This window comes from Frigoribacterium sp. CFBP9029, from assembly GCF_034045305.1.
GTDB lineage: Bacteria > Actinomycetota > Actinomycetes > Actinomycetales > Microbacteriaceae > Frigoribacterium.
Window position 1 is genome coordinate 112,360 of sequence record NZ_JAXCWB010000004.1, and the last position, 180,324, is coordinate 292,683.

The 180,324-nt window shown below is 68.9% G+C and carries 173 protein-coding genes, 7 tRNA genes and 3 pseudogenes; 93 read left to right on the top strand and 90 right to left on the bottom strand.

The genetic code is table 11. The features are described from left to right. Positions 1 to 107: 107 nt before the first annotated feature. The 4 genes from SOM11_RS15080 to SOM11_RS07170 all read left to right on the top strand — a co-directional run bounded on the left by SOM11_RS15080 (position 108) and on the right by SOM11_RS07170 (position 3,557). Positions 108 to 446 carry a winged helix-turn-helix transcriptional regulator gene (locus SOM11_RS15080; protein ID WP_414655452.1) on the top strand — a complete coding sequence of 113 codons (339 nt, stop codon included), beginning with the start codon at positions 108 to 110 and terminating at the stop codon, positions 444 to 446. Positions 447 to 919: 473 nt separating this feature from the next. Beyond that, complete coding sequence (locus SOM11_RS07160; RefSeq protein ID WP_320477633.1) at positions 920 to 1,492, top strand: Pycsar system effector family protein; 573 nt, start codon at positions 920 to 922, stop codon at positions 1,490 to 1,492. A 3-nt stretch (positions 1,493 to 1,495) separates the two neighbouring features. After that, on the top strand, positions 1,496 to 2,224 hold the full coding sequence (locus SOM11_RS07165) for an adenylate/guanylate cyclase domain-containing protein (RefSeq protein WP_320477634.1): 729 nt from the start codon (positions 1,496 to 1,498) through the stop codon (positions 2,222 to 2,224). A 946-nt stretch (positions 2,225 to 3,170) separates the two neighbouring features. Then, positions 3,171 to 3,557 (top strand): hypothetical protein, encoded by a 387-nt coding sequence (locus SOM11_RS07170; protein ID WP_320477635.1) that lies wholly within the window; start codon positions 3,171 to 3,173, stop codon positions 3,555 to 3,557. A 326-nt stretch (positions 3,558 to 3,883) separates the two neighbouring features. Here SOM11_RS07170 and SOM11_RS07175 read toward each other — a convergent pair whose 3' ends face one another. The 9 genes and pseudogenes from SOM11_RS07175 to SOM11_RS07215 form a co-directional block, all read right to left on the bottom strand. Further along, complete coding sequence (locus SOM11_RS07175; RefSeq protein ID WP_320477636.1) at positions 3,884 to 5,488, bottom strand: hypothetical protein; 1,605 nt, start codon at positions 5,486 to 5,488, stop codon at positions 3,884 to 3,886. Beyond that, entirely contained in the window at positions 5,481 to 6,218 is a 738-nt protein-coding gene (locus SOM11_RS07180; RefSeq protein ID WP_320477637.1) for a hypothetical protein, read from the bottom strand. The genes SOM11_RS07175 and SOM11_RS07180 overlap by 8 nt, the downstream gene beginning before the upstream one ends. Positions 6,219 to 7,229: 1,011 nt before the next feature. Next, on the bottom strand, positions 7,230 to 8,615 hold the full coding sequence (gene dnaB / locus SOM11_RS07185) for a replicative DNA helicase (RefSeq protein ID WP_055798980.1): 1,386 nt from the start codon (positions 8,613 to 8,615) through the stop codon (positions 7,230 to 7,232). 642 nt (positions 8,616 to 9,257) lie between these two features. After that, positions 9,258 to 9,713: a 50S ribosomal protein L9 gene (gene rplI / locus SOM11_RS07190; protein WP_192061225.1), complete on the bottom strand. Its 456-nt coding sequence runs from the start codon at positions 9,711 to 9,713 to the stop codon at positions 9,258 to 9,260. A gap of 26 nt (positions 9,714 to 9,739) precedes the next feature. Then, positions 9,740 to 10,000 carry a 30S ribosomal protein S18 gene (gene rpsR, locus SOM11_RS07195; RefSeq protein WP_043595327.1) on the bottom strand — a complete coding sequence of 87 codons (261 nt, stop codon included), beginning with the start codon at positions 9,998 to 10,000 and terminating at the stop codon, positions 9,740 to 9,742. Positions 10,001 to 10,066: 66 nt separating this feature from the next. Then, on the bottom strand, positions 10,067 to 10,633 hold the full coding sequence (locus tag SOM11_RS07200) for a single-stranded DNA-binding protein (protein WP_192061224.1): 567 nt from the start codon (positions 10,631 to 10,633) through the stop codon (positions 10,067 to 10,069). Positions 10,634 to 10,756: 123 nt separating this feature from the next. Then, a pseudogene (gene rpsF / locus SOM11_RS07205) lies at positions 10,757 to 11,119 on the bottom strand (30S ribosomal protein S6); the annotation flags it as partial. Positions 11,120 to 11,236: 117 nt separating this feature from the next. Further along, complete coding sequence (locus SOM11_RS07210; protein ID WP_320477638.1) at positions 11,237 to 12,664, bottom strand: sugar ABC transporter substrate-binding protein; 1,428 nt, start codon at positions 12,662 to 12,664, stop codon at positions 11,237 to 11,239. Between the two features lie 112 nt (positions 12,665 to 12,776). Further along, positions 12,777 to 14,207 carry a CCA tRNA nucleotidyltransferase gene (locus tag SOM11_RS07215; RefSeq protein ID WP_243213695.1) on the bottom strand — a complete coding sequence of 477 codons (1,431 nt, stop codon included), beginning with the start codon at positions 14,205 to 14,207 and terminating at the stop codon, positions 12,777 to 12,779. 175 nt (positions 14,208 to 14,382) lie between these two features. Here SOM11_RS07215 and SOM11_RS07220 point away from each other — a divergent pair, with 175 nt between their 5' ends. The 6 genes from SOM11_RS07220 to SOM11_RS07245 all read left to right on the top strand — a co-directional run bounded on the left by SOM11_RS07220 (position 14,383) and on the right by SOM11_RS07245 (position 22,341). Beyond that, positions 14,383 to 16,668: a DUF6049 family protein gene (locus tag SOM11_RS07220; protein ID WP_320477639.1), complete on the top strand. Its 2,286-nt coding sequence runs from the start codon at positions 14,383 to 14,385 to the stop codon at positions 16,666 to 16,668. Continuing rightward, positions 16,665 to 18,335 carry a murein biosynthesis integral membrane protein MurJ gene (gene murJ / locus SOM11_RS07225; protein WP_320477640.1) on the top strand — a complete coding sequence of 557 codons (1,671 nt, stop codon included), beginning with the start codon at positions 16,665 to 16,667 and terminating at the stop codon, positions 18,333 to 18,335. Before SOM11_RS07220 ends, murJ begins: the two co-directional genes overlap by 4 nt. A 182-nt stretch (positions 18,336 to 18,517) precedes the next feature. Continuing rightward, positions 18,518 to 19,516, top strand: a complete 999-nt coding sequence (trxB, locus tag SOM11_RS07230) for a thioredoxin-disulfide reductase (protein ID WP_192061219.1) — start codon at positions 18,518 to 18,520, stop codon at positions 19,514 to 19,516. Positions 19,517 to 19,583: 67 nt separating this feature from the next. Beyond that, positions 19,584 to 19,910 carry a thioredoxin gene (gene trxA, locus SOM11_RS07235; protein WP_055799001.1) on the top strand — a complete coding sequence of 109 codons (327 nt, stop codon included), beginning with the start codon at positions 19,584 to 19,586 and terminating at the stop codon, positions 19,908 to 19,910. Positions 19,911 to 20,024: 114 nt separating this feature from the next. Then, positions 20,025 to 21,332 (top strand): PLP-dependent aminotransferase family protein, encoded by a 1,308-nt coding sequence (locus SOM11_RS07240; RefSeq protein WP_192061218.1) that lies wholly within the window; start codon positions 20,025 to 20,027, stop codon positions 21,330 to 21,332. A gap of 49 nt (positions 21,333 to 21,381) precedes the next feature. Then, complete coding sequence (locus SOM11_RS07245) at positions 21,382 to 22,341, top strand: D-alanine--D-alanine ligase (protein WP_320477641.1); 960 nt, start codon at positions 21,382 to 21,384, stop codon at positions 22,339 to 22,341. Between the two features lie 884 nt (positions 22,342 to 23,225). On the opposite strand, the gene SOM11_RS07250 is transcribed toward SOM11_RS07245, so the two are convergent. The 8 genes from SOM11_RS07250 to rpmH all read right to left on the bottom strand — a co-directional run bounded on the left by SOM11_RS07250 (position 23,226) and on the right by rpmH (position 28,479). Then, positions 23,226 to 24,173, bottom strand: a complete 948-nt coding sequence (locus SOM11_RS07250; protein WP_192061216.1) for a ParB/RepB/Spo0J family partition protein — start codon at positions 24,171 to 24,173, stop codon at positions 23,226 to 23,228. Beyond that, on the bottom strand, positions 24,173 to 25,075 hold the full coding sequence (locus tag SOM11_RS07255; RefSeq protein ID WP_320477642.1) for a ParA family protein: 903 nt from the start codon (positions 25,073 to 25,075) through the stop codon (positions 24,173 to 24,175). Before SOM11_RS07255 ends, SOM11_RS07250 begins: the two co-directional genes overlap by 1 nt. A gap of 322 nt (positions 25,076 to 25,397) precedes the next feature. Further along, positions 25,398 to 26,039 (bottom strand): 16S rRNA (guanine(527)-N(7))-methyltransferase RsmG, encoded by a 642-nt coding sequence (rsmG, locus tag SOM11_RS07260; protein WP_320477643.1) that lies wholly within the window; start codon positions 26,037 to 26,039, stop codon positions 25,398 to 25,400. Positions 26,040 to 26,059: 20 nt separating this feature from the next. Further along, positions 26,060 to 26,638 (bottom strand): R3H domain-containing nucleic acid-binding protein, encoded by a 579-nt coding sequence (locus tag SOM11_RS07265; RefSeq protein ID WP_192061213.1) that lies wholly within the window; start codon positions 26,636 to 26,638, stop codon positions 26,060 to 26,062. Between the two features lie 23 nt (positions 26,639 to 26,661). Further along, complete coding sequence (gene yidC, locus SOM11_RS07270) at positions 26,662 to 27,624, bottom strand: membrane protein insertase YidC (RefSeq protein ID WP_192061212.1); 963 nt, start codon at positions 27,622 to 27,624, stop codon at positions 26,662 to 26,664. Between the two features lie 10 nt (positions 27,625 to 27,634). Next, a complete protein-coding gene (gene yidD / locus SOM11_RS07275; RefSeq protein ID WP_320477644.1) occupies positions 27,635 to 27,997 on the bottom strand; it encodes a membrane protein insertion efficiency factor YidD in 363 nt (120 codons plus the stop codon). Then, a complete protein-coding gene (rnpA, locus tag SOM11_RS07280; RefSeq protein ID WP_192061210.1) occupies positions 27,994 to 28,332 on the bottom strand; it encodes a ribonuclease P protein component in 339 nt (112 codons plus the stop codon). The genes yidD and rnpA overlap by 4 nt, the downstream gene beginning before the upstream one ends. Before the next feature lie 9 nt (positions 28,333 to 28,341). Further along, complete coding sequence (gene rpmH / locus SOM11_RS07285; protein ID WP_043595303.1) at positions 28,342 to 28,479, bottom strand: 50S ribosomal protein L34; 138 nt, start codon at positions 28,477 to 28,479, stop codon at positions 28,342 to 28,344. A gap of 366 nt (positions 28,480 to 28,845) precedes the next feature. Between rpmH and dnaA the strand changes: the two genes are divergently transcribed. From dnaA to SOM11_RS07335, 10 genes are all read left to right on the top strand, one after another. Then, positions 28,846 to 30,261 carry a chromosomal replication initiator protein DnaA gene (gene dnaA / locus SOM11_RS07290; protein WP_055799026.1) on the top strand — a complete coding sequence of 472 codons (1,416 nt, stop codon included), beginning with the start codon at positions 28,846 to 28,848 and terminating at the stop codon, positions 30,259 to 30,261. Positions 30,262 to 30,755: 494 nt separating this feature from the next. Continuing rightward, positions 30,756 to 31,904 carry a DNA polymerase III subunit beta gene (dnaN, locus tag SOM11_RS07295; RefSeq protein ID WP_192061209.1) on the top strand — a complete coding sequence of 383 codons (1,149 nt, stop codon included), beginning with the start codon at positions 30,756 to 30,758 and terminating at the stop codon, positions 31,902 to 31,904. A gap of 54 nt (positions 31,905 to 31,958) precedes the next feature. Then, a complete protein-coding gene (gene gnd / locus SOM11_RS07300) occupies positions 31,959 to 32,846 on the top strand; it encodes a phosphogluconate dehydrogenase (NAD(+)-dependent, decarboxylating) (RefSeq protein ID WP_192061208.1) in 888 nt (295 codons plus the stop codon). A gap of 16 nt (positions 32,847 to 32,862) precedes the next feature. Continuing rightward, positions 32,863 to 34,032: a DNA replication/repair protein RecF gene (recF, locus tag SOM11_RS07305; protein ID WP_192061207.1), complete on the top strand. Its 1,170-nt coding sequence runs from the start codon at positions 32,863 to 32,865 to the stop codon at positions 34,030 to 34,032. Next, positions 34,029 to 34,598, top strand: coding sequence for a DUF721 domain-containing protein (locus tag SOM11_RS07310; protein ID WP_320477645.1), 570 nt, complete (start codon positions 34,029 to 34,031; stop codon positions 34,596 to 34,598). The genes recF and SOM11_RS07310 overlap by 4 nt, the downstream gene beginning before the upstream one ends. A 165-nt stretch (positions 34,599 to 34,763) precedes the next feature. Beyond that, complete coding sequence (gyrB, locus tag SOM11_RS07315; protein WP_192061206.1) at positions 34,764 to 36,743, top strand: DNA topoisomerase (ATP-hydrolyzing) subunit B; 1,980 nt, start codon at positions 34,764 to 34,766, stop codon at positions 36,741 to 36,743. 76 nt (positions 36,744 to 36,819) lie between these two features. Next, entirely contained in the window at positions 36,820 to 39,489 is a 2,670-nt protein-coding gene (gene gyrA, locus SOM11_RS07320; protein ID WP_192061205.1) for a DNA gyrase subunit A, read from the top strand. Beyond that, positions 39,482 to 39,889 (top strand): DUF3566 domain-containing protein, encoded by a 408-nt coding sequence (locus tag SOM11_RS07325; protein ID WP_243213711.1) that lies wholly within the window; start codon positions 39,482 to 39,484, stop codon positions 39,887 to 39,889. The genes gyrA and SOM11_RS07325 overlap by 8 nt, the downstream gene beginning before the upstream one ends. A gap of 84 nt (positions 39,890 to 39,973) precedes the next feature. After that, positions 39,974 to 40,047 (top strand) — tRNA-Ile (locus SOM11_RS07330). A 40-nt stretch (positions 40,048 to 40,087) separates the two neighbouring features. Continuing rightward, positions 40,088 to 40,160 (top strand) — tRNA-Ala (locus tag SOM11_RS07335). A 295-nt stretch (positions 40,161 to 40,455) separates the two neighbouring features. Here SOM11_RS07335 and SOM11_RS07340 read toward each other — a convergent pair. Beyond that, positions 40,456 to 40,992: a hypothetical protein gene (locus SOM11_RS07340; RefSeq protein ID WP_243213713.1), complete on the bottom strand. Its 537-nt coding sequence runs from the start codon at positions 40,990 to 40,992 to the stop codon at positions 40,456 to 40,458. A gap of 138 nt (positions 40,993 to 41,130) precedes the next feature. Here SOM11_RS07340 and SOM11_RS07345 point away from each other — a divergent pair, with 138 nt between their 5' ends. Both SOM11_RS07345 and SOM11_RS07350 read left to right on the top strand, forming a co-directional pair. Next, entirely contained in the window at positions 41,131 to 41,670 is a 540-nt protein-coding gene (locus tag SOM11_RS07345) for a peptidylprolyl isomerase (protein ID WP_192061203.1), read from the top strand. Next, positions 41,671 to 42,528, top strand: a complete 858-nt coding sequence (locus SOM11_RS07350; protein WP_192061202.1) for a rhomboid family intramembrane serine protease — start codon at positions 41,671 to 41,673, stop codon at positions 42,526 to 42,528. Positions 42,529 to 42,700: 172 nt separating this feature from the next. On the opposite strand, the gene SOM11_RS07355 is transcribed toward SOM11_RS07350, so the two are convergent. Next, positions 42,701 to 42,949, bottom strand: a complete 249-nt coding sequence (locus SOM11_RS07355; protein WP_192061201.1) for a cell division protein CrgA — start codon at positions 42,947 to 42,949, stop codon at positions 42,701 to 42,703. Positions 42,950 to 43,056: 107 nt separating this feature from the next. On the opposite strand from SOM11_RS07355, the gene SOM11_RS07360 reads away from it, so the two are divergent. Continuing rightward, on the top strand, positions 43,057 to 43,830 hold the full coding sequence (locus SOM11_RS07360; protein ID WP_320477646.1) for a class E sortase: 774 nt from the start codon (positions 43,057 to 43,059) through the stop codon (positions 43,828 to 43,830). Between the two features lie 160 nt (positions 43,831 to 43,990). Beyond that, positions 43,991 to 44,629, top strand: coding sequence for an anthranilate synthase component II (locus SOM11_RS07365; protein ID WP_192061199.1), 639 nt, complete (start codon positions 43,991 to 43,993; stop codon positions 44,627 to 44,629). Positions 44,630 to 44,810: 181 nt separating this feature from the next. On the opposite strand, the gene pknB is transcribed toward SOM11_RS07365, so the two are convergent. The 7 genes from pknB to SOM11_RS07400 all read right to left on the bottom strand — a co-directional run bounded on the left by pknB (position 44,811) and on the right by SOM11_RS07400 (position 53,885). Beyond that, positions 44,811 to 46,505, bottom strand: coding sequence for a Stk1 family PASTA domain-containing Ser/Thr kinase (gene pknB / locus SOM11_RS07370; RefSeq protein WP_320477647.1), 1,695 nt, complete (start codon positions 46,503 to 46,505; stop codon positions 44,811 to 44,813). A gap of 169 nt (positions 46,506 to 46,674) precedes the next feature. Further along, positions 46,675 to 48,477: a protein kinase domain-containing protein gene (locus SOM11_RS07375; protein ID WP_320477648.1), complete on the bottom strand. Its 1,803-nt coding sequence runs from the start codon at positions 48,475 to 48,477 to the stop codon at positions 46,675 to 46,677. Next, entirely contained in the window at positions 48,474 to 49,949 is a 1,476-nt protein-coding gene (locus tag SOM11_RS07380) for a peptidoglycan D,D-transpeptidase FtsI family protein (protein ID WP_192061196.1), read from the bottom strand. The genes SOM11_RS07375 and SOM11_RS07380 overlap by 4 nt, the downstream gene beginning before the upstream one ends. After that, a complete protein-coding gene (locus SOM11_RS07385; RefSeq protein WP_414655453.1) occupies positions 49,949 to 51,412 on the bottom strand; it encodes an FtsW/RodA/SpoVE family cell cycle protein in 1,464 nt (487 codons plus the stop codon). The genes SOM11_RS07380 and SOM11_RS07385 overlap by 1 nt, the downstream gene beginning before the upstream one ends. Next, entirely contained in the window at positions 51,396 to 52,640 is a 1,245-nt protein-coding gene (locus tag SOM11_RS07390; RefSeq protein ID WP_243213722.1) for a PP2C family protein-serine/threonine phosphatase, read from the bottom strand. Before SOM11_RS07390 ends, SOM11_RS07385 begins: the two co-directional genes overlap by 17 nt. Positions 52,641 to 52,647: 7 nt before the next feature. Further along, positions 52,648 to 53,172, bottom strand: coding sequence for an FHA domain-containing protein FhaB/FipA (locus tag SOM11_RS07395; RefSeq protein WP_320477649.1), 525 nt, complete (start codon positions 53,170 to 53,172; stop codon positions 52,648 to 52,650). After that, positions 53,169 to 53,885: a DUF3662 and FHA domain-containing protein gene (locus SOM11_RS07400; RefSeq protein WP_320477650.1), complete on the bottom strand. Its 717-nt coding sequence runs from the start codon at positions 53,883 to 53,885 to the stop codon at positions 53,169 to 53,171. The genes SOM11_RS07395 and SOM11_RS07400 overlap by 4 nt, the downstream gene beginning before the upstream one ends. Before the next feature lie 107 nt (positions 53,886 to 53,992). Here SOM11_RS07400 and SOM11_RS07405 point away from each other — a divergent pair. Further along, a tRNA-Leu gene (locus SOM11_RS07405) sits at positions 53,993 to 54,076 on the top strand. A 132-nt stretch (positions 54,077 to 54,208) separates the two neighbouring features. On the opposite strand, the gene SOM11_RS07410 is transcribed toward SOM11_RS07405, so the two are convergent. Continuing rightward, a complete protein-coding gene (locus tag SOM11_RS07410) occupies positions 54,209 to 54,892 on the bottom strand; it encodes an SOS response-associated peptidase (RefSeq protein ID WP_192061191.1) in 684 nt (227 codons plus the stop codon). A gap of 115 nt (positions 54,893 to 55,007) precedes the next feature. On the opposite strand from SOM11_RS07410, the gene SOM11_RS07415 reads away from it, so the two are divergent. Beyond that, on the top strand, positions 55,008 to 55,526 hold the full coding sequence (locus SOM11_RS07415) for a universal stress protein (protein WP_192061190.1): 519 nt from the start codon (positions 55,008 to 55,010) through the stop codon (positions 55,524 to 55,526). A gap of 79 nt (positions 55,527 to 55,605) precedes the next feature. On the opposite strand, the gene SOM11_RS07420 is transcribed toward SOM11_RS07415, so the two are convergent. Further along, the gene (locus SOM11_RS07420) at positions 55,606 to 56,520 is read right to left on the bottom strand and encodes a cation diffusion facilitator family transporter (protein WP_192061189.1); all 915 of its coding nucleotides are present in this window, start codon (positions 56,518 to 56,520) and stop codon (positions 55,606 to 55,608) included. A gap of 211 nt (positions 56,521 to 56,731) precedes the next feature. Between SOM11_RS07420 and SOM11_RS07425 the strand changes: the two genes are divergently transcribed. After that, the gene (locus SOM11_RS07425; protein ID WP_192061188.1) at positions 56,732 to 57,622 is read left to right on the top strand and encodes an SDR family oxidoreductase; all 891 of its coding nucleotides are present in this window, start codon (positions 56,732 to 56,734) and stop codon (positions 57,620 to 57,622) included. Here the strand turns inward: SOM11_RS07425 and SOM11_RS07430 are convergent. From SOM11_RS07430 to nucS, 4 genes are all read right to left on the bottom strand, one after another. Further along, a complete protein-coding gene (locus SOM11_RS07430) occupies positions 57,588 to 58,925 on the bottom strand; it encodes a CynX/NimT family MFS transporter (RefSeq protein ID WP_320477651.1) in 1,338 nt (445 codons plus the stop codon). The genes SOM11_RS07425 and SOM11_RS07430 overlap by 35 nt on opposite strands. Next, entirely contained in the window at positions 58,922 to 59,599 is a 678-nt protein-coding gene (locus tag SOM11_RS07435; RefSeq protein WP_243213733.1) for an HAD hydrolase-like protein, read from the bottom strand. The genes SOM11_RS07430 and SOM11_RS07435 overlap by 4 nt, the downstream gene beginning before the upstream one ends. A gap of 80 nt (positions 59,600 to 59,679) precedes the next feature. Beyond that, positions 59,680 to 59,919, bottom strand: a complete 240-nt coding sequence (locus SOM11_RS07440) for a hypothetical protein (protein ID WP_192061186.1) — start codon at positions 59,917 to 59,919, stop codon at positions 59,680 to 59,682. Positions 59,920 to 60,026: 107 nt separating this feature from the next. After that, positions 60,027 to 60,722: an endonuclease NucS gene (gene nucS, locus SOM11_RS07445; protein WP_192061185.1), complete on the bottom strand. Its 696-nt coding sequence runs from the start codon at positions 60,720 to 60,722 to the stop codon at positions 60,027 to 60,029. A gap of 146 nt (positions 60,723 to 60,868) precedes the next feature. Here nucS and SOM11_RS07450 point away from each other — a divergent pair, with 146 nt between their 5' ends. Next, positions 60,869 to 61,564 carry a hypothetical protein gene (locus SOM11_RS07450; protein WP_320477652.1) on the top strand — a complete coding sequence of 232 codons (696 nt, stop codon included), beginning with the start codon at positions 60,869 to 60,871 and terminating at the stop codon, positions 61,562 to 61,564. Between the two features lie 37 nt (positions 61,565 to 61,601). Next, positions 61,602 to 62,669, top strand: coding sequence for a LacI family DNA-binding transcriptional regulator (locus tag SOM11_RS07455; protein ID WP_320477653.1), 1,068 nt, complete (start codon positions 61,602 to 61,604; stop codon positions 62,667 to 62,669). Between the two features lie 112 nt (positions 62,670 to 62,781). Here SOM11_RS07455 and SOM11_RS07460 read toward each other — a convergent pair whose 3' ends face one another. From SOM11_RS07460 to SOM11_RS07470, 3 genes are all read right to left on the bottom strand, one after another. Beyond that, complete coding sequence (locus SOM11_RS07460) at positions 62,782 to 63,279, bottom strand: CarD family transcriptional regulator (protein WP_192061182.1); 498 nt, start codon at positions 63,277 to 63,279, stop codon at positions 62,782 to 62,784. A 4-nt stretch (positions 63,280 to 63,283) separates the two neighbouring features. Beyond that, positions 63,284 to 63,619: an Lsr2 family protein gene (locus SOM11_RS07465; protein WP_320477654.1), complete on the bottom strand. Its 336-nt coding sequence runs from the start codon at positions 63,617 to 63,619 to the stop codon at positions 63,284 to 63,286. 183 nt (positions 63,620 to 63,802) lie between these two features. After that, positions 63,803 to 64,801 carry a helix-turn-helix domain-containing protein gene (locus SOM11_RS07470; RefSeq protein WP_320477655.1) on the bottom strand — a complete coding sequence of 333 codons (999 nt, stop codon included), beginning with the start codon at positions 64,799 to 64,801 and terminating at the stop codon, positions 63,803 to 63,805. A 300-nt stretch (positions 64,802 to 65,101) separates the two neighbouring features. On the opposite strand from SOM11_RS07470, the gene SOM11_RS07475 reads away from it, so the two are divergent. Together SOM11_RS07475 and nagA are read left to right on the top strand one after the other, a co-directional pair. Next, positions 65,102 to 65,875 carry a glucosamine-6-phosphate deaminase gene (locus tag SOM11_RS07475; protein WP_320477656.1) on the top strand — a complete coding sequence of 258 codons (774 nt, stop codon included), beginning with the start codon at positions 65,102 to 65,104 and terminating at the stop codon, positions 65,873 to 65,875. Then, positions 65,872 to 67,095 (top strand): N-acetylglucosamine-6-phosphate deacetylase, encoded by a 1,224-nt coding sequence (gene nagA, locus SOM11_RS07480; RefSeq protein WP_320477657.1) that lies wholly within the window; start codon positions 65,872 to 65,874, stop codon positions 67,093 to 67,095. The genes SOM11_RS07475 and nagA overlap by 4 nt, the downstream gene beginning before the upstream one ends. A 262-nt stretch (positions 67,096 to 67,357) precedes the next feature. Here nagA and SOM11_RS07485 read toward each other — a convergent pair whose 3' ends face one another. Next, on the bottom strand, positions 67,358 to 68,380 hold the full coding sequence (locus SOM11_RS07485) for a LacI family DNA-binding transcriptional regulator (RefSeq protein ID WP_192061177.1): 1,023 nt from the start codon (positions 68,378 to 68,380) through the stop codon (positions 67,358 to 67,360). Positions 68,381 to 68,544: 164 nt separating this feature from the next. Between SOM11_RS07485 and SOM11_RS07490 the strand changes: the two genes are divergently transcribed. From SOM11_RS07490 to SOM11_RS07520, 7 genes and pseudogenes are all read left to right on the top strand, one after another. Beyond that, positions 68,545 to 69,801, top strand: coding sequence for a sugar ABC transporter substrate-binding protein (locus SOM11_RS07490; RefSeq protein ID WP_320477658.1), 1,257 nt, complete (start codon positions 68,545 to 68,547; stop codon positions 69,799 to 69,801). A gap of 77 nt (positions 69,802 to 69,878) precedes the next feature. Then, positions 69,879 to 70,853: a carbohydrate ABC transporter permease gene (locus SOM11_RS07495; protein ID WP_243215684.1), complete on the top strand. Its 975-nt coding sequence runs from the start codon at positions 69,879 to 69,881 to the stop codon at positions 70,851 to 70,853. 116 nt (positions 70,854 to 70,969) lie between these two features. Continuing rightward, entirely contained in the window at positions 70,970 to 71,731 is a 762-nt protein-coding gene (locus SOM11_RS07500; protein WP_243215687.1) for a carbohydrate ABC transporter permease, read from the top strand. Positions 71,732 to 71,735: 4 nt separating this feature from the next. Further along, positions 71,736 to 73,757, top strand: coding sequence for a glycoside hydrolase family 127 protein (locus SOM11_RS07505; protein WP_320477659.1), 2,022 nt, complete (start codon positions 71,736 to 71,738; stop codon positions 73,755 to 73,757). Positions 73,758 to 73,823: 66 nt separating this feature from the next. Continuing rightward, positions 73,824 to 73,919, top strand: a pseudogene (locus SOM11_RS07510) (DivIVA domain-containing protein); the annotation flags it as partial. A gap of 36 nt (positions 73,920 to 73,955) precedes the next feature. After that, positions 73,956 to 74,075 (top strand): annotated as a pseudogene (locus SOM11_RS07515) (DivIVA domain-containing protein); the annotation flags it as partial. 88 nt (positions 74,076 to 74,163) lie between these two features. Continuing rightward, positions 74,164 to 74,751: a YdeI/OmpD-associated family protein gene (locus SOM11_RS07520; protein ID WP_320477660.1), complete on the top strand. Its 588-nt coding sequence runs from the start codon at positions 74,164 to 74,166 to the stop codon at positions 74,749 to 74,751. Between the two features lie 94 nt (positions 74,752 to 74,845). Here the strand turns inward: SOM11_RS07520 and SOM11_RS07525 are convergent, their stop codons facing one another. The 3 genes from SOM11_RS07525 to SOM11_RS07535 form a co-directional block, all read right to left on the bottom strand. After that, positions 74,846 to 75,316: a MaoC family dehydratase gene (locus SOM11_RS07525; RefSeq protein WP_320477661.1), complete on the bottom strand. Its 471-nt coding sequence runs from the start codon at positions 75,314 to 75,316 to the stop codon at positions 74,846 to 74,848. 82 nt (positions 75,317 to 75,398) lie between these two features. Then, positions 75,399 to 76,724 (bottom strand): MATE family efflux transporter, encoded by a 1,326-nt coding sequence (locus tag SOM11_RS07530; RefSeq protein ID WP_320477662.1) that lies wholly within the window; start codon positions 76,722 to 76,724, stop codon positions 75,399 to 75,401. 1 nt (position 76,725) lies between these two features. Beyond that, a complete protein-coding gene (locus SOM11_RS07535; RefSeq protein ID WP_192061172.1) occupies positions 76,726 to 77,991 on the bottom strand; it encodes a uracil-xanthine permease family protein in 1,266 nt (421 codons plus the stop codon). Between the two features lie 41 nt (positions 77,992 to 78,032). Between SOM11_RS07535 and SOM11_RS07540 the strand changes: the two genes are divergently transcribed. Then, positions 78,033 to 79,997, top strand: a complete 1,965-nt coding sequence (locus tag SOM11_RS07540; protein WP_320477663.1) for a M13 family metallopeptidase — start codon at positions 78,033 to 78,035, stop codon at positions 79,995 to 79,997. A gap of 431 nt (positions 79,998 to 80,428) precedes the next feature. Here the strand turns inward: SOM11_RS07540 and SOM11_RS07545 are convergent, their stop codons facing one another. Next, the gene (locus SOM11_RS07545; protein ID WP_320477664.1) at positions 80,429 to 81,703 is read right to left on the bottom strand and encodes a glutamyl-tRNA reductase; all 1,275 of its coding nucleotides are present in this window, start codon (positions 81,701 to 81,703) and stop codon (positions 80,429 to 80,431) included. Between the two features lie 159 nt (positions 81,704 to 81,862). Here SOM11_RS07545 and SOM11_RS07550 point away from each other — a divergent pair, with 159 nt between their 5' ends. The 12 genes from SOM11_RS07550 (at position 81,863) to hemL (ending at position 92,792) form a co-directional block, all read left to right on the top strand. Next, the gene (locus SOM11_RS07550; RefSeq protein ID WP_192061169.1) at positions 81,863 to 82,870 is read left to right on the top strand and encodes an NADP-dependent oxidoreductase; all 1,008 of its coding nucleotides are present in this window, start codon (positions 81,863 to 81,865) and stop codon (positions 82,868 to 82,870) included. A 103-nt stretch (positions 82,871 to 82,973) separates the two neighbouring features. Continuing rightward, positions 82,974 to 84,074: a uroporphyrinogen decarboxylase gene (gene hemE, locus SOM11_RS07555; RefSeq protein ID WP_414655454.1), complete on the top strand. Its 1,101-nt coding sequence runs from the start codon at positions 82,974 to 82,976 to the stop codon at positions 84,072 to 84,074. 29 nt (positions 84,075 to 84,103) lie between these two features. Next, positions 84,104 to 85,504, top strand: a complete 1,401-nt coding sequence (locus SOM11_RS07560; RefSeq protein WP_320477666.1) for a protoporphyrinogen/coproporphyrinogen oxidase — start codon at positions 84,104 to 84,106, stop codon at positions 85,502 to 85,504. A gap of 51 nt (positions 85,505 to 85,555) precedes the next feature. Next, a complete protein-coding gene (locus SOM11_RS07565) occupies positions 85,556 to 85,837 on the top strand; it encodes a hypothetical protein (protein WP_243215010.1) in 282 nt (93 codons plus the stop codon). Continuing rightward, on the top strand, positions 85,834 to 86,295 hold the full coding sequence (locus tag SOM11_RS07570; protein ID WP_192061166.1) for a phage holin family protein: 462 nt from the start codon (positions 85,834 to 85,836) through the stop codon (positions 86,293 to 86,295). The genes SOM11_RS07565 and SOM11_RS07570 overlap by 4 nt, the downstream gene beginning before the upstream one ends. A gap of 47 nt (positions 86,296 to 86,342) precedes the next feature. Then, positions 86,343 to 86,570 (top strand): DUF3618 domain-containing protein, encoded by a 228-nt coding sequence (locus tag SOM11_RS07575; RefSeq protein WP_192061165.1) that lies wholly within the window; start codon positions 86,343 to 86,345, stop codon positions 86,568 to 86,570. Between the two features lie 99 nt (positions 86,571 to 86,669). Then, entirely contained in the window at positions 86,670 to 87,452 is a 783-nt protein-coding gene (gene hemQ, locus SOM11_RS07580; protein ID WP_192061164.1) for a hydrogen peroxide-dependent heme synthase, read from the top strand. After that, positions 87,449 to 88,672 (top strand): ferrochelatase, encoded by a 1,224-nt coding sequence (locus SOM11_RS07585; RefSeq protein ID WP_243215011.1) that lies wholly within the window; start codon positions 87,449 to 87,451, stop codon positions 88,670 to 88,672. The genes hemQ and SOM11_RS07585 overlap by 4 nt, the downstream gene beginning before the upstream one ends. A 4-nt stretch (positions 88,673 to 88,676) precedes the next feature. Further along, positions 88,677 to 89,663, top strand: a complete 987-nt coding sequence (hemC, locus tag SOM11_RS07590) for a hydroxymethylbilane synthase (RefSeq protein WP_192061163.1) — start codon at positions 88,677 to 88,679, stop codon at positions 89,661 to 89,663. Beyond that, positions 89,660 to 90,442: a uroporphyrinogen-III synthase gene (locus SOM11_RS07595; protein ID WP_320477667.1), complete on the top strand. Its 783-nt coding sequence runs from the start codon at positions 89,660 to 89,662 to the stop codon at positions 90,440 to 90,442. Before hemC ends, SOM11_RS07595 begins: the two co-directional genes overlap by 4 nt. Next, a complete protein-coding gene (gene hemB / locus SOM11_RS07600) occupies positions 90,442 to 91,431 on the top strand; it encodes a porphobilinogen synthase (protein WP_320477668.1) in 990 nt (329 codons plus the stop codon). Before SOM11_RS07595 ends, hemB begins: the two co-directional genes overlap by 1 nt. After that, on the top strand, positions 91,431 to 92,792 hold the full coding sequence (gene hemL, locus SOM11_RS07605; protein WP_320477669.1) for a glutamate-1-semialdehyde 2,1-aminomutase: 1,362 nt from the start codon (positions 91,431 to 91,433) through the stop codon (positions 92,790 to 92,792). The genes hemB and hemL overlap by 1 nt, the downstream gene beginning before the upstream one ends. A 465-nt stretch (positions 92,793 to 93,257) precedes the next feature. On the opposite strand, the gene SOM11_RS07610 is transcribed toward hemL, so the two are convergent. The 7 genes from SOM11_RS07610 to SOM11_RS07640 all read right to left on the bottom strand — a co-directional run bounded on the left by SOM11_RS07610 (position 93,258) and on the right by SOM11_RS07640 (position 99,957). Continuing rightward, positions 93,258 to 94,091 (bottom strand): ABC transporter ATP-binding protein, encoded by an 834-nt coding sequence (locus tag SOM11_RS07610; protein ID WP_320477670.1) that lies wholly within the window; start codon positions 94,089 to 94,091, stop codon positions 93,258 to 93,260. After that, positions 94,088 to 94,777: a GntR family transcriptional regulator gene (locus SOM11_RS07615; RefSeq protein ID WP_320477671.1), complete on the bottom strand. Its 690-nt coding sequence runs from the start codon at positions 94,775 to 94,777 to the stop codon at positions 94,088 to 94,090. Before SOM11_RS07615 ends, SOM11_RS07610 begins: the two co-directional genes overlap by 4 nt. A 184-nt stretch (positions 94,778 to 94,961) precedes the next feature. Next, the gene (locus tag SOM11_RS07620; protein WP_244637232.1) at positions 94,962 to 95,651 is read right to left on the bottom strand and encodes a GntR family transcriptional regulator; all 690 of its coding nucleotides are present in this window, start codon (positions 95,649 to 95,651) and stop codon (positions 94,962 to 94,964) included. A gap of 135 nt (positions 95,652 to 95,786) precedes the next feature. Further along, positions 95,787 to 96,818 carry an acryloyl-CoA reductase gene (locus SOM11_RS07625; protein WP_192061158.1) on the bottom strand — a complete coding sequence of 344 codons (1,032 nt, stop codon included), beginning with the start codon at positions 96,816 to 96,818 and terminating at the stop codon, positions 95,787 to 95,789. Between the two features lie 10 nt (positions 96,819 to 96,828). Further along, entirely contained in the window at positions 96,829 to 98,277 is a 1,449-nt protein-coding gene (locus tag SOM11_RS07630) for an SPFH domain-containing protein (RefSeq protein ID WP_192061157.1), read from the bottom strand. 66 nt (positions 98,278 to 98,343) lie between these two features. Continuing rightward, positions 98,344 to 98,835 (bottom strand): hypothetical protein, encoded by a 492-nt coding sequence (locus SOM11_RS07635; protein ID WP_320477672.1) that lies wholly within the window; start codon positions 98,833 to 98,835, stop codon positions 98,344 to 98,346. A 96-nt stretch (positions 98,836 to 98,931) separates the two neighbouring features. Further along, on the bottom strand, positions 98,932 to 99,957 hold the full coding sequence (locus tag SOM11_RS07640; RefSeq protein WP_192061155.1) for a 6-phosphofructokinase: 1,026 nt from the start codon (positions 99,955 to 99,957) through the stop codon (positions 98,932 to 98,934). Between the two features lie 77 nt (positions 99,958 to 100,034). On the opposite strand from SOM11_RS07640, the gene SOM11_RS07645 reads away from it, so the two are divergent. Then, positions 100,035 to 100,643 (top strand): hypothetical protein, encoded by a 609-nt coding sequence (locus SOM11_RS07645; RefSeq protein ID WP_320477673.1) that lies wholly within the window; start codon positions 100,035 to 100,037, stop codon positions 100,641 to 100,643. A gap of 63 nt (positions 100,644 to 100,706) precedes the next feature. On the opposite strand, the gene SOM11_RS07650 is transcribed toward SOM11_RS07645, so the two are convergent. Together SOM11_RS07650 and SOM11_RS07655 are read right to left on the bottom strand one after the other, a co-directional pair. Next, positions 100,707 to 101,192, bottom strand: a complete 486-nt coding sequence (locus SOM11_RS07650) for a pyridoxamine 5'-phosphate oxidase family protein (protein ID WP_192061153.1) — start codon at positions 101,190 to 101,192, stop codon at positions 100,707 to 100,709. After that, complete coding sequence (locus SOM11_RS07655) at positions 101,189 to 102,082, bottom strand: rhodanese-related sulfurtransferase (RefSeq protein WP_320477674.1); 894 nt, start codon at positions 102,080 to 102,082, stop codon at positions 101,189 to 101,191. Before SOM11_RS07655 ends, SOM11_RS07650 begins: the two co-directional genes overlap by 4 nt. 110 nt (positions 102,083 to 102,192) lie before the next feature. Between SOM11_RS07655 and SOM11_RS07660 the strand changes: the two genes are divergently transcribed. Further along, positions 102,193 to 102,879, top strand: a complete 687-nt coding sequence (locus tag SOM11_RS07660; RefSeq protein WP_320477675.1) for a GntR family transcriptional regulator — start codon at positions 102,193 to 102,195, stop codon at positions 102,877 to 102,879. Positions 102,880 to 102,891: 12 nt separating this feature from the next. Here SOM11_RS07660 and SOM11_RS07665 read toward each other — a convergent pair whose 3' ends face one another. The 6 genes from SOM11_RS07665 to SOM11_RS07690 form a co-directional block, all read right to left on the bottom strand. Further along, the gene (locus tag SOM11_RS07665; protein WP_243215025.1) at positions 102,892 to 103,560 is read right to left on the bottom strand and encodes a sugar transferase; all 669 of its coding nucleotides are present in this window, start codon (positions 103,558 to 103,560) and stop codon (positions 102,892 to 102,894) included. After that, positions 103,557 to 104,243, bottom strand: a complete 687-nt coding sequence (locus tag SOM11_RS07670; RefSeq protein ID WP_320477676.1) for a GntR family transcriptional regulator — start codon at positions 104,241 to 104,243, stop codon at positions 103,557 to 103,559. Before SOM11_RS07670 ends, SOM11_RS07665 begins: the two co-directional genes overlap by 4 nt. A 117-nt stretch (positions 104,244 to 104,360) precedes the next feature. Continuing rightward, entirely contained in the window at positions 104,361 to 105,638 is a 1,278-nt protein-coding gene (nhaA, locus tag SOM11_RS07675; RefSeq protein WP_320477677.1) for a Na+/H+ antiporter NhaA, read from the bottom strand. 66 nt (positions 105,639 to 105,704) lie between these two features. After that, complete coding sequence (locus SOM11_RS07680; protein WP_192061149.1) at positions 105,705 to 105,875, bottom strand: hypothetical protein; 171 nt, start codon at positions 105,873 to 105,875, stop codon at positions 105,705 to 105,707. A gap of 41 nt (positions 105,876 to 105,916) precedes the next feature. Further along, positions 105,917 to 107,191, bottom strand: a complete 1,275-nt coding sequence (locus SOM11_RS07685; protein WP_320477678.1) for an MFS transporter — start codon at positions 107,189 to 107,191, stop codon at positions 105,917 to 105,919. Continuing rightward, a complete protein-coding gene (locus tag SOM11_RS07690) occupies positions 107,188 to 107,736 on the bottom strand; it encodes an ArsR/SmtB family transcription factor (protein WP_320477679.1) in 549 nt (182 codons plus the stop codon). Before SOM11_RS07690 ends, SOM11_RS07685 begins: the two co-directional genes overlap by 4 nt. 92 nt (positions 107,737 to 107,828) lie before the next feature. Here SOM11_RS07690 and SOM11_RS07695 point away from each other — a divergent pair, with 92 nt between their 5' ends. Continuing rightward, a complete protein-coding gene (locus tag SOM11_RS07695; RefSeq protein ID WP_320477680.1) occupies positions 107,829 to 108,776 on the top strand; it encodes a DNA-3-methyladenine glycosylase 2 family protein in 948 nt (315 codons plus the stop codon). A gap of 43 nt (positions 108,777 to 108,819) precedes the next feature. Here SOM11_RS07695 and SOM11_RS07700 read toward each other — a convergent pair whose 3' ends face one another. Beyond that, positions 108,820 to 109,305 carry a MarR family winged helix-turn-helix transcriptional regulator gene (locus SOM11_RS07700; protein WP_243215031.1) on the bottom strand — a complete coding sequence of 162 codons (486 nt, stop codon included), beginning with the start codon at positions 109,303 to 109,305 and terminating at the stop codon, positions 108,820 to 108,822. Positions 109,306 to 109,346: 41 nt separating this feature from the next. On the opposite strand from SOM11_RS07700, the gene SOM11_RS07705 reads away from it, so the two are divergent. Next, the gene (locus SOM11_RS07705) at positions 109,347 to 112,889 is read left to right on the top strand and encodes a proline dehydrogenase family protein (RefSeq protein ID WP_320477681.1); all 3,543 of its coding nucleotides are present in this window, start codon (positions 109,347 to 109,349) and stop codon (positions 112,887 to 112,889) included. Between the two features lie 725 nt (positions 112,890 to 113,614). Here the strand turns inward: SOM11_RS07705 and SOM11_RS07710 are convergent. Then, positions 113,615 to 114,052, bottom strand: a complete 438-nt coding sequence (locus SOM11_RS07710) for an Lrp/AsnC family transcriptional regulator (protein WP_192061143.1) — start codon at positions 114,050 to 114,052, stop codon at positions 113,615 to 113,617. Between the two features lie 124 nt (positions 114,053 to 114,176). Between SOM11_RS07710 and ddaH the strand changes: the two genes are divergently transcribed. Then, entirely contained in the window at positions 114,177 to 115,031 is an 855-nt protein-coding gene (gene ddaH, locus SOM11_RS07715; protein ID WP_414655456.1) for a dimethylargininase, read from the top strand. Between the two features lie 37 nt (positions 115,032 to 115,068). Here ddaH and SOM11_RS07720 read toward each other — a convergent pair whose 3' ends face one another. From SOM11_RS07720 to SOM11_RS07735, 4 genes are all read right to left on the bottom strand, one after another. Then, positions 115,069 to 116,592: a glycosyltransferase family 39 protein gene (locus tag SOM11_RS07720; protein WP_320477682.1), complete on the bottom strand. Its 1,524-nt coding sequence runs from the start codon at positions 116,590 to 116,592 to the stop codon at positions 115,069 to 115,071. A 136-nt stretch (positions 116,593 to 116,728) separates the two neighbouring features. Then, positions 116,729 to 116,801, bottom strand: a tRNA-Phe gene (locus tag SOM11_RS07725). 78 nt (positions 116,802 to 116,879) lie between these two features. Further along, positions 116,880 to 116,956, bottom strand: a tRNA-Asp gene (locus tag SOM11_RS07730). A gap of 49 nt (positions 116,957 to 117,005) precedes the next feature. Next, positions 117,006 to 117,078: transfer RNA gene (locus tag SOM11_RS07735), tRNA-Glu, on the bottom strand. Positions 117,079 to 117,312: 234 nt separating this feature from the next. Here SOM11_RS07735 and SOM11_RS07740 point away from each other — a divergent pair. Both SOM11_RS07740 and SOM11_RS07745 read left to right on the top strand, forming a co-directional pair. Continuing rightward, positions 117,313 to 118,617 carry a peptidoglycan DD-metalloendopeptidase family protein gene (locus SOM11_RS07740; RefSeq protein WP_320477683.1) on the top strand — a complete coding sequence of 435 codons (1,305 nt, stop codon included), beginning with the start codon at positions 117,313 to 117,315 and terminating at the stop codon, positions 118,615 to 118,617. A gap of 523 nt (positions 118,618 to 119,140) precedes the next feature. After that, the gene (locus SOM11_RS07745; RefSeq protein WP_320477684.1) at positions 119,141 to 120,139 is read left to right on the top strand and encodes a hypothetical protein; all 999 of its coding nucleotides are present in this window, start codon (positions 119,141 to 119,143) and stop codon (positions 120,137 to 120,139) included. Between the two features lie 82 nt (positions 120,140 to 120,221). On the opposite strand, the gene ppa is transcribed toward SOM11_RS07745, so the two are convergent. Beyond that, positions 120,222 to 120,713, bottom strand: coding sequence for an inorganic diphosphatase (ppa, locus tag SOM11_RS07750; RefSeq protein ID WP_055799285.1), 492 nt, complete (start codon positions 120,711 to 120,713; stop codon positions 120,222 to 120,224). Positions 120,714 to 120,781: 68 nt separating this feature from the next. On the opposite strand from ppa, the gene tilS reads away from it, so the two are divergent. From tilS to SOM11_RS07820, 14 genes are all read left to right on the top strand, one after another. Continuing rightward, on the top strand, positions 120,782 to 121,789 hold the full coding sequence (gene tilS, locus SOM11_RS07755) for a tRNA lysidine(34) synthetase TilS (RefSeq protein WP_320477685.1): 1,008 nt from the start codon (positions 120,782 to 120,784) through the stop codon (positions 121,787 to 121,789). A gap of 50 nt (positions 121,790 to 121,839) precedes the next feature. Beyond that, on the top strand, positions 121,840 to 122,391 hold the full coding sequence (gene hpt, locus SOM11_RS07760; protein WP_320477686.1) for a hypoxanthine phosphoribosyltransferase: 552 nt from the start codon (positions 121,840 to 121,842) through the stop codon (positions 122,389 to 122,391). A gap of 152 nt (positions 122,392 to 122,543) precedes the next feature. Then, on the top strand, positions 122,544 to 124,541 hold the full coding sequence (gene ftsH, locus SOM11_RS07765; RefSeq protein ID WP_243215841.1) for an ATP-dependent zinc metalloprotease FtsH: 1,998 nt from the start codon (positions 122,544 to 122,546) through the stop codon (positions 124,539 to 124,541). Between the two features lie 102 nt (positions 124,542 to 124,643). Further along, on the top strand, positions 124,644 to 126,164 hold the full coding sequence (folP, locus tag SOM11_RS07770) for a dihydropteroate synthase (protein WP_320477687.1): 1,521 nt from the start codon (positions 124,644 to 124,646) through the stop codon (positions 126,162 to 126,164). After that, the gene (folB, locus tag SOM11_RS07775; protein ID WP_320477688.1) at positions 126,161 to 126,610 is read left to right on the top strand and encodes a dihydroneopterin aldolase; all 450 of its coding nucleotides are present in this window, start codon (positions 126,161 to 126,163) and stop codon (positions 126,608 to 126,610) included. Before folP ends, folB begins: the two co-directional genes overlap by 4 nt. Beyond that, positions 126,607 to 127,251, top strand: coding sequence for a 2-amino-4-hydroxy-6-hydroxymethyldihydropteridine diphosphokinase (gene folK / locus SOM11_RS07780; protein ID WP_320477689.1), 645 nt, complete (start codon positions 126,607 to 126,609; stop codon positions 127,249 to 127,251). Before folB ends, folK begins: the two co-directional genes overlap by 4 nt. Beyond that, positions 127,248 to 127,718, top strand: coding sequence for a DUF3180 family protein (locus SOM11_RS07785; protein ID WP_192061734.1), 471 nt, complete (start codon positions 127,248 to 127,250; stop codon positions 127,716 to 127,718). Before folK ends, SOM11_RS07785 begins: the two co-directional genes overlap by 4 nt. A 45-nt stretch (positions 127,719 to 127,763) precedes the next feature. Continuing rightward, positions 127,764 to 128,336, top strand: a complete 573-nt coding sequence (locus SOM11_RS07790) for a PH domain-containing protein (protein WP_320477690.1) — start codon at positions 127,764 to 127,766, stop codon at positions 128,334 to 128,336. Next, entirely contained in the window at positions 128,333 to 130,255 is a 1,923-nt protein-coding gene (locus SOM11_RS07795; RefSeq protein WP_320477691.1) for a PH domain-containing protein, read from the top strand. Before SOM11_RS07790 ends, SOM11_RS07795 begins: the two co-directional genes overlap by 4 nt. Then, the gene (locus SOM11_RS07800; RefSeq protein WP_320477692.1) at positions 130,252 to 131,013 is read left to right on the top strand and encodes a Rossmann-like and DUF2520 domain-containing protein; all 762 of its coding nucleotides are present in this window, start codon (positions 130,252 to 130,254) and stop codon (positions 131,011 to 131,013) included. Before SOM11_RS07795 ends, SOM11_RS07800 begins: the two co-directional genes overlap by 4 nt. 51 nt (positions 131,014 to 131,064) lie before the next feature. Further along, positions 131,065 to 132,618, top strand: coding sequence for a lysine--tRNA ligase (lysS, locus tag SOM11_RS07805; RefSeq protein ID WP_320477693.1), 1,554 nt, complete (start codon positions 131,065 to 131,067; stop codon positions 132,616 to 132,618). Between the two features lie 24 nt (positions 132,619 to 132,642). Further along, entirely contained in the window at positions 132,643 to 132,888 is a 246-nt protein-coding gene (locus tag SOM11_RS07810; RefSeq protein WP_192061782.1) for a hypothetical protein, read from the top strand. 501 nt (positions 132,889 to 133,389) lie between these two features. After that, on the top strand, positions 133,390 to 134,415 hold the full coding sequence (locus SOM11_RS07815) for a sigma-70 family RNA polymerase sigma factor (RefSeq protein WP_192061739.1): 1,026 nt from the start codon (positions 133,390 to 133,392) through the stop codon (positions 134,413 to 134,415). An 893-nt stretch (positions 134,416 to 135,308) separates the two neighbouring features. Then, on the top strand, positions 135,309 to 135,839 hold the full coding sequence (locus SOM11_RS07820; protein WP_320477694.1) for a hypothetical protein: 531 nt from the start codon (positions 135,309 to 135,311) through the stop codon (positions 135,837 to 135,839). A gap of 174 nt (positions 135,840 to 136,013) precedes the next feature. Here the strand turns inward: SOM11_RS07820 and SOM11_RS07825 are convergent, their stop codons facing one another. Next, positions 136,014 to 136,958: an NAD(+)/NADH kinase gene (locus SOM11_RS07825; RefSeq protein ID WP_320477695.1), complete on the bottom strand. Its 945-nt coding sequence runs from the start codon at positions 136,956 to 136,958 to the stop codon at positions 136,014 to 136,016. A 272-nt stretch (positions 136,959 to 137,230) separates the two neighbouring features. On the opposite strand from SOM11_RS07825, the gene SOM11_RS07830 reads away from it, so the two are divergent. The 4 genes from SOM11_RS07830 to SOM11_RS07845 all read left to right on the top strand — a co-directional run bounded on the left by SOM11_RS07830 (position 137,231) and on the right by SOM11_RS07845 (position 141,689). After that, entirely contained in the window at positions 137,231 to 139,720 is a 2,490-nt protein-coding gene (locus tag SOM11_RS07830) for an ATP-dependent Clp protease ATP-binding subunit (RefSeq protein ID WP_192061742.1), read from the top strand. 107 nt (positions 139,721 to 139,827) lie between these two features. Next, positions 139,828 to 140,361, top strand: a complete 534-nt coding sequence (locus SOM11_RS07835) for an amino-acid N-acetyltransferase (protein WP_243214859.1) — start codon at positions 139,828 to 139,830, stop codon at positions 140,359 to 140,361. A 134-nt stretch (positions 140,362 to 140,495) separates the two neighbouring features. Further along, a complete protein-coding gene (locus tag SOM11_RS07840) occupies positions 140,496 to 141,182 on the top strand; it encodes a hypothetical protein (RefSeq protein WP_320477696.1) in 687 nt (228 codons plus the stop codon). A gap of 3 nt (positions 141,183 to 141,185) precedes the next feature. After that, positions 141,186 to 141,689: a dehydrogenase gene (locus SOM11_RS07845; protein WP_320477697.1), complete on the top strand. Its 504-nt coding sequence runs from the start codon at positions 141,186 to 141,188 to the stop codon at positions 141,687 to 141,689. Between the two features lie 193 nt (positions 141,690 to 141,882). Here SOM11_RS07845 and radA read toward each other — a convergent pair whose 3' ends face one another. Both radA and SOM11_RS07855 read right to left on the bottom strand, forming a co-directional pair. Continuing rightward, positions 141,883 to 143,247, bottom strand: a complete 1,365-nt coding sequence (gene radA, locus SOM11_RS07850) for a DNA repair protein RadA (RefSeq protein ID WP_243214870.1) — start codon at positions 143,245 to 143,247, stop codon at positions 141,883 to 141,885. Positions 143,248 to 143,588: 341 nt separating this feature from the next. Next, positions 143,589 to 144,347, bottom strand: coding sequence for an SGNH/GDSL hydrolase family protein (locus tag SOM11_RS07855; protein ID WP_320477698.1), 759 nt, complete (start codon positions 144,345 to 144,347; stop codon positions 143,589 to 143,591). A gap of 121 nt (positions 144,348 to 144,468) precedes the next feature. Here SOM11_RS07855 and SOM11_RS07860 point away from each other — a divergent pair. Then, a tRNA-Ser gene (locus tag SOM11_RS07860) sits at positions 144,469 to 144,559 on the top strand. Positions 144,560 to 144,830: 271 nt separating this feature from the next. Here the strand turns inward: SOM11_RS07860 and SOM11_RS07865 are convergent. From SOM11_RS07865 to SOM11_RS07875, 3 genes are all read right to left on the bottom strand, one after another. Beyond that, complete coding sequence (locus SOM11_RS07865; RefSeq protein ID WP_054145817.1) at positions 144,831 to 146,735, bottom strand: hypothetical protein; 1,905 nt, start codon at positions 146,733 to 146,735, stop codon at positions 144,831 to 144,833. Continuing rightward, the gene (locus SOM11_RS07870; RefSeq protein ID WP_152970196.1) at positions 146,732 to 147,601 is read right to left on the bottom strand and encodes a hypothetical protein; all 870 of its coding nucleotides are present in this window, start codon (positions 147,599 to 147,601) and stop codon (positions 146,732 to 146,734) included. The genes SOM11_RS07865 and SOM11_RS07870 overlap by 4 nt, the downstream gene beginning before the upstream one ends. A gap of 587 nt (positions 147,602 to 148,188) precedes the next feature. Next, a complete protein-coding gene (locus SOM11_RS07875; RefSeq protein WP_152970197.1) occupies positions 148,189 to 149,157 on the bottom strand; it encodes a hypothetical protein in 969 nt (322 codons plus the stop codon). A 103-nt stretch (positions 149,158 to 149,260) separates the two neighbouring features. Between SOM11_RS07875 and SOM11_RS15085 the strand changes: the two genes are divergently transcribed. Then, on the top strand, positions 149,261 to 149,536 hold the full coding sequence (locus tag SOM11_RS15085; protein WP_082059912.1) for a helix-turn-helix domain-containing protein: 276 nt from the start codon (positions 149,261 to 149,263) through the stop codon (positions 149,534 to 149,536). Positions 149,537 to 149,559: 23 nt separating this feature from the next. Here SOM11_RS15085 and SOM11_RS07880 read toward each other — a convergent pair whose 3' ends face one another. Together SOM11_RS07880 and SOM11_RS07885 are read right to left on the bottom strand one after the other, a co-directional pair. Next, the gene (locus SOM11_RS07880) at positions 149,560 to 150,111 is read right to left on the bottom strand and encodes a hypothetical protein (RefSeq protein WP_152970198.1); all 552 of its coding nucleotides are present in this window, start codon (positions 150,109 to 150,111) and stop codon (positions 149,560 to 149,562) included. A gap of 554 nt (positions 150,112 to 150,665) precedes the next feature. Beyond that, entirely contained in the window at positions 150,666 to 151,049 is a 384-nt protein-coding gene (locus SOM11_RS07885) for a hypothetical protein (protein ID WP_320477699.1), read from the bottom strand. Positions 151,050 to 151,775: 726 nt separating this feature from the next. Here SOM11_RS07885 and SOM11_RS07890 point away from each other — a divergent pair. Further along, positions 151,776 to 152,195, top strand: a complete 420-nt coding sequence (locus tag SOM11_RS07890) for a uracil-DNA glycosylase (protein WP_192119034.1) — start codon at positions 151,776 to 151,778, stop codon at positions 152,193 to 152,195. Here the strand turns inward: SOM11_RS07890 and SOM11_RS07895 are convergent, their stop codons facing one another. Next, positions 152,196 to 153,104: a LysR family transcriptional regulator gene (locus SOM11_RS07895; RefSeq protein WP_159825012.1), complete on the bottom strand. Its 909-nt coding sequence runs from the start codon at positions 153,102 to 153,104 to the stop codon at positions 152,196 to 152,198. It lies immediately after the preceding gene. Positions 153,105 to 153,173: 69 nt separating this feature from the next. Between SOM11_RS07895 and SOM11_RS07900 the strand changes: the two genes are divergently transcribed. Further along, entirely contained in the window at positions 153,174 to 154,322 is a 1,149-nt protein-coding gene (locus tag SOM11_RS07900) for a TDT family transporter (protein WP_043594582.1), read from the top strand. A 32-nt stretch (positions 154,323 to 154,354) separates the two neighbouring features. On the opposite strand, the gene SOM11_RS07905 is transcribed toward SOM11_RS07900, so the two are convergent. The 3 genes from SOM11_RS07905 to SOM11_RS07915 all read right to left on the bottom strand — a co-directional run bounded on the left by SOM11_RS07905 (position 154,355) and on the right by SOM11_RS07915 (position 156,346). Further along, entirely contained in the window at positions 154,355 to 154,798 is a 444-nt protein-coding gene (locus tag SOM11_RS07905; RefSeq protein WP_054145818.1) for a hypothetical protein, read from the bottom strand. Between the two features lie 193 nt (positions 154,799 to 154,991). Further along, complete coding sequence (locus SOM11_RS07910) at positions 154,992 to 155,306, bottom strand: hypothetical protein (RefSeq protein WP_043594583.1); 315 nt, start codon at positions 155,304 to 155,306, stop codon at positions 154,992 to 154,994. A gap of 44 nt (positions 155,307 to 155,350) precedes the next feature. After that, positions 155,351 to 156,346, bottom strand: coding sequence for an arsenic resistance protein (locus tag SOM11_RS07915; protein WP_043594585.1), 996 nt, complete (start codon positions 156,344 to 156,346; stop codon positions 155,351 to 155,353). A gap of 56 nt (positions 156,347 to 156,402) precedes the next feature. Here SOM11_RS07915 and SOM11_RS07920 point away from each other — a divergent pair, with 56 nt between their 5' ends. Further along, on the top strand, positions 156,403 to 156,843 hold the full coding sequence (locus SOM11_RS07920; protein WP_197073513.1) for a MerR family transcriptional regulator: 441 nt from the start codon (positions 156,403 to 156,405) through the stop codon (positions 156,841 to 156,843). Here SOM11_RS07920 and SOM11_RS07925 read toward each other — a convergent pair. The 5 genes from SOM11_RS07925 to arsB are packed head-to-tail and all read right to left on the bottom strand — an operon-like array spanning position 156,840 to position 160,908. Then, positions 156,840 to 157,355 (bottom strand): GNAT family N-acetyltransferase, encoded by a 516-nt coding sequence (locus tag SOM11_RS07925; RefSeq protein ID WP_414655455.1) that lies wholly within the window; start codon positions 157,353 to 157,355, stop codon positions 156,840 to 156,842. The genes SOM11_RS07920 and SOM11_RS07925 overlap by 4 nt on opposite strands. Continuing rightward, on the bottom strand, positions 157,352 to 158,695 hold the full coding sequence (locus SOM11_RS07930) for an NAD(P)-binding domain-containing protein (RefSeq protein ID WP_043594589.1): 1,344 nt from the start codon (positions 158,693 to 158,695) through the stop codon (positions 157,352 to 157,354). The genes SOM11_RS07925 and SOM11_RS07930 overlap by 4 nt, the downstream gene beginning before the upstream one ends. Beyond that, complete coding sequence (locus SOM11_RS07935; RefSeq protein WP_043594591.1) at positions 158,692 to 159,363, bottom strand: arsenate reductase ArsC; 672 nt, start codon at positions 159,361 to 159,363, stop codon at positions 158,692 to 158,694. The genes SOM11_RS07930 and SOM11_RS07935 overlap by 4 nt, the downstream gene beginning before the upstream one ends. 25 nt (positions 159,364 to 159,388) lie before the next feature. Continuing rightward, positions 159,389 to 159,799, bottom strand: coding sequence for an arsenate reductase ArsC (locus SOM11_RS07940; protein WP_055811500.1), 411 nt, complete (start codon positions 159,797 to 159,799; stop codon positions 159,389 to 159,391). Positions 159,800 to 159,822: 23 nt separating this feature from the next. Continuing rightward, a complete protein-coding gene (gene arsB, locus SOM11_RS07945) occupies positions 159,823 to 160,908 on the bottom strand; it encodes an ACR3 family arsenite efflux transporter (RefSeq protein WP_055811503.1) in 1,086 nt (361 codons plus the stop codon). An 85-nt stretch (positions 160,909 to 160,993) separates the two neighbouring features. On the opposite strand from arsB, the gene SOM11_RS07950 reads away from it, so the two are divergent. The 3 genes from SOM11_RS07950 (at position 160,994) to SOM11_RS07960 (ending at position 162,751) form a co-directional block, all read left to right on the top strand. Then, on the top strand, positions 160,994 to 161,344 hold the full coding sequence (locus SOM11_RS07950; protein ID WP_043594596.1) for an ArsR/SmtB family transcription factor: 351 nt from the start codon (positions 160,994 to 160,996) through the stop codon (positions 161,342 to 161,344). A 107-nt stretch (positions 161,345 to 161,451) separates the two neighbouring features. Next, entirely contained in the window at positions 161,452 to 162,099 is a 648-nt protein-coding gene (locus SOM11_RS07955; protein WP_082059913.1) for a Panacea domain-containing protein, read from the top strand. Between the two features lie 52 nt (positions 162,100 to 162,151). Continuing rightward, positions 162,152 to 162,751: a hypothetical protein gene (locus SOM11_RS07960; protein ID WP_152970200.1), complete on the top strand. Its 600-nt coding sequence runs from the start codon at positions 162,152 to 162,154 to the stop codon at positions 162,749 to 162,751. Between the two features lie 30 nt (positions 162,752 to 162,781). On the opposite strand, the gene SOM11_RS07965 is transcribed toward SOM11_RS07960, so the two are convergent. From SOM11_RS07965 to SOM11_RS07975, 3 genes are all read right to left on the bottom strand, one after another. After that, positions 162,782 to 163,876, bottom strand: a complete 1,095-nt coding sequence (locus tag SOM11_RS07965; protein ID WP_055811506.1) for a CHAT domain-containing protein — start codon at positions 163,874 to 163,876, stop codon at positions 162,782 to 162,784. 781 nt (positions 163,877 to 164,657) lie between these two features. Beyond that, on the bottom strand, positions 164,658 to 165,122 hold the full coding sequence (locus SOM11_RS07970) for a DUF805 domain-containing protein (RefSeq protein ID WP_243214019.1): 465 nt from the start codon (positions 165,120 to 165,122) through the stop codon (positions 164,658 to 164,660). A gap of 144 nt (positions 165,123 to 165,266) precedes the next feature. Then, positions 165,267 to 165,860 (bottom strand): recombinase family protein, encoded by a 594-nt coding sequence (locus SOM11_RS07975; RefSeq protein WP_243214021.1) that lies wholly within the window; start codon positions 165,858 to 165,860, stop codon positions 165,267 to 165,269. 691 nt (positions 165,861 to 166,551) lie between these two features. Here SOM11_RS07975 and SOM11_RS07980 point away from each other — a divergent pair. The 3 genes from SOM11_RS07980 (at position 166,552) to SOM11_RS07990 (ending at position 168,789) form a co-directional block, all read left to right on the top strand. After that, positions 166,552 to 166,878 carry a helix-turn-helix transcriptional regulator gene (locus SOM11_RS07980; protein ID WP_320477700.1) on the top strand — a complete coding sequence of 109 codons (327 nt, stop codon included), beginning with the start codon at positions 166,552 to 166,554 and terminating at the stop codon, positions 166,876 to 166,878. 239 nt (positions 166,879 to 167,117) lie between these two features. Then, on the top strand, positions 167,118 to 167,708 hold the full coding sequence (locus SOM11_RS07985; protein ID WP_320477701.1) for a sigma-70 family RNA polymerase sigma factor: 591 nt from the start codon (positions 167,118 to 167,120) through the stop codon (positions 167,706 to 167,708). Between the two features lie 511 nt (positions 167,709 to 168,219). Continuing rightward, positions 168,220 to 168,789, top strand: coding sequence for a recombinase family protein (locus tag SOM11_RS07990; RefSeq protein WP_192061773.1), 570 nt, complete (start codon positions 168,220 to 168,222; stop codon positions 168,787 to 168,789). A gap of 40 nt (positions 168,790 to 168,829) precedes the next feature. Here SOM11_RS07990 and SOM11_RS07995 read toward each other — a convergent pair whose 3' ends face one another. Beyond that, on the bottom strand, positions 168,830 to 169,174 hold the full coding sequence (locus SOM11_RS07995) for a hypothetical protein (protein ID WP_192061774.1): 345 nt from the start codon (positions 169,172 to 169,174) through the stop codon (positions 168,830 to 168,832). A gap of 76 nt (positions 169,175 to 169,250) precedes the next feature. On the opposite strand from SOM11_RS07995, the gene SOM11_RS08000 reads away from it, so the two are divergent. Both SOM11_RS08000 and SOM11_RS08005 read left to right on the top strand, forming a co-directional pair. Beyond that, a complete protein-coding gene (locus tag SOM11_RS08000) occupies positions 169,251 to 169,517 on the top strand; it encodes a hypothetical protein (protein WP_320477702.1) in 267 nt (88 codons plus the stop codon). Positions 169,518 to 169,972: 455 nt separating this feature from the next. Continuing rightward, positions 169,973 to 171,019 (top strand): hypothetical protein, encoded by a 1,047-nt coding sequence (locus SOM11_RS08005; RefSeq protein ID WP_320477703.1) that lies wholly within the window; start codon positions 169,973 to 169,975, stop codon positions 171,017 to 171,019. A 103-nt stretch (positions 171,020 to 171,122) separates the two neighbouring features. Here the strand turns inward: SOM11_RS08005 and SOM11_RS08010 are convergent, their stop codons facing one another. The 5 genes from SOM11_RS08010 to SOM11_RS08030 form a co-directional block, all read right to left on the bottom strand. Beyond that, positions 171,123 to 172,037, bottom strand: coding sequence for an aminoglycoside phosphotransferase family protein (locus SOM11_RS08010; RefSeq protein ID WP_244637325.1), 915 nt, complete (start codon positions 172,035 to 172,037; stop codon positions 171,123 to 171,125). Between the two features lie 175 nt (positions 172,038 to 172,212). Then, positions 172,213 to 172,701, bottom strand: coding sequence for a DUF3515 family protein (locus SOM11_RS08015; protein WP_320477704.1), 489 nt, complete (start codon positions 172,699 to 172,701; stop codon positions 172,213 to 172,215). An 81-nt stretch (positions 172,702 to 172,782) separates the two neighbouring features. Beyond that, positions 172,783 to 173,400 carry a hypothetical protein gene (locus tag SOM11_RS08020; RefSeq protein ID WP_320477705.1) on the bottom strand — a complete coding sequence of 206 codons (618 nt, stop codon included), beginning with the start codon at positions 173,398 to 173,400 and terminating at the stop codon, positions 172,783 to 172,785. A 201-nt stretch (positions 173,401 to 173,601) separates the two neighbouring features. Then, complete coding sequence (locus SOM11_RS08025; protein WP_320477706.1) at positions 173,602 to 173,805, bottom strand: hypothetical protein; 204 nt, start codon at positions 173,803 to 173,805, stop codon at positions 173,602 to 173,604. A 55-nt stretch (positions 173,806 to 173,860) separates the two neighbouring features. Next, positions 173,861 to 174,337: a hypothetical protein gene (locus SOM11_RS08030; RefSeq protein ID WP_320477707.1), complete on the bottom strand. Its 477-nt coding sequence runs from the start codon at positions 174,335 to 174,337 to the stop codon at positions 173,861 to 173,863. Between the two features lie 219 nt (positions 174,338 to 174,556). Here SOM11_RS08030 and SOM11_RS08035 point away from each other — a divergent pair, with 219 nt between their 5' ends. Together SOM11_RS08035 and SOM11_RS08040 are read left to right on the top strand one after the other, a co-directional pair. Continuing rightward, positions 174,557 to 175,132 (top strand): sigma-70 family RNA polymerase sigma factor, encoded by a 576-nt coding sequence (locus SOM11_RS08035; protein WP_320477708.1) that lies wholly within the window; start codon positions 174,557 to 174,559, stop codon positions 175,130 to 175,132. Then, positions 175,129 to 175,923 carry a hypothetical protein gene (locus SOM11_RS08040; RefSeq protein ID WP_320477709.1) on the top strand — a complete coding sequence of 265 codons (795 nt, stop codon included), beginning with the start codon at positions 175,129 to 175,131 and terminating at the stop codon, positions 175,921 to 175,923. The genes SOM11_RS08035 and SOM11_RS08040 overlap by 4 nt, the downstream gene beginning before the upstream one ends. A 421-nt stretch (positions 175,924 to 176,344) precedes the next feature. On the opposite strand, the gene SOM11_RS08045 is transcribed toward SOM11_RS08040, so the two are convergent. Both SOM11_RS08045 and SOM11_RS08050 read right to left on the bottom strand, forming a co-directional pair. Next, positions 176,345 to 176,767: a hypothetical protein gene (locus SOM11_RS08045; protein WP_320477710.1), complete on the bottom strand. Its 423-nt coding sequence runs from the start codon at positions 176,765 to 176,767 to the stop codon at positions 176,345 to 176,347. A 1,637-nt stretch (positions 176,768 to 178,404) separates the two neighbouring features. Continuing rightward, positions 178,405 to 178,878, bottom strand: coding sequence for a hypothetical protein (locus tag SOM11_RS08050; protein ID WP_192061841.1), 474 nt, complete (start codon positions 178,876 to 178,878; stop codon positions 178,405 to 178,407). Between the two features lie 518 nt (positions 178,879 to 179,396). On the opposite strand from SOM11_RS08050, the gene SOM11_RS08055 reads away from it, so the two are divergent. Both SOM11_RS08055 and SOM11_RS08060 read left to right on the top strand, forming a co-directional pair. Next, complete coding sequence (locus tag SOM11_RS08055; protein WP_320477711.1) at positions 179,397 to 179,855, top strand: hypothetical protein; 459 nt, start codon at positions 179,397 to 179,399, stop codon at positions 179,853 to 179,855. A gap of 35 nt (positions 179,856 to 179,890) precedes the next feature. Next, a partial coding sequence (locus SOM11_RS08060; RefSeq protein ID WP_320477712.1) for a hypothetical protein occupies positions 179,891 to 180,324 on the top strand: 434 nt, incomplete at its 3' end.

The window sequence follows — 180,324 nt, forward strand, 5'->3', positions numbered from 1 at the left end:
CTCCCGGCCGCGAGGCGGTCGCCCCTCCCAGATCATCGCGATCGAATGCTCGACGTGAATACGGCGGTTCGGTCTTCCCTATAGCCACACTCAGGGACGAGCGCCCGATGATCAGCTCCCCGGCTGCTTCCAGCACCTCCAGCAGCCCCCTCCGCCGTCTCGAGCGGGACGACATGCTCGAGCGGTCCGTCCTCACTACCCGCCCGGCCGCCGTCGAGTACCGCCGCACCCCTCTGGCCCACTCCGTCCAGACCCTCATCGACGCCCTCTCCCGCTGGACCACCACCAGCCTCCCCGCAGTAACCGCCGCCCGAACCACCTTCGACGCCGACGAAACCCTTAGCCCAGGAGGCGCCGGTCGGCCGAGAAGGCACAAGTTGACTCCTTCACGAAACAGGGTCACGGCTACTCCAGGGGTCGAACTCGCCGCCAGTGGCACGCACTAGAACAGGGCACGCTACTCTCGCGCCGACCTTTGTAGCTCGGCGCTCCCTCGCTCGGTCTCGGCTCCACCGGCAGAAGAACTAGGGGCGCGACAAGCTCGCCGTGCGAACCAGCTCCGGTCGCGCCGCATGCGCCGATGAGCTACACACATTCGCGGCCAGAGACCTCATATCTGTAAAGTGACGCTAAAAGGCGCAACTATGGGAGATGGACCACCCCACGAATCTAGAAATTTTCCTCTGGGCATACGAGGCGAAAATGCACCGCGAGTCCTCAAACTCTTGACTCATCGCCGCGTCGCGGCTCGGGCAGCTCGACGGAGGCCCATCTTCGCCGCCCGAACCACGACACCTAAATTGACCCGCCGTCGACAGTCCCGTAGCAAAACCAACGGCAACTCAGCAGACCTCTTTCGCCCCGACAATACGACCTCCCGATCCGCACACTGGATAGAATCGCCCACTACGCTTGGCCCGTGACTAGAACCCACTTCAAGCGTTGGCACTCGAACGTTGGGCAACGCCCTGTTCAACCCAATCCCGACAACGCGTGGAAGCTTCTTGAACTTGTGAACGAATGGATTCGCCATTCAGACTCAAAAGCAGCCGTAACCCTGGCTTTTACGGGAGCAATGGCTACTCTGCTCTTCAACCTCGCTCGTATAATCGAGAGTCGGAACGTGCTGATCGATGTTCTGGTAATCGTGTCATGTATGTTCGTGGCTATGACTGGCGCCCTCTGCGGCTTAACTCTAGCGCCGCGAATCACTGACACAGAATCCGGCGCCCGTGACACTAATCCTCTGTTTTATGTCAGCATCTCCGAGCAATATATGGGGCGACGGGCCGACTATAGAAGACTCATAAAACACTTGACGTCGAATCAACAACTACTCGTGGGTCACTTATCTGACCAGGTCCACGCGAATGCCCTGATAGCAACGAAAAAAGCCAAAGTAGTCCAATGGGCTATCCGTTCATGCCTTGCCACCGGCGCAGTTATCGGATTGGCCGCAATATTTATCGGCTTATCAGTCGACGGAGGATGACTCATGGATGGCAACCCCAGATACTTCAGCTTTGATTCAAGTTCGACTCGGATCGCTGAAATTCTCGATCAACCCTCGGGATCTTTTGAAGAGACCGACTCCCTACCCGACAGGGACAACTTGACATTTACGAACGGTTTTTATGGGCAATGCACGGCTGTATTTATAGACATTCGTGACTCATCTGGAATGACTGCGAGGAACCAACGACCGGCTCTCGCCAAGATCTACCGTGCCTTTATTTCCGAAATGGTGGCGGTTCTGAATTCCATCTCGACCGTTCGCGAAGTAAACATCGTAGGCGACTGCGTATGGGCCGTATACAACACGCGGTACATAATTGACATTAACAACCTTTTCAAAATTATCGCGCAAGCCAACTCGGTCGTAGAACTCCTTAACCAACACCTGACCAACCGTGGGATGGAAGCTTTACGCGTTGGAGTCGGCGTCGATTATGGTCGCGCCTTAATGATCAAGGCAGGCTTTAATGGAAGCGGCATAAACGATGTAGTGTATATGGGTGATGTTGTAAACAGCGCCGCACACATCGCCCATGAGGCTGGCCGCTCCGGTCGATCTCCTATTTTCCTCAGTCCATTGTTCTGGAGCAACCTTCAAGACGACTACAAGGCATTTTGCACAGCCAGCTGGGTAGCAGGCATCGGGAGTGTCTATGGCGCATCGGTCGTGGATATTTATGGAGAAGAATTAGCTAAGTCGCTGCGGTAGTAATCCTTCGAGCTCAGCCCCAACTCATGTGGATTTCAAGGAGTACATGCCCTGCAGACAGAAGTACCTAGCCGGCGGCGATTGCGTTAGAGCCTAGAGCCTCGTCACGCTCGATGATCGACATGCCGCCACCGTCGGAAGCTCGATACGTCAGTCGCTACGACGCTGACCGCCTCGGCCTCAACAGGTGCCGCTGTGACGGGCCGCCGCTCCCAGTCATGGCTGATCCTGAACGCCGCGGCCGCGGCGTCGAGGGTGTAGCCCCGGAAGCACCGCTTCGGCGAACCCACCTCAAAACCGGGTCTAGTTCATAGCAAGATCCATGACGGCTGCAATTTGCAGCCGGCGCAACTGAGCCCCCGACCTGGTCGTGGGGGGATCTCTCCATAGATACTCTCGGTTCATGCCTAGACCCCGCTGAAAGAACTGCTCAGTCCTGCTCGATGCAGCTTGGTAGCACACTAGCAGTCGCCTTAGGCGCGTCTGGCGGGACCGCAGTCGATACCATGACCCACCCAGACGCTGCGAATGCAAACTGCCCACATTGAGCCATGCCATCCCATGCCCCGATCTAGACAAAGCGCGCAGGTCCACCAGCACCGCCCGTCCGGGCACTAGTCGGAAAATGTAGCTCGCGTCGAGAATCCCAGACAGACTGATCCATATGTACGACGGATTTCAGTGGTGGGCGCAGATTATTATTCCGAGCGTCATCGGCGTTCTGACGCTCTTCGTCTCAGCCGTGGCCTTGTGGGTGTCTCACCGCTCAACCATCCTCGCAAACACTGTTGAGAAGGAACGAGAGGCTGCCACCGCGAGCAGGCAAGCGGAGGCTGCCAGCATTCGACTTCGGGATTTGGCAGTTGAGGAGGCCCGAAGCCTCTATAGGTGGTTCACGGAGTCGACTCGGCAACAGTCTCGGTGGCCAACGAGTCGACTAGACGGTATGCCGGAACCGCCCCACGGCCCGCTTGAAAAGGCGAGGCTGGAAGCAGAAACTGCCCTGCAACATAGTCTCGTGCCAGGCGCTGCAGACCTCTTGGCGATGACTGTTTTCGATTTGCAGAATCGCAGCGCTCGTCTTCCCGCGGAAAACAACACAAGGAGGGAGAACGCGGCAGCTCTCAAGCAGCAGTTTCTTGACGCTCGCGACCGGCGCACTCTCGACCGCATCAGGCGGTGGGCGTTCGACCCTGAGGGGATGAGCAAAACGATACCGGCTGAGTTGACGAATGCGCGAGATAATCAGCCCGCCTACCTGCGTGCGGGCCTTGATGTGAACTGGTTCTTCCCTGCCGACTTAACCCCGGACTACGATGTCGAAGGCAAGTAGCCATACGCCCACAGGGGCTGCGCACACCTTCACCCAGAACCGTCAGGCGCTCTGTGATCGCGTCAGGTGTCGCTTTATTTACTCGCCAATTAAGCGTTTGGTGACCGGCCCACCGTGGCGTTCCCGCTCCAATCGGTTCGGTCTCTCGGAGATGCATGCGAGTTGATGGGAACCCTCGCCGACGAGACAGTCGACCTGATCACTCCATTCCCCTTCAGAGGCTGACGTATAAGGACGACAGCTGTTTATCATCCCAATTATCTAGCAGTTTTTCTGCTTGAACCGACTGATTGATGGTCAAAGGGCCTGACGGATTTGGGCATCCCCTAACCAGACAAGTACTCAATGACCGCCATGACGGCGGCGTTTCTCATCTGTCGAGATCTCACTTTGCCGACGTAGAAGAGAGCCTGGAAGTCAGTTTCTGAGGCAGCTAATACAGCCCCGATGGTCGTCAGGTTTAACTCCTCAAGCTTTGATTTCTGAAAGTCAGTGAGGTCCAAATCATCGATACTGGCAGCCAGCCTGGCCTCAAGCGCAACATTGCTGTCCAATTCCAGACGCTCGATGCGAAGTTGCTCAATGGGCTTAAATGCGGGGTGATTCGCTCCAAATTCCTGCATGCGCTTAACGCTCAAGGTTGATCTAACGATGGAACCGTACTGAATTGGTTCTGCATCCTGAGCCAAGTTGCAGCCTAAATTGACGATGTACCTGGTGCCGACTTCGCTACGTGTGGCCCGGATTCCCGAAACGCCCTCAAGAAGAATACCGCTGTAGCATAGGAGACGTAGAGCCTCGCGTACGGTCTGCGGAGCATCTCGGTGAATCCATATGGCGGATGATGATTCGGATGAACCTTGATTTCGTGCATGAAGAACGGGCAGAACGTCGCGCTCAATGAAATTTCGACCCCAGTCGATGAGTTCCCGATGCCCTGGGTATCGTTCGGCAAGGTTGGAATGCTCCGCCCATATATCTTCACGGTAGTAGTTCCGGATGGACTCCTGGACTCGGTTACGATTTAGAGGGGCACTCGCAGCAAAGGTTTTGAGGAGAATGCGCGGGTTGCCCGTTGCTGCAAACGAAAGAACATCGAAAGCCTCCCCATACTGCTCTATCGATCGGCTTAGACGCGAATCCTGTTTCAGGACTATCTCTCGCATAGAGGCGGCATAGGCAGCGTCGGTCAACGAGCGTTCGACATCCAGGACGGTCGCGTCATGAGTCGGCTGAAACGACTCACCGTACGACGTCGCACCCGGATAAACGGCTGCCTTGACCGCCAATCTCGGACTGCGCAGATCCCGCATGAGCGTGAAGAATTGTCGTTGCTGCTCTGGAATAAAGACATGGGCAGCCTCGTCCACGAGGAGAGCAATACGCTTCAGCTCAAGCTGTTGGCACAAGTCGTCAATGGCATCGCGTAGGACATCTGGGTCTGGCACTAACCGTCCCGACGGAACCGGTTCCCCGTTCTTCCAGAATTCCTCGTATTCGCTTTGGACTACCTCGTCCGTGGGATTCCTACCCGCGGGGCCTGAAGTCGATTGCATGAGGGCAGTGAGGGCACTATCGGTAGGAAGCGACAAGCCGTAGGTCACTAGAGCCCGCTTGATACCGATCGAAATTTTGGAAATCATCCAAGGTAGAAATCCATCCTCTGTCTGGCGGATTAGCCCAGCCCGAGCGAAGGTCACGTAAACAGGAAGGATCTTGTCCCGGTCGAATGCCGCGCGCAACTCTGCCTCGGCAACGCGAAGAAGAAAGGACTTTCCGACTCCACGGCTACCTCGGAGAAGTACAGGTGATCTCGATTTTAATCGATCAACAACCGCCCGGTCGCCAGAAGTTTCGACAAAATAACCGAGCACCTCGTCAAGTTGGAGGTCTTCGGTTCGGTAAAACAGATCGACACTGCTGTTAGTCATTAGCCAGCCCTAGAAATTTGCGGATGGAATTCAAGTGCCCGAAGCGATTGATAAGAACTTCGCTCAGACGAGTGTGAGCATGCGCGTCGAGGTCCTCGCCGTACCGGACATAGAGGAGAAAGAGTACGGCCGTTCCAGCCGAGGCAGCATGCTCGCACCAGTTACTAACAGCTTCGCTGCTATACTCCAAAGCTTCAGGCAGTTCGTTCGAGAACTTCGCCTTGCCGTGAACGAACTGAGAGCAGTACCTGTAAGTACGAGCAGCGTCGCCAGCGAAGGAGGACGCATCATCTCTACATTGGGGAGCAAATTCGTCGACGAACTGCTTCGAGAGTAGGCCCGATTCTTCGTCTAGAGCTTTTGACCAGGAGAAGTCACTCTTGTCAGAGTTCCACCTTCGGCGCTCAAACTCATGGACAGAGAAGTGCACTGCCGCGAAGCTCAACTCAAGAAATAGCCTCAGGCTTGCAAAGGCTTGACGATAAAGTCCGGACGCAGCGCAAAATTCGGCGAGGGCCAGCTCACGACGAGCTGCGCGGAGCTGAGCAACTTCTGGACCAGTGATGAGGGTCAACCATTCGCTGAGATCATCATCGACTTGATGAACTATTCCCAGTTCACCGCGATGATCGGCAACAGCCGATTCAGAGCAAGTTGTTGCGGCTGTTTGTAGGTCCCGCAGGTGCTGGCGCATGTCGACAGCTGGCACGGAGCCCAGGGCGTGTTCCATCGTTCCCCCAACGGACGCAACACTCTGCTGGCATCCAAGTTTACAATAGATGAGATCACGTCATTTCACCAATTCGATTTCTGGACCGAGGCTTGCAAGTCGTCTCGACGACACCGAGGACGGGAGACCCCGCCCGCCGGCATCTGGAAGGGGCAATCTCGTAGGTATGTGTTGCATTCGTCACCATCAATTTGTGTCATCGAGGTTGGCGGCGAGACACAGGTAACGTTTCAATGAGGCCGGTTAGTTTTTTTGCTGAGGCACGTTGGCGTTTCTGCTGAGGAGCGGTTTGGATCTGATGAAGTGTGAGGCCGACGGTGATTGCAAAGATGCAGGTGTTCCGGGAGGGCGCTGTGTCGGGCTGCCTCGGTGTCGTGCTGGCGTGACAAGGCCCTTCTACTGTTGAGGGGGCGGTAGAAGCGTTCGATCTCGTCGTTGGTCTGGATCCATTGGGGCGAGTTTTCTTCGGAATGATTTTAGACCGGTGCAAGTATGCCGCCAAGCGTGGGCTTGATAGACAGAACCGTTTTCGGAGGAAATGCGCTCGACCCACACGTCGTAAGCGGAGAAGCCCGACGAGAAGAGAACGGTAGGCAAGCCAAGACTCGCTTTCGAGTCGAGCTCAGGTGGTTGACCCACGATTTGGCCAAGCCGTCCCCGCACATACGCTCATCTCAACCTACAATCAGTGGAACTCCTGCTGAAATCGCCCACAGCGATGGCCGTCGTGACCAGCCTTACGCTCGTATCTTTCTCACCTCGAGATGCTTGATTTCCCAACAAAGTCCGAGGACTGGCGCGTCAGCCTCCGTGTCTTGGTCCTCGACGGAGCGACATCGTTAGTTCTAGATCGATGCGATCCCTTCCTGGAGCCAGGCTGATCTTGGGATCGAATTCCCGTACCGAGCGCCGTCACGTCGGCCTAGATGCCGAAATCGCAGCGACGTGGGTTCACGCAACTAGGTGGTGGGAGAGACCGATTAGAAGTCGCCGAGGGACCTCTGCCGAGACTCAGCTGGGCATGTCGACGAACCGCGAGAACATCCCGTGGAACGCCACCGTGATGGTGTCGGTGGGGCCGTTGCGGTGCTTGGCGACGATGAAGTCGGCCTCGCCCTGGCGGGGATTGTCCTTCTCGTAGGCGGACTCGCGGTGCAGCAGGATGACCATGTCGGCGTCCTGCTCGAGCGAACCGGACTCTCGCAGGTCGCTGATCGCCGGCTTCTTGTCGGCACGCTGCTCGGGGCCACGGTTCAGCTGCGACAGCGCGATCACCGGCACCTGCAGCTCCTTCGCCATCAGCTTCAGCGCACGCGAGAACTCCGAGACCTCCTGCTGACGGCTCTCGACGCGCTTGCCCGACGTCATCAGCTGCAGATAGTCGATCACCACGAGCTTCAGGTTGTGCTGCTGCTTCAGACGCCGGCACTTCGCCCGGATCTCGACCAGCGTCATGTTCGGGCTGTCGTCGATGAACAGCGGCGCATCGTTGATCCGCCCACGCACCTGCGCGATGTTCGTCCAGTCACGCGCATCCACCGTGCCCTTGCGCATGTTCTGCAGCGGCACACTCGACTCGGCCGACATCAGACGCATCGCGATCTCGCTGCGCCCCATCTCGAGTGAGAAGAACACCGACGCCTGCCCGTGCTTGATCGACGCCGCCCGCGCGAGGTCGAGCGCCAGCGTCGACTTACCGAGCGCCGGTCGCGCCGCCACGATGATCAGCTGCCCGGGGTGGAACCCGTTCGTCAACGCGTCCAGCTGCGCGAACCCCGTCGGCACACCGGTCATCTGGCCGTCACGACCCTTGGCCGCCTCGATCTCGTCGATCGCGACCGTCACGGCCTCGTTCAACGGCACGTAGTCTTCGGTCTGGACTCCCCCGGCCACGTTGTAGACCTCGGCCTGCGCGTTGTTGACCAGGTCGACGACCTCGCCCTCGCTGGCGTAACCCATCTGCACGATGCGCGTACCGGCCTCGACCAGACGACGCAGCACCGCCTTCTCCGCCACGATCGACGCGTAGTACCCGGCGTTCGCCGCCGTCGGCACCACACCCGTCAGCGTGTGCAGGTACTCGGCCCCGCCGGCACGCGACAGATCGCCCGACTTCATCAGCTCGTCGCTGACCGTGATGACATCGGTGGGCTCGCCGTGCGAGTACAGCCCGAGGATCGCGTCGTAGATGACCTCGTGCTTCGGCACGTAGAAGTCCATGCCGCGCACCGTCTCGATCACATCGGCGACGGCGTCCTTGCTCAGCAGCATGCCGCCGATCGTGCTCTGCTCGGCCAGCAGGTCGTGCGGCGGCACACGATCCATGCCCGAACCCATCGCGGGGCGATCGCGGTCACGCGGCGAATCGCTGGCGATACCGAGCTGGGCGAGCGACATGTGGCCTCCTGGCGAGAGCTGATCGGGCGCGTGCCGACGGGCACGAACGACACTCGGGACTGTTCTACAGCGGACCCCCGACATCGCTGCCCGAACCGCCGCGACCTATCCCCTACGAGCGCGTGTACACCATATGGACACCTAGTTCTCCACAGCAAACAAGCCTGTGGATAACTCTGGGGAGAACCCGTGCGAAACGCCGGAGGCGCTTGGGGAGAACTGTGGATCAACCTGTGGAGAAAGAGATACTTCACTGGCCAGACCCCCCTCTGACCAGGGGTTTCAATTTACTCACCCTGTGTGTAAAAACTAGTCTCAACCCTGGGTCGAGACTCCCGATTTGACAACGGCCTGTGCACAGAGAACTTGACAAGGAGGCGCGGTGACCGATACGGACTCGGCTCCCGTTCAGCTTCTGGTAACCCGGTCTCGACTCCCCCAGCCGCGCCTCCTCGGCCCCTCCGCAGCCCCTCAGCGCCCCGCTGCGCGCCCCGATTCAGTGAGACGCCCATGAACCGCGTTCGCGAAGAAGAACCTCGATAGAGCGCGGTTCATCTTCGCGAACGCGGTTCATGCCCCCACCACGACGAAAAGCGGCGCCCCTCCCGACAGGAGGGGCGCCGCTCACCAGAGCTCAGAGAGCTACTTGGCCGAGACCACCGTGAGGGTGATCGTGGCGATGACGTCTTCGCGAAGACGCAGCGTGGCCTCGTGCTCACCGACGAGCTTGATGGCCGAGGGGATCTCGACCTTGCGCTTGTCGATGGTCGCGACGCCCTGCTTGGTGACCGCGTCGGCCACGTCGGCCGGACGGACCGAGCCGAACAGACGACCGTCGGCACCGGTCTTGACCGTGAGACGGATCTTCTGGGCCTCGAGGCGGGCCTTGAGGTCGTGGGCCTCTTCGATCGTCTTCAGCTCGCGGGTCTCGCGGGCCGTGCGGATCTGAGCGACCTGCTTCTCGCCACCACGCGACCACGCGACGGCGAAGCCCTGGGGGACGAGGTAGTTGCGGGCGTAGCCGTTCTTGACGTCGACGACGTCACCGGCCGAGCCGAGGCCGGAGACCTCGTGCGTGAGGATTACTTTCAAAGACATGCGTTCTCTCCTTCAGTCGGCGCTGATCAGCGGCCGGAGCCGGCGTAGGGGAGAAGCGCCATCTCGCGGGCGTTCTTCACGGCACGGGCGATGAGGCGCTGCTCCTGGACGGAGACGCCGGTGATGCGACGGGCGCGGATCTTTCCACGCTCCGAGATGAACTTGCGAAGGGTCGCGACGTCTTTGTAGTCGATGACGCCGACACGGATCGACTTCGCGGGAGCGGCGTTCTTGCCGCCCTTGCCGCGGAGGGGCTTGCGGCGGTCGCCGCTGCTCTTTCCAGCCATTGTGGTCTGCTTTCAGATGAGTAAGAAGAAGTACTGAGGTGAACGACGTGCCCTGAGGCAGGGTGCCTAGAAGGGCGTCTCGTCGTTGTAGGTGCCGCCGCCACCGGGGGTGTTCCACACGTCGCCCGAGGTGTTTCCACCCTGCGGAGCGGCTGCGGGCTGACCCCACGGCTCTTGCGCCTGACCGCCGCCGACCTGACCCTGCTGGCCCTGCTGGCCGCCGCCGCGGTTGCCCCCGAAGGAGCCTCCGGCAGCGCCGTCGCGGGACGAGGAGGCGCGGGTCACCTGAGCGGTCGCGTAACGCAGCGAGGGGCCGATCTCGTCGATCTCGAGCTCCATGCTGGTGCGCTTCTCGCCTTCCTTGGTCTCGTACGAGCGCTGCTTGAGCCGCCCCTGAGCCATGACCCGGCTGCCCTTGGTGAGGCTGCTGGCCACGTGCTCGGCGAACTCGCGCCAGACGCTGGCACGGAGGAAGAGCGCTTCGCCGTCCTTCCACTCGTTCGACGCGCGGTCGAACGTGCGGGGGGTCGACGCGATGGTGAAGTTCGCGACCGCGAGCCCGTTCTGCGTGTAACGCAGCTCGGGGTCACTGGTGAGGTTACCCACCACTGTGATGACGGTCTCGCCTGCCATCGGTTACTCGGAGGCCTTCGGTGCGGCCGGAGCAGCGGGCGCTGCCGGGGCAGCGGGCTTCTCGGACGACGCGGAAGCGACCGACGCGGCGGGAGCCGACGCGGAGGCCGGAGCAGCGGCGGGAGCCGACGCGGCGTTGGCGGCCTTGCGGGCGGCCTTCTCGTCGGAGACCTTCTTCGCGGCGGCGACCATCGCGATGGCCTCCTCGGCGCGGAGCACCTTGGTGCGCAGCACGGCCTCGGAGAGACCCAGCTGACGGTCGAGCTCGACCGTGGCGGCCGAGTTCGAGGTCATGTTGACGACGGCGTAGATGCCCTCGGTCTTCTTGTTGATCTCGTAGGCGAGACGACGACGACCCCAGATGTCGATGTTGTCGATCGTGCCACCGTCGTTGCGGATGACGTTGAGGAACTTGTCCAAGCTCGGGGCGACGGTGCGCTCATCGATCTCGGGGTCCAGGATGACCATCAGTTCGTACTGGTTCATGACTAACCCACCTCCTTCGGACTTAACGGTCACAGACGGTCTGTGACAGGAGGGTATTCATGGTCACGGGCACCGCTTGGGTACACGCAACCTTGCAAGGGTAGCCGCTCGCGCCTCCTAGTTCAATGCCCCGCTGTCTCCGTCGCCCGGCTCGTCGCCGGCCGGGGGAGTCTCGAGCGCCGCGTTCGCCTCGCTCTGAGCGCGCGCCAGGGCGTCCTCGACGGAGATCCGCCCGGCGAACATCTCGTCGAAGATCGGCTCGATGATCGACTGGGTGCGACCGTAGATGTCGCTCGGCGCGGCGATGGTCGGCCCGTCGTCGATCACGTCGAAGAACGGCCGGACGTCGACGCCCTGCGCCGTCCAGTGGTCGTAGTACCCCTCTTGCGCGCCGAGCACGGCCGGCACGGCGGCGCCGTCCGCCCCGATGTGCTTCGCGCCGTCGGTCGAGCCGAGCCAGGCGAGCACCTTGGCGGTGTCGTCGCGGTGCGGCGACGCCGAGTTGCCGGCCGCCACGATGCCGTTCGTCACGCTCACGCGACCCTCGGGCCCGGCGGGCATGGGCGCGACGCCCCATTCGAAGTCGGCCCCGGCGGCCACGGGCGAGAGGCTGTACAACCCCGACTGGAAGAGCGCCATCTTGCCGGCCGCGAACTGCTCGCGACTGAAGTCGGCGTCGTCGTTGGTCAATGCCGCAGGAGGCGCGACACGCGCCTGCTGCACGAGGTCGACCACGTACTGGAAGGCGACCCGCGCCTCCTCGGTGTCGAAGGCGAACGCCGTCATGTCGTCGTTCTCGAAGGCGCCGCCGGCCGAGGCCAGGTAGTCGTACCAGACGGCCTGCAGGTCGTTGCCGGCGTTGTAGCCGTACTGCACGGGGGTGCCGTCGAAGGCCGGGTCGTCGGCCGTGCGACCGGCGGCGTCGCGGGTCAGCTTCTTCAGCACGGGCAGCAGGGTGTCGCCCTCGCCGCCGCCGGCCGCCCAGGTGAGATCGTCGAGCGCGGCCGGGTCGATGCCCGCCTGCTTCAGCAGATCGGCGTTGTAGTAGAGCGCGATGCCGCCGTCCGACAGCTGGGGCACGCCCCAGAGGTGGCCGTCGGCGGTCGTGAACTGGTCGACGACGGCGGGGGACCACGCGGCCCGCGACGATCGGGCCAGAGCGCGGTCGATGTCGAGCAGCGCGCCCGCGTCGGCGTAGGTCGTGTAGTTCGAGCTGTTCAGCCAGAAGATGTCGTCGGCCTCGCCCGACTCGACGTCGTCGGCGAGCGTCGTGAAGTACTCGCCGTAGGGCACGACGTCGACCTCGATGTCGATGTCGGGGTTGTCGCGCTCGAACGTCGCGAACGACTTCTCGTAACCGGCTGCGACGGTCTCATCCCACACGCGGACGGTGACCGTGGTCTGATCCTCGTCGGGACCGGGACGCGACGGGCCGGAGTGACCCGAGTTCGCGAGACCGAACGCGGTGATGCCGAGGGCCGAGGCGGCGACGATCGCGACGCAGACGGACCCGGCGACGATCGCGGAGTTCAGAGGCTTGGACACCGATGCAGGCTACCCGCACCGCCGAGGAGGCGCGGGTCGGCCTGGCCAGGAGGCGCGGCCGGGTCTACAGCTCGGCCCGACCGCTCCGCCGCACCCGCACCGCGCGGCTCGTCTACGCCCCGCGCGCGCCCCACCAGGCCAGCAGCCGCTCGGTCGCCGCCTCGGCGCCCAGCGGCCCCTCCTCGGTGCGCAGCTCGAGCAGGAAGCGGTACGCCTCGCCGACCTCGCGACTCGGGCCGATGCCGAGCACCCGCTGGATGTCGTCGCCGTCGAGGTCGGGTCGCAGCGAGTCGATCTCTTCACGCTCGCGCAGGTCGGCGATGCGGTGCTCGAGGTCGTCGTAGGCGAAGCCGAGGCGGTCGGCCTTGCGGCGGTTGCGGGTCGTGACGTCGGCGCGGGTCAGCATGTGCAGCCGCTCGAGCTGGTCGCCGGCGTCGCGCACGTAGCGGCGGACGGCCGAGTCCGTCCAGCCGCCCTCGGTGTAGCCGAAGAAGCGGAGGTGCAGCTCGATCAGGCGGTGGACGGCCGCGATCGTGTCGTTGTCGAAGCGCAGCGCCTTGAGCCGCTTCTTCGCGAGCTTGGCGCCGACGACGTCGTGGTGGTGGAACGTCACGACCCCGCCGGGTTCGAGTCGACGCGTGGCCGGCTTGCCGCAGTCGTGCAGCAGGGCGGCGAGACGTAGCGTGAGATCGGGGGAGTCGCCGGGGTGCCGCTCGGCCTCGTAGCCGATGGCCTGCTCGAGCACGGTGAGGCTGTGCTCGTAGACGTCTTTGTGGTGGTGGTGCTCGTCGACCTCGAGGCGCATCGCCGCGAGCTCTGGCATCACGTGCTCGGCGAGCCCGGTGTCGACCAGCAGGCGGATGCCCGGGGTCGGGGTCGCGGTGCGCAGCAGCTTCGAGAGCTCGTCCGCGACGCGCTCGACGGAGACGATGGACAGGGTGGAGGCGCGGGTCGTCATCGCCTCGCGCACCTCGGGCGACACCTCGAAGCCGAGCTGCGCGGTGAACCGTGCGGCCCGCATCATCCGCAGCGGGTCGTCTCGGAAGCTGTCGACCGCGGCGCCCGGTGTCGCGAGGCGCTGGGCCAGGAGGTCGTCGACGCCGCCCGACGGGTCGACCAGCACCTGCTCGGGCAGGCGCAGCGCCATGGCGTTCACGGTGAAGTCGCGGCGGACGAGGTCGCCCTCGAGCGTGTCGCCGAACTCGACGACGGGCTTGCGGGTCTCACCGTCGTAGACGTCGCTGCGGTAGGTCGTGATCTCGACGACCTCGCCGTCGACCCGTGCCGCGATGGTGCCGAACTCGCGCCCGACGTCCCAGTGGGCCTCGGCCAGCGGCACGACGATCTCGAGGATCTGATCGGGGGAGGCGCTGGTCGTGAAGTCGAGGTCGTTGACCCGGTGCCCGAGGAACGCGTCGCGCACCGGACCGCCCACCAGGGCGAACTCGTGACCCGCGGCGGCGAAGGCGGCCGACAGGCGGGCGATGCGGGGAGTGGCGGCCAGTCGACCGAGGCGCTCGACGGCGGCGGCGACGTTGTCCATGGGCGACCACTTTGCCACACGAGGAGGCGCGGATCACCGTCGCGCGCCTCCTCCCCAGGGCTGGTTCCCCACCCCCGAAGCGCCCGCCGGGCGTGCTCGAGGTCCCCCTGCGAGGGACGATTCTCTAGACTCGCCTTGCTCGCGCGACCCCTGCGTCCGTGCGAGCGCCATCACTATGAGACTTCTCCCCGCCCTCCTGGCCCTCGTGACGACGCTCGGCGTCGCGGGCGCCGCGCTGCCCGCCGACACGGCGACGGCCGCGTCGGCGGGCACGGGCACGACGGCGTCGGCCGCGAGCGAGGCGGCCACGGCGGCCGACGGCGACTCGGTCACGCTGACGGTCGCGCCCGAGGCCGACGGGGTGCTGCGCTCGGGCGACGACCTCGACCTGACGCTGACGATCAGCAACGGCGGCGAGACCGACCTCGAGGCGGGCAGCGCGCGGATCTACCTCGACCGCGACTCGTTCCTCACCCGCTCGAAGCTCGCCGACTGGCTCGAGCCCGAGACGACCACGGGCGACGACTACCTGGGCCTCTACATGGCGCGCGTCGACGTCCCCGCCGTCGCCGCCGGTCAGAGCGTCACGGTCGACGACGTGTCGATCCCGGCCGAGCGGACGGCCCTCGACGGGTGGACGTGGGGTGCGCGGGCACTGGGCGTGCGCCTCCTGGGCTCCGACGGGCTGCAGGTCGCGCAGGCCCGCAGCAGCGTCGTCTGGTACCCGAGCGAGAGCTTCCAGCCGACCAGGCTCTCGGTCGCGGTGCCGATCACGACCCCCGAGACCGAGAACGGCGTGCTCGACGCCGCCGCGCTCGAGGCGTACACCTCGGCCGACGGCACCCTGACCCGGCAGCTGCGCCAGGTGGTGGGCAGCTCGGCGACCGTGGCCGTCGACCCGATGATCATCACGTCCATCCGCCTGCTGGGCAGCGAAGCCCCCGAGTCGGCCGTCGAGTGGCTCGACGAGCTGACGTCGGCGGGCCTCGAGACGTTCCCCCTCACCTACGCCGACGCCGACGTCGCCGGGCTCAGCCAGGCCGGCGCCCCCTCGGTGCCGGCGCCCACCTCGTTCGACTCGTTCGTCGACGAGTCGCGGTTCGACACCTCGGCCACCGCGACCGACGTTCCCAGCCCGGTCGAGACCGGCGGCACGAGCGACGGGTCGGACTCGAGCACCAGCTCGTCGGGCTCGGGCTCGTCCGACTCGGGCTCCGGGGCCGCCGGCTCCGGTGCGACCGCGACGCCCACCGACGAGCCGACCGTCACCCCCACCGAGGCCCCCTCGGCGCCGCCGCTGCCGACGACCGAGTCGCTGCTGGCGTTCCCGTGGTCGCTCTCGTCGATCGCCTGGCCCGTCGACGACAGCGTCGTCGCCTCCGACGTCGACACGATCACCCAGCGCGACTACACGTCGACGATCCTCTCCAGCTCGAACGTGAACGTGGCGACCGACGCGACCGAGAACGCGCCCGTCGACCTCGGCGGCTCGACCGGTCTCGTCTCCGACGACACCCTCTCCGATCTCGTCCGCGAGGCCGCCTCGGCCACGTCGACCGACCTCTGGCAGTCCGCGATGGCCGAGCTGTCGGCGAGCGTCGCGACGATCGCGAAAGAGCGCCCCAGCGACGCCCGCACCATGCTCGCGACCCTCGACCGCTCGTGGTCGATCGACGGCGACCGTCTGCGCCAGACCCTCCAGGCGCTCGACGCGCTGCCCTGGTCGGCCCCGTCGTCGCTGGGCGACACCCTGGCAGCCGAGCCGACCGATGCGACGGTCGTCGACCGGCCCGAGCCGGCCGAGCGCCTCCGCGAGCTCCGCTCGCTCGTCAGGTCCGACCAGCAGGTCACCGACTTCTCGACCGCGCTCGAGCAGCCGGAGACCGTCACCGGCGCCGCCCGTCTGCGCACGCTGGCCCTGTCGTCGAACGCCTGGCGCGACAACGCCGAGGGTCTGACGAACGAGGTCGCCGACGCCGCGATCGCGGCCACCGAGACCTCGAAGCTCGTCTCGATCGTGCAGGGCAGCGATCAACTAATCCTCGGCGACCGCTCGTCGCTGCCGCTCTACGTGCAGAACACCTCCGACTCGGCAGCGACGGTGTTCCTCACCCTCGCGCCGTCCAGCTCGCGCCTCCTCGTCGAGGAGAACCGCATCCCCGTGACCGTGCAGGCGCAGTCGCAGACCCGTGTGCGGGTGCCCGTGCAGTCCATCGCCAACGGAACGGTCGACGTCTCGATGTCCCTCGTCAGCTCCACCGGGGTCACCATCGCGACCCCGGCCGTCGTCTCGATCAACGTGCAGGCCGGGTGGGAGACCGCGATCACCTGGGCCTTCGGCATCGGCTTCGCGCTGCTGTTCGGCGGCGGCATCTACCGAACGATCCGCAAGCGCCGTCGTGGCGCAACCGACGGAGACGCCACGTCGCACGACGCATCGTCGGAAGACGCCGTCGCGTGACCGGTCAAGGTGGTCTCGGCCGCGCCAGCGTGCTGCTCGCCTCGGGCACGATGGTGTCGAGGGTGCTCGGCTTCGTCAAGACGGCCGTGCTCGCCGCGGCGATCGGTCAGTCGGCGAGCCGCGCCGCCGACTCGTTCGCCCTCGCGAACCAGCTGCCGAACAACATCTACGCGTTGATCGCCGGCGGGCTGCTCAGCGCCGTGCTGGTGCCCCAGATCGTCCGGGCGGCGACCCACGACGATGACGGGGGGCAGCGCTTCATCAACAAGATCGTCACCCTCGGCACGATCGTCTTCGCCGCCGTCGGGCTGCTCGGCACCCTGCTCGCCCCGGTGCTCGTCTCGATCTACGCGCAGCAGGCGAATGCATCCGGTCAAGGGGGTTACACCTCCGAGTCGCTGGCCCTGGCGACCGCGTTCGCCTACTGGTGCCTGCCGCAGATCTTCTTCTACGCCATGTACTCGCTGCTCAGCGAGGTGCTCAACGCCCGTCAGGTCTTCGGCCCGTTCACCTGGGCACCGGTGCTCAACAACGTGGTCGCGATCGCCGGTCTCGTCGTCTTCATGGTGCTGTTCGGCGGAGCCGAGTCGAACTCGTCCGTCGACGTCTGGTCGCCCGACCGCATCACCGTCATCGCCGGCACCGCGTCGCTCGGCGTGCTGGCGCAGGCGGCGTTCCTGCTGCTGTTCTGGCGTCGCGCCGGGCTCACGTTCCGCCCCGACTTCCGCTGGCGCGGAGTCGGTCTCGGCGCCACCGGTAAGGCGGCCGGCTGGCTGTTCGGCATGGTGCTCGTCACCCAGGTCGCCGGTCTCGTGCAGAGCCGGGTCGCCTCGCAGGGCAGCGGCGCGGGCGCCTCGAACGCCGTGCTCGCCAACTCGTGGCTGCTGTTCATGCTGCCGCACGGCATCGTCGCCGTCTCGATCGCGACCGCCTACTTCACCCGGATGAGCGGTCACGCCTCCCGCGGCGACCTCCGGGCCGTCCGCGCCGACCTGTCGCAGTCGCTCCGCACCATCGGCATGTTCATGGTCTTCGCGACCGTGGCGATGTGCGTCGTCGCCTACCCGTTCGCGAGCTTCTTCGAGCGGACCTTCGAGGGCGCCGGCCAGATGGCCCAGGTCATCCTCGGCTTCATGCCGGGGCTGATCCTCTTCAGCGTGCTGTTCGTCGTCCAGCGGGTCTTCTACGCCCTGCACGACCAGCGCACGCCGTTCTTCATGCAGGTCGTCCAGTCGAGCATCTTCGTGGTCGGCACCCTCATCTCATCCGCCGTGGTGGCAGACGACCAGGTGGCCGTCGCCATCGCCGTGACCACCTCGATCGCCGGCTCGACGCAGACGGTCGTGGCGCTCGTGCTCATCTCGCGGCGCCTCGACGGCATGGACGGCCGCTGGGTGCTGCGCCGCTACGTGCAGTTCCTGTTCTTCTCGCTGATCGCCGGTGCCGTCGGGCTCGTCGTCGTGACCGCCATGGGCGGTTTCTCCGCTGACGGCTTCGCCCACACCGGCCGGATCCCCGGTCTGCTGACCGTCATGGTCGCGGCCGCCGTCATGGCCGTCGTCTACCTCGGCATGCTCAAGCTGATCCGGCTGCCCGAGCTCGAGGCCCTCACGGCGCCGGTGTGGAACCGGGCACGACCGATGCTGGCGCGCGTCCTGAAGCGCTGATCCGCGCCTCCTCGGTGTCCGGCCTGCGAAGTCCGCAGGGGTGAGCCGTGCCTCCCGGGTCGCTCGGAATAGCCCGTCGTTAGGATGTGTTCACTCAGACGGTCGGGCGAGAACGTCGATCGGGCACCACGGCTCGAACGCATCTGGCACGACATCCGCCACGTTCTTCCAGAGAGGTGCTCATGCGCCAGATCATCATCATCGGCTCCGGCCCCGCGGGCTACACGGCCGGCATCTACGCCGCACGAGCCGGGCTCGAGCCGCTCATCGTGGCCAGCTCGGTCGAGGCCGGCGGCGAGCTCATGAAGACCACCGAGGTCGAGAACTTCCCGGGCTTCCCCGACGGCATCATGGGCCCCGACCTCATGTTCAAGCTGCAAGAGCAGGCAGAGAAGTTCGGCGCCGAGGTGCTGCTCGACGACGTCACCAGCGTCGACCTGACCGGTGACGTCAAGAAGGTCACGCTCGGCAACGGCACCGTCGAGGAGGCCGTCACGGTGATCTTCGCCACGGGCAGCGCGTACCGCAAGCTCGGCCTCGCCGACGAAGAGCGCCTCAGCGGCCGCGGCGTCAGCTGGTGCGCCACCTGCGACGGCTTCTTCTTCAAGCAGAAGGAGATCGCGGTCGTCGGCGGCGGCGACTCGGCGATGGAGGAGGCGACGTTCCTCACCCGCTTCGCCAGCAAGGTCTACGTCATCCACCGCGGCGACTCGCTGCGTGCGTCGAAGATCATGCAAGAGCGCGCCTTCGCCAACGACAAGATCGAGTTCCTCTGGAACAAGACCGTCACGAAGATCAACGGCGACGAGAAGGCCACGGGCGTGCAGCTGACCGACACGGTCGACGGCAGCACCAGCGACCTCGACCTCGACGGTCTCTTCATCGCGATCGGCAACGACCCGCGCGTGCACCTCGTCCACAACCAGCTCGACCTCACGGTCGACGGCACGATCGCCGTCGAGGGCCGCAGCTCGAAGACCAACCTGCGCGGCGTGTTCGCGGCCGGCGACGTCATCGACGCGACCTACCGCCAGGCGGCCACCGCCGCCGGCTCCGGTGTCGTCGCGGCGCTCGACGCCGAGCACTTCCTGGCGAGCCTCGACCAGACGTTTCTAGCCGAGAACACCGAGGGCGCGGCCGAGGGCATCGACACGGCCGAGTCCGTCGCGGTGGGCGTCTGACCGGACCCCCGGTCACCGTCTCGCGAACCCCACAGCCCTAACAGTCCCCACGACGAAAGGAACCACCATGAGCACCGCCAAGGCAGTCACCGACGCGTCCTTCGAGAGCGACGTCATCACCTCCGACAAGACGATCCTGGTCGACTTCTGGGCCGAGTGGTGCGGCCCGTGCCGCGCCGTCTCGCCGATCCTCGACCAGATCGCGGCCGAGCACTCCGACAAGATCGAGATCGTCAAGCTGAACGTCGACGACAACCCGCAGACCGCGGCGAAGTACCAGATCACCTCGATCCCCGCCATGAAGGTCTACCGCGGTGGCGAGGTCGTCAAGACCGTCATCGGCGCGAAGCCCAAGCAGGCCCTCGAGGCCGACCTGGCGGAGTTCCTGGCGTAGTCGAGAGACCGCATCGAGAGCCCGCCCAGCACCACGCTGGGCGGGCTCTCGTGGTCTCACCGCCGCACCAGGCATAGTCTTGAGCGATTCACCCTCCGACCGTTAAGGACGCAGATGAGCGACAAGGGCACCAACCTCGATCCGTGGTACGACTCGTACGCCGACCGCACGGCCGGCCTGAGCGCCTCCGAGGTCCGAGCCCTGTTCGCCGTCGCCTCCCGCCCCGAGGTGGTCTCCCTGGCCGGCGGCATGCCCTACGTGTCGGCCCTGCCCCGTGAGCTCGTCACGGGCTCGATCGACCGCGTCATGTCGAAGGGCGGGGGCGCGATGGCGCTCCAGTACGGCTCGGGGCAGGGCACACCGGCGATCCGCGAGCACATCATGCAGATCATGGCGATGGAGGGGATCCGCGGCAGCGCCGACGACGTCGTCGTCACGACCGGCTCGCAGCAGGCGCTCGACCTGGTCACCCGGCTGTTCATCAACCCGGGCGACGTCGTGCTGGCCGAGTCGCCGAGCTACGTGGGCGCCCTGGGCGTCTTCAAGGCGTACCAGGCCGATGTTCAGCACGTCGCGATGGACGACGAGGGGCTGATCCCGGAGGCGCTGCGAGAGGCGATCACGGCCGTCACCTCGCGGGGCGGCACGATCAAGTTCCTGTACACCATCCCCAACTTCCACAACCCGGCCGGTGTCACGCTCTCGTGGGCCCGTCGACTCGAGATCCTCGAGATCTGCCGCAGTGCGGGCATCCTGGTGCTCGAAGACAACCCGTACGGGCTGCTGTCGTTCGACGAGCCGGCCCCGCAGGCCATGCGCTCGGTCGACGACGAGGGCGTCATCTACCTCGGTTCGTTCTCGAAGACGCTCGCACCCGGGTTCCGCGTCGGCTGGGCTCTGGCGCCGCACGCGATCCGCGAGAAGCTGATCCTCGCGAACGAGTCGGCCACCCTGTCGCCGAACTCGTTCGGTCAGTTCGTCATCACCGAGTACCTCGATCAGGCCGACTGGCGGGGGCAGATCGACATCTTCCGCGATCTCTACCGCGAGCGGCGCGACGCCATGCTGTCGGCCCTGGGGGAGTACCTGCCGTCGCTCAGCTGGACGCGCCCCGAGGGCGGCTTCTTCGTGTGGCTGTCGCTGCCCGACGAGCTCGACTCGAAGGCCATGCTGCCGCGGGCCGTCAAGGAGCTCGTCGCCTACACGCCCGGTACGGCGTTCTACGCCGACGGAGGAGGTCGGCAGAACATCCGTCTGTCGTTCTGCTACCCGACCTCCGAGATGATCAAGGTCGGCGTGGCCCGGCTGGCGACCGTCATCAACGGCGAGCTCGATCTGCTCAACACGTTCTCGGGGGCGCAGCTCGGCAAGCCCAGCCGTCAGCGCGAGGGCGTCACGATGCCGCCGCCGAACATCTCCTGATCAGGCCTTTACCCGTAACACCGCTCACTCTCCCGAAGGATCACCGGCCATGAACTCGAGCCCTCTGCGCAACGTCACCGTCCTCGCCGGCGGCATCTCGCACGAGCGAGACGTGTCTCTGCGATCAGGGAGGCGCGTGGTCGACAGTCTCACCTCCCACGGCATCACGGTCGAGCTGCGTGATCCCGATGCGACCCTGCTGGCTCACCTGACCGAGACGCGGCCAGACGTCGTGTGGCCGGTGCTGCACGGGGCGAGCGGTGAGGACGGCGCTCTGCGGGGCCTGCTCGAGGCGCTGGACATCCCGTTCGTCGGCAGCACCTCCGCCGCGGCGCGTCTCGCGTGGGACAAGCCCACCGCCAAAGAACTCGCCCGTCGCGCCGGGGTTCTGACCCCTCGAGGGCTCACCCTGTCGCACGATGCCTTCCGCGAACTGGGCGCAGCAGGAGTCCTCGCAGCGATCGCCGACGAGCACCCGGTGCCCGTCGTGGTGAAGCCGGCCCGAGGAGGCTCGGCGCAGGGAGTCACGGTCGTCGAGTCCGCAGATGGCCTGCCCCGTGCGATGGTCGACGCCTACACGTACTGCGACGACGTGATCGTCGAGCAGAAGATCACCGGCACCGAGATCGCAGTCGGGGTCATCGACACCGGTGATGGTCCGACGGCGCTGCCGGCTGTGGAGATCGTGCCGCGGAGCGGCTTCTACGGGTTCGACGCGCGCTACAACGCGGGGGAGACCACCTTCTTCACGCCCGCTCGTCTCGATGATGACGCTGCTGCGGGCGCGGCCCGCGCGGCGGTCGCCGTACACGAGGCGCTGGGGCTGCGGCACCTGTCGCGGGTCGACCTCATCGTCGATGCGACCGGTGCGGCGTGGTTCCTCGAGGTGAATGTGCTGCCCGGGCTCACCGAGACCTCTCTCGTGCCCATGGCGCTCGATGCGGCCGGCTTCGAGCTGGGCCTCGTCTATGCCGCGCTGGCCGAGAAGGCTGTGCGCGAGCACCAGTAGGCCTGCCTCACCGCTCTGTGTGTCTGTGTTTCACGTGAAACTCGGTGAAAGTCCGGCACTCTCTCGCGTTAAAACTCCTCCATGTGCCACGTCGCACTACTGAGGCACGTGCGCCGGTCCGGTTTCACGTGAAACGTACCGACTTGACCGACGACACACGGACCATCGCACCTGACACCTGGTACCTGGCACCCGGCACCCGCGCACCCGCACACCCCGGACCCCGGATCCCGAACCCAGCACCTCGTATTTGCACGCTGCGTGCCTGCCCACCCGCGGACCCGGCACCTCCCTCTCGAACACCCGCGCACCTGCGCACCTCCGCACTTCCGCGCCGGCACACCGGCGCACCGGCGCAGGCGACTATGCGTAGATGGACCACCGCCATCGATTCACATACCTGCGCAACCACATGCGCCCTCTCCGTGGTGTCCTGACACAGCCGCAAGTTAGATCGCCGCAGTCCTGCCCGTCGCATGGCCCTGCGGATGTATTGCTCGGGCGTCGCGCCACGATCGGCGACTCGGATATCCCGACACAGCACGGAAGAACAAGTCGTACCGTCGAAACTGCTGTTCACAGACATGTAACAGCGCATCGGCGTCCAGCGACGAGCATCACAGCATGGCTATCGCAGAGACGAGCAGACCCTCTAGATCGCCGTGCACGCCCCTGCACGGTATGACCGCGACAACGAACGGTGCCCGGACCCGGGCCAGGGCGAGACTGAAGGGCAGGCCCACCTACCAAGCCAGGCGATGAATCGGGTCTGTACGCAGCCAGTGTAAGTAACAGGACTGCCCAGCATCCTCGACGTCGAAACGCCCCCTCCAAGGAGGGGGCGTTTCACGTGAAACACGACCGCCGAGACGGCCAGTTCGACCTCAGACCACGGGATCCTGGCCCAATTCGCCCAGGATACGGTTCAGGTCGTCGATCGTGGCGAAGTCGATGGTGATCGACCCCTTTCGCGCACCCAGGTTGACCTTTACCCGTGTCTCGAGCCGGTCGCCGAGGCCCTCGGCGATCTCGTCGAGGTGCGCTTGGTGGCGGCCGGCCGCCTTGGTGGTCTTGGCCTTGGCCGGAGACCCTGCAGCGATCGCCTCAGCCTGTCGGACGGAGAGATCCTCGTTGACGATCTTCTCCGCGAGACGCTCCATCAGCACGGGGTCGCCCGTCGACAGGATCGCCCGTGCATGACCGGCCGACAGCACGCCCGCAGCCACCCGGCGCTGCACACTGGCCGGCAGCCTCAGAAGGCGCAGCGTGTTCGTGATCTGAGGTCGGCTTCTGCCGATGCGAGTGGCGAGTTCATCCTGAGTGATGCCGAAGTCGGCAAGAAGTTGCTGATAGGCGGATGCTTCCTCCAGCGGGTTCAGCTCAGCCCTGTGCAGGTTCTCCAGCAGAGCATCACGCAGCATCGCGTCGTCAGCGGTGTCTTTGACGATCGCCGGGATCGTCGCGAGACCCAGCTCCTTCGTCGCGCGGAGTCTGCGCTCGCCCATGACGAGCTCGTACTGCACCGGCGTCGTCTTCTTGCCCTTGTTCGGCAGGGGCCGTACGACGATGGGCTGCAGCACACCGACCTCGCGGATCGACGTCACGAGCTCAGCCAGCTCCTCGTCACGGAACTCCGTGCGCGGCTGCTTCGCGTTCGGAACCACGTCCAGGGGATTGAGGTTCGCCAACCGAGCCCCAGGCACCGCGACCAGGTCTTCCGCCGTCTGCTGCGCCGTGGGGAAGAACACGTCGACAGGGCGTCCCTGTGTCTCGTCGTTCACGGGGATGAGAGCGCCGATGCCGCGCCCGAGTCCGGTTCTCTTCGTAGCCACTACTGGGGTGCTCCTCGGTGTGCGAGTTCGGCGGCCGCCTCGAGGTACGAGATCGACCCGGGGGAGTTCTGGTCGTAGCTGATCACGGTCTGCCCGTAACCAGGGGCTTCGCTGATCCGCACCGAGCGGGGGATCAGCGTCTTGAGCGCCTCCTCGGGGAAGTGCTCGCGTACGTCGGCGACGACCTGCTGCGCCAGGTTCGTGCGCCCGTCGTACATCGTCAGCAGGATGCTCGACACGGCCAGACGCGGGTTGAGGTGCTTCTCGATCAGCTGGATGTTGCGGAGCAGCTGGCTCAACCCCTCCAGCGCGTAGTACTCGCACTGGATCGGGATCAGGACTTCTCCTGCAGCGACGAACGCATTGATGGTGAGGAGACCCAGTGACGGCGGGCAGTCGATGAACACGTAGTCGTAGCGCTGGCCCGCAGCCTCTGTCCGCTCGAGGTGCGCTTCCAACGCCGTGCGGAGCCTCTGCTCACGGGCGACGAGAGAGACGAGTTCGATCTCAGCACCGGCGAGGTGGATGGTGGCCGGGATGCAGAACAGGGTTTCGAACTCGGGGCTCTGCTGCACGACGTCGTCCATGTTGCCGTCGTTGACGATGACATCGTAGACGCTCGGGGTGTCCGCCCGGTGGTCGACTCCGAGAGCGGTCGAGGCGTTGCCCTGGGGATCGAGGTCGATGACGAGCACGCGGGCGCCACTGCGAGCCAGGGCGGCGGCGAGGTTCACCGTCGTCGTCGTCTTGCCCACACCACCCTTCTGGTTCGACACGGTCAAGACCCGTGTCTCCGCCGGCGGGGGAAGCGGCGCACGCGACAGTGCCGCCTTGCGCCGGTTCAGGTCGGCGAGCTCCCGAGCCAGGGGAGTGGTGCCGTCGTAGTCAGTGGAGGAACTCACCGGATGGATTCTCCGAATCGCCATGTTTCACGTGGAACAACGTGGGTGCCGCCCGACGAACACAGTCGAACACCGAGGAGGCGCGGCGACAGGTCGAGCACTGGCTCAACTTTAGCTTGCAGCACCGACAAAGCACGGAGGTGAGCGCGCGATAACACGCAAACCGTCGAAACTCCTGATCAAGGGTAGTTCAGGTACCAGATCGGGTGTCGCATGCGTCAAACGCTCTCTCAGCGCTACAGCCACCACGAGTCGCACCCCGACGTGACCGATCGCGCTCAGATCGGCTCCTGTGGAGCCGGATCGCGCCTCCTGAAGGTGGTCACGCCAGGGTGGCGCGGAACACCCTGGTCGTCTCGGTCGGGTCGACCACGCCGACGCCCAGCTCGAGCACCTCGACATCGACGAGATGGTTCTTCGCGATGACCTTGCGCGCGGCGTCGACCTCAGCATCGACTCGCGCGCCCTTCATCAGCAGCAACTGGCCGCCCGTCTTGACCAGGGGAGCGGTCAGCGGGATCAGCTTCGACAGCGCCGACACCGCGCGGGCGGTCACCTGGTCGAGCCAGCCGTCGAGCTCGACCTCTTCGGCACGAGCCCGCACGACCTCGACGTTCGTCAGGCCCATTCGCCCGGCCTCGGCACGCAGCCAGTCCGTGCGACGCTCCATCGGCTCGATCAGCACGAGCGTCGCGCCGGGTCGGGCGGCCGCGAGCACCAGGCCGGGCAGACCCGCACCCGACCCCACGTCGCCCACGCGGCCGTCGACGAGGAGCGGTGCGACGAGACCGGAGTTGACGATGTGCCTCGTCCACAGCCGCGGCAGCTCGAGCGGGCCGATCAGACCGAGCTCTTCGCCGTACTGGGCGAGATCACGTGCGTACTGCCGCACCACGTCGATGCGGTCGCCGAAGATCTCGGCGGCGACGGCCGGTTCGGTCTCGAGGGTGCTCTGGTCGGCCATCGGTCGTTCGGCGTGCCGACTCAGGCGCGGGTGATGACGGTGTGGCGGTCGCGGCCTTCGCCCTCGGACTCCGAGGTGAAGCCACGGGCGGCCACGATGTCGTGGACCAGCTTGCGCTCGTACGACGACATGGGGGGCAGCGACGCCGCGGTGCCGCCCTCTTCGAGCTTCTCGACCGCGCGGTCGACGAGGGCGCCGAGCTCGGCCTCGCGGATGGCGCGCGAGCCCCCGATGTCGAGGATGAGCCGCGAGAACTCGCCGGTCTTGGTCTGCACCGCGATGCGCGTCAGCTCTTGCAGAGCGTTCACCGTGTCCGGCTTCGACAGCACGCGGAGGTTGCCCTCGCCCGTCGAGTCCACCGAGATGTACGAGCGGCCGGCACGGACCTCGATGTCGATGTCGCCGTCGAAGTCGCAGATGTCGAGCAGCTCTTCGATGTAGTCGGCGGCGATCTCGCCCTCGTCGAGGTCGCCCGTCGAGGAGGTGCTGGTCGCGTTCTCGTCGGAGGCCTCGGCGGCACTGGGGTCGACCCGCGCCTCCTCGGGGGACTCGGTCTCGGAGGCGACGCCCTCGGCGTCGGTCGGCTGCGTGTTCGTCACGTCGTTGTGGTCCGTCTCGCTCGTCACTTCTTGTTGCCGTTCTGCTTCTTGGCGCGGTTCTTGCCCACCGGCTGAGTGCGCTGGGTGGTCTTCGGCACGGCCGGAGCCGACTCGATCTCGGTCACCGTGATGGCGGGCAGACCCTGGCCCTTGCGCTGCTGCTTGCGGGCGAGGCGCTCTTCGCGGGCGAGCGCTGCCTCGCTGCCGGGCGTGGGCATGTTGCGGATGACGATGAACTGCTGCGCCATCGTCCAGATGTTCGAGGTCAGCCAGTAGAACATGACGCCGAGGGGGAACGAGAGACCCGAGAAGACGAAGACGAGAGGCAGCACGTAGAGGAGCATGCGCTGCTGCTTGAACATGGGGCTCGCCTTGGTCTCGGGCGACATGTTCTTGGAGACGATCTGCAGCTGGGTGATGAACTGCGACGCGGTCATGACGACGACCATGCCGGCGGCGATGAGACGCACCTCCCAGGTGGTGGCGCTGAGGAAGGTCTCCTTCAGCGGTGCGCCCCAGAGGGTCGCCTCGCCGAACGACGTGGAGAGCGCCTGGTTCAGCAGGCCGACCCCGACGCCCTCGCGCTGGGCGTTCTGCAGCACCGAGAAGAGGCTGAAGAAGATCGGCATCTGGATCAGCAGCGGCAGGCAGGAGCTGAGCGGGTTGGTGCCGGTGTCTTTGTACAGCGCCATGGTCTCGCGCGACATGGCCTCGCGGCTGAACTGGTCGCGCTTGCCCTTGTACTTGTCTTGGATCTTCTTGAGCTTGGGCGCGATCTCCATCATGCGTCGCTGGCTCTTGATCTGCCGGACGAAGATCGGGATGAGCAGCGCTCGCACGACGAGCACCAGGCCGACGATCGACAGCACCCACGTTCCGCCCCAGTCGAAGCCCATGCCCGCACTGGTCAGGAGTTCGTGGAAGCCGACGAGGATCGCCTCGACGACCCACTTGAGGGGCCAGAGGATGGTGTCGATGAAGCCCATGGTGTTCGGGTCAGCCCTTTCCGTGGCTCTGTACGAGGAGACCGTGCGGTGCGACGGGAGCGGAGGCTCGAGCCGCACGACGGGGGAGCACGAAGCCGGAGCCCGTGATCGAGAAGTTCTGGAACCGCGGTTCGGGGACGTCGTCGATGCCGCCCGCCGCCCAGGGGTTGCACCGCGCGATGCGCCAGGCGCCGCGAGCGGAGCCGGCGACGACGCCGTACCGCTGGATCGCCTCGAGCGCGTACCGCGAGCACGACGGGTAGTACCGGCAGACCTCGCCGTAGAGCGGGGAGATGACCGCCCGGTAGGCGCGGAGCACGACGATCGCGACGTTGCGTGGAAGCAACGACACGAACAGTACGAGTTCTCTCACGCTTTCACGACCTTGTCGACGACCCCTGAGATATCCCTCAGCAGGGTAGACCAGGAAACGTCGACGCTGCCTGGCAAAGAGCGGATCACGATGTCGGTGCCCGGAGGCAGCGACGGCAGCAGCTCGTGGCAGACGTGCTTGAGGCGACGACGCACGGTGTTGCGGGCGACCGCATTGCCCACGGTCTTGGCCACGATGAACCCGAACCGGACGTCGCCGCCGTCGTCATGACGACGCACGTAGACGACCGAGTGCGCCGTGGCCGACTTGCGGCCACGGCGCACGGTGTTTCGGTAGTCGTCTGCGCGGACGATCCGGTTGGCTCTGGCCAACACCGGGTGCGACTACGCGGAGAGTTCGGTGCGACCCTTGCCACGACGGGCGGCGAGGATGGCGCGACCCGCACGGGTGCGCATGCGAGCACGGAAACCGTGCTTCTTGGCGCGGCGGCGGTTGTTCGGCTGGAACGTTCTCTTGCTCATGGTGTTTTCTCCAGTGATGCGGACCTGGCCTGCTGCCATGATCCGAGAAGTCTTGTACAGCCCAACTGGCTGAAATCAACTGATTAAAAGTACGCGGCATCGGCCCTGCGGTCAAACGGCAGCCTCGAACGAGTTTATCCACAGTGTTGAAAACTCCGATTGCAGAAGACATACTCATCCGAACTAGGGTGGGTACCTCCCGCTCCGGATCCGCGTAAACACGGGGAACGAGCACCACTCCCGGCTGAATCGGCCACCGCCGACCCGTGGACAAAGCTGTGCATAACTCGGTACGCCGAGATGCCGTCGCCCCCGGGGCGCACGGCGTGCCCAGCACGCAGATCACCGGCAGAAAGAGAAATCCCCGTGGCGAACACCGTCGATCCGGTCCAGGACCTCTGGCGGTCCGTGCTCGCGAGTCTGACCACCGACGACCGCATCACCCCCCAGCTGCACGGCTTCATCAGCCTGGTCGAGCCGAAGGGCGTTCTGGGCGGCACCCTCTACCTCGAGGTGCCCAACGACCTCACCCGGGGCATGCTCGAACAACGCATCCGGGGGCCGCTCCTCGAGTCGATCGCCGCGCTCGGCGACGACTCCGTCGCGAGCTTCGCCATCACGGTCAACCCCGACATCACGCCCGACACCCTCACCCAGCAGCCCGAGCAGACCGAGCCGGCCCACTACATCGAGGCCCCGTTCGTCCCCACCCCGGTCGAGTCGCCGACCACGGGCAAGCGCAACGACTCGCGACTGAACCCGAAGTACAGCTTCGACAACTTCGTCATCGGGGCCTCGAACCGGTTCGCCCACGCCGCCGCGGTCGCCGTGGCAGAAGCGCCGGCCAAGGCCTACAACCCCCTCTTCATCTACGGGTCGTCCGGTCTGGGCAAGACGCACCTCCTCCACGCCATCGGCCACTACGCCGAGACGATGTACCCGGGCATCCGCGTCCGCTACGTCAGCAGCGAGGAGTTCACGAACGACTTCATCAACTCGATCGCGAACAACCGCTCGAACCTGTTCCAACAGCGGTACCGCGAGATCGACATCCTCCTGATCGACGACATCCAGTTCCTGCAGGGGAAGGACAGCACCCAGGAGGCGTTCTTCCACACCTTCAACACGCTGCACGATCACGACAAGCAGCTGGTGATCACGAGCGACCTGCCGCCGAAGCACCTGACCGGCTTCGAGGACCGCATGCGCTCGCGCTTCGAGTGGGGCCTCATCACCGACGTGCAGGCGCCCGACCTCGAGACCCGCATCGCGATCCTCCGCAAGAAGGCGCAGAGCGAGAAGCTGCAGATCCGCGACGAGGTGCTCGAGTTCATCGCCACGAAGGTGTCGAGCAACATCCGCGAGCTCGAGGGCACGCTCATCCGGGTCACGGCGTTCGCGAGCCTGAACCGGACGGCCGTCGACCTGGCGCTGGTGCAGACCGTGCTGAAGGACCTCATCACGCTAGATGAAGACAACATCATCGCGCCGGTCGACATCATCAACCACACCGCCGACTACTTCAAGCTCTCGGTCGACGACCTCTACGGCTCGTCGCGGTCGCAGGCGATCGCGACCGCGAGGCAGATCGCGATGTACCTGTGCCGCGAGCTGACCAGCCTGTCGCTGCCGAAGATCGGTCAGCTGTTCGGCAACCGCGACCACACGACGGTCATGTACGCGAACAAGAAGATCAGCGAGCTGATGAAGGAGCGCCGGTCGATCTACAACCAGGTCACCGAGCTCACCAGCCGCATCAAACAGGACACCCGCTACAAATAAGGGCCCGGTCGAGGGGCGAGATCGTCACCTCCCGGCAGCACCGTCCGAACGGGCGTCGACCATCGGTCGGCGCCCGTTCGTCGTCTCGTCGACCTGCAGGAGGCGCGCAACAGCACCCCAGGAGACCGGACGATCCCACAGTGTGGATAACCTGTGGAAAGTGGTGGATAACTTGGGGGCCGGTTGTTCACGGATGACATGACCCTGTGGGAACAGCCCTCGACCCCACCGGCGGTCGTCCCGGAGTTTGTGATTCCGGTCCACACCGAGTGCACAAGTCACACGGTTGTAGTTCCCTGTCGCCGCGGGGTTTTTAACAGGTTATCCACACTGTGCACAACGGTTAAGACTGTTAATCCTCATTACAAGAAATCATTGGAGAGACAACCTTGTGGACGGATCGAGGGCCCTCGAGGCCACGGGTCCGGGGCGCCGATTGCTGTGCCAGTATTAACCGGCCATCCACGAGCAGGTAGTCGATAGGGGTCCCCCGCGTGAAGTTCCAGGTCAACCGTGACGTCTTCAGCGATGCCGTCTCCTTCGCGGTGAAGCTCCTTCCGCAGCGCACCACGCTGCCGATCCTGAGCGGGGTGCTGATCGAGGCGGACGCCGACGGCCTCACCCTGTCGTCGTTCGACTACGAGGTCTCGGCTCAGACGCAGATCCCCGCCGAGGTCGACGAACCCGGCACGATCCTCGTCTCCGGGCGTCTGCTGGCGGACATCGCGAGTCGCCTGCCGAACGCTCCCGTCACGTTCTCCACAGAGGAGAACCGCATCGCGGTCAGCTGCGGGTCCGCCAACTTCTCGTTGCTGAGCATGCCCGTCGAGGAGTACCCGACGCTGCCGACGGTGGGCGAGCAGTCGGGTGTCGTACCCGGCGACCGCTTCGCACTGGCCGTCTCGCAGGTCGCCGTCGCCGCGTCACGCGACGACGTCACCCCGGTCATCACGGGTGTCCAGCTCGAGGTCACCGAGAACGCGCTCTCGCTCGTGGCCACCGACCGGTACCGCGTGGCCGTCCGAGGCATCGACTTCGACCCGGGCACCGCCGCCAGCGCCGAGACGACCACCGCGCTCGTCCCGGCCCGCACCCTGCAGGAGGTCGGCAAGACCTTCGGCAACGCGACCACCGTCTCCGTGTCGATCACCGGCAGCGACGACCGCGAGCTCATCGCGTTCCAGGCCGGCAACAAGACCGTCACCTCGCTGCTGATCAAGGGCAACTTCCCCCCGGTCAAGCGGCTCTTCCCCGAGACCGTCGAGAACTACGCCGTGATCAACACGGCCGAGCTCGTCGAGTCCATCCGCCGCGTCTCGCTCGTCCTCGAGCGCGAGGCGGCCCTCAGGTTCACGTTCACCATCGACGGCCTCACCCTCGAGGCCATCGGTAGCGAGCAGGCGCAGGCGTCAGAGTCGATCGATGCGTTGTTGACGGGAGAGGACACCGTGGTCTCGTTGAAGCCGCAGTTCCTCCTCGACGGTCTCGGAGCAGTCCACTCCGAGTTCGTCCGCATCTCCTTCACGAAGACGGAGAACCCGAACAAGCCCGGTCCGGTGCTGATCACCAGTCAGTCCTCCAAAGACCAGGCAGGCGCTGACAGCTACAAGTACCTGCTGCAGCCCAACCTCCTCCTGCGCTAGACGCGCCCCCCAGAGCAGGCGCCCACCCGCGCCTCCCACGAACAAAGGAAACCTATGCACATCGGCCTCGTCGGTCTCGGCAAAATGGGCAACAACATGCGTGCCCGCCTCCGCGACAAGGGCATCGAGGTGACCGGTTACGACGCCAACCCCGCCGTCTCCGACGTCGCCACGCTCTCCGATCTCGCCGCCGGGCTCCCCAGCCCCCGCATCGTCTGGGTGATGGTCCCCGCGGGTGACATCACCGCCGCCGTCATCGAAGACCTCTCCAAGGAGCTCTCCGAGGGCGACCTGGTCATCGACGGCGGCAACAGCAAGTTCACCAGCGACTTCGCGAACGAGAAGCTGCTCGGCGCCAAGGGCATCAAGTACATCGACGCCGGCGTCTCGGGCGGTGTCTGGGGCAAAGACAACGGTTACGGCCTCATGGTCGGCGGTTCCACCGAGAACGTCGCCATCGCACAGCCGATCTTCGACGCGCTCCGCCCCGAGGGCCCCCGCGAGGAGGGCTTCGTGCACGCCGGCGACACCGGCGCCGGTCACTACGCGAAGATGGTCCACAACGGCATCGAGTACGCGATCATGCAGGCCTACGGCGAGGGCTACGAGCTCCTCGAGGCCCGCTCCGACCTGATCAAGAACGTGCCCGGCACCTTCAAGGCCTGGCAGCGCGGCACCGTCGTGCGCTCCTGGCTGCTCGAGCTGATGGTCCTCGCCCTCGAGGCCGACCCGAAGCTCGCCGAGATCTCGGGCTACGTCGAGGACAGCGGCGAGGGTCGCTGGACTCTCGAAGAGGCGATCAACCACGCCGTGCCGATGCCGACGATCAGCGCGTCGATCTTCGCGCGCTTCGTCTCGCGTCAGGGCGAGGGTTCGCCGACCATGAAGGCCGTCGCCGCGTTGCGCAACCAGTTCGGTGGCCACGCGGTCAAGAAGGCCTAGCGCCTCTCCGGCCCGCGTGCGAGTACTGCATCTCAGTCTCACCGACTTCCGCAACTACACCACTGCAGAAGTCGGCCTCGCGCGCGGGCCGAACCTCTTCGTCGGCAGCAACGGCCAGGGCAAGACGAACCTGGTCGAGTCGCTCGGCTACCTCTCGAGTCTCGGCTCGCACCGCGTCTCGAGCGACGCCGCCCTCATCAGACAGGGCGCCGACTCCGCGATCGTCCGGGCCCGACTCGAGGCCGACGGTCGCGAGCTGCTCGCCGAGGTGCAGATCAACCGGTCGTCGGCGAACCGGGCGCAGATCAACCGCGGCGCGATCAAGCCCCGCGAGCTGCCGCGCTACTTCACCAGCGTGCTGTTCGCCCCCGAAGACCTCGCGCTCGTGCGAGGCGAACCGTCGGGTCGCCGCCGGTTCCTCGACGAGCTGCTCGTCGCCCGATCACCTCGCTTCGCCGGCGTCCAGACCGACTACGAGCGGGTGCTGAAGCAGCGGAACACCCTGCTCAAGTCGGCCAGGGCCAGCGGCGTCAAGGCCGGTCAGCTCGGCACCCTAGACATCTGGGACGAACGTCTCGTCGCCCTCGGCAGCGAGCTCATCATCGCGCGCGATCGACTGGCCGCCGATCTCGCCCCCGAGGTCGCCCGCGCCTACGCCGCCGTGGCCGGTGAAGACCACCGGGCCCGGCTCGCCACCGTGCTGAGCATCCGCGGGTCCGTCCCCGACGACGAGACCGCGGCGGCCGCGGAGGTCCCCGACGAGGCGATCCCGGCCGAGTCCGTCGCCGACGTGTTCCGCGAGGCGCTCGCCCGCGTGCGTCCCTCCGAGCTCGATCGCGGTCTCACCCTGGTCGGGCCGCACCGCGACGACCTCTTCCTCTCGTTGAACGGCCTCCCGGCACGCGGTTACGCCAGCCACGGCGAATCGTGGTCGTTCGCTCTGGCATTGAAGCTCGCGTCGGCGGCGGTCGTCCGCTCCGAGTCGGCCACCGGCGACCCCGTCATCGTGCTCGACGACGTGTTCGCCGAGCTCGACGGATCCCGCCGCGAGCGTCTCGCCGACGAGGTCGCCGGCTACGAGCAGGTGCTCATCACCGCCGCGGTCGAGGGCGACGTGCCGCAGCGGCTGAAGGCGCACACCGTGCGCATCGCGGCCGGCACCATCGTCGACGAGGCGACCCCGTGACCGACGCGCCCGATCCGTCCGAGACCGGCGCCGCGCCTCCTCCGGTCCCCGGCCCGCAGCTGCCGCCGGTGGAGCTGCCGCCCGCCGACGAGGCGCAGCGGGTGTATCTGCGGTTCCGCCGGGTCTTCGGCGACCCCACGAGCCGATCGCGCGACGGTCGACGACGCAAGGCCATCAAGCTCGGATCGCCGAGTCAGCCTTTCGGCACGGGTCGCGAGCCACGGGGCATCGCCGACGTGCTCGCCAGCGTCACGACCGAGATGGGCTGGAACTCGCCGCTCGCGCAGTCCGAGCTGATGGAGGCGTGGCCGGCGCTGGTGGGCGACGAGCTCTCGGGGCACTCGCATCCGGTGTCGATCGACGACGGCACGCTCACCGTGCAGTGCGATTCGACGGCCTGGGCGACGCAGCTCCGTCTGATGCGCGGACAGGTCACCACGACCATCGTCCAGAGGTACCCCGAGGCGGGCATCCAGTCGGTGCGATTCTTGGCACCCAACGCCCCGACCTGGAAACGCGGTCCCAGATCGGTTCCAGGGCGTGGTCCTCGCGATACCTACGGGTGACGAGGGTGAATCGTCCAAGGCGGTGGAGAAAATCCCTCTGAGGGCGGATTTCGCCCCGTCGCGGACGGGCCTGCGGTAGACTCGGAAGGTCGTCCGCCGGCCTCTCCAGGGGTTCGGAGAACGGGCGTTCCACCCTCGTCCCATCCGGCAGGAGCCTCCCCGCACATGTCACCTGACACCACCGACGCCCAACCCGACCACTCTTACGGCGCCGGCGACATCCAGGTGCTCGAAGGGCTCGAGGCCGTCCGCAAGCGACCGGGCATGTACATCGGCTCGACAGGGCCCCGGGGTCTGCACCACCTCGTGTACGAGATCGTCGACAACTCGGTCGACGAGGCCCTCGCGGGGCACTGCGACCACATCGAGATCACGATGCGCGAAGACGGCGGCGTCCGCGTCGTCGACAACGGCCGCGGCATCCCGGTCGACATCCACCCGGTGGAGGGGCGGTCGACGGTCGAGGTCGTCCTCACCGTGCTGCACGCCGGCGGCAAGTTCGGCGGTGGCGGCTACGCGGTCTCGGGTGGTCTGCACGGCGTCGGCAGCTCCGTCGTCAACGCGCTCTCGAGCGAGCTCGACGTCGAGGTCCGCCGCCAGGGCAACGTGTACCGGCAGAGCTTCACCGACGGTGTGCCCGTCGCGCCGCTCGCCAAGGGCGAGGCGGACGAGACCACCGGCACCACGATCACCTTCTGGCCCAACGCCGAGATCTTCGAGAGCATCGAGTTCGACTACGAGACGCTCCGCACCCGATTCCAGCAGATGGCCTTCCTGAACAAGGGCCTCCGCATCGAGCTCAGCGACGAGCGCGTGCAAGAGGACGACGCCGAGCCGAGGCACGACGTCTTCCACTACGAGAAGGGCCTCGTCGACTACGTCGAGTACCTCAACACGGTGAAGAAGGTCGAGACCGTCCACGACGACATCATCGCCTTCGAGCAGGAGGACACCGAGAAGAAGATCTCGCTCGAGGTCGCGATGCAGTGGAACACCTCGTACCAGGAGAGCGTCCACACCTACGCGAACACGATCAACACGCACGAGGGCGGCACCCACGAAGAGGGATTCCGTGCGGCGCTCACCACGCTGGTCAACCGCTACGCGAAAGACCCGAAGAACAAGCTGCTGAAGGAGAAGGACGACAACCTCACGGGCGACGACGTCCGCGAGGGCCTGACCGCCGTCATCTCGATCAAGCTGGGCGAACCGCAGTTCGAGGGTCAGACGAAGACGAAGCTCGGCAACACCGAGGCGAAGTCGTTCGTGCAGAAGGTCGCGTTCGACCAGATCACCGACTGGTTCGACCGCAACCCGCGTCAGGCCGCCGAGATCGTCCGCAAGGGGATCCTCGCATCGCAGGCCCGCATGGCCGCCCGCAAGGCGCGCGAGCAGACCCGACGCAAGGGCGTGCTCGAGTCGAACGGCATGCCCGGCAAGCTGAAGGACTGCCAGAGCAAAGACCCCTCGCTCAGCGAGATCTTCATCGTCGAGGGCGACTCGGCCGGCGGTTCGGCCGTGCAGGGGCGCAACCCCGAGACCCAGGCGATCCTGCCCCTCCGCGGCAAGATCCTCAACGTCGAGAAGGCCCGTCTCGACCGCGCGCTCGGCAACAACGAGGTCCAGGCGATGATCAAGGCCTTCGGCGCCGACATCGGCGAGGACTTCGACCCCGACAAGGCCAGGTACCACAAGATCGTGCTGATGGCCGACGCCGACGTCGACGGCCAGCACATCACGACGCTGCTGCTGACCCTGCTGTTCCGCTACATGCGTCCGCTGATCGACCTCGGCTACGTCTACCTCGCACAGCCGCCGCTCTACAAGCTCAAGTGGAGCAACGCGCCGCACGAGTACGTCTACAGCGACGCCGAGCGCGACGCCGTGCTGGTGTCGGGTCGCGCCGCCGGCAAGCGGATCCCCAAGGAGAACGCGATCCAGCGCTACAAGGGCCTCGGCGAGATGGATTACAAGGAGCTGTGGGAGACCACGATGGACCCGGAGACCCGCACCCTGCTGCAGGTGACCCTCGAGGACGCCGCGGCCGCCGACACGATCTTCGACACCCTGATGGGCGAGAACGTCGAGTCGCGACGCAACTTCATCCAGCAGAACGCGAAAGACGTGCGCTTCCTCGACATCTGACACGCGCCTCCGGTGATCCGGAGGACATCCGCGCCCCGCGGAGCAGATCGGGGCCGACGACGACAAACGGAGAATCATGGCCGACGAGCCGACAGACACCCCCGAGGGCACCGACCCCGAGGTCACGCCCACCTTCGCGGCGGCGCTGAAGCGCGACAGCATCGAGCAGGTCGACCTCCAGCTCGAGATGCAGCGCTCGTACCTCGACTACGCGATGAGCGTCATCGTCGGGCGCGCGCTGCCCGAGGTCCGCGACGGCCTGAAGCCCGTGCACCGCCGGGTCATCTACGCGATGTACGACGGCGGGTACCGCCCCGACCGCGCGTTCTCGAAGTGCTCGCGCGTCGTCGGCGACGTCATGGGTCAGTTCCACCCGCACGGCGACACGGCGATCTACGACGCGCTGGTGCGTCTGGTCCAGCCGTGGAGCCTGCGCTACCCGCTCGCGCTCGGCCAGGGCAACTTCGGCTCGCCCGGCAACGACGGCGCCGCGGCACCGCGGTACACCGAGACCAAGATGGCGCCGCTCGCACTCGAGATGGTCCGCGACATCGACGAAGACACCGTCGACTTCCAAGACAACTACGACGGCCGCACGCAAGAGCCGGCCATCCTGCCCAGCCGGTTCCCGAACCTGCTCGTCAACGGCTCGGTCGGCATCGCGGTCGGCATGGCCACGAACATCCCGCCGCACAACCTGCGCGAGGTCGCGTCGGGTGCGCAGTGGTACCTCGAGAACCCCGAGGCGTCGCGCGAAGAGCTGCTCGAGGCGCTCATGCAGCGCATCAAGGGGCCCGACTTCCCGACGGGTGCGCAGATCCTCGGCGTCAAGGGCATCCAGGACGCCTACCGCACGGGTCGCGGCTCGATCACGATGCGCGCCGTCGTCAACGTCGAAGAGATCCAGGGTCGCACCTGCCTCGTCGTCACCGAGCTGCCGTACCAGGTCAACCCCGACAACCTGGCGATCAAGATCGCCGAGCTCGTCAAAGACGGTCGCGTCGGCGGCATCGCCGACATCCGCGACGAGACCTCGGGTCGCACCGGTCAGCGACTCGTCATCGTGCTCAAGCGCGACGCGGTCGCGAAGGTCGTGCTGAACAACCTCTACAAGCACACGTCGCTGCAAGAGAACTTCGGCGCGAACATGCTCGCGATCGTCGACGGCATCCCGCGCACGCTCGCGCTCGACGGCTTCATCTCGGCCTGGGTCGATCACCAGATCGACGTCATCCAGCGGCGCACCCGCTTCCGTCTGAAGAAGGCCGAAGCCGACGTGCACATCCTGCGCGGCTACCTGAAGGCGCTCGACGCCCTCGACGAGGTCATCGCGTTGATCCGCCGGTCGCCCACCGTCGAGGAGGCGCGGGTCGGCCTGATGGACCTCCTCACGGTCGACGAGATCCAGGCCTCGGCCATCCTCAACCTCCAGCTGCGCCGTCTGGCCGCCCTCGAGCGGCAGAAGATCCAGGAGGACGCCGACAAGCTCGAGCGCGAGATCGCCGACTACAAGGACATCCTCGCGAAGCCCGAGCGCCAGCGCACGATCGTCAGCGACGAGCTGGCCGAGATCACCGAGAAGTTCGGCGACGACCGGCGCACCGAGATCATGTTCGGCTTCGACGGCGACATGAGCGTCGAGGACCTCATCCCCGAAGAGGAGATGGTCGTCACCATCACCCGCGGCGGTTACGTGAAGCGCACCCGCAGCGACAACTACCGCAGCCAGCACCGCGGCGGCAAGGGCGTGCGGGGTGCGCAGCTGCGCGCCGACGACGTCGTCGACCACTTCTTCGTCACCACCACGCACCACTGGCTGTTGTTCCTCACGAACAAGGGTCGCGTGTACCGCGCCAAGACCTACGAGCTCCAGGAGGCCGGTCGCGACGCGAAGGGCCAGCACGTCGCGAACCTGCTCGCGATGCTGCCCGACGAGCAGATCTCGCAGGTGCTCGACATCCGCGACTACGAGGTGGCCCAGTACCTGGTGCTAGCCACCCGCGACGGTCTGATCAAGAAGACCGCGCTCACCGAGTACGACACGAACCGCACCGGCGGCATCATCGCGATCAACCTGCGCGACGACGACGAGCTCGTCTCCGCCCTGTTGGTCGACGAACACGACGATCTGCTGCTCGTCTCCCGCCACGGGATGTCGCTCCGCTTCACGGCGACGAACGACTCGCTGCGTCCGATGGGTCGGTCGACGTCGGGTGTGAAGGGCATGACCTTCCGCGAGGGCGACACGCTGCTGTCGGCGTCGGTCTCGGACGACGAGGGCTACGTGTTCGTCGTGACCGAGGGCGGCTACGCCAAGCGCACCGCCGCCGACCAGTACCGGGTGCAGAACCGAGGCGGTCTCGGCATCAAGGTCGCCAAGCTCGCGGAGGCGCGGGGCGACCTCGCCGGCGCACTCATCGTGGGCGAGGACGACGAGGTGCTCGTGGTGCTGTCGAGCGGCAAGGTGGTACGGTCTGCCGTGGCCGAAGTGCCTGCCAAGGGCCGCGACACCATGGGTGTCGTGTTCGCACGGTTCGCCGCAGATGATCGGATCATCGCCGTGGCGCGCAACACCGAGCGCAACCTCGTGGCACAGTCCGACGAGGCTGTCATCGATGCCGTCGGTGACAACGAGGCCGTACCGGCCGTCAGTCCCGGAGACGTGATCGACGCCGTCGACACCGACGCCACGACGACCGATGTGCCGAACGACGGCACCACCGGAGAGGAACCGATCAATGAGTAGTGTCGCCGAGCGACTCCAGCGCAAAGCCAAGCGACCTGCGGGCACCAAGCAGGTCAGGCTGAAGCTGGTCTACATCGACTTCTGGTCGGTCGTGAAGCTCTCGTTCCTGATCGCGGTCGCCCTGGGCATCATCACCGTCGTCGCGACGTTCCTGATCTGGTTGATCCTCAACCAGACGGGCATCTTCAACGACCTGGACCAGCTGCTGCGCGACATCCTCGGCGATCAGGACTTCTCGATCCAAGAGTCGTTCAGCATCGGCCAGGTCATGCTCTTCGCGATCGTCGTCGCCATCCTGAACGTCGTGATCGGCACCGTGATCGGCGCCATCGTCGCGGTGCTCTACAACCTCAGTGTGCGTGTGACCGGCGGTCTCCTCGTCGGTTTCACCAACAACTGATCCGTTCCAGCGAATCGTCGACGCGGCCGCCGCGTCGACGATTCGGAAACTCCGTCGTGGTGTTGTAGGCTTTACGACGGTTCGGGGGCTATAGCTCAGGCGGTTAGAGCGCTTCGCTGATAACGAAGAGGTCACAGGTTCAAGTCCTGTTAGCCCCACTCCCGTGAGATCCACCAGCGGGTGAAACCCCAGCTCCACGGGGCCTTAGCTCAGTTGGTAGAGCGCCTGCTTTGCAAGCAGGATGTCAGGAGTTCGATTCTCCTAGGCTCCACGAGAAGTACTTCTTTCCCCGCTCCCCGATGTCCTCGGGCAGCGGGGATTTCTTGTCTGTGCTCGCGTGGCTCGGGGCTCGGGGCTCGGGGCTCGGGGCGCTGGGCTCGAAGACTCGGTGCTCGGGGCCGTGCAGTCCGGTTCGGCGGGTTCGCGTCATCCGTGGCGGGTCAGCGCTGACCCGCCACGGATGACGGGAACCCGCCGCATGAGTCGTGGTTCAGCGTCTGCCGGCTCCGGACGGCGAGAGGGCCCGCATCCGGTGGATGCGGGCCCTCTCGGTGGTTCGGGGGAGACTAAGCCTTCGTGTCGGCGTCGTCGTCCGCGACCCAGAGCTCGTCGTCGGCACGGAGCGTCTGCACGGCGGCGAAGACGAGAGCGCCGAGCGCGATGACGCCCACGCCGATCAGCAGCACGCCGCCGACGCCGGGGCCCGACTTCTTGGGGGCGGGAGCGTACTTCTTCGCGACCTTCGCGCCCTGCTTCTTGGCGTTCTTGACGGCCTTCTGCACCTTGGGGTCGTTCGTGATGTCGAGACCGTTCAGGTACGACTGCACGCTCGGGTACACGTCGTGCTTCAGGCGGTCCTGAGCCTTGGTCGCGTACTTGCTGCCGGCGGCGAGACCGGTCGACACGGCCGGGCGGACGTTGTTGTCCACCGCGGAGCGGACCCGGGGCACGACCTCTTTGTTGGCGGCCTTCACTCCGGCGTCGCGGACGTCGACGAGGACCTTGCCAGCGTGGCCGAGCACCTCGCGCTGCTCCGTCCACACGTCGGACGCGTGCTTCTTGAACTTCTTCAGTTCCTTCTTCTGCTTGCGTGACAGGGCCACAGTGTTCCTCCAACGAGTAGGCAACGGGGCCAGAGGGATACTGGCTCCTCCATCCTGGCACGACGCAACCTGACAGGGAACACCACGAATTCTGTACCCACCCTGAGGTCGACGGGCCCCTGTGAAAGAATGAGGCCCATGTCAAAGCACACTTCTGTTGCCACCGTGACGACCTCGCTCGGCACGATCAAGGTCAACCTGTTCGGCAACCACGCCCCCAAGACCGTCGCCAACTTCACCGGCCTCGCCACCGGCACCATCGAGTGGAAGCACCCGGGCACCGGCAAGGTCAGCACCGACAAGCTCTACGACGGTGTCGTCTTCCACCGCATCATCAAGGACTTCATGCTCCAGGGCGGCGACCCGCTCGGCCAGGGCATCGGCGGCCCCGGCTACCAGTTCGACGACGAGATCAACCCCGAGCTCGACTTCAGCCAGCCGTACGTCCTCGCCATGGCCAACGCCGGCACCCAGGGCGGCAAGGGCACCAACGGTTCGCAGTTCTTCATCACGACCGTCGCCACCCCCTGGCTGCAAGGCAAGCACACCATCTTCGGCGAGGTGGCCGACGACGAGTCCAAGAAGGTCGTCGACGCCATCGAGGCGGTCAAGACCGACGCTCGCGACAAGCCCCTCGAGGACGTCGTCATCCAGAGCGTCACCATCGACGAGGTCTAAGTGACGCGACCCTCTCCGTCGGATGCGGGCAACTTCTGCTACCGACACCCCGATCGGCAGAGCTTCGTGCTCTGCCAGCGCTGCGGACGGACCATCTGCGGGCAGTGCCAGACACCGGCGGCCGTCGGTGTGCACTGCCCGGAGTGCGTCCGTGAGGCGCGCAGCAACGCCCCGCGGGTCCAGCCCGCCGTCGTGACCCGCATGCGGAGCGCGTCGGCGAGCGGTGCGCCCGTGGCGACGTATTCGCTGATCGGCGTCAGCGTGCTCGTGTACGTGCTGCAGTTCGTCTTCGGTTCCGCTCTGACGAACCAGCTGTCGTTCTCGGCGCCGTTCGAGATCACGCAGCCGTGGCGACTCGTCACGTCGCTGTTCGCGCACGCCGGTCTGCTGCACCTGCTGTTCAACATGTACGCGTTGTTCATCTTCGGCGGGCAGCTCGAGCGGACGCTGGGCCGAGGTCGCTACCTGGCGCTGTACTTCATCAGCGGGGTAGGAGGCGCGGCAGCGGTCTCGCTGATCGCTCCGTTGTCGAGCGTGATCGGCGCCTCCGGGGCCATCTTCGGCCTCATGGCGGCGTTCTTCGTGATCGCCCGCAGTCTGGGCGGCTCGAACGGGGTGCAGCTGCTGGTTCTGGTCGGCATCAACCTGGTGATCGGCATCGTCCTGCCGAACGTCTCGTGGCAGGCGCACGTCGGCGGCCTCGTGGCCGGTGCCGCGGTCGCGTTCGTGTTCTCGAAGACCCGGCATCGGTCGAAGCGCGCGGTCCAGACCGCCGCGATCGCCGGGATCGGCGTCGTCGTGCTCGCGATCGTGTTCTGGCGCTCGTACGAACTGGCACAGGCCTACGGCATCATCTGACCCGGCGAGGGTTCGAACACGCAGACGACAGAAGAGGCGGCTCCGTTCAGGAGCCGCCTCTTCTGTCGTTCGTGGCCGGGCCGGGACTTTTCACACCGTTGTCCACAGAAAGTTATCCACAGGTTTATTAACACTGGGGATAGTTACATCCGTGTAAGTCCGAAGGTGTGTTCTAGCGCCAGCGGGTCGTCATCAGGAACCCGATGAACATGATGCCGAAGCCGACGAGGATGTTCCATGAGCCGATCGACGGCACGGGCAGCGTGCTCTGGCTGACGTAGAAGACGACGATCCAGGCGAGCCCGATCAGCATGAAGCCGAACATGACGGGCTTGAACCACACCGGGTTCGGGGCGTCTGCGGCCGTGCGCGTCTCGCGCGGATCGATGGGCTTCGAGGTGCGGTTCGTGTCTTTGGCCATGGCCGACATCATACCGTGGGGCCTTCAGGAGGCGCGGGGGAGGTCGATCCGTCCACAGCCGTCTCCGAGACGGCCGGCCCCCGAGGGCCTGCACCTAGAATCGAGCCATGACCGACGACCAGCGCCGACCCGGTCGGAAGCCGCGGTCGCGTCGGGCCCCTCACCGCACCTCCTTCGTGGGTGTCGTCGGTGAGCTGCTGATCACGGCCGGTGCGCTCGTGCTGCTCTTCATCGGGTGGCAGCAGTGGTTCAACGACCTCGTCGTCGCCGGCGAGCACCGCGATCAGGCGTCGAGTCTCAGTGAGCGCTTCGAGCAGGAGGCCGGGCCGGCGAGAGAGCCCGACGCCGACGGGTCGTTCGGCGATCCGCCGGTGGGCGAGCAGCCGACGGAGGCCGAGGAGTTCGCGAACTTCTACGTGCCGCGCTTCGGCGACGACTACGCCGTGCCGATCGCCGGGGGCACGAGCACGGTCAAGACCCTCAACACGGTCGGGATCGGGCACTACGACCAGACGCAGATGCCGGGAGAGGTCGGCAACTTCGGCATCGCCGCGCATCGGACGACCTACGGCGCCCCGTTCAACGCGATCGCGGACCTCCGTGCGGGCGACAAGATGTACGTCGAGACGAAGGACGGCTGGTACACCTACGGCTTCCGCAATCTGCAGTACGTCCAGGCGACCCAGGTGTCGGTGCTGCAGCCGGTGCCCGACGCCCCGGACGTCTCGTCCGCCTCGGGCGAGCGACTCATCACGTTGACCAGCTGCAATCCGATGTTCACCGCCCAGGAGCGCATCGTCGCCTACGGCGTCTTCGATTCGTGGCAGCCGCTCTCCGCCGGGCCTCCGGCCGGGCTCGCCGCCACCGGTGTGGGGAGCTGATCATGTACGCAGCCCTGTGGCGTATTCTTCCGGGTCCGTGGTGGGTGCGGCTGGTGATAGTGCTGGTCCTGCTCGCAGCGGTCCTCTTCGCACTCGTCGAGTGGGTCTTCCCCGCCGTCAACGAGCTGCTGCCCGCCCCCGACGTCACTGTGGAGAACCCATGACGCGCATCCTGGTCGTCGACAACTACGACAGCTTCGTGTACACCCTCAACGGCTACCTGCAGCAGCTGGGCGCCGAGACGGAGGTCGTCCGCAACGACTCCTTCTCGGGTCGCGACGCGGCCGCGCGCATCGGCGACTACGACGCCGTGCTGCTCTCGCCCGGTCCGGGCACGCCCGCGGCCGCCGGGGTGTCGATCGACGTCGTGAACGCCGCCCTGCAGGTCGACAAGCCGCTGCTCGGAGTCTGCCTCGGGCACCAGGCGATCGCCGAGGCGCTGGGTGCGACGGTGACCCACGCCGAAGAGCTGATGCACGGCAAGACCTCGGCCGTGACGCACGACGACAGCCCCTTCTACGACGGCGTGCCGCAGCCGTTCACCGCGACGCGCTACCACTCGCTCGCCGTCGTCGACGAGACCGTGCCGGAGGCCCTGGAGGTCACGTCACGGACGACGGGCGGCATCATCATGGGCCTACGGCACCGGAGTGCACCCGTGTACGGCGTGCAGTTCCACCCCGAGTCGGTCTTGACCGAGGGCGGCTACCAGATGATCGGCAACTGGCTCGGCGAGGCGGGGCTGCCCGAGGCGAAGGTCACGGCCCGAGGGCTGTCACCGCTGCTCGACCTCAGCTGAGAGCGGGCGCGCTGAGCCCACGGCGGGCGCCGGGCGGCGCGACGGGTCAGGTGGACCGGGGTGGGTGCGATGTCGATGAACCGCGTTCGCGAAGATGAACCGCGGTACATCGCGGTTCATCTTCGCGAACGCGGTTCGAGGCGGGCTGGCGTGACTCGGCAGCGCTCGCGCGCTCGCTCGGTCAGCCGCTGCAGACCCGGAGGGTGATGGCCGAACCCTGCGGCTGATCGCCGGGTGCGAGCGTCTGCCCGGCGACGACGCCGCCCGAGCAGGTGAAGTCGGACTCGAGCGTCACGACGAGTCGCAGCTGCTCGCCGAGCTGCGTGTTCGCGTCGACGGTCGACTGCCCCGTCACATCGGGGACGTTGACGAGCCCGTTCGAGACGATCAGATCGACCGTGCTGCCCGTCGGCACCTCCGTGCCCGTCGCCGGGTCGGCCGAGATGACCGCGCCCTGGGCGACGTCGGGCGAGTAGTCCGTGGTCTGCTGGCCTTGCGTGAAGCCAGCATCGGACAACGACACCCAGGCCGCGTCGACCTGCGAGCCGACGATGTCGGGCACGGCCGCCAGCTGGGGGCCGGTGGAGACGGTGACCGTGACGGTGGTGTCGAGAGGGACGGACATGCCCGAGGTCGGATCGGTCGAGACGATGTCGCCCTCGGACACGGTGTCGTCGGGCATCTCGGCCCGGGTGACGTCGAGTCCGAGCTCGCCGAGCTCGGCGGAGCCCTCTTCGTAGCTGACCCCCACGAGATCGGGGATGCGCGCGGACTGCGTGTTGTCGACCACGGGAGGAGTCAGATTGACGACCCAGAAGACGACGGCGACGATGACGATGGCGACCAGGACGATGCCGGCCCAGATCCAGGCGACCGGAGGTCGGGTCTGAGTGCGCTGCGGGCGGGTGTTGTCGTCGGAGGCGAGCTCTTTCAGCGCCGCCTCGCTGCCCGCCGCCGCGGCGGGGTTGACGCCGAACAGCGTCGAGCCGGCGGCAGCGGCGGGGCGACGACGATTCGGCGCCCGCCCGTCGGCGGCGGCCTCGACGTCGGAGCGGAACTCGGCCGCGGTCTGGAATCTCTCGAAGCGGTCTTTGGCCAACGCGTGCAGGACGACGGCGTCGAGCGCAGGCGAGATGCTCGGGATGATCGTGCTGGGCGGGACGGGGGGCTCGCTCACGTGCTGGTAGGCCACGGCGACCGGCGACTCGCCCCGGAACGGCGGACGCCCGGTGAGCAGCTCGAAGAGGAGCACACCGGTCGAGTAGAGGTCGGTGCGGGCGTCGACGGTCTCGCCCCGGGCCTGCTCGGGGCTGAAGTACTGGGCCGTGCCGAGGATGGAGGTCGTCTGGGCGACGGTGGCCGACGAGTCGGAGATGGCCCTCGCGATGCCGAAGTCCATGACCTTGACCTCGCCGGCGTGGTTGATCATGACGTTGCCGGGCTTGATGTCGCGGTGCACGACGCCGGCACGGTGGGAGTACTCGAGCGCCGTCAGGATGCCCTGCGTGATGCGCGCGGCCTCGGCGGGCTCCATCGGGCCCTCGGCTGCGATGTCCTTGAGGAGGCGCCCCTCGACGTACTCCATGACGATGAAGGGGACCTGCACCTCGTGGCCGTTGGCCGAGCGCACGGTCTCTTCGCCCGCGTCGAACACGCGGACGATGGTCGGGTGGGCCATCCGCGCAGCGGCCTGCGCCTCTTGGCGGAACCGGGTGCGGAACGCCGGATCGGTGGCCAGCGCCGGCTTCATCAGCTTGATCGCGATGCGACGACCCAGACGGGCGTCGGTGCCGACGTGCACGTCTGCCATGCCGCCACGACCGATGCGCTCACCGATCTGGTAGCGGTTGGCGAGGAGTTCGATGCCCTCTCTCACGCCTTCGACCACGCCGTACACTCCCTCACGAGACCGCGAACTCGGAACACACGGTCGCAGCAAGTGTACTTGGCCGTCTGGCCCCAGATCGGGTGTCGAGGTCCGTCGTGGGGATGATTGTCACGGGTTCGTGACCACGGCCGGCGAGGGCCGTGGCCACGAGAGGGTGCTACGGGGTGGGGTCGACGGGGGCCGTCGGAGTAGCCGTCGGCTCGGCGGTCGGCTGCGACTCGTCGGCCGTCGCGGTGACCGTCACCCCGGGCGACGGGTCGGACGCGAGGTCGCCGCAGTTCGCGACGTAGGCGACGGTCACGTTGCCGGGAGTCGTCGTCACGACCTGGATCGACGAGACGTTCGCGCCGACGGCGCCGCCGGTCTGGCCCGCCGTGTCGGTGCCCCCTGTGATCGAGTACGAGTAGCCGGTCAGCGAGTAGCCGGCCGGGCAGCCCGCGTAGGGCTCCCACGTGATCGTGGCGGCGTCCGTGCCGTCGGCGGTGATCTGGGTGGGCGACGCGGTCGGCGACCCGGGCTGGGTCGGCTGGGGCGCCTCCTGGTAGATCAGGATCGTCACGGTGCTGCCCTTGCGCACGTTGCCGCTCGGGTTCAGGCTCGCGACGGTGCCGACGTCTTGAGCGCTGGCGGGGGCCGCCGAGCTCGGAGCCGACTCGACCGCGAGGCCGAGGGCGCCGAGCGCCGCCCGTGCGTCGCTCTCGCTCATGCCGACGTAGTCGCCGGGCACGACGTTGACCGTGTCGGGCGTGGGGCTCGGCGTCGGGCTCGGCGTGGTCCGCGTCGGGCTCGGCTCGGTCGACGGCGCGGCCGACGACGAGGTCGGCGCGGGTGCGGGCTCGTTCGAGCTCAGCGCGAAGGCGATCACGGCGACCGCACCGGCCAGGACGAGCACCCCGAGCACGATGAGGGGCCAGAACCAGGGGCTCCGCCGCTTCGGCTCGTCGTCGAGGTCGTCGTCGCGCAGGGCGTCGGGGTCTGCGGACCCGGGCGTGTAGGCGCCGGTGACGGCCGCACCCGCACCCGTGGCGTTCGGGTTGAAGAGCTGCGTGGTCGCGTCCTGCGCCGCGAAGGCGCGGGTCGCGTCGTCGGCGGGGAGGGCCGCGGCGCCGATGGCAGGCACGGCGACGGTCGCTGCGCCGACGTCGCCTCGACGCAGGGCGCGGGCGGCCTGCGCGAGGGCCGAGGCCGTCGCGGGTCGCTCGCCCGGCTTCTTCGAGATGCACGACATGACGAGTCGGCGGACGGGCTCGGAGACGGTGGCGGGGAGGTCCGGTGGCTGTTCGTTGATCTGCGCCATCGCGATGGCGACCTGCGACTCGCCCGTGAACGGACGTCGACCGGCGAGGGCCTCGTACGCGACGATGCCGAGCGAGTAGATGTCGGTGCTCGGGGAGGCCGGGTGGCCGCTGGCCTGCTCGGGCGAGAGGTACTGGACCGTGCCCATGACCTGACCGGTCGCGGTCAGCGGGACCTGGTCGGCGATGCGCGCGATGCCGAAGTCGGTGATCTTGACCCGACCGTCGGGCGTGACGAGGAGGTTGCCGGGCTTGATGTCGCGGTGCACGAGGCCCGCGGCGTGGGCGGCCTGCAGAGCCGACGCCGTCTGGGCGACGATGTCGAGCACCTTGTCGGTCGGCAGCACGCGGTCGCGCTCGAGCACGGTGGACATGGCCTCGCCGGGCACCAGCTCCATCACCAGGTAGGCGCTGCCCTCCTCTTCGCCGTAGTCGAAGACGTTGGCGATGCCCTCGTGGTTGACGAGGGCCGCGTGGCGGGCCTCCGCACGGAAGCGCTCGAGGAACCCGGGGTCGCCGAGGTACTCGTCTTTCAGGATCTTGATGGCGACGGTGCGCCCGATCACGAGGTCCGTGGCCTCCCAGACCTCGCCCATGCCGCCGATGGCGACGCGGGTCGACAGCTGGTAACGCCCACCGAAGGTGATTCCGCCCGAAGGTCTCATTTGTTCAGCACCGCCTCAATGACTTTCTTCGCGATTGGTGACGCGACACTGTTTCCGAACGCGGATTGTCCCTGCCCGCCGCCGTTCTCGACGACGACCGCGACTGCGACCTCGGGGTCGGCTGCCGGGGCGAAGCCGGTGAACCACAGCGTGTACGGCTCGCCTGGGCCGTTCTCCGCCGTGCCCGTCTTGCCGGCCACATCGACACCGCTAATTCTTGCATTGCTGGCCGCGCCGTCGGCGACGTCGTCCACCATCATGTCGGTCATCGTCGACGCCGTGTCGGAGCTGATCGGGTCGCCGTACTCGGTGGGCGAGAAATCCTCCACCGGGCTGAGATCGGGGTTCAGGACGCTGTCGATCAGGGTCGGATCCATCTGCGTCCCGCCGTTGGCGATCGCGGCCGACACCATCGCCATCTGCAGCGGCGTGACGCGGTCGTTGCCCTGTCCGAACGACTGCAGCATGAGGGACGCGTCGCTGATCTCGGCGCCGTCGGCGTCTTCGATCGGGAACTGGCTGGGGGTGACCGACTGGGGGATCTCGATCGAGTCGTCGTCGAAGCCGAAGGCCTGCGCCTGCTCCTTCAACGCGTCGGCGCCGAGCGCGCGACCGAGCTGGGCCATGGGGATGTTGCACGACAGGCGGAGGGCGGTCGCGATCGTCGCCTCGTCGCCGCCGCCGCAGCTGCCGCCCTCGGCGTTGTTGATGTTGGTCGACGTGCCGGGCAGCGTCAGCGTGGACGGGTTCGGGAACGCGCTCTCGGGCGTGTAGTCGCCGCTCTCGAGCGCCGCCGCCACGGTGATGAGCTTGAAGGTCGACCCCGGCACGTAGAGGTTGCCCTCGATGGCCTTGTTCTGCAGCGGGTCGGCCGGGTCGGCGACGAGCGAGTCGTACGCGGCCTTGACGGCGGCGCTGTCGTGACTCGCGAGGGGGTTGGGGTCGTAGCTCTGCTTCGACACCATGGCGAGGATCTTGCCGGTGGAGGGCTCGACGGCGACGATCGAGCCGTTGTTGGAGCCCAGCGCGTCGAAGGCCGCCTGCTGCACGGCCGGGTCGAGCGTGAGGTTCACCGTGGCGCCCTCGGGCGATTGGCCGGTCAGCAGCGAGTTCATCTGCTCGAAGAACTGCGAGTTCGCGTTGCCGGTGAGGTACTGGTTCATCGCGTCCTCGATGCCCCGCGACCCCTGACCGAGCGTGTAGTAGCCGGTGACGGGCGCGTAGAGCTCGGGCTGCGGGTACGAGCGCTGGTACTCGTAGACGTCGTCGACGGGGTCGGACTGCGCCACGGGCTCGCCGCCGACGAGGATCGGACCCCGCTGGGCCGAGTAGCTCGCGAGCAGGGAGCGCGAGTTGCGCGGGTCGGCCCGGAGGGCGTCGGCCTGGAACGTCGTGATGTACGTGCTCGACACGAACAGCGCGACGAACATCGCGAGGACGACGAGGCTCACTCGTCTCAGTTCTTTGTTCATCAGCCGATCACCAGCCTGGGTTGATTGCGCACCGAGTCGGACAGACGCAGCAGCAGGGCCACGATGATCCAGTTCGCCACGAGGGACGATCCGCCGGCGGCCATGAAGGGCGCCGTCAGACCGGTCAGGGGGATGACGCGGGTCACGCCGCCCATGACCACGAAGACCTGCAGGGCGATGACGAAGGCCAGACCCACGCCGAGCATCCGGCCGAAGTCGTCCTGACCGACGAAGCCGATGCGGAACCCGCGCGAGACGAGCAGCAGGTAGAGCGCGAGGATCGCGAAGATGCCGGCGAGACCGAGCTCTTCGCCGAGCGACGCGAAGATGTAGTCGCTCTCGGCGAGCGGCGTCGTCTGCGGTCGACCCTGACCGAGCCCCGTGCCGATCAGCCCGCCGTTCGCGAAGCCGAACAGACCGGAGACCAGCTGGAACGATCCGCCGTCGGCGCTGTACTCCGCCGGGTCGAAGGGGTTCAGCCAGGCGGCGAAGCGCCCCTGCACGTAGCCCAGGAACGTGGAGGCGACGATCGCGCCCCCGAGGAACAGCGTCAGACCCAGCACGATCCAGCTCGCACGACCGGTGCCGACGTAGATCATGACGAGGAACAGCCCGAAGTAGAGCAGCGACGTCCCGAGGTCGCGCTGGAAGATCAGCACGCCCATGGCGACGAGCCAGACGATGAGGATCGGCCCCAGGTCGCGCGGTCGCGGGAACCGCATGCCGAGGATCTTCGGGCCCATCAGCGAGAGGTTGTCGCGCGCGGTCACCAGGTAGCCGGCGAAGAAGATCGCCAGCGTGATCTTCGCGATCTCGCCCGGCTGGAACGAGAACGGCCCGATGTCGATCCAGACGCGCGCGTTCAGGCCCTCTCGGCCGAGACCCGGGATGAGCGGCAGCAGCAGCAGCACGATCGAGACGAACATGGCGATGTAGCGGTACCGCGACAGGATGCGGTAGTTGCGGACCACGAACAGCGCGACGAGGGCGATCACCATGGCCATCGCCGTCCAGGCGATCTGCTTGATGCCGAAGGCCTCCCAGCCCGAACGACCGTAGGCCAGGTCGATGCGGTAGATCATCGCGATGCCGATGCCGTTCAGGGCGAGCCCGATCGGCAGGATGAACGGGTCGGCCTCGCGGGCGACCACGCGCAGCACGACATGGAAGATCAGACCGAGACCGAGCACGGCGGAGCCGGCGATCAGCACGCTGGGATCGATGGCGTCGGTGGCGCCGAGCTGCACGAGCACCACGGCGCCCGCGCAGATGCCGCACGCGATGAGCAGCATGAGCAGCTCGAGGTTGCGGAGCCGGGCCGGCTGCCGCAGACGGATGGTGATGGCCTGCGTCAGACTGGTGGGCTCCACGGGTGCGGGGCGGGGGGTCTCGGCGGACCCTCGCGCGCCTCCTGAAGGACGACCGATCAGCTCGGTCGACGTGTCGTCACCGGGTGCTGGCATCGGTCAACCTCTCGACGATGGCGCGGGCGTCGGCCAGCGAACCGGCGTTGATCGTGTCTTCGACGGTCCGCTGCGTGTAGTTCGGCAGATCGGACACGTCGAGATCGGTCTCTTCGACCACGCTCGACAACGCGATCGGCCCGAGGGTCTGCTGCACGCCCCGGTAGATCACGACGGTCCCCTCTTGCTGACCCACGTAGTAGTGGTCTTGGGTCCACTGGTAGGTGAGCACGAGACCGGCGACGAGTGCGCCGATCGCGACCACCAGCGCGGCCAGCCACGTGATGCGGCGGCGACGGCGACGGCGCTTGTCTTCGGCGATGAGCTCGGCGAGGTACTCGTCGGACTCGGGCTCGAAGTGGCTGTCTTCGGGGGTGGTCGCCACCTTGAGCGGGTGCAGCAGGATCGTGGGCAGCCGGAGCGACTTGCGACCCGTCTCGCCCTCGAAGGTCAGCGGGACGGCGGCGGAACCGACCGTCACCGGCGGCTCGACGGACGAGTCGCCCGACTCGTCGACGTCGACGATCACGACGGTGACGTTGTCGGGGGCGCCGTGGTCGAGCGTCTCCTTCACGAGACGACGGGCGGTCTGCTCGGGGTCGAGCCCGGCCGCGAGGGCCTTCTTGATGCGGTCTTCGGCGAGATAGCTGCTGAGACCGTCGGAGCAGATCAGCCAGCGGTCGTCGGGCTGCGTGCCGAGGATGGCCGTATCGATCTCGGGAGCCGCGTCGACGTCGCCGAGCACGCGCATCAGCACGCTGCGACGAGGGTGCACCGCGGCCTCTTCGGCCGTGATGCGACCGCTGTCGACCAGTCGCTGCACGAAGGTGTGATCGGCCGTGATCTGACTGAGCTCGCCCTCGCGCCACAGGTAGATGCGCGAGTCGCCGATGTGCGCGATCGCCATGCTGTCGCCGACCCGCAGCATCGCGCTGACGGTCGTGCCCATGCCCGTGAGCTCCTGATGCTCGAACACCGTCTCGGCGAGCAGCTGGTTCGCCGCGATCAGCGACGACTGCAGAGCGAACTCGGCGTCGCCGGGCGAGCTGTACTGCTTGTCGGTCTCGCGGATCCGACGGATGGCGATGGCGGAGGCGACGTCGCCACCCGCATGCCCGCCCATCCCGTCGGCGACCACGAACAGACGACCGCCGGCATAGCCGCTGTCTTGGTTGTTCGAGCGGATCTTGCCCACATTGGACAGAGCCGCGCTCTTGGGAGGCGTCATCGGGCGCTTACCGTCGCAGCTCGAAGCTCGTCTGGCCGATCGTCACCGTGGAACCGACGGGCACCGGGGTCGGGACCGTGACACGCTCGCCCGCGAGGAACGTGCCGTTCGTGGAGTCGAGGTCTTGGATGACCCAGCGCCCGTTCCAGAGCATGAGACGCGCATGATGCGTCGACGTGTAGTCGTCGCGGATGACGAGGTTGCTCTCTTGCGAGCGACCGATCGTCAGCGGGCCGTCGACCAGGGGCATCTCGAGCCCGGCCTTCGCGCCCTTCGTGATGACCAGGCGGCGGGCGGCGGAGTCGCCGTCGGACGCGGCGGGGCCGGCCGGAGCCGAGGCGCGAGGCGCGGCAGGGGCAGGAGGCGCGGCGGGGGCTGCGGACATCTGGCCCGGCTGCTGGTCGGCGGGCAGTCTGCGGGCCCGCTGGCCGAAGAGATCGGACCGGAGCGCGAAGACGATCGCGAACACGAACAGCCACAGCACGGCCAGGAAGCCGAACCGCAGGGCGAGGAGGGTGAGCTCACTCGTCATCGTCGACCCCCCGAGACGTCGGGCCCAGGAGAGGGGTCGGGCGTCGCTGAGAGGGGGAGCACGCGGAACACGATACGCGTACGACCGATCTGGATCGTCGAATCGGGGGGCAAGGGGGCCTTCGACAGGGGTTCGCCGTTGAGTTTCGAGCCGTTCGTGGAGCCGAGATCGCGGGCCTGGGCCCGGTCACCGTCCCACAGGATCTCGACGTGCCGACGCGACGTGCCCGTGTCTTGGATGGTGATGTCGGCGTCGGATCCGCGCCCGATCACCGTGCGCTGACCGCGGAGGACGTGCCGCTGCCCGTCGATGTCGACCACCGGTCGCCACGAGACCTCTTCGCCCCGGACGTTGCGGGAGTCGACGGCCATTATGCCGATGCTGAGCGACTCGTCTTCACGCAGGCGGATGCTCAACGGACCGGCGAAGTGGTACCCCTGCGCCGTCGCGTGACGCTGGGTCAACTGGGTCAGCTCGTCGATGAGGCTGGAGCCGATGGCGGCCATCTTCTCGTAGTCCACCGGGGCGAGCCGCACCAGCAGCTCGTTGGGCACCAGGATGCGGTCGCGCGAGACCACGGCGGCCTTCGTGTCGAGCTCGCGCCGCAGCGCGTTCGTCAACTCGAGAGGTTGCACGCCCGAACGGAACGTCTTGGCGAAGGCGCCGTTGACGGCACGCTCCAGCCCGCGTTCGAAGTTGTCGAGCAGTCCCATGTCTCTCCAGGGTCGGGTCTCAGGTCGCCCGATCTTAGCCGGAACGGGTGGCATGTTCTCACGAGTGCGAAGCGGGAGGCCGTCTTCATGCTAGTGTTTTCGAGTTCGCGCGAGTGGCGGAATTGGCAGACGCGCTGGCTTCAGGTGCCAGTGCTCGAAAGGGCGTGGGGGTTCAAGTCCCCCCTCGCGCACGAACGAAATGGCTCTCCCCTACGGGGAGGGCCATTTGTTCTCTGTGCTCATAGTGCGCCGCCGCTGCTGCGGCGCACGAACGAAAATGGCTCTCCCCTACGGGAGGGCCATTTTCTCTTGCGCCGCGCCTCCTAGGGGAGGGGGGTGATCAGGTGCGGGCCGTTGTTGCGGACGCTGTTCGCCTCTCGCGAGACCTCGTGGTGCACCAGATCGTGCGCGATCTCGTGCGAGTCGCGGTCGAGGAGCTCGAGCAGCTCGGTCGTGTCGAGGTGATCGCCGAGCCAGTCGTCGTACGAGTCGGGGGTCAGGCAGGCCGGCATCCGGTCGTGCACCTCGCCCGGGGCCACATGGGCGTCGCGGGTGATGATCGACATCGAGAGCAGCCACTTGTCGGGGTCGTCGTCGGTCTTGGCCGGGTCGGGCCACGCACTGGCGACCGCGGCCATCGCGAGCCCCGACTCGGGCTGATGGATGAAGTGCGGCTGCTTGCCCGTCTCGGTGACCACCCACTCGTAGTAGCCGAGCGCGGGCACGATGCACCGGGCCTGCGCGAACGGTCGACGGAACATGCCGCTCGTCGCCACCGTCTCGATGCGGGCGTTGATCGGCTGCGGTCGCCGCTTCAGATCGGGGTACCACGAGGGCACCATGCCCCAGCGGATCAGCGGCAGTTCGCGTCGACCCTGCCGCTCGCGCACCACGGGCACGCGGGTCGTCGGCGCGACGTTGAAGTCGTCGGGCAGCGGCCCCAGACCGTCGAGCAGGCTCGGCAGCAGATCGGACGTGGCTCGGGCGATGACGTAACGGCCGCACATGCGCCCAGTCTCCCCTTCCGCAGCCCCCACCGGTAGTGCGTCACTGAGGCCGAGCGGTCGGCGTCACGCCGCCGCAGCACCGGCCCCGCGAGGCCTCGACGAGACGAGGGTGACCATGGCGACAGACGATTCGGACCTGCACGGCTACGTCGTGGCGGGCGTGGTCCCCGGCAGCGGCGAGGCGGTGGTCACCCGGGCTGTCGAGTTCGCCGCCCGCTTCGGCACGGGCCTCGTCTGCGTGATCGTCGAACCGGATCGCGTGGCCTTCACCGAGGGCATCGACGGGACGGTGCTCTCGTACCCCCTCGACCCCGACGAGTTGGACGGCCCGCCGGCCTTCGACGACGACCAGGAGGCGCGGCTCCGGCCGATCGCGGAGGCCCGGGGCGTCGCTCTCGAGACCCGTGCCCTCACCGGCGAACCCGCGCACTGCCTCGGCCGGTTCGCCGAGCGCATCGGCGCCCCGATGATCGTCGTCGGCAGCCGCGAGGCGGGTCTGCGGGGGAGCGTCCGCGAGTTCTTCGCCGGCTCGGTCGCTCTGCATCTGAGCCACCGACAGCACCTGCCCGTCGTCGTCGTGCCGTTGGCCCCGGTGGCGCGCACCGACCGGCTGCCGTGGGAGCACGACCTCTGACCCCTGACCCCTGACCCCCGACCCCGCGCCGGGTGGTGGCGGGATCACCGCGCGGGGCGCGGGGCGCGGACGAGGTCGACTACGCGTGCGTCGCGCGCTCGTGGTCGGCGTGATCGGCCGGCTCGAGCTGGAAGGTCGCGTGCTCGACCTCGAAGTGCGCGGCCAGGCAGCGGTCGAGCGAGTCGAGGGTCTCGTCGACCCGCATGTCGCAGAAGACCTCGCGGTCGACGACGACATGCGCCGAGAAGACCGTCGCGCCGCTGGTGATCTGCCAGGCGTGCACGTCGTGCGCCGACACGACGCCGGGCGTCTCGGTGATGTGGCTGCGGATGTCGTCGAGGTCGATGTCGCCGGGCGCCGAGCCGAAGAGCACCCGGAACGCCTCGCGCAGCAGCGACCAGGCGCGCGGCACGATCATCGCAGCGATGATCAGCGACCCCACCGAGTCGGCCTGCACGAAGCCCGTCGTCAGCACGACGATCGACGCCGCGACGACGGCGACCGAGCCGAGCAGGTCGCCGAGCACCTCGAGGTAGGCGCCCCGCATGTTGATCGAGTGCGTCGCCCCGCCCCGCAGCACGAGCAGCGCGACGACGTTGGTCGCCCCGCCGATCACGCCGACGACGAGCATCGGAAGACCGAGCACCTCGTGATCGGATGGGGTCAGCAGTCGCCCGACGGCCGCGACGGCCACCGAGATCGACACGGCGATCAGCACCAGGCCGTTGATCGCGGCGGCGAAGACCTCGGCCCGCCGGTAGCCGTACGTCTGCCGACCGCTCGCGGGTCGCGCCGCGACGATGGTGGCCGCCAACGCCACGACCAGGCCGGCGAGGTCGGAGAACATGTGCCCCGAGTCGGCGAGCAGGGCGAGCGACCCCGAGAGGAGGGCGCCGATCAGCTGCGCCACCAGACCGAGCGCGATGACGAGGATCGCCAGTCGCAGCCGTCGCCCGTCGGCCGCCATGTGACCGTGCTGGTGGTCGTGCGCCATGCTGTGCTCTCTCGGGTGTTCGGGCGGCTCGAGCCCACGGCCCGGTCGCGGGTCGTCGGTGATCGCTCACCCCGACGATAGCCCGGGCCGCCGACACCCGACAGGTCTCGGACCCAGTCGATAACGACTCTCGATCCGCGTCAGCACGGCGATCGAGCCCAGGAGGCGCGGGTCACGGAACAGGGAGGGCGCGACCGCGGTTGGCTGAGTCATGGACTCGACCCGCACCTCCTCGGATTCCCCCCGCCTCGTCGCCGTGACCGGCGCCACCGGAGCCCTCGGCGGGCGGGTCGCCGCCGCGCTCGCCGCCGACGGCGTACCGCTGCGCCTCGTCGTACGCGACGCCTCGCGCGCGCCGAGCCTCGGCGAGCACGTCGAGATCGCCGTCGCCTCGTACGCCGACCGCGCCGCGGCCCGCACGGCGCTCGAGGGCGTCGAGACGCTCTTCATGGTGTCGGCCGCCGAGGCCGTCGACCGACTCGACCAGCACCGCGCGTTCGTCGACGCCGCCGTCGAGGCCGGGGTGCGGCACATCGTCTACACGTCGTTCCAGGGCGCGGCGCCCGACGCGGTCTTCACGCTGGCGCGCGACCACGCCGCCACCGAGCAGCACCTGCTCGCCTCGGGTGCCGCCACCACGTTCTTGCGCGACTCGTTCTACCTCGACGCCCTGATCGACTTCGCCGACGCCGACGGGGTGATCCGCGGACCGGCGGGGGAGGGGCGGGTCGCCGCCGTCGCCCGCGCCGACGTGGCCGACGCCGCGGTCGCCGTGCTGCGCGACCCGTCGGCGCACCGGGGCGCCGCCTACGACCTGACGGGCCCCGAGGCGCTGAGCCTCGCCGAGCTCGCCGCCCGACTGACCACCGCGACCGGACGCCGGCACACGTTCGTCGACGAGACCCTCGACGAGGCCTACGCGTCGCGCGCGGCCTGGAACCCCGAGCCCTACATCGCCGACGCCTGGGTCAGCACCTACGCGTCGATCGCCTCGGGCGAGGTGTCGGGCGTCTCGACCGCGGTGCGCGATCTGACCGGGCACGACCCGCTGACGCTCGAGCAGCTGGTCAGCGGATCCGCCGGGACGACAGCACGCCGCTGACGCCGAGCACGAGCGTCGCGGCGAAGACGCCGAGCATCGGCACCTGCCAGTTGCCCGAGGCGTCGTGCAGCCCGCCGATCGCCAGCGGACCGAGTGCCGCGATCGCGTAGCCGCCGCCCTGCACGAGCGCCGAGAGGCGCCTGGCGTCGGTGTCGGTGCTCGCCATGCGCACGATGACGATGAAGATGATCGTGATGCCGCCGCCCTGGGCCGCGCCGCCGAAGATCGACCAGAGCAGCCAGTGCTCGGGGGCGAAGAGCAGCCCGAGGGGCATGACCGTCCAGAAGAGGCTGATCAGGGCGATGACGATCGCGGGGCGCAGTCTCAGGGCCAGCACCGGCACCCCGAGCGCACCCACCACGGCCAGGATCTGGAAGACCGACGAGCTGGCGCCCGCGGCCTCGCGCGTGAGTCCGATCTCGTCGCGCAGCAGCGTCGGCATCCAGGCCGTCAGCCCGTAGTAGCCGAAGGCCTGGCCCGCGAATGCGAGGGTGAGCCCCCAGGTCGTCCAGCGGCGCAGCAGCGGCGGACGATCGGCCTCGGCACGGCGCGCGGCGTCGGCGGCGGCGGACCGCTCGTCGATGACCGGGACGCCGCCGGTCAGCACGTCGGATGCGCCGGGCTCGGCCCCTGGCGTCGTGTCGGACCCGTCGCGAGCCGAGGAGGCGCGGGTCGCGTCGCCCGCGCCCGTCGCCGACCGCTCGCGCACGCCCCGCAGCGCCACCCGGGGCCCCACGGCGATCGACCACACGACCCCCGCGAGCACCGCGAGGAGACCCCAGGTGAGCAGCGCCACCGGCCACCCGACGACGGACGCGATCGGGGCGGTGCCGAGCGAGGTGATCATCGACCCGACGTTGAGCGCCGACGTGTAGACGCCCGTGACGAAGCCGCCCCGCTCGGGTGAGAAGTCGCGCTTGATGACCACCGGCAGCACCACGTTGCCGATGGTGATCGCGATGCCGATGACGATCGTGCCGGCGTAGAGCCAGAAGGAGCTGCCGAGGGTGCGGATGATCGTGCCGGCGAGCACGCCGGCGAGACCGAGGGTGACCGCCAGCTCGGGGCCCACCCGGCCGATCAGGGCCGAGGCCGCCGGGCTCGCGACGGCGAAGCAGAGCACCGGGATGCTGGTCAGCAGGCCGGCCACGACCGCGGAGAGCCCCAGGTCGCCGATCATCTGGTCGAGCACGGGTGCGGTGGCCACGATCGGGCCGCGGAGGTTGATCGCGATCAGGACGATCGCGAGGGTCAGCAGCCAGGTGGCGGGCGACCGCACGGCGGCGCCCGCGCGGGTGCTCACGCCGCGCCGCGCAGGAGGGTGACGCCCAGCAGGGCCGCGAGCTCGTCGACGTCGGCCGCCACCGCGACGGACCCGACGTGCTCGTTCTCGTCGCCGTAGCCCCAGCCGGCGATGATCGTCGGGACGCCGTGGACGGCGGCGCCCTCGACGTCGTGGTGCCGATCGCCGATCAGGACCGGACGCGACAGGTCGACGCCGCGGGCCTCGAGTCGGCGGAGCGCCTCGGCGACGACGTCGGCCTTGGTGTTGCGCACCTCGTCGTCGGAGGCGCCGGTGATGATGTCGAGGTAGCGGACCAGGTCGTTGACCTCGAGGATGCGCGTGGCCGGGGTCTCGGGCTTGGAGGTCGCCGTCGAGGTGGGGATGCCGGCGGCGTGCACGGCGGCCAGGAGATCGGCGACCCCGGGGTAGATGGGGCTGGTGAGCGCCCCGGTCTCGAGGTAGTGCGCCCGGTAGATGCGCATGGCCTCGACCAGACGGTCGCCGGTGAGACCGAGACGGACCTCGAAGCTCTGCGGGAGGGGCGGGCCGACCCAGGCGATCAGCTCGGTCGCCGGAGGCACCGGCAGCCCCATGGCCTCGATCGTGTGGGCGAGGCTGGCGGTGATCGCCGGAGCGGAGTCCGCGATGGTGCCGTCGAGGTCGAAGAGCACGGCGGTGTAGGGGAGAGTCATCACCCTCAGCTTAGGCATCGCCGCCGACACCGGGCGGCGGTGCGGTCGGCCGCCGTGCCAAGCGTCTCGACCGGCGGTGCTCAGGCGACCGGGCCGAGGGGCCAGGTGGTCGTCGGGACGGTCAGCGGGGCGACCGGTCGGACGCGATCGGACGAGACCGGTCGACGGGCGGGACGCTCGGAACCGGAGCGCCGGCGCGAGATCGAGGGGAGGGCGTCGATGTCGTCTCGCATGACGCTCGGGAAGGAGCCGGAGATGGACTCGAACAGGGGAGTCGCCTCTCGCTGCGAGAGGATCTGGTCGAAGATGGGCGAGGTCACGGGAGCCTCCAGGAGGTCGCGGGTCGGAGATGAGGGCGGGTCATAAGAAATGTTACCCTCATATTCCGGTTCCGCAAGGGGGTCGGCGGACATCGTCCGCCGTCGCGCTAGAACAGCCGCGAGTGCGAGTCGTCCAGCCCGCGCATGGCGTCGTAGTCGAGCAGCAGCGTGCGGATGCCGCGATCGTGCGCCAGGGTGCGTGCCTGCGGCTTGATCTCCTGCGCCGCGAAGACGCCCGTGACGGGCGCCAGGTGCGGATCTCGGTTCATCAGCTCGAGGTAGCGGGTCAGCTGCTCGACGCCGTCGATGTCCCCGCGACGTTTCAGCTCGACCGCCACCGCGCCTCCGGAGGCATCGCGGGCGAGGATGTCGACCGGGCCGATCGCCGTCATGTACTCGCGGCGCACGAGGGTGTGGCCCTCGCCCAGCAGCTCGATCTGCTCGGCCAGGAGCTTCTGCAGATCGGCCTCGACGCCGTCTTTCGTCAGGCCGGGATCGAAGCCCATCTCGTGACTCGAGTCGTGGATGATCTCGTGGATCGAGACCACGAGGATGTCGGCGGTCTTCGCCTGCGTGACCTTCCAGAGCTCGACGACCCCCGCCTCCTGCTGGTCGGCGTCGGCCTCGAGGATGCTGATCGAGCAGGGCGGGCTCATCCAGTTGAGCGGCTTGTAGCTGCCGCCGTCGGAGTGGACGAGGAGGCTGCCGTCGCTCTTGATCATGAGCAGGCGGGTGGCCAGCGGCAGATGGGCCGAGAGTCGCCCGGCGTAGTCGACTGAGCAACGGGCTATGACGAGACGCACCCGACGATCTTAGGCGGTGGCCGGGTGGAGGGGGCTTCGTCGATCGGCTCGCGACCCGGTGTTGACAGAGTGTGAAATGCGACATATGTTCATGACACCGACACGATCGGTGCACGACCATCCGCTTCAGACCCCGGAGGAACACCATGTCGACCACGCTGCCCCCGACCGCCTCGCACCCGACCGCGCCGCACCCGAGCGAGCCGCAGACGAGCGACCCGCGGCCCGTGGTCGACCTCGTCGGAGACGTGTTCCTGGTGGACCTCGCGACGGGTCGACACACCCCGGGCGACGTGCTCGACGAGGCGGCCGTGGCCGACGAGCTCGGCGTCACGCTCGCGGAGGTGCGCCGGTCGGTCGACGTGCTCTGCCGGATCGGCGTCCTGCTGCGGCCCCCGTTCGGACGCGACGCGGTCGTCGGACTGCCCGCGTACTGCACGACGACCCTGCTGCGCCGCCTCGGCGGGGCCATCGAGCTCGCGTTGGCCCGCGGCGCCCGGGCCGAGGACCTCCCCGAGCCGCGGCCCGCCGCGACCCTCGGCGACCGGCACGGGCTCGAGACGCCCCTCGACATCGCCCGCCTCATCGAGCTCGCCGACCCGCTGCTCGGCCTCTTCGACGACGACGAGGCCGCTCGACTCGATCGCGAGGTCGTCCGCCCGCTCTCGGTGCTCGCGACCGAGCAGGCGCTGCGCGTCCACGGAGCGGCCCCCGCTCTCTCCGACGATCTCCGCGCCCGCATCGTCGACGAGATCGAGACGGCCGTGCACTACGGCGAATGGCGCGCGATCCCCGGTCTGATGGCCGACTTCTCCATCGCGTTCGCGCCCGACAAGCCGTAGGGGGCTCTCTCCGGCGGCTTCGCTAGGCTGCACCACCATGACCCGGGCAGAGAAGGCCGCCGCCGTCAGGCCGACGCTCGCAGCCGTGGCGCAGGCGGCCGGTGTGTCCGCCTCCACCGCCTCCCTGGCCTTCAGTGGCGCCGGGCCCGTCTCGCCGGCCACCCGCGACCGCGTGCTGGCCGTCGCCGCCGAGCTCGGCTACGGCGGGCCCGATCCGCGCGCGAGGTCGCTCCGCCGCGGCCGTTCGGGGATCGTCGGCGCCGTGATCGAGTCGAGTCTCAGCGACGCGTTCCGCGACCCGGTCAACGTGGCGATGCTCGACGGGCTCGCCGACGTCACCGGCCCGGCCGACAACTCGCTGCTGCTGCTGACCGAGACCGGACCGGAGCAGTCGCGACTGATCGACGCGCCCGTCGACGCCGTGGTGCTCTTCGGCTGCAGTCTGCGGCTCGACGAGTCGGTGGCCGTCGTGCGTCGTCGGGGCATCCCCGTCGTGTCGATCGAGGCTCGGGCGATGGAGGGGGTGCTCGACATCGGTCTCGACAACGTCGACGCGTCTCGCGCCCTCGCCCGGCACCTGCACGACCTCGGTCACCGCGACGTCGCCGTGGTCGCGCTCCAGCTCGGCCCCACGCGCACCCTCGGGCCGATCACCGTCGAGCGCATCGCGTCGGGGACGACGCACACCGCACTGCAGCGTCTGCAGGGGGTCCGCGAGGTCTTCCCCCGGGCCCGCGGCGTGGTCACGGCGGGCAGCTGGACGTCGGAGGGGCACCGGGCCGGTCGGGCGCTGCTCGACGTCGCCCCCGACCAGCGCCCCACGGCGATCGTCGCCCAGAGCGATCTGCTCGCGTCGGGGGTCATCGCCGCGGCCTCCGAGCTCGGACTCGAGGTGCCGCGCGACCTCAGCGTCGTCGGCTTCGACGGCATCCGGCTCGACGACCCCCGCGCAGCCGACCTGACGACGATGCGGCAGCCCGCGGTCGAGAAGGGGCGTGCGGCGGGCCGGGCGCTGCTCGACCTGCTGGCCGGCGCACCCGCCGAGTCGACGACCTTCACGAGCGTGTTCCATCGCGGGTCGACCACGGCGCCGCCGCGTCGCTGACCGGCGCCGCGCCTCCCCTGCAGGCCCCGCCTCGGGACGCCGGGGATGAGGAGAGGGGCGCCGCGCCGCTGGGATCAGCGGTGCGACGCCCCTCTTCGCAGGACGCGGCGTGTCAGCCGGCGGGGGTGGCGAGCACGCCCTCGAGGGCCTTGTCGGCCTCTTCGGAGGTCGTGTTCAGCGCCAGAGCCAGCTCGGAGACGAGGATCTGCCGAGCGCGACCGAGCATGCTCTTCTCGCCGGCGGAGATGCCCTTGTCTTGATCGCGACGCCAGACGTCGCGGACGACCTCGGCGACCTTGTAGACGTCACCGCTCGTCATCTTCTCCTGGTTGCTCTTGTAGCGACGCGACCAGTTGCCGGCCTCTTCGACCTCGGAGGTGCGGAGCACGTCGTAGACGCGCTCGACACCGGCCTGGTCGATGACCTCGCGCACACCGATGTCGGTGGCGTTGCCGGTGGGGATCTGGATGACCAGCTCGCTCGTGTGCACGCGCAGCGACATGTACTCGGTGGGCGAGCCCTTGATGTTCTTGGTGGTCAGGTCGGTGATCGTGACGGCGCCGTGGTGCGGGTAGACCAGCGTCGTGCCGACTTCGTATGTCGTAGTCACCGTTCTAGTTCGCAGCGTCGTAAGCGTCGCGGACGGTGGCGGCGATGCGGCCGCGGTCGGACACGTCGTGCCCGTTCGCCTTCGCCCATTCGCGGATCTTCTGCAGATCGTCGGAATTCGACTTGGTCGGGCCGGTGCGGGCCGGGGTCTTGCGCCCGGTCTTGCGCGCCGCTCCGACGAAGGGGGCCAGAGCCTCGGTGAGCTCGTCGACGTGCGCATCGCTCAGGTCGATCTCGTACGAGACGCCGTCGAGCGACAACGAGACGGTCTTGCCCTCGCCGTCGGCGATGGGGGTGCCGTCGAGGTCGTCGACGAGCTGGATGAGTGTTTTCTGGGCCAACGGAGTCTCCTGAAAAAACAATGAAAAAGCGCCGCGGATAAACGTGCGACGGCGTGCTAGGGATCAAGTGTAATTCATGGTTCTCCGTATGACATGCCTATCCCGCGCCGCAGGCCGCTGACGCACCTCCTAATCGTTTATGCGCACGCATTCATGCGAGGGTGAGGAAAGCGATTCTCGACGTCACCAGCGGCTGAGCGTGTCTCGCGGGTACTCGCCGAAGCGCGCCGCGTAGGCCGCGGAGAAACGCCCGAGATTGCCGAAGCCCCAACGGCGCGCGATGCCGGCCACGAAGTCGGAGCCGGGGTCGGCCGCGAGGAGGTCCTGACGCGCCCGGTCGAGGCGCACGTGGCGGAGGTAGGTCGTGGGGCTCGATCCGAGGTGCTGGCTCATCAGCTGCTGCAATGTGCGGGTGTGCACTCCGGCCGCCGCCGCGATGTCGCCCGCGGTGATCGGCTGGTCGGCGAAGGCGTGAACGTACTCGGCGGCCTGGCGGAGCTTCCGGGTGTGCTCGGTGCGGAGCGCCTCGGGGACGTCGACGGCCTGCCACGGGAAGAGGTCGAGCAGGGCCCGGGCCAGCGACGCCTGCGCCGAGTGCCGGGCGAGAGGGGGTGTCGCGGGCGCGACGATCAGCGGCGTCGCGGCGCCGAGCGCGGCCTGCCAGGCGGAGAGGGCCGCCGCGTCGGGGACGGCGGCGTAGTCGAAGACGATGCGCTGCGGCGGACCGCCGTGGAGCTCGGTCGCGACGTCTTCGAGGAACGACGCCCCGAAGTGCACGATGCCGTGCCGGTGCGGCGTCATCGTGAACGAGTACGACGTCTCGCTCGGCGTCAGGAAGGGCCGGGAACCGTCGCTGCCGAGCTGGCCGCCCGGGTGGTCGATGATGACCGCGCCCGTGCGGAACCACGACACGATGTAGTCCTTCGACCAGGGGATGACCCCCTGGATGTGCGCGAGGAACGTCCCGCTCTGCAGGCTGAGACGCGAGTCGCCCGCCGACGCGAATCGGTACGAGAAAGGCATCTCGGCACGTCGGGCGCGGAATTCGCGACCTTCGAGACTGGTCTCGAGACCGGCCCGCGCCTCCTCGAGATCCTCTCCCGACATCTGGAATCGATCGAAGTCGCCCGGCGGCGAGGGCTCGGCGGAGGGAGCGTCGTGGGGCGTGTACGTGCTGGTCATGGTGTCTCCTGGTCCTGAGCGTCCGGCAGCGCGCGCTGGTGGGGCGTGCGGCTGCATGTATCAGGACGGGGCCGGAGGGGTCATCGTCACGAACACGCAGGGCGTGGGCTCATCCCTCCACGGTCGCGCATCCGGGCCGAGTCCGCGCGCCCCCAAAACGCGGGGCGCCGATGCTAGCGTCGTCTGCGGCGCGGGATCGCGCGTCGGGCCGGGCGCCAGGCCCCGCCCCTCGCCCCAGCCCACGCCTCCGCCCACGCCTCAGCCCTCGCCTCAGCCCCCGCTTCGAAAGGCCCGACCGCCATGGCCGAAGTCGTCATCGTCACCGACGCGGAGGCCGCGGGTCGTCTCGCCGCCGACGCGATCCTCCGTCGCTTCGCGCGCATCGAACGACCCGTGCTCGGAGTCGCCACCGGCTCGACCCCGCTCACGACCTACCGAGCGCTCGCGTCGGCCGGCGCCGACCTGAGCGGGGTGCGCTGCTTCGCGCTCGACGAGTACGTCGGCCTGCCCGACGGGCACCCCGAGAGCTACCGCGCCGTGCTCGACCGCGAGGCCGTCGAGCCGCTCGGGCTCGACCCGGCCCTGCTCGCCGTGCCCGACGCAACGCCCGCGACCCTCGCCACGGCCGGGGAGCGCTACGAGGCGGCCATCACCGCCGCCGGCGGCGTCGACGTGCAGCTGCTCGGCATCGGCACCGACGGGCACATCGGCTTCAACGAACCCGGCTCGAGCCTCGCGAGCCGCACCCGCGTCAAGACCCTGACCACCCAGACCCGCGAGGACAACGCCCGCTTCTTCGACTCGATCGACCAGGTGCCGCTGCACTGCCTCACGCAGGGCCTCGGCACGATCCGCGACGCGCGCCACCTCGTGCTCCTCGCGTTCGGGGCGAACAAGGCGGCCGCGGTGGCCGCCGCCGTCGAGGGCCCGGTCAGCAGCGGCGTGCCCGGCTCGCTGATCCAGCTGCACCCGAGCGTCACGGTGCTGGTCGACGAAGCCGCGGCGAGCGAGCTGCAGCACGCCGACTACTACCGCCTCGCCTACGCGAACAAGCCCGAATGGCAGGAGCTGTGACGGCTGACGCGGGTGCGGGTGCTGGTGCCGGTGCGGGTGCGGGTGCGGGTGCTGGCGCCGACGGGGGTGCGCTGTTCGTGCACGACGCCGTGCTGATCGACTCGGCGGGGCGCCGGCCGGGCTGGCTCCGCACCGAGGGCGGGGTCGTCGTCGAGGTGGGGACCGGGGTCGGGACCGGTGCTGGGTCTCGCGCCGAGCCTCCGGCGGGCGTCCGCACCATCGATGCGCGGGGCCGGGTCGTCACCCCCGGGTTCATCGACCTGCACGGGCACGGCGCGGCCGGGATCTCATACGACGACGACGCCGACCTCGCACCCGCCCTCGCGCACCACCGCAGGCACGGCACGACGCGGCAGGTGCTGAGCCTCGTCTCGGCGCCGATCGACCGGCAGGAGGCGGCGCTCCGGCGGGTCGCGGCGCTCGCGGCGTCGGACCCCCTCGTGCTCGGCTCGCACCTCGAGGGCCCCTATCTCGCGCCGACGCGCAAGGGCGCGCACGACGAGACGGTGCTCACGACGCCGACCGCCGAGTCGATCGACCGCCTGCTCGCCGCGGCGGTCGGGTCGTTGCGGATGGTCACGATCGCGCCCGAGCTCGACGGTGCCGCCGACGCCCGGAGTCGTCTCGTCGAGGCGGGGGTCGTCGTCGCCGTCGGGCACACCGCGGCCGACTACGACTGCGCCCTCGACGCCTTCCGCCGGGGCGCCCGCGCGCTCACCCACGCCTTCAACACCATGCCCCCGCTGCTGCATCGCGAGCCCGGGCCCGTGCTGGCGGCCGTCGATGCCGACGCCGTGCTCGAGCTCATCGTCGACGGCGTGCACCTGCACCCGGCCGTGACCCGCGCGGCCTTCCGCCTCGCCCCGGGCCGCGTGGCGCTCGTGACCGACGCGATGAGCGCCACGGGCAGCGCCGACGGCGCGTACCGCCTCGGCGGGCTCGAGGTCGTCGTCTCGGACGGGGAGGCGCGGCTCGCCGACTCGGGAGCGCTCGCCGGGTCGGTGCTCACGCAGGACGTCGCCCTGCGCCGCGCCGTCGAGTCGGGCGTCGACCCGGTCGCGGCGGTCACCGCGCTGACGAGCACGCCGGCCGATCTGCTCGGCCGCGGCGATCTCGGGCGCTTCGAGGTCGGTGCCAGGGCGGATCTCGTCGTGCTCGGCGCCGACTGGACGCCCGACGTGGTCGTGGCCGAGGGTGCGGTGCTGTTCTCGGTGTCGTGAGGGTGCTTCGGGTCGCCGTCATCGGTGGCGGGTCAGCGCTGACCCGCCGCGAGTGACGGGAACCCGCCGAACCTCCCGCGGGTGCGGTGCCCAGGAGGCGCGGTGCGGTGAGGGTGCGGCGGGTCGCCGTCATCGGGGGCGGGTCAGCGCTGACCCGCCGCGAGTGACGGGAACCCGCCGAACCTCGCGCGGGTGCGTGCGAAGGGGGCGTGCGCGTGCCCAGGAGGCGCGGGTCGGGTGCAGACCGCCGAGTCACGCCGAGTCACGCCGAGTCGCGCACCACGAGCCGCACCGGCCCCGCCACCACGCCGGGCGACGGAGCCCCGCCGATCGCGTCGACGAGGTGCTGCGCCGCCGCCCGCCCGAGCTGTTCGAGCGACATGTCGACGCTGGTGAGGGTCGGTCGCGACTCGCGCACCAGGAGGTCCCAGTTGTCGAACCCGATCACGGCGACGTCGTCGGGCACCCCGACGCCCTCGTCGCGCAGCGTGTCGATGACCCCGCGGGCGATGTGGTCGCTGCCGCCGATGATCGCGTCGACCGCTTCGCCGCCCCGGACGAGGAGGCGCGCGCAGTCCCGCCCCCACCCCTCGCCCCACTGCCCGAACAGCGACGTGCCGCCCACGAGCTCGAGCCCGGCCGCCTCGACGGCCTGCTGCACCCCGGCGGCCCGGTCGCGTGCCGCGGCGTACGAGGCCTCGCCGTTGACGAGGGCGATGCGCGTGCGACCCGTCGCCAGCAGGTGCTCGGCGGCGAGGCGGCCGGCCTGCACGTTGTCGGGCGTGAACGACGCGTCGGCGGGGTCGGTCGACGGCGCGTAGACGTACACGACGGGCACATCGGCCATCAGGGGCACGGGTGGTCTCGGGTTCGTCGTCCGCCCGACGATCAGCAGACCGTCGACGCGCCGGGTCAGCAGCGTCTGCAGGTGCAGCTGCTCGCGCAGGGCGTCGTCGCGGGCGTCGGCCAGCAGCACCGAGAGCGACCCCGAGCCGAAGGCGTCCTCCGCCCCGAGCAGCACCGGCAGCACGAACCGGTTGTCGAGATCGCTGGTGACCATGCCGATGGTGCCGGTGCGCGGCGAGTTGAGCGCCTGGGCGAAGAAGTTGGGGGTGAACGACAGCGCGGCCGCGGCCTCCTGCACCTTGACCCGCGTGCTCTCGCGCACCTGGGCGCGACCGTTCAGGGCCTTCGAGGCCGTCGCCACGGAGACCCCGGCGGCACGCGCCACGTCGGCGAGCGTGACCGTCGATGCGGGGCCTCTGCCGCCTGCTGCGTTGGACATGTTCCGAAAATAGTTCACAAAGTCGTTGACGAGCAACCAGGCCGCGTGTAACTTCACTCCCGAAACCAGTTTCGGTCTCACGTTCTCGACGACGAGCACCCGCGCCGCACCTCCGGCCCGGCTCTCTGACGGAGCACCCGCAGCAGTTCAGAGAGGAACCTCCTGTGATCTCCCCCTTCCACAGCAAGAAGGCCGCCGTCGCGCTCGTCGGGCTCGCAGCGGTCTCGCTCGCCCTCACCGGCTGCTCCGGTGGCGGCTCGTCCGCCGGCGGCGACGCGGCCACCGGCACCTACACCTTCTGGGACCCGTACCCCCAGTTCGACGGCGCGTCCGACTGGACGAAGCTCGTCGAGTCGTGCGGCACCGAGGCCGGCGTCACCATCGAGCGGACCGGCTACGACACCTCCGACCTGACGAGCAAGGCGCTCCTCGCCGGTCAGCAGGGCAACAGCCCCGACCTGCTGCTCGTCGACAACCCGGTGGTCTCGACCCTCGCCGAGGCGGGTCTGCTGACCGACACCGACGAGACCGGCGCCGACACGGCCGACATCGAGGAGAACATCCTCGCCGCGGGTCAGGTCGACGGGAAGACCTACGGCGTTCCGATCGGGGCCAACACCCTGGCGCTCTACTACAACAAGGCGATCCTCGACGAGGCGGGCGTCGACCCGGCCTCGATCACCGACTGGGACTCCCTGACGAGCGCCCTCGAGAAGGTCACGGCGGTCGGGAAGAAGGGCATCACGTTCTCGGCCATCGGCACGGAGGAGGGCAGTTTCCAGTTCCTCCCCTGGTACTGGGGCAGCGGGGCCGACCTGACCGAGCTCGACTCCGACGACGCCGTCTCGGCCCTCGACCTCTGGACGGGCTGGCTCGAGGAGGGGTACGCCCCCAACTCGGTGATCAACAACACCCAGACCACGACGTGGCAGGAGTTCATGACCGGCGAGTACGCGTTCGGCGAGAACGGCACCTGGCAGCTCGCGGGCATCAAGGCGTCCGACATCGACTACGGCATCATCTCGATTCCCTCGAAGGACGGCGGCGCGGCCCCCGCGCCGACCGGCGGCGAGTTCCTGACCGTGCCCGTGCAGAGCGACGACGCCCGTTACGAGGTCAGCGAGAAGATCCAGGCCTGCCTCACGAGCACCGACAACCTCGTCGCGACCGACACGACCCTGTCGTACGTCGCCCCGACGAAGGACGCCCAGGAGGCGCAGCTCGCCGCCGATCCCGACCTCGAGCCCTGGGTCACCGCGGTCGGCGAGGCCAAGGGGCGCACCAGCGACGACCTCGGCACGGACTACCCGAAGATCTCGGAGCAGCTCTGGAAGGCCGTGCAGAACAGCCTCAGCGGGTCGGCGAGCCCCGAGGAGGCCCTGAAGGAGGCGCAGACCGCTGCGTCCTCCGCCACCGAGTAGCACGCGACACCGCGCAGCACCGGCACCACCCGCAGCACCGCACCACCGCGACACCGCCGAACGACGACAGGAGCACCATGAGCACCGACACGATGGAACGTCGTGAGGCCGTGTCCCCGGCGGGGACGGGCGGCACGCCCGCCCCCGCCGGACCCACCCGGAGGCGCCGCCCCGACACGGGGCAGCTGGCCGCCTGGGCGTTCCTCGCCCCGGTCGTCGCCTACCTCGCCGTCTTCTACGTCTGGCCGCTGGTCCGCAACGTCGACCTGTCGACGCACGACTACACGGTCCGCTCGTTCATCGACGGGAACGCGCCCTTCATCGGGTTCGAGAACTTCGCCGACGTCTTCACCAGCCCGACCTTCGGGCCGGCGCTGATCAACACCCTGCTGTTCACCGGCATCTCGATCGCGTTCCAGTTCTCGATCGGCATGGCGCTCGCGGTGTTCTTCTTCCAGAGGTTCCCGCTCTCGGCGACGCTCCGGGCGCTGTTCCTCGTGCCGTGGCTCCTCCCCCTGATCGTCAGCGCGTCGACCTGGTCGTGGATGCTCAACAGCGAGAGCGGCGTCGTCAACTCGGTGATCCGCACCCTCGGCGGCGACCAGGTGAACTGGCTCACCTCGCCGCAATGGGCTCTGACCAGCGTCATCATCGCCAACATCTGGATCGGCATCCCGTTCAACCTCGTGATCCTCTACAGCGGGCTGCAGAACATCTCGGGCGACATCTACGAGGCCGCCGCCCTCGACGGCGCGAACGCCTGGCAGGTCTTCTGGCGCATCACGTTCCCCCTGCTGCGACCGGTGTCGGCCATCACGATCCTGCTCGGCCTCGTCTACACGCTGAAGGTCTTCGACATCATCTGGATCATGACGCGGGGCGGCCCCGGCGACGCCTCGACCACCTTCGCCATCTGGTCGTACCAGCTCGGCTTCGGCTCCACCCTCCCCTCCTTCGGACCGGCCGCGGCCGTCGGCAACCTGCTGATCGTCATGGCCCTCGTCTGCGGCTTCGTCTACCTGCGCGTGCAGAGGAAGCAGGACCAGTCATGACCACCGCCGTCCGCCCCGCCGCGGCCCCCCGATCGGAGGCGCGCCGCGCCTCCTCGGGGAGGGCCGGTCGTCGCAGTCTCGCCACCACCGTGATCGGCGTCGTCCTGACCGCGATCATGCTGTTCCCGATCTACTGGATGATCAACGTCTCGCTCACCCCGACCGCGCAGATGCGGCAGAGCCCGCCGTCGTGGTTCCCCGCCGCACCGACGCTCGACGGCTACCGGGCCGTGGTCGCCGACCAGCTGCCGTACCTCGGCACGAGTCTGCTGGTGGGGATCGGCACCGTGGTCGTGACGATCGCTCTCGCCGCGCCGGCCGCGTACTCGCTCGCGAAGCTGCGACCCCGGGGAGGAGGCGCGCTGAGCTTCGTCCTGCTGGTCGCGCAGATGATCCCCCAGGTGATCATGGCCATGGGCTTCTACGCGATCTACCTGAACCTCGGGATCCTCGACGAGTGGTGGGGGCTGGTCATCGCCGACTCGACGCTCGCCGTGCCGTTCGGGGTGCTGATCTTCACCGCCTTCATGCGGGGGATCCCCGACGAGCTGATGAGCGCCGCGAAGCTCGACGGCGCCGGCGCCTGGCGGACCTTCATCTCGATCGTGCTGCCCGTCAGCCGCAACTCGGCGGTCACCGTCGGACTCTTCGCGTTCCTCTGGGCCTGGTCGGACTTCGTCTTCTCGTCGACGCTCAACAGCGGCGGCGACGCGCAGACGATCACCCTCGGCATCTACCGCTACATCGGCAACAACAACCAGGAGTGGAACTCGATCATGGCCACCGCCGTCGTCGCCTCCATCCCCGCCACCGTCCTGCTCGTCGTCGCCCAGCGCTACGTGGCCGCCGGCGTCACCGCAGGCGCCGTGAAGGACTGACGACATGACCGCCACCCACCCCTCGAGGAGCATCCCCGTGACCACCGTCCAGACCTCGACGTCCGCCCACGGCGGCCCCGTCGCCCCGCGCAGCTCGGCGCTGACCCCCCTCGACTCGAGCGAGATCCGTCTGACCGGCGGCTACTGGTTCGACAAGCAGCAGCTCAACGCCCACGTGGTGCTGCAGCACTGCGAGGACTGGATGGAGCGCATCGGCTGGACGGCCAACTTCGACCGGGCGGCGTCGAGCGAGACCGGCTGGGAGCACTCCGGCATCGAGTTCGTCGACAGCGAGGTCTACAAGCTGCTCGAGGGCATGGCGTGGGAGCTCGGCCGGTCGCACGACGCCGACCTGGCGGCCCGCTACGACAGACTCGTCTCGCGCGTCGCCTCGGCGCAGGACGACGACGGCTACCTGCACACCAGCTTCGGTCGCCCCTGGCAGCCGGTGCGCTACTCGAACCTCGAGTGGGGGCATGAGCTCTACAGCTTCGGGCACCTGATCCAGGCGGCCGTCGCGGCGGCGCGCACCGGTCTCGACAGCGCGATCGTCGACGTCGCACGCCGCCTGGCCGATCACCTCTGGGAGGCGTTCGGGCCGGAGGGGCGGGTCGCCGTCTGCGGGCACCCCGAGATCGAAGTCGCCCTGGTCGAGCTGGGTCGGGCTCTCGACGAGCCCCGTCACGTCGAGCTCGCCCGCCTCTTCGTCGAGCGTCGCGGCCACGGGCTGCTCGCACCGATCGAGTACGGGCCGGAGTACTTCCAGGACGACGTGCCGGTGCGCGACGCGGACGTGCTGCGGGGTCACGCGGTCAGGGCGCTCTATCTGGCCGCCGGTGCGCTCGACGTCGCGGTCGAGACGGATGACGCCGAGCTCGCCGACGCCGTCCGCCGTCAGTGGGAGGCGACCGTCGCGCGACGCACCTACGTGACCGGCGGCATGGGGTCGCACCATCAGGACGAGTCGTACGGCGCCGACTTCGAGCTGCCGCCCGACCGCGCGTACTCCGAGACCTGCGCGGGCATCGCGTCGAACATGCTGTCGTGGCGGCTGCTGCTGCAGGACGCCGACCCCCGGTACGCCGACCTGATCGAGCGCACGCTGCTGAACAACGTGATGGCCTCACCCCGTGACGACGGCCGCGCGTTCTTCTACACGAACACGCTGCACCAGCGCACCGACGGCGTCGCGCCCGACGAGGCCGCGTTGAACGCGCGCGCCCTCTCGAGTCTCAGGGCCCCCTGGTTCGAGGTGTCGTGCTGCCCGACGAACGTGGCGCGCACGCTGGCGAGCGTCGAGTCGACCTTCGCGACGACGACGCCCGGCGGCCTGCAGCTGCACCAGTACGGCGACTACGACGTCGACACCGCGCTCGCCGACGGCACGGTCGTCGCGGTCTCGGTGCGGAGCGGCTACCCGTACGCGGGCGACGTGACCGTCACCTGGCGAGAGGACACGGGGCGCGAGGTCGAGCTCGACCTGCGCATCCCGTCGTGGGCCGGGTCGGCGCGGGTCGGGCGTGGTGGTGGGGTCGGCGAGGCCGCGGACGTCGCCGCGGACGGCGGGGCCGCCGCCGGTGAGGCCGCCGCCGGTGAGGCCGCCGCCGGTGAGGCCCCGGACGTGCGCGTCGGGCGCACGACGACCGTCTCCGGGCGGTTCCGCGCAGGCGACGTCGTGACCGTCGAGTTCCCGCTCGAGGCGCGCTGGGTCACCCCCGACCCGCGCATCGACGCGGTCCGAGGGCAGGTCGCCGTGCAGCGGGGCCCGCTGGTGCTCGTGCTCGAGTCGACCGATCTGCCGAGCGGAGACGTGAACGACGTCGTGGTCGACACCGGCGCGACCCTGGAGACCACCGCGACCGGCGCCTCCGTCGACATCGCCCGATTCGCGGACGAGACGGTCGACTGGCCCTACGGGGAGTCCGGCGGGCGGGTCGTGCCCCTGGGTCGCGTCGACCTCGTGCCCTACGCCTCGTGGGCGAACCGCGGGCCCTCGACGATGCGCGTCTGGCTGCCCACGGCCTGACCCCCGGGCCGCGAGCGTGGCAGGCCGCGACCCGTGGGAGTATCGAGGCACGAACGAGGGGGAGACATGCTCGCACAGGACGTCGTCGCGACGAGATTCACACCGACCCGATTCCGGGAGGGCTACGACCAGGATCAGGTCGACGATCTGCTCGACAAGATCACCGCGACGTTCGCGGCCGTCGAGCAGGGGCGCGGCCTGGGCCCCCTCACCGCCGACGAGGTCGTCGCGGCGAGGTTCCAGCCGACGAAGTTCCGCGAGGGGTACGACCAGGATCAGGTCGACGCGTTCCTCGACCAGGTCGTCACCGCCCTGCGCGCCGTCGAATCGCCTGCCGCCGACTGACCACGGAGCCGAGGAGGCGCGGGTCGCCACCCGCCGACGGACCCGGCCCCGAGAGGGAGACATGAGCGACGACCGCCTCACCGTGCCCGACGCCGCCGCCTGGCGGGCCTGGCTCGACGCCCACGAGTCGACCTCGGACGGCGTGCGTCTCGTGCTCGCGAAGAAGGGCACGTCGAGCCCCACGTCGCTCACCTATGCCGAGGCGCTCGACGAGGCGCTCTGCAGCGGGTGGATCGATGGGCGCCGCAACGCCATCGACGAGGCGACCTTCCAGCAGCACTTCACCCCGCGTCGAGCACGTTCGATCTGGTCGGTGCGCAACGTCGACCACGTCGCGCGGCTGGTCGACTCGGGCCGGATGCGCCCGCGGGGCCAGGCCGAGATCGACCGGGCGAAGGCCGACGGACGCTGGGATCGCGCCTACGCGGGCCAGGCCGACATGGAGCCGCCCGTCGACCTGGCGGCTGCGCTCGCAGACTCGACCCGCGCCTCCCAGGCGTTCGCCGGGCTGAGCCGGTCGGCCCGCTATTCGGTCATGCATCCGGTGCTGACGGCACCCACCGAGGAGGCGCGGGTCGGCCGCATCGCCCGCGCCGTCGCCCGGCTCGAGGCCGGCGTCGAGCCGCCCGGCGTCGCTCCGCCCGACTGACGCCCACCCTGGTCAGAAGACGCCCTTCCCGGCGCGGCGAAGGGCGTCTTCTACCCACCGTGCCCACGGGAGGGACGCGTGCCGGCGCCCACGGCTACGCGCGGCGGCGGATCAGGTTCATCATCACCTGCGACATGACGACCTCGTCGCGCTGATTCAGCATCTCGATGCGGGTGCGGACGATGCCGCGGTCGGGCTTGGTCCGCGACGGGCGGGCCTCGAGCACCGTGAACCGCGCGCGCAGCAGATCGCCGGGGCGGACGGGCAGATGCCAGCGCAGCTCGTCGACGCCGGGAGACGCGAGGCTGGTCCGCTCGTTCAGGAAGTTGTCGACCATCAGCCGCATCATCACGGCTGTCGTGTGCCAGCCGCTGGCGATCAGCCCGCCGAAGGGGCCGTCGGCCGCGCCGAGGGGATCCAGGTGCATGGTGTGCGGGTCGAAGTCGGCCGCGAAGCCCACGATGGCGCTCTCGGTCACCTCGACGGGGCCGTACGTCCCACCGTCGCCGGGCCGGTAGTCGTCGAAGTGGCGGTCACGCAGCGGGGTCTCGTCGAAGGAAGGCACGAGAGGAGACGCTACACATCGCGCAGTCTTCTGGTCGGGGGCTGGACGGACGTGCGGAGCGCCCCCGCTGCTGCCGAGGTGCTCAGCGCGCCCCGACCACCATCCAGCGCGACCCCGCGGCCCGCACTCCGAGCGTGACGGCGCGGATGCCGATGTAGCCCAGTCCGAACGCGAGCCACAGCGCCACGGTCGATCCCGCTCCGTCGCCCACGGCGCGTTCGACCGGCACGAGGATCGCCAGGTAGACGACCACGTTCACGATCCCCGCCAGCGCGAGGTACCGGGCGTCGCCCGCGCCGAGCAGCACCCCGTCGAGCACGAAGACGAACCCGGCCAGCGGGATGCCGACGGCCATCGCGAGCACCACGCCGGGCAGCAGCGCCCGCACGCCCTCGTCGGTCGTGAACACCGGCCCGAGCACGCCCGACAGCGCCGCGACGAGCCCGCCGAGCAGCACCCCGCCGCCGACCCCGAACACCATCAGGCGCCGGGTGACGGCACGAACGCGATCGCGGTCGCCGGCGCCGAGCGAGTGCCCGATCATCGCCTGCCCGGCGATCGCGAGGGCGTCGAGCGCGAACGCGAGCGTGCTGAACAGCGTCAACGCGATCTGGATCGTCGCCAACCCCGTCACCCCCGAGGAGGCGGCGGTCGCCACGGTCGCGATCATCGCGACCCGAAGACTCGCGTTCCGCACCAGCAGCCACGCGCCCGACCGGGCGGTGCGTCCGACCCCCGCGAGCCCCGGGCGCAGGTCGGCGCCCACGGCGCGGGCCGCCCGCACGGCGATGACGACGTAGACGGCCGCCATGCCCCACTGCGCCACGACCGTGCCGGCGGCCGAGCCGGCGACGCCCCAGCCGAGACCGTAGATGAACACGGCGTTCAGGCCCGCGTTCGCGGCGAACCCGAGACCGGCGACGATCAGCGGGGTGCGGGTGTCCTGCAGCCCGCGCAGCAGCCCCGTCGCGGCGATCACGATCAGCATGCCCGGCAGCCCGATCATCGACACCGTGAGGTAGGTCGTCGCGGCGGCCTCGACGGCCGGCGCCGTGCCGAACAGCCCCACGAGCGCGGGTGCCGTGAACGCCCCCACGACGGCGAGCACCACGCCGAGCAGCAGCGCGAACCAGAGCCCGTCGACGCCGGCCCGGATGGCACCGGCGCGGTCACCGGCGCCGAGCCTCCTCGCCACCGTCGGCGTCGTCGCGTACGCCAGGAAGATCAGCAGCCCGAGCGCGGTCTGCAGGATGACCCCGGCGACCCCGAGCCCCGCCAGCGGCACCGACCCGAGATGCCCGATCAGCGCCGTGTCGGTCAGCAGGAACAGCGGCTCGGCGATCAGCGCCCCGAGCGCAGGCAGGGCTAGTCGGACGATCTCGCGATCGAGGGGGTTCCGGAGGCGCACCTCAGTCGGTGCCGCGGGCGCGGCCGACCAGCGTCATCAGGTGGTACACCACGATCGCCGCGACCGTCCCGAGGATGATGCCGCCGAACGTGGCGCCGCCGAGCGACAGGGTGAAGTCCGCGATGCCCATGATGAGGGCGATGCCGGCGGTCAGCTGGTTCTTCGGGCGGCTGAAGTCGACCTTGTTCTCGACCCAGATGCGGATGCCGATCACGCCGATCAGACCATAGAGTGCCGTGGTCACGCCGCCGAGCACGCCCGGGGGGATCGTGAAGATGACGGCGCCGATCTTCGGCGACAGCCCCAGCAGGATCGCGACGATGCCGGCGACCCAGTAGGCGGCGGTCGAGAACACGCGCGTGGCGCTCATCACGCCGATGTTCTCGCCGTAGGTCGTGGTGGCCGACCCGCCGCCGAGCCCGGCGAGCACCGTGCTGAGACCGTCGGCGAACAGCGCGCGACCGGTCAGCGGGTCGAGGTTGCGCTTGGTGAGCTGGCCGACGCCCTTCACGTGCCCCACGTTCTCGGCGATCAGCGCGAGCACGACGGGCAGGAACCCGAGGTAGACGGGCAGCGCCGACAGGTCGAAGGCCGGGGCGGTGAACGTCGGGAGACCCACCCACGGGGCGTCGCGCACGGCGTCGAAGCTCACCTCGCCGAGCAGCACGGCCGCGACGTAGCCGACCACCACGCCGACGAAGATCGAGAGGCGACCGAGCAGACCTCTGAAGAGAACGGCGCTCAGCACGACCGCGGCCAGGGTGATGACCGCGGTGAGCGGGGCGAGCGCGAAGTTGTCGCGGGCCGCCGGCGCGAGGTTGAAGCCGATCAGGGCGACGATCGCGCCGCTGACGACCGGGGGCAGCAGCGAGTCGATCCAGCGGGTACCCGCGAGATTCACCACCACGCCGATGATCGCGAGCAGCGCCCCGACGACGATGATGCCGCTCAGCGCCAGCGGGATGCCGCCGACCTCCTTCGCCGCCGCGATCGGTGCGAGGAACGCGAACGACGACCCGAGATAGCTCGGCAGCCGGTTCTTCGTGATGATGAGGAACAGCAGCGTGCCGATGCCCGAGAAGAGCAGCGTCGTGCTCGGCGGGAACCCGGTGAGGATCGGCACCAGGAACGTCGCGCCGAACATCGCGACGACGTGCTGACCGCCCAGGCCGATGGTGCGCGGCCAGGTGAGCCGCTCCTCCGGCGCCACGATCTCGGTGGAGTCCACCGTCTTTCCGTCACCGTGCAGAGACCAGGGGAGTGCCATGCTCAGAACTGTAGCGGCGGCGCGGCCGTAGGCTGACGGCCATGACCAGCGACGCCCTCTCCTCCGGAATCCTGACCGACGAGCTCGACCCGGGGGTGCGTCCTCAGGACGACCTCTTCCGTCACGTGAACGGGCGGTGGATCGCCCGCACCGAGATCCCCGAGGACAAGGCGCGCTACGGCTCGTTCTACGTGCTCGCCGAGGAGGCCGAGGCGGCCGTCCGCGACATCATCCACGAGTCCCAGGACGCCGAGCCCGGCACCGAGGCCCGCAAGGTCGGCGACCTCTACACGAGCTTCCTCGACGAGCAGCGGGTCGAGGCGCTCGGCGCCGAGCCCATCCGCCCCCTGCTCGACCCCGTCGACGACGTGACCGACGTCGACGGCCTCCTGCGCCTCCTGGGCTCGTTCGAGAAGCAGGGGCTCGCGAGCTTTGTTCAGCTCTTCGTCGACAACGACCCGGGCGACCCCGAGCGCTACGTCCTGTTCGTCGAGCAGGGCGGTCTGGGGCTGCCCGACGAGTCGTACTACCGCGATGAGAAGTCCGAGTCGATCCGCACCGCGTACGTCGCCTTCGTCGCCCGCATGCTCGAGCTCGCCGGCTTCGACGAGGCCGACGACCGCGCCGCCCGCATCATGGCGCTCGAGACCGAGCTCGCCTCGCACCACTGGGACAACGTCGCCACCCGCGACAGCGACGCCACCTACAACCTGCTGCCCTGGGCGGGGTTCGAGGCGCTCGCCGAAGGCGTCGACCTGACCGTCTGGCGCGACGCCGTGGGCGCGCCCGAGCGCGTGTTCGACGAGGTCGTCGTCCGGGAGCCGTCGTTCGTGACCGGTCTGGCGTCGCTGCTGACCGGAGCGCGCCTCCTCGACTGGAAAGACTGGCTGCGCTGGCAGATCGTCCGCTCGTCGGCGGCGTACCTGTCGACCCCGTTCGTCGAGGCGAACTTCGGCTTCTACGGCCGCACCCTGACCGGCGCACCCGTGCAGCGCGCCCGCTGGAAGCGCGGCGTCTCGCTCGTCGAGGGCGCCATGGGCGAGGCCGTCGGGCGCATCTACGTCGAGCGCCACTTCGCGCCCGCGGCCAAGACCGCCATGGACGTGCTCGTCGAGCACCTCGTCGAGGCGTACCGGCAGAGCATCACCGAGCTCGAGTGGATGACGGAGGAGACCCGCGGCCGAGCGCTCGAGAAGCTCGAGAAGTTCACCCCCAAGATCGGGTTCCCCGACACCTGGCGCGACTACTCGGCCCTCGAGGTCGACCCGGCCGATCTGGTCGGCAACGTGCGGGCGACCGCCGCCGTCGGCTTCGACCGCGAGCTGGGCAAGATCGGTCAGCCGCTCGACCGCGGCGAGTGGTTCATGACGCCGCAGACCATCAACGCGTACTACAACCCCGGCATGAACGAGATCGTGTTCCCCGCCGCCATCCTGCAGTTCCCGTTCTTCGACGAGACCCGCGACGCCGCCGCCAACTACGGCGCGATCGGCGCGGTCATCGGGCACGAGATCGGCCACGGCTTCGACGACCAGGGCTCGAAGTACGACGGCGACGGTCGGCTCCGCGACTGGTGGACGGCCGCCGACCGCGAGGCGTTCGAGAAGCTCACCGCCTCGCTGATCGCCCAGTACGACGCGCTCGCACCCGCCCAGGTGCCCGACCACCACGTCAACGGCGCCCTCACCATCGGCGAGAACATCGGCGACCTCGGCGGGCTGTCGATCGCCTACAAGGCCTACCTGCTGTCGCTCGAGGGGGCCGAGCCGCCCGTGATCGACGGTCTGACCGGGGCCCAGCGGTTCTTCCTCAGCTGGGCGCAGGCGTGGCAGATCACCCTGCGCGACGAGGAGGCCGTGCGCCTGCTGTCGATCGACCCGCACTCGCCGAACGAGTTCCGCTGCAACCAGATCGTGCGCAACATCGACGAGTTCTACGCCGCGTTCGACGTCTCACCGACCGACGCGGCCTGGCTGCCGCCGGAGGAGCGCGTCACGATCTGGTGACCGCGGGGCCGGTGCCGGTGCCGGCGCCGGTGGTCGGCGGTCGGCGGTCGGCCGAGGAGGCGCGGGTCGTCATCACGACGCCACGAGATGCACATGACGCCACCTTTTCTCGTGGCGTCGTGTGCATCTCGTGGCGTCGTGCGGGGAAACGCGCCGGCCGGCGGGCGTCGTGCGGGGCAACGCGCCCGTCGGCTGGCGTCGCGCGGGGGTGACGCGCCGGTGTCGGCGGTCGGCCGAGGAGGCGCGGGTCGTCATCACGACGCCACCAGATGGACATGACGCCACTTTTTCTCGTGGCGTCGTGTCCATCTCGTGGCGTCGTAGGTGGCGCGCGAGTCAGCCGACGTCGTGCGGGGGCGACGCACGGTCAGCCGGCGCCGTGCGGGGGAACGCGCCCGTTCAGCCGACGTCGCGCGGGGGTGACACGCTGGTCAGCTGGCGTCGCCGACGGCGCGCAGGTGCGGGGCCGGGGCGGCGGCCGCGCGCGTGTCGGTGAGGCCGAACAGCGCCTCGAGCCCGTCTCGGAACTCCTCGCCGCGGCCCTCGCGGGCCAGCTCTCGCGCGCGCACCGACGGGGTGTGGAGCAGCACGCCGGCCAGGTGACGCAGCGCGGCCTCGGTGCGGTCGGACGAGTCGCCGCGCGACCGCGCCCGCTCGATCTCGGAGTCGAGCAGATCGAAGACGTGCTTGCGCAGCGCGACGACCGCGGGGGTCAGCGACTGCTCGGCGGCGACGGCCTGGAACTCGGCGGCGGCCGTCGACACGAGCGCGCGGGCGTCGTCGGCGGCGGTGAGCTCGGCGAGCGGAGCGTGCAGGCTGATCGTCTCGAGGTCGAGCAGCTCGACGCCCTCGACCTCGGTGACCAGCGGGTCGACGTTGCGCGGCAGACCGAGGTCGATGACGAGTCGGCGTGCGCCTGGGGTGACGACGTCGGGGGTGACCACGGGCTGGGTGGTCGACGTGCAGGTGATGAGGACGTCGCACCACTCGATGGCGGTCGCGAGGTCGTCGTAGGGGGTCGCGTCGTGCTTCAGCCCGAACCAGGAGGCGCGACCCGACGACGAGTAGACGGCCAGTCGGTCGGCGCCCCGGTCGCGCAGTGCGGTGACCGTGGTGGCCGCGTACTGGCCGGTGCCCACGATCAGCACCCGGGTGTGGGCCCAGTCCGTGACGCGCGAGGAGGCGAGCTCGAGGGCGAGGCGGACGAGCGAGCGACCCGCGCCTCCGACGTTCGTGCGGTTCTTGACGCCCCGCGAGGTGTGCGAAGCCTTCTGGAAGAGGCGTTCGAGGTCGGACGACGTCGTGCCGCCCTCGCGGGCCCGCTCGAGGGCGCGACGCACCTGACCCGAGATCTCGTCTTCGCCGATGACGACCGACTCGAGGCCGGAGCTGACGGCGAACAGGTGCTCGACGACCTCGTCGCCGGTGATGACCCGCACGCTGTCGCGGAGGTCGTCGGCCGTGACGTCGCTCGCGTCGCTCATGGTGGCGATGGTGGCCTCGACCGCGACGGCGCTGCCGGCGGTGAGGGGCTCGTCGACGTCGAGGTAGGCCTCGAAGCGGTTGCAGGTCGCGAGCACGACGGCGCCGTTGACGAAGTCGCTGCCGTCGACCAGTGTGCCGACCGCGGAGGGTGCGCCGATGCTCAACTTCTCGAGGAGGTCGAAGCTGGCGTTCCGATGGGACGCCGTCAGGCAGATGAGCACCGATCAAGAGTAACGCCCTCGGGCGCATTCGGCTGGGTGATGGCTCGACGTCGAGCGGAAGCGCGGGGTGATGCTGACGCACGGGAATGCTCAGCCGGTGTTGCGCATTGCAACACGAGGCCCCGCCGACCACCCGCTCGGCCCGACGACAGGAGAATCATGACCATCAGCACCCAGTGGCAGCTCATCGCCCGCCCCCAGGGCGAGCCCACCCCCGACGACGTGCGCCGTGTCGAGGTGACGCTGCCCGAGCTCGGCGAGGGCGAGGTCCGGGTGCAGAACGAGTTCCTCTCCGTCGACCCCTACATGCGCGGTCGGATGAACGACGTGAAGTCGTACGTGCCGCCTTTCGCCCTGAACGAGACGATGACCGGCGGCGCCATCGGCCGCGTGGTCGAGTCCCGCTCGGGCGACCTGCCCGTCGGCGCGGTCGTGCAGCACGACCTCGGCTGGCGCGACGTGGCCCAGGGAGGCGCTGGCTCGTTCCGTGCCGTGCAGCCCGTCGACGGAGTGCCGCTGTCGGCCTACCTCGGCGTGCTCGGTCTCACCGGGCTGACCGCCTACGTCGGTCTGACGGAGATCGCCGGCATCCGCGAGGGCGACGTCGTCTTCGTCTCGGGAGCCGCCGGCGCCGTGGGCACCATGGTCGGCCAGATCGCCCGTCTCAAGGGCGCCTCGCGCGTGATCGGCAGCGCCGGATCCGCGGAGAAGGTCGAGCTGCTCACCTCGAAGTACGGCTTCGACGCGGCCTTCAACTACAAGGACGGCGACGTCACCGAGCTGCTGCGCGAGGCAGCGCCCGACGGCATCGACCTCTACTTCGACAACGTCGGAGGCGACCACCTCTCGGCCGCCCTCGACTCGTTCCGCGACGGCGGACGCGCGGCGCTCTGCGGCTCGATCGCGAACTACAACTCGACCGGCGCCCCGGTCGGCATCACCGGCCTGACCAACATGGTCACGCGCGGCCTCATGATGAAGGGCTTCACGCTCGGGAACTACCGTCACGTCGCTCCGGCCTTCCAGGCCGAGATGGGCCCGTGGCTGGCGAACGGCGACGTCGTCCACGACGAGACCGTGGTCGAGGGCATCGACCAGGCCTTCGAGGCGTTCACCGGCCTGATGCGCGGTGCCAACGTCGGGAAGATGGTCGTCAAGGTCGGCTGACCCGCGCCTCCTCGGCCGACCCGCGCCTCCTCGGCTCCGCGGTCGTCGAGGTGACGCGACGAGGGGTCCGTCGCCCAGGCGAGACCCCCGTCGCGTCACCTCGATGCGACGCCCAGCGGGCGATGCGAGAATCTTCCGCGTGACTTCCTCCGCCTTGCCCGACCAGCACCCGCTCGCGACCGGTCTCACCGCCGACTCCCGGCTGGTGCGGGCCCTGCGGGGCGACCGACCCGAGACGCTGCCCGTGTGGTTCATGCGGCAGGCCGGGCGCTCGCTGCCCGAGTACCGCGAGCTGCGCGTCGGCACCAAGATGCTCGACGCCTGTCTGACGCCCGACCTCGCCAGCGAGATCACGCTGCAGCCGGTGCGCCGGCACGGGGTCGACGCGGGCATCTTCTTCAGCGACATCGTCGTGCCGATCAAGCTCGCCGGGGTCTCGGTCGACATCGTGCCCGGGCGCGGTCCGGTGCTCGAGACGCCGATCCGCACCGCGGCCGACGTCGCCGCCCTCCGACCCCTCGAAGACGAGGCCCTGGCGCCGATCGCCGCGGGCGTCGCCCAGACCGTGGCCGAGCTGGGCAGCACGCCGCTGATCGGATTCGCCGGGGCGCCCTTCACCCTCGCCGCGTACCTCGTCGAGGGCGGTCCGTCGAAAGACCACATCCGCGCGCGCACCCTGATGCACAGCGATCCCGACACCTGGGAGGCGCTGCTCACCTGGGCGGCGGACGTCACCGGGGCGTTCCTCCGCGCCCAGGTGCTCGCGGGTGCCAGCGCCGCCCAGCTGTTCGACTCGTGGGTCGGGTCGCTCTCGCTCGCCGACTACACGGCGAACGTGGCGCGTCACTCGGCCCGCGCGCTGTCGCACGTGGCCGACCTCGGCGTGCCGCGCATCCACTTCGGCGTCGGCAGCGGCGAGGTGCTGACCGCCATGCGCGACGTCGGCGTCGACGCGATGGGCGTCGACTGGCGCATCCCGCTCGACGAGGCATCCCGGCGGCTCGGCGGCGGCACGCCCCTGCAGGGCAACATCGACCCCGCTCTGCTGCAGGCGCCCTGGCCCGTGCTCGAGGCCCACGTGCGCGACGTCGTCGAACGCGGTCGCGCCGCCCCGGCCCATGTGCTGAACCTAGGCCACGGGGTCAACCCCGACACCGATCCCGACGTGCTGAGCCGCATCGTCGAGCTGGCGCACACGCTCTAGAAGTCCACTCTCGTAGAAAGGGTACGACCGTGCCTGACCTGCTCCGCGCCTCCTCGACCGGTGCCGGCGGCTCGCCGGCCGACGTGGTCGTCGTCGGGGGCGGCGTCGCGGGGCTGGTCGTCGCACGCGAGCTGGCCCGTGGCGGTGCGAGCGTGCTGCTGCTCGAGGCGTCCGACCGTCTCGGCGGCGAGGTCGGTCGGCACACCGTCGCGGGGATCGACCTCGACTCGGGTGCCGAGAGCTTCGCCACCCGCGGCGGCACGGTGGCCGCGTACCTCGACGAACTCGGTCTCGCCGACGACGTCGTGCTGCCCGACGGGCGCGGCGCCTGGGTGCACGAGGCCGACGGACAGGCCTTCCCGCTGCCCCGCACGGGTCTGCTCGGGATCCCCGGAGACCTCGCGGACCCCGACGTGCTGCAGGTGATCGGCGTCGAGGGCGCCGCGCTGGCCGAGCGACTCGACGGGCAGCCGGCCGAGGTGGGCGCCGACGAGACGACGGTCGGCCCGTTCATCCGGGCGCGGATGGGCGACGCCGTGCTCGACCGCCTGGTCACGCCCATCGTCGGAGGCGTGCACTCGCGGCACCCCGACGACCTCCTCGTCGACCGCGTCTCGCCAGGGCTCCGCCGGGCGCTGCTGCGGGAGGGCTCGCTGGCCGCGGCCGTGCTCAGCCTCCGCGCGCTAGCCCCCGCCGGCTCGGCCGTCGCCGGTCTCCGCGGGGGCAACGCCCGCCTGGTCGACGCCCTGGTCGCCGACCTCGAGCGACTCGGCGTCGAGATGCGACTCGGTGCGGTGGTGTCGGCGCTCGACGCGTCGTCCGTCACCGTCGACGGCGAGCGACTCGTCGCCGACGCCGTGGTGCTGGCCGTGGGCGACGGTGCGGGGCGGGCTCTGGCGGGTCGCGCCTCCTCGGCTCCCGGTCTGATCACGCTCGTGACGCTCGTCGTCCGCGAGCCGGCGCTCGACACCGGGCCGCGGGGCACGGGCGTGCTCGTCGCCCCCGGCGCCCTCGACGTGCGGGCGAAGGCCCTGACGCACGCGACGGTCAAATGGCCCTGGCTCGCCGACCTCGCCGGCGGGCGGCACGTGCTCCGTCTCAGCTACGACTCGCCCGTGGTCGAGCCCGGCACGCCCGATGCCGAGCTGCGGGCCGTCGCGATCGCCGACGCCGCGGTGCTGCTCGGCGTGCCGATCGACCCCGACGCCGTCGAGGGCTGGGCGCGGGTCGCCTGGGACGCCCCGCTCGCCGCACCCGTCACGGACGCCGAGGAGGCGCGGGTCGCCCCCGTCGCCCCCCTCGACGGCGTGCATCGGGTCGGCGGTGCCGTGGCCGGTCGTGGTCTGGCCGCGGTCATCGCGCAGTCCCGGGCGACCGCCGCGGCACTGCTCAGCGGCGGGGTCGGGCAACTCGCGGCGCGCTCGGACTAGATTGGGGACTCGCGCGGCCGACTGCCGTGCGCAGACCACGAATGGAGCGACATGCGAGGCAAATTGATCTTCGTCGCCGGAGGAGCCCTCGGCTTCGTACTGGGCGCCCGGGCCGGGCGAGACCGCTACGACCAGATCTCGACGACGTCGTCCAAGCTCTGGCACAGCCGCGCGGTGCAGCGTCAGGTCGCCAAGGCGGAGGACTTCGCCGGCGCGAAGACCGCCGACCTCGTCGACGCCGGGGTCAACGGCGCGAAGTTCGTGATCGTGCGGGCCTTCGGCGGGGGCAAGAAGAAGAAGCAGAAGTCGGCGACCACCGGTAAGACCCGATGACCGATTCCACCCGAAGCGACCGGATCCGGCACGACTCCGGTTCACGGACGCGCTCGCGGTCGCTCTTCACCCTGCTGCACGACGTCCCCACGCTGGTCACCGATCTCGTCAAGGGCGAGATCGCGCTGCTCAAGAGCGAGATCATGGCGACGCTCAAGGCGTTCGGCCTCGGCGCCGGCTTCGTCGTCGGCGCTCTCGTGCTGGTCTTCGCGGCGCTGGGCGTGCTGCTGACCGCGATCGTGCTGCTGATCGCCATCTGGCTGCCGGGCTGGCTCTCGGCGCTGATCGTGGCCGTCGCCCTGCTGATCGGCGCGGCCATCCTCGGCTGGGTCGGCTACAAGAAGATCAAGGTCGGTCTGCCGGTCGTCCCCGAGAAGACCCTCGCCAGCCTCCAGCGCGACCTGCGCGCCATCAAGGGCGTCGGCACCATCCCGCGCACGCGCCTCGACGAGTCCTGACGCGCTCCCTCCTTCTCCGCACCTCCTCTGCACCGATCGGAACCATCGTGAGCGACACGAACGACATCCAGGGTCACATCGACAAGACGCGCGCCGAGCTGGCCGCCACGTTGAACGAGATCGAAGACAAGCTGAACGTGCCCAAGCAGCTGGGCGCCGCCGGTCAGCGCGCGAAGGCCTCGTACGAGCACGACAAGTGGCCCTGGCTGGCCGGTGCCGGTGTCGTGGCGTTGACCGTCGGCGGCATCCTGGTCGCTGTCGTCAAGCGCCGATAGTCCCTCCCCGGAGGCCCCTCCGCGAGGGGTTCTCCACCGTTCTCTCGAACTGGAAGTACCTGGTTGGGCTCCCAGCCGGGAGAGGGGGAGAATAGCCGCATGAGTACCAGCGCCGACGGGTCGGCACCCGTGTTGCCGACGTCAGATTCACCCGCCGCCCCCTCACCCGAGGCGCCGTCGCCGGCCCCGACCGACGCGTCGTCGTCGGCCGGTGGGGGCGAGCGTCTCGGCTACACCCTGTGGGCCGTCCTCCGACGCGACCTCCAGAACCCGTTCGCACCCGACGAGGCCGACGCCGAGGCGCTCGACGCGGTCGTCGCATCGCTGGCCGCCGACGGGGTCGTCGTCCGGGGGTTCTACGACGTCAGCGCCCTGCGCGCCGACGCCGACATCATGATCTGGCTGCACGGCGAGGTGCCCGAGGCCATCCAGTCGGCCTACCGGCGGCTGCTGCGCACCGACGCCCTCGGCGGTCTCCTCCCGACCTGGAACGCCATGGGCATGCACCGCGATGCCGAGTTCTCGCGCAACCACAGCCCCGCCTTCATGCGCGGCAAAGAGCCCGAGACATGGCTGACGGTCTACCCGTTCGTCCGCAGCTACGAGTGGTACCTGCTGCCCGAGGCCGAGCGCCGTCAGATGCTGGCCGATCACGGCAAGCAGGGCTCCGAGCACCGCGCGGTGCTGACCAACACCGTCGCGAGCTTCTCGCTCGGCGACTACGAGTGGATCCTCGCACTCGAGGCACCCGAGCTCGTGCAGCTCGTCGACCTCATGCGCGACCTGCGCTACACCGAAGCCCGCCGTCACGTCCGTGAAGAGATCCCGTTCTTCACCGGCCGACGGATCACCACCACCGAGATCATCGAGGTTCTGTCGTGACCGACACCAGCGGAATCACCAACGGCGAGCTCGTGCGCAACGCCACCCCGGCGGCCGAGCGCGGCCCCGAGCACGTCTCCGAGCCGACCGACTACGACGCGATCCTGCTGGCCGGCTTCGGCGGGCCCGAGGGCCAGGACGACGTCATCCCGTTCCTCCGCAACGTCACCCGGGGTCGCGGCATCCCCGAAGAGCGGCTCGAAGAGGTCGCGACGCACTACCGCCACTTCGGCGGCGTCAGCCCCATCAACCAGCACAACCGCGAGCTCAAGGCCGCCCTCGAGGCCGAGCTCGAGCGTCGTGGCATCGACCTGCCCGTCGTCTGGGGAAACCGCAACTGGGATCCCTACATGGCCGACGCGGTGCGCGAGGCCGACAGCCGCGGGTTCCGCAAGCTGATCGCCGTCGCGACCAGCGCCTACTCGTCGTACAGCTCGTGCCGCCAGTACCGCGAGGACTTCGCGATGGCGCTCGACGAGACCGGTCTCGCCGACACGATGCAGATCGACAAGGTGCGTCAGTTCTTCGACCACCCCGGCTTCGTCCAGCCGTTCATCGACGGTGTGCGCGACGCCCTGCTGAAGGCCCGCGCCGAGATCGACGGCCTCGATCTGTCGAGCGAGATCCAGGTGCTGTTCGCGACGCACTCGATCCCGTCGACCGACGCCGCGAAGAGCGGCCCGCAGTCGCGCGGCTTCGACGACGACGGCGCCTACGCCGCGCAGCACAAGGCCGTGGCCGAGGTCGTCATGGCGGCCGCCGAGGCCGCGCTCGAGCTCGAGATCCCCGAGGGCGGCGGCAGCACCGTGCCGTGGCAGCTCGTCTACCAGTCGCGCAGCGGCCCGCCGTCGATGCCGTGGCTCGAGCCCGACATCAACGACGCGATCGACGACCTCGCCGGTGGCCCGACGCGCGCCGTCGTGATCGTGCCGCTCGGCTTCGTCAGCGACCACATGGAGGTCATGTGGGATCTCGACAACGAGGCCCTCGAGACGAGCGAGAAGAACGGCTTCTGGGCCGTGCGCACGCCGACCCCCGGCATCGACCCGAACTACGTGACGGGCCTGGTCGACCTCGTGCTCGAACGCCGTGACGGCGTGCCGGTCGAAGACCGCCCGCACGTGACCGATCTCGGCCCCTGGTACGACGTCTGCCGCCCCGGGTGCTGCGAGAACGTCCGTCTCGGCTTCAAGCCCGCCCTCTCGGGTCTGGTGCCCTAGAGCTGTGACGACACTTCGCATCGGAACCCGCGGCAGCGCACTCGCCGTCGCCCAGTCGACCACGATCGCCGAGCGGCTCGCCCGCGAGACGGGCGCCGACGTCGAGCTCATCCGCATCAAGACCGAGGGCGACCGCACCCAGGCGACGGGCGAGTCGCTCGCCAGCCTCGGGGGCACGGGCGTCTTCGCCAGCGCACTGCGCTCGGCGCTCCTGGTCGACGAGTGCGACGTGGTCGTCCACAGCCTGAAAGACCTGCCGACCGCCTCGCACCCCGGGCTCGTCATCGGCGCGACACCCGGTCGTGCCGACGCCCGCGACGCGCTCTGCGCCCGTGACGGCTTGACCCTCGAGACCCTGCCGCAGGGCTCCCGGGTGGGCACGGGGTCACCGCGTCGCGCCGCCCAGCTGCTGGCACGACGACCGGATCTCGAGGTCGTCGACATCCGCGGCAACGTCGACACGCGCCTCCGCCGGGTCGGAGACGATCTCGACGCCGTCCTGCTGTCCGCCGCCGGTCTGGGGCGTCTCGGGCGCCTCGACGCCGCGACCGACCTGCTCGGTCTCGGCTGGTGGCCGACCGCCCCCGGCCAGGGCTCGCTGGCCGTCGAGGTCCGCGAGGGCGACCCCGACGAGACCCTCGCCCGCGGCCTCGCCGCGATCGACGACCGCGACACGCGTCTGGTCGTCTCGGCCGAGCGTCAGGTGCTGGCGCGGCTCGAGGCGGGGTGCGCCGCGCCGATCGGCGCCTCGGCCGTGGTCGACGCCGGTCTGCTGCTGCTCAGCGCCACGGTCTACAGCCCCGAGGGCGCCGGCACGGTCAGTGCGTCGCACGCCGTCTCGCTCGACGACGGACCGCTCGAGACGCAGCTGGTCGACGTCGCCGAGGTCGCCGGTCGTGTCGTCGACGAGCTGCTCGAGCTCGGGGCGGCCGAGCTCGCCCCGATCGGCGGCGGGCCCTCCGGCGGAGACCCCGTGGGGAGCGCCTCGTGACGGTCGAGCGGCCACTCAAGGGCACCCGCGTCCTCGTGCCCCGGGGCGGCAAATGGGGCGACGGTGTGGCCGCGGCGCTCCGTGCGCACGGCGCCGCCCCGGTCATCGCCCCGATGATCAACTTCGCACCCGCCGAGACGCCCGAGCTGCTCGCGGCCGCCCTGGCACGACTCGAGGCCGGCGTCTACGACTGGCTCGTCGTCACGAGCGCCACCACGGTCGACGTCCTCGTCGGCAACGGCATCCGGCCCCCGGCCTCGACCCGCATCGCCGCCGTCGGCGAGACGACGGCCGCGGCCCTGACGCTGTCCGGGTACCGCGTGGACTTCGTGCCCGAGGGCGACAACTCCGCTCGGGGTCTCGTCAAGGAGTGGCCCCGAGACGACGTCCAGGGTCGCGTGCTCGTGCCGCAGTCCGACCTGGCCGAGCCGACCCTCGTCGCCGGTCTCTCCGAGCGCGGCTTCGACGCCGAGTTCGTCGCCGCCTACCGCACCGTCGGCGTCGAGGTCTCCGAGCCCGTCGCGACCGGCGTCCGCTCGGGCGACATCGGCGTCATCCTCATCACCTCGGGCAGCGTCGCCCGGCAGATCGCGGCGCAGCTCGCCCCGCTGCCCGCCAGCACACTCGTCGCCTGCATCGGGCCGCGCACGGCGTTCGACGCCCGCGCCGCCGGCTTGCCGGTGCACCTGATCGCCGAGACCCGCTCGGCGGCCGCCCTCGTCCAGGCCGTGGTCGACCACGCCCTCGACGGACGCCACTCCGATCCCGAGAAAGACTGATGTCAGAGTTCCCCCGCGTGCGCCCCCGTCGGCTGCGCGCCACCCCCGCCCTCCGCCGGCTGACGGCCGAGACGCGCCTCCACCCGTCCGACCTCGTGCTGCCCATGTTCGTGCGAGAGGGCATCGACTCACCCGCCGAGATCTCGTCCATGCCGGGTGTCGTGCACCACAGCCTCAGCAGCCTCCCGCATGCGGTCGCCGAGGCCGCCGAGGCCGGTGTCGGCGGCGTCATGCTGTTCGGCGTGCCGCTGGAGAAGGACGCCGTGGGCTCGGGGGCCACCGACCCCGAGGGCATCCTCAACGTCGCGACCCGGGTCGCCGTCGACGCGGCGCAGGGCGCCCTCGTCGTGCAGACCGACCTCTGCCTCGACGAGTTCACCGACCACGGCCACTGCGGCGTCCTCGCGGCGGACGGCTCGGTCGACAACGACGCGACGCTCGAGCGCTACGACGCGATGGCCGTCGTGCAGGCCGAGGCGGGCTCGCAGCTGATCGGCATGAGCGGCATGATGGACGGCCAGATCGGCTCGGCCCGCGACGCCCTCGACGAGGCCGGCTTCTCGAACACCGCGTTGCTGGCGTACTCGGCGAAGTACGCCTCGGCGTTCTACGGGCCGTTCCGCGAGGCGGTCCAGTCGACGCTCGTGGGCGACCGCCGCACGTACCAGCTCGACGCGGCCAACGGCCGCGAGGGCCTCCGCGAGGTCGACCTCGACATCGCCGAGGGCGCCGACATCGTCATGGTGAAGCCGGCCATGAGCTACCTCGACGTGCTCGCCGAGACCGCCGCCACGAGCACCGTCCCGGTCTGGGCGTACCAGATCAGCGGCGAGTACGCGATGATCCAGGCCGCCGCCGCCAACGGCTGGATCGACCTCGACGCCGCGTCGTACGAGAGCGTGCTGTCGATCAAGCGCGCCGGGGCCGACGCGATCCTGACGTACTGGGCGACCGAACTGGCCACGCGCCTCCGGGAAGGACGCATCTGATGGGCATCGACCGCGACGACCGCACCAACGACGGCTTCTTCGCCCGAGCGAAGCGCTCCATCCCCGGCGGAGTGAACTCGCCCGTCCGCGCCTACGGCTCGGTCGGGGGCACGCCCCGGTTCCTGGTGGGTGCGAAGGGGGCCTACGTCACCGACACCGAGGGTCGCGAGTACGTCGACCTGGTCGCGTCGTGGGGTCCGGCCATTCTCGGCCACACGCACCCCGAGGTTCTCGAGGCCGTGCAGCAGGCGGCCGCGCGCGGCCTGTCGTTCGGGGCGTCGACGCCGGGTGAGACCGAGCTCGCCGAGCTCGTGCGCGAGCGCGTCTCCGTGGGCGACGCCCGGCCGATCGGCAAGATCCGCATGGTGTCGACCGGCACCGAGGCGACCATGACCGCCATCCGACTCGCCCGCGGCTTCACGGGTCGCGACCTGCTGGTGAAGTTCGCCGGTCACTACCACGGCCACTCCGACTCGCTGCTGGCCGAGGCCGGCTCGGGTGTCGCGACGCTCTCGATGCCCGGCTCGGCCGGCATCACCGAGGCGACCGCGGCGCAGACCCTCGTGCTGCCGTACAACGACCTCGACGCCGTCCGTCAGGCGTTCGCCGAGCACGGACCGCGGATCGCCGCCGTCATCGTCGAGGCCGCCGCTGCCAACATGGGCGTCCTCGCCCCGCGACGCGGGTTCAACCGCAGTCTCTCCGAGATCACCCGCAGCAACGGCTCGCTGCTGATCGTCGACGAGGTGCTGACCGGGTTCCGGGTCGGGCCCGCCGGCTGGTGGGGTCTCGAGGCCGCCGACGTCGTCCCCGACGGCAGCGGGTGGGAGCCCGACCTCGTCACCTTCGGCAAGGTCATCGGCGGGGGCATGCCGTTGGCGGCGCTCGGCGGACGTGCCGACGTGATGGACTACCTCGCCCCTCTCGGCCCCGTCTACCAGGCCGGCACGTTGAGCGGCAACCCGGTCGCCGTGGCGGCCGGCACGGCGACGCTCCGACTGGCGACTCCCGAGGTCTACGCGACGCTCGACGCGGTCGCCGACCGGCTGTCGGTCGCCGTCTCGGAGGCCCTGTCGGCCGAGGGCGTCGAGCACACCGTGCAGCGCGCCGGTTCGCTCTTCTCGTTCGCCTTCACACCCGACGCCCCGCGAGACTACGACGACGTACGCGCCCAGCAGACCTGGCGCTACCCGCCGTTCTTCCACGCGATGCTCGACGCCGGGGTGAACCTGCCGCCGTCGGTGTACGAGGCCTGGTTCGTCACGGCGGCGCACGACGAGACGGCGGTGTCGCGCATCCTCGACGCGCTGCCCGCAGCCGCCAAGGCCGCCGCGGCCGCGACGGCGCCCGCCGCCGGCTAGCGGCTGGGCCGCTAGTCGGCCCGGCCCGCTCATCGAAGTGACCCGAAAGGGGCATCGGCACCGGCCGAGGGCCCCTTCCGGGTCACTTCGATGCCGCCGGGCGGCCCCGCGGGGTGCGCGTCGCCGGCCGGCCTGCCCCGGCCCGCCGCAAGCATCGAACTGACCCGGAGGGGGTGTCGGCACCGGCCGAGGGCCCGTTTCGGGTCGCATCGATGACGCCGGCCGGCCCCGCGGGTCGCGGTCGGCCCATGAGGCGCGGCTGCGGCCGCGACCCGTGTCATCGAAGTGACCCGGAGGGGGCGTCGGCACCGGCCGAGGGCCCGTTTCGGGTCACATCGATGAAGCCGGGCGGCCCCGCCAGGTGCGCGTCGCCGGCCGGCGGCCCCGCTGGGCCCTTCCCGGCCCGCCGCAAGCATCGAAGTGACCCGAAAGTGGCATCGGCACCGGCCGAGGGCCCGTTTCGGGTCACATCGATGAGGCCGGGCGGCCGCGCCGGGTGCGCGCAGACCAGCGGCCGGCGACGCGCTCGATCACCAGCGGGTGGTCGAACGCCGCCGAGACGAGCTCCGAGGTCAGCACGTCGTCGGCCGGCCCCTGCGCGAAGACGCGCCCGTCGCGCAGCAGCACCGCGTGACTCGTGCTGGCCGGCAGATCCTCAAGATGATGCGTGACCGTCACCGAGGCGACGTCGGGGTGGCTCGCCCGCACCTCGTCGAGGGTGTCGAGCAGGTGCTCGCGCGCGGCGACGTCGAGACCCGTCGCGGGCTCGTCGAGCAGCAGCAGCGCGGGCGACGCGAGCAGCGCGCGGGCGATCAGGGCGCGACCCCGCTCTCCTTGCGAGAGCACCGACCAGCGGGCCGTGGAGCGGGCCCCGAGTCCGACGGAGGCGGTCAGCGATCGCGCCCGCGCCTCCTCGGCGGGTGTCGGCGACCAACGGGCGACGGGGTCGCTGCTGCCGGTGAGCCCGGTCAGCACCACCTCGAGCACCGTGTTGTCGCGCAGCATGCGATGCCGCGGGTCGACGTGGCCGATGCGCCGGCGCAGCTCGCTCAGGTCGACGCGACCGAGCCGCCGCCCCAGCACGTCGACCGTGCCCGAGGTGGGGTGACCGAGGGCGCCGCAGAGGGTGAGCAGCGTCGTCTTGCCCGCCCCGTTCGGACCGATCAGGGCCCAGTGCTCGGCGGCCCGCACGCGCAGCGAGACGCCGGCGAGCAGATCGCGACCCGCACGGGCGACCCGGACGTCGGCCACGTCGAGCACCACCGGTGCGGTGCTCGACGTGATCGACGTCGGCGTCACGAGAGGTAGACGCCCGCCTCGCGGACCTGCTCGTGGAACTCGGCCAGACGCTCGGGCTGCGTGCGGACCGCCTCGGCCGCGGCCTCAGCGTCACCCCCGGCCACCGCGTCGCGCAGCGTCTTCGTGAACGCGAGGGCGGCGTCGAAGTCGAACAGACCCTGCGACGACGGGCGACGGATCAGCAGCAGGAGGCGCGGGCCGGTGTTCGCCCACAGTCGCGCCAACGAGGTGCTCGCGCTGGCCTCGAGCAGCAGCTCGTTGAAGCGGACGAGCGCCCGGTCGTCTTCGGGCTTCTTCGCCGCGAACGCCTTCGCGCGGGCGTCGAGGATCTTCAGGGCCTCGGTGCGCTGAGCGGCACCCAGACGCGCGACACCGCGCTCGACGAAGAGCGCCCAGACGGCGTAACCGACATCGATGGTGTCGACGAACTCGTCGAAGGTGGGGTGCACGATGCGCGTGTACCGGTTCGCCTCGATGTCGACGAGCGCCTGGTCGGCGAGCTTCGCGATGGCCTCGCGGACGGGCGTGCGCGAGACGCCGAGCCAGGCGACCAGCTGGTCGTCGTTCAGTCGTTCGCCGAACTCGAGGGTGCCGTCGATGATCGCGTCGAACATCTTGTCGTAGACGACGTCGCGCAGCAGGCGGCGGGGGGCGGGCGGCTGGTCGGTGAGCGTGGGGATCGGCATCGGGCACTCCTGGGTCGGGCGGAGGGTGGGAGGTGCGGGCCGACTTCCCTGCGTCGGCCCGCACATGAGGCGGTGCTGTGGTGCGGTGCTGCGGTGCTGCGGTGGTGCGGTGGTGCGGTGGTGCGGTGGTGCGGTCTTACGGTCTTGCTGTGGTGCTGTGCTGCGGCTCAGTGTCCGAGCGGGGTCACGACGGGGTCGAGAGGAGGGCCCCGTCGACCTCGACGGCCTCGAGGTGGCGGAGGTTCGCCTCGTTCAACGGGATGAACGCGGCGATGGCGAGGTCGATGTCGCGTCGGCGCACGGCCTCGCGGATGCGGTTCAGGAAGTCCGTCGTGAGCTCCCACTGCCAGTGGTTGAGCACGGGCTTCGACATGAACATGACGCGCGCGTTGACGAGGCGCTCGGCGCTGTCGAGCAGCGGGTTGCCGACCTTCGTGCGGAGGTACGCCGGCACGGCCTGGAAGTCGCCGAGGCCGCCGACATCGCGGGCGTCGAGGCGGCGGAGGGCCGTGTCGACCAGGGCCGTGAACTCGTCGACGTCGGAGTCGGAGAGCAGCGGGATCGCCCACCGCGCCGTCAACTCGTTCAGCCCGGCGTACACCTGCAGCGCGTGCCGATAGAGATCGAAGTCGGGCATCGCGATGCGCGTGTAGCGGTTGGCCTCCATCTCGACGAGGCCGTAGTCGACCAGCTTGGCGATCGCCTCGCGGATGGGCGTGCGCGAGACGCCGAGCCAGGTGACCAGCTCGTCGTCGTTGAGGCGCTCGCCGGGCTGCAGCGTGCCGTCTTCGATCGCGGACAGCATCTTGTCGAACACGACGTCACGGAGGAGGCGGCGGGGGGCCGGGTTCTCGGGGCCGGTGGGGATGGGCATGTATCAGACCTTCAATGCGCGAGGAAGTATCGATTATCCGGTACTTTACTCGACCGCTGCGAACCGTGTCGAGGCCCCACGCTCACGGCCGCGCCCTCGGGGCCGACCCTCGGGGTTCCGCCGGAGGCCGTCGTGTCAGGCGCCCACGCGCACGACCGTGCGTCCGCGCACGCGCCCGGCGACGATCTCGGGGCCGAGCGCGACGACCTCGTCGAGGGTCGTCTCGGTGGTCAGCGAGTCGAGCAGCTCGAGGTCGAGGTCGGTCGCGAGCCGTGACCACGCCTCCTGGCGGAGTGCCAGGGGGGCCTGCACCGAGTCGATGCCCGCCAGGGTGACCGACCGCAGGATGAACGGCAGCACCGTAGTCGTGAGGTCCGAGCCCTGAGCGAGGCCGCAGGCCGTGACCGTGCCGCCCCAGGCGGTCTCGGCGAGCACGCTCGCGAGGGTCGTGCTGCCGACCGAGTCGACGGCACCTGCCCAGCGGGGGCGTCGGAGCGGCTTCCCCTGCTCGCCGAGCTCGGCACGGTCGATGACGGACGAGGCGCCCAGCGACCGCAGGTACGGCCCCAGCTCGTCGGCCCGACCCGAGGAGGCGGTGACCGAGTACCCGAGTCGACTCAAGACGGCGACGGCCACCGACCCGACACCTCCGGCGGCGCCGGTGACGACGATCTCGCCGTCGCCCGGCCGCACGTCGCGCTCGAGACGGAGCACGCTGAGCATCGCGGTCAGACCGGCCGTGCCGATCGCTGCCGCACGCCGGGCGTCGATGCCGTCGGGCACGGCGACGAGCGTGGCGGTGTCGACGACGGCGCGTTCGGCGTAGCCGCCGTCTCGCGTCTCGCCGAGACCCGCGCCCGTGGCGACCACCAGGTCGCCGACCGCGAACGACGCGGGCGACGCGGGCGACGCGGAGGCGGATGAGGATGCGCCGCTCGAGACAGGCCCGACGGCCGCGATCGTCCCGACGAGGTCGATGCCCGGCACGAGCGGGCTGACCCGTGCGACGCCCGGGTCGCCCGCGAGGGCGAGCCCGTCTTTGTAGTTCAGGCCCGACCAGAGCACGTCGACGACGACCTGGCCGGGGTCGAGGCCGTCGCCGTCGGGCCCGGGCCCCACCTCTCGGAGAGACGCGGGATGACCCTTCTCGACGACGACGGCTCGCATGGGCGTCAGGCTACGCGGAGTCGCGCGGCGTGGTGCTGCGCGGCGTGGTGCCGAGAGGCGACGTGCCGACGGTCGAGTCGGTCGCCGCGCCGGCACGCCCGCCCAGGAACCCGCCCAGGGCACCGACGAGGTCGAGACCCGTCGTGGCCTTGACGACGTCCTGCAGCTGCGTCATGTTGTTCGCCACCGACTTGGTGAGCTCGTTCGCCCCGTCCGTCGACACGACGGTGAGGGTGTCGATGTTGCTCATCGGCGCCGCCATCTCGCGGGCGATGTCGGGCAGGCGCGAGATGACCTGCGACGCGAGCGCCGCCTGGCCGAACTTGCCCTGCGCCTCGGCGAGGGCGTCGACGGCCTCGGCCTCGGCCAGACCCTTCGCCTTGATGGCCGCGGCCTCGGCGCGACCGGCGGCCTCGACGGCTGCGGCCTCGTTCTCGGCGGCGGCGCGGGCGGCGTCGGCGAGCTGCGTGCGGCGGAACGCCTCGGCCTCGACGGCGGCGTTGGCGGCGTCGCGCTCGGCCTCGGCGTTCTGGACGGCGGCGTACGCGGCGGCCTCGGCGGGCTGACGCACGTCGATGTTCAGGCGCTCCTGGTTGACCTTGGCCTGCTCGGCGACGGCGATGCTCTCCTGCTCGGCGACCAGCTTGTCTTGAGTGGCACGGGCCAGCTCGCCGGCGGCGGAGGCCTCGGCGTTGGCGCGGTCGGTCTCGGCCTTGATCTGCGCCTGGCGCACGTCGAGCTGCAGCTGACGCTCGGCGGTCTGCTGCGTGTTGCCGATGCGGGCCAGGGCGGCGATGCGCTCGGCCTCCGCCTCGGCGACGTCGGCGTTCTGCTTGGCGACGGCCGCCTCGGCGCGACCGCGGTCGGCGAGGTAGGTGCTGCCCGGGGTCTCGATCTCGCGGATGTTCATCGTCTCGATCTGCAGACCGAGCTCGGCGAGCTCGCCCTTCGTCTCGTTGACGGCGTCGGCCGCGAGGCGCGAGAAGTTCTTCACCAGGTCGTCGACCGGCTGCCCGCCGATCAGACCGCGGATCGAGCCCTCGAGCGACTGCTGCACGATGACCGGCAGCTGCTGCTGCTGCAGCAGGTAGCGCTGGGCGGCGCGGCGCACGCCGTCTTCGGTGCCGGTGACCTTGAAGTTGACCGTGGCCTTGACCGCGGTGCGGATGTAGTTGGCGTCGATCGCCTGGACCTCGACGGGGGTCTGGTACTGCTCGAGGCTGAGCTTGAAGCCCTCCTGGAAGATGGGCCAGACGAACGTGCGGCCCCCGATGATCACCTTCTGCGGGCTCGAGATGCCACCGCCCTCGGAGCGCTCGGCACCACGGCCGACGACGATCAGCGCCTCGTTCGGCGGGACGCGGCGCACGCGGCTGGCGATGAACGACAGCAGCGCGATGGCGATGACGACCGCGACGACGATGGCGACGACGCTGGTGTTGCCGGAGATGAAGTCCACAGGGCTTCTCGTTTCTCTTTCGGTGGTGCAGGGCGGTTGTCGGGGGGCCCGGCGGGCCGGGGGAGCCTAGGAGGCGCGGGTCGGCTCGGAGTCGTCGCGCACGACCTCGACGCGCGGCCCGGACTCGGCCACCACGCGGATGCGGGTGCCGCGCTCGATGCGCACGTCGCTGACGGCGAGACGCCGTTCGAGTTCGCGGACGCCGTCGAGCCGGACCTCGCCGCCGGTCGGCGTGATGGTCTCGGTGGCGGTGCCGACGAAGCCGACGGGCGACCAGTGGCCGCCGGTCTCGCGTCTGGTCACGCGGCGGATGACGATCTGGATCAGCACGAGGGCGACGAGCGCCATCGCGACGGCGATCGCGTACGTCCACCCCGGGGGCAGACCGCTCTGCAGCGTGACGATGCCGGCCAGGCCGAAGATGGCGAGCGCCGCGCCGACGCCGACGCCCGAGACGAGGCCGTCGCCGATGTCGAAGACGTCGAGCAGATCACCCACGACGATGCTGACCAGGAGGACGACGAGCCCCACCGACCCGACGACGATGAACGTGACCATGCATCGAGACTGTCAGATGACGACGCCTCGCGCCTCGCCTGCACGGGGGAATGTGGACGGATCCGTCCGTGTGGAGGCGACCCGCGCCTCCTCGGCTCAGCCGAAGAGGATCGCGGCCTCGTCGTAACGGTGCTGCGGCACGGTCTTGAGGCTGTCGAGCGCCTCCTCGAACGAGACGTGCACGATGTCGGTGCCGCGCAGGGCGACCATGCGACCCCAGCGCCCCTCCTGCACGGCGTCGCTCGCCGCGAGACCGAGACGCGTCGCGAGCACCCGGTCGTACGACGTCGGGGTGCCGCCGCGCTGGATGTGCCCCAGCGTCGTCGCGCGGGTCTCGATGCCGGTGCGCTCCTCGATGATGGGGGCGAGGCGCTCGCCGATGCCGCCGAGACGAGGGCGGCCGAAGGCGTCGAGACCGCGCTCGGAGTGCACGTCGGTGCCCTGGTCGGGCACGAAGCCCTCGGCGACGACCACCAGCGGTGCGCGCCCGCGGTCGTAGGCGGACTTCACCCACGCGACGATCTGGTCCATGCTCGTCGCCTGCTCGGGGATGAGGATCGCGTGCGCACCCGAGGCCATGCCCGAGTGCAGCGCGATCCAGCCGACGTGGCGGCCCATGACCTCGGCCACCATGCAGCGGCTGTGCGACTCGCCCGTGGTGCGGAGGCGGTCCATCGCGTCGGTCGCGATCTGCACGGCCGTGTCGAAGCCGAAGGTGTAGTCGGTGGCGCCGAGGTCGTTGTCGACCGTCTTCGGCACGCCGACGATCTTGAGGCCGGCGTCGGTCAGGCGCTTGGCGGCCGCGAGGGTGCCCTCGCCGCCGATCGCGATCATGGCGTCGATGCCGTGGCGCTCCATGTTCTCGGTGATGCGCGCCACGCCGCCGTCGCCCTCGAAGGGGTTCGTGCGGCTCGTGCCGAGGATCGTGCCGCCCTGCTTCGCGATGCCCTGGATGTCCTTGCGGACGAGAGGCACGATGTCGGCGTCGACCACCCCCCGCCAGCCGTCGCGGAACCCGACGAACTCCTGCCCGTGGATCTGCGTGCCCTTGAGGACGGCTCCGCGGATGACGGCGTTGAGTCCAGGGCAGTCGCCGCCGCTGGTGAGGATTCCGATTCTCATCGTGATGCTCCATCGCAAGGTCGGGCCCGGCCCGGAGGGCCGAGGTCGATCCCATCATGGCGTACTACCGTGGACGCATGACCGACCAGTCCACGCCGCGACCCCCGTCGCCGTGGGCGCGCTTCACCCGACCCGCACCCGGTGAGGATCGCTCGATCCCCCTCGCCGCGCCTCCTCGGCCGGTGAACACCCTGCCGGAGGCACGGGTCGCGTCGATCGCGCCGGTCGCCCCGCAGACCTGGTCGCCCGAAGCGCCCGAGCGCACGGCGTCCGGTCAGGGTGCGGCCGGGTCCGCCGCAGAGGGCACGCGTGCACCCGAGCACCGGGCCCGCGACGCCGACTTCGACTCGTACTTCGCGCCCGCCGACGACGACGTGTGGGACGCTCCGCGGCCGCGGCACGACGACCCGGGGCACGGCCTGGCCGTCGCGTCGATCGTCTTCGGCGTCTTCTTCGCGCCGCTCGGCATCGTGCTCGGGCTGGTCGCCGTCCACCGCTCGTCGCGCGCCGGCTTCTCTCGTCGGCTGGCCCTGATCGGCGTCGCGATCGGAGGCGTCGTGCTGATCGCGAGCATCGTCTACGGGGTCAGCGCCCTCGACTACCTGGCGCGGCTGTCGGCGACCTGCGCCCAGCTCGGGTCGGGCGAGTACGTCGACCCGGCCGGGCGCGAGGTCACCTGCGGCTGAGCCGCTCGCAGCCGGGCCGCCCGCAGCCGGGCCGCGCCCCGAGTCGGGCGCAGCCCAGTCGCCTCAGAGGCGGACGGTGCCCGTGTCGGCGATGTTCTCGGGGTGACCGCCGGTGATGGCGGCCTTCGCGTACTTGAGCATCGTGATGGCCTTGGGCTCGTTGCTCACCCAGTACTCGGCCGTCTCGACGTCGACCTCGAGCAGCGCGACGGTCGGGTCGTCTCGACCCTGGTCGAACCAGGCCTCGGCCGCGGTGGTCCACAGCTCGTCGATGATCTCGGCGTCCTTGACGACGGTCGCCTTGCCCGAGAGCGACAGGTAGCCCTTGCCGGTCTCGACCGCGACGTTGACCTGCGGGTGCGCGCGCACGTCGTCCGTCTTGGGTGACGGGTCGGGCGTGAAGAAGTAGACCTTGCCGTCGAACTCGCGGTCGACGATGGCCAGGGGTCGACTGACCAGGTGCTGGCTGCTGCCCTGGGTCGTGAGGATGCCGATGCGGCCCTTGTCGAGCACCTCGGAGATGCGCTTGATGTCGTTCGTGTCCGTCATGGCTGCGACGGTACGCCGGAGGCGCGGTGCGGGTCACAGTGAACCGCGCCTCCTCGTCCGCAGGCGTCGCAGACCACCAGCTGCTCGCGGCACTGCACGTCGCTGCAGTTCTGCATCCGCTTCGTGGCGTCGCCGCACCGCACGCAGCGGCCGAGCACCGCGGTGTGGTCGGAGAAGTCGACCGAGCCGCGCCCGTCGAAGACGTAGAGCGAGCCGTCCCACACGCCGTCGTCGCCGAAGCGCTCGCCGTAGCGGACCACTCCGCCCTCCAGCTGGTACACGCGGGAGAATCCGCGGCTCGTCATCAACGAGCTGAGCACCTCGCAGCGGACCCCGCCGGTGCAGTACGTGACGATCGGCTCGTCCTTCAGGTGGTCGTAGCGCCCGCTCTCGATCTCGGCGACGAACTCGCGGGTCGTGGCGACGTCGGGCACGACCGCGTCGCGGAACCGCCCGATGCGCGACTCGAACTCGTTGCGGCCGTCGAAGAAGGTCACCTGCTCGCGGTCCATCAGGTCGTGCAGGTCGTCGGGGCTGAGGCGGGTGCCGCCGCCGACGACGCCCTGCTCGTCGACGCGCAGCTCGTCGGGGGCGCCGAAGGTGACGATCTCGTCGCGGACCTTGACCGACAGCTTGGGGAAGTCGTGACCGGTGCCCTCGCTCCACTTCGCGTCGACGCCCGCGAAGGGGGCGTACTCGCGCGTGGTGCGCAGGTACCGCTTGACGTCGGCGAGCTCGCCGCCGACCGTCGCGTTGATGCCGTGCGGCGAGAGCACGATGCGGCCGGTCAGGTCGAGCGAGCGGCAGAGCTCGCGCTGCCAGAGGCGGATGGCCTCGGGGTCGGCGAGCGGGGTGAAGACGTAGAACAGCAGGATCTTGGGGACGGCCACCGGAAGAGTGTAGCCATCGGTCGTCAGAAGCTGGATGATAAATGCACTATTCTGGGATGTGGCACGACAGGTCGACCGGTCGGTGCCCCCACCCACCACGAGGAGGATCGATGCCCATCCCGACGACCCCGTCGCCCACCCTCTGCCGGCGTCTCCACCGCGACGAGGTCTTCGAGCTCGTCCTCGAGGCGATCGTGTCGGGGCAGCTCGGCGAGGGCGAGCGCCTGCACGACACCGATCTCGAAGACTGGCTCGGCGTCTCGCGCACACCCATCCGCATGGCGCTCGCCCGCCTGGAAGACCTCTCTCTCGTCGAGACGGTGCCCAAGCGGTACACGCGGGTCAGCACCGCGCGACCGTGGCTCGTGCGGCCTCTGCTGTCGACGCTCTGCTCGCTGGCCGATCTCGCGCTCGCCGAGGCGATCGCCGACGACGCCGCCCGGGTCGCGGTGGCGACGGCGCTCGGCGGCCCGCTGCCGGTGGACGAGGAGGCGCGGGTCGCGTCGCCGGCCGCGCCCCCGGTCATCGAGGCGCTCGTCTCCGCCGCCGAGTCGATGGCCACCGCGTCGTCGAACCGGCGGCTCGCTCAGCTGATGGGCCATTTCGGCCCCACGGTGCTGTTCCATGCCCGCTTCATCGGCGACGATCTCGACGAGGTTGGGCTGTCGGCGGCGCTGGCCGCCCTCGGCGCCGCCGTGGCCGGTGCCGACCTCGGCGCCTCACGCGTCGCCCTCGCCGAGATCGCGTCGGCGCCGGTGCTGCTCTCGGTCGTGCGTGCCGGCAGCGCGGCGGCGTGACGACCGGTGGTGTCAGTAGGCGCCGACGGGGCGGATGACCGCACGGACCGTCCGCGCCAGGACGACGGCGTCCGTCGCCGGAGTCCAGTCGTGAACGTACGAGAGATCGAGGTCGAGCCCGTCGTCCCATGGGAGGTCGGAGCGGCCGCCGACCTGCCACGGGCCGGTCAGACCGGGCAGCACGAGCAGCCTCTGACGCGCCCGGTCGCAGTAGTGGTCGACCTCGCGGAAGAGCGCGGGTCGTGGCCCGACGAGGCTCATGTCGCCTCGGAGGATGTTCCAGAGCTGGGGCAGCTCGTCGATCGAGTAGAGGCGCAGCACGCGACCCACCCGCGTGATGCGCGGGTCGTCGCGCAGTTTGAAGAGCGGGCCGCCGGCCTCGTTGCGCGCGACGAGATCGGCGAGGCGGGTCTCGGCGTCGACGTGCATGGTGCGGAACTTCAGCATCGTGAACGCCTCGCCGTCGAGCCCGGCGCGCACCTGCCGGTAGAGGACGGGACCGCGACTGTCGAGTCGCACGGCGAGGGCCGTGATGAGAGCCAGGGGCAGAAGGGCGACGATGAGCAGGGCGGCCACCACGACGTCGACGACGCGCTTCGTCACCCGGTGGGGTCGGCGTCGGACGGGCGGCAGCTCGACGCGGATGCTCTCGGCGTGCGGGCGGAGGGGCGTCGACGTCACCGGGTCACCCGCCGGGTCTCGGGCAGGGGCGGGATGTCGTCGAGCCCGGCGACCACGGGCCCGAGGGCGTCGCGACCGAGCAGCCCCGTGAGAGCGTCGCCCGCCTCGACCCACCGGCGATCGACGAGCGTCGCGACGAACGCGTCGAACGACGGGCGCAGATCAGGGTGGTGCAGATCGATCGACACGTGGCGGGAGAGGAACGCCGCGCGGTGGTCGAGGGGCTCGGCGGCCTTGCGGGTGAGGGGGTTCTCGGCGCGGTCGACGAAGACCGTCGTCTCTCGGACGACGTCGGCGCAGGTGGCGCCGTCGGCCGTCATCGCCTCGACGACGCGGTCGGCGATCTCCGCCGTCTCGTCGGTCGGGGCGTGCGCCGCCGAGCGGATCGCGTCGCCGTGCAGGATGCCGATCAGCTCGAACGTGTCGAGCAGATCGGCGACCGTCACCGACGAGATCCGGGTGTACCGGTTGGCCTCGATGTCGACGAGGCCCTGCGTCGCGAGACGCGCCAGCGCCTCCTTGACGGGTGTCTTCGAGACGCCGAGCCACGCGGCGATGTCGTCTTCGAACAGGCGCTCGCCCGGGTGCAGCGTGCCGTCGAGAATGGCGTCGAGCACCGATTCGAACGTCAGGTCACGCAGCAGTCGCCGGGGGCGACGTGTGGAGCGGTCGGGAACTGGCATGCTGCCTCCAAGGTCGGAAGCAAAACATATCATCTGTCATTCTTTTAAGCCAGACCCGATATGCCGGTGTCGGCGGACCGCGCCGGCCGAGGGGGGCTCGGCGGGGTCCGCCCGGCCTCAGCCGGGCTGCCGGGCGTGCCAGCGGCCGCGCACGACGAGGATGCCCGCGCCGATCAACGCGGCCACCAGAGAGCCCACCAGCACGCCGACCTTCACCACGTCGTCCTGCGCGCTGCCGGTGCCGTAGGCGAGCTCGCCGACGAGGAGCGACACCGTGAACCCGATCCCGGCGACGAACGACAGCCCCAGGACGTCGGGCCAGCGGAGGCTCGGGTCGAGCCGGATGCCCGGCAGGCGCGTCACGAGGAGCGACGCGCCGGTGATCCCGATCGACTTGCCGACGACCAGGGCGACGATGATCCCGAGGGCGACGTTGTCCGTCAGCGACTCGGTGAGGCCGCTGACGCCGCCCACCGAGACACCGGCCGAGAAGAACGCGAAGATCGGCACGGCCAGACCCGACGAGATCGGGCTCCAGCGTTCGGCGAAGTGGTGCGTCAGCGGGTGGCGCTCCTCTCGGCCGTCGGCGGTGACGTGCGTGACGCCGGCTCGCTTCGTCGCGACCGCCGGCACCAGGAGGCCCAGGACGACGCCGGCGATGGTGGCGTGCACGCCCGAGGCGTGCACGAGGGCCCACGCGGTGACGCCGAGGGGGATCAGCAGCCACCACGAGCGCACCCCGCGGCGCACGAGCACCGCGAACGCGATCAGCGGCAGGACCGCGAGCAGGAGCGGGACGAAGGCGATGCCGGCCGTGTAGAACACGGCGATGATCGTGATCGCGATGAGGTCGTCGACGACGGCGAGCGTGAGGAGGAACGTCCGCAGAGCGGGTGGGAGGTTCTTGCCGACGACGGCGATCACCGCGACGGCGAAGGCGATGTCGGTCGCCGCCGGGATGGCCCAGCCCTGCAGGGCGTCCGGCCCGGCGTTCAGGTTGATCAGCGTGAAGATGACGGCGGGCAGGATGACGCCGCCGACGGCCGCCGCGATCGGGAGGGCGGCGACCTTCGGGTCGCGGAGCGAACCCGCCACGAACTCCTGCTTGAGCTCGAGGCCGACGACGAAGAAGAAGATCGCCAGCAGGCCGTCCGCGGCCCAGGTGCCCACGCTGAGGTTCAGGTGGAGCGCCTCGGGGCCGAAGCGGAGGTCCCGGACCTCCGAGTAGAAGCCGCCGGCCGGGCTGTTGGCGATGACGAGTGCGAGCACGGTGGCCACGAGCAGCAGCAGCCCGCCCGTGGTGTCGCGGCTGACGAAGCGCGAGATGCGCTGCGCGCGGGATGCGCCTCCCGGGGCCTGCTGGGGGGAGGGGTGGGTGGACGGAGCGTCGGACATGCGTGACCTCGGGGTCGGTGGAGCGAGAACGGGATGCGTGTCACCCGGCCTGGAGGTCGGGCGGTCTCAGCGCCGTGGCGGCGGGCAGCCGGCTATCTCGCCGTGGGCGTTGCTGCCCCACAGGCTCATCCACCCGTTCGTGCCGCACGTGCGCTTCGTCAGCACGCGGGCCTTCGGGAACGACTGCGCACGGACCGTCACGCGACGTCGCACGTGTCGGATCCGGGCGTGGCTCATGGGCTCCAGGGTACTTCGTCCGGCGCGATGCTCGCCGAGGCCTATCGCCCGCCGGTGTCATCCAGGGTCAGCCGCCGCACGCTCGGCGCCGCGAGGGCCGCGGCGCTCGCCGCGACGATGACGACGGCGCATGCCACGAGCGTCGACGGCGTGCCGAACACGTGGGCCGCCGGGCCGACCAGGACCTCGCCGAGCGGGATCGCGACGAACGAGCCGACCATGTCGTACGAGTAGACCCGGGCGAGCGCCTCGCGCGGGATCCGGCTCTGCAGCGACTGGTCCCAGGTGATCGCGAAGATCTCGAGGGCGACGCCACCGAGGGCGAAGGCGGCGATCAGGGCGGGCAGCTGCGGAGCGAGTCCGAGGGTCGCGACCGGCACCGCGGTCACGGCCATGAGGCCGACCCCGACGGCCAGCCCCCGCCGGGGTCGCCAGCGCAGGGCGATCAGCGCGCCCAGGGCCAGGCCGCCGGTCTGGGCGGCGATCACGAGGCCCCAGGCGCCGCGCCCGAACGAGTCGTCGGCGACCACGGGGCCGAGCACGGTCGTGGCGCCCACGAACGCGGCGTTCAGGACGGCGAACTGGGCGACCACGATCCAGACCCACGAGCGCCGCGTGAACTCCTGCCAGCCGTCGCGCAGATCGCCGAGCACCGACGGGCTCCGCCCCGCCTCGGGTGCTGCCCGGGGTCGGCGGGGCAGTCGCAGCCGGGTGTACAGGGCGCCGGCGAGGGCGAAGCCCGCCGCATCGACGGCGAGACCCCAGCCCGGCCCGATCACCGCGACGAGACCCGCCCCGGCCGAGGCGCCGACGATGCTCCCGCCGTTGAGCCCGAGTCGCAGCAGGGCGTTCGCCGGGCGGAGGAGGTCCGCCGGCACCGTCTCGGGCACGAGCGCCGCGGCGGCCGGCAGGCTGACGGCCGCGACCGCGCCGTTCAGCACGCTCATCACGACGAGGGTCGGGATGGTCGCCGTGCCGGTGATCACGAGGGCCGCGACGACGGCCTGCGTCGCGGCCGCCGCCAGCGAGGCGCCGACCAGCACGACGTCGCGGGGCAGACGATCGGCGATCACGCCCCCGAACAGCAGCACGGCGACGTTGGCCACGGAGCGCGCCGCGACGACGAGCCCGAGATCGGCCGCCGACCCGGTGAGGTCGAGCACGGCGAAGGCAAGGGCGATCGGGGCGACCGCGTTGCCGAGGATGCCGGTCGTCCGTGCGGCGAGCAGCCAGCGGAACGAGGGGTGCGCGAGGGGACCGCCCCGGGTCGGGACGTCCCCGGAGGCCGAGGAGGCGCCTCCTCGGTCCGCGGTCACGGTCGCCTCAGGGCGAACAGCGCGGCCGTCATCGACACGGGGCTCGTGCCGGGCGTGCGCGGCGGTCGCGCCCGGGCGTGCAGCAGGGCCGAGGCCTGGCCGACGTGGCGGACCACGCGCTGCCACGTCTCGTCGTCGACCCAGAGCTCGGCGTCGGTCGACAGCTGGGGCCCGACGGCGCGACGGCCGGATCGTCGGCGGAGCTCGTCGATCAGGGCCTCGATGTACTGGGCGCGCTCCTCCTGATCGTGGGGTCGGGACGCGCCGGGGGAGGACGGGTCGTGGGGGTCGGGGCTCGGGTCGAACGGCCGGGCCGACGAGACGTGCCGATAGCGCTTCGCCTCACCGCCGCGGATCCGCATCAGCTCGACGACCTCGATCAGACCGACGCGCTCGAGCACCCTGAGGTGGTAGCTCGCGGTCGCCTGCGACAGGCCGAGTTCGCGCCCGGCCTCGGCGGCGCTCATCGCGGCGCCGGTGAGGAGGGAGAGGAGGCGCAGACGGATCGGGTGGGCCGTCGCGCGGAGTTCGTCGAGTGCGGACACAGGCCAACCCTGGAGCCGGCGACGCCGACCGTCAAATGCCTCTTTGGGGGTCGGTCGCTGCGGGTGTCGGGGGCGGCGTCTACCATCGCCGCATGCCCGATCCCGCCCTGACGCCCGACGAGGCCGGGGCTCCGATCGAGACGACGTACCGTCCGAGCGAGCACGTCGACGTGCGGGCGACGCTCCGACCGCTGTCACGCGGTTCGGGCGACCCCGCGTTCCGGGTGGTCGGCGGCGCCCTGTGGCGTGCCGTGCGGGCGCCGACCGGCCCCGCGACGCTCCGCCTCGAGTCGACGACCGACGGCATCCGCGCCCACGCCTGGGGCCCGGGCGCCGACTGGGTCGTCGAGGCCGTCCCCGAGATGCTCGGTCGCGGCGACGACTGGTCGGGTCTCGACGTCGCCGACAACGTGTTCCTGCGCGATGCCCGCCACCGCCTCCCCGGCCTCCGCCTGACGCGCACCAACCAGGTCGTGCAGATGCTCGTGCCCGCCGTGCTCGAGCAGAAGGTGACGAGTCGCGAGGCCTGGCGGGCCTGGCGCGACCTCGTGCGCCGACACGGCGAGCCGGCGCCCGGGCCCGCGCCCGACGGGCTCGTCGTGCCGCCCGACGCCGCGGGGTGGCGGCGGATCCCGAGCTGGGAGTGGCACCGCGCCGGGGTGGGCCCCCAGCGATCCGACACCGTGATGCGGGTCTGCGCCGTCGCGCCGTCGCTCGAGAGGACGCTGGCGCTCGGTCGCGGCGGACCGGAGGTCGAGAGGCGGCTGCGATCGATCCCCGGTATCGGCGTGTGGACGGCCGCCGAGACGATGCAGCGGGCCCACGGCGACGCCGACAGCCCGAGCATCGGCGACTACCACCTCCCGGCCCTCGTCGGCTGGGCCCTGATCGGGCGACCGGTCGACGACGACGGCATGCTCGAGCTGCTCGAACCGTGGCGCGGTCACCGCGAGCGGGTCATGCGGCTCATCTCGGCCAGCGGGTTCTCGAAGCCGAAGTTCGGCCCGCGGATGACCATCCAGGACCACCGGTTCCACTGACGCCCCGACAGGCGCGCGGAGTCGGGCGCGCGGAGGCGGCGGCTCAGGCCGCCGGGCGGCCCGTCGGCGCGTCGGGCGACGCGTCGCCGCCGATCGCGTCGAGCACCCGATGGGAGAACGAGTGCAGCGCGGCGGCGTCCGGTCCGAGGGCCGCGACGAAGTACTCGCCGATGGCGGCGGTGTGACCGCGGGTCGCCGTCAGCATGGCGCGGCGGCCGTCGGCGGTGAGCTCGACCCAGGTGCCCCGACCGTCCGTCGAGCAGTCCGAGCGGCGCACGAGGTCGCGGCGTTCCATCCGCGTGACCTGATGGCTGACCCGGCTCTTCTCCCAGCCGATCTGCTCGGCGATGTCACGGACCCGGAGGCGCCGGTCGGCACTGCGACCGAGCCCCACCAGGATCTCGTACTCGGCCGCCGACACGCCCGACTGCGTGTGCAGTCGGAGCTCGAGCGCGCGATCGAGACGTCGGCGCATGGCGTAGAACGCATCCCAGACGGCCCACTCGTCGTCGGTCAGTTCGTGGGCCATTCGCCCAGTGTAGAGACGGTGGTCCGGCATATCCTCGGGCCATGTCCGATGTGAACGCCGCCGACCTCACGCAGCAGACCGTCGAGACCGCCGGTCGGTGGCGCCGGGCCGCGAGAGACTCCCCGGCCGAGGCGTCGGCGACCCGTCTCGCCCGCGTCGTCCGAGACGCCGAGGGCCTCGAGTTCACGGCCGCGTTCGTCGACGGCGTCGTGCTCGTCGACGACCACGCCGTCGCGGCGCGTCGTCTCGACCAGCTCAGCCGGGCGATGCCCGACTCCCTGCCCTGGCACCTGCGGGCCGCCGTCTCGACCGGGGGCGGGTTCGGCCCCCTGGCGCCGCGCGCCGTGATGCCCGTCGCCCGCCGGGCGTTCCGGCGCCTGGTCGAGCACCTCGTCGTCGACGAGAGCCCCGACAAGCTCGGCTCGCACCTGTCCGCGCTGGCGTCCGACGGCTCGCGACCGAACCTCGCCCCGCTCGGCGAGCCCGTCATCGGCCCGGCCGGGGCCGACCGCCGCCTCGCGCGGCTGCGCGACCTGGTCGCCCGCGACGACGTGCACCACGTGTCGGTCTCGCTGCGCGACGTCGGCGGCCCCTTCGGCCCGTGGGCCCTCGACGAGACCGCCTCGGCCCTGGTCACCCGGCTGACCCCGGTGTACGAGCTCGCGCTCGCCGGCCGGGTGCCGACGCTGATCGACCTCGACATGGGCAGGCGCGGCGAACTCGACCTGACCGTCGATGTCTTCACGCGCCTCCTCGACCAGCCCTCGCTGAGGCGCCTCGAGGCCGGGATCGCCCTGCAGGCCTACCTGCCCGACGCCCTGGCGACGCTCGAGCTGCTCACCGACTGGGCACGGCAGCGGGTCGCCGACGGCGGGGCCCCGATCCGCATCCGACTCGTCAAGGGCGCGAACCTCGCCGCCGAGGCCGTCGACGCGTCCCGTCACGCGCGGCCCGCGCCGACCCTGCCCACGAAGGCCGCGACCGACGCGTCGTACCGGCGTCTGCTCGACCACGCCCTGCGTCCTGAGAACGCCGCGGTGGCGCACGTCGGCGTCGCGACGCACAGCCTGCTCGACCTCGCCCACGCCTGGACCCTCGCGCAGCGGCGCGACGTCGTACCCCACGTCGTCTTCGAGGCCGTGCACGGGCTGGCGCCGGCGCAGACCCGGGCGGTCGCCGCCGAGGTCGGCGGCATGGCGATGTACACGCCCGTCGCACCGCCGGAGGAGTTCGACGCGGCGATCGGCGGGCTGGTGAGGGGGCTCATCGGCGGCCCCGTCGGCGTCGACCCGGCCGACGGGCCCGGGTTCGAGCGCGAGGTCGCCGCCTACCGTCGGTCGGTCGCGGTCGCTGCCGGCGTCGACGCCGCGGCGGGGACCGAGGGCGCGCCCGGCGGCGACACCGCGGCGGGTGGGCCCGCTGATCCGACCTCCGGCGTCGAGTCGGGCACCGGGTTCGTCAACACCCCCGACGCCGACCCGGCGCTCGACCTCGCCCGGGCATGGGGCCGGCGCATCCTCGTCGCCGCGCAGACGTCCGAGCTCGGTCTCGCGCAGATCGACGGCGCCCGGGTGCCCGATCACAGTCGGCTCGAGGAGACCGTCGCCCGCACCGTCCAGGCCGGAGTCGCCTGGGGTCGCCGCGACCACGCCGAGCGCGCCGCCCTGCTCGACGCCGTCGCCGCCCGGCTCGACTCCCACCGGGCCCGCCTGATCGAGGTCCTGATCAGCGAGACGGGTGCGACGCTCAGCGAGGCGGCCCTCGACGTCGGCGCGGCGGTCGACGCCGCCCGGTGGCACGCGGTTCTCGCCCGCGGTCTGGGCGACGTCCGCGGGGCCCGCTACGCGCCTCCTCGGCTCACCGTCGTCGTGCCGACGGCCGACTCCGCCGTCTCGACCCTGGTCGGCTCGGTGTCCGCGGCGCTCGCGGCGGGCAGCGGCGTCGTCGTGCGCCCCGCGTCCGAGGCATGCCGCACCGCCTCGGTGGTCGCCGACCTGCTCCGCTCGGCCGGCGTGCCCGCCGAACTCGTCGCGACGGCGATCGTCGACGACCTCGGGCTGGCGCACGATCTGCTCGTGCACCCGGCCGTCGACCGCGTCGTGCTGCACGGCCCGTTCGAGACCGCGGCGGGCGTCCGCTCGTTCCGGGGCGACCGCGAGCTCTGGGCCGAGACGCCCGGGCTCAACTCCGTCGTCGTCGCCGAGACCGCCGACCTCGACCGAGCGGCCGTCGACGTCGTGGCCGGCGCGTTCGCCCACGCCGGTCAGGCGCCCTGGGCCGCCCGGCTCGTGGTCGTCGTGGGGTCGAGGTCGCGGGCCGCGGGCTTCCGTCGTCGTCTGGTCGACGCCGTCGCCGCGCTGCGGGTCGGCCGGCCGGACGCCGCCACCACCGACGTCGGGCCGCTGATCGCTCCCGCCGAGGGGCCGCTGCTCGCCGCCCTCACCGAGCTCGACCCCGGAGAATCCTGGCTCGTCGCGCCCGAACGACTCGACGACGACGGCGTGCTCTGGCGGCCTGGCATCCGAGACGGCGTGCGCCCGGGCGGCGCCTTCACCCGCCCCATGCCGGGCGGGCCCGTGCTCGGACTCGTGCACGTCGACACCTTCGCCGAGGCGGTCGACCTCCAGGGGGCGCTCGAGCGCTCGTCGACGGCCGGGTTGCATTCGCTCGACGTCGAAGAGGTCGAGCAGTGGCTCGAGGCTCTCGACGTCGGCTCGCTCGTGGTCAACCGCGCCGTCGCCGCACCTCGGGCGGGTCGGAGCCCCTCGGGCGGGCGCCGCCGCGCGTCGGTCGGGCGGACCACCGCCGCAGGAGGCGCGCACACCGTCATCGCGCAGGGCGCCTGGTCGAGAGCGGCCCGGTCGCTCGAGAAGTCGTTGCAGCTCGACGGCGTCTCCGAGCCGGTTGTCCGCCTGATCGAGGCCGCCCGTGCGAACCTCTCGTTCGACGAGTTCGACCGGATCCGCGCCGCGGCTCGCAGCGACGAACGCGCCTGGCGAGACGTCTTCGGCGCCTCGCGGGCCCTCGGCGGCCTCGAGGTCGAGCGCACCGTGCTGCGTCACCGCCCCGCGTCGGTCGTGCTGCGGCTCGCGTCGGGCGGCGACCCCGTCGACCTCGTCCGTCTCATCGCCGCAGCCACCCGGGCGGGGGCGCGCATCGACCTCAGCACCGCTCTGCCCCTGCCCGCGGCGCTCCATCTGCTGATCACGTCTCCGCAGTCGCCCGTCGAGGTGGGGGCGGTGATCGTCGAGAGCGACGAGGCCTTCTTCGACCGTGCGGCCGTCGGGTCGCTGCAGCAGATCGACGACGTCGACGACCCCGCGATCGAGCTCGGCATGACGCCCTCCGCCGCCCAGCGCCGTCGTGTGGCCGACTACCGCGGGCTGCGCATCCGCCTCGTCGGCCGGGGGCGGACGGAGCTTTCATCCGCCGTCGGGCACAGCGCCGACGTCGCCATCTGGACGGGCGAGGTCACCGACGAGGGCCGGGTCGAGCTGCTCCCCTTCGTGCACGAGCAGACGGTCACGGTCGCGGCCCACCGCGACGGGCGACCCGAGGCGGCCCTCCGCGACCTGCGGCTCTGACGCGGGTGCGGGTGCGGGCGCCGGGCGGGCCCGTGCTCGAGCCCGCGCTCGCGCGCTAACCCACGCCCACGCCCGGGTCGGGTCGGGTCGGGCTTGCGCCTCAGCCCGCGCCCACGCCCACGCCCGGGTCGGGTCGAGCTCGCGCCTCGAGTGGTCAGAAGATGTCCTTGGTGGCCTCGCGAAGGACATCTTCTGACCACTCGACGCGTTGCGCGCGGCGCGAGGCCGAGCTCGGTGGTCAGTTGTCGCCCTTCGTGGGTTCGCGAAGGGCGCCTTCTGACCACTCGACGCCACGCGACGCGCGGCGCACGGTCACGTGAGGTCAGGCGAGCTCGCGCCTCGAGTGGTCAGAAGATGTCCTTGGTGGCCTCGCGAAGAGCATCTTCTGACCACTCGACTCGTTGCGCGCGGGGCGAGGCCGGGCTCGGTGGTCAGTAGTCGCCCTTGGTGGGATCGCGAAGGGCGCTTTCTGACCAATGAGACGCGACGCGACGCGACGCGACGCGAGGCGACGCCACGCGCAGTGCTCGGCGCTCGGTCACGCGAGGTCAGGCGCGCCCGCGCTCGAGTGGTCAGAAGATGTCCTTGGTGGCCTCGCGAAGGACATCTTCTGACCACTCGACGCATTGCGCGGGGCGAGGCCGGGCTCGGTGGTCGGTAGTCGTCTTTCCTGGCCTCGTGAAGGGCGCTTTCTGACCACGGACCCGGCGCGCGGCGCGGCGCGCTCAGGCGGGGTGGCGGCTGATCAGCTTCGACAGGACGATCGCGCTGCGGGTGTGATCGACGTTCGGGGCGTTGCGGACGCGTTCGAGCGCCTCCTCGAGCGACGGGATGTCGCGGCTGCGCATGTGCACGATGGCGTCGGCGCTGCCCGTGACGGTGCCGGCGTCGACGACCTCGGGCACCGTGCTGAGGATCCGCTGCAGCTCCTGCGGCGACACCGTGCCTCGGCAGAACAGCTCGACGTACGCCTCGGTGCCCAGGCCGTCCACCGTCGGGTCGACCTGCACCGTGAAGCCCTTGATGACGCCGTCCGCGACGAGGCGGTCGACACGTCGCTTCACCGCCGAGGCGCTCAGCCCCACCGACGCCCCGATGTCGCCGTAGCCGGCGCGGGCGTTCTGGCGCAGCAGGTCGATGATGCCGAAGTCGAGATTGTCCACCCCGAGACCCTACGGCAAGTAGTTGCGTGATCCTGGCCCATAACGCACATTCGTTGCGTCGCAGCCCGGCCTCCTGCGCCCGGTGCGTGTGACACTGGCACCCGTGAGCATCACGAGCGACTCCGTGGACACCGCCGGAGACCCCCAGCCCCCGATCACCCGTCGAGCCACCCCGCGCACGGTGCTGATGTGCCGACCCGACCACTTCACCGTGAGCTACAAGATCAACCCCTGGATGGACCCCGCGGCGCCCACCGACACCGCCAAGGCGGTGGCCCAGTGGCAGGTGCTCTACGACACCTACGTCGGCCTCGGTCACGACGTGCACCTGATCGACCCGATCGACGGCCTGCCCGACATGGTCTACGCGGCGAACGGCGGCTTCGTCGTCGACGGCAAGGCCTACGGCGCCCTCTTCACCTACCCCGAGCGCCAGCCCGAGGGCCCCGCCTACATGGACTGGTTCCGTGAGGCCGGCTTCGACGTCGCCGTGCCCGACGAGATCAACGAGGGCGAGGGCGACCTGCTCCTCGTCGGCGACGTCGTGCTGGCCGGCACCGGGTTCCGCACCTCGACCCGCTCGCACGACGAGGTCGCGCGGGTCTTCGGTCGCGAGGTCGTCGGGCTCACCCTCGTGAACCCCGCGTTCTACCACCTCGACACGGCCATCGCGGTGCTCGACCCCGAGCCCGTCGAGGGCCGCCAGAACATCGCCTACCTCGAGAGCGCCTTCGACGCGGCCTCGCTCGAGGTGCTGCGCGAGCGGTTCCCGGATGCGATCCTCGTCGACGAGGACGACGCCGCCATCCTGGGGCTCAACTCGTACAGCGACGGCTACAACGTCGTCATCGCCGCCCGGGCGACGGGCTTCGAGCGTCAGCTCCGCGAGCGGGGCTACAACCCGATCGGCGTCGACCTCTCCGAGCTGCTGCTGGGCGGCGGCGGGGTGAAGTGCTGCACCCTCGATCTGCGACGCTGACGGTCGAACCGACCCGCGCCTCCTCGGCGGTCGCCGCTCAGCCGCGACCGTCGGGGCGGACGAACAGGTAGACGACGCTGCGACCCGTGCGGTGCTCCTGCGCGAGGTCGTAGCCGAAGCCGCCGAGGGTGTTCAGGTCGGGGTCGTCGAGCGCATCGATCTGCAGCCGCGCGATCCACAGGCGGTCGACGTCGGTGAGGCGCTCCTGCAGTTCGGCGCGCTGCGTCTCGTCGTCGAGGCCGAGGGTCACGTCGGTGAAGCGGCCCTCGGCGGCGCCCGAGCGGACGAACGCGACGTCGTCGAGCCCGTCGAACCGGTCGGGGTACGCGTAGAACGCCTGGCGGGGCCGGGTCGACACCGTGCCCGAGGCGTCGAGCACGAACGCGTCGCCGGGCCGGGCCTGCTGCTCGATGTAGCCCGCGATCTGACGCAGGTCGGCCGCACCGCCCTTGCCCGTCGGCTGCCGCTGCAGCACCCAGGTCGGGGCGGAGGCGACGACGAGCAGGGCGATCAGCGCGATGCTGACCCATCGACGCCGGAACCCGGTGATCGCCACGCTCAGCAGCAGGCACATGCCCGGCGCCGCGAACACGACGAGGCGCGCCTGGAAGACCGGTTCGAGCGCGAGACCGGCGATCAGCAGCAGACCCACCGGCAGCACGACCCAGAGGGCTCCGAGCAGCACGACGCTGCCCGGGGTCCGTGCCCGGTCGCGCAACCGCGTGCCGAGCAGGATGAGCAGCACCAGGCCGATCACCGCGTACGCGATCGACGTCGCGAACCACGGCTCGACGAGCACCGTCCACCATGTGATGTCGGCCCCGGTCGAGGGGTCATCTGAACCGAGCAGTCGGCTGCGTTCGCTCAGCACCGTGCCGATCATCGGCGCCGTCGCCAGCAGCGCGGCTGCGGTCGAGAGCGACCAGCCGAGGAGGCGGTGGCGGGCTCCCCGACGTCGGCGCTGAGCCGGTGCCAACGCGAGGAACACGCCGTGCACCACGACCATCAGGGCGAGGGGGACGAACGTCGCGATGGACGCGGCGAGACCCGCGCCGTACGCGAGCCACCACCACCAGCTCTGACGCCGCGACGCGACGAGCACCAGCACGGTGACCCAGACGGCGAGGGCGGCGGTGAGGGCGTACGGCCGGGCCTCGATGGCCTCGAGCGTGAGGCGCGGCAGCACCGCGTAGACGACGGCGGCGAGCACGGCCGTCATGCGGCTGGTCAGCATGCGGACCAGCACGAGCACGCCCGCGGCCCCGAGACCGGTGAACAGCACCCCCGGGAGGCGCGTGGCGAACTCGCTCTCGCCCATCAGGCCGATCCAGGCGTGCATCATCAGGTAGTAGACGCTGTGCACCGCGTCGCGCTGACCCAGGAACGCGATCAGGTCGGGCAGCGGCATGCGGGCGGCGATCACGGTGGTCGCCTCGTCGCTCCAGTACGAGGGGATCCAGCTGCCGACACCGGCGACCACGAACGCCAGGAGACCGGCCAGCAGCGGGTCGAGCCAGCGGTGGCGCGGATGCGCGACGCCGGGGTCGTGGCCGATGCTCACGCGACCTCGCAGCGGCCGGCGCGACGACCGCGCCCGAGGACCGGCAGTGATCCGTGACCCGGCAGTGATCCGATACCCGGCAGCGACCCGATACCCGGCTTAAAGACGACAGGCCCCGCCGAGACGGGACCTTGAGTGGCTGGACACGGCATCGATCCGTGGACCTTTCGATTTTCAGTCGAACGCTCTACCAACTGAGCTACCCAGCCGTGGGGGCCTGATCGAACAGGTGCTTCGACTCTCTGGCCCACCGGGAGGGACTGGCCCTCCAGACGAGAAACTCGCCTTGGCGACCCTGACCGGACTTGAACCGGCGACCTCCGCCGTGACAGGGCGGCGCGCTAACCAACTGCGCTACAGGGCCAAACAATTGCTACTTATACTAACCGGACTCTGGATCGTTGCCGAACCAGTGACCCCAACGGGATTCGAACCCGTGCTGCCGCCGTGAAAGGGCGGTGTCCTAGGCCACTAAACGATGGGGCCGTGTGTTCCGAAGAGCACAGAGCAACCGAGAGACGAGCATACGGACCAGGCGGCGTTAATGCAAAACGTGGTCGGCGATCGCCCGTGCGCGGCCGGCGTCTCCGACCGCCGACCGCGACGTCGCTCCGGCGTGTCACCCCCCGGACGGGTCGGGCGCCGTTAGTTTCGACCTGCGCTTGAAGGTCTGAGGGGCCGCAGGCGGCGTCACCCCGTTCTCGAACGAATCGATCCTGCATGAGTCTCTTCCGCCTCCTCGACCGCTCCGGTGCGTCGCGCCCCGCTGCCTCGACCCGTCGCCGCCGTCGGGCGACCGCCGTGGTCGTCGCCCTCGCTCTGGTCGCGGGCGTGGGCGTCGGCGTGACGGGCGGTCCCGTCGACTCGGCTCAGGCGGCGAGCTACCCGTCGTGGGCGGACGTGGAGAAGGCACGCGGCGACGAGGCCGCGAAGGTCGCCGAGATCAAGCGGCTCGAGGAGATCCTCGACGAGATGACGAAGGACCTCGACCGCAAGAACGCCGACGCGAAGAAGAAGGGCGACATCCTGCAGAAGGCGCAGACCGCCTTCGACGAAGCGCAGTTCAAGACGCAGCAGCTGCGCGATCAGGCCGACTCGGCGGCGACCGTGGCCGCCGCCAGCGAGGAGCGCGCGGGGCAGCTCGCCGCGCAGCTCGGCCGCTCGGGCGGCAACGGCAACGACATGACCGGCACCCTGATCGCCGACCCGGGCGACGCGGGCGAGCTGCTCTACAAGCTCGGCGCGATGACCAAGCTGACCGAGCAGGCCGACGGCATCTACTCGCAGGCCACGCAGGATCGCAACACGGCGCAGTCGCTGACCGACCAGGCCGCAGTGGCCGAGGAGGCGCTGGGCGAGTTGGCCGCGAAGGCGCAGGCCGCGCTCGAGGTCGCCAACGAGGCGGCCCGGGCCGCCGCCGACTCGCTCGCTGAGCAGCAGGAGAACGGCGCCCGCCTCCAGGCGCAGCTCGTCTCGCTCAAGACGAACGCGGACACCACACAGGCCCAGTTCGAGAAGGGCGAGGCCGAGCGCAAGAAGAAGGAGGCCGAGGCTGCGGCCCGCGCCGCCCGTCTCGGCAGCCCGACCTCGGGCACCCCGGTGGGCGTCACGTCGAGCTTCGGCTGGACGCGCCCGTCGGGCGGGAACGTCGTGAGCGGCTTCGGCATGCGCGTGAACCCGGTCACCGGCGCCTACATCCTGCACGCGGGCACCGACCTGGCCGCCGCCTGCAACACCCCGATCTTCGCCGCCACGGCCGGCACCGTCGTCTACGCCGGCTGGTACGGCGGCTACGGCAACTACGTGCTGATCGACCACGGCAACGGCATCACGACGGCCTACGGACACCAGCCCGACGGCGGCATCATGGTCGGCGTCGGCCAGCGGGTCGCGCTCGGCCAGCAGATCGGGCACGTCGGCTCGACCGGCAACTCGACGGGCTGCCACCTGCACTTCGAGACCCGAATCAACGGCACGGCCGCCAACCCGGTCGCCTTCATGGCGCAGCGGGGCATCACGCTGTAGCGGGCAGACGCTGTCTCCGAGCAGCGCTCCTTGTGTGTTGGATGCGGCTGCAACGAGTGCGGACTTCGACGTCCACCGGTCCAACTAGTTGTCGAGCGCTACCGGCCCAGGTTCTCGCTTATCAGCGCCCAGAGAGCGAGCTTCTGGAAGCGGCACACGTCTTCGTTAAGTCAGATGGGCGCAAGGCCAGCTGTCGCCCGGTTGATGAACTCCTCGATTGCAAGATCCGTCGGGTTTTCGGATGCAGAGAGGTCGGCGCGCTCAGCCGACCCCCGCGCGTCAGCCTGGTCAGCGAGCCTGTGGGGGTGAAAGGCAGAGATTCAAAGATCCAACTCCGGTTCAGGGTCGAAGAAGATGGCCAGAGCGCCGGTCATCTGGATCCAGACGAGTACCCCGAGGATGAGAACGATGCCAACGCAGATCGCGACGACGGTCTTGCTTCGAAACACGACTAGGGCTACCTTTCGATCAACTGTTATTGCAAACGAAAGGTTTACCTATGTCTGCACGAAGGTCAAGCTCGTTGATCGGCCTCATCACGATCTCCGCGCTGGTGGTCACTGCGGGTGCTGCGCAAGCTGACGACTCCGGTTCCGTCCGTGACGTTCGCTCAATCTTGAACCAGGTGGCCCGGGCGACCGTCGAGGAAGATAGGCACGTTCTGGCGGAGACGACGACCGAGGCAAGCGCCACGACGGAAATGTCGATGCTTCTCGAACTCGATGACGTGACTGTTGCCGTTCCGCGCGCCGGCAACGAGAGTATCCGCATCGAATCTGACGTCGCGACCGTGGGTATCGGGCGCCCCTTTGAAAGCGACTCGTCCTCAGCATTTATGGTCCAGGACGGCGTGACTGCATCCGAGAACTTCAACGGAACGAGGACGACGACAGCCGTCAAAGAAGACGGGACCCTGCAGATCGCGACAATCCTGGACGGCCCGGAAGCTCCCGAGCGCTTCGACTACGACCTGGAACTCCCGGAGGGAACTGTCGTGCGCGAGGACGGCGGCCTGATCTTCCTTGAGACAAGGCTGGGAGTCCTCATCGGTGGTTTCACACCAGCCTGGGCACTCGACGCGGCCGGGACCGAAGTCCCAACACGATATGAGCTCGACGGGCACACGCTGACGCAGGTCGTTGATCACAAAGACGCCGATGGAGTGATCTACCCGATCACGGCAGATCCCGCGTACTCCCACGGAATGATCAGCCAGGTGAAACACGAGAGATGGAGGAACGGCGGTTACGAGATTAGGTTCACAGTCACTGCTCTGGCTCGTGCAACGCAGCTCGTGAATCCAGGCTTCGTCTACTCAGCGGGCCTCGCGGATCTCCGTCAACATCATCCGAACTCGATGCAATATCGCACCATGGCTCAGCAGTGGGATTGCCATGTCGTCGGTCTGCTTGCAGTTGTCAACGTCGATCTTGAGAGCAGACGTCGAAGCTGGGACGGGTGGCGGCGCGGTATCCCGGCATCGGTCATCAAAAAGAATCCTGCGGCAGCGTGCAACTGGTGACTGCGGTCGGATGAATTTCAGCACGCAGAAGGGGCCCCGCGCGTGATCGCGCGGGGCCCCTTCTGCGTGCTGCGGGCGGAGGTCAGTGACCCTCGTCGGCCAGCTTCTTGATGCCGGCCTCGACGATGGCCTCGGCCTCGGCGGCGTCGCCCCAGCCCTCGGTCTTGACCCACTTGCCGGGCTCGAGGTCCTTGTAGTGCTCGAAGAAGTGCTCGATCTCCTTGCGGAGGTACTCGGGCACGTCCGAGATGTCCTGGATGTGCTCCCAGCGCGGGTCCTTCGCGGGCACCGCGATGACCTTGGCGTCGCTGCCGCCGTCGTCGGTCATGTTGAACACGCCCACGGGGCGGACCTTCACGCCCACGCCCGGGAACAGCGGGTAGTCGAGCAGCACCAGCACGTCGACGGGGTCGCCGTCGAGCCCGAGGGTGTTCTCGAAGAACCCGTAGTCGGTCGGGTAGACGAAGCCCGTGAAGAGCACGCGGTCGAGGTAGACGCGACCGGTCTCGTGGTCGACCTCGTACTTGTTGCGGCTTCCCTTGGGGATCTCGATCACGGCGTCGTACGCGGCCATGGGTGCTCCTGGTTCAGTTCGGGGGGCGTGCCGACCGGGCCGGTCGACGGCTTCGCTAACGTTACAAGATGCCCGCCGAGCACCGTCCGACCCGTCCGCGCCTGACCCCGGCCATGGCCGACGTCCGCCGGGCCGTCCGCGCCTCGCTCGAGGGGCTGCCCGCCGACTCCCTCGTGCTCGTCGCTCTCAGCGGCGGAGCCGACTCGCTCGCGCTCGCCGCCGCGACCGCCTTCGAGGCTCCCCGGGCCGGTCTCCGCGCCGGGGCCGTCGTCGTCGACCATGCGCTGCAGGCGGGCTCCGCCGAGGTCGCCACCCGCGCATCCTCGGCTGCGATCGCGCTCGGGCTCGCCCCCGTCGAGATCCGCCGGGTCGAGGTCGGCACCGACGGCGGGCCCGAGGCGGCGGCCAGGGAGGCGCGTTACCGGTCGCTCGACCGGGTCGCCACCGAGACCGGTGCGGTCGCCGTGCTGCTCGGCCACACGCTCGACGATCAGGCCGAGACCGTGCTGCTCGGGCTGGCGCGGGGGAGCGGCCCGGTGAGTCTGCAGGGCATGGAGCCCGTCACGGGGCGGTGGCGACGACCGCTGCTGGGGGTGCGTCGGGAGACGACCCGCGCCTCCTGCGCCGATCTCGGGCTCGATCCGTGGGACGACCCGCACAACGACGACCCCGCCTACGCCCGCGTGCGGGTGCGGCGGTCCGTGCTGCCGGTGCTCGAGCGCGAGCTGGGCCCCGGGGTCGCCGAGGCGCTCGTCCGCACGGCCGCCCAGCTGCGAGAGGACAACGACGCGCTCGACCACTTCGCGCTCGAGCAGGCCGAAGAGGTGGCGGACCACGCCGAGGCCGGCATCTCGCTCGACGTCCGGTCGCTGGCGGCGAACCCCGCGGCGCTGCGGCAGCGGCTCATCCGACTGGCCGTCGCGAGCGAGTTCGCCGTCACGCTCAGTCGCGCGCAGACCCTCGAGGTCGCCCGGCTCGTGACCGACTGGCACGGGCAGGGCCCCGTGTCGTTGCCGGGCATTACAGTGATACGCACCGGAGGCGCGCTGCACTTCGCCGCGACCGGCGCCTCCTGAGATCTCCGCCACCACCCCCTCACACCTCACCTCTGGAGCGACAGCCCGCCATGGAACTCAGCGACATCGAGAGCGACCTCACCTCCGTCCTCTACACGGAAGAGCAGATCCACGCGAAGATCGCCGAGATCGCCCGCCGGGTCGAGGCCGACTACGCCGGGCGCGACCCGCTGCTGGTCGGGGTGCTGAAGGGCGCCGTCATGGTGATGGCCGACTTCTCGCGCGAGCTCAAGATGAGCGCCGCGATGGACTGGATGGCCGTCTCGTCGTACGGCTCGGGCACGAAGTCGTCGGGTGTCGTGCGCATCCTGAAAGACCTGGACACCGATCTGCTCGGTCGCGACGTCATCATCGTCGAGGACATCATCGACTCCGGGCTGACCCTGTCGTGGCTGCTCGAGAACCTGCGCACCCGCGGCGCGGCGTCGGTCGAGATCTTCGCCCTGCTGCGCAAGCCCGAGGCGGCGAAGATCGACGTCGACGTCAAGTACGTCGGGTTCGAGATCCCCAACGACTTCGTGGTCGGCTACGGCCTCGACTTCGACGAGCGGTACCGCAACCTGCGCGGTGTCGGCGTCCTCGCGCCGCACGTCTACAGCTAGGCCCCCGCGGGAGGCGCGGGTCGGGCCGGCGGGCAGGGGCCGGGGCGCGCATTAGGCCCACGGCGAACACCCATGAGGCGCATAGGGCGCTCGATGTAACCTTCTGCTCATCTTCTCCCTGCAGAAAGGCGTCGGGCTCCGCCCGTACTGACATGGACTTCAAGAAACTCTTCCGCGGCCCGATCATCTACATCGTGATCGCCGTGATCGGCATCGGCATCGGGTGGAGCGTCATCAGCTCCGGGAGCACGACGCAGGTGTCGACCCAGAAGGGCCTCGCCTCGATCAGCGCCGGCGACGTCAAGTCGGCCACGATCTTCAGCAACGAGCAGCGCGTCGACCTCGTCTTGAAAGACGGCGACAAGCAGGAGCAGTTCTACTACGCGACGCCGCGTGGTGAAGAGGTCGTCACGGCCATCACCGACGCCGACCTCGAGAACTTCGACGACACCGTCACGCAGAGCAACTGGCTCGTGTCGCTGCTCGGCATCCTGCTGCCCTTCCTGATCATCGGCGTGATCTTCTGGTTCCTCCTGTCGTCCATGCAGGGAGGCGGCAGCAAGGTCATGCAGTTCGGCAAGTCGAAGGCGAAGCTGAACTCGAAAGAGACCCCGCAGGTCATGTTCACCGACGTCGCCGGCGCCGACGAGGCCATCGAGGAGCTGGAGGAGATCAAGGAGTTCCTGAAGGAGCCCGCGAAGTTCCAGGCCGTCGGGGCGCGCATCCCGAAGGGCGTGCTGCTCTACGGCCCTCCCGGCACCGGTAAGACCCTGCTCGCCCGCGCCGTCGCCGGCGAGGCCGGGGTGCCGTTCTTCTCGATCTCCGGCTCGGACTTCGTCGAGATGTTCGTCGGAGTCGGCGCCAGCCGCGTCCGCGACCTGTTCGAGCAGGCCAAGCAGAACTCGCCCGCCATCATCTTCGTCGACGAGATCGACGCCGTCGGTCGTCACCGCGGCGCCGGCGTCGGCGGCGGCAACGACGAGCGCGAGCAGACGCTCAACCAGCTGCTCGTCGAGATGGACGGCTTCGACGTCAAGACCAACGTCATCCTCATCGCGGCCACGAACCGGCCCGACGTGCTCGACCCCGCCCTGCTGCGTCCCGGACGCTTCGACCGCCAGATCGGCGTCGACGCCCCCGGTCTCGACGGCCGCAAGCAGATCCTCGAGGTGCACGGCAAGGGCAAGCCCCTCGCCGCGTCGGTCAACCTCGAGGTGCTGGCCCGCAAGACGCCCGGCTTCACGGGTGCCGACCTGGCCAACGTTCTGAACGAGGCCGCACTGCTGACGGCGCGCTCCAACGCGCAGCTGATCGACAACCGCGCCCTCGACGAGGCCGTCGACCGCGTGATGGCCGGTCCGCAGCGCCGCAGCCGCATCATGAACGACCACGAGAAGCTCATCACCGCGTACCACGAGGGCGGTCACGCCCTCGCCGCCGCCGCGATGCGTCACACCGACCCGGTCACGAAGGTGACGATCCTGCCGCGTGGTCGTGCCCTCGGCTACACGATGGTGCTGCCCCTCGAAGACAAGTACTCGGTCACCCGCAACGAGCTGCTCGACCAGCTCACCTACGCCATGGGCGGTCGCGTCGCCGAAGAGATCGTGTTCCACGACCCGACCACCGGTGCGTCGAACGACATCGAGAAGGCGACCGGCACGGCCCGCAAGATGGTCACCGAGTACGGCATGAGCAACAAGGTCGGGTCGGTCAAGCTCGGCCAGGGCTCGGGCGAGCAGTTCATGGGCCGCGACATGGGTCAGCGCGACTACTCGGAGAACATCGCCGAGACGGTCGACGCCGAGGTCCGCGTGCTGCTCGAGCAGGCGCACGACGAGGCGTGGCAGGTCATCAACGACAACCGCGACGTGCTCGACGAGCTGGCCGCCGTGCTGCTCGAGAAGGAGACCCTCGACCACGACGAGCTCGCCGAGATCTTCAAGGACGTCCGTAAGCTGCCCGAGCGCCCGCAGTGGCTCTCGAGCGACAAGCGGCCCGTCTCCGACCGACCCGCGATCCCGATGCCCACCAAGGCGCCGGTCGACGCGGCCGCGGTCGACGGCGGCGTCGGCTCCGAGCCCGAGGCCGACAGCTCGTCGAGCCGCCAGCGCCCGCCGCGCACGACGCCCGGCATCGCCACGGCGTAACCGTCGAGCGGAGCGACCGCACCGGCTCGACGCCGCCGGTGCGGTCGCTACCCTGGAGCCCGACCCTGTTCGACCCCTGGCCCCGATCGGAGGCGCCTCCCCGTGACCGACTCACCGAGTGGAGCACACCGGGCATCCGACGAGACGTCGGCCGGTCGTGTCTGGAAGCGTCCGCGGGGGAGGGCGCGCTACCCCGACCCGGTCGTGCTCGACGCACCGCCGGCCAGCGCGCCGGCTGCCGGCAGCGAACGTCGCCTCGTCCTCTCGCTCGGTGAGCGGGCCGCGGTCCGACCCCCGGCCCAGCTGCCCCCGGTCACGCAGACGCCCGCGACCCGCACCCCCGGCGGCCCGACCACGGCGACACCCGGCTCCGCGACCGCCGGCTCCGCGACCGCGAGCCCGTCCGCCGAGGCCCGCACCCCCGGCGGCCCGACCACGGCGAGCGAACCCGACCTGCCGACCCGCGCCTCCGGACGCCGCCTCATCGCCGGCGGACGCTTCGACGGGCCGCTCGACGACCGCGACGAGGCCGCGACCCGCACCCGGGTCGGCTCGCACGCCGCGCCGAGTCCCGTGGTGCCGCCCGTCCGCGGTGCCGACGAGCTGCGGCGACCCCCGGCGAGCAGCTCGCCCGGCGTCGAGCCGGACGCCGCGACCCTCGTGATGGACATCGTGCAGCCGGCCGCGACGCCGGCTGAGACGGCTGCCGCGACGTCGGCTGCGCCGGCTGCCGCTGCCACTGCCACTGCCGCTGCCGCGCCGGCACCCCGCCCGCCACGCGGCGGACCGCTCGTGGTCGGCATCGTGAACGTCACGCCCGACTCGTTCAGCGACGGCGGTCGCTACGTCGAGGTCGACGACGCCCTGCGGCACGCGAGAGCGCTCGTCGAGGCCGGGGCCGACGTGATCGACGTCGGCGGCGAATCGACGAGACCCGGCAGCGCCCGGGTCGCCCCGATCGACGAGCAGCGGCGCGTGCTGCCCGTCATCCGGCAGCTGGCGTCCGAAGGCGTCCGGGTGAGCATCGACACCATGAACGCCGCCACGGCCTACGCGGCCGTCGAGGCCGGAGCCGACATCGTCAACGACGTCTCGGGCGGTCTCGCCGACCGCTTCATGGCGCAGGCCGTCGCCGACACCGGCAGCACCTTCGTGGCCATGCACTGGCGCGGGCCGCTCGACGGCTCCGACCGGCCCGACTACCGCGACGTCGTGACCGACGTGCACGACGAACTGCAGCAGCGCGTCGCCGACCTCGTCGCCCAGGGGATCGACCCCTCCCGTCTCGTGCTCGACCCCGGTCTCGGCTTCTCGAAGGACGCCGCGCAGAACTGGCAGGTGCTCGCCGGTCTGCGGGGGCTCGGCCGTCTCGGGCTGCCGCTGATGGTCGGGGCCTCGCGCAAGAGGTTCCTCGGCGAGCTGCTGCCCGAGGGCGCTCCGATCGAGGCCCGCGACCAGGCCACGGCGGTCGTCAGCGTGCTGGCCGCCCTCGAGGGCGTCTGGGCGGTGCGCGTGCACGACGTCGCCGCGACCCGGGCGGCGCTCGACGTCTGGCAGGCCTGGCAGCAGGGGGGCCGCTCGGCGGGCGCCGCGAAGTCGACCCGATCGGCGCGGCACGCATGACCGCCGCCGAGACGAGCCCCGCCGCGGCTGCCCCCGCCGCGGCTGCCCCCGCCGCGGCTGCCCCCGCCGCGACGGCCGCCGTCGGCCTCGACGTGCTCCGCTTGAGCGGCGTGCGCGCCACGGGGAACCACGGGGTCTTCGACCACGAGCGCCGCGACGGTCAGGAGTTCGTCGTCGACGCCGTCGTGCACCTCGACACCCGGGCGGCGGCCACCGGCGACGACCTCGAGGCGACCGTGCACTACGGCGTGCTCGCCGAGCAGCTCGTCGCCGCCGTCGAGAGCGACCCGGTCGACCTGATCGAGACCCTGGCCGAGCGTCTGGCCGGCGTGGTGCTCGCGTTCCCCGCCGCCGTGCGCACCGAGATCACCGTGCACAAGCCGAGCGCGCCCATCACCGTGCCGTTCTCGGACGTCTCGATCACCATCGTGCGGGAGCGCGCGTGAGCGCCGAGCCGCACACGCCCACCACCCGCGCGGCGGGCACATCCGCCACCCGTGCGTCCGGCAAACCCGTCACCCGCGCCGTCATCGCGCTCGGCTCGAACCTCGGCGCCCGCGATGAACTGCTCGGCGACGCCGTGCGGGCCCTCGACGCGACCCCGGGCATCACCGTCGTCGCGGCCTCGACCCCCGTGTCGTCCGTGGCGCTGACGCTCGACGGCCCCGACGAGACGCGGCCCGAGTACCTCAACGCTGTCGCGCTCGTCGACACCGACCTCGACCCCCTGGCGCTGCTCGACGCGCTGCACGGCATCGAGTCGAAGCACGGCCGCACCCGCGAGGTGCGCTGGGGCGATCGCACGCTCGACCTCGACATCATCGCCTTCGGCGATCTCGAGCTCGACACCGAGCGCCTCACCCTGCCGCACCCGCGAGCGTCCGAGCGCGCCTTCGTGCTCGAGCCCTGGTTCGAGATCGACGAGGAGGCGCGGCTCGGCGGCCACGGACCGGTCGCCGCCCTGATCGCGCGGCTCCCCGACCGGACCCGACCCGTGACCGGGGCGACGCGGCTGCTCGACCGGCGCCGCGCCTCCTCGGCCATCCCGTCGGCGGACGACCGGCACGACCAGGGAGTCACCGCGTGAAGCACACCCGCCCCGGCACCCTGATCGCACTCGGCCTCGCGGCCCTCGTCGCGGGATTCGTCGTCGACGCCGCCCTGGTCGCGAACGGCATGGCCGCCCTCGTGCCCCCGGTGCCGCTCGGCCTCGTGCTGCTCGCCATCGGCGGCATCGTCGTCAGCATGGCCGTGCCCGTGCGCCGCGTCGCCCGGGGCACCAGCACCGACCGCATCGACCCGTACTACGCGACGAGGGTGCTGCTGCTGGCCAAAGCGAGCAGTCTCTCGGGGGCGCTGTTCGGCGGGGCCGCCGCGGGGGTGCTCGTCTTCATGCTGACGCGCGGCGTGACCGTCGCGGTAGGCTCGCTCGTGCCCACGATCGTCGCCGTGGTGGGGGGTCTCGCCCTCCTCGTGGCGGGGATCGTCGCCGAGCGCATGTGCACGGTGCCACCGGGCGACGACGACGGCGGGCCGGGGGCGCAAGCGGCCTGAGGGCCGTGTTCCGTCTCGCCACCGCCGACCGGAGGAACCTCCGCCATGGATCGACTCGACAGCGCCTACGACGACATCGCCCGCCGCGACGGCGCTCACGGTGACGGCCCGGACATCGACGGTCAGCACCGCGACGGTCAGCGCCGCGACGGCGCCGTGTCCGGCTCCTGGACCGGCGTCTCGCCCAAGTACGTCTGGCCCGAGCTGATCGGCTGGGTCGTCACCGGCCTGATCGCGGCGGCCGCCACCCTGCCCCTGTGGCTCCTCGAGCAGTGGTGGGCCTACGCCGTCACCGCCGCGGTGGTCGTGATCTTCGCGCTGGTGGCCGCTTTCACGCCCCGGCGCGTCCGGTCGATCCGCTACCAGCTGCGCGACGACGACCTGCTGCTGCGCAAGGGCGTCATGTTCGTCCGCTTCGTCGCGGTGCCCTACGGCCGCATGCAGCTGATCGACATCAACCGCGGCCCCGTGGTGCGGGCGCTCGGTCTCAGCGACCTGAAGTTCGTCACGGCCGCGGCCTCGTCGGGCGTGACCATCCCCGGGGTGCCCGCCGACGACGCCGAGGCGCTGCGCGACCGGCTCGTGAGTCTCGCCGAGTCGCGACGGGCCGGCCTGTGAGCGACGGCGCCCCCGCCTCGCCGCCCGGCGCACCCACCCCGCCGCCCGCGGTCGCCGCGCTGACCGACGGCGAGTGGCACCGCCTGCACCCCGCCACCCCGGTGCTCAAGGGCGGCATCGCGCTCGTCGTGCTGCTGGGCATCGTCGTCAACAACGCGCGCGACTGGGCCATCGAGCTCTTCCTGCCCGGCGGTCGCCGCGGCGGCTCCGACGAGGGCGACCCGTTCGGCTACGTGGTCGACCAGGGCTGGATCGGCTTCGTGCTGCTCGGCATCGTCGTGGTGATCGCGGCGCTCGTCGGTCTGTTCTACCTCTCGTGGCGGATGAACACGTTCCGTGTCACCGAAGAGATCGTCGAGGTCCGCAGCGGCGTCGTCTTCCGCACGAACCGTCGGGCGCGGCTCGACCGGATCCAGGGCATCAACATCCAGCGCCCGCTGCTGGCGCGCGTCTTCGGGGCCGCCCGGCTCGAGGTCAACCAGGCGGGCGACGACGCCAACGTCGTGCTCGCGTACCTGAGGGGGGCCGCTGCCGACGACCTCCGGCGCGAGATCCTGCGCCGCGCCTCCGGAGCCCGCCGACCCGAGACGACGTCCGCGCTCGCCGGCGACGACCCCGCGAACCGAGGAGGCGCGGCGCCCGTTCTCGACGGAGCCCCCGGCACCCCGCCGGTCGCCCACCGCACCGGGCTCGGCGGCGTCGTCGAGCAGCGCGCGCACGAGTTCCTCGCGCCCGAGCTCGACCCGCGCGAGGCCGACCCCGACTCGGTCGTCCGCATCGAGCCGGGTCGCCTGATCGGCTCGGTGCTGCTGAGCGGCTACACGCTGTTCATCGTCGCGGCGGCGATCGCGGTGGCGATCAGCGTCGCTGTGACCGGCGAGTACTTCCTGCTGTTCGCGATGCTGCCCGCTCTGCTCGGCTCGGGCGGGTTCTTCGTCAACCGCATCTCGAAGTCGCTGCGCTTCAGCATCGCGTCGACCCGCGACGGCATCCGCATCGGCTACGGCCTCTTCTCGACCACGAACGAGACGCTGCCGCCCGGGCGCATCCACTCGGTCAAGGTCAGTCAGCCGCTGCTCTGGCGACCCTTCGGCTGGTGGGAGATCTCGATCAACCGCGCCTCGCGGTCGAGTGCGAACGGCGCCGACGGTCAGAACAACACCAGCATCCTGCCGGTGGGCGACATGGCCGACGTGCGTCGGGTGCTCGAGTTCGTGCTGCCCGAGCTCGTCGGAGTGGCCGCCGCGGACGCCGACACCGAGGAGGCGCTGGTCGCCCCGACGGAGCCCTTCACCGAGGAGGCGCTGGTCGCCTCGACGGATCGGGTCGCCGCCGACCAGATCGCCTCCGATCCGGTGGGCGCTGCGCGCGGGTTCCGCGAGAACGCGGGCGAGCACGCCGCCCGCACCGTGTCGATCATCGAGCAGGGTCTGACCGCGAAGGGCGACGACGGCGGCTTCACCGTCTCGCCGCGTCGTGCGGCCGTGCTGCGCTGGTTCTCGTGGCGACGCAACGGGTTCCGCTCGGCGCCCGGCGCGGTGCTGCTGCGCACCGGGGCCGTCTGGCGGCGACTCGTCGTCGTGCCGCTGCCGCGCATGCAGAGCGTCGCCCTGCGGCAGGGGCCGCTGCTGCGCCGGCTGCGACTCGCCGAGGTGACCGTGCACACCGTCCAGGGGCCGATCACAGCCCAGATCGGGGCGCTCGACGAGAACGACGCGCTCGAGTTCTTCCACGCCGCGGGGCGCGACGCCGTGGGCGCGGCGCGCGCCGACCGGACGCACCGGTGGCTGTCGGCGGCGGTGAGCGGGGAGTCCGCGGAGGGGGCGGCTCCTGCGCGGACGGACGCCGCGGCTCCTGCGGGGACTCCCGATGAGGCCGCCGCCGGGCCCGTCACGGACGGCGCGGGGGAGCGCCCGTGAGCGCCCAGCGCAGCGGCCGGCTCGGCGTCGGCGTGATCGGAGCGGGGCACGTCGGCCCCATCCTCGGGGCCGCCCTCGCCGCCGCCGGACACGCGGTGGTCGGCATCTCGGCGGTCTCCGAGCGGGCCCGCGACCGCGCCGAGGCGATCCTGCCCGGTGTGCCCGTGCTGACCGTGCAGGAGGTCGTCGAACGCAGCGAGCTCGTGCTGCTCGCCGTGCCCGACGACCAGCTCGCCGACCTCGTCGCGGGGCTCGCCGAGACGGGCGGCTGGCAGCCGGGGCAGCTCGTCGTGCACACCTCGGCCGTGCACGGACTCGAGGTGCTGAGACCCGCGCTCGCCGCCGGTGTCATCCCGCTCGCGATCCACCCCGCGCTCACGTTCACCGGCACCACCATCGACCTCGTGCGGCTCCGCGGCGCGTACTGCGCGGTCACGGCGCCCGTGCCGGTGCAGCCGATCGGGCAGGCGCTCGTCGTCGAGATGGGCGCCGAGCCCGTGCTCGTGGCCGACGCCGACCGCCCCCGGTACGCCGAGGCCGTCGCGACGGCGACCGAGTTCTCGGCCGCGATCGTCACCCAGTCGGTCGGTCTGCTGGCCGAGCTGGGCATGCCCGAGCCGGGGCGCGTCATCGCCCCGCTGGTCCGGTCGGCGATGGACCGCGCTCTCGGCATCGCCGAGGGGTCGGTCGGCCCCGGTACCATCGACGTGGCCTCGTTCGACGACGGGCCGTCCGCGTTCGGCGACCCGCGCGCCTGACGGCACCGCGCCTCCCACATCCTCTTCCCCCTTCGCTGGAGCAGCTGACACATGACCGTCTCGCCCGACCCCACCTCCACCCCCGCGCTCGACGGCGCGGCAGGCGCCGCCGCCGACGGCCAGGCGGTCAGCGAGGAGGCGCGCGAGGCGTCCGAGCAGAAGCAGGTGCGCCTCGCCAAGCGGCAGCGTCTGCTCGACTCGGGTCGTGAGGCCTACCCGGTCGGGGTGCCCGTCTCCGACACGATCGCCGCCGTCCGCGCCCGTCACGCCGAGCTCGAGACCGACAGCCGGTCGGGCGACGTCGTGGGGCTCGCCGGTCGCATCGTGCACGCCCGCAACACGGGCAAGCTCTGCTTCGCCGCACTGCAGGCGGGCGACGGGTCGCGCATCCAGGCGATGGTGTCGCTCGCCGAGGTGGGCGAGCAGTCGCTCGCCGACTGGAAGGAGCTCGTCGACCTGGGCGACCACGTCTTCGTCACCGGCGAGGTCATCTCGTCGCGCCGGGGCGAGCTGTCGATCATGGTCACCGACTGGACCATCGCGTCGAAGGCGATCCTGCCGCTGCCCAACCTGCACGGCGAGCTCAGCGAAGAGACCCGCGTGCGTCAGCGCTACCTCGACCTGATCGTGCGCGACCAGGCCCGCGCCACCGTGCGGGCCCGCGCCGCCGCCGTCGCGTCGCTCCGTCGCACGTTCGACTCGCACGGGTACCTCGAGGTCGAGACGCCCATGCTGCAGACCATGCACGGCGGCGCCGCGGCCCGACCCTTCCAGACCCACAGCAACGCGTTCGACACCGAGCTGTTCCTCCGCATCGCTCCCGAGCTGTTCCTCAAGCGGGCGGTGGTCGGCGGCATCGACCGCGTCTTCGAGATCAACCGCAACTTCCGCAACGAGGGCGCCGACTCGACGCACTCGCCCGAGTTCGCCATGGTCGAGGCGTACCAGGCCTACGGCGACTACGAGCAGATGGCGCGACTGACTCAAGAGATGGTGCAGAACGCCGCCTTCGCCGTCGCCGGCACGCACCTCGTCACCCTCGCCGACGGCGCCGAGTACGACCTCGGCGGCGAGTGGGCCCGCGTGCCCATGTACGAGTCGCTCAGCGAGGCCGCCGGCGTCGAGGTCACCCCCGCCACCCCGGTCGCCGACCTGCAGGCGCTCGCCGCCACCGTCGACCTCGTCGTGCCGCACGAGACGCACGGCAAGCTCGTCGAAGAGCTCTGGGAGCACTTCGTCAAGCCGTCGCTCGACCGCCCGACCTTCGTCATGGACTTCCCGGTCGACACGAGCCCCCTCGTGCGCAGCCACCGCTCGAAGCCGGGCGTGGTCGAGAAGTGGGATCTCTACGTCCGCGGGTTCGAGCTCGCCACGGCGTACTCCGAGCTCGTCGACCCGGTCGTGCAGCGCGAGCGCTTCGTCGAGCAGGCGGCCCTGGGCGCCCGCGGCGACGTCGAGGCCATGCGCCTCGACGAGGACTTCCTGACGGCCCTCGAGCACGGCATGCCGCCGAGCGGCGGGATGGGCATGGGCATCGACCGCCTGCTGATGGCGATCACGGGCCTGGGGATCCGCGAGACGATCCTGTTCCCGCTGGTGAAGTGACATCCCGAGACGTACCCTTGACGAGTGCCTGAAACCTATCTCGGAGCGTTCGTCTTCTCGTTGACGCCGACCATCGTCGTCGGCCTCATCTTCTGGTTCGTCGTGCGCTCGCTGATCCGCGCCGACCGGACGGAACGCTCCGCGTACTCCAAGATCGAGGCCGAAGAGCGCGCCAAGGTCGCCGCAGCCGACTTCGAGGCCGAGCGCATCGCCGCCGACCGCCGTGGGGGTGACCGCCTCGACGGCGATCGCCGAGCGGCCACGTCGTAGCGCCTCCTCGGCTCCTCTCCCCGGCTTCTCCCCGAACGCCCGTCCGACCACGTCGGCGGGCGTTCGTGCTGTCTCGGGCGCCGCGCGGACACGAGCGGAGTTGTCCCCCTAGCCGTGAACCGAACGGAGGGTGCCCGGTGGGCTGAAAAAGATAGAGCAGCCGTGCTTGATGTGTGCATCGGTGGACGGCGTCCCCCTCGACGTGCCGCTCGCACCGCGAGATGCCCATGATCACGGGCATCGCTGTGCCCCGACCCCTGGGGCTGTACCCCGTCGCGGGGAGTCGAGGCGTCTACACCCGCGGAGGGTGCGCCGTCAAAGACGACGTGTTCTCGTACCCCGAATGACTCGAAACCCTGTGTGCGCCCTCCGAGAAAGCTTGTGAAGGTCCCCTCCGGCTTTTGCCGGGATTCGGTCGAGCGAGAGACTTTTACTACGCCGAAGAGCTTCACGAACTTATTCGACAGCAACGCAGTCAGCACTCGAAGCAGGGAGAGAACGATGACGACCACCACCGTCACCACGCGCAGCAGCAGCACCGAGACGACCGACGACACCGAAGTCGAGGTCCTCTCGCAGGTCCGTGGGGCCTCCACCGACCAGGTCGGCGACTACCTCCGCCACATCGGCCGCATGCCCCTCCTCGACGCGGCCGAGGAGACCGAGATCGCCCGCCGCATCGAGGTCGGCCTGTTCGCCGCCGAGAAGATCAAGGACCTCCAGGCCGCCGACGCGGTCAAGAAGGACCGCACCAAGGCCCACGCGCAGATGATGCGCGACCTCAAGTGGCTGCAGCACGACGGCGAGCGTGCGAAGGACCGCATGATCACCGCCAACCTGCGCCTCGTCGTCAGCATCGCGAAGCGCTACACGCAGCGCGGGCTGCCCTTCATGGACGTCATCCAGGAGGGCAACCTCGGCCTGGTGCGCGCCGTCGAGAAGTTCGACTACACGCAGGGCTACAAGTTCTCGACCTACGCCACGTGGTGGATCCGCCAGGCCATCGCCCGCGGGCTCGCCGACAAGGCCCGCGCGATCCGCATCCCGGTGCACACGGTCGAGCGCATCAACCGCATCTCGCGGGCCGAGCGCGACCTGACCGTCGACCTGGGTCGTGCGCCCACCGTCGACGAGGTCGCCGCCGAGGTCGCGATGGAGGTCGCCGACCTCGTCGAGCTGAAGTCGCGTTCGCACGAGCCGGTGTCGATCCACACCGTCGTCGGCGACGCGGAGGACAGCGAGCTGGGCGACTTCATCGAAGACGAAGAGACCCCCTCGCCGACCGCGGCGACCGAGAACTCGCTGCTGAACCGCGACATGCACGCCCTCGTGGCGACGCTGCCCGACGACGAGGCGCGCGTGATCCGCATGCGCTTCGGCCTCGACGACGACCAGCCGATGACCCTCGACGAGATCTCGAAGCGCGTCCACTCGTCGCGCCAGGCCGTCTCGCGCGTCGAGAGCCGCGCCCGCCTGCGCATGTTCGCGAAGGCCGTCAGCCAGGACCTCCAGCTGTACCTGCAGTAGGCCTGTCGGGCGCTCGCGCGTCTGCTTCACCGTAGGGCCGCCGCCCCGAGTCAGCTCGGGCGGCGGCCCTCCGCCGTGCGCGCTCGTGCTCGTGCTTTCTCTCGATCGAGTGGTCAGAAGATGCTCTTCCCGAGCGTGTGAAGAGCGTTTTCTGACCACTCGATCGTCCACAGGGGGAGTCGGCGCGTCCTCCCCGGCTGTGACGTCGGCGAGTCCGTCCACAGTCGGACGAGCCGAGGAGGCGCGGGTCGACCTCTCGAGGCGAGGGTCGTCGCATGCCCCGCATCCCGCTACCCCATCCGCTCACCGATCGACCCTTCTCCGTGGCCGAGGGGAGCACCTCGGGGGTGGGGGCCGGACGACTCAGGGGTGCCGACCTGGCGGCTCCGCATCGGGGAGTGCGCGTCGCGTCCGGCGGCGAGGCACTCGCGACTGCGCGTGCTGGCGGGACGTCCTCGACGTCCGTCCCCGGCACTGTGCGGGGTCGAGCAGAGACTCTGCGGCCGGTGATGGTCGACGGCTGGCGCTTCTCGCACGTCACCGCCCTGGCGTTGTGGGGGCTGCCCGTCCCCTCACGCGTCGACATCGGGGCCGAGCCGCTGCACGTCAGCACCCCCGTCGGTCGAGGCCCGCGTCGCTCCGGTGTCGTGGGGCACCGCATCTCGCCATCCGGGCCGCCCGCTGACGCGCCCGAGCTAGCGTCCGCGTCTGCGCCCAAGCCCGAGCCCGCGTCACCCTCAGCGTCCGCGCCGACGCCGTCACCCGCGGTCGCCCTCGGCTCCGTGCCCTCGCTCGCATCCATATCCGCTGCGCCGGTATCGGCACCGTTGGTAGAGCCGTGGCCGCCGGGTTCGCACCGTGTCTCGGGAATCGTCGTGCTGGAGGGGCTGCCGGTGGAGGATCCTCTGACGGCGTGGGTCCGCTCGGGTGCACTTCTCACCCTCGACGAGCTCATCCGCGTCGGTGACGCCCTGGCCGGCTCGTGGTCCCCTCACGGGGTCGCACGGGGGCGACCACTCGGTGAGCTCGCCGACGCGATCTCGGAGGCGGGCGCAGTCCGGAGCATCGCGAGGGTGCGCGAGGCGATGGCGTCGGTGCGGTCAGGGGTCGAGTCTCCGCGGGAGACCGACATGCGTCTGCTGCTGACTCGAGCCGGCCTGCCCGAGCCCGAGATCAATCGACGCACGTACGACGCTCGGGGGCGCTACCTCGGCAAGCCCGACCTCCGCTTCCGCTGGTGCAAGGTCGCCGTGGAGTACGAGGGCGACGAGCACCGACGGGATCGTCGTCGGTTCCGGAGCGACATCCTCCGTCGCGAGCGGTTCGCGGACGCGGGTTGGCGCACGGTCCGGTGCACGAGTGACGACCTGTACGGACGTCGCGCCCTCGAGTTCGTGGCCCGGGTCGAGCGCTGTCTCTCGTGAACCCCGGCGCCCCATCGACTCTCGCACCCCCTCGGGCCTCGTCGAGTGGTCGGAAGATGCTCTTCTCAAGCCCATGAAGAGCATCTTCTGACCAGTCGATCATCCACGCGAGGCGACGCGACGCCACGCGAGGCGAGGCGAGGCGAGGCGACGCGACGCGAGCGAGGGCGGCTGCTACGCGCGCTCGCCCCGCTCGACGCGCTCGCGGAACCGCGCCCGCACGTCGCTCGGCACGAGCTCGAGCAGCTGGTCCTCGCGCAGCGGCAGGTCGAGCAGGCTCAGCTTGAGGCGCCCCTTGCGTCCGTGCCGGTCGGCGTCGAGTCGGATGACCTGGCCCGCGTCGCGGCGCAGTCGGAGCGCGACCACGCACCCGGCGCTCACGTCGGCCATGACGCGTCCGTCGATCTCGAGCGCGGCCGAGTGCGTGCCGTCGCCGATCTCGAACCGCAGCAGCTCGCGGGGGCCCAGCACCACCGAGCGGTCGATGCCCGACATGGGGGCGACCGGGGTGACCACGACGGCCGCCACGGCCGGCGACAGGATCGGCCCTCCGGCGGCGTAGTTGTAGGCGGTCGAGCCGGCCGGCGTCGAGGCGACGATCGCGTCGGCCTTGTAGAAGCCGTAGGGGGTGTCGTCGAGCACGAGGTCGGCGCTGACGACGCCCTCGCCGGGGCGCCGAGCCACCGAGACGTCGTTGAAGGCCAGGTACGTGTTCTCGAAGCCGGACGAGGTGTGGGTCACCTCGAGGGCGTGGTGCGCCTCCAGCGAGAACTGCTTCTCGCCGATCCGATCGAGGGCCTCGGGCAGGTCGCGCGGCTCGACCTCGACCAGGAACCCCACGTTGCCGTAGTTCACGCCCAGCACGGGCACCGGCCGTTCGGCCACGAGGCGCATCGCGCCGAGCATCGTCCCGTCGCCGCCGAGCGCCACCACGACCGACACGCGCTCGCGGAAGGCGGCCTCGTCGACGAGCTCGACGCCGTCGCCGACCCGGGTCGCGTCGGCGGTCATCGCTAGCAGGTGCGCGTCGGATCGCGTCGTCCAGTCGCGGAGGATCGCGACGCTGTCGACGACCGACTTGGTGGGGTGCGGGACGAGCCCGACGGTGAAGGTGCCCATGGGGCCGAGGCTAGTCGTCGGCCCTGTCGGCCCTGTCAGCCCGACCCCGGAGGCCTACCGCGGCCCTGCCGCGGCCCGTCGCGGGCCTGCCGCAGCCCGACCCCGGAGGCCTCCCGCGGCCCGTCGCGAGGCCGCTCTATGCCCCCAGCGAACAGGGGCTGATTAAGCGGTGTCCCGTGGTTACTCTCTGTGTAAACCGGTGCCACCCCCTGCGGGCACCGACTGCGTATCGGTGGCGACAACTCCACCCCGTCACCTAGGGAGCAAAGAAGATGTTCGAGAGATTCACCGACCGTGCCCGTCGCGTCGTCGTCCTCGCCCAAGAAGAGGCGAAGATGCTCAACCACAACTACATCGGTACCGAGCACATCCTGCTCGGTCTCATCCACGAGGGCGAAGGCGTAGCCGCCAAGGCCCTCGAGTCTCTGGGCATCTCGCTCGACGCCGTGCGCGAGCAGGTCCAGGACATCATCGGTCAGGGCCAGCAGCAGCCGACCGGTCACATCCCCTTCACGCCCCGGGCGAAGAAGGTCCTCGAGCTGAGCCTGCGCGAAGCGCTGCAGCTCGGCCACAACTACATCGGCACCGAGCACATCCTGCTCGGCCTCATCCGCGAGGGTGAGGGCGTCGCCGCCCAGGTGCTCGTCAAGCTCGGCGCCGACCTCAACAGGGTCCGTCAGCAGGTCATCCAGCTCCTCTCCGGCTACCAGGGCAAGGAGGCGGTGGCCGTGGGCGGCGAAGCGACCCAGGGCGCGCAGGGCGGCAGTCAGGTGCTCGACCAGTTCGGTCGCAACCTGACGCAGGCGGCGCGCGACAACAAGCTCGACCCGGTCATCGGGCGCGAGAAGGAGATGGAGCGGGTCATGCAGATCCTCTCCCGCCGCTCGAAGAACAACCCCGTGCTGATCGGCGAGCCCGGTGTCGGCAAGACGGCCGTCGTCGAGGGCCTGGCCCAGGCGATCGTCAAGGGCGAGGTCCCCGAGACGCTGAAAGACAAGCAGCTCTACTCGCTCGACCTCGGCTCGCTCATCGCCGGCAGCCGCTACCGCGGTGACTTCGAGGAGCGCCTGAAGAAGGTCACCAAGGAGATCCGCACCCGCGGCGACATCATCGTCTTCATCGACGAGATCCACACCCTGGTGGGTGCGGGTGCCGCCGAGGGCGCCATCGACGCCGCGTCGATCCTGAAGCCGCTGCTCGCCCGCGGCGAGCTGCAGACGATCGGTGCGACCACGCTCGACGAGTACCGCAAGCACTTCGAGAAGGACGCCGCTCTCGAGCGCCGCTTCCAGTCGGTCCAGGTGCACGAGCCCTCGCTGCCCCACACGATCAACATCCTCAAGGGCCTCCGCGACAAGTACGAGGCGTTCCACAAGGTCTCGATCACCGACGGCGCCATCGTGTCGGCGGCGAACCTCGCCGACCGCTACGTCAGCGACCGGTTCCTGCCCGACAAGGCCATCGACCTGATCGACGAGGCCGGCGCGCGTCTGCGTCTGTCGATCCTGTCGGCGCCGCCCGAGCTGCGCGAGTTCGACGAGCGCATCGCCGGCGTCCGCGGTCAGAAGGAGGGCGCGATCGAAGACCAGGACTTCGAGAAGGCCGCCTCGCTGCGCGATGAGGAGAAGAAGCTGCTCGGCGAGCGTCTCCGACTCGAGAAGCAGTGGCGTTCGGGCGAAGCCGGAGCCGGCGGAACCGTCGACGAGGGCATCATCGCCGAGGTGCTGGCCCAGGCGACCGGCATCCCCGTCTTCAAGCTCACCGAAGAGGAGACCTCGCGTCTCGTCTTCATGGAGAAGGCGCTGCACCAGCGCGTCATCGGGCAAGAAGAGGCCATCGCGGCGCTCTCGAAGACCATCCGCCGCACGCGGGCCGGTCTGAAAGACCCGAACCGCCCCTCCGGCTCGTTCATCTTCGCCGGTCCGACCGGTGTCGGTAAGACCGAGCTGGCCAAGGCGCTCGCCGAGTTCCTGTTCGACGACGAGGGCGCGCTCATCTCGCTCGACATGTCCGAGTACGGCGAGAAGCACACCGTCTCGCGTCTGTTCGGCGCCCCTCCCGGGTTCGTCGGCTTCGAAGAGGGCGGGCAGCTGACCGAGAAGGTCCGCCGCAAGCCGTTCTCCGTGGTGCTCTTCGACGAGATCGAGAAGGCCCACCCCGACATCTTCAACTCGCTGCTGCAGGTGCTCGAAGAGGGTCGTCTGACCGACGGTCAGGGTCGCGTCGTCGACTTCAAGAACACGGTCATCATCATGACGACCAACCTCGGGTCGAAGGGCATCGCGGGTGGCCCGGTCGGCTTCCAGAGCGACAGCGACACGGCGACCGGTTACGACCGGATGCGCGCCAAGGTCAACGAAGAGCTCAAGAAGCACTTCAAGCCCGAGTTCCTCAACCGCGTGGACGACACCATCGTGTTCCCGCAGCTGAGCAAGCCCGAGCTGCTGCAGATCGTCGACCTGTTCGTGAAGCGCCTGTCCGAGCGACTGCTCGACCGCGACATGACGACCGTCCTGACGCTGCCCGCCAAGGAGCAGCTCATCAAGATCGGCTTCGACCCGTCGCTGGGTGCTCGTCCGCTGCGTCGTGCGATCCAGCACGAGGTGGAGGACCGTCTCTCCGAGCGCATCCTCACGGGCGACCTGACCGCGGGCGACCACGTCGCGATCGACTTCGTCGACGGCGAGTTCACGTTCGAGACGTCGCGCCAGCCCGGTCGCGACGAGGTCCTGGTGGGCGACGCCCCCGAGATCGAGAGCTGATCGAGGGTCCATCCGATTCACCGCGAGGGCGGTCCGGCTCCGGCCGGGCCGCCCTTCGGCGTGTCCGCAGCCGAGGAGGCGCGGGTCGGCCTGAGTAGGCTGGCCCGATGACCACAGCGGACCAGTTCGGCATCACCGTCCGCGATGCCGTCGTCAGCGACGTCCCGCACATCCAGCGGCTCTGCGAGCCCTTCGTGCAGAAGCGCATCCTGCTCGGCAAGGACCTCGTGACGCTGTACGGCGACGTGCAGGAGTTCCAGATCGCCGTCGGGCCCGACGGCACCCCCATCGGCTGCGGAGCGCTGCACGTCATGTGGGACGATCTGGCCGAGGTGCGGACGCTCGCTCTCGATGCCGCATGGATCCGTCGGGGTGTCGGCCACCGCCTCCTCGAGGCCCTCGAAGGCGCCGCGCGCCGACTCGAGATCGGGCGCCTGTTCTGCCTGACGTTCGAGGTCGACTTCTTCGAGAAGCACGGGTACCTCAACGTGGGCGACGAGGGGCTCGTGCCGCCCGAGGTGTACGGCGAGCTGGTGCGGTCGACCGACGAGGGCGTGGCGGAGTTCCTCGACCTGGCGCGGGTCAAGCCGAACACGCTCGGCAACTCGCGCATGCTGAAGGCGCTGCCCGCGCTCGACTGACCGGGTGGGTCGCGCGCTCGTGCGGCTGCCTCGGGGCCGGCACCGCGCCTCCTCGGCTGCTGCTGGGGCGATTCTCAGCCCACACGCCGCCGGGGTGCCGGGTTCGCGGGCTGACCTGCGGTTAGCTTGTGCGCATGTCGACGTTCAAGAATCCGACCGGGCCGCAGCCGCCCTCGGTGTACTGGCGTCGACGTGCCGTGGTGGCCCTCGGGCTGATCGCGGTGATCGTCATCATCGTGCTGATCGTCGTGCGACCCGGGTCGGGTGCGAGCGAGCCGGGTGCGGCGGCGACGTCGAGCGCCCCTGCCGCCGACGGCTCGGCCGACGACGCCGCCGACACGGCACCCGCCGAGACGGCTCCGGCAGCCGACGCGACGCCCGAGCCCAGCGTCGACCCCACGGCTGCGACAGACGGCACGGCGTGCGAGCCCACGGACATCGCTCTGGCGGCGATCCTCGACAAGGAGTCGTACGCGGCCACCGAGCTGCCGCAGATGGCGATGTCGATCACGAACACGGGCGATGCCGACTGCGTCATCAACCTAGGGTCGAATCAGCAGCGTCTGGTCGTCTCGAGTGGTGAGGAGCAGTACTGGTCGTCGAAGGACTGCCAGGTGAACGGCACCGATCAGGATGTGACGCTGACGGCCGGGCAGACGCTCGAGACCCCGGCGATCGCCTGGGACCGCACGCGGTCGTCGCCCGACACCTGCGACAGCGAGTCGCGCAGCCCGGTGCCGGCCGATGGCGCGACCTATCGACTCTCCGTCTTCGTCGGTGACATCACGTCTGCCGACCCCGCCCCGATGATCTTGAACTGAGCGATGACCGAAGCTGCTGACCCCCGTTCCGAGGCGCTCGAGCTGGCCCTGGCCAGCCAGGACGTCGCCGCCGTCGCGTTCGCCCTGCGCCATGACGTGGTCGTGGTGCCGAAGCTCGTGGCCGATGTGTCGGTCGGTGCCGCCGGGGGTACCGGTGGTGCCGGTGGTGCCGGCGCCGAGGGTGCTGACGTTGCTGACGGCGCCGACGGCGCCGACGGTGCTGACGGTGCTGACGCCGATGGTGTGGCGTTCGGTGCGGCCGAGCAGGTGCGCGTCTTCGGGCGTGAGAACACCGACAAGCGGATCCTGCTGCTGTTCTCGTCGGCTGACGCGTACGCGGCGATGGTGCCGAACGACACGAACCGTCAGGTGATGCTGTACGACGCGTCGGCACTGCGGGCCTTCCTCGAGGTTCACCTCGATGTGCTCGAGCAGGTGTTCTTCGATATCGCGGGGCCGCACACGATGGCGGCCACGCCGGAGGACCTGCTGAAGGCTCTGCACTAGTCGACCCGGCTCTGCCTCGCCTCGCGTGCGAGGGAACGAAGGAGGCGCGGGTCGATGCCTCGATTTTGCTGGCCGGCGTCGCTACCCGGCGTCGCTGCCCGACGTCCCTGGTCGGCGCCGCTGCACACCGGGCGGAGCGCAGGAGGCGCGGGTCGCCGCCCGAGGCGGCGATCGGCCCGGCGGGGTCATGCCGTCAGAATGCGGCGTCGAGCTCGCGTTCGCGCGGGCTGCTGCCGATGCTGAAGGCGCGGCGGAGTGCCTCGCGGAGGTGGGTGGCGTCGGAGTCGACGAGGTGCGTGAAGCCGAGGCGGCGGGCTTCGGAGCTGCGTTGGGTGGCGGATGACGCGGGTCGGATCTCGCCGGCGAGGCTGATCTCGCCGATGGCGGCCATGGTGTGCGGGAACGACACGTCGCGGCTGGCGCTCGCGAGCGCCAGGGCGATGGCGAGGTCTGCGCCGGGTTCGGTGAGCTTGATGCCGCCGACGGTGGAGACGTAGACGTCGGCGTCGCCGAGGCGGATGCCGGCGCGGCGTTCGAGCACGGCGAGCAGCATGGCGACGCGTGACGAGTCGACGCCGTTGACGACGCGGCGTGGTTGCGGTGCCGAGCTGGCGACGATGAGCGCCTGGACCTCGACGGGTAGGGCGCGGCGGCCCTCCATGGCGACGGTGATGCAGGTGCCGCTGACGGGGGCGCCGGTGCGTGACATGAAGAGCCCGCTGGGGTCGGCGACCTCGGCGATGCCGTCGCCGGTCATCTCGAAGCAGCCGACCTCGTCGGTGGGGCCGAACCGGTTCTTGTGGGCGCGGATGAAGCGGAGCGACGTCTGGCGGTCGCCTTCGAACTGGCAGACGACGTCGACGAGGTGCTCGAGGAGGCGCGGGCCGGCGATCGTGCCGTCTTTCGTCACGTGCCCCACCAGCAGCACGGGCAGGTTGCGGTCTTTGCTGACGCGGATGAGGGTCGAGGCGACTTCGCGCACCTGCGAGGTGCCGCCGGCGATGCCGTCGAGGGTGGACGACGAGACGGTCTGCACGGAGTCGACGATGACGAGCTGCGGGTCGACCTGCTCGATCTGGCCGAGGATGACGGCGAGGTCGACTTCGGCGGCGAGGTAGAGGTTGGGGTGCAGGGCGTTGGTGCGTTCGGCGCGGAGTCGGACCTGCGAGGCGCTCTCTTCGGCGGTGACGTAGAGCACGCGGGCGCCGGTGGCTGCGGCGCGGGAGGCGACCTCGAGCAGGAGCGTCGATTTGCCGACGCCGGGTTCGCCGCTGAGGAGGATGGCGGCGCCGGGGACGATGCCGCCGCCGAGCACGCGGTCGAATTCGTCGATGCCGCTGGGCCAGGAGGCGACGCTGGTGGCTTCGATCTCGGTGATGGGGCGGGCGGCGCGGTCGGCGCCGACCTTGATGGCAGCGGTGCCGCGGGCGCTGGCGAGGGTGGTGGTGACGTCGACGACGGTGCCCCAGCGCTGGCATTCGCCGCAGCGGCCGACCCACTTGAGCGATGTCCACCCGCACTCGGTGCAGCGGAAGGGTGGGGATGCGGGGCGTGCCATGCGGACAGCCTAGGTGTGGCCACCGACACTCGCCGTGCCTCCGCGGTGGGGCTGTGGAGAGCCGACGACGAACCCCCCGCGTGAGCATCGAACCCCGTCGCGCGGGGGTGCTTTGCTCACACAGGGGTTCCAGGCCGGAGCCGCGCCGGGGTCAGGCCGGGTCGGGCCCCAGCGCTGGGGCAGGCCGGGCCGGGACGGCCCGCTGCGCTGGGTCGGGCTGGGACGGGCCGCCGCGCCGGGTCAGGCCGGGTCGGGCCGCCGCGTTGGGCCGCGCCAAGTCAGCCCGGGTCGGGCCGCAGCGCTGGGCCGGGCTGGGCCAGGCCGCGCAGCGCAGGCCCGGCTCAGGCGCGCTCGGCGGCGATCTGCGCGAGGCGGTCGGCGATGGCGGGTTCGAAGGCGGAGGCCCAGACGCGGTAGCCGAGGTCGTTGGGGTGGAACAGGTCGCCGGCGGAGTTGCGGAAGGTGCGGAGCAGCCCTTGTCGGCGCGTGGTCTCGTAGAGCGGTGCGACGGTGAGGCCGAGTTCGCCGGCGACCCGGTGGACGATGGCGTTGGCTTCGGCGACCTTCTTCTCGCGGTCGGGCAGCCACATGGTCGGCAGGTCGGCGACGATGGCGTGGCTCGGCAGGGCGCTGTAGATGGCGCGGATGTTCTTCTCGAACGACTCGGCCTTGAAGTCGATGATGTCGTTGGCGCCGATGGCGACGGTGACGATGTCGGGGTCGTAGTCGGCGAGCTTCGGCAGCTGGTCTTTGCGGCAGAGCCAGGTGGTCGAGCCGCTGACGCTGAGGTTGACCATGCGCAGTGACGAGTGGGTGGCGCGGCGGATGCCTGCCGACAGGCGACCGACGTAGCTGCGGGCGGGGCTCGAGGCGCCGATGCCCTGAGCGGCCGAGTCGCCGAGGGCGACGTAGAGCAGGGCGCCCTTCTTGTCGTAGCGCGAGCGCCACCAGGCCGAGTGGACCGGGAGTTTCTCGTTCAGGTCGTGGGCGGCGGCGCGTTGCTGACCGGCGAAGTGGCGGTACAGGGCGAAGGCCCCGCCGGCCGCGGCCAGGGTGGTGCCGACGCCCGACAGGAAGGCGAGGGAGGTGCGCTGCGTCATGTTCGAAACCTACGCCCGACCACTGACATCACGGCTGCGATGCCTATGGAGGCGCGCAGGAGCCGAGGAGGCGCGGGTCGTCGTTTCGACACAGCCCCCGTCGTGTATTACACTCGCTCTCGGTACCGTGTCCGAGCGGCCGAAGGATCATGTCTCGAAAACATGTGTGGGGGTTGACTCCACCGTGGGTTCAAATCCCACCGGTACCGCCACAGGGTTGTTTGCGCATCATCCGAAATTCGTTTGCGGAACTCAGCCCGAGAAGAAAGCCCCCGAGTAGCTCGGGGGCTTTCTTCCGTTTCTGGGCCAAGAAGCGCTTCCCGGCGAGGGGTTCGGGACCTCTTGGCCTCTCCCTCTCGGCCACCAGGCGTGCGGGCGGCTTAAACGACGAAGCGACGCGCCCTTCTGGGCGCGCCGGATTGACTCGTGAGCGGTGGGGGATAGCGGAAGGCTCGGGTGTGGTGCCTTGGAACGGGCCTGGGCCTACGTTCGCGGAGGCGGATCGACGGTGGGTCCACTCGTCGGGAACGGGGATAGTTCGGGTCGGACGTAGTCGGCGCGGTAGTTGCTCATGCCCTCGGCATCACGACGGCGGGTGCGCCGTGCAGGCACCGGCGTCAGGCCCTTCGCGACGCGGCGGTCGCGGTCCTTCGGCGCTCGGTGCTTGGCGGCGAGGAAGGTGACGATCTTGCGGATGTTGGCGGCCGTCGCGAGCATGGCGAGAAGGAACTGCTGAGCGGCGAGACCGCGCAGGCGCCGTGCACTGGAGTCGGCGATGCGCTCGGGACCGGTCTTGATGAAGGCGTTGAAGCTCTCGATGCTGTTGCGGTCGCGGCGGTAGGTCTTGGACCACTCCTTGCTGCCATAAGGCAGCATCTGGTTCATCTTCTCGCCGTCCTCCGGGCGCACCGTGATCGAGGTCTGGCAGCAGACCTTATCTGTCTGCTTGGGGACGTTGGCGCGCAGCACCTGCCGGCGTTCCTTGTCCGGCGATGCACGCTTGTCGAGCTTGCGGAGGGGGCACTCGACCGTCGCACTCGGGCCGAGGGCTGGGCAGCGCATCTTCACGTTGCCGTTGGCGTCGGGACCCTCCTTCTTGTGGAGTCGGTATGCGTCACGCTCGTCGATCTGCTGGGACCACTCGACGTTGTCGATCTCCTTGTTGTTGCGCCGCACCGTTGCATCGAGGAGTCGCTTCGGTGTGCCGGGGCAGAACTGACCGCCTTCAACGAGCTTGGCTCCGCCGACCTGGCCCCGCACACCGGTCTGGTTCGCGCGGTTGTAGTCGAAGACGAGGCCGACGCCGAGCTCTCTCATCGGACGGTGGAAGTCCTCCATCGTGAGACCCGCGGAGTACCCGAGGTCGGACGAGAGGCGCGCGATGTCGTACCCGCGTTCCTGGATGTTCTTCACGAGCTCGACGGTGTGGAACCCGATGCCTTTGTTGGGCGTCGTCAGGCTCGCCCCACGGATCAGCTGTGGTGCTTCGGTGGGGTCCCCTGAAGGGTCCTCGTTGACGTCGATGATGAGGTTCGCGGTGTAGGCGAGCAGCCACCGGCTCCGTGCCTGCTTGACGCTCGCCTTGCCGTTCTCCTTGGTGTGCTTGCTGAAGACGCGTTCCTTCTCTCCCTTGTCGATCGGGTACAGGTCAGCTTCGAGTTCCATCGCGTACTTCGGCTGTTCCTTGTCCGTGCCCGCGATGAACATGGGCTGCTCGACGCCGTTCTCCCGCGGCCAACGGTTCTTCTGGCTCGGTGCACGCAGCACTGTCTGGTCGACGGAGAGCGCGAGACGCTGACGTCGCACGGCTCGAGGCAGGTTCTGGGCGGTGGCCTCCAGCAGCGTGTTCGTGAAGGTCATGCTGCGCTCGTGTGCGCGGCGTTCGATGTTCTTGTCCCGGAGCGCGTCCAGGCTGCTCCGCTCGTCCCGGGTGAGCAGGCGGCGGGGCGCCGGCCAGGCGTCCCAGAGGTCGATGATGCGGTGCATGGCCCGCCATGCCAGGAAGTACCAGTCGTTGGGCTTGTCGTTGTCGTACAGGTGAGCGATGCCGAGCTCGCGACGGGCTTCATCGTCGAGACGGTGTTCGAAGACGCGGCCCATCTCGCGCACGAAGATCATGGACTGCTCCGACAGGAGCATCATCACCACGGTCAGGATGGCCAGGTCATCGATCTTCGGTTTGGCACCGCCCGGGGCTTTCTTCTCGCGGTCCTCCGCGCGCCATGTCGCGAGGAGCTCGATGACACCCGATGAACGGAGGAAAGTCATCCACTCACGGGCGTCGGCGCCGCGGAACTTGGTCGTCTTGGTCGATCCGCTGACGATCCGGTCGGCCGTGTAGATGCCGTTGAAGAACTCCTCGTCATGGAAAGAGGGCTTGCCGGTCACTGAGTCGCTCCCGTTGAGCGGAGAAGCGCGTGAAGCTCAACCTCGGGCATGACCTTGGCCAAGGGCGCGTAGCGAAGGAGGGACGAGACGTTCTTGAAGCCGGCCGCGTAGACGATGCTCGCCAGGGGCAGAACGTTGATCTGGTCCACGATCCAGGTGATGCGGAGGCGCCGAATAGCAGGACCGTCGTATCGGGCGCCGTAGTGCATCAGCGCGATCTCCCGCGAGGACTCCTTGCGGTGGGGGATGACCGCGTAGTCATCGTCGCCGAGTCCCTCGAAAGCGATGTCTGCGTACGAATTCCACCCGATTCGGATGGGGATGCTTCGCGGCGCCTTTCCGGTCACACGGACGACCCAGCCAGCCGGAGTGCGCGTCAAGTCCCGGCCACGGACCGCGGCGATCTCGGTCGCACCGAGGCCTGCGCCACCGGCAAGCGCGAGAAGCCCATAAGAATCCCGGCGGGCTCGGTCGGTGGACCTCGACGCGGCCCAGCTCTCGAAGGCGGGAAGCTCGGAATGCGAGAAGGGTCGTATCTCCCGGCTCTGCTTGTTGAGGCGGTGAGGAGACGGCTCGTAACCAAGCGCTTCAGCGAGGTTCAGGAGTCTGGTCTCGGCAAGCTGCTGCGTCTTGGCGCTGGGGTAGGTGCGGGCGAAGCGGTAGATCATGGACGGGTAGAAGAGGTCATCGCGGCGCAGCTCCGCACCGGCTTCGTGGAACGCCCACACGACGTACCGGCTCGCGAAGGTCAGGAGGATCCTCGTGTAGAGCATGTCGTGGGGTTTGGCGTCGAGGACGCACGCGAGCGTGAAGTCCCGAACGGGCAGCCACTTGGTCGGGGCGATACGTCGCGGCTGATAGCGCAAGATCGCCTCCTGTAGCTCCAGCGTGGCGTGGTCATTAGATTGACCAAAGTGTGCTACGGCACGCTCGAGTTGGGAAGAGGGGGAAGTCGGAGGCTGTGTCTCGTCAGGGGTGGTCACGAGAGATGGACATGAGACAAGACAAGGCCATCAAGCGGTCTGGTGCGCTTTCAGCGCACATCTAGACTGCGGAGGTGCCTGATCCACGTTTCGAGCCGCGGTCCTACCTGCGTGAGCCAGGCCGCTTCGGTCGCGACCCCGAAGCTCAGTGGGTCTCGGCGGTGTCGTTCTCGTCAGGCCAGCTCGACCAGTGGGGCGCTGCTCGCATTCAGCATCGCCTGGCGTGCAGCATCCGAGTCGAGATAGCGAGACAATTCCGCTCTGTCGGGACGTACGCGGCTGCCTCTGGGCAGAGTCCTGAGCGGCTGGGGCGTCTGCTTAGGGGTGAGGTCGTGATGCGTCTGGAAGACGTGGCAAATGCCCGTCGCCATTTGGGCGTCTGAGGGAACCTGGCCGACGCGGGAAGTGATCGTCTTGTCCCTATACGGGCGTCATGGCCGCAGCCTCGGCTCGCGCCGGGGTGGTAACCATCAGCGAAGTGAGTACCGCCGGGGGTCGTCGTCCGCTCTGGCGACGTAAGGCAAGAGCCGGTCGAGCGCTTCGGCTGACTGCAAGCCGGCGACCTCCAACAACAGGTCGAGGGGCGTCCCCCGCCGGAGGTGTTCCACGATCCAGGTCGCTCGCATGCGTCGGGACTGCAGCTCGACCGCAGGGCGTGGATTCCGGCTGACGAAGTCCGTGACGAGATTGATGTTCCCGCCTCGCTGCCCGCTCCGGAATGCCCACCGGGAGGCTGCCTTGGACGCCGTTCGGCGCTGCAGGAAGGGGGCCCACTGAGCAAGAACCGGGACGTTTCTCGCCTCGTCACCCGACACGCGCACCGCGACGCCCCGACTATCTGACGTGATGTTCACGAGTTCTAGATCGATGATCTCCCGCCCCGTCAGTCCTGCCCCGAGTCCGAGCGCGAGGAGCGCGCCGGCGCTGGTCGTCCGTTCCTCGTCGTGCTGGCTACTGGCCCACGACAACAACGACGCCACCTCGCTCGGGGTGTACGGACGTGACGCCTCAGCCTTGCCCAGGGCCCGGAATGTACCCGCAGCTTCGTCGCCCAGGAGCGCCTCCGACGTGCGTCTCAACCGAGCGCGCAGGGTGTTCTTTCCTGCCCTGCTGTACTGCCCGAGGTGATGCTGCACGAAGCGGTTGATGAACCTCGGGTCGAAGACGTTGTCATCTTCGAGGGGAACGTTAGCTACCGCCCAGGCGAACAGGGCGAGACGGGAAACGGCCGGGTAGAGCTCCTTCTCGGAGTACGGCGTTCTGGGGGCCGTGTCGCGGACGACGCGCCGCACGTAAGGGCGGATGGCGGCCCACTGATCAGCAGGCATCTTCGGCGTGTAGTCGTAATGAGCCGCAGCCAGCACCTCGGGCTCCCTCTCGGCCATGCGCTTCATTACCTCGAGCTGCCGTTCGCGGCGTTCGTCAGCTTCATCGCTCACCGGCGCTCATCTCCAAGCTCGAAAGTGGTCATTACAATGACCAATTTGTGATACGTTCGACGGGGCGGCCGTGCGCGCGAGCTGGCGCGCCTAGCCTTGCGGCATGGGTAGAACAGCGCGTGCGAAACCAGCCGCGCTGGCCCCGTCCCCGTGGCCAGACGTTCGCTCGGACGACCCGATCGGGGAAGTGGCTCGCAGATTCGCGCAGAACCTTCGTCAGGCCGTCGGCAGTCGCAGCATCCGGTCGGTAGCCGAAGCTTCAGGTGTCACCCATACGACTCTGCTCAGCGTCCTGGCGGGCCAGGTGTGGCCGGACCTCGAAACGATCGCGAAGCTCGAGCGGGGGCTCGGCGTTTCCCTTTGGCCGCGCCACAGCTGATCGTTCCAACGTGACGGTCTTGGTCATGTCGATTCATCAGGCCTTTGCCCGCCCCCGGGGTCTGTCTGCGGCGAGGGTCTGTCGGGAATGTCCACCATGGTCACCTCGTCGGCCCTGGGGATTGGTGCGAACCGTTGCTGGTTGGCAGTGGGAAGTTCGTCGAGCCAGACTGCTCCTCGCTCTACCAGCCGGGCTCGAAGTGACGTTCCGGTGATGTTCTCTGCGGCGTCAGTGACCGGAGTTGCCTCGAGTTGGAACTCACCGAGCCTGAGGCATAGCTCGAGATAGGTCAGATAGGTCTGTCGCACATGGGCCAAGAGCTCGTCGGGGGCATCTTCGGTACTCGTCTCGCGGAGCACATCTGACGTCGGCGCCCAGCTGATCGACGCCTCGTGCTCATCTATGGCTGCTGTGAGGCCCGAGAGTGGGCCGGCAGGGTGAGCTCTCCATGTGACGCTGCTGCTTGGTTGGGCTATGAGCGAGTCGCTCAGGTCCAGGAAAAGCCCTTGAATCGTGATGATGCCGAAGGCCTTGCGCTGCCCCGAGGTCGGCTTCGCTTGTTTGCTTGCATCCATGGTCATTACTATTACCACCATCCATGCGGAGGGTCCAGGATCACAAGAAGTTAGAAGGTGGCGGAGTGGCCGAGGGCGAGCAGACTGCAGGGCAATACACGATTGTCGGATTAGGCGCGAGCCCGCCGAGCGTGGTCGTCTGGAGAGCGGATGTCTCGCGCGTGGCTCAAGATTGGCGACTTGCCGGAGTCGATCTGGGAATGAGGGATGGGAGGCCTTTCGGGTCTCTCCATTTCGAGGAGGTCAACGGATCGCGCCGCGCTCGGGTCGCTGTCCGGTGGGACCACGTGTACGACCAGTTGCAGTGCTTCGTCACGGATCGGAGCTTTGCGGCGGAGGGGGAGCGCCTCGAGCGAGATGCTCGGCACCGTGTCGGCACGCTGATGGCCGCGTACGCGCAGATCGGGCTTGCAATCACCGCTGGAGCTGTCGCAGAAGGCTCATTGAGGGCCGCTTCGAACCTCGTGCCGATTGGTCCGAGGCATCCCGGTTGATTGCCACTCGGGGTGGCGCGGTTAGCCCAGAACCTTTCGAAGAGCATCGGCCCAAGGTGGTCACTCCTCGTAGTCGACCGCGCCTTCGATGACGAGAAACAGCATGAATAGCTGATCTGCGAGCACTGCCAGGTCGTAAGCGACGTCTTCCACCTGTGCCACGGTGAATGTGCGATCCACGGTCCCCTTGGCCTTGACCCGGCTCGCCGAAGCTGGTCCTTTTCCCGGTGTCGTCCACGCGCCGTGCAGCAGGTGATTCCGGCTCTCCATCGCAACTTTCGAGTCGGCGGACAGTCGCGTGAACATGTCGCGTACCTGCCCCTGGAAGCGGTGCAGCTTCACGAGCTTCGCGCCCAATTCGAGCAGGCCGCTGAAGGAGACGCCACGGGTCACCACAATTCCTATGTCATTTGTCTCGCGGTCATCGTCGCTGACGAGGGCCATGACGGCGAACGCTAGCGTGCGCTCCAGTCGAGCAGACCAGTACGCGACCTCGCCCATCGCGACTAGGTGCTCTCGATCAAGGCCGGTGGCGCGTACTCGGGCTCGGTGTTCGGGAGAGGGGCGCTCGCTCATGCATCAGATCCGAGGGAGGTAGCCCCGATGCTAACGGGCTGACAGTCAACGGCTTGACTGGCGATAGGCGCCCAGGACCTGACCGGGTGGTTCGGCTTCTTCAAGGCCCCGCCCGCGCTTTTCTGCATCAGCCGGGCCGACCCTCCAAGATCCGCCTGGGCGTCACGCGGGGCTGTGAGGTAGGAAGCGTCGATCGGCGAACAGGCGCTCCTAGGGAGGGGTGACGATGTCATGTCGGCAGTGTCACATAGTGCCCCGTCACCGGAACCTGTCTCGGACCACCTATCTGAGACGGTTAGATCCGCGCAGCCCCAAGGGGGTGGTCGAGGCTGGCGATCGTCCGGCTAACGATCCCCCACTGGATCACTTGCTGTGGGGCGAGCGCACTCGGAGAGGACGCCGTCGTGGTCGTTCCGTGTCGTCGGTGAGCGTGGGCGGAAACGGTCCCTAACGTCGTAGCGTCTAGGGATGCAGCAGCCCAGGGGCCTCGATCAGCTCGTATCGGAATGGCGGAGCTCCGGACCAGGACGTGCGCGCTTCGTGCCGGGCTTCGACCCATCAGGTGGAGGAGCAGCGGCGACAGTTCTCGTGCTGATGGAATCACCCGGTCCTGCCACGATCAAGCAGGGCGAGGACGCGATCAGCAGTGAGGACAACCCGGGGCCGACGGCGTCTGCGTTCAGGCGAGCACGGATCGAGTCGGGTCTGGGCAGGAACGTCTACCTGCGATGGAACATCGTCCCGTGGGCCCTTGGTCGGGCGCCGACCGTCACCGATCTCGACGAGGCACGCCCTGCCCTGGCTCAGCTGCTCGTTTCTCTGCCGCAGCTGCGGGCGATCGTGACCTTCGGCACTCCGGCCCTGACGGGCGTGATGAGGTACTTCACCCTGGAACCGCGTGCGAGGGTCGTGCCCGTGCTCGCGGCACCCCATCTGTCGCCGGCGAACGCCACCCGCGCCGGCGAGAAGCACCTGCGGGCCGTCACGGCCCTACGGCACGCTTCGCTTCTCTGATCATCTCGGCGAGGAGTCGGGGCTGTGCTGCGACGCGGCGATCACGGCCAGGAGATCCTGCGCCCCGGCGCTCAGACCGGCCGACCACACGGCGCGGAACGGGCGCCTCAGGTCGACGGCTGCCGGGACGGTGACGAGGCGCCCGGCACGGAGGTCGTCCTCGACCAGCAACGAGCTGATGACTCCCGGACCCACACCGCCGGCGATGGCCGCCCGGATGGCGCCCGTCGACGACAACTGCGCAGCGGGTTCTGCCATCAGGGCAGGGTCGATCCCCAGGGCGAGCTCGAGGGTCCGGCGGGTGCCCGAGCCCGACTCCCGAGACACGAGCGGTGTGGATGCGAGATCCGCTGCCGTCACGGGTTCGGACTTCGATGCCCATGCGTGCCTCGGCGAGACGACGACGAGCAGTTCGTCGACACCCAGGACGGTCGTGGCGAGCCCGTCGGCCTCATCAGGGGTCTCCGTGAACCCGAGGTGCGCGCGCCCCGAACGGACCTCGTCGACGACCCAGTCGCTGTTGCCCGATTCCAGGCGTACCCGGACACGATCCGCTGCCGCTGTCATCCAGCGTGGCATCAGCGCCTCTGACACCGTCTGACTCGCCGCGACGAGGAGAGCGTCGGAGGCGCCGGTCATCAGGGTGTGCAGCGATCGTTCGAAGGTGGTCGCCGCCTCGAGCAGGGGTCGGCCCCACTCGCACACCAGGAGTCCGTGCTCGGTCAGCGCCGAGCCCGCCCGAGAGCGGACGAGCAACGTACGACCCAGCCGCCGCTCGGCGCCCGTGATGCGAGACGACGCCGCCTGCTGGCTGATGCCCACCGATGTCGCGGCCCGGCCCAGACTGCCCGATCTCGAGATCGCCTCCAGCAGTCGGAGCGTCTCGAGATCAACAGGGAGTCCGGTCACAAGGATCGATTGTGACACCACAAGCATCCGCCCGTATCGGCAGCCGGACGCACGTACGAAGATCGAGGCATGCCTGCCGCGATCACACCGACTGTCGCCCCTCCCCGCACGCACGGTCTGTTCCGCCAGCTCGAGCACCGCGGGCAGATCGTGTCGAACCTGACCCCGAACTGGTTCGCGTCGATCATGGGGACCGGCATCGTCGCCAACGCCGCGGCGACCCTGCCGTTGCAGTTCCCGGGGCTGCGCCCTGCCGCGACCATCGTCTGGGCACTGGCCAGCGTGTTGTTGGTCGCTCTCAGCACGGCGACCGTCATGCACTGGGTGCGTTACCGAGCCACCGCGCGGGGGCATCGACTCAATCCGGTGATGGCGCACTTCTACGGGGCACCGCCCATGGCGCTGCTGACCGTCGGCGCGGGCACCCTGCTCTTGGGCAGAGACGTCCTCGGTACGCCCCTGGCGGTCGGCATCGACTGGGTGTTGTGGACCATCGGTACGGTGCTCGGCCTCGTCAGCGCGATCGCGGTCCCGTACCTGACGTTCACCCGGCACGACACGGCCCCCGACAGTGCGTTCGGCGGCTGGCTCATGCCCGTGGTTCCCCCGATGGTGTCTGCCTCGACCGGTGCGCTGCTGCTGCCCTTCCTGCCCGCGGGGCAGGCCAGGCAGAATATGCTCTGGGGGTGCTACGCGATGTTCGGGTTGTCGTTGCTGGCGTCGATCGTGATCATCACGCTGATCTGGTCACGCCTGGCCCAGCACAAGATCGGCCCGGCCGGCATGGTCCCGACCCTCTGGATCGTCCTCGGCCCCCTGGGGCAGTCGATCACCGCGGCCAACCTGCTCGGTGGCAACGCCCACCTCGCCGTCGACCAGGGAACCTCGCACGCCCTGTTCGTCTTCGGGCTCGTCTACGGTGTGCCCACTCTGGGATTCGCCCTGATGTGGGCGGCACTGGCATCGGCCATCACCCGCCGCACCATCCGCCAGGGGCTCCCGTTCTCACTCACCTGGTGGTCGTTCACCTTCCCCGTCGGCACCTGCGTGACAGGCCTGAACGGTCTGGCCCTGCACACGGGACTCGTCGCGCTGCAGGTACTGGCGGTCGTGTTCTACATCGGGCTCGTCGGGGCCTGGGTCACGGTCGCCGTGCGCACCTTCCACGGCAGCGTCATACGCGGAACGCTCCTCGCGCCTCCCCGTCCCCTGCCCTGACCGCGGACGACGAGGGTGCGTGGGGGAGTGGCTCAGATCGAACAGGCGTCGTTCCAGTCACGGCGATAGGCCTCGGGGTCACTGACGTCGACGATGGCCGAGGCGGCGCCCTTGGGCTCGTCACGCGACCGGTAGCTCTCGAACGCCACCGCACTGCGGTCGTTGCTCGCCGGATCACGCACCCCGGAGGCTTCGACCCACAGAGTCCAGTTCCACCGCGTCCGGACGCCAGGCTGCAACGCGCCTTCGCCGACGACCAACAGCACGTCCGTGCCGGCGGGTGAAGACTCGAAGTCTGCGCCCGTGAATGATCGGACCGACGACGTGAGGCCTCTCGCGCTGATCTCCCGAGCTAACTGACTGCCCATGTCCGAGAGATGCTCGCCAGCATCGCCATCCACAGCCACGATGCCTCCACCGGACGGAAGCTGACTCAGCATCTCGGAAACCAAGTCATGGATGACGGTGTTGCTCATGATGCTTTCTCCTGCTCACTCGTTCGTCGAAACGGAAAAGGGAGTCGGCGGCCGCCGACTGATGCGGCTGCACGAAGCGGTCGCGAACCTGATGCAACCACGAGCATGCGCCGACGTTCAGCCCTGTAGAAGCGCGTGCTTGGAGCGCCCGATAGGGGATCGTCTATCGGACACCTGCGAACTGGTGGACGCGCTAATGGTCCGTGCTCTGAAACGACGAGATGGCTTCCTGAAGCTGAGCCAGCGACGGAGAACCTGCAAGACCATCGGGAGTGAGGTAGACGCGGCAGGCCAAACCAGGAGGCGCGTCCGGGGCCGGGAAGAGCGGGGTGCCGTCGATGAGCAGTGTTGGCGAGCCTCGGAAGTCCAACGCTTCTGCGTCGGCCTGCGTTTCAACGCGCTGCTCGATCACGGTGAAGTCATTCCGATCTGCCTTAATGACGGCCAGACGCTCGGCTGTGGTTTCCCAGTTCGGGCACCCGTCGAAGTACTGCAAGGTGATTTGCATCTCTCGACGCTAAACGCTGGCGAGGGCCGGTGGCCTATCTCGGACTACTTGCCAGTTTTCGTGACGGGATGGGCCTTTGTGGTTTGACTGCTCACGAGGCGGGGGATGAGTCGGACGAAGATCACCATGCCCATGAGTTCGACGAGCGTCTGGGTCACGACAACGACCGGGGCAAGCGACAGTGACGCCGGCAGGGCCAGCGCGAGCGGCAAGACCACGAGCGAGTTCCTGGTCGCGCCGCTGAACACCAGGGCCCGGGTTGCTGGCACGTCGAGTCGGAAGGTGCGAGCAATGCCGATTCCGATCGCCGCCATGACGACGAGGAACCCGGCGTAGATCGGCACCAGCACGAGCAACTGCCCCAAGGAGTCCCCAACAGCTCCCGCTTGGGAGGCCACGACGGTGAACAGGGTCGCCATCATCAGCGGCACCATCACGCCCAGCATCGTCCGCTCGATCACGACACCGGATCGGTGTCGCCGGGCGAGTGCCTGCACGAGCGCGGCCGCGGTGAGCGGGACAGCGATCAGGAGAAGGAAGGCCCGGGCGAAGGGGCCGACCTCGACCACGGCGACGCCCTCGGGGCCGATGAACACCAGCAGGTACAGCGGCAGGAGGAGGATCTGCGCCAGCATCAGCAGCGGTGCAGCGGCGAGGAGCCGTTCCGACGCGCCGCCAGCAAGGCCGGCGAACACGATCACGTAGTCGATGCACGGGGTCAGCAGCACCAGCAGCACCCCGAACAGCAGCGCCGGCTCGTCCGCAACAAACCGGGACAGCCCGTACGCGACGACCGGGACGACGGCGAAGTTCAGCACCCCGACCGCGGCGAGGAACCGTCCGTCGCGGAGGGACTTCCCGATCGCGGCGAACGGGACCCCGAGGAACGTCGCGAACAGCAGGAGCGCGAGCACGGGCTCGATCGCTGCCTCTAGGTGGTTTGCTCCCGGCACGGTGAGGCCGACGACGCCGGCAGCCAGGATCGCCGCCAGGTAGAGGCCTATCTGCCGGTGTTCGAGCCAGGAGACGACCGCGTTCACGGCTGGACTGGTGTGGAGGAGGAAGGCACGTCAGTGACCGTAGAGGTTCGAGCCGCTTGAAGGTCAAGTGGCACCGGCGGCTCTATGGTCGCGGTGTGCGAATCTCCGAGGTCAGCAAGCGCAGCGGCGTCCCCGCCACGGCGCTCCGCTACTACGAGTCCATCGGGCTCTTGACTGCTGCCAGGACCTTGAACGGGTACCGGGATTACAGCCCGGACGTTCTCAGTCGGCTCGACCTGATCGAGGCCAGCAAGGAACTCGGGCTGCCTCTTGATCAGATCGGCGTGCACCTCAGCACCATGGAGTCGACGTCCTGCACCGATGTCCGCGAAGCCTTACGGCCGCTCCTGGCCGAGCAGGTGCGTCAGATCGAGGAGAAGCAGGCCCGCCTCGACCAGCTCCGATCGCGTCTCTCGCGCGCCGAGCACGACCTGGCCGAATGCCCTGACCGGTCTGAGCGGTGCTCGACCGAGTGCGTCTTCCGCACCAGCGCCTAGGAAGGGTCGGTGGGTGAGCGTCGTTCGATCAGAACGGTGTCGCGCCACACGCCGGCATAAGGGCCTGCTTCGGAGCGCGCGATCCGTTCCCGCGTCCCGATCCGGCGGAACCCCGCCCTGTCGTGGAGGGCCAGGCTCGCCCCGTTCTCGGGGAAGATCGACGACTGAACGGTCCAGATGTCCGAAGCATCCACCGAGTCGAGGAACGCACTCAGCAACTCCCATCCAATGCCACGTCCTCGCGCCGCGGCGGTGACGTAGACGGAGTGCTCGACGACACCTGCATACGCTGGCCTGGCCGACGTCGCAGACGCCGCCACCCAGCCGAGCACGGCGCCCGCGGTGTCGTCGACCGCGACGAACCGGTGCGCGGCGAGCTTGCCTGCATCGAACGCGTCCCAGGTCGGGGTGCGGGTCTCGAAGGTGGCGTTACCGGTGTCGATACCCTCCTGGTAGATCTGCTCGATGGCGGGCCAGTCGTCCGGGGCCATGGCCCGGACGGTGACGCTCACGAGCAGCACCCACCTGCTGCCGGCCCGTCGACGGCGCACCCGGAGGCGTCCGGGAGGTTCGTCGAGCAGACACCCGTCTCGGGGAGTTCGAGCTGCACGAGGCGGGCGGCTTCGTGATTGCCAGCGAGTTCGTCCGCGATGGAACGCACCTGCTCGTAGCCGGTGAGCAGCAGGAACGTCGGGGCACGGCCGTACGACTTCATGCCGGCGATGTAGAAGTTCGGCTCCGGGTGCCCGAGCTCTGCGACCCCGTGCGGGTAGACCGTGCCGCAGGAATGCAGGTTTGGGTCGATCAGCGGTGCGAGCTGCCGAGGTGCTTCGACGATCTCGTCCAGGGATACCCGGATCTCACGGAGCATGTCGAGGTCAGGGCGGAACCCGGTCGCGTTCACCACCACGTCCGCGGCGACCGTCAGGGGCTCACCGCGGCGACGCCCGACGAGCTGCACGCCGTCAGCGGTCTTGGTGACGTCGTCGACCTCGAACCGGTCGACCAGGGCGATCGCGCCGGCACGGACGAGGTCGCGGACGGCGCTGCCGAGGTCACCACGGCCTTCGAGCTGGTCGGCTGCTGACCCGTAGACCCGGGCGGGGGTGCTGCTGCGGATCGCCCACGTGATCGTCGTCCCGGGGGCGTCCTTGGCGAGGGTGGCGAGCTTGAGGAGGGTGTTCGCCGCCGAGTGGCCAGCGCCGACGACGACCGTGTGCCGGCCAGCGAACCGTTCCCGGTCGCGGCCGAGGACGTCGGGCAGGGCGTGGCTGATGCTGCCGGCGACGTCGTCGCCGTGGGAAAGGCCGACCCCGGAGGAGGTGAGGGTGTTGGGGGTCGTGTAGGTGCCTGAGGTGTCGATGACGGCGCGGGCGAGTTCGTCGCGCACCTCGCCGTCGTGGTCGAGGCGCAGCAGAAACGGCGTCTCGGCCCGCCCGGTGGAGCGGGTGCGGTCCATGCCCTGCCGGGACACTGCGGCGACCCGGTGCCCGTACCGGATGCGGCCGGACAGCTCAGGGGTCGCGGCGAGGGGTTCGAGGTAGTCGCGGACGAAGTCGGCACCGTAGGGGAGCTTCTTCGCTGCCGGGGCCTCCCAGTCGGTGGTGTCGAGGAGGCGTGCGGCGGCCGGGTCGACGAGGTGCTCCCACGGGGTGAACAGGCGCGTGTGACCCCACGCGCGGACCGCCGTCGCGGCACTCGGGCCGGCTTCGTAGATCACGACGTCGACGCCGCGTTCGAGGAGCTGCGCGGCAGCAGCGAGGCCGACAGGGCCGGCGCCGATGACGGCGACGGGGAGCCCGGCGAGGGTCGGTGCGTCGGTGCGGGGCGGGACAGAGAGGGTGAGGCTCATGCGGGGAGACCCTTCGATTCGATGCCGAGTTCGGCCAGGAGCGATTCGACGAGCTTGCGAACGTCGTCGCGGATGAGGCGCACCTGCTCGAGGGGGAGCCCGGCGGGGTCGGTGAGGTGCCAGTCGCGGTAGGTCTTGCTGGGGTAGATCGGGCACGCGTCGCCGCAGCCCATCGTGATCACGACGTCGGCTGCCTGCACGACGTCGTCTGTCAGCGGCTTCGGGAACGCCTCGTCAAGGTCGAGGCCCAGCTCTCGCATCGCTTCCGCGACGACGGGGTGGAGGTCTCGGGCGGGCATAGACCCGGCGGAGCGGACGTGGACGGCACCGCCGGAGAGGACGTTGGTGAACACGGCTGCCATCTGGGACCGGCCGGCGTTCTGCTCGCAGACGAACAGCACCTCCGGCACCGTCCGCTCGATCGCCCCGGTGGCCTGCCCGAGAGCAGTCAGCCGGTCGATCGCGAACCGGGTCGCATTGGTGGTCAGGTGCGCCCGGACTTGCGCTGTGCGAAGGAGAGCCGTGTAGGACTCGAGCACGTACCGCTCGATCGTCTCCGGTCCGAAGATGCCCTCGAACCGGGTGGCGAGGTCGCCCGCGGCACGCTTGAGTGCGTCCTCGGGGAAGGCAAGGCCCGGCAGGCCGCGCCTCGTGGTCAGGTCCGTCATCGTCGTTTCCTCACAGCTCAGGGGGTTAGGCGGTCGCGGGTGCGATCTCGGCCAGGAGGGCCTGGATGCGGCCCTTGATGTCGTCGCGGATGGGGCGGACGTCCTCGATGCCGCGGCCAGCGGGGTCGGTCAGCTCCCAGTCCTCGTAGCGCTTGCCGGGGAAGATCGGGCACGCGTCGCCGCAGCCCATCGTGATCACGACGTCGCTGTCCCGGACGGCCTCGGTGGTGAGGACCTTGGGCTGGTTCCCGGCGATATCGATGCCTTCCTCGGCCATGGCCTGGATCGCGATCGGGTTGATCTGGTCCTTGGGCTCGCTGCCGGCGGAGAGGACGTCGACGCGGTCGCCGGCCAGGGCCTGCATGTAGCCGGCGGCCATCTGGGAGCGGCCGGCGTTGTGGACGCAGACGAACAGGACGGTGGGCTTGGTGCTCATGACGGGTTCCTTCGGGTGAGGGGTTAGACCCGTTCAGCGATGCGCGCTGCCGGGGTGGGGGAGGGGAACAGGCGTGGCCGGAGCCACAGGGACAGGTACACCAGCGCCACGAGCGCCGGGACCTCGATCAGGGGGCCGACGATGCCGGCGAGGGCTTGGCCGGAGGTGGCCCCGAACGTGCCGACCGCGACCGCGATCGCCAGCTCGAAGTTGTTCCCCGCGGCTGTGAACGCCAGCGTCGCCGTCCGCTCGTAGGCCAGGCCGATGGCCCGTCCGGTGAAGAACGCGACGAGGAACGTGACGGCGAAGTACACCAGCAGCGGGACGGCGATGCGGACGACGTCGAGGGGTCGGTCGACGACCTGCTGTCCCTGGAGGGCGAAGAGCATCACGATCGTGAACAGCAGCCCGTAGAGGGCGAAGGGGCCGATCTTCGGCAGGAAGCGTGTCTCGTACCAGGTGCGTCCCTTGGTCGCTTCCCCGATGCGGCGGGACAGGTAGCCGGCGAGGAGGGGGATGCCGAGGAAAACCAGGACGCTGAGGGTGATCGACCAGATGCTGAACGACGCGCTCGTGACCGGGAGCCCGAGCCAGGCGGGGAGGATCTGGAGGTAGAACCAGCCGAGGCCGGCGAACGCGACGACCTGGAACACCGAGTTCAGGGCGACGAGGAACGCGGCAGCTTCTCGGTCGCCGCAGGCGAGGTCGTTCCAGATCAGCACCATGGCGATGCACCGGGCGAGGCCCACGATGATCAGCCCCGTGCGGTACTCCGGCAGATCCGGCAGGAACACCCATGCCAGGGCGAACATCAGAGCAGGGCCGACGACCCAGTTCATCACCAACGACGACACCAGGAGGCGTCGGTCGCCGGCTATGGCGCGGGTGTCGGAGTAGCGGACCTTCGCCAGCACCGGGTACATCATCACCAGCAGCCCGACCGCGATCGGGACGCTCACCTGCCCCACCTGGAACGAGTGCAGCAGCTCACCGAAAGCCGGCACGAACACCGCCAGCAGCAGCCCCACGCCCATGGCGGCGAGAATCCACACGGGGAGGAAGCGGTCAGCGGTCCCGAGCCGGGCAGGCGCGGTGGTGGTGGTCGTCATGCAGCTCCGTAGATCGATGAGTGTCGATGTGTTGAGCCTGCCCCAACCCATCGACGACTGTCAATCTGTGTGGAAGAGTGTTCACATGCCCGTTGCCGAACTCCTGCCCCTCACGGACGTGACCGCGTGCTGCGCACCGCTGGCCCGCGAGGCGATGGACGCGGAGAACGCCGAGAAGCTGGCCCGCAGCCTCAAAGCCATCGCGGACCCGGCCCGGCTCCGGCTCATCTCGATGGTTGCCGCGCACGACGGGGCCGAGGCGTGCGTGTGTGACCTCACCGAACCTCTCGGGCTCAGCCAGCCGACTGTGTCGCACCACCTGAAGGTGCTCGTCGACGCCGGCATCCTCACTCGCGACAAGCGCGGGATCTGGGCGTACTACGCGCTCGTCCCTGGGGCCCTCGATTCCCTCGGCAAGCTCCTTGTAACGGCCTGAGTTCTGCTGCGTTTTCCCTCGTCTCTTGGCTGGCGCATGCACTCAAGATGCCGCATGGCTTACAGCTGGAGGGAATCAACATCGCGTAGTGTGAGTTGATCTCGTTGATGGGAATCATGACGAATGGGGGGTTGACCGTGGAGCGAACCGTTGCTGCTGCATCGATTGCGTCACGTCTGCTCGTCGCCGCGAACCACGATGGTCGAAGTCTCACCAACCTGCAACTGCAAAAGCTCGTCTTCCTTGTTCAGAGCAAGGGGCTGTCAGAGCGACATGCGCCGACGTTCCGAGAGCCGGTTCAGGCCTGGAAAAACGGCCCCGTGGTCAAGCCTCTCTACGGCTTGTACAAGGAGTACCACGATCAGCCAATAGCTCACATCGACACCTCAGCCATCAGCGTTGAGGAGTTGCGTGAGGAAGTCATCGATGACGTCGAAGACGTGTGGTCGCTTTTTGGAGATATGACTGGGGGCGCGCTCTGGGCACTGACCCATGAGCCGGGCCGAGTGTGGGACAAGCATTACCGCGAGGGTTCGCTGAACATTGAACTGCCTCAGCCGGAGATCGGAAGCGACTGGGCCGCGTACCGGCGGGTAGCGGAGCTTCGCAAGGCTGGGCGGTTGCGGGCCTCCGAACATGCCGCGATTGAGCATCCGTCGCTCGGCACTGCTCAATTTGCTACGACATCTGGTCCCGCCTACGAGGCAGCAAAGTCACGATTCCGCCTTTCGCGGCCCGTTAGGCGTGCCAACTGACGCAGGGACGGGATCGCCAGCTAGGGCTTCACGCCTTGTAGTCATCCTGGACGTGAACGTCTACCTCGACGCCGCCCGAGTCGTCGGCGCGCCGTTCACCTGGGAGCGGCTCGAAGCAGCAGGGGTCCGGGCGCGAGCCGATGGAGTTCCGCACCGTAGGGATCCGGGACTTGACAGCGTGTTGACCATCCTCGCCTGCGCGGGCGGCCAGCACGCAGACGGGCGCAGCCTGAGTGTCTGGACGAGCGACCACATCAACCTCATGGTCGCATCTAAGGCTGCCCATCCCACATCGGGCGTCGGGAACCCAGGTCTTGGATGGCTAGACGCCGATGCCCAGACCTTGCTCGAGGACCTCGTTTGGGAAGTCGTCATTCGCTCGGAGGGTGACACGGTGGGTGAGATCGTGAGCGCCTACGGGGACCCGCCGCTCGATCATGAAGATGGGACGGTGTACGCAACCGCCCGGGATGCCGACGATCCTGATGATGGCTACGTCGACCGCGTGTGCATCACTCGTGACACCGGCTTCCTCAACGCTTCACTCCCAGGCCTGATCCAGGTTGTTTCGCCCAGCACGTGGATCCTGGAATACCAGGCTGAAGAGCGGAAGCGAGCTATGCGTCGTCTTAGCGCCGCCCGTCCGCGTTGAACCTCACCATTCCTTCTGGCTTTGTCGGACTCAAGAATCCGAAGGTAGTTCGGACAGCACAAGGCGAGCTTCGTAGGGGTTGTAGCCCACAGCGGCATACAGCTGCGGGAGATCATGATCAGGCAGCCCCATCATCTCGAGAGCTGTTTTGGCGAGATCGTGCGAAGCGCCGATGGACTGTCCGTCCGCGATGGACGCATAGAAGCGCGCCGCGTAGTTGATCGCATCAGAATCTCCGATCGAATCGGAATGACCGATAGCAAAGGCCGCAATGCCTTCTGTGAGGCGACGAGCCTGTTCCGCGGTCTTGCACGCATTCAGGACGACGAGAAGGGGAGTTTCGTCGACAGCTTGTAGAGCACGGCCAAGTAGCCGGCCGGACATCGCGCGGCCGTCATTGTGGGCGTCGACATCCTCTTCGAAGACGATGACGTCCTCGTTGCCGTGGCCGGAGAAGTGGACGACGTGAGGGGTGCCCTGCGTGAGACCGTTCAAGAGGTCCTCACCCGTCGCAGCCGGCCGGACGTCTAGCCGAACCTGATCGCGACCAGACGCGAACCGAACTGCATCCTGGATTTGCTTTTGCTCGCGTCCGACACGGAGGTCATCTCGGCCTGACGAGGTGAGGACGAGGATGCGGAGGCGCTCTTTCTTCGGCTGTCGAAGTTCGGCTATCGCTCTCTCGTGCACGTCGAAGCGCATCGCCGTCTCGTCGCGCAGACGGCCCGTCTCAGCTCTGGCTGCCGTCACTTGCTGAGCTCGTTGCCGTTCTAGGGCTGTGTCGGTCTGCTCACGCTTCCGCTCCGACGCCTTCTGTTCCGACCTCTCGGCGGTTGACAGCTGCTTTTGTAAAGCCACTTCCTCAACCAGGTACTTGCTCGCCTTGGTCTGCCAAGCGGCGGCGTCCTTGCCAGCGGCATTGGCGTCCTGCTCGTACCTGTCCGCGTCCCGCGATCGTGACTTTCGCGTCGAGTCGTTGCTCGTCTTGGATGCCGCAGCCCGAGCCTTCGTTGCATCGGCGCGCTTGGCGTTCTCCTTCGTTCGCGCTGCCGACGCCTTCTTCTCGGCATCGGCCTTTTGTGCGCGCTTCCGCTCGAGTTGAGACCGAATCGTCGAGCTGCTCATGGGACGAGGTTAAGGGAACGGCCCGACTCTCGAACGCGAAAGCGTCCGAGAGGCCGCACGGCGCGGTGACCTCGGTGCGCCCCCTGCGTCCGCGCATGGGGTGCTCATGCTCGAGGATCCCCCACTGGGCCGCGGGGCGGCCCGCCACCGCCCAGGTCAACTCGTCAACCATCTGGCGCCGTGGGGAGGCTTGCCCGATCGCAGGCGCGGCCACGGCAAGTCCAGTGCGCTTACGAGGTTGAGGGAGCCCGCAGGGGAAATCGCAGCGACGCTCGGGGGAAATTCAGCTTCAGTCGGGTGTCCAAGGCCCGACTCCGCGGCGATTCAGGGGTTGTGCAAACAACCCGCCACAGAAAACCCCTGGTCATCCAGGGGTTTTCTATTTTCCTGGGCGGTCCGTGGCGCACTCATGGTGCAGTCTGCGAGAAGAGCCGCCTTGCGGACGCGTCTCGAAGCATCAGATGAGCGTGTTTCGTCAGAACGACATGGTCCCGGTCTATGGCTCGAGCGTTTGATGCGTGCGGATGGTGACAAGTCCCGCTAGCCCTCACTCCGTCATGGAGAACCCTTCGACGCTGGAGGGCTCTTTCCGGATGTTTGCGCCTCAGAGACAGCAGGCTCGACCATCGTAAGTACTAGCGTTCGACTTTAAGCCGCTTCGCATCGCCCAGGCCCGGCCACTTTCGACGACAGGATGACCTGTCCGATAGGCCGTCGTTGACCGGGCGGTGGTTGCGCGGCCGTCCCCGTGTGATTGCTAGGGGTGTTCGAGGTAGTTGGTCTAGTCGAACCGGATGCCTGAGGCTCGGCTTGGGAGCGCGAGCATGACGATCAGCGCGGCCCATCCAAGGATGGGGATGAGGGCCAGGAAGAACCAGCCTCCGCTGAGGTCGGCGTCATGGAGTCGGCGCCAGGTCACGGCGAGGGACGGGACCAAGGTCGCGAGACCGAAAAGCGTTGTCAGGACGTTGGGTGCGTCCCAAGTGACGGGTTGGTTGTAGATGTAGGTGGCGTCACCGGTCAGGGCGGCGCCGAGTAGGCCCATGGCGAGGCTGAAGGCCACGTTGATGAGCCCCCACCACCAGAATTCGGCTCGGCCGGCACGGCCGGAGAACGTGGCGTATTTGCGGAAGAACCGGCTCATCGCGACGGGGAGCGAGGCTCCGTAGTGCGGCAAACGAAGCGGGATCATGCCGAGGGCGTCTTGTTCGTGCATTCCGTAGCCGATGGGGTCAGGCAAGCTCACGTCATTGCTCCGTCCAGTCCAACAGGGTCAGGGAGGGTCTAGAGGTGCTTGAAATTGAGCTCGGCAACGCTGCCGACAATTAGTGGCGTCCTGGCCATCCCGGCTAGCAGTCTCGCAGACTCTAACTACCGCACGAGAACAGGCTTACGAGTGCTTCGCTTGTGCGTCCAGTGTGGCGATGCGCCGGTAGAGAGTTGCACGGGACATGCCGAAATCTCGGGCAACCTGCGATGGCGGGTGGCCGGCGTCGAGAAGCCTGATTGCTGATCGGATCTGGCTGTCGGTGAACACGGGACGTCGTCCGCCGAGGTCGCTGCCTGTCTGGCGTCTCTTCGAGACGGAGTCGCGGACGCGTTCTCGTTTGATCTCGAGCTCCATCTGGGCGAGCGCTGCCATGACGGAGAACACCATCGATCCCATGGGGGTGGATGTGTCGACGTCGCCACCGCCGAGGTTGAGGACGCGGAGGCCGGCGCCGCGGTCTCGGAGCTGTGCTGCGAACCCGAGCATGTCAATAGTGGAGCGGCCTAGGCGGTCGAGGGTCGTCACGACGAGTGTGTCTCCTTCGTGGAGAGCGGCAAGGGCTCGGTCGAACGCGGGTCGTGATGCGCGCGCACCGGACACGCCCTGGTCGACGTACAGGTCATCTCGCCGGACGCCTGCCGTGAGCAGATCCTGTTCTTGCCGATCAGTGTCTTGCTGACGGGTCGAGACCCGCGCGTACCCGATCAACCTCATCGAGGCACCGCGTCTGTCTCGCAACCAATCTTCATGACACCGATTCTTCACCACGGTTGCGATACATGGTTATGAGACTCGCCGTGTCCTGGAATTGTGGGCTTTGGCTGGCTCGCTGCTTGGGGTTGACGAGACGTCTTACAACCGTAAGGTTGTGAGAGTCTCTCGGCGAAGCTTGATTGGATCGGCGTTGCTGTCTGTCGCTAGGTGGGACTTACTTGTTCCCGAATCATGTAGCCCCTGAGTTCCGGGTATGGAGATGATGAACTGCCTCAAGTGGGTGCATGAGGGGCAGTCATACGAGGCATGCGATTTCGGTTCGTTCGTCCGAGTTCATGTTCCAGAAGACAGCTACGGGCGCGCAGATCATTTGGACGTGTCGACCGGAGCGTCATGGACATGTGAGCCCCAGAGGACCCTGACCGTGGTCACCCTGAAATGCGAGGGCGTCGGAATAACGTTGACTGCTTCTTCCTTCGTTGCTCGGATGTTGTGTCTCTGGTTTGCGAGAGTGGCAACGGGGTAGCGCTAGTCGAGCGGATGCCAGTGGTGCCAAAAACTCATTGGTCGCGAAGGCACCTGGGGTGTTCGGTAGGGGGTGGACTAGTGGACGTAAGTCAGGGCCCCCTACTCGATTTGAGTAGGGGCCTGACTTACGTGGGGGTGCGGGTGCTGCTCGCCGGCCACGTCGGTGGTTGCGTGCTTCGCACGGCGAGCGGTCGAGTACATCCACGCCAGTGTCCATCTGCCTATCACCGCCACCGACGTCGCCAAGGCCGCGAACCTCAGTCCGCGAGGACTCCAGCAGGCCTTCAGTCGGCAGCTCGGAACGACACCGACCGACCTCATCCGCACCGCCCGCCTCGAGCACGTTCGTGCCGAGCTCCTGAACCTCGACGCTGACGTCAACACCGTCGCGGAAGTGGCCCGCAGGTGGGGGTTCACCCACCTGAGCCGGTTCGCGGGGGCGTATGCCGAGAAGTACGGCGAACACCCCAGCGACACCCTCCGACGCTGACCCATCAAGCGTCGACTGGGCTGGACTGGACTGGACTGGACTGGACTGGACTGGACTGGCTTGGCGTGGCCTGGCCTGGCCTGGCCAGGACAGGCCAGGCTTGGCCTGTCCTGGGGGATTCGTATGCCCTGTTTCCGCAGCATGCCCGAACTGGGGTCACCACAAAATATGCGCGCGCATACAGTGGCATCTGTGTCTGGGGAACACGTCGCCGTGCACCGCTTTCGAATGGACACCTCATGACACTTGCGCCCGCTCTACCGGCCGACGTCGAGCGATCAAACGAAGACCTCCTGAGCCTCTCCGTTGAGGGCAACGATCGGGCGTTCACGGCCCTGTACGACAGAACATCCTCACGAGTTCTGGGGCTTGTGCGACGGATCTTGATCGATCCGGCCCAGTCCGAAGAAGTGACCCAGGAAGTATTTCTCCAGGCATGGAAAGAGGCCGCCCACTTCGACCCTTTGAAGGGCACGGCTACGGCGTGGCTGCTCGTCAGGGCCAGGCGCCGCGCCATCGACCGTGTCCGGTCATCCCAAGCCGCCCGCGACCGTGACGTGGCAGTCGGCATCCGAGACCTCGAAGCGACCCGCGACGACGTTGCCGAGACGGCAGAGATCCTGATCGAGCACCAGCGTGTCGCAACCAGCATGAAAGCCCTCACCCCCGCCCACCGCGAAGCCCTCGAACTGACGTACTTCGGCGGGTACACCCAATCCGAAGCAGCAGTGAAAGCTGGTGTCCCGATCGGGACGATGAAGACCCGCATCCGAGACGCCCTGATCGCGCTCAGGAAGCTCGTCGTCGAACCCCGCCCCGCGTGGAGCTAACGCCCGCACATGCGACGAACTCTTGCGGGCGCCTAGCAGATTAGGCGCTGTGGTCCTATTCTGAGCGTGCCCTGTGGTGGTACCCCGGGCACGGCCCCGATCGTCTGCTCCTGATCCGCAGACGACCGGCAGCCCGCACACGCGCCCGCCCGAGCGGGGGCGTGTGGACGTTCACGGACAGCCCAGTCGAGAAGCGCTCTTCTTTCGTGAGGAATGTTCCTAGGATCGACATACCTCGAGACGGTTCAGGACTCGGGAAGGCCCAGCCCCCAAGGCCTGACTAGTGGACCCGGCAGCAACAAGGTCACCCGAAAGACGCACCATGATCAGGTCGCTCATGCATGAGACGAACGGGATGACCACGAACTGACCCCTAGCCGGTCGTTCATCGGGACACCTTTGCGGGCCTGTCGCGACCGGCTGAAGTCAAGAGGGGCTTGGCCTGCGAATTCGCGTATGCCTGTCCCGCAAAAATGCCCGGTGAAGGGGGTCTAAACGCTACAGTCGTCGGATGCTCATCGGATACGCCCGCGTCTCGACGTCTGGACAAGATCTCGCAGCACAGCGGGATGGTCTTGCAGCACTCGGTGTCGACGATCCACACGTGCACGTTGACCATGGTTTGTCGGGCACAACTCGAGCCCGGCCGGGCCTGCGAGAGGCACTGGCGGCATGCCGTGCCGGAGACGTCCTCGTCGTCACCAAGCTCGACCGTCTCGCCCGCTCACTGCGGGACGCGACGGACATAGCGGACGAGCTGACGAAGAGGGGGGTCGCGCTGAACCTCGGGGGAGCGGTCTATGACCCCACCGATCCAGTGGGCCGGCTCCTGTTCAACGTGCTCGGCATGGTGGCCGAGTTCGAGGCCGACCTCATCCGTGCCCGGACCCGGGAGGGCATGGCGATCGCCAAGGCCGCCGGCAAGCTCCGCGGCCGCAAGCCCAAGCTCACCCCCTCGCAGGAGAAGCACCTCGTGCAGCTGCACCGCACGGGCGCCCACACCACCAGCGAGATCGCCGAACTTTTCGGCGTCGCCCGCTCGACGGTTTACAGAGCGATCCAGCGCGCGGCCGAAACGTGATCGAGTCCCGGCTGAGGCATCTGTGATTAGTTCCCAGTACCTAGTTCCGCAGGGGCACGATGTTGGCGACCAGGGCAAATGCCGGGGCACTCAGTACTACGAGTACTCCTGCAATGAGGCCGAGTCGGCGCCCCGTTCCGCCGCGGATCCCGGCGATCGTAGCCAGAAGGAGCGCAGCGACAATGCTCAGCGGCACCCCGAAGAAGAGGACGTAGCCGCCAGCTTCCTGGACTGCGGACACGGGGATGGCGGCGATCCCTTTCACCCACCATCCAAGGAAGATGCCGGCAGCCAAGCTCAGACATGAGCACAGAACAGCGAGCCAGCCAACAAACTGCAGAACTCGGTCGCGGCGAGTGGACGCGATCGCCTCCTTCGTGTTCATAGCAGCAGGATCGCACACCGGCGTCAGGCAAGACATCGTGCCTGATAGTCGATCGGCGTCCGGCACACTGGTCGGCATGCAAAGAGAGGTGTCCCTTGTTCTCTTCGAGGGGCTGTCGTGGCCGCTACGCGAGAATATTCTGCTCAACGATGAGGCGCGAACGACTTATTCGCCAGAGGAGTACGGCCTTTCTGCACGGCTGACGCAGCAGCTCTACGACTGGACCGAGTGGTGGTATGCGCACGAGATGCGTCAGTCTCCCCGCCATCGACAGTGGGCGGTTCGGCTCGTTCGAGACCTCCAAGCTGAGCTTGGCCCGGACTTCGTCGTACTTCTCGACTAGACGCGTTGGACAGCCGGCTGGAATTGAGTGCCCGCTAGACGATCGATTAACGCTCACGCATCGTGAGACTCGTCGTCTGACGGCCCTTCTGGCTCGAAACCGCGGTCGAAGACCTTGTCTGCCCGGTACCAGACCATGATGCCTGCAACCGCAAGGGCGGCGGGAAGGGAGCGGGCGACCCAAGCCACCCACGCAATGTCCGGCGCGATCGCGCCAGCAAGAACTGGGGCAAGGAGCATCACTAGGCCGGCGACGACAAGAGCGATAGCTAAGCGACGGCGTCTGCGGGCTGCGTGAGATTGCACGTGCGCATTGTGACACCTCCGTCGTGTGGGTGGTGCCCGTTAGACGATCGGTCATGGGGCGGTCACTGTGTAGGGCAGTGGGACACTTCTGCTATGCCTCGTTTGTCGCTCCCGGTTCTCCTCGATGGAGCGCGTTTTCGCGGCGTGTGCATGGCGGTCGCGGGGGGCATTAGCGACGAGGTGTCGGGGGCCGTCGGGGAGATTGCACTCGAGGTTGCTGACGCATTCGCCTTGCCCGGCACGTTCTCGATCCCTCCTCGGGATCTCAAGCGATTGGTCCGAGCTCTCGAGACGCTTCGTCTCGACGATGTCCGGTCGTGGAGCGACCCGCTCCTGTTCTTCCGTGCGCTGACGGCCACAGTCGACGCGGCTATGCCATGGCAGGCGCCCTACGTCAGCGATGCCCTGACCGCGGATGCCTCGGTCCGCGAGGCCTTGGTGCCTGTGGCGGCGGCGATCTCGGCCGCACCGGGCACGGCGTGGTGGGCCAGTGATGTCGATATGACCAATCAGTGGGTCACGACTCCTCTCAGAGAGGGTCGGGTCGTCCCGAACAGCAGCCCGGGCCCGATGACCCGGGTCCTTGATGAATGGTCCGTGAATCACGACAGGGAGAACGTCGACCTGAAGAGGCCGAGAGATCGCGCGTCACGCACGATCAATGGTTCCTGGTGGTCGACGCCGCACACATATGGACAAGCTCAGGGTGAATGGGCGCGACCGCCCTCGTCGACCCGTCGCATCGGTGACCTCGGGGCTGTGAGCCTCATGCTCGTCGAGGACAGTTTCGGAGACGGCGAAGCGCTCCTGCAAAGGCTGACCATGTCTCGACATCTACGTGTGGTCGAGATCCACAGCATCGAGGACTGGGCTGCCCTCGTGGCGCGCTATCCGCGGGATGCCCGGTGGGCGCGCCGCGGCACCTGGTGGGGATCGACGGGCCGTGATGAGCAGTGGTTCATCCCCGACTACCGAGAGGTTGCGCGTGATTTCGATGGCATCCACGTCTCAGTCCAGGGCTACCTCGCTGCGGCCGGTGAGGTGGTCGAGGTCCCAGGCGGTGCGATCGTGCTGGCGGGGTGGTCACCCGACGAAACCTTCTGGCTCACCGATGACGTTGCGATCGATGGTGACACCGAGGAGTGGCGGTTCGACGACGATGACAACGTCAGCGGATGGAGACGCATCCAGCACTGAACGCATGGGTCGCATGTCCCGTTAGGGGATCGGCTACTGAGACGGTCTCCTGACCGATGCAGAATGCGCGGTTCGCGGCACCTTCCGTGGGTGAGCGGTCGAATCAGATGGCGAGTGCATCGAGCAACTTCGCACGTTCGATGTTGTCGCGCGCTTGCGTTAGTTCGGACCGGCTGGTGTACCAGAGCGACGATTCGACCAGGCGTGCCACGCACCAGGCTGCGATGCGGACCGGCGACTCCCCGGTCAGGTCTGCAAGCAGAGAAATTCGATTCCGCAGATGCCCTTCGGTGTCCGGGAGCGAGAAGGGGTCGTCGATCTGCATGAGCAACGGGCACAAGTCGTAAGACGGGTCGCCGACCATAGGTTTCGGATCAATGACGAGCCACGGCTCTCGCGTCGCGGTGAGGAGGTTGCCGGGGTTGTAGTCGCCGTGCACGACCACTGTCCGCGGGGCCGTTACAGGGAGCTCCCGAAGCAGCGCGTTTCCTCGCGCGACCGCGACGTGGTCGAGATCTGGCCGGAACGTGCGCATTCGCTCCTCGACGAGGTCGGCCCACTCGGCGGCGACGTCGGCCACACGCTCGAATCGTGTGGTCGGGGCGGGCGCTGTAGTCGTGTCGGAATCGTTTGAGGCTGTGCGGGACCACAACCGGGTGAGTAGATCCGCGGCAATCGACAGCCGGCGTTCCGGCGACAGATCGTGCCGGTCGGCTAGTCGTACGCCTGGATCGCATCGTTCGAGCAAGAGCACGAACGGATCGTTGAGGTCCGCTTGGAGCAGCCGGACCGACCCTGAGCCGTCCCACCATCGAAGCGCCGCGGCCTCGTCGCGCGCCTCGCGGTGCGGGAATGAAAGCTTGAGAACTGCGTCGCGGCCGGCGGCGGTCCGCACGGAGACGACGTATGACGCACTCCCGCCGGGGTGCACGCGTCCGAGCGTCAGGCCCCAACGGGCCACAGAGCGGGCCAATAGGTCGGGAACGGTGCTCCGCCATGCCTCCTTCGTTGGCCACATGGACAGCAGTTTACGAGCACACCGCCGCAACCACAGCGCGAGCACCGCAATCGTCACGACTGCCAGGAGCAAAGCTCCTTTCGCGGTCCGGGACGGACGACGAGACCGCCGCAAGTCAGTCAGGTTGGGGGTGGACCTGTCTCGATAGCCGATCGCTGATCGCTACGTCCCGTCACTAGGGCAAATCTTCGGTGCTCGTGCACGCTCGCCCATTTGTTGGGAGGTACCCGACAGCGTCTGCGAGGTCTTCCATGACGTTTGCTCCGGTCAGCTTTGTTGTGCTGAAGATGACCTCCACGGCGGGAGAGCGGCCATAGGTGGTCAAGATGGCGCTCTGGGGGTCGTTTTCGGGGGAATCGACAATCCAGTCGACCCCCTGGATCGTGTAACAGGGCAGATCCGTGGGACCTGGTTCTGTGGCACCGCAGCGAAGCAGGACGGTCGTGGGTTCTCCCCAGGCGCCAGTGGCTTGGGCATCTGTCTCGCGTCGCGTTTCGGTTTCACCGATGGAGTCAGGAAGATGCACGGTGACCTGCGCGCATTCCACTGAGTTGGCATCAGCGGCAGGGACCATGGGGACTGTTGCTTCGCATCCTGCCAGCGACACCGCAGCGAGAGCTCCTGATGTCGCAGCTACGAGCAGTCGCATGCGCAGGGTTCTCATGGCGAGACCGTACCTCGGCCTTGCGTGTTGGCGCTCTAGATGTTGAATGCGTCCCGATAGGGGATCGATGGCCGGTGCGCGCTAGTTGCCCTCGTTGCTCCAGATGGGTCGAGCTTGGCGAGCTGCGACTGAGTAGGCGTGAGCATCGAACGTGTGCCGTGCCTCCGAGACGTCGAATTCGGGCCAGCTCATGACGAGTTCGAGCTGGCCGTCCGGGGGGACGGGCCACAGCCACAGTCGAGCCGAGGTCGTGAAGTAGGAGTCGTCGCCCGACCCGCCCTGTTCGGTGAGGTTCAACACGGGTCCTGTCGGAGCCTTGGCGGGATCGTCGTGGAATGCGTCGCCGACGTCAGCGACGACTTTCGTCCCGTCGTCGAGGACGACGCCGAAACGGATGCTGCGAGCGGGGTCGACTGCCCCGTTGCCCCAGCGTCCGCCCCCGAACCTGTCCATGAGGGTGGCCCAGTCTCGGCGGTTTTGGTGATGGTTGCGGAGTAACCACTGGACGTCGATCTGTAGGCCTGCGGCGTGGACCGAGAGCCCGGTGACTGTGACGGCGATGTCGTCGGTCGTCGCCAGGATCGTCGAAATGCCGATGCGACTCGGGAGCCAGTCGATAGGGGGCGCAGCCCACTCAGGAGCCACGTAGTGCTCTGACGCGTCGTCGTCGGGAGGCGTGACTTCGGGGAAGAACGTCATGAGTTACTTCACCATCCGCACGTGGTCTGCGCAACAGCCTTGGCGAGCTCGTGGATCTGGTCTCGCCTGCGCCCCGTAGGAGATCCTTCATCGAGATCTTTCCGGACTGGTCTATCGAGACGTTCCGACCCGTGTGACTGCGGGGGAGTGGTTGACGCGCGCGGTCGTTCGGTGACCGATCCGCGAGTGGCCGCTGTCGGACTACCTCTTCCGCCAGACCTGTCGCCGCATGGCCAAGCCGGACGCGATGTTCGCTGCTCCGGCGACGATGATGAACCATGAGGCAGCGGTCGAAGACCCAGACACGTCGTCGGTCCCAGGAGACGTAACAAGGAGCACCCCGCCACCGATCAGGACGAACGCGCCGACGCAGACCAATAGGGTGCCGAAGGACTTCGCGGACATGACTGCACAGTAGCTCGATGGGCCCGAGCCTCGGGTGCGCCCGTTAGCCGATCGGCTACCGAACGGGCGGCGCCTCTCGTCGTGCCAGTCGGCGCAAGCTCAATGCCGCTGTGAGGCCGGCACCTGATGCGGCAACGAGTCCGACGATGGCACCCGAAAGGGGATCACCGAAGAAGAGGCCCAGAGCCAGGCCTGCTGAGATGCCGACAACTGCTGCTGTGGCCAACACCGCTAATGTCTGGCTTCTCGATCTGCCCCAGCGGGGGCGCTGCCGCCATAGCGACGCGCTGACGAGTCCGGCAACCGCTCCGATGAGGGCGAAGACCACGGCAGCAGGAACTGCGTAGACGAGCGCGATAACGACCCATCCCGCGATCCCGGCGCCGTCGAGTCCGGCGAAGGCAGCCCACACGACGATCCACACGATGGGTAGCAGCAGCGCACAGCCCGCGCCGACCGCTGCCCCTGTCCCGACCAAGACACGGGCATCCGACCGCGGCGCGCGTACCGGACGCTCAACGTCAACGCTCATGAGGACTCCCCCTTCCCCATGAGGCTAAGGCTTGCACCCGGGCATGAGCATCCCCCCCCGACCAGGTGCGCCGACTCTCCTGAGGAGACGAGCTACGCAGCACGATCAGCGGCTCGGGGAAGGGGGCGTCAGTGTCCGATAGACGATCCCGCTATGGGCCGGCCGCGGGTCGGTTCAGGTGCTTTGAAACACGGTGGCCCTGGCCGGACACTCTTGAGTGTGAACAACGATCAGGACGACGGCCCCCTCTGGGCCCGGGCTCAACGCGACGAGGGGGCGGCTTTCGCTGCACTCTTCGATCGACACAGGGCTCGTGTCTACCGGCGGGCACTGACTCTGGTGGACAAGCATCACGACGCGGACGACGTCACTGCAGCGGTGTTCTACGAGCTCTGGCGGAAGCGACGCAGCGTCACTCTTGTCGCGGACTCTCTCCTGCCCTGGCTACTTGTCACGACCGTGAACCTTGGGCGGAACAATCGCCGTGCAGCCGCGAGATACCGGGCCTTGCTGGCCCGTTTACCGCGACAGGATGAGCAGGTGCAGAAGGATCTCGAGGACATCGAATTGACGGACAGGCTGCGGGCCTCACTGCGAGGACTGTCCTTGGGAGATGCCGCACTGCTCGTGTTGACGAGTCTCGAGGACGTGCCCGTCTGGCAGGCCGCACAGTCCCTGGGCCTCAAGCCGTCGACGGCTCGGGTGCGGCTTCACCGGATTCGGCAACGCCTCCGCGTCGACCTGCATGATCTCAACCCCTCGACAAGCCCGGCACAGGAAGGCGTTCTCTCGTGAACATCGACATGCGACCCGACACCTCCGCCGCAATCCGGGCCGAGCTCGCCGCCATCGGAACCAAGCACAGCGTCTTACAGCGCAGGCAGCGGCGGACACGCCTGGCACGGGCCGCGCTCGGGGCGGGCGCGATCGCCGTTGCAACCACCGCGGCAGCGCTCTTCGTCGCGGGTGCGCCTGGATCGACCGTGACCGCGGCCCTTGGCGACACGACGACCGCCACGCACACCGGCCCTGCTGTGGTCGACATCGGCCAAGCACCTTCGACCGCTGGCGCAGTCATCGCCGACATTACTTGCCTCTCCGACAGCGGCGTAGTGCAGGTTCCCACCGGAGACGGGAGCACAGCCAGCGCCATCCACTGCTCTCAAAGCCCGACCGGCACGATGCACGTCATTGACGGCCAGCTACCAGCGAAGGGCTCCTCCGACTTCAGAGTCGATGCGTCTCCAGAGACGAAGTGGCGAGCTGCACTTCAATACGCCTCCACGGCCACGTCCAAGTGGGAGGTCAACGCACGAGGTCAGACCTACGGCATCGAGAACCGGAACGGCCACCCGGACCTCGTCCCATATGCCACGGACAGTGGAGAGCAAGGTTGGGCGCTTTGGGATGACGCTTACGGCGAGGAAATGACTGGACCGATCAACATCTACCGAACTGACGGCGTCACGGTCATCGGAGTCGCGACACCGCCAGCGGAGACGCTGCCTGACGTGCCCCTGGATCAAGGCCTCATCGATGATCTCGACTCGGTGGAAACCGCATCCCCGGTGCCGCCCGCTGAATAAGCGTGCGACTGTAGCAAACATGGTGTCCCGATAGCCGATCCTCGACCGGCCACGACGGAAGCTATACGAGCCAGCTCGTGGCGAAGAGAACGACTCCGACGGCGAGGGCGAGTGCTCCGACCGCTAGCAAGCGAAACTGCTTGTGTCGTGGCAGCTCTTTTCCCTGGCTGTACTTCAGGCCAATGTGACCGAGTACGCCGAACACGACGAGCAGACATGGAAAGTAAGCGAGTCGGAGCCACTCGGAAGTAGTCATCCTGCATCTTCCCGCGTACTGACCGTTGCACGGCGGCCCGCAGCGGTGTCTCGGTAGCAGATCCCCTAGCGGGACAGGTTGGTCACACTGGAGGGGACGATACGAACGCTAAGCCAGCCCGTTCGAGCCGTGCTTCCGTCATGAGGCGACTGGCAGACTGTGTAGTCAGCGGAGCGACACCAGGAGGTGGGCGCGGAGCAGCGTGCTGCCGTCCGGCACGGTCGGATTTTCTACGGCCGACCAAGAAGCTGACGGCCCTCCGTTCATCGAGATCGTGAGCGTGTCGCCATCCCCTGGGCTGCAGCCAGAAATCATCTCGTTGGCACCGCCCGCGACAACCTTCGCGAGGACGCAGAATTCACCATCCGCGTTCCGCGCCGCCCAGAATTGCGAGCCCTTAGCCTCACCGAGGTACCGCGCCGACTCCGGGTCGAGATCCGCGAGCACCACACTCTCAACTTGGGGCAGCGCGTCTGAACTGATTTGTTCCTCAGCAAAGACGTCATCCGTTGTAGCGAAGGAGCAGCCCGCTAGCGCCCCGGCCCCCAGAAGCACTATCGCCAACCGTGCCCACTTCCCCGTGTTCATGGCCTCATCCTGGCCGAGCAATGAACCCAGCGCCAGGGCAGCCCACTATTTGCCTCCAGAATTAACGTCGCAACCGTCGCGGCGAAGGATCCCCTATCGGACCCCGCCCTTCGGTCTCGACCACGCGGTCGAAGTTCGCTAACTTCAGACATCACTACTTCTCGGAGGCGCTGTGCTCTCGATCGTCATCGTCCCAGTGGCTCTCATCATCGTGCTGGCCCTGCTCGGGATGGCCATCCTCGGGACTGCCAGAACGAGTCTTACCCAGAAGCGCCAGGATGCTGAGGCGAGAGAGCGTCGGCAGGCCCGTGCAGGTCGAGGGAGGACAGGTGACGCGACCGCGAACACCGCTAGGACCTTGGGCTCTCCAGGCGACGAGGCGGTCCGCTAGCCGATCCCCTATCGGGCGCTAAAGCGCCCCCAAGTTCTAGATTTAGCGCTCGAGGCCGCCACGAATCGCGCTCTGGCAAGCAACGCCAGAACAAACGACGCTGTAGAACGGTCAAGTGATTGATCTAGCCGAGGCTCGTTCGCTTGAACTCGTTACACCCAAAACCGTCGACGAAGCGAGCCAAGTTCTGGCTGGGTGGCTTGCCGAGAAAAGCCGGGCACCACGAGAGGCAAGCGCAGAAGGTGCCCTGGACCTGGGCTCGCGATTTGCTTATCGAATGTGGGGCGCTAGCAGACGGGGCCAGGCCAGGCTTCCGATGCGACTGACTTGGCGTGTGAGCGGAAGCGGAAGTGAGAGCAACGTCTCTCTCCACATGCGCAGCAACGAGGGCCGGTACCTCGTCCGTACCTATCAACATCACCTCGTCTACGAGCGCACTTTCGATCAGCTGGTCAGAGAGGTGACCGCAGTGTTTGAGTAGCGGATTCCCTATCGGACTGTCAGTCGTCAGTCGCCGTGGGGCCCGGACCCCTCATCGAGGCCAGGTCTTGAAGAGCTGCAAGGTGTGCATCGACGGCATTGTGGTCTTCTGCTTCGCTGGGGGCGACGACAGGAGTAGGCGCGACCGTCGCGGTGCCCAGACGCGGACCCGAGGTGCCCTCGCTTCCCCGGCGGGTAAAGCCTTCCTGGCCGGGACTGAGAGCCGCTACGAGTCTGGGTGGAGTTGCTCAGCCCGACCGAGCCCGACAGCAACGACGGGGACCCCTCGTCGCGGTCACCACCGAGCTTCAGTCGCATCTACGGGCCCTCTAGACGTTTTCCCCGGGAACGAAGGACGGCGAACAGATGCTTTACCGGTGGCGCCTTTGCGACCCGCTGAGCATGGCGACAACCCCGAACACGAGTCCCACGGCGCCAACAATCAAACCCAGCCCGAGCCCGGCGGCCAGGCCGAAGTTGACACCAATCTCAGAAGAGGTGGCGGCTGCGTAGTCGCACAGGACATAGAGAGTGAACCCGACAGCGAGAAGGATCACGCTCGTCACAAAGAACCGCCTAGAACCACTCAACGTCATCTACCTCTCATAGGCCCCCCTCGTGAGAGCACCGCGACTGACACTAGAGCCACGGCGCCCACTGGCACGCCCCGGCCCCGATACGTCCGGCCAGCCATCGTCTAGCGGTCCGGATCGAGCTTGCAAGTCCCGCGGGGTCACAGGTGACGCGAGAGGCCGAGAGGACCTGACTAGACAACCCGTCCAAGGCGTGCCCGAACGGATCGTTGGAGCATGGCCGGGTACAGCTGCAAGACGATCGTCGACACCATCAACCAGGCGGCACCGGGGGAGGTGCCGGCCACGAGCGCAGCCACCGCGAGGCCGAGCCCCGCAGCGGCACACAGCAGATGCGCGACCTCTGAACGACGAGTGTGTTGCTCGAGGGCCAGCATCCCTGCTCGTGTGACCTGGTAGTTGCGCTCCCGAGTGATGACTCGGTTCCAGCCAACAACGGTGAGCAAGCGACCGAACGCACCGACACCGGCCATCCGGAAGAAGCTCGCTTGCCGCTCCGAGACCCTCCACCATCTGCCTCGCAGAGGAGGGAAATGCTCCGTGACGGTGAAAGCCGCCCAGGCCATGAGGAGAAACTGGACCACGATCGCGAACACGGGCTGCTCGGGACCGATCGAATGCCACCCCGCGACGATGAACCCGGCCACGACGGAAGTCGAGACGAAAAATCTCAGCATCAGAGGTCCGTCCTCGTCTTCGTGCTGATGTCGACCGTCAGCGGCACGTCTCGCACGCACGAGTGAAGAGGAGCGATCCTCCGGTGGTCTCATCGTGTTCGCGGCGGGGCTCCCCGAGATAGTTCGGGTCGATACAGCGGCTCACCGACGCTTCCGCCGCGGAGGGGTCGCACTGCCGTGCACGCGCGTCGGCCCCCAGATGTTAAAGAGCAACTCGATGACCGTGCCCAAGCCAGCTGCGACCGTGAAGAACAGGGCGGTGATCGTGTTCTTTCGTGACGTGCGCGGTAGGTGCATGAAGGTCCCTCTCGATAGCGAGAGCTTCAGGCTATGCCGAACCGAACCGAGCCGAGCCGAGCCGAGCCGAGCCGAGCCGAACCGTTCCGCTATCGCGCATCGCAGCGGGTCGGGTGCCTCGATAGCCGATCGCTGGCCGGGCCCCCGCAGTTGGAGTCGCGACGAAGTGCGCTTCATGCCATCCTTCGATCGTGCGCCCCCGATCGCTCTGCCTACTCGTCGTGACCCTCTGTGCTGTCAGCCTCGCCGGGTGCTCCGAGGTCGATCCCGGTGAGCAGGCCGGCGACATCGCTCTGTGGCTTGACCAGGCGCCGTCAGCGGTGCAGGACGACGGCGACGAGCTGGTCGTCTTGGCAGCGGTCGCCGATCGCGGCGAGGGAGCCGGCGGCAGCGCGATCTCGGCGACCTTCGAGGAGCCCGTGACGATCAGGCGAGTCGAACTCGAGTGTTTCGGCGACGGATCCGTCGAGGGGCTGTTCGGTCTGACGTCGGCTACCGGTGCCGTCGACACGACGTCCGCCCGTGAGAGCTGCGCCGAGGGCGTGCTCGAGCTGGACATCCCGGAGTCGTCCCGCAAGGGCGTGACGAACGTCAGCTTCTCCTCGGTCGCGAGCACCGAAAACGGCGCATGGCGCGTCATCGTCCGATAGGGGATCGATCGGCGGGCACGTGTCGCTTCTGCCCGATGCGTCGCGTCTGGGAAGCTGTCGATGACGACGGGGGCAATGTGCGGCGAGTCTTGGTGTGGGTGATGGTGGTGGCCGCCGCCGGAGCTACGGCTGCAGTGTTCTTGGCGACGCAGACCGCGTCTGCGACGCCATTGGTGTTCGTCGCGGCAGCATTCCCGCAGCTTGCATTCTTCGGGGTGGCCCTCGTTTCCATGGCGGTGGTCATCGCGGCGATCAGGGGTCGCCTCCGACTCGCCACGTCCGCAGGGCTAGTTGTCCTCGTCGTTAGTGCTGGCCTCGGAATCGTCTTGACGGCGGGAAGGCCGGCACCATCGACAACGGTGCCCACCGGATCCTCGTCGGCGGGGCAGCTACGAATCCTGTCGTGGAACACCAACCAACAAGACGTCTCAACCGAGCAGTTGGGCGCGTTGATCAAAACCGAGCAAGC

Coding starts and splice junctions, on each gene's coding strand:
- SOM11_RS07615 (WP_320477671.1), bottom strand. CDS start 94,777: ATGCCGATCCCCACGCTCACCGACCAGCCGCCCGCCCCCCGCCGCCTG.
- SOM11_RS07505 (WP_320477659.1), top strand. CDS start 71,736: ATGACCGCCACCCACCCCTCGAGGAGCATCCCCGTGACCACCGTCCAG.
- SOM11_RS07360 (WP_320477646.1), top strand. CDS start 43,057: ATGACCGACGACCAGCGCCGACCCGGTCGGAAGCCGCGGTCGCGTCGG.
- SOM11_RS07345 (WP_192061203.1), top strand. CDS start 41,131: ATGTCAAAGCACACTTCTGTTGCCACCGTGACGACCTCGCTCGGCACG.
- SOM11_RS07400 (WP_320477650.1), bottom strand. CDS start 53,885: ATGGGACTGCTCGACAACTTCGAACGCGGGCTGGAGCGTGCCGTCAAC.
- SOM11_RS07645 (WP_320477673.1), top strand. CDS start 100,035: ATGACCGACCAGTCCACGCCGCGACCCCCGTCGCCGTGGGCGCGCTTC.
- SOM11_RS07385 (WP_414655453.1), bottom strand. CDS start 51,412: ATGCCAGCACCCGGTGACGACACGTCGACCGAGCTGATCGGTCGTCCT.
- lysS (WP_320477693.1), top strand. CDS start 131,065: ATGACCGTCTCGCCCGACCCCACCTCCACCCCCGCGCTCGACGGCGCG.
- SOM11_RS08010 (WP_244637325.1), bottom strand. CDS start 172,037: ATGTGGCCAACGAAGGAGGCATGGCGGAGCACCGTTCCCGACCTATTG.
- SOM11_RS07420 (WP_192061189.1), bottom strand. CDS start 56,520: ATGGCGCACGACCACCAGCACGGTCACATGGCGGCCGACGGGCGACGG.
- SOM11_RS07705 (WP_320477681.1), top strand. CDS start 109,347: ATGTCCGATGTGAACGCCGCCGACCTCACGCAGCAGACCGTCGAGACC.
- SOM11_RS15085 (WP_082059912.1), top strand. CDS start 149,261: ATGGGTAGAACAGCGCGTGCGAAACCAGCCGCGCTGGCCCCGTCCCCG.
- SOM11_RS07500 (WP_243215687.1), top strand. CDS start 70,970: ATGCTGTTCCCGATCTACTGGATGATCAACGTCTCGCTCACCCCGACC.
- SOM11_RS07740 (WP_320477683.1), top strand. CDS start 117,313: ATGAGTCTCTTCCGCCTCCTCGACCGCTCCGGTGCGTCGCGCCCCGCT.
- SOM11_RS07475 (WP_320477656.1), top strand. CDS start 65,102: ATGGCCGAAGTCGTCATCGTCACCGACGCGGAGGCCGCGGGTCGTCTC.
- SOM11_RS07175 (WP_320477636.1), bottom strand. CDS start 5,488: ATGACTAACAGCAGTGTCGATCTGTTTTACCGAACCGAAGACCTCCAA.
- SOM11_RS08030 (WP_320477707.1), bottom strand. CDS start 174,337: ATGAGCGTTGACGTTGAGCGTCCGGTACGCGCGCCGCGGTCGGATGCC.
- SOM11_RS07435 (WP_243213733.1), bottom strand. CDS start 59,599: ATGACTCTCCCCTACACCGCCGTGCTCTTCGACCTCGACGGCACCATC.
- SOM11_RS07245 (WP_320477641.1), top strand. CDS start 21,382: ATGAACTCGAGCCCTCTGCGCAACGTCACCGTCCTCGCCGGCGGCATC.
- rpmH (WP_043595303.1), bottom strand. CDS start 28,479: ATGAGCAAGAGAACGTTCCAGCCGAACAACCGCCGCCGCGCCAAGAAG.
- SOM11_RS08000 (WP_320477702.1), top strand. CDS start 169,251: ATGCAAAGAGAGGTGTCCCTTGTTCTCTTCGAGGGGCTGTCGTGGCCG.
- rplI (WP_192061225.1), bottom strand. CDS start 9,713: ATGTCTTTGAAAGTAATCCTCACGCACGAGGTCTCCGGCCTCGGCTCG.
- SOM11_RS07450 (WP_320477652.1), top strand. CDS start 60,869: ATGTCGACCACGCTGCCCCCGACCGCCTCGCACCCGACCGCGCCGCAC.
- SOM11_RS07905 (WP_054145818.1), bottom strand. CDS start 154,798: ATGAGCAACACCGTCATCCATGACTTGGTTTCCGAGATGCTGAGTCAG.
- hpt (WP_320477686.1), top strand. CDS start 121,840: ATGGAACTCAGCGACATCGAGAGCGACCTCACCTCCGTCCTCTACACG.
- SOM11_RS07535 (WP_192061172.1), bottom strand. CDS start 77,991: ATGGCACTCCCCTGGTCTCTGCACGGTGACGGAAAGACGGTGGACTCC.
- hemQ (WP_192061164.1), top strand. CDS start 86,670: ATGAGTACCAGCGCCGACGGGTCGGCACCCGTGTTGCCGACGTCAGAT.
- hemB (WP_320477668.1), top strand. CDS start 90,442: ATGTCAGAGTTCCCCCGCGTGCGCCCCCGTCGGCTGCGCGCCACCCCC.
- folB (WP_320477688.1), top strand. CDS start 126,161: ATGACCGCCGCCGAGACGAGCCCCGCCGCGGCTGCCCCCGCCGCGGCT.
- SOM11_RS07695 (WP_320477680.1), top strand. CDS start 107,829: ATGCCCGATCCCGCCCTGACGCCCGACGAGGCCGGGGCTCCGATCGAG.
- radA (WP_243214870.1), bottom strand. CDS start 143,247: ATGGCACGCCCCGCATCCCCACCCTTCCGCTGCACCGAGTGCGGGTGG.
- SOM11_RS07955 (WP_082059913.1), top strand. CDS start 161,452: ATGGGAATCATGACGAATGGGGGGTTGACCGTGGAGCGAACCGTTGCT.
- gnd (WP_192061208.1), top strand. CDS start 31,959: ATGCACATCGGCCTCGTCGGTCTCGGCAAAATGGGCAACAACATGCGT.
- SOM11_RS07470 (WP_320477655.1), bottom strand. CDS start 64,801: ATGACCAGCACGTACACGCCCCACGACGCTCCCTCCGCCGAGCCCTCG.
- SOM11_RS07215 (WP_243213695.1), bottom strand. CDS start 14,207: ATGGACAACGTCGCCGCCGCCGTCGAGCGCCTCGGTCGACTGGCCGCC.
- SOM11_RS08005 (WP_320477703.1), top strand. CDS start 169,973: ATGGCGGTCGCGGGGGGCATTAGCGACGAGGTGTCGGGGGCCGTCGGG.
- SOM11_RS08025 (WP_320477706.1), bottom strand. CDS start 173,805: ATGTCCGCGAAGTCCTTCGGCACCCTATTGGTCTGCGTCGGCGCGTTC.
- nhaA (WP_320477677.1), bottom strand. CDS start 105,638: ATGTCCGACGCTCCGTCCACCCACCCCTCCCCCCAGCAGGCCCCGGGA.
- SOM11_RS07365 (WP_192061199.1), top strand. CDS start 43,991: ATGACGCGCATCCTGGTCGTCGACAACTACGACAGCTTCGTGTACACC.
- SOM11_RS07975 (WP_243214021.1), bottom strand. CDS start 165,860: ATGAGGTTGATCGGGTACGCGCGGGTCTCGACCCGTCAGCAAGACACT.
- SOM11_RS07845 (WP_320477697.1), top strand. CDS start 141,186: ATGACCGAAGCTGCTGACCCCCGTTCCGAGGCGCTCGAGCTGGCCCTG.
- SOM11_RS07390 (WP_243213722.1), bottom strand. CDS start 52,640: ATGACGCCTCCCAAGAGCGCGGCTCTGTCCAATGTGGGCAAGATCCGC.
- SOM11_RS07855 (WP_320477698.1), bottom strand. CDS start 144,347: ATGACGCAGCGCACCTCCCTCGCCTTCCTGTCGGGCGTCGGCACCACC.
- SOM11_RS07880 (WP_152970198.1), bottom strand. CDS start 150,111: ATGGATGCAAGCAAACAAGCGAAGCCGACCTCGGGGCAGCGCAAGGCC.
- SOM11_RS07825 (WP_320477695.1), bottom strand. CDS start 136,958: ATGGGCACCTTCACCGTCGGGCTCGTCCCGCACCCCACCAAGTCGGTC.
- SOM11_RS08045 (WP_320477710.1), bottom strand. CDS start 176,767: ATGAACACGGGGAAGTGGGCACGGTTGGCGATAGTGCTTCTGGGGGCC.
- SOM11_RS07670 (WP_320477676.1), bottom strand. CDS start 104,243: ATGCCAGTTCCCGACCGCTCCACACGTCGCCCCCGGCGACTGCTGCGT.
- SOM11_RS07495 (WP_243215684.1), top strand. CDS start 69,879: ATGAGCACCGACACGATGGAACGTCGTGAGGCCGTGTCCCCGGCGGGG.
- SOM11_RS07650 (WP_192061153.1), bottom strand. CDS start 101,192: ATGACGGACACGAACGACATCAAGCGCATCTCCGAGGTGCTCGACAAG.
- SOM11_RS07635 (WP_320477672.1), bottom strand. CDS start 98,835: ATGGTCACGTTCATCGTCGTCGGGTCGGTGGGGCTCGTCGTCCTCCTG.
- SOM11_RS07815 (WP_192061739.1), top strand. CDS start 133,390: ATGACGACCACCACCGTCACCACGCGCAGCAGCAGCACCGAGACGACC.
- SOM11_RS07375 (WP_320477648.1), bottom strand. CDS start 48,477: ATGAGACCTTCGGGCGGAATCACCTTCGGTGGGCGTTACCAGCTGTCG.
- SOM11_RS07840 (WP_320477696.1), top strand. CDS start 140,496: ATGTCGACGTTCAAGAATCCGACCGGGCCGCAGCCGCCCTCGGTGTAC.
- SOM11_RS07170 (WP_320477635.1), top strand. CDS start 3,171: ATGCCGGAACCGCCCCACGGCCCGCTTGAAAAGGCGAGGCTGGAAGCA.
- SOM11_RS07790 (WP_320477690.1), top strand. CDS start 127,764: ATGGATCGACTCGACAGCGCCTACGACGACATCGCCCGCCGCGACGGC.
- rsmG (WP_320477643.1), bottom strand. CDS start 26,039: ATGGCCGACCAGAGCACCCTCGAGACCGAACCGGCCGTCGCCGCCGAG.
- SOM11_RS07930 (WP_043594589.1), bottom strand. CDS start 158,695: ATGAGCCTCACCCTCTCTGTCCCGCCCCGCACCGACGCACCGACCCTC.
- SOM11_RS07910 (WP_043594583.1), bottom strand. CDS start 155,306: ATGCAAATCACCTTGCAGTACTTCGACGGGTGCCCGAACTGGGAAACC.
- SOM11_RS07200 (WP_192061224.1), bottom strand. CDS start 10,633: ATGGCAGGCGAGACCGTCATCACAGTGGTGGGTAACCTCACCAGTGAC.
- gyrB (WP_192061206.1), top strand. CDS start 34,764: ATGTCACCTGACACCACCGACGCCCAACCCGACCACTCTTACGGCGCC.
- SOM11_RS07830 (WP_192061742.1), top strand. CDS start 137,231: ATGTTCGAGAGATTCACCGACCGTGCCCGTCGCGTCGTCGTCCTCGCC.
- SOM11_RS07325 (WP_243213711.1), top strand. CDS start 39,482: ATGAGTAGTGTCGCCGAGCGACTCCAGCGCAAAGCCAAGCGACCTGCG.
- SOM11_RS07965 (WP_055811506.1), bottom strand. CDS start 163,876: ATGAGCAGCTCGACGATTCGGTCTCAACTCGAGCGGAAGCGCGCACAA.
- SOM11_RS07520 (WP_320477660.1), top strand. CDS start 74,164: ATGAGCGACGACCGCCTCACCGTGCCCGACGCCGCCGCCTGGCGGGCC.
- SOM11_RS07640 (WP_192061155.1), bottom strand. CDS start 99,957: ATGAGAATCGGAATCCTCACCAGCGGCGGCGACTGCCCTGGACTCAAC.
- gyrA (WP_192061205.1), top strand. CDS start 36,820: ATGGCCGACGAGCCGACAGACACCCCCGAGGGCACCGACCCCGAGGTC.
- SOM11_RS07940 (WP_055811500.1), bottom strand. CDS start 159,799: ATGAGCACCAAGCCCACCGTCCTGTTCGTCTGCGTCCACAACGCCGGC.
- SOM11_RS07550 (WP_192061169.1), top strand. CDS start 81,863: ATGACCATCAGCACCCAGTGGCAGCTCATCGCCCGCCCCCAGGGCGAG.
- SOM11_RS07355 (WP_192061201.1), bottom strand. CDS start 42,949: ATGGCCAAAGACACGAACCGCACCTCGAAGCCCATCGATCCGCGCGAG.
- trxA (WP_055799001.1), top strand. CDS start 19,584: ATGAGCACCGCCAAGGCAGTCACCGACGCGTCCTTCGAGAGCGACGTC.
- SOM11_RS07180 (WP_320477637.1), bottom strand. CDS start 6,218: ATGGAACACGCCCTGGGCTCCGTGCCAGCTGTCGACATGCGCCAGCAC.
- SOM11_RS07380 (WP_192061196.1), bottom strand. CDS start 49,949: ATGAACAAAGAACTGAGACGAGTGAGCCTCGTCGTCCTCGCGATGTTC.
- SOM11_RS07565 (WP_243215010.1), top strand. CDS start 85,556: ATGCGAGGCAAATTGATCTTCGTCGCCGGAGGAGCCCTCGGCTTCGTA.
- SOM11_RS07425 (WP_192061188.1), top strand. CDS start 56,732: ATGGACTCGACCCGCACCTCCTCGGATTCCCCCCGCCTCGTCGCCGTG.
- SOM11_RS07540 (WP_320477663.1), top strand. CDS start 78,033: ATGACCAGCGACGCCCTCTCCTCCGGAATCCTGACCGACGAGCTCGAC.
- SOM11_RS07835 (WP_243214859.1), top strand. CDS start 139,828: ATGACCACAGCGGACCAGTTCGGCATCACCGTCCGCGATGCCGTCGTC.
- SOM11_RS07700 (WP_243215031.1), bottom strand. CDS start 109,305: ATGGCCCACGAACTGACCGACGACGAGTGGGCCGTCTGGGATGCGTTC.
- yidC (WP_192061212.1), bottom strand. CDS start 27,624: ATGGGCTTCATCGACACCATCCTCTGGCCCCTCAAGTGGGTCGTCGAG.
- SOM11_RS07900 (WP_043594582.1), top strand. CDS start 153,174: ATGCCTGCCGCGATCACACCGACTGTCGCCCCTCCCCGCACGCACGGT.
- SOM11_RS07680 (WP_192061149.1), bottom strand. CDS start 105,875: ATGAGCCACGCCCGGATCCGACACGTGCGACGTCGCGTGACGGTCCGT.
- SOM11_RS07240 (WP_192061218.1), top strand. CDS start 20,025: ATGAGCGACAAGGGCACCAACCTCGATCCGTGGTACGACTCGTACGCC.
- SOM11_RS07625 (WP_192061158.1), bottom strand. CDS start 96,818: ATGCGAGCCGTCGTCGTCGAGAAGGGTCATCCCGCGTCTCTCCGAGAG.
- SOM11_RS07950 (WP_043594596.1), top strand. CDS start 160,994: ATGCCCGTTGCCGAACTCCTGCCCCTCACGGACGTGACCGCGTGCTGC.
- SOM11_RS07570 (WP_192061166.1), top strand. CDS start 85,834: ATGACCGATTCCACCCGAAGCGACCGGATCCGGCACGACTCCGGTTCA.
- trxB (WP_192061219.1), top strand. CDS start 18,518: ATGCGCCAGATCATCATCATCGGCTCCGGCCCCGCGGGCTACACGGCC.
- SOM11_RS07660 (WP_320477675.1), top strand. CDS start 102,193: ATGCCCATCCCGACGACCCCGTCGCCCACCCTCTGCCGGCGTCTCCAC.
- SOM11_RS07220 (WP_320477639.1), top strand. CDS start 14,383: ATGAGACTTCTCCCCGCCCTCCTGGCCCTCGTGACGACGCTCGGCGTC.
- SOM11_RS07455 (WP_320477653.1), top strand. CDS start 61,602: ATGACCCGGGCAGAGAAGGCCGCCGCCGTCAGGCCGACGCTCGCAGCC.
- SOM11_RS07410 (WP_192061191.1), bottom strand. CDS start 54,892: ATGTGCGGCCGTTACGTCATCGCCCGAGCCACGTCCGATCTGCTGCCG.
- SOM11_RS07485 (WP_192061177.1), bottom strand. CDS start 68,380: ATGTCCAACGCAGCAGGCGGCAGAGGCCCCGCATCGACGGTCACGCTC.
- SOM11_RS07995 (WP_192061774.1), bottom strand. CDS start 169,174: ATGAACACGAAGGAGGCGATCGCGTCCACTCGCCGCGACCGAGTTCTG.
- SOM11_RS15080 (WP_414655452.1), top strand. CDS start 108: ATGATCAGCTCCCCGGCTGCTTCCAGCACCTCCAGCAGCCCCCTCCGC.
- SOM11_RS07620 (WP_244637232.1), bottom strand. CDS start 95,651: ATGCCCATCCCCACCGGCCCCGAGAACCCGGCCCCCCGCCGCCTCCTC.
- arsB (WP_055811503.1), bottom strand. CDS start 160,908: ATGACGACCACCACCACCGCGCCTGCCCGGCTCGGGACCGCTGACCGC.
- SOM11_RS07885 (WP_320477699.1), bottom strand. CDS start 151,049: ATGGCCCTCGTCAGCGACGATGACCGCGAGACAAATGACATAGGAATT.
- SOM11_RS07395 (WP_320477649.1), bottom strand. CDS start 53,172: ATGACGAGTGAGCTCACCCTCCTCGCCCTGCGGTTCGGCTTCCTGGCC.
- SOM11_RS07890 (WP_192119034.1), top strand. CDS start 151,776: ATGGAATCACCCGGTCCTGCCACGATCAAGCAGGGCGAGGACGCGATC.
- SOM11_RS07985 (WP_320477701.1), top strand. CDS start 167,118: ATGACACTTGCGCCCGCTCTACCGGCCGACGTCGAGCGATCAAACGAA.
- ftsH (WP_243215841.1), top strand. CDS start 122,544: ATGGACTTCAAGAAACTCTTCCGCGGCCCGATCATCTACATCGTGATC.
- SOM11_RS08015 (WP_320477704.1), bottom strand. CDS start 172,701: ATGAGAACCCTGCGCATGCGACTGCTCGTAGCTGCGACATCAGGAGCT.
- SOM11_RS07935 (WP_043594591.1), bottom strand. CDS start 159,363: ATGACGGACCTGACCACGAGGCGCGGCCTGCCGGGCCTTGCCTTCCCC.
- ppa (WP_055799285.1), bottom strand. CDS start 120,713: ATGGCCGCGTACGACGCCGTGATCGAGATCCCCAAGGGAAGCCGCAAC.
- hemL (WP_320477669.1), top strand. CDS start 91,431: ATGGGCATCGACCGCGACGACCGCACCAACGACGGCTTCTTCGCCCGA.
- SOM11_RS07415 (WP_192061190.1), top strand. CDS start 55,008: ATGGCGACAGACGATTCGGACCTGCACGGCTACGTCGTGGCGGGCGTG.
- SOM11_RS08020 (WP_320477705.1), bottom strand. CDS start 173,400: ATGACGTTCTTCCCCGAAGTCACGCCTCCCGACGACGACGCGTCAGAG.
- rpsR (WP_043595327.1), bottom strand. CDS start 10,000: ATGGCTGGAAAGAGCAGCGGCGACCGCCGCAAGCCCCTCCGCGGCAAG.
- dnaB (WP_055798980.1), bottom strand. CDS start 8,615: ATGTCGCTCGCCCAGCTCGGTATCGCCAGCGATTCGCCGCGTGACCGC.
- hemE (WP_414655454.1), top strand. CDS start 82,974: ATGCGACGCCCAGCGGGCGATGCGAGAATCTTCCGCGTGACTTCCTCC.
- SOM11_RS07990 (WP_192061773.1), top strand. CDS start 168,220: ATGCTCATCGGATACGCCCGCGTCTCGACGTCTGGACAAGATCTCGCA.
- tilS (WP_320477685.1), top strand. CDS start 120,782: ATGCCCGCCGAGCACCGTCCGACCCGTCCGCGCCTGACCCCGGCCATG.
- SOM11_RS07165 (WP_320477634.1), top strand. CDS start 1,496: ATGGATGGCAACCCCAGATACTTCAGCTTTGATTCAAGTTCGACTCGG.